The sequence below is a fragment of the Bradyrhizobium sp. CCBAU 53340 genome, assembly GCF_015291645.1.
GTDB lineage: Bacteria > Pseudomonadota > Alphaproteobacteria > Rhizobiales > Xanthobacteraceae > Bradyrhizobium.
Window position 1 is genome coordinate 7320678 of record NZ_CP030055.1, and the last position, 226420, is coordinate 7547097.

Below are 226420 nucleotides of genomic sequence, written 5' to 3' on the forward strand. Positions count from 1 at the left end.
ACGGCAGGCCAGCGCGAGCGCGATCATCGCACGCTGGCGCATGCCGCCGGACATTTCGTGCGGATAGGCATCGAGCCGCCGTTTTGCCGAGGGGATGCGCACCACCTCCAGCATCTCGAGCGCGCGGGCCCTACCCTCCGCGTCGCTTTTGCCTTCGTGGCGCACCACGCTCTCGGCGATCTGCGCACCGATGGTGTAGACCGGGTCGAGCGCCAGCGCCGGCTCCTGAAAGATCATCGACACGGTCTGGCCGCGGAACGACGACAACTCCTCGTCGTTCATGGCGAGCACGTCACGCCCCATCACGCTGACCTTGCCGGAAATCTGCGTGCGCTTCTTCGGCAACAGCCGCATCAGCGCACGCAGGGTCACGCTCTTGCCCGAACCGGACTCGCCGAGCAGGCCCAACACCTCGCCATCACCAAGCGAGAGATTGAGATCGTTCACGGCATAGACCGTGCGCTCGCCGGTGAAGCGAATGTTGAGGCCTGAGATCTCGACGAGCTCTGTCATGACGGCAGTTTTGGCAATCGGTCGTGATAATCCGTGACGCGCTGGAACGCCGCACCGATGGTGAGCAAGGTCGCTTCATCAAAGGAGCGGCCGATCAGCTGCATGCCGATTGGCAGGCCAGCTTTGGTGAAGCCCGAGGGCACGGTGAGCGAGGGCAGGCCGAGGAAATTCACCGGACGGGTGAACAACGTCAGCCGCTGCAGCAACGCCGGCGCATTCGGTCCGCCGCCGACATCGCTCTCCTCGATCGTCGGCGCCGGGACAGGCGAGGCCGGCGCGATGATCGCGTCGACGCCAGCGGCCGCCGCATTGTGCGCGGCGAGTGCCGGGCCACGCCAGCGCATCGCCTCGAGGTAGGTGATGGCGGGAACGGCGAGGCCGTTCTGCAGCCGCATCAGTACCTGCGCGCCATAATCCTGCGGCCGCTCGATCATCCAGCGCTTGTGGAAAGCGGCGGCTTCCGCCGCGAGCACGAGCTGGCTTGCCGCGGACAATTGCCGCTGGTCCGGCAGCTCCACCTTGACGATGTCGGCACCCTCGCGCTTGAGCACCGCGATCGTCTCGTCCAGCACCCGCGCGACCTCGCTGTCGAGATCATCGACATAGAAGGACGCGGGGACGCCGATCTTGAGGCCCTTCAGCGAGCCCCTGGTCGCCGCGACATAGTCCGACAGTGGCTCGTGGCTCGCGGTCGAATCCTCGGGGTCGGGGCCAGCCATCAGCGCCAGCAGCAGCGCGCAATCTTCCGCGGTGCGCGCAAGCGGGCCGACCGTGTCGAGCGATTGCGACAGCGGCATCGCGCCGGCGCGGCTGACGCGGCCGACCGTGGTCTTCAGCCCCGTGACGCCGCAGAAATGCGCGGGCATGCGGATCGAGCCGCCGGTATCCGAGCCGAGCGCCGCATAGGTCAGCCGCGCGGCGACCGCCGAGCCCGAGCCCGAGGAGGACCCGCCGGTGATATGCGCGACGTTCCAGGGATTGCGCACCGGGCCGTAATGGGCGTTGTGGCCAGTCGGGCCGTAGGCGAACTCTGCAAGGTGCAGCGTACCAAGGCGAACCTGTCCGGCGTCCTTCAAGCGCTGCAACGCGGTCGAGGTGACGGTCGGCACGAAATCGTGGCGGATCAGCGAGCCGCAGGTCGCAACCTTGCCGGCGTCGTAATACATGTCCTTGTGAGCCAGCGGGACACCATGCAGCGGGCCTCGCACCTCGCCCTTGGCAAGCTCGGCATCGGCGGTATCGGCTGCCTTCAGCGCGGCCTCCGACTCGATCGACATGAAGGCGTTGAGATGCGGCTGCCATTGCGCGATGCGGTGCAACAGCGCGCGCGTCACCTCATGCGAGGAGATCTGCTTCATCGCGATCGCACGCGCGACCTCGGTAAGCGTCATCAGGGCAGGTTCAGTGCTCATTTCGACACCTTCGCGGCTTGCGCGAGCGGATAGAGCGCGGGCTCGAGGTCGAACGGCAGCGTGCCGGCGATGGCGGCAAAACCCTCGAAGGCCGGCCCGATGGAATTGGAGATGCGTGTCGCGATCTCCTCGTCGACAGGAACACCGGCGACCTGCGCCGTCGCCTGGATTTCTTTTGTCGTCGGTCTCGTCATGCGGTTTCCTCTCCCGGCGCGCGGCTATGGCCAGATCCCGGAATGGCCATATAGCACGCGGCCTCGTGGCCCATTGTATCGAGCGCTGTGAGCTTTGGTGTCGCATTTGCGCAGAGCGGCTCCGCAAACGGACAACGGGTGTGGAAGCGGCAGCCCGCCGGCGGGTCGATCGGATTGGGCGGATCGCCCGAGATCGGCGGCTTCTCCGTGCGGCTATCAGGATCGGAGGACGGCATCGCGGCCAACAATGCACGCGTGTAGGGATGTGCGGGCTGGTCCCAGACCTGGTCGACCGGGCCGAGCTCGACGACCTCGCCGAGATACATCACCAGCACGCGGTCGCTGATGTAGCGCACGACGTTGAGGTCATGACTGATGAAGAGATAGGTCAGGCCGAACTCGCGCTTGAGGTCGGCGAGCAGGTTGAGCACCTGCGCCTCGACGGATTTGTCGAGCGCCGAGACGGCCTCATCGAGGATCACTAGCCGCGGCGACAGCGCGAGCGCGCGGGCGATGTTGACGCGCTGGCGCTGGCCGCCGGAGATTTCGTGCGGATAGCGGTTGGCGAAATTTGCAGGGACCAAGCCGACCTTGCCGAGCAGTTCACGGGCCAGCGCGCGTGCTGCGCTATCAGCCATGCCATGGACCTTCGGGCCGAAGGCGATCGACTCCTCGATCGTCAGGCGTGGATTGAGCGAGGCATAGGAATCCTGGAACACCATCTGCATGCCGCGGCGCAGCTCGCGCAACGACAGAGCCTGCCCGACGGTCATGCCGTCATAGATGATGTCGCCGTCATCGCGCGGCATCAGGTGCATCAAGAGGCGCGCGGTGGTCGATTTGCCGCAGCCGGACTCGCCGACGATACCGACTGTCTCGCCCTTGGCGACGGAGAAGGAGACATTGTCCACCGCGCGCACGGTGCGCTTGGCGGCAAACAGCCCGCCGCGGACGGGGAAGTGTTTTGTCAGGCCGTTGACCTGAAGCAGCGGCTGCGCGACGCCGCCGCGGTCTTCAACCGGCTCCAGCATGGCGATGGAAGTGGCGGTCTCGCTCATGCCCGCGATCTCCCACCTCTCCCCGACGGGGAGAGGTCGGCGCGCAGCGCCGGGTGAGGGGGCGCGGCAAACTCGGTGCAGCGGAACCCCTCACCCGGATCGCATCTGACGACGCGATCCGACCTCTCCCTATGGGAGAGGTGTGGCACCGCCGACGCCGCGACAATCTGCGTTTCTCTCATCATGGGCTAGTTCCTGATGTCCATGGCGCTGCGCAGGCCGTCCGAGAGCAGGTTGAAGCAGATCGACACCGCGAAGATCATCGCGCCCGGCAAAGCTGCCACCCAGGGATTGACGTAGATCGCGGTGCGCAAGGTGTTGAGCATCAGGCCCCATTCCGGCTCCGGCGGTTTTGTGCCGAGGCCGAGGAAGGAGAGGCCCGCGGCCAGGATCATCGAGACCGAGATCAGGCTGGTGGCATAGACGAAGATCGCCCCCAGCACGTTGCCGAGGATGTGCACGCGCATGATGGTGAAGGGCCCGGCACCGGAGGCGCGCGCGGCTTCGACGAAATCCATGTTGCGCACGCCGGTCGTGACGCTCTCGGCGACACGGGTGATCTGCGGCACGAACACGATGGTGAGCGCCACGATGGAGTTGAGGATGCCGGCGCCGAGCGCGCCGGAGATCGCGATCGCCAGCAGCACGGAGGGAAAGGCGTAGAACACGTCCACCGTGCGCATGATCGCGGTGTTGAGCTTGCCGCCGACATAACCGGCGATGATGCCGAGCGAGGTGCCGATGCCGAAGGCGAGGATCACGGGCAAAATGCCGATCACCAATGACAGCCGTCCGCCGTAAATCAGCCGCGCCAGCATGTCGCGGCCGAGCTCGTCGGTGCCGAGCGGATAGCCTGAAGTGCCGATGTGGCGGAGGCGGCGGATCATCGAGCCCTTGTAGGGATCTTCCAGACCCAGCAACGGCGCAAGGATGGCGGAGACGAAGATCAGCAGCAGCACGATGGCGCAGGCCATGCTGACCTTGTCGCGCAGGATGCGACGGCCGACCGTCGCCCAATAACCGCGCGCCTTGGTCGCGGGCGCGGCCTGCAGCGCGGCGTCGGTGGTGGCGGACAAGGGGAGCTCGCTCATGGCCGGGCTCCGCTTGGAGATGAGGCTGAACGATGCAAGCCGAGGAGACGGTGCACCTCTCCCGCTTGCGGGAGAGGTCGCGCCAAAGGCGCGGGTGAGGGTTTTCTCCTCTGGGGGGTTCTCGCGAGAGGAGACACCCTCTCCCCAACCCTCCCCCGCAGGCGGGGGAGGGAGCGCACCGTTTGCTTGGCAACAGCTGGGCTCACCGCTAGCCCCGCTTGATGCGCGGATCGATCGCGGCTTGCGCGATGTCGACCAGCAGGTTGAGAAAGACGAAGAACAGCGCCAGCACCAGGATCGTGCCCTGCAGCAGCGGCAGGTCGCGCTGGAAGATCGCCGAGTTGAGCAGGAAGCCCGAGCCCGGCCAGGAGAACACGGTCTCGATCAGGATCGAGCCGCCGAGCATGTAGCCGAGCTGGAGTCCCATCACCGCGAGCGCGGTCGGCGCGGCGTTCTTGATGACGTGGCGGAACACCCCGCGCTCATGCAGGCCCTTGGCGCGCAGCGCCTCGACGAAATCCTGCGAGAGAATGTCGCCGGTGAGCGCGCGCACCGTGCGGGTGACGATGCCCATCGGGATCACCGAGGTCGTGATCGCCGGCAGCACCAGATATTTCAGATGCGCCCAGTCCCAGGCCCAGGAGTTGGAGCCGTTGGGACCGGCGCCGACCGCGGGCAGCCAGTTCAGCTCGACCGAGAAAATGATCACGAGCACCATGCCAAGCCAGTAATGCGGCACCGAGACGCCGGCGATGGCGAACGACGTCGCGAGCTTGTCGATCCAGGTCTCGCGAAAGTAGCCTGCGATCAGGCCGAGCAGGATGCCCATGGTGAAGCCGATAAAAGCGGCGGCAATCGCCAGCGTCACGGTGTTGCCGACCGCGCGCATGACCTCGGCGAGCACCGGGCGTCCCGTCGCGATGGAATTGCCGAGATCGCCGTGTAGCGCACGCAGCAGCCAGAGCCCGAATTGCACCGGCAGCGGCCGGTCGAACCCATAGGCGGCGCGAAGCTGTGCCGCGAGCTCTTGCGAGGCATCGGCCGGCAGCACCGCGACCAGCGGATCGCCCGGCGTGATGTGCACGAGCAGAAAGCACACCAGCGCCACGCTGATGACGATCGGGATCACATAGACGATGCGTCTGGCGATATAGGCGAGCACGTTTGATACTCAGGTTAGCGCGTAGATGCCGTCATGGCCGGGCTTGTCCCGGCCATCCACGTACTTGTTCCGTCATTCCGGGGCGATGCGCAGCATCGAACCCGGAATGACCGAGCAATTGGAAAGACGTGGATGCCCGGGTCAAGCCCGGGCATGACGTGTTGATAGAGCGTGCTCGCCTCACTACTGAATCGAGATCGGCGAGAAGTCGATGAACCAGCTCTTCGGCTGGATCACGCCGGTCACCTTCGGGCTCATGGCGCGCGGGCCGACGTCGTGGGCGACGTAGAGGAAGGCTGCGTCGTCGACGGAGGCTGCGTGCAGCTCGGCGAGCGCGGCATCGCGCGCGACGGGATCGAAGGTCTGCCGCGCCTTCTTCACCAGCTCGTCGAACTTGGGATTGTTGATGAAACCCCAATTGTTCGAGACCGGCGGGGCCATGCCCGATTGCAGGAAGCGCACCAGCGCGAAGAACGGGTCCATCGCCGCGTAGGTGACGTTGGTCGCATTCGAGCCGTTGGCGCTGGGATCCTTGGCGCCGCGACGCCAGTTGGTGAACAGCGTGTTCCACTCGATGACGTCAAGCTGCACGTCGAAATAACATTCGGCGAGGGCCTGCTGGAGATATTCGTTCATCGGCAGCGGCTGCATCTGGCCCGAGCCCGACGCCGAGGTCTGGATCTTCACCGTCAGCTTCTTGTTCGGACCGAAGCCGGCCTCCTGCATCAGTTTCTGCGCGGCCGGCTTGTCGTATTTGATCTCGAAGGTCGGCTTGCCGCGCCAGGGATGGCCGGGCTCGAACGTGCCGGTCGCGGGCACCATCAGGCCGGCGAGCAGGCCGTCCTTGAGGCCTTCGCGGTCAACGCAGAGATTGGCGGCCTTGCGAACGCGAATGTCGTTCCAGGGCGAGCCTTCGACGCGCGAGAACTGCCACGGCCAGACATGCGGCTGCTCATTGGCATAGAGCTTGAAGCCGCGCTGCTTCAGCTCGGGCAGCGCATCCGGCGCCGGCGCCTCGACCCAATCGACCTGTCCGGACAGCAGCGCCGCGGTGCGCGCATTGGCCTCGGGCATCGGCAACAGAACCATCTTGTCGATCTTGGGCACGCGCGCCTTGTCCCAATAGTCAGCATTCTTGACCAGCTCGAGCCGCTCGCGCGGCGTGAAGCCCGCCATCTTCCAGGGGCCGGTGCCCGCGGCGTCCTTGGCAAAGGCGGCCCAGGCGGCCTGCGATTTGGCCTTGGCGTCGGCGCCTTCCGCCTTGTCATAGAAGTGCTGCCACTTCGCCGGGCTCGCCATGAAGAGATTGGTGAGATTGATCGGCAGGAAGCTGTCGGGCTCCTTGGTGGTGAGCTCGACCGTCATGTCGTCGATCTTCTTCGCGGACGCCAGCGTCGGCATGCGCGAGGCCGTGACGCCGACCTGGCTCGGATCGAACTGCGGCGCGTCCTGCTTCAGGACCTTATCGACGTTCCACACCACGGCATCGGCGTTGAACGGAGTGCCGTCATGGAAGGTGACGCCGGGGCGCAGCTTGAAGGTCCATTTGGTCTTGTCCGACTCGTCGACCTTCCACTCGGTGGCAAGGCCGGGGATCACCACGCTGGGCTTGTCGGCGGACGACAGGTCCCAGCCGGTGAGCGCGTCATACATGGTGACGCCGGTGAAGCGGTTGCCTTCAAAACCCTGGTCAGGCTGACCAAGCGTGCGTGGAATATCGGCAGCGGTCATGCCGATGCGCAGCACTGTCTCGGCGCTGGCCGCGCGCGGCCATGCGGCCGCAGTCGTCACGGCAAGTGCAGCGATCAGCGCTGCACGCGCGGTTGTCTTGATAAGCATCGCCGTCGTCCTTTTCCCTGAAACGATGATTAATTTTGATGCAAACGTATGCAATGGCTATGCCAGCGAAGAAACTTATTCTGCAAATTGCCCCTGCGACGACAAGTCCTTGTGATCGCGCGCGTGCATGGGCGCCAGGCTGCCTATTCTGGCATCAAGATTGCAGCGTTTGAGCCCGACTTCGTCCTGGGAGCTTTGGGCCATGCGTATTCGTTTAACGACCTGTCTCGCCGCGCTTGCGCTGGCGATATCAGCACTTTCGGCGCGCGCCGAAACGGTGGTGCGCTACGGCATCTCGATGGCGGATATTCCGCTGACGACGGGCCAGCCCGATCGCGGGGCCGGCGCCTATCAGTTCACGGCCTATACGATCTACGATCCGCTGGTGGCGTGGGAGATGGACGTCGCCGATCGGCCGGGCAAGCTGGTGCCGGGGCTCGCGACCGAATGGAAGGTCGACGACACCGACAAGACCAAGTGGCGCTTCACGCTTCGCAAGGGCGTGAAGTTTCACGACGGCAGCGAGTTCAACGCCGACGCCGTGATCTGGAACCTCGACAAGGTTCTCAACGACAAGGCGCCGCAATTCGACAAGCGGCAGAGCGCGCAGGTGAAGACCCGCCTGCCCTCGGTCGCCAGCTACGCCAAGATCGACGACTTCACCGTGGAGATCACCACCAAGACGGTCGATTCCTTTTTTCCCTATCAGATGCTGTGGTTCCTGGTCTCGAGCCCGGCGCAATATGAGAAGCTCGGCAAGGATTGGGACAAGTTCGCGAGCCAGCCCTCCGGCACCGGCCCGTTCAAGCTGACGAAACTGGTGCCGCGCGAGCTCGCCGAGCTCAGCAAGAATCCCGACTACTGGAATCCGAAGCGGATTCCCAAGGTCGACAAGATGGTTCTGTTGCCGATGCCGGAAGCGCTGACGCGCACCAATGCGCTGCTCGCAGGCCAAGTCGACCTGATCGAGACGCCGGCGCCGGACGCCGTGCCACAGCTCAAGGCCGCGGGCATGAAGATCGTCGACAACGTCACGCCGCATGTCTGGAATTATCATCTCAGCGTGCTGCCGGGCTCGCCCTGGACCGACATCCGCCTGCGCAAGGCGCTGAACCTTGCCATCAACCGCGACGAGGTCGTCGGGCTGATGAACGGCCTCGCCAAGCCTGCCAAGGGCCAGGTCGACCCGTCGAGCCCGTGGTTCGGCAAGCCGAGTTTTGAGCTGAAATACGATCTCGCCACCGCGAAGAAGCTGGTCGAGGAAGCCGGCTATTCTAAAGAAAAGCCTCTGAAGACCACCTTCATCATCGCGCAAGGCGGCACGGGGCAGATGCTGTCGCTGCCGATGAACGAATTCCTGCAGCAGAGTTTCAAGGAGATCGGGATCGACATCGACTTCAAGGTCGTGGAGCTCGAGACGCTATACACGCATTGGCGCAAGGGCGCGGCCGACGAGATCAACGCCGGCATCACCGCCAACAACATCGCCTATGTCACGTCAGATCCGCTCTACGCCATCGTCCGCTTCTTTGCTTCCGACCAGATCGCGCCGGTCGGCGTCAACTGGGGCGGCTACAAGAACCCGAAAGTGGATGCGCTGATCAACGAGGCCAAGCAAACTTTCGACACCGCCAAGCAGGACGAGCTGATCGCGCAGGCCCATGCGCTCGTGGTCGACGATGCCGCGCTGGTCTGGGTCGTCCACGACACCAACCCGCACGCGCTGTCGCCGAAGATCAAGCAGTTCGTGCAGGCGCAGCACTGGTTCCAGGACCTGACGACGATCAGCGTGGAGTGAGGCCCGGCAAGCGCAGCTGCCGTAGGGTGGGCAAAGCGATAGCGTGCCCACCAGCCGGTACAATTCAGCGCGAGATGGTGGCACGGCGCTATGCGCCTTTGCCCACCCTACGAGAGCGGTTGATGTGGCCACGCCGGTGCGTCAAATGCCGCTGTCGTCCCGGGCAAGCGTCAGCGCAGACCCGGGACCCATAGCCACAGGGAGTGACTTGGCGAAGACTCGAAGTTGCTAGCTCGGGCTGCAACTTCTTCCTGAGGTTATGGGTCCCCGCATTCGCGGGGACGACACCGAATATGTGGCACCATTCGGGCCACGATGGCGATCAGCCCTACTTCGTCAGCAGCGCATACGCCCCCGTCCAGTCCTCCGACGGCGGTTTGACCTTGAACTCCTTGATGCGCGCTTCGTACAGCTTGAACAGCTTCTCCAGCGTGTCGGCATCCTCGCTCTTGCGGCCGCGTTCGATCGCGTCCAGTGCGCCCTGCCAGTCGCGGCCGCGGTAGCAGCTGAGCATCTCGATGGTGATGTTGCGCAGACGCTGGAACGCGGCCGATTGCATCACGTCCTCGCGGCCGGCGATGGCGTAGATCACCTCGGGCTCGGTCTTGCCCTTGACCATGATGAAGTCGAGCTCGAGGATCGCGAACCTGTCCTTGGCGGCGAGCGCCGTGCGCGAGCCGACGATGATGGGAAATCCGTATTCCTTGGTCTGGCCTTCCAGGCGCGAGGCCAGGTTCACGCTGTCGCCGAGCACCGAATAGTTCTTCTTCAGGTCGGAGCCCATGTTGCCGACCACCCCGATGCCGGTGTTGAGGCCGATGCCGACATTGAGCGGGATGTAGACGCGGCCACCGTCGGCCGCTTCCTGCTCGCGCTCCTTGTTGACGGCGTCGATCTTCTCGAGCATCTGGACTGCGGCCTCGCAGGCATGGACCTGATGCCCGGCATCGTCGATCGGCGCGTTCCAGAACGCCATGATGGCGTCACCCATATACTTGTCGACGTAACCCTTCTGCTCGATGATCACGTCCGTGAGCGGCGTCAGGAAGCGGTTCATCAGCGTGATCAGGCCTTGCGGATCGTGCTTGTAGCTCTCCGAGATCGTGGTGAAACCGCGCACATCGGAGAACATGATCGTCATCTCGCGCTCCTCACCGCCGAGCACGACTTTCTCCGGCGACTGCGCCAGCTGCTCGACCAGGACGGGCGACATGTACTGCGCGAAGATGCCGCGGATCTGCATGCGCTGGCGCTGCTCGCGCACGAAGCTCGCGAAGATGAAAGTCAGATAGATCGCAGTGGTCGAGAGCAGCGGATAGGTGAAGTCGATCAGGTAGCGGGACTTCCAATAAAAGAACCAGGAGGTGCCGACCAGGATGGCGGCGAACAGCGCGCCCGCCAGCACCAGCCGGACCGGACCGAGATTCGGCGTGAAGATGATGACGAGGATGCCGATGATCAGCGCGGCGAGCAATTCGACGCCGAGCGCGTAGCCCGGCTGGGAGATGGCTGCGCCGGTCAGTATGCTTTCGAGCACCTGGGCGTGGATCTCGACGCCGGGCATAGTCGAGGACACCGGTGTGGTCTTGATGTCGTTCAGCCCGACCGCGGAGGTGCCGATCAGCACCAGCTTGCCGGCGATTTTGCTTGGCGGCACCGTGTTGTCGAGCACGTCGGCCGCCGAGACGTAGATCGAGGGATCTTGCCTCGCATAGTGCACCCAGAGCTGACCGTTCTTGTCGGTCGGGATCTCGCCGCTCTTGAGCCGAATGGCGCGAATTCCGGTCTTGCTGGTGCGAACCAGCAGCGTCGGCGTGCCGGTGATGACCCTGAGGATCTCAAGGCTGAGCGAGGGCATGATGTGGTCCTGGGCGCGCATGATCATCGGCACGCGGCGGATCAGGCCGTCGCGCTCGGTCCGGATCGTGAACAGGCCGCGCCCCGCCGCGGCCTGCTCGATGATGGGCACGTTGCGCAAGAGGCCCGGGAATTCGAACAGAAAGCGCTCGGCCTCCGCTTCACCGACTGTCGCCACGCCGGTGAACGGAAGCGTCTTGTCGATCTCCGACGTGATCACCGACTGTCCGGTCTCGCCGAGCACCACGTGCGATCGCTTGATGGCGTCCGAAAGGACCTGGTCGTTGCTCGGGAGTTCGCGCAGCCTGACGCGCGTGGCCTCGTCGAGATAACGCATCTGGCCGGCGACCAGATCCGGGTTGAGCCGGTCGGGTTCCGAAAACACCACGTCGAAGCCGATCGCCACCGCCCCGCTATTGGTGAGGTTGATGATCATGTCCGCGATCCGCGTCCGTGACCATGGCCATTGGCCAAACTTGGCAAGGCTCTTGTCGTCGATGTCGACGATGGTGACCGGCCGCACCCCCTTCTTGTCGCGCGGGTCGAGCAACTGGAACATGTCAAAGGTGCGCAGCCGCAGCTCCTGCACCGGCGGCGGATCCCAGACGCGCAAGGCTGCGAAGACGACCAGCAGCCCAAGACACATCAGCCGCGCCAAGCCGAACTTTTGCGCAAACCACCGGCGCCAGATTTTGAGACGTTTCATGTCAGTCGAGCTTCCTGCCGCGCATCACCCCCTCGGAGCCGATCATGGAGCGTTCGCGCGCCGTTGGCCATTCCCTGATGGCCGAGGATTGCGGATTTTCGTTCGCGGTTAAGCGGTGCGCTCATCGCCGGCCCGCCGGACGGATCCGGCGCCCATCAGGTGATATGGAAGATGAAATCGCTGGCCTTGAGCGTGGCCGTCATATTCTGCAGCGTCAGCTTCTCATGCTCGGTCACCGACTGGCTGATCTGCTGCTGCCACGTGATCAGCGTGTCGCTGCCGTCCTGAATGATGGTGAGGTTGTTGATGGAGCTGACGCCGGAGAACTGGCGCAGGTCGATCTTGTCCAGGCCTTCGATGAAATCGGTGATGGTGTGCGTGGCGGTATCCCCGGTCGAGCCCGGCGCAAACACGAACTGATCCTTGCCGCCGCCGCCGGTCAGCGTATCGCCGGTCGTGGGTGCGAAGATGACGTCCTTGCCGGCCGTGCCGGTCAGCGTGATGCCATTGCTGGTATCGCCAGCCTCGTCGAAGATGAAGTTGACGGCGTCATAGGCGCCGGTGGTGTTGTCCGTGACCGTCAGCGTGATCTGGTCGGTGTTCGGCGGCGTGGCACCGGGATTGTAGGTGACACCATTGTTGAAGGCCGTGTTGATGTCGTCGAGCAAGCCTGACGTTGGCGACAGATCGACGCTGCTGCCGGGCGCATGAGCAGTGATCGCCGTGACCGTAAAGTCATCCGTCGACGCGCCGGAATCGGTGTCGGTCACCGAGAGATTGAAGATGGTGTCGGTACCGGCCTCGCCGTCATGCACGACGTAGAAGCGATCGGTGTCGATCACGGGCCCGCCGGCGGGGGCGGTCACGATGGTGCTGATGGTGGCGGCCTTGTCCGAGACCGGCGCGGTGCCGTCGGTGCTCATCGCCGTGATGTCGATCGTTGCCGGCGACACGGCGGTCGTGATGCCGCCGGTATAGGTGTCGTCGAGCGCATGGACGCCGAGCGGATCCGGCGTGCCGGTGAAGCCGTTGGCCGGCACGAAACGGATCAGGGTGTCGGTGCCCAGCACCAGCGCATGGGTGTCGCTGACCGAGCCGATGTCGACCCATTGATTGGTGCCGGCGACTTCGTATTGCCAGACGCCCTCGGTGGACGCAGCCGTGTCCGAGGTGACCGCGATGGCCTGGAAGCTCGCGCCGTCGTCGACGTCGTGGAACTTGCCCGAGAAGAGATCGCTGATGGTATCTCCGGCCGGATTGCTCTGGTTGCCGGCAACAGAGACCAGAGTCGTGCTATCGAGCGTCGGTGCGTCGTTGACGCCGGTGATCGTGACGGTGACGTCCTGCGTCACCGTCGCGTTGTGGTTGTCGATGAAGGTGACGGTGTAGACTTGCGTGATGGCCTGGCCTTCAGCCAGCGACTGCAGCACCGGATCGTTGTCGTCGAGCGAGAAATGCCAGCCCAGCGTCGCGCCATTGTCGGTGTCGCTGCTGGACTCCGTCACCGACGGATCGATCGTGAATGTGCCGATATGCGAATTGCTGTCGAAGCCGGACAGAGCCGAGCTGACGGACGACGACTTGAACACGGCCGTCGCCGTGTGCGTGTCGATCAGGTCGAGATCCTGGATCGCCAGCGTGCCGCCGGTCGACAATGTCGGCGTGGCCGCATCCTCGACCACCCCGCCCATGGCCGCCGCGGCATCGCTCGTAATTGTCGGCGCATCATTGGCGCCGTTGATCGTGACCGTGACGTCCTGCGACACCTGTGCACCGTGATTGTCGGTGAAGGTGACCGTATAGACCTCGGTGATCGACTGGCCCTGGGCCAACGACTGGAGCACCGCGTTGCCGTTGTCGAGGCTGAAATGCCAGCCCAGCGTGGCGCCATTATCGGTGTCGGTGTTCAACTCCGTCACCGCCGAATCAATCGTAAAGGTGCCAAGCGGCGTATCGTCGTCGAATCCGGGCAGATGCGCGCTCGACGTCGACGACTTGAACACCGCCGCAGCAGTGTGGGTGTCGATCAGGTCGAGATCCTGAATGGCCAGCGTGCCACCGACCAGCAGCGTCAATCCTGTGTCTTCGGTCACGGCGCCCGTGGCGTCGGCCGCGCTGCTCGTGATCGTCGGCGCGTCATTGATGCCGGTGATGGCGACCGTGACGTCCTGGGTGACCGTGCCACCGTGAAGATCGTCGATCGTAACGGTGTAGACCTGGTTGATGGTCTGGCCTTCCGCCAGCGACTGCAGCACCGCGTCCCTGTCGTCGAGCGCAAAGCTCCAGCCGACCGATCCGACCGTGCTGACGCCCGGGGTCTCGCTTACCGAAGTGAGCGCGAACGTACCAATATGAGATGTGTTGTCGTTGAAGCCGGGCAGATGCGCTGTCGACGTCGTCGACTTCAGAACGTAACTCGCGGTATGAGTGTCCGTGAGATCGGGGTCGTTGAAAGTAATGATGCCGCCAGCCGACAAGGTCGCCGCCGTGTCCTCGATGACCGCGCCGGTCGGGGTGGTCGACGTGCCCACGATCGTGGGCACGTCATTGGTTCCCTCGACGCTGACATCGGCGCCATTGATGGACACCGTGATCGGCGTACTGACGACGCCGCCATGACCATCGTCAACCTGAATCACGTAGTTGAGAACCAGCGTCTCACCATCGGCGAGGAAATCAAACAGGTGGTCGGGAACGCTGTACGTCCAGGTCGCGGAACCGTTATTGCTGTTCGCCACGCCCTGCACCACGGTCAACGGCACCTCGACCGCAGTGACTGCAGCAAGCTGCTCTGGCGTCAGGGACGAGGTGATATCTTGGCCGTGCGCGTCGAGATATTTGAACGGCTGGTTGGTTGAGAGCGCCGCGCTGACGACCGGCCGATCCGTCAGATCGACATCGGTGAAGGTGACTGTACCGGTCATGGTGTCCAGCACAGTATTCCCGGTCCCGACTTTCTCGACGACGGTCCCACCAGACGTCGCGACAGTCGGCTTGTCGTTGGTGCCCGTGATCGTGATCGTGATCGGGATGGTCGTGGCTTCGGGGTTGACCGAGAAATTGTCGTCGACTCGGACCATGTAGGTCAGCGTCAGCGTTTCCCCGGCTCCGAGGAAGTCGAAGACGTGGTCGGGAATCGTGTAGGTCCAGACTGCTGAACCGTTGTTGTTGTTGGCTGCGTCGGGAACGACGCTGATCTGGATCTGCGTTGCCGCGATGTCCAGCTTTTGCAGGGCAGTGAGCGCGGCGGTGACATCATGCTGGCCGGAGTCTTTGTAGACATAGTTCGGTGCATCAGCGAGATTCACCGATACCGTCGGTCGGTCTCCGAGATTCAGATCGACGAATGTGATCCGGCCGGACACGGTGTCAGGCCCAACGGCGTCGCCGGTCCCGTCCGAATGGTCGGCGGTCGCGTTCGCGTGCTCGGTCAGCTTGAACGACGACGCGACGTTGCCGTTGAGATCAAGGCTCTGCGCTTTGGGCGGGCCGGGAAAACGATCTACTCCCTTGTCGGTCCCGCCTTGCCCAGGGCCGGTGCCAGTGTTGACGGTGTTGGCGAAGGTCGCGGTCGCAGTGGCTCCGGTGTCCGTCTTGATGAAGACGATGTTGCCGTTCTGCGTGATGGTGTCGGTGAAGTTCGTGGTCAGCTTGGTGTTGGTGTTGTTGTCCGTGAACTTCAGCGTGAACACGTCGGTGATCAGCTTCTGCACGTCGGGCGACAGCAGCGCGTTGCTGACCGAGACGTTGCCGCCGCTGATCTGGATCATCTGGCCGGCCTGATTGACCGTCGCGATCGGCAGCAGCGTCAGCTTGTCGAACAGGATGTAAGAGCCGGTGGTGCCGTTCGGCTCGACCAGCACCTGGAAATTGGCTTGCGGCTGGGGTTCGGGGTTCGGATTGGTCGGCGTCGCCGGCGGAATGATGAAGCTGATTTCGGTCAGCACCGCCGTGCCGCGGATGCCCATGGTGGCGACCGGCGTATCGATCTTCATGTCGCCGTGCTTGGCGGTCTCGCCGGCGACGAAGGTGATGGTGCCGGCGACGAGGCTGAGCAGCGAGGAGTTGTTCGACCCGTTGGGGTCGTAGACCATCTCGTTCAGCACCATCCGCGCATTGGAGGACAGGCCGAACACAGTGCCATCGATGAAGGTGATGCCGAGCGTCGATTCCGAGCCGGTCGAGACCACGTCGCCCTTCTCGACATTGTCGCCGTTGTTCAGGACAACCGAGACGCCGTTGCGGATCGCGGTCGCGCTGCCGGTCAGCTTGGTGACGTGACCGATGACCTGCGCCGTGGCGGCGCCGGGCGCGGCCTGGGCAATTTGGACGTAGCCGGTAAGCGCGCTGACGATGTCGCCGGTGAGATGGGCGCCGTCGGGCGAGGCGATCGCGGCGCGCTTGTCGCCCCTGAAATAATCGTGAACGACGATGTCGTGGCCGTCATGGGACAGCACGAGATCGAGACCTGTGCGCTTGAATTCGCCGTGGAAGATCAGATTGGGGTCGGCAATGACGACCGCGCCGTCGGGCACGTGGCCGTGAGCCTTCGCGGTAAAGGAATCGACATGCCCGGAGGCGGGCGCGCGGAAACCCTGGCCATCCAAGGAGAGCGCGGCGTCAAATTTGCCAGCGTAATTCAACCGGGCACCGAAAAAGGGTTAATATTTATGAAAGTATCGACCGCCTAAGCTTGCATACCATTACCAAGTCCTTAGCGAAACCATCCATTGCTTGTGTGATTTGGCGTCACTTGGCTTTCGGTGACTATGCTTACGGCGACATCCCTAGAAAAAATGAAGTCATTCTTGCGGCTTTTTCCGGTTTAGTCTCGTTGATCTGGCCGCACGTCCCGCCGCCCCATGTATTCGACCGTATAGATCTGTCTACAGATACTTGAGTCATCTTTTGTTCGGTGTGCCCCGCACCATCCTGCGGCAAATACGGAACAAAATCTGTGAGCCAACTAACAGAACCCGTGAAATAGCGGGTCATTAGCCATAAGACCCGGAACTGCCCCCGCTACAACCCATGCTTGTAATCGGCTCGATTGCGCGGCGTCCGGCCCTCTCCTAGCCGGCGATTCGCAAAATTTTACGCAATTTGGGCAGGCCCGCTTCAGCCTGCCCCACGGTTTTGGCGGCCCCGCCCCGGCGCGTTAAGCGGAACAAAACGGCACGGCTCGCACTATCTCCGCGAAAGCAACAAAGTCGGCACGTTGAGGTCGACGGGACCAAAGCGAAGCCGGGAAGGGGATGTCAGATGGAGACCGCCGCTCAGCGGCGCGCCTGGCGCGTCATCATTGCTCTATGCGGATTGATCCTTCTCGGCTCAGCCGCCGATCTTCGTGCCGGCACGTTGCTGTCGCCGGGCCCAGGCGTGCTCGTGCGCAAGTCCGCCGAGCCGTTCGGCGTGTTCGCGTTCGCCATTTCCGCCGGCAACCTGCGGCAGAAATGGTTCGCGTTGAAGGAGAAGCTCGATGACGACATGGTGCAGCTCGCGCTGTGCGACGGCGATCGCGACAATTGCGCGTCGCCCGCGGCCTTGAAGCTGCTCGCCATCGTCGACCAGGCCCGCAGCCGCGACGGACGCGCCCGGCTCGGCGAGGCCAACCGCGCCATCAATCTCGCCATCCGCGCCGCCAGCGACGGCACTGATGACGTCTGGAGCTCGCCGCTTGCGACCTTCGCGCGCGGGGCCGGCGACTGCGAAGACTATGCCATCGCCAAGCTCGCCGCACTGCGGCTTGCCGGCGTCGCCGCGGAAGACCTCCGCATCGTCGTGGTCCGCGACGTCAGGGCCGGCGAAGAGCATGCGGTCGCCGCGGCCAGGCTCGACGGCCATTGGCTGATGCTGGACAACCGCCGCATGGCGATGGTCGAGGACGAGAACGCCCGCACCTACCAGCCGCTGTTCGTGCTGTATCAGTCCGCCGTGCTGAAATATGTCGCCGAGCCCGTGCAGTTCTCGATGCTCGGCCCCGAGGCGCATTGAATCGTCCTGTAGCCCGGACCTCATACGACCATCCGCCACAAATCCGTTTCGCGCACCGGTCCAGGACGCTAGCATGGCGCCCTCGATGCGGGGGCGACGGGAATGCGGTTGATCGTGCTGACTGTGCTTGCGCTGCTGGCTTGGCCGGCGGCATCAGGCTTTGCGCAATCGGGCACATCAGCTCCCTCCATCGCCGACCGGCTGCCGCTGTTTTCCAGAAACAACTGCCAGGCGATCCGCGACCCCGGCAATCAATTGTTCTGCGGTGATCCGGAGCTGTCTGCGGCCGCCGAGAAACTGAGCACGGCCATCGAGGCGCGGCTGGCCCGCCTGCCCGATCGCCTGCCCGCGATCGAGGAGAACGCGATCTGGATCCGCCAGCGCAATCTCGGCTGCGGCATCGTCGGCCAGAGCGCTGTTCACACCGAGGATTTCGACCGGGTGAAGGCCTGCCTGCTCAAGGTGACCGAGGATCGCGCCGCGATCGTGCACGATCCGGATTTCGACTGTCTTGCGGCCAACACCGCAGCCGGTGCGCTGATCTGCGCGGATCCATCACTGGCGCTGACCGAGACCGAGCTCAACGCCCAGGTGCTCGCACTGATCAGCAAGCTCGACCCGACCGCCGCGCGCTTTGCCTTCGCCGAATACGGCCGATGGACGCGCGAGCGCGATCGCAAGTGCAATCTGGTCGGCAAGGAGAATGTGCCGCTCGAAGAGCTCGGCTCCGCGGAAGATTGTCTCGCTGATCATCTCAAGCGCAAGACCGAGGAGATCACAGCCGCCAGGGGCGACCCGAAAAAGGTGTTCGGCCGGCAGGTCGCAGCCCACGAACCCGACACCGACGCCGTCGATTTCTGCGCCGCGCGCATCCACGCCGCCAATGCGTGCGGCAATTTCCTCCGCATCAACCGCGTCTACGCGCTCGACAGCCAGGTGACCGACCAGGAGGCGCAGGTCACCGGCGAGATCGAGATGGTGGTGCTGGCGCCCTTCACCACCTGCAGCAAGGTCGCCTCCACCTGCACCGGCACCTGCTGGGACGCCGGCACCGGCCACCCGCAACCGGGCACCGCCAACAAGGAGCGTTCGGCGGCCGCCTTCAACGTCACGCGCCGGTTGAGGATCCAGCGGACGTTTGCTTTCGTGAAAGGCACGGATGGCTGGCGCTGCCGCGAGGACGAATTGGCGCCCGTCAATTCAGGGACGGCGGGTGGGGGATCGTAGCTCTTACCCTCCCCTGGAGGGGGAGGGTCGATCGCGCGCGGCGCGAGCGGGGTGGGGTGATCTCTCCACTCGAGCAGCATTCATTGCGGAGAGACCGTCACCCCACCCCGCTCCGCATTTCGCTTCGCTCCATGCGAAGCGACCCTCCCCCTCCAGGGGAGGGTAAGCGAAGATCAAAACATCAGATTGTCCTTCACCAGCACCCAGCGGCCGCCCTTGACCTGCTGCACCTGGGTGATGGTGTTGGCAAGGTGGTCGGTCTTGGAGAACTTGGTCGGCGGCGAGTTGAAGATGTCGAGGAATTTCTGGCCCGACTCCAGTGAATCGAGCATCTTCTGACCGGTCAAATCCTTGCCGGCCTTGTCCGCGTAGAACGCAAACGTCATCACCGCGTTGTAGCCGATGATCGCCTGCGTGTTGGCGTCGGTGCCGAACATCTTCTTGTAGTTGATCAGCCAGTCGTGGACCTTGCCCTTGGCGGTGTCCTCATAGGGAATCTCGAATCCGCTCGCGGCATAGAGCCCCTCGACCGCCTCCTTGCCCAGCGTCGGCACTTCCAGCACGTTGGTTGGCGTGGCGCCGAGGAAGGTGACGTCCCAGCCAAGCTTCTTTGCTTCCGTCATCGCGCCGATGGTCTCGCGGATCACGGTGCCGAGCACGACGAGATCGCAGCCGTCCGACTTCATCTTGGCGACCTGCGCGCTGAAGTCGGAGGCTCCGCGCTTGTAGCTCGTCACCGACGCCGCCGGGATCTTCATCGCGGTCAGCTGCTGATTGAAGCCGTCGAGCACGTTCTTTCCGTACTCGTCGTCCTGATGCATGATGCAGGGCTTCTTGAAGTTCTTCCACTCCATCATGTATTTCAACGCCGCCCGCGTGCTCTCGACGTAGGGCAGCAGATTGTTGAACTTGAGCCGCTCCTGCGGCTTGGCCGGATCGAACTTGAAGGTGAATTCGGCGGCCGTCAGCGGAAACAGCTGCAGCACGCCGGCATCGAACAGGATGTCCTGCGCGGCGAGCACGGTGGGCGAGCCCATCCCGCCGATCATCGCAAAGATCTTGTCACGCTCGACCATCTTCTGCGAGGCCAGCACCGCCTTCTTCGGGTCGTAACCATTGTCCTCCAGGATCATCTTGATCTTGCGGCCCTGGATGCCGCCGGCCGCGTTGATCTCTTCGACCGCCATCTTCATGCCGTTGGAGACAGGCACGCCCCAGACCTTGATCGGGCCCGACAGATCCTGATGGGTGCCGATGACGATCTCGCTTGCCGAGATGCCCTCATTGGTGACCTTGGTTTGCGCCGCGGCTGGCAGACAGGTGAGCGCCAGCGCACTCACAGCAAGGCCGACCGCTTTCAACGATTTCGACATTGACGTCTCCTCTCCTCAGGCCCCGTTTGATGCGAAGGGCGGGGCCATCACCGCTTCGCTGTTTCTGGAACGAGATGATCTAGGCCACCGCGCGCTCGCGATACATCGCGTCGATCTCGGCGGCGTAGCGCTTGTTCACGAAATTGCGTTTCAGCTTCATGGTCGGCGTCAGCTCCTCGTCCTCCGGGGTAAGCTGGCGCTCGATCAGGTAGAATTTCTTGATGGTCTCGACGCGGGCGAAGTTCACGTTGACGCCCTCGATCTCATGCCAGATCAGATCCTGGATTTCGCGGGCCCGGCACAGGCTGGCGTAATTGGTGAAGGGAATGTCTTGGTCCTGGGCGAATTTCTCGACATTCTCCTGGTCGATCATCACGAGACAGGTGAGATAAGGCCTCTTGTCGCCGATCACGACGGCGTCCGAAATGTAGGGCGAGAATTTCAGCTGGTTCTCGATCTCCGACGGCGTGACGTTCTTGCCGCCCGAGGTGATGATGATGTCCTTCATGCGGTCAGTGACGCGGACGAAGCCCTCATTGTCGATGGTGCCGACATCGCCGGTGTGCAGCCAGCCGCGATGATCGATCGTCTCCGCGGTCTTCTCGGGCTGGTTCAGATAGCCCATGAACAGGAAATCGCCCCTGATCAGGATCTCGCCGTCACCCGAGAGCGCGACCTCGCCCCAGGGCACCGCCGTACCGACCGAGCCGAGCTTGATGCGCTCGGCCGGCATCATGGTCGCGACGCCGCAATTCTCGGTCTGGCCGTAGACCTCGTGCATGTCGATGCCGAGCGCGAGATACCAGCGGATCAGATCCGGCGCGATCGGCGCCGCGCCGGTGAAGGCGATGCGGCATCGGTCGAGGCCAATCATGCGGCGGATGTTGCGGAAGGCGAGCTGATAGGCGATGCGGTTCGCAATGCGCAAGCCCAACGGCGGCGCCCTGCCTTCGATCCGGCAATCGACCATGCGGTAGCCGATCTTGATGGCGCGGCGATAGACCCATTGCTGGAATGGCGTCGCGTCCTTCAGCGCGATGGTGATGGCGGAATAGAATTTTTCCCAGATCCGCGGCACCGCGAGGAACACGGTCGGCTGCACCTCGCGCAGATTGTCGGGAACGGTCTCGGGGCTTTCGGCAAAGTTCATGACCGAGCCGAGCGCGACCGAGATGTAATAGCCGCCGACGCGCTCGGCGACGTGGCAGAGCGGCAGGAAGATCAGCCGGTCCTCGTCCTCCCGCGCGGGAATGAAGTCGTTGGCGTGCCGCATCTGGTGCGTGACGCTGCGGTTGGCGTGCATGGCCCCCTTGGGCGGGCCGGTGGTGCCGGACGTATAGACGAGGACGGCGAGATCATCAGCGCTCCGGCTGTCGACCATCTCCTGCCACAGCGCCTCGCGGCCGACCATGTAATTTCGGCCGAGCGCGCGAAATTCGTCGAGCGACATCACCATGTCGTCGGAGAAGCCGCTGAGGCCCTCCATGTCGAACACAATGACCTTGTGCAGGCTCGGACAGCGCGCACGGCAGGTGAGGATCTTGTCGAGCTGCTCCTCGTCCTCGGCGAAGATCACGCGCGTCGTGGAATCGTTGAGGAGGTATTCGACCTGGGCCGAGGAGTCGGTCGGATAGATGCCCGAGGAGACGCCGCCGGCGCACAGGATGCCCATGTCGGCGTAGACCCATTCCGGGACGGCATTGGCGATGATCGAGGCGACATCGCCCGGCATGAAACCAACGGCGCGAAGGCCGTAGGCGATTTCCTTTGATATCTGCAGCCATTCGCGCCAGCTCGTCGGCTGCCAGATGCCGAACGTCTTCTCGCGGATCGCGGGCCTGTCGCCGCGCAGCTCTGCTGCGCGCAAGAAGCTCTTCGCGATCGTATCAGCGACCGTCAGCACCGCCGCTCGGGCCATGCGCGTCTCCTTCTTGTCGCCCCTGATGGCTCATCGCCAAGTTCTTCATCGCCAGGTTCTCATCGCCAAGTCTTCTTCTTTTTCCAGCGCCGTTCGCCTCGCGCGCCCGCTTCCTTGGCGCCGAGGTAGAATTCCTGGATGTCCTGCGAATGCATCAAGCGGTCGCAGCTGTCGTTCATCACGACCCGGCCGATCTCCAGCACGTAGCCGTAATGCGCGGTCTCCAGCGCCACGCGGGCATTCTGCTCGACCAGCAGGATCGACATGCCCTGCTCCTCGTTGACGCGGCGGATGATGGTGAAGATCTCCTTCACCAGGATCGGCGAGAGGCCGAGCGAGGGTTCGTCGAGCAGCAGCAGCGTCGGCCGGTTCATCAGCGCGCGCCCGATCGCGAGCATCTGCTGCTCGCCGCCGGAGAGCTGGCCGGCCGGCTGGTTGATGCGCTCCTTCAGCCGCGGGAAATAGCCGTAGACTCGCTCCAGGTCTTCCACCACGCCGTCGCGGTCACTGCGCGGATAGGCACCCATCATCAGATTTTCCCGCACCGAGAGGAACGGGAACACCTCGCGTCCTTCAGGCACATGGCTGAGGCCGAGACGGACGATCTTGTCCGCTTCCATGCGCTGGATCGGCTTGCCCATGAACTCGATCGACCCCTTCTGCGGATCGAGAATGCCGGAGATCGTCTTCAGCACCGTGGTCTTGCCGGCGCCGTTGGCGCCCAGCAGCGTGACGATGCGGCCGCGCGGCACCTCCAGCGAGATGCCGCGGATCGCCATGATCGGCCCGTAATAGCTCTCGATGTTCGAGAGTTTCAGGATGATATCGGGCGCCGCGCTCGCATCCATCGCTTACGCTCCCAGATACGCGGCGACGACGTCGGGGTGCTGCTGCACCTCCGAAGGCGAGCCCATCGCCAGCACTCGGCCGTAGTTCAGGGCGATGACGCGGTCGGAGACGCGGTTGACCAGCGACATGTCGTGCTCGACCATCAGCACGGTGACGCCGAGCTCGCTCTTCATGTCGCGGATCCAGAACGACATGTCGTCGGTCTCCTCGACATTGAGGCCGGAGGACGGCTCGTCGAGCAGGATCAGCTTCGGCTCCGAGCAGAGCGCTCGCGCGAGCTCAATCACCTTGCGGACACCGTAGGGCAGGCCCGAGATCAGCTTGTCGCGATAAGGCTCGAGATCGAGGAATTCGATGACCTGCTCGACCCGGCGGCGATGAACCTTCTCGTTGGTGCGCACGCTCGGCAGGAACAGCAATTCCTGCCAGAGCTGCGTGGTGGAATGGCGGTGACGCCCGACCAGCAGGTTCGACAGCACCGTGGCATTCTCGAACAGCTCGATGTTCTGGAAGGTGCGGGCGATGCCGAGCTTTGCGATGTCGTAAGGCGGCTGCTCGGTGATGTCCTGGTCCTCGAAGAAGATGCGGCCCGAGGTCGGCCGGTAGATGCGCGAGATCAGGTTGAAGATCGAGCTCTTGCCGGCGCCGTTCGGTCCGATGATTGAGAGGATCTCGCCCTTCTCGACCGCAAACGACACCGCATCGACGGCCTTGAGGCCTCCGAAATGCAGCGACAGGTTCTCGGCGCGAAAATAGCTCATCGGTTCCGCTCCGACTTCACGTAGATCTTCTGCCGCTTGAAGGTCGCGCGCTTGTAGAGCGGAAAGAGCTGGAAGAAGAGCTTGATCTTCAGCCAGCGGCCGTAGAGCCCGAGCGGCTCGAACAGCACGAACAGCACGATGATGATGCCGTAGATCGCGCCCTTCAACCCGTTGAGCGAGGCGAAGGCCGCCACCTCGGACTGGATGTTTCCCGCGGTCGCCGTCCCTGCGCCCAAGGTCGTGGCGATGCCGGCGATGATGCCGGGCATGTCGTCCTTCAAATAGGTCAGGAACGGATCGATCATCACGATGAAGATCGCCCCCAGCACCGCGCCGTGCAGGCTGAAGGTGCCGCCGATCAGGATCACGATGATGAACTCGATCGAGAGCTGCAGTGTGAACATCTCCGGCGAGATGAAGGAGAGCTTGTGGGCGAACAGCACGCCGGCAAAGCCTGTGATCGCCGCCGAGATCGCAAAGGACTTGACCTTATAGAGCGCGACGTTGACGCCCATGCTGCGGGCCGCGGTCTCGCTGTCGCGGATCGCGACGAAGGCGCGCCCGGTCGGCGAGCGCAGCAGGTTCAGCGTGCCGACGATGGTCAGCACCAGCACCGCGAGGCAAAGGAAATAGAAGGTCGGACTGTCGCGCGAGACCGTCACGCCGAGCAGCGACAGCGCCTTGACCCGCAGGCCCTCATTGCCGTTGGTGACGCTCTCCCACCGCGCCAGGATCTCTTCGACGATGAAGGCAAAGGAGATGGTGGCGATGACGAGATAGATGCCTTGCAGCCGCAGCGCGGGAAAGCCGACCAGCGCGCCGATACAGCCGGTCAGGGCGCCTGCGGCGAGGAAATAGGCGGGGAAAGGCACATTGTACTTCTGCAAATAGGCCGCCGTGTAGGCACCGATCGCCAGGAACGCGGCGTGTCCGAGCGAGGCCTGTCCGGTAAAGCCGGTCAGAATCAGCAGCGCCACGCCGACGGTTGCGTAGATGCAGACGAAGACGAGCTGGCTCATCAGATAGCTGGAGAGCACGTAGGGTGCGATCAGCAGCACCGCGAACAGCAGGCCATAGGAGACGACATAGCCCGAATGCGGGAACAGCCTGATGTCGTCCTCGTAGTCGGTCTTGAACAGGAAGCGCATGCGTTCAGACCTTCTTGCGGGCGTGAAGGCCGAACAGGCCTTCGGGCTTCAGCAGCAGCACGACCAGCAGCACGATGTAGGGCGCGACGTCCTTCCAGCCCTCGGGCAGATAGAATCCGGCCATGCTCTCGATCACGCCGATCAGGACGCCGCCGACCACCGCGCCGGGGATCGAGCCGAAGCCACCGAGCACGGCGGCCGGAAATGCCTTGAGCCCGAGCACGAGGCCGACATTGGAGTGAATGAAGGTGATCGGCGCCAGCAGCACGCCGGCGCAGGTCGCCACGGCCGCGCTGATCGCCCAGACGATCGACACCACGCGCTTGACCGGAATACCCATGTAATAGGCCGCCAGCATGTTCTCGGAGCTGGCGCGCATAGCGGTGCCGAGCGCGGTCTTGTTGAAGAACAGCCAGAGCAGCGTGCAGAGGATGATGGTCGCGGCGATCACCGAGAGCTTGTCATGGGCAAGCACCAGCGAGCCGATGCGCAGCACGCCCTGGCTGAACGGCGTCTCGATCTTGAAATCGTCGGTGCCCCAGATCATGCCTGCGACCGAGCGCAGGAAATAGCCGAGGCCGATGGTGGCCATGATGATGGAGAATTGCGGATAGCCGAGGATCGGCCGCACCACGATCCGCTCCGCCAGCATGCCGAACAGCGCCATCGCGGCCACTGCACCGGCAAAGCCGACCCAGTAGTTGAGCCCCATCATGCCGATGAAGGTGAAGGCGAAGAAGCCGCCCAGCATCATCAGATCGCCCTGGGCGAAATTGACGACCTCGGTGGCCTTGTAGACGAGCACGAAGCCGAGCGCGATCAGGCCGTAGACACAGCCGAGTGCAACACCGCTGACCAGCTGCTGAACGAAATCCAGCATCGCCGCGTCCTCCCGATACAACCAGCGGTTCTGATGACCGCCTTGCCGCATCTTGTGTCCAGCCGCTACGCGGTCGTTGCACCGCGCGCGCCATTTGTCCCGGCGGCAATTCAGCCTGAACGCCCGCGCGCTGTCAACAAACGGTGACTTCTAGGGCGTCTTGCCTTTAGTCCAAGATGGATGCCGGAATTTGCGGCAGCGCGATTCACCGTGCCGAAACATCTTGGGGTCATGGTCGCGACCGATGCAAAACCTGTTAGTGTGGCCGTCATGAAGCCGGACAGCTCGGCACTCGAAGTCCGAGGGTTAACGAAGCGTTTTGACCGTTTGGCGGTCGATAGCCTCGATCTCACCATCCATGCCGGCGAATTCTATGCGCTGGTCGGCCCCAACGGCGCCGGCAAGACCACCACTTTGCGCATGGTCGCAGGCCTGCTCAGGCCCGACGAGGGCGGCGTCGCGATCTTCGGCATCGATGCGCTCCAGGATCCTGTCGCGGCCAAGCAGGTGATGGCCTGGGTCTCCGACGAGCCCATGATCTATGACAAGCTCACCCCGCTCGAATATCTCGAATTCGTCGCCGGCCTCTGGGGCATCGCGCCGTCCGCCTCGAAACCGGTCGCCGAGGAGCTGCTGGGCTCGCTCGGGCTCGAGCCGCACCGGCACGAACGCTGCGAAGGCTTCTCCAAGGGCATGCGCCAGAAGGTCGCGCTCGCCGGCGCGCTGGTGCACGACCCCCGCCTCATCATCCTCGATGAGCCGCTGACCGGCCTCGATGCCGTCTCGGCGCGCCATGTGAAGGGACTGCTCAGCGATCGCGTCCGCGCCGGCTGCACCGTCATCATGACGACGCATATTCTCGAGGTCGCCGAACGCATGGCCGACCGCATCGGCGTGATCGCCGCCGGCCGCCTGGTCGCGGAGGGTACGCTGACCGAGCTGCGCCAGCAGAACGGCCATGCCGACACGAGTCTCGAAGATCTCTTCATCGCCTTGGTGACGCTCCAGGACGCCGCATGAGCTCGGCGACCGCGCTGTCCTGGTTTGCCCGTCACGAGCTCCGCCTCGCCTGGCGCGAATGGTTCGCGATGATGACGGGCGGTCGGCGCCGGCGCGCCCGCGCCGCCGTCGTCGGTCTGCTGTTCTTCGCTGCACTGCTGCATGTGCCGGCCTGGGCCGTGATCGGCCGCTTCGCCAATCTGCAGCTGCCGCTCGACAAATCCTCGCTGATCGTGATCTCGGCGACGATCTTGCTCGCCTGGACCCTGATGCTGTCACAGGCGATCGAATCGGTGACACGGGTGTTTTACGCCCGCGCCGACCTCGACCTCATCATGTCCTCACCGGCAACGCTGGCCAATCTGTTCTCGGTGCGCATCGCCGCGATCGCGCTCAGCGTCACGGTGATGGCGCTGCTGTTCTCGACGCCCTTCATCGACGTGCTTGTGATCGGCGGCGGCGCGCGCTGGCTCAGCGCCTTCGGCGTGGTGGTCGCGATGGGCCTGTCGGCGGCCGCGATCGCGATTGCCGTCACCATTCTGCTGTTTCGCCTGATCGGCCCGGCGCGGACGCGCTTCGTCGCCCAGATCCTGGCCGCGATCATCGGCGCGGGCTTCGTGATCGCGCTCCAGGTCGCGGCGATCATCTCCTATGGCACGCTGTCGCGCTTCACCATCCTGACCTCAGGCACCCTCGCCGCGCATGCGCCCGACATCGACAGCATCTGGTGGTGGCCGGCGCGGGCAACCATGGGCGACAGCGAGGCGCTGCTGCTGCTTCTCGCGCTGGGGCTCATGCTGCTCGGATGCGTGATGGCGATCTTCTCGGGCCACTTCGCCGACACCGCGATCGACGCCGCCGCTTACGGCTCATCCAGCCGCAAGCGCGCAAGGGAGCGGCCGTTCCGCGGCGGTTCGCGCCAACAGGCCCTACGCCGCAAGGAGTTCACGCTACTCTGGCGCGACCCCTGGCTAATCTCGCAAACACTGATGCAGCTGCTCTATCTGGTGCCGCCGGCGCTGCTGCTGTGGCGCAGTTTTGGTGACAGCTCTGCGGCTCTGACCCTGATCACGCCCGTGATCGTGATGGCGGCAGGACAGCTCGCCGGCGGGCTCGCCTGGCTGACGATCTCGGGCGAGGACGCCCCTGATCTGGTCGCGACCGCACCGCTGACGCCGTCCAGCGTCATCCGCGCCAAGATCGAGGTGGTGCTGATCGCGATCGCCGTCATCTTCAGCCCGCTGGTTGCGGCACTGGTTTTCGCCTCGCCATTCCAGGCCGCGATCACCGCGGCCACGATCATCATCAGCGCCGCCTCCGCCACCGCAATCCAGCTCTGGTTCCGGGTCCAGGCCCGCCGCAGCCAATTCCGCCGCCGCCAGACCTCGTCGCGGCTTGCGACCTTCGCCGAAGCCTTCTCCTCGATCGGCTGGGCCGCCACCGCCGCGCTGCTGCTCACGCTGCCGACCGCCGGCATCGTCAGCGGCCTGATCACCGCGGGCATGGTGGCGATGACCTGGAAGTTCAGCCCAAAGCGCGAGTAAAGGCGGGAGTGACGGTGCGACACTGACGCGCTGTTGATCGCGCCCTGTTGGCGACGCGCCGGATTGCACGCTAGACTTCCCCTGAAGTCATCGAGGACGGAGTCATGCGGCGATTGATTTCGGCGGCATTTGCGCTGTTGAGCGCGTGTCTCTCGCCTGCCCTCGCCCAGCAGCCGCCTCAACGCAGCGAGTGCCTCGCGATGGCAAATGCGGCGCCCCGCGCCATGCCGGTCGTCTTCCGGCAGGCGGCCGCCGCGGCGCCAGAGGTCGAGATCACCTATGCCGGCCACTCCACCTATTTCATCGATACGCCGGGCGGGGTGCGCATCGCGACCGATTACAGCGGCGCCTATCAGGTCGGCCGGCTGCCTGACGTCGTCACCATGAACCGGGCGCACAGCACTCACTATTCGCTCAATCCCGACAAGCGCATTCCCCATGTGCTGCATGGCTGGGGCGAGGACGGCAAGCCGGCTGCCATTTCGGAGCGCATCGGCGACACCTTCATCCGCAACGTCACGACCGACATCCGCCGCTATTTCGGCGACGATTCCGGCACCGACATGATCCGCGACGGCAATTCGATCTTCATCTTCGAGGTCGCCGGCCTCTGCATCGGTCATCTCGGACATCTGCATCACAAGCTCGACGATAGCCATTTCGCCCAGATCGGCCGGCTCGACATCGTGATGGTGCCGATCGACGGCACCTACACCATGTCGCTCGATGGCATCTCGGAGATCACCAGGCGCTTACGTGCCTCCGTGGTGCTGCCGATGCACCGCTTCGCCACCCCGCTCGACGAGTTCATGCAACGCATCGGCAAGCAGTTCGAGATCGACCGCCGCATCGAACGTTCCTTGCGGATCTCGCGGGACACGCTGCCGACGACGCCGACGGTAATCATCCTCGACGGGGTTTGACGCGCAATTTTCTCCAAGCCGGATGACGGCCGGTCGTGCTGTCCTCCTGAGCAACAGGAGATCGACATGAGCGACTTCAAGAGATTGTTGCACGCGGATGGACCCAACCCCGAGCATGCGGCGGCGCTCCAGCTTTACGGCCGCTTCGTCGGCGATTGGGATGCCGAGATCACCGCCCACGGGGCGGATGGAACGAAACACACCGCACCCGGCGAAATCCATTTCGGCTGGGTGCTGGAGGGACGCGCCATCCAGGACGTCTGGATCATTCCGCGCGCCGCGGGCAGTCCCGCCTTCCCGGTCGCCGGCAATTGGTACGGCACGACACTACGCGTCTACGACCCCACCATTTCCGCGTGGCGGATTTCCTGGTTCGATCCGGGACGCAGCGTGTTCCGTCAGCAGATCGGCCGCCCGCACGGCGAGGATATCGTGCAGGAAGGCACGACCGAAGCCGGAGACCTCACGCGCTGGAGTTTCGTTGAAATCACAGGCGAATCCTTTCACTGGCTCGGCGAGGTCAAGCCCACGACCGCAACCGACTGGCGGCTGGTGGTCGATGTGAGGGCGACGCGGCGCAAGGCGTGACGGATTCCGGGCGGCTGCCACGTGCTCGCTGCAACCTCTTCCGTCGCTGCCAAGGTGCCCTGAGCAACGCGCGCTGCTGCGTGGCGCGATCAGGTGCTAGGCTCCCGCCATAAAAACATGAGGGAGCGAATTTCGATGGCTGCAAGCGGTCTGCCCGCCAACACCAGCGGGCTCTTCATCGAGCCGCGCGAGGACTGGCTCGCGCAACATCAGGAAGAGATCATCGATCCCTTCAGGCCGATCGTCGATCCGCATCATCATCTCTGGAATCGCGGCCATCGCTATCTGATCGAGGAGATGGCTGATGACATCGCTTCCGGCCACAACATCATTGCGACCGTCTATGTCGATTGCCGCTCGATGTACCGCGCGCACGGGCCCGAAGCATTCAGGCCGGTCGGCGAGGTCGAGTTCGCCAACGGCGTGGCGGCGATGAGCGCGAGCGGTGGTTACGGCAAGGCCGCGATCTGCGCCGGCATCGTCAGCCATGTGAGCCTTTTGCTCGGCGATGCGGCAAGGCCGGTGCTGGAGGCGGAAATCGCCGCCGGCAATGGCCGTTTCCGCGGCATCAGGCATTCATCCGCGTGGGATCCGGATCCCGTCGTCGCCGGTATGTATGCGACCCGTCCGAAGGGACTGCTGCAGGATCCAGCCTTCCGCAAGGGCTTTGCCCATCTTGCACCGCTTGGCCTCAGTTTCGATGCCTGGCTGTTTCATCCGCAGATCGGCGAGCTGACTGAACTGGCTCGTGCCTTCCCCGACACCAGAATCGTGCTCGACCATTGCGGCGGGCCGGCCGGGGTCGGCCGCTTTGCCGGGCGGCGCGAAGAGGTGTTTGCGCAGTGGCGCGCCTCGATCCAGCAGATCGCTCGTTGCGAGAACGTCGTGGTGAAGCTCGGCGGGCTCGCGATGTGCCTGCTCGGCTACGACTTCCATCTGCGCGAGAGGCCGCCGTCTTCCGAGGAGCTTGCCGCCGCGTGGAAGCCCTATGTCGACACCTGCATCGAGGCATTCGGGCCGAAGCGCGCGATGTTCGAGAGCAATTTTCCGCCGGACAAGGGCCAGTGCAGCTACCAGGTGATCTTCAACGCCTTCAAACGGATCGCGGCGCCGTTGAGCGAGGCGGAGAAGAATGCGCTGTTCTCGCAGACCGCGACCGATGTCTACCGGCTTGAACTGCCGTCATGACGCAAAAGAGGGGCCGGGATGTTGATCCCGCCCCCTCTTCCGTCGTGGCCGCTGGGAAGCGTCCGTGAAAATGACTAGCCGGCACCCATGAGGCTGGCAGGGCGGCGCTCGCCGGGCGAGAGGAGCATCCGCTTCAGCTTGTTGACGACGCGGACCATGAAGCCAATGACCGCGGGATTGGTCTTGCGGCAGAAGGCGATCTTCTTGACGTGGCCCTCGACATGCCATTTGGCATGGGCGCCGTCGCGGAAGAAGATGACGTCGCCGACGCCATAGCGTTTTGGCGGAAGCCCGTCGCTCTCCAGCACGATCGATCCTTCCAGGATCATGATCGTCTCGTCGAAATCATAGTACCAGTTGAAACGGCCTTCCGTGCAGGACCAGATGATGGTCGAGGAGGTGCCGTCCGAACTGGTCGAGAGGATGTGCGAGCGCGAGACCGGGTTGCCTTCGATGATCCAGGCCGGCTCGATCGGCCGCAACTCCAGATCCACATTGCAACTGCCGATTTCAATCATTGCCCGCGACATCTGCTTCCCCAGGAGGTACAATATGATTAACCGGGCTTAATCCCGGATTGTTTCAAAAGATGTTGGGAACGCTAATAGCCGGTTTTTAATTCTTCCTTACGCAGGCCCCGACAATCCACCGCAAGTTGCAGATGCGAATCGGTTAACGTCGGGATTTCCCTGCAAATTCGCGCACATGAACCCATCTTTTCCGGGGTGCGACAAAGTGCGCGGGACGACCCAGAAGGAGCCCGATCGATGCCCCTGACCCCAGAGGTTCTGACAGCCGACAGCGAGGTCGTCGCCTGGCTCGGTCGTCTCGATGTCTCATTCGCAGCGGACGACGAACCCTGGTTCACGATCGACGGCGTCGAAAGCCCCCGGCAGATCGGCAGTGACAGTTCGGGCGGCGCCTTCGTGCTGCTGCCGTCGCAGAATGTGCTCTACGTGTCATCGGAAGGCCGGGCCGGGATCATCGCGGGGAATTTTGAAGCGTTCGTCCAGCTGGTCGTCGCCCGCCCCTATTGGCTCGACATCCTCAAATTCTCCGCCGGCGGCGATCTCGAGCAAATGCGACGTGCGGCGGATGCGCTGGAAGCGACACTCGACGACGAGGACGACGTCAACGAAGCGAGGGAGGAAATCCGCGCGCGCCTGGATCTGCCGGAGGCCAAGGACCCGGTCGGCGCACTCTACGAAGCGGTCGCGGCTTCCGACGCCATCGTACGGGCCACTGACGGCAGCCCGTTCACGACCCTGTTCAACCGCTTCAGCATCGACAACAACCCGACGCTGCGTAACGCGGCGGCGTGAGTGCTTGGCGCCTCAATCGTTCACGACCGTCATGGCCGGGCTTGTCCCGGTCATCCACGCCTTGCGGCACGAAGAACGTGGATGCCCGGGACAAGCCCCGGGCATGACGAGCAGCAGAGTTACTTCGCCCACTCGCCCTTGCGGAACACCGGCACCTTGCTGCCGTCGGCCAGGATGCCGTCGATATCGGTCTCGGCCGAGCCGATCATCCAGTCGATATGGATCAGGCTCTGGTTGCCGCCTTGCGCGGCGATCTGCTGCGGCGTGAGCTGGGCGCCATTGACGAAGCACTTCGAATAGCACTGGCCGAGCGCGACGTGCGAGGCCGCATTCTCGTCGAACAGCGTGTTGTAGAACAATAGCCCGCTCTGCGAGATCGGCGAGGAATGCGGCACCAGCGCCACTTCGCCGAGGCGGCGTGCGCCCTCGTCGGTATCGAGCACCTTGTTCAGCACCTCGGCGCCGCGCGAAGCCTTGGCGTCGACGATCTTGCCGTCCTCGAAGCGCACCGCGATGTTGTCGATCAGCGTGCCCTGATAGGACAGTGGCTTCGAGCTCACGACATGGCCATAAACCCGCCGGCAATGCGGCGTGGTGAAGACCTCCTCGGTCGGGATGTTGGCATTGCAACTGATGCCGTTCTTGGAGAGCGAGGCCCCGCCTTCCCATTCATGGCCGTCGGCCAGCCCGATGGTGAGATCGGTGCCGGGACCCGAATATTGCAGCGCGCGGAAACGCTGGCCGTTGAGCCAGTTGGTGCGCTCGCGCAGCACCGCATTATGGCTCGCCCAATTGGCCATGGCATCCTCGCGGTTGACACGGGATGCCGCGAAGATCGCATCTGCAAGCTTGCTGATCGCCACCTCTTCCGCATCATCAGGGAAGACCTGCTTCGCCCAGGACGGGCTCGGATAGGCGATGATGTTCCAGTTGGTGTCGAAATTGACGATCTTTTCCAGCGCCGGCTGATAGGCCATGGAATTGGCCTTGCTGGCGCGCGCGACCTTGGACGGATCTTCGCCGGACAACAGCATCGGATTGTCGCCGACGATGGCAAGCCGCGCGGTGTTCTCCGAGAACGCCTTGGCCATGCCCTCATACAGCCAGTTGGCGGCACGATCGAAACTATTGTCGTGGCCGTAACGGTAGCGTGCCAGCGTCATCTCCTCGTCGGAGAGGATGGGCGTCACGATGCCGGCGCCGGCCTTGTAGGCGTGCGCAGCGATCCGGCGCACCAGCGGCAGCGCGATCGCCGGCGCCGTCAGAAGCAGATCCTGTCCCGGTCGCAAGCCCAGCCCCACCTTCACCGCCACCTCGGCCAGCCGGTCGAGCTTCACGGGATCGATGGACGTAGGAGTATTGCGGTGATCGGTCATGCCGGGTCCTCTGCCGAAAGTCTGTCATTCAATCTAAGTGTAACATCACGAGACACAAGTGTGCGAGCGTCTTGCGAGACGTGAAAGATACGGAGTTTCTCGCATTTTGGTTTTCAACGCGTTGCCGATTCAGCACCCGGCCGACCGGCGCCGGCGCAAGGCCGAGGTCATTTTTGGGTGAGTTAAGGGCCTCGATGCCGGCGCGATGAATTCTGGCCGCCACATACGGCCGGGATGCAGCGGCGCCATCTATCCCCGGCGCCTCCATTGCACTCCGGCCTCGGGATCGCGAAAGAGAGACCCGCCTTGCGAATCCGGACGGCGGCATCTGCATCCCATCACATCGCCCTGTCCAAACTTTGATTCAGCGCATTTCGTCGGTCGCACTATCACTCATGATGCGGCGCGCAGTGCCGCATCATGAGGAGACCACCAATGTTGAAATCGTTTCGATTCGTTGCCGGGGCTTGTCTGCTGGCGTGCCTGTCGGCCGCGACTTTGAGCGCGGCATCGGCGGCGCCGCTCGGCCAGCCGCTCGCGATGGCGCAGGCGGCGTCCGGCCAGATCGAGCAGGTGCGGTGGCATGGACATCGCGGCTGGGGCTGGGGCGGCGGCGCGTTCGTCGGCGGACTGGCGGCCGGCGCGATCATCGGCGGCGCGATGGCTGCGCCCTATTATTACGGTTCGCCTTATTACTACGGACCGGCCTATCCGCCGCCCGCGGCCTACGGACCGCCGCCGGAAGGCGACATCGAATACTGCATGCGGCGCTACAGATCCTACAATCCAAATACGGGCCTTTATCTCGGCAACGACGGCCGGCGCCATCCCTGCCCGTGACAAGATCGCCCGCGCCAAACGCGGGCGGCTTGGATCAATCTCCCGAAGCTCCATCCACCCTGTTCCCTCACGGGACAGGGCGGATTTGCATGAGCCGGCTCGCCTCCCTCTACTCCTGCATCATCTCGCCGCTACCGCCGAACTCGGCGGGGAAATCCTTCAGCTTGGGCAGGCCGTCGCGCATCGGCAGGACCGTCTCGGCGTAGTTGACGTGGACGCCGGGCGCGAATTTGAGCGTCGGAATCGTGGCGGTGAAGACGTCGATCATGCCGAGCGGCGGATGATTGGTCATGAGATGGCCGCCACATTTCCTGCAGAATTGACGCTCGCTGAGCGGCGTCTTGGCGTAGGTCGCGACATGCTCTGCACCGGCCGTGACACGCACGGCCTCGGGCTTCCACAGGCTGAACGCATTGACCGGGCCGCCCGACCAGGAGCGGCAGGACCGGCAGTGGCAATATCCCATCGCCTCCGGTTCCCCCGTGACCTCGAGCGCAACCGCGCCGCAAAAACAGTTCCCGACATGAGTCATCGTGTTCTCCGTTTATGAGTCTTTGTAATTGACATTTTCCTCCGTGCCCCCCGGTGCCGCATCCTCCTTTCGATGGACGCGGCGGCGGCATGGCAAGGTTACACCGACTTTCGCCAGGGAATAAGCATCGACACCCGTTGTTTGTACTGCCGGTATTCGTCACCGAAGAGATCGACGAGATCGTGCTCCTCCAGCGCGATGCCGACGAAGATGTAGGCGGTGGTCACGGCCGCGAACAGCAGATGGCCTGCGGTCATGGTCGGTGCCGCCCAGAAGGCGATGATGAAGCCGAGATAGATCGGATGACGGACGAATTTGTAGAGCAGCGGCGTCTTGAACCGCGGCGGCGCGGCCTGCTTGCCGACGAGATGGCTAGTCACCTGATGCAATCCGAACAATTCGAAATGATTGATGATGAAGGTCGAGGTGAACACCAGCACCCAGCCCGCGAACGACAGCGTGATCAGCGTCACGGCAAGATTGGGGTTGGCGACGTCCCATATGACCATGGGCAATGGACGCCACTGCCAGAACAGGAGCAGCAACGACAGGCTCGCGAACAGCACGTAGGTCGAGCGCTCGACCGGCTTGGGGACGAATTGCGTCCACCACGCCTTGAAGCGCTGGCGCGCCATCACGCTATGTTGAACCGCAAACAGCGTCATCAGCAGCAGATTGATGATCATGGCTTCAGCGGCCGGCGTGTCGGTTCCGATATCGATGGTCTTCGGCACCAACAGCCCCGTCACGAAGCCGATGGCATAGAGAATGGTGACGAAAAACACGAGATACGCCGCCACTCCGTAGAGAAAAGCGATGAACTTGAACATGCGCGAGCCCGCAGCCGCCGGGCCAATGGAATCAACCTGATGATCGAGTTGGGTCATGGAAAGCTCCGTTGTGCCGAGGCATCGGCACTGTCTGGCCTCGGCACCATGCCGGGCCGGACCGTGGAAGACTTTCGCGGACCGTTGATTTTCAGCTGAGACGACTTTGATTTTTGCTTGAGACGACAGAAACGTGCGATTTCTTTTTGAGAACAACGTGCTCGACGCCGACCTGCGCGAACTGACCTGCGCCGGGACGACCGTGCCGCTGCAGCCGCAGGTGTTCGATATCCTGATTTACCTCGTCGCGGAACGCACCCGCGTCGTCAGCAAGGACGATCTGATCAGCCGGATCTGGAGCGACCGCATCGTCTCGGATTCCGCGCTGAACAGCCGGATCAATGCCGCACGCAAGGCGCTTGGCGACGACGGCGCGACGCAGCGGCTGATCAAGACGATCCCGCGCAAGGGCTTTCGCTTCGTCGGCGAAGTCCGGGAAGAAGTGGCAGCAAAGCGCGCGCAAGCCGAAACCGCGCCTGTTTCGGCGCGCGCCGCAACAGATCGTCCGGGCATTGCCGTGCTCGCCTTCGAGAACATGAGCGACGACCCTGCCCAGGACTATTTCGGCGACGGAATCAGCGAGGACATCCTCACCGCACTGTCGAAGCAGCGCTGGTTCGTGGTGATCGCCCGCAACTCGTCCTTCACCTACAAGGGGCGCGCGGTGCACATCAAGCAGATCGCCGAGGAGCTCGGCGTCCGCTACATCGTCGAGGGCAGCGTCCGCAAAGTGGACAACCGCGTGCGCATCACCGCACAGCTCAACGACGCCACCACCGGCGGCCATCTCTGGGCCGAGCGCTATGACCGCGAGCTCAACGACGTCTTCGCGGTGCAGGACGAGATCACCGAGCGGATCGTCGCGGCGATCGAGCCGCAGATCCATGCCGCCGAGAGCGGGGATCTGCGCGGCTTCGGGGATTCGCGCAGGCGCTCGTGACCGGGGCGGTCGCTACATCCGCTTCCGGCGCAGATGGACGATGACGTCGAGCCGCGCGATCTCGTGGCCAGGAAGCGCGTCCGGCACCTTGCTGAAGGCAAGGCCGCCGGCGACGTCGATCAGCACGTCTTCGCCCTCGAGATAGAAGTGCGGATGCACCGACGTGTCGGTGTCGAAGAACGATTTGACGCCGTCGGCCGCGATCCGGCGCAGCAGGCCGGCTTCGGTGAACTGGTTCAGCGTGTTGTGGACGGTGGCGAGCGAGAGCCGCAGATTGGCGACCGTGGCCTCGTCATACAGGCTTTCGGCGGTGACATGACGATGATCGCCCAGCAGCAGCATCTTGCCCAGCGCCAGGCGGTGCCGCGTCGGCCGCAGGCCGGCATCGCTCAGCAATTGCATGCAGCGCGCCCCGGCCTCGTCCGCGACCGGCGCGGCGAGATCGTCCAAATCCGTTTCAGGAAGGCTCGCGAGAATGTCCAATGCCGATCGTCTCCGCGCGCGTGTCGTTGCGCGTCCGGCGACCGGATCGCAAATGCGTACGTTTCGCCTTGATCCGGATCAAACTTCCGGCGACCGCCTCTGACCTATCGCAAGGCGACTGGCTCTTCGGTCTGCCAAGATGGCAGAATACGACGAGGCCGTATGTCAAAACCCATTCCCGACAAGGCGGCAGTCGCGCTCGAATACCCTGACAAGTTCTACGCCGGCACCTTCGCGCATTCATCGCGGTTCGAGGCACGGCTCGACGACAGCGGCGTTGCCCTCATACTCGAGCGCCCCGGCACCGAGGACGAGCGCAAATCCGTGCACTTGCACCTCAACTTCGGCTTGCTCGCCGGCATTTTGCGCGAGCTCGCGGCGAGCGTTGCCGCGATCCCAAAGGACGACATCGCACATCGCGAGCTGCTCGCCGACGCGGTCGACGAATTGCAGCGGGCCCTGAAAGCCTCCTCGGCGTAACGACTATTTGGCTTTGGCCTGCATCGGCTTCGGCGCCGGCACCTGGGCCCATTCCTTGTCGGCACGGGGACCGTTGAGATCGCCGGTGAGGCCGATCAACTGGCCGGGCTGGACGTCGAGAGTCTGCTGCCAGGTCTGGGTCTGGCACAGGAACTTGATCAGGCAGCCCTTGAGCTTGAGCCGATCGGCGGATTCGCGCCACAGCGAGACCGAGTAGGATTTGCCGTCCTCGGCATTGTAGATGTCGCCGGCGAAGCGGCCCTCGGGCGTCGCCTGCAAGCCCATGATAAGCTGGTGGCCGAGCAACGGGCGGGCGCGCTTGTCGGTATCAGGGTTTTCCTTGTCGCGATAGGGCTGGCCGCGCTTGTCGACCGGCTCCTTCATCCAGACGATGAAGCCGCAGATGCGCTCGCGCGCGGAACCGCAGCGCTCCAGCCTGACGCGGGCGCGGCCGTCCTCGACCAGCCAGGTGCCGCTGGGGTCAGTGGGCGGGGCGGCGCCGGCGCGACCGCCAAGCATCATCATCACGATGGTGATGGCAATACGCAGCACGAAGCGAAGCAGGAAATTCATCAGCGGCATCTTTCGTTGCGAGGATTGCGGCGTCAGTTCAGTTGCGCCAGCAGCGCATCGGCGCCCTTGTCGAGGCCGGCGGTGGCGGCCGCGAGTGCGCCGACGCTGGCCTTGATGTCGTAGGCGCCGGGATATTGCTTGGTGACGTAGGCCGAGAGCAGGCGCGCGGTCGCGGCGTCGAAGATCTCGACGCCGTAGATGACCGAGCCGGTCAACATGCCCTCGCCGTCGCGCGCGGCCTGCACGCCGTTGTAGACCGCGCCGGCCATGTCGAAGCGGGAGAGCGTGCCGAGCACCGGCGTGTTGGTGACGGCGCCGGTGAGCGTCAGCCTGATCCGCAGCGTGTTCGGCCCGCGCTCGCGCACCAGGGAGAAGCGGCCGCGCAGCCGATCGGCAAAGCAATTCTGCATGTAGGCGGCGAGCGTCGCCTTGTCCTTGTCGGACATGTCGCCGAACTGATGATCCTTGCCCCGATAGATCACGACGGGATCGAGAATCACCTTGTTGTAGGCGCGCCAATCGACCGGCGTGGAATAGCGATAGGGCACGCGGCCGGAACTATCCGACTTGTCGGGGGCCATATAGGCCGAGGAAGCCATCTCCGAATAGGGCACGGGCGCGACCGAGGCGCAGCCGGCCGCGGCTGCGCAAAACACCAGCGTTCCCAGACCGCGCAGGGCGATCGAGCGATCCATTGCAAACTCCTCTAGCGGCTTTCAGGAAAGGCCCGTTTCGGCAAAGGCCTTCTTGGCAAAAAGTTCATGGGGACCGCAGCCGCGTACGGGACCACACGCGGCTGCGACGCTCACCAATTCCGGCTCGTGACTTCGTCCGGGGCCATGTCGGAAGCCTCGGGCCGTCTCAGTGTCTGGATTTATAAAACCGACTAGTTGGTTTGTAAAGTACCGAAATAGCGCTCTGACTCATTTGGCCGCAGCCGCAGCTTTGTGCAGTTGGATTTCGTTAACGATGAATCAGGCGCGTCTGCGCGGACTTGCAGCCTTTGCCGCCGATGCCGCGCCGGATTTGGCGGCCCGCGTCGCCACCGGCTCTTCGAGGCCAGTCCATTGCGCATCGTCGAGCAGACGCGCGAACAGTCGCTGGTGCTCGTCCTTGCTGAGCGGCGACATGCCGAACAGCGAGCTGAGCAGCAGTCCGAGCGCTCCAGCCCAGCGCAGCATCGCAAGATCAGGGTCGGCGGCTTCCTGCTTGATGGCCGCCATTCTCTTCATCTCGAGCTCGCGCGGCAGCGCCATCAGGTTGGGATTTTCGACCATGGCCGCAACCAGGGCCAGCGCCGCGGAATTGGGCGAGCTCGCCGCTTCCCTGATCGTGGCAAGCTGGGTTGCCAGATTGGGATTCGCGGAAGTCGCGCTCACCTTCGCCATATAGGCTGTCGAGAATTCCTCGAAATGCGACATCTGCCGCTCGAGCAGCGCCTTCAGCACCGCTTCCTTGGTGCGGAACTGGTGCATCACGCCGCCCTTGCTCAGACCGCTCTCGCGCGCGATCGCATCGAGTGTCAGCCGACCGGGGCCGTCGCGTGCAATGATCGCGATGGCTGCCTCGAGCGCAGCATTGCGGGACCGTTCGGAGCGTGTGGCATTGTCCATGAGCCGACTTCTCTCCGTGACAGGACAATGAATCAAGTGAAAACAGGACGCGCTGTACATTTTTTGTGCTGATACTGTCGAGACTTTCATCTTGCGGCGCGGAACGAGACCGTGTGAGCCTCGCCCCCGGATGGGGACTGGGATGGGCTGGCCGTCGCTTTGCGCGAGAGGACGTCGCGAAGCGTTTGCGGTCGGTCGCGCTTGAGAAAGATACGACATGTCGAAACGAGTGTTGCTCGGTCTCCTCCTCGCTTGCGGCCTCACCGCCTCGGCGCTGGCGCAAGAGCCGAAGACGGGAGGCGTGATCAACGCGGTGATCCAGCCCGAGCCGCCCGGCCTGATGCTTGCGATGATCCAGAACGGTCCGACCCAGATGGTGTCGGGCAACATTTTCGAGGGATTGCTGCGCTACAGCCCCAAGCTCGAGCCGCTCCCGGAGCTTGCCGAGAGCTGGAGCATCAGCGAGGACGCCAAGACCTACACCTTCAAGCTCAGGAAGGGCGTCACCTGGCATGACGGCAAGCCCTTCACCTCGGCCGACGTGCTGTTTTCGATCGAGATGCTGAAGCAGACGCATGCGCGCGCCCGCGCCAACCTCGTTCAGGTCGAGAAGATCGAGGCGCCCGACGACTACACAATCGTGTTCACGCTGAAGCAGCCGTTCGGTCCGTTCCTCGGCATTTTCGAGGTCGGCTCAATGCCGATCGTGCCGAAGCATCTCTACGAGGGCACCGACTGGAAGACCAATCCCTACAACAACGCGCCCGTGGGCACCGGCCCCTTCATGTTCAAGGAATGGCAGAAGGGCTCGTTCATTCGCCTCGTCAAGAACCCGAACTATTACGAGAAGGGCAAGCCCTATATCGACGAGATCTACTGGCAGATCATCCCCGACGCCGCCGCGCGCTCGGTGGCCTATGAGACCGGCAAGGTCGACGTGCTGCCCGGCGGTTCGGTCGAGAATTTCGACGTGCCTCGGCTGTCCAAGCTGAAGGACACTTGCGTGACCGGCGCCGGCTGGGAGTTCTTCTCGCCGCTGGCCTGGCTGTGGCTGAACAACCGCCAGGGCCCGCTCGCGGACAAGCGGGTGCGGCAGGCCATCATGTACGCGATCGACCGCGATTTCGCCAAGGACGTGATCTGGAACGGGCTCGGCAAGGTCGCAACCGGCCCGTCCGCCTCGACCATCAAGTTCTACACCGACGACGTGCCGAAATATCCGTACGATCCGGCCAAGGCCAAAGCCCTGCTGAAGGAAGCCGGCTACAAGGGCGAGAAGATCCGCCTGTTGCCGCTCGCCTATGGCGAGACCTGGCAGCGCTGGGGTGAAGCCGTGAAGCAGAACCTCACGGACGTCGGCATGAACATCGAGACGATCTCGACAGACGTCGCCGGCGGCAACCAGAAAATCGGCGATTGGGACTACGACATCGCCTTCACCTACCTCTACCAGTACGGCGACCCCGCGCTCGGGGTCGGACGCAACTACGTCTCCAGCAACATCGCCAAGGGGCAGGTGTTCAACAATGTCGAAGGCTACAGCAACGCCGAGATCGACAAGCTGTTTGCCGAGGGCGCGGTCGCGACCCCCGACTCCAAGCGCAAGGAGATCTACGACAAGGCGCAGAAACTCCTGGTCGAGGAGGTGCCGGTGGCCTGGCTGCTGGAGCTGCAATTCCCGACCATCACGCGCTGCAAGGTCAAGAACCTGATCACCACGGGGATCGGGGTCAATGACGGCTTCAAGGACGCATGGCTCGACAAGTGAGCGCGCTGCCCACCTCTCCCGGAGGGAGAGGTCGGATCGCATCGCAAGATGCGATCCGGGTGAGGGTTTACGCTCTCTCGTGGAACCTGATCCCCCTCACCCGCGCCTTCGGCGCGACCTCTCCCCGTTGGGGAGAGGTGTGGCGTGCGGCACGACCGCTTCAATCAACTAGCTTGCGAAACTAAATGCTCTCCTTCGTCGCTCAGCGTGTCGTGAAAGGCGTGATCGTCCTGCTCGCGATCGTCGTCCTCAATTTCTTCCTGATCCGGCTGGCGCCGGGCGACCCTGCGATGGTGATGGCGGGCGAGGCCGGCGCCAGCGACCAGGTCTTCGTGCAGCAACTGCGCGAAAAATTCGGCCTCGACAAGCCGGTGCCGGAGCAGCTCTTCATCTACGTCAAGGGCATCGCGACCCTCGACCTCGGCTTCTCCTTCCGCCAGCAGGCGCCGGTGGCGAAGCTGATCGCGGAGCGCTTGCCGGCGACGCTGTTGTTGACGCTCACCGCATTCGCGATCTCGCTCACGCTCGGTGTTCTGTTCGGCACCTTCGCCGCCCGCTTCGCCGGCACTTTCCTCGACACCGGCATCACGATCTTCGCGCTGATCTTCTACGCCATGCCGATCTTCTGGGTGGCGCTGATGGGCATCCTGCTGTTCTCGGTCACCGTCGACTGGCTGCCGAGCTTTGGCTACGAGACGGTCGGCGCCAATCTTAAGGGCTTTGCCCACGTGATCGACGTCGCCAAGCATCTGATCATGCCGGCGATGACGCTCGGCCTGTTCTTCATGGCGACCTACACGCGCATGACGCGCGCCTCGATGCTGGAGGTGAAGCGGCTCGATTTCGTCAAGACCGCGCGCGCCAAGGGCCTCTCTGATTCCGTCATTCAGCGCCGCCACGTCCTGCGCAACGCGCTGCTGCCCGTGGTGACGCTCGCCGGCGTGCATGCCGGCACGCTGATCGGGGGCGCCGTCATCACCGAGACCGTATTCGCCTGGCCCGGCATCGGACGGCTGATGTACGACGCGCTCTTGCAGCGCGACTACAATCTGCTGCTCGGCGTCTTCGTGACCTGCTCCGTCATGGTGCTGATCTTCAATCTCATCACCGACCTCGTCTATCGCCTGGTCGACCCACGCATCGAATTCGCCGCATGAAACAATTCTGGAAATCGATGCTCAGAAGCCCGAGCGGCGTGATCGGACTGATCATCCTGCTGCTCGCGATCTCGGTCGCGGTGTTCGGGCCGTTGCTGTTCCCGAATTCGCCCTGGCGCATGGTGCAGCGGCCGTTCCTGCCGCCCTTCACGCTTTCGACCGTGCCGCTCGGCACCGATGCGCTCGGCCGCGACGTGTTCGCCGGCATGATCTTCGGCGCACGCGTCTCACTGCTCGTTGGCCTCGTCTCGACGCTGGTTGCGCTGGTCGTCGGCGTCCCCATCGGCGCCATGGCCGGCTATTTCGGCGGCAAGGTCGACGACGCGCTGATGCGCTTCACCGAGTTCTTCCAGACCATTCCGAGCTTTGCGCTCGCGATCGTGCTGGTCGCGATCCTGCAGCCCTCGATCTATTCGATCGTGGCCTCGATCGCGGTGGTGAGCTGGCCGCCGGTCGCCCGCCTCGTCCGCGGCGAGGTGCTGTCGCTACGCACGCGCGAATATGTCCAGGCCGCCGTCGTCACCGGCCAGAGCAACAGCTGGATCATCCTGCGCGAGATCCTGCCCAACGCGCTGTCGCCGGTGATCGTGCTGGCTTCGCTGATGGTCGCAACCGCGATCCTCTTGGAATCCTCGCTGTCGTTCCTCGGCCTCGGCGATCCCAACCTGATCTCCTGGGGCTACATGGTCGGCGCCGGCCGCACCGTGATCCGCCAGGCTTGGTGGATCACCGTGTTTCCCGGCGTTGCCATCCTGATCTCGGTGCTCGGATTGAACCTGATCGGCGAAGGCCTCAACGACGCGCTGAATCCGCGACTGTCGCGGGAGGGCCGCTGATCATGACCGCCCCGCCCGCCGTCTCGATCAGGAATCTCAAGATCGCGCTGCCCAAGGGCGCCGAACGGCCCTTCGCGGTCGACGGCGTCTCCCTCGATTTGCGTCCCGGCAAGATCGTCTGCGTCGTCGGCGAATCCGGCTCCGGCAAGTCGATGTGCGCGCACGCGCTGATGGGATTGCTGCCGGACACCGTCTCCGTCACCTCCGGCGAGATCCAGTTCGAGGGCCGGGACCTGCTCAAGCTCGACGATGACGGCTGGCGCGACCTGCGCGGCCGCCGGCTCGCGATGATCTTCCAGGAACCGATGACCGCGCTCAATCCGTTGATGCGGATCGGTGACCAGATGGCGGAGATGTTCGAGGCCCATGGCCTGCTGACGCCGAAGGAGCGGCGCGCGAAGGCGCTGTCGCTGGCGCGCGAAGTCGGCCTGCCCGACCCCGAACGCATCGTGCGCGCCTATCCGCACCAGCTCTCCGGCGGCCAGCGCCAGCGCGCCATGATCGCGATGGCGCTCGCGCTCGAGCCGGCGGTGCTGGTCGCGGACGAGCCGACCACCGCGCTCGACGTCACCACGCAGGCGCAGATCCTGAAGCTGATCCGCAACCTCCAGCGCAACCGCAACATGGCGGTGATGTTCATCACCCATGATTTCGGCGTCGTCGCCGACATCGCCGACCAGGTCGTGGTGCTCAGGCATGGCAAGGTCGTGGAGGAAGGCCCTGCCGCGACCGTGTTCAACGAGCCGCAGCACGATTACACCAAGGCGCTGCTTGCTGCCGTGCCCTCGATGCATCCTCCGGCGCGCGCACCACTCGACGGACAAGCCAAGGCGGTCGAGGTGATCGGGCTGGACAAGACCTACGTCACCTCCGGCGGCTGGTTTCGTGAGGACCGCCGCGTCGATGCCGCGCGCGCGGTCAATTTCAACATTCTCAAGGGCGAGACGCTTGGCCTGGTCGGCGAATCCGGCTCCGGCAAATCATCGGTGGCGCGGCTGGTGATGCGGCTGATCGAGGCCGACCGAGGCACGGTGCGGATCGGCGACACCGATCTCACCCAGCTTTCGGGCAAGGCGCTGCGCTCCGAGCGCCATCGCATCCAGATGATCTTTCAGGATCCGTTCGCCTCGCTCAATCCGCGCCGCAAGATCGGCCACATCATTGCCGACGGCCCGATCGCGGCCGGAACCGATGCCAGGGTCGCGTTCGACCGCGCCCGCGATCTCCTCAAGATGGTCGGCCTGGATGCCGGCGCGCTCGAGCGCTATCCGCACGAGTTCTCCGGCGGCCAGCGCCAGCGCATCGGCATCGCCCGCGCACTCGCGCTCGAACCCGAGATCATCGTCGCAGACGAGGCCGTCTCGGCGCTCGACGTCTCGGTGCAGGCGCAGGTGCTCAAGCTGCTCGAAGACCTCAAGGCGCGCCTTGGGCTGTCGATGTTGTTCATCACCCACGATCTGCGCGTGGCCGCGCAAATCTGCGATCGCATCGCAGTGATGCAGCGCGGCGTCATCGTCGAGCTGAAACCGACGGCGGAGCTCTTTGCCTCTCCCGAGCATCCGTACACGCGCGAGCTGCTTGCGGCGGTACCGGGACAAGAGGAGCGCGCGCCGGCGGCGTGAGCCGGCCGCTCGCGATGCTACATCTACTTGGCTGGCGGATTGGTGTTTTTCCAGGTGGGGACTGAATTGGTCACGCCGACGGAGGGCTGGTTGGACGTTCCGATCGACGGCGCAGTGACCATTCCGACGGTCTGTCCGGGACTTCCATACGTGCCCTGTTGAGCCGGCACGCCGGGGCGCGTGCTGCTCTTGGCGCCGGTCCCTGATGTTTGGGCGCTTGCGGCGAATGGCGCTGCCGCCAATCCGAGAGCGACAAGGGCGGCAATGGAGCGTCCCGTTCTTGTCATGGCTGATCCTTTCGAACGAGTTCCTCAGGCGCGTCGCGCCGATCACCGAGTCCGAACCGCTCGTGCATTGAACGATCTGACAACGCGAGATGCGCAAAAATGTGCCGCAACGCGATCATGTCGCGCGGCTCAAGCTGCATCACAATGCAGAGGTATTCTGTTCCGTCGCAGGAACGGAGTCGTCACGGGCATTTTATCCTTCGTGACTGCCTGCCCAGCTGGAACGCGAAAGTCGGCGGCCTACATCTGGATAGAATGATTGTCATCATGTGATGACGGGTTTGCCGATCTATTTGGAGGCCGACATGGGCCAGGTTATTCAGTTTGTCTCGAAATCCGAGCGTGAGCGTCTTCGCCTCATCCAGGAGGCGCGCGCGATCTACGACAGCATCTTCCCGCCGGCGGATCCGGCCGGCGAGCCGGCGAGCGGAGCCAATGCGCGCCAAAGCGACAGGGGCAACCTCGCGTGATCAAGATCATCGCTGTGCTCTGTAGCCTTGCCTCGCCGGGAAGCTGCCATGAGCAACTCGTCACCTCCTCGGACTTCGCCGAGGTCTCGGTGCAGTCATGCATGATGGGCGCGCCGCAGCTCGCCGAATGGATGAACCAACACCCGGCCGAACGGCTGGCGGGATGGCGCTGCGTGATCGGCCAACAGGGCGGAAGAGGCGCCTAGGGCTGTTCGCGCATGTGATGACGACCCGCCCCGCATTCCCGATCGGCAGGGCGGAAGGCCGAGGCGCAGCGCGGTCACGCGCTACCTGACCGGTGGGTTGGTGTTGCTCCAGGTCGGGACGGTGTTGGTGACGCCGACCGACGGCCAATTGTATGTTCCGATCGATGGCGCCGTGACTGTGCCGACCGATTGTCCGGACGTCCCGTAATACGTCCGGGGCGGCGTTGCCGTCGTCATGGGACTTCCATAGGTCGGAGCCGGCACGCGCGTGCTGTGGTACCGGCTCGACCTGTGCCCCTTGGCTTCAGCCGCAAAGGGCGCCACCACCAATCCGGTCGCGACGAGCGCGGCAATGATGAGCCTGGTCGTTGTCATGGCTAATTCCTTTGTTTGCGGCGGGCCCGTCGAACCATGTGTTCATTCGCCGGAGAATTCCCATAGGTCCTCGTTCAGGACTCCGTGTGCGGACATGTCCTAGAGCACCGTGACGCCGCGCGATCAGGGCCGTTTCGGTCGCCACGCCGGGCGGCCGTGGCGCTCCTTCACGGTCGCAACCGACTTCATCAGCTCCTTGAAGGCTGCGACCGCCTTGTCGTCTCGAAGCACGCCGTCGCCGAGCGCCTCCAGATGCTCGATCACCACGAGCAACGCATCCGCGACCTGGCCGATCTGCTTGCCGTAACTGGCGACATCCGACAGCACGTCCTTCTCGACGTCGGGTGCCGAGGATTGCCCAAGGGTGATGTTGACGAGGCCGAACTGGCCGCCGGTCGGGCTGAAGAATGAGGTGATCGGGTTGATGGACTGCACGACGTCCCCCGACAGGGGCAGCTTGAACACGGGCATGAATTTTTCCCCTCGCTGACACTCGACCGGCGCGGAGACATTACCACGATCATGCCTGCCTTCGGATGGGCCCGAATCAGCGCTACTGCATGTCCTGCGACGACATCGCGTATTGAGGTGACATGACAGGCCCGGAACTGAAGCAACTCCGCGACGATCTCTCCGACGCCATCGAGCGGAAGCTCACCGCGGCCGACATGGCGAAGCTGTGCGGATTGCCGGAGAACGGCGGTGCCGACACCATCCGGCGCTGGGAGGTGCGTGGGCCGACGCTCGCCGCAACCAAACTGCTGCGCGTGCTGGCGATGGCCAGCGAACGCTACCCGATCCTGGAGAAGTTCGACATCTTCGATCGCCACGACGTGCGCGAGGAAGACCGGCCCGCAAAGCGCGCGGCCTTTCGCGCGCAGATGCGTGACGAGGTGCGGCGGCGGCTTGGTTAACGAGATGCGTGCGGAAGTTACCGCGAAGCGCTCGAATTAAGTCTTCCTTCAGCACTTCTTAAGCCGCCATTAAGCACAAAAATCAATTGCAGCCCAATAAGTTAGGTTGGGCACCGTTGTGCCATGCATGTGACAGCATTTTCGTCAAAAGCGAGCTATCTGCAAAACCAACGCGGCGCGGACAGCGCGCCTGCCGGGGACCTTAGTGCTGGAGTTTGGACGATGAAGAAGATTCTGTTTGCGACCGTTGCGCTGCTCGTGATGGGTGCGGCCGCGCCGGCGATCGGTGCCGATCTGGGCGCCCGCCCCTATTACAGCAAGGCTGCGCCGGCCTATGTCGCGCCGATCTACAACTGGACCGGTTTCTACATCGGCGGCCATATCGGCGGTGCGTTCTCGAGCGACAACAATTTCAACGGCCTCTCCACCGGCAACAACGGCAACGGCCGCTTCCTCGGCGGCTTGCAGGCCGGCATGGACTGGCAGCTCAATCCAAGCTTCGTGGTCGGCGCCGAAGCCCAGTATTCCTGGCTCTCCGGCAGTGTCGGCGCGGTGTTCCCGGGTAACGTAGCCTACACCAACGACCAGCGCGGCCTCGGCTCGATCACCGGTCGCGTCGGCTACACCTGGGGCCCGGGCCTCGTCTACGTGAAGGGCGGCTACGCCTATTCTGATAACAACGAGAAGGTCACCGTCGGCGGCGTGCCGGCCGCCTTCATCATCGATGGCGATCACCGCAACGGCTACACCGTCGGCGCCGGCCTCGAATACATGTTCGCGCCGAGCTGGTCGGCCAAGGCCGAGTACCAGTACTACAATTTCGGCGACGCGCACTTCACCGCAGGTCCGCTGGTCGGCACCGGCAACTTCACCACCGACGATCACACGTTCAAGGCGGGCGTCAACTATCGCTTCAACTGGGCCAGCCCGGTCGTCGCGCGCTACTGATCGCGCCAATAGACTTTCGTCGCTATCCGGGGGCCGGCAGTGATGCCGGCCCTTTTATTTTTCGCCCTGCGGAACTGCCAACCATTTGTGCAACTTGCGATTTTTTAACCCGCACCAAGGATACTCCGCAGCGAAAACAAGATTAAGGGTGGGGGAATTTCGATGGCGATCCGTCTGGGCGTTGGCCGTGTCCTTGGCCGTTTCAAGCCTCGTTTCAAAAGGCCGAGATGGGGCCTGCGTGGCAGCCTGATCGCGGCGTTCGCCGTGATCGCAGGCATGGGCCTCGTGATCGCAGCCGGTGCCGGCTTCGTGTTCAAACATCTCGGCTCGACCATGATGGATTTGAGCGGCCGCGACATCCCGCGCCTCTCCGCCAGCCTGCAGCTCGCCTCGCAAAGCGCAACGCTCGCGGCACAAGGCCCGGGCCTGCTCGCATCGCCCAGTGATGATGCGCTGAACGAGCGCACCAAGAACGTGAAGGAGATCCAGCAGCTCGCGATGGGCAAGCTCGGCGAGATCATCGAGCTCGGCGCCGACCCGCAGACCGCGAACGCGCTCCGCGACACCGCCAAGAGCATCGACGAGGCCACGCAGAGCCTGGTGTCGGCGGCACGCGAACGGCTCGACACCGGCGCGCTGCACGACAAGCAGTATGAAGCATTGCGCAAGGCCCAGCAGTCCTTCGTCGGCGCCGCCGGGCCGGCCATGCTGGATGCGCAGACGCGCCTCAACGCGATCCTCGGCGCAGCCGATGTATCCGCAGACGATGCCACCGAAGCCGCCCGTACCGTCTCGCAGATCTCGACCGTCTCCGCCAATGGCAATCTGATGGCCGCCGACATGATGGCGGCACTCTCGGCCAACAGCAGCGATACGCTCGAGGCGATCGAAAAGGAATTCAAGACCACCCGCGACCGCGTCAAGTCCAACCTCGAGGACCTGCCGAACATTCCCTCGACGCAGGCGGTGCGCGGCGCCGTGCAGAAGCTGTTCGCCTTCGGCGAGGGCAAGACCGGCGTGTTCAAGATCCGCCAGAAGGAGCTCGACGCCATCGACTACGGCCAGACCATCCTGGACGAGACGCGCAAGCTCAATGTCGGCCTCGGCATCAGCGTGCAGGCGCTCGTTGACGGCGTGCAGAAGGAGACCAACGCCTCGACCTTCCAGGCGCGCCAGGAAATCTCGCTCGCCACCACCGCCATGCTGGCGCTGGGCGGGCTCACCCTGATCGGCTCGGCGCTGTTCGTCTGGCTCTATGTCGGCCGCAACATCCTGCGCCGCATCCGCGAGCTTCAGCGCGCCATGCAGCTGCTCTCGGCCGGCGACCTCGACACCGAGATCGTCCGCTCCCGCCAGAACGACGAGATCGGCGCGATGAAGGAGACGCTGACCGTGTTCCGCGACAGCATGATCGAAGCCCGGGCGCTCGCGAGCGATCAGGACAAGGATCGTGTCGCCAAGGCCGAGCGGGCCGCACATATGGAAGCAAAGATCGCCGAGTTCGAGGGCACCGTCCGCACCGCGCTTGACAATCTCGCGCAATCGGCCAATTCGATGCAGTCGACTGCGCAGAGCATGTCGACCACCGCCGACCAGTCCAACGCGCTGGTGAACGCGGTCGCTTCTGCAGCGGAGGAGACTTCGGTCAACGTGCAGACCGTGTCATCGGGCACCGAGCAGCTGTCGTCCTCGATCGAGGAGATCAGCAAGCAGGTCGTCACCTCGGCTGCGATCGCCAAGAAGGCGGTCGATGAGGCCGGCGCCACCGACACCACGGTGCAGAGCCTCGCCGACAGCGCAAGCCGCATCAGCGTCGTGGTCGACCTGATCCAGACCATTGCCTCGCAGACCAATCTGCTCGCGCTCAACGCCACCATCGAGGCGGCGCGGGCTGGCGAAGCCGGCCGCGGCTTTGCGGTGGTCGCGTCCGAGGTGAAGAGCCTCGCCAGCCAGACCGCGAAAGCGACGGACGAAATCCGCACCCAGATCGCCAGCATGCAGCAGGTCACGACCTCGGCTGTCGGCGCCATCCAGGGCATCGGCCGGATCATCGGCGAGATCAACGACGTCACCACGACCATTGCGGCTGCGGTCGAGGAACAGGGCGCGGCCACCCGCGAGATCGCCCGCAACATCCAACATGCGGCCGGCGGCACCAGCGAGGTCTCCAGCAACATCGTCGGCGTCTCCACGGCCTCCGCCGAGGCCGGCGCGGCGGCGACCGAAGTGCTGAGCGCCTCGGACGCGCTCCGCCGCGAAGCCGACATGCTGCGCGGAGAGATCGACGCGTTCCTCAACAACATGCGGGCGGCGTAAGCCGCCGTCGCGCAGCCCGGATCGAGTAATCCGGGCTGCGGAAAACCGCCCGGAATGACCGCTATGCGGTGACCGGCTGGCCTTCTTTTCGGCTGGCGCCCCGCCCGCGCTGGGTTTAAGCCGGTAGCATGAACGCGAAAACCGACACCGTGCAGTCCTCCGCCGAGGCCCTGCGCTACCCTTGGGACCAGCATCCCGGCCACGACGAGATCGTGGAGATCAGACCCGGCGTGCTGTGGGCGCGGCTGAAGCTGCCGTTCCGCCTCAACCACGTGAACATCTATCTGCTCGCCGACGGCGACGGCTATACGATGGTCGATGCCGGCTTCGGCAACGAGGAGACGATCGAAGCCTGGACCAAGCTGTTCGACGGCCCGCTGAAGGGCGTCAACATCACGCGCCTGATCGTGACGCATTCGCACCCCGACCATGTCGGACTCGCGGGCTGGATCGTCGAACGGTTCAACTGTCCGCTGGTAATGTCGCAGGTCGAATACCTGCAATCGGTCTATCACCAGAACCGCGGCACCGAGGAGCGGCGCGAGGCGCAGCGGCTGTTCTTCCGCCGCCATGGCATGGACGAGTCGCTCACCGAAAAGCTGCTCGGCCGCGGCCAGGACTATCTCAAGCGCGTCTCGGTATTGCCGCCGTCCTACCGCCGCATCTCGCATGGCGACGAAGTCGTAATCGGCACGCGCCGTTTCAAGGTGATCACCGGCGGCGGGCACGCGCTCGACCAGGTGATGCTGTATTGCGCCGACGACAAGCTGTTCCTCTCCGCCGACCAGGTGCTGAGCAAGATCTCGCCGAATGTCAGCGTGTGGGCGGTCGAGCCCGACCAGAATTCGCTCGGCGAATATCTGGCCTCGCTCGCGAGCCTCACCACCACCCTGCCCTATGATCTCTTGGTGCTGCCCGGCCACGGCGTGCCGTTCTACGGGCTCAAGACCCGCATCAAGCAGCTCGCCGATCACCACGAAGAGCGCTGCCGCCTGATCGCGGAAGCCTGCCGCGAGGTGCCGCAGACCTCGCGCGCGCTGGTGCCCGTCGTGTTCAACAAGCACGTGCTGGACGAGCACCAGATGGGCTTTGCCGCCGGCGAGCTCGTCGCCCACGTCAACTACATGATCGTCGAAGGGCGGTTGACGGCGGAGACGAAGGACGGCGTGCTGCAGTTCAGGACGACGTGAGTGGCGCTTCACCTCGCCCCGCTTGCGGGGAGAGGTCGGTCGCGGAGCGACCGGGTGAGAGGGACTCTCCACGAATCCAGCTCTCACCGTCCCCGCGGAGACTCCTCCTCACCCCATCCCTCTCCCCGCAAGCGGGCGAGGGAGCGCACCGCCGCCTTGGCGGAAAGCACCTCACTTCATATTCGCAATCGCGTGCAGCGCTGCGATATAGCCAAACGGCCCCAGCCCGCAGATCACGCCGGTCGCCACGAACGAGATCTTGGAGTGGCGGTGGTATTCGTCGCGCGCGTGAATGTTGGAGATGTGCACCTCCAGCACCGGCCCTTCGAACGTCTTGATCGCGTCCATGATCGCGACTGAGGTGAAGGAGAAGCCGGCGGGGTTGATGACGACGGCGTCGGCGTCCTGCCGCGCCGACTGGATCAGATCGACGAGCACGCCTTCGTGGTTGGACTGGTGAAAGGCGAGCTTGAGCCCGAGCTTGGCCGCGACCTCCTCACAGCTCGCAGTGACCTGTGCGAGCGTTGTGGTGCCGTAAATGTGCGGCTCTCGAATGCCGAGCATGTTGAGATTGGGACCATTGAGGATCATCACGCGCTTCATGGGAAGGTCCTTTTGAATGCCTGGTTTGAGCATGCTCTCCCCGGCCAAGGGCGCATGCACTGCGAGATCTGGACTCGGTAATGGCGGCGGCCGCGGTCAAGGAAAGCGCGTGACGCGCCGCGAAGGAAGACCGGGAACGGCCAGGCTCTCATTCCGTCGGATGGTGCAGAGCAGCATTATAAGTCGCGCGAGCTTGATCGGGATCAAATTGCAACGCGCCGGATAGGGCATTTTGCCCAAATGCCCCTCACGACCAAATGTGGGATAGCGCATAGACATTAGAGCTGGAAAAGCTCTAAGAAGATGCGGCCCTTTTGGTCAGTTCCGTCTTAGGTTTTGCCGATGGATTACGCCCAGTTCTTCACTTCCGCCCTCGATCGCCTCCATTCTGAACGGCGCTACCGCGTGTTCGCCGATCTGGAGCGCACCGCCGGCCGGTTCCCGCACGCGGTCTGGCATTCGCCCAAGGGCAAGCGCGACGTCGTGATTTGGTGTTCCAACGATTATCTGGGCATGGGCCAGCACCCGAAAGTGGTCGGCGCCATGGTCGAGACCGCAACCCGGGTCGGCACCGGCGCAGGCGGCACCCGCAACATCGCGGGCACGCATCATCCGCTGGTGCAGCTCGAGGCCGAGCTTGCCGACCTGCACGGCAAGGAAGCGGCGTTGCTGTTCACCTCGGGCTACGTCTCGAACCAGACCGGCATCGCCACCATCGCCAAGCTCATTCCGAACTGTCTCATCCTTTCCGATGAGCTCAACCACAATTCGATGATCGAGGGCATTCGCCAATCCGGCTGCGAGCGGCAGGTGTTTCGCCACAACGATCTCGCGCATCTCGAGGAGCTGCTGAAGGCGGCCGGTCCGAACCGGCCGAAGCTGATCGCCTGCGAGAGCCTTTATTCCATGGACGGCGACATCGCCCCGCTCGCCAAGATCTGCGATCTCGCCGAAAAATATAATGCGATGACCTATGTCGACGAGGTCCACGCCGTCGGCATGTACGGCCCGCGCGGCGGCGGTATTGCCGAGCGGGACGGCGTCATGCATCGCATCGACATCCTCGAAGGCACCCTCGCAAAGGCCTATGGCTGCCTCGGCGGCTACATCGCAGCGAACGGCCAGATCATCGACGCGGTGCGCTCCTATGCGCCGGGCTTCATCTTCACCACGGCGCTGCCGCCGGCGATCTGCTCGGCAGCGACCGCGGCGATCAAGCACCTGAAAGCCTCGAGCTGGGAGCGCGAGCGCCATCAGGACCGCGCCGCCCGCGTCAAGGCGATCCTCAGCGCCGCCGGTCTGCCCGTGATGTCGACCGACACCCACATCGTGCCGCTGTTTGTCGGCGATCCCGAGAAATGCAAGCAGGCCTCCGACCTCCTGCTCGAAGAGCACGGCATCTACATCCAGCCGATCAACTACCCGACCGTGCCCAAGGGCACCGAGCGCCTGCGCATCACGCCCTCGCCCTATCACGATGACGGCCTGATCGATCAGCTCGCCGAGGCGCTGCTGCAGGTGTGGGACCGGCTGGGGCTGCCGCTGCGCGAGAAGTCGCTGGCGGCGGAGTAGTCTTCGCTTCCACCCCCTCCCCTGGAGGGGGGAGGGTCGCTTCGCATGTAGCGAAGCAAAATGCGAAGCAGGATGGGGTGACAGTCCCTCCACCTCGAACACTGCCCGCGTGGAGAGATCACCCACCCCGCTCGCGCTTCGCGCGATCGACCACGGGCGAGCTATGCTCGTCCCGGACCCCTCCAGGGGAGGGTAAGCGCCAGCGCCGCCTGCTCGCACCTTAACGACATCAGCAGTTCCGGCGCCCGCTGGCCATTTCGCTGTCGCCTCCACCCCGCCAACGCGCTAGATTTGCAGGGAAAATGAGATCGGGCGCCGCTTGCGCGCCTTAGGAAGATCGGGCGCCACCGCGCCATGGGAGAAGCACGCTCGCCATGCTGCACGACTGGGGCGTGATTGCCGCCGCCTTCGGCTATATCGGTTTCCTGTTCCTGGTGGCGAGCCATGGCGACCGCCGCTCGTCGGCCAAGCCCGGCCGCGCGTCCGGCCTGATCTATCCGCTGTCGCTGGCGATCTACTGCACCTCATGGACCTTCTTCGGCTCGGTCGGCTTCGCCACCCGCACCTCGACCGACTTCCTCGCGATCTATGTCGGCCCGATCCTGATGATCGGGCTCGGCGCCGGCGTGCTTCGCCGCGTGATCCAGCTGGCGAAGGCGCACAACATCACCTCGATCGCCGACTTCATCGGCGCGCGCTACGGCAAGAGCCAGGCGGTGGCGGCAACGGTGGCGCTGATCGCGATCATCGGCTCGGTGCCCTACATCGCGCTGCAGCTCAAGGCGGTGGCGTCCTCGCTCGAGGTCATCCTGAGCGAGGACCAAGCGTTCTCCCACATCCCGATCCTCGGCGACATCGCGCTGATGGTGACGCTGGCGATGGCAGCGTTCGCGGTGCTGTTCGGCACGCGGCAGACCGACGCCACCGAGCATCAGCACGGCCTGATGCTGGCGGTCGCAACAGAATCCATCGTCAAGCTGACTGCCTTCCTCACCGCCGGCATCTTCGTCACCTTCTGGATGTTCTCGCCGCATGAATTGATCGAGCGCGCGATGAAGACGCCGGAGGCGGTGCGCGCCATCGGCTATTCGCCGTCGATCGGCAACTTCCTCACCATGACGCTGCTGTCGCTGTGCGCGATCATGCTGCTGCCGCGGCAGTTTCACGTCAGCGTGGTGGAGAATTCCGCGGACGCCGAGGTCAGCCGCGCGCGCTGGCTGTTCCCGCTCTATCTCTTCGCCATCAATGTATTCGTGATCCCGATCGCGCTTGCCGGCCTCGTCATCTTCCCGTTCGGCGCCGTCGATCCCGACATGTACGTGCTGGCGCTGCCGATGGAGGGCGGCGCCGGGCTTCTCAGCGTCGCCGTGTTCGTCGGCGGCCTGTCGGCGGCCACCGCGATGGTCATCGTCGAATGCGTCGCGCTCTCGATCATGGTCTCGAACGACCTCGTGGTGCCGCTGGTGCTGCAACGCCGCCCCGAGGGCCGCACCGGCACCAGCGATTTCGGCGATTTCCTGCTGCGCTCGCGGCGGCTTGCCATCTTCGCCATCATGGTGATGGCCTATTTCTACTATCGCGCGCTCGGCAACACCCAGCTCGCGGCGATCGGCCTCTTGTCCTTTGCTGCCATCGCACAGCTGGCGCCCAGCTTCTTCGGCGGCCTGTTGTGGCGGCGCGCGACCGCGCGCGGCGCCATCGGCGGCATGCTGGTCGGCTTCGCGGTGTGGCTCTACACGCTGTTCATGCCGAGCTTCATGGATTCCTCGACCGCGGGCATCCTGCTGCTCCAGCACGGCCCGTTCGGCATCGAGGCGCTGCGGCCGCAGGCGCTGTTCGGCGCGGATTTGCCGCCGCTGATGCATGGCGTGGTCTGGTCGCTCTCGCTCAACATCCTCACCTATGTGCTGTTGTCGCTGGCGCGGCAGCCATCGTCCATTGAACTCGTGCAGGCCGATCTGTTCGTGCCCAACACGCTCGCCCCGATTGCTCCGAACTTCCGCCGCTGGCGCACCACCATCACGGTGCAGGACATCCAGAGCACGGTCGCGCAATATCTCGGGCCCGATCGCGCCCGGCATTCGTTCGAGGCGTTCTCGGCACGGCGCAACATGCGGCTGGAATCCGGAGCACCCGCCGATTTCGAGCTGCTGCAACACGCCGAGCACCTGATCGCCTCGTCGATCGGAGCTGCGTCCTCGCGCATGGTGATGTCGCTGCTGTTGCGCAAGCGAACCGTCTCCGCGAAAGCCGCGCTGAAGCTGCTCGACGATTCCCATGCGGCGCTGCACTTCAACCGCGAGATCCTGCAGACCGCGCTGAACCATGTGCGCCAGGGCATCGCGGTGTTCGACGCCGATCTGCAATTGATCTGCTCCAACAGGCAGTTCGGCGACCTCCTCAACGTGCCCCCGCATTTCATCCAGTTCGGAACGCCCTTGCGCGAAATCCTGGAATTCATGGGCGTGAGCGATCCGGCCGGCGAGAGTGACCGTGAGGCCATGATCGAGCAGCGGCTCGTGGCCTACACCACCGACAGCGAGCCCTATCTCGAACGTCTGCCCGAGCGCCACATGGTGATCGAGGTGCTCACCAACCGCATGCCCGGTGGCGGCTTCGTCATCACCTTTACCGACGTCACGCCGACCTTCGAGGCTGCCGAAGCGCTGGAGCGTGCCAATGCGACACTGGAAAAGCGCGTGCGCGACCGCACCGAGGAACTGACCCGGCTCAACTCGGAGCTGGCGCTGGCCAAGAGCAGCGCCGAAGATGCCAGCATCTCCAAAACGCGCTTCCTCGCCGCCGCCAGCCACGACATTCTCCAGCCGCTGAATGCGGCGCGGCTCTATGTCACGAGCCTGGTCGAGCGCCAGCATAATGGCGAGGAGACGCGGCTGGTCGAGAATATCGACGAATCGCTGCAGGCGATCGAGGAGATCCTCGGCGCGCTGCTCGACATCTCCCGGCTCGATGCCGGCGCGATGGCGACCTCGATCTCGAGCTTCAAGATGGCCGATCTGATGCGCTCGCTGGAGATCGAGTTCGCCCCGATCGCGCGCGCCAAGGGCCTCGACCTCACCTTCGTGCCCTGCTCGCTGCCGGTCGAGTCGGACCGGCTGCTGCTGCGGCGGCTGCTGCAGAACCTGATCTCGAACGCGATCAAATACACCCCGCGCGGGCGCGTGCTGGTCGGCTGCCGCCGTCACGGCGCCTCGCTCAAGATCTGCGTGTACGACACCGGTGTCGGCATCCCCGCGGTCAAACGCGGCGAGATCTTCAAGGAATTCCACCGCCTCGAGCAGGGCGCGCGAATCGCACGTGGGCTCGGGCTGGGACTCTCGATCGTCGAGCGGCTGGCACGCGTGCTCAATCACGGCATCACCATCGACGCCAATGCCGGCGGCGGCTCGCTGTTCTCCGTGTCGGTCCCAACGGCGAAGGCGGTGACGCTGACCGCCGCGGTGACCAGCGCAACGCCGCTGGCACGTACGCCGATCGCAGGCGCGCTGATCGTCTGCATCGAGAATGACGCGGCGATCCTCGACGGCATGCGGACGCTGCTGAAAGCCTGGGATGCCGAGGTGATCGCGGTGGCCGATCCCGAAGGCGCGATTGCTGCGATCGAGGCCGCCGGCAAGCGTGTGACCGGTCTGCTCGTCGACTACCACCTCGACCGCGGCAACGGCATCGCCGCCATCCGCGACATCCGACGCCGCTTCGGCGACAGCATCCCCGCGATCCTGATCACCGCGGATCGCAGTCCGGCCGTGCAAAGCGCTGCGCGCGACGAGAAGATCGCGGTGCTGAACAAGCCGGTGAAGCCGGCTTCGCTGCGCGCCCTGCTCGGGCAATGGCGGACGCAGCAGATGGTGGCGGCGGAGTGAGGCGCCCTGTTGATCAATAGTCCGTCGAGACGCTGAGCGCGCGCCACTTCTCCAGCTCTTCGAGGCGTTGCCGGTCCATGGCGGCGATGGCGCTCACGGCATCGCTGCCGAGTGCGATCCGCTGCGGCGGTTGATCCATTCCCGCAACCTTCAGCACCACGGCGGCCGCCTTCGCCGGATCACCCGGCTGGCGGCCGTCATAGTCCCGCTGCATCCTGACAGCTGCGCCGACGACCGCGTCGTACTCCGGCCGGCCTTCATCCGTGTCATGTGCGGCTTGGGCAAAGCCTGTCCGGAAGCCGCCGGGCTCGACGATGGTCACGTGCACGCCGATCAGGGCCATCTCACGGGCAAGCGATTCCGAGAAGCCTTCGATCCCCCATTTCGCGGCCGAATAGGCCGCGCGCGCCGGCGCACCGATCCGGCCGCCCACCGACGAGAGTTGCGCGATGTGTCCGCGGCGCTGCCGGCGCAACACGGGGACCGCAGCTTTCGTGACGATGACGGTCCCGATCAGATTAGCGTCGATCTGCCGACGGAACGCCTCCAGGCTGGTGTCCTCGACCGATCCGAGGTCGCCATAGCCAGCGTTGTTGACGACAACATCAATGCCGCCGAATGCCTCGACGGCAAGGCCGATCGCAGCTTCCGCCGCAGCCTCGTCGGTCACGTCGAGTGTCGCGAGTCGCAGCCGACCGCCAGAGCGTCCGAGCAACGGTTCGAGCGACCCGAGCGTACGGGCCGTCGCAACCACCTGATCTCCCGCTGCGAGCGCGGCTTCCGTAATCGAACGCCCGAGTCCTCGCGCGCTACCGCTGATGAACCATGTCTTCACCGTGAGGCCTCCGAGGTTCAGGGCGCGAGCCGCGTGAAGACGTAGTCATGGCCCTTGGCGCGGGCTTCATGGCAGGCGAAGCAGGTCCGGTGCTGCGCTTCGTCCACCGGCTTGCCGTTCACGAAGCGGCCAAAGCCCCAGCCACCGGTCGCGGCGTATCTCTTGGAGTCCTTGACCATGACCTGGACCGTGGTGGCAGCGCCCGGAATGGTCGCGGATGCAAAGTCGGGAGACTGCGTGCGCTTCCAGGCACGCTTCACCAGGATGGTGCCGTCGGGGAACGGAAGCCTGCCGCCCTGATAGGCATCGACGGCGGTCTGGTTGCCGACGACGGCACGCAGCTCATCGAGCGGCGCGGCCTCCTCGGCCGGCGCGATCAGCTCCCACTTCTTATAGCTCTCGGGAATCGTGACGCCGAAGATCGGCGAAGCGTCCGCCGCCGCAGGACCCTCGGCGAGTGCGATCGAGACCAGATACGGCGCGCAGGCCAGGAGAACGACGAGCAGGAGTACGGCCAGCGCGATGGCCGTGATCGTGGACTTTTTCTTTTCAGATTCGATTGACGGCATGATTTTTCTTCAAGTTGAGATCGCGACCTCTCCTCGGTCCAGCCGCGCTGGACCGAGGCTTCAAGCGCGCGCTCAGGCGCCGCCGTCGGCATCTATCACGGCCTTGGCAAAGGCCTGCGGCGCTTCCTGCGGCAGGTTGTGACCGATGCCGCCGGTGATCAGGCGATAATCGTAGCGGCCGGAGAACTTCTTGGCGTAGGCGCCGGGATCGGGATGCGGCGCGCCGTTGGCATCGCCCTCCATCGTGATTGTGGGCACGCTGATGATGGGAGCTGCCGCGAGCTTCTTCTCGATCTCCTCGTACTTGGACTCGCCCTTAACAAGACCGAGTCGCCAGCGGTAATTATGGATCGAGATCGCGACGTGATCCTTGTTCTCGAAGGCCTTCGCGCTGCGGTCGAAGGTGGCATCGTCGAACTTCCACTGCGGCGAGGCCAGCTTCCAGATCAGTTTTGCGAAATCATGCGTGTATTTCTCGTAGCCGGCGCGGCCGCGCTCGGTCGCGAAATAGAATTGGTACCACCATTGCAGCTCGGCCGCCGGCGGCAACGGCGCGCTTCCCGAAGCCTGGCTCGAGATCAGATAGCCGCTGACCGACACCAGCGCGCGACAGCGCTCCGGCCACAGCGCGGCAATGATATCGCAGGTACGCGCACCCCAGTCGAAGCCGGCAAGGACGGCCTTCTTGATGTCGAGTGCATCCATCAGAGCGATGATGTCGGCGGCCAGCGCGCCCGGCTCGCCATTGCGCAGCGTCTCGCTGGAGAGGAAGTTCGTCGAGCCGTAGCCGCGCAGGTAAGGGATGATGACGCGATAGCCGGCCTGAGCCAGGATCGGCGCGACGTCGACGAAGCTGTGAATGTCGTAGGGCCAGCCATGGAGCAGGATCGCCACGGGGCCGCTGGCGGGACCGGCTTCCGCGTAACCGACGTTGAGAACGCCGGCATTGATCTGCTTGATCGTGCCGAACGACGCGTTCGATGCGGAGGGTGGCGGCGCCTCGGTTGCGGCGCGCGCGAGGTCGATCACGCCGAGACCGACGGCGACGGTCCCGGCTGCGACGCCGAGGAACTGGCGGCGATGCGGGTCGATCAACTGTGTCATGGTCGGGGTCCTGTTGATGGTTGTCGTAGTAGTCAGATCAGATCGACGGTCACGTCGATGTTGCCGCGAACGGCCTTGGAATAGGGACAGGTCTGGTGCGCCTCATCGATCAGATCGCGTGCGACCTCGCGATCGAGGCCGGGCAGGCTGACACCGAGGCGCGCCCTGAGCGCGTAGGCGCCTTCGTCGAGGACGAGGTCGATTTCCGCATCGATCGCGCCTTTGCTCGGAAGCACGATTTTCCGCTTGCGGGCCGCGATCTCCAGCGCACCTTCGAAGCAGGCGGACCAGCCGGCTGCGAACAATTGCTCGGGATTGGTACCGATTCCCGCGCCGCCCGGCGGCGACAGCCGCACGTCGAGACGACCGTCAGAACTGCGGGACATGCCGTCCTGGCGGCCTCCCGTGGTATGGGTCCGGGCCGTGTAGAGCAATTTTTCCGTTTGGCTCATGAAGAGGTCTCCTTGCCGTTACGCAAGTGACTATCAGCATGTTACGCCGGGCACCCGTTTGGAGTTGTGAGATGTTGTGAGCCTGACAGGGAACCCATCGTGAGGCCAGCAAACGCGGCCTGATGCCACTGCAAAGGTGGCCTTGCGGGATCACTGCGCGCTGGCTATCCGGTTCTGCAAGTGAGCAAGATTTCGTGATGACCGAGCCGACCGGGCCTGCCGCAACAACACTCTCTTTCGGACCATTCACCGTGACGCCGCATGAGCGCCTGGTGAGGCGCGACGGCGTTGTGCTGCCGATGGGTGCCAAGAGCTTCGACACGTTGCTCGCACTGATGTCCCGGCCAAACGAGGTGGTCAGCAAATGGGATCTGATAGGCCTGGTCTGGCCCGGCATGCGCGTCGAGGAAACCAACCTGCGCTTCCACATCGCAGCGCTGCGGAAAGCGCTCGGCGACGGCAAGGACGGTGCGCGCTACATCACGACGCTGTCGGGGCGCGGCTATTGCTTCGTGGCGCCGATCTCGCAAGTCGGCGCTCGCGCCGAACCACGCCGCGCTCCGCAGGCCGAATTGCCGCCCGTCAAGCTACCCAATCGATTGCAGCGGATGGTCGGTCGCGATGATGCCATCGCCACCGTCTCGGACAAGCTCACCACATCCCGCTTCGTCACGATCGTTGGCCCGGGCGGCGTCGGCAAGACCGCCGTCGCTGTCGCAATCGCGCATGATCTGCTCGCGACATTTGCGGAGGCTGCACACTTCGTTGATCTGGCCGCGCTCAGCGATCCCGATCTCGTGATCACCTCGCTGCTGCTGATGCTCGGTCTGCCTGATCAGACCGACGATCCGATGCCCGCCTTGCTTGCGCATCTGCACGACAAGCGCACGCTGCTGATCCTGGACAATTGCGAGCATGTGATTGCGACGGCGGCGCCGCTGGCTGCCGAGATATTTCAAGCCGCGCCGCAGGTCCACATCCTGGCGACGAGCCGGGAAGCCCTGCGCGTCGAGGGCGAGCAGGTCTACCGGCTGGCGCCGCTGGCCGTTCCGCCCGATGATGTCGCGCTGACGGCTGCGGTCGCCCGCACCTATCCCGCGCTTGAGCTCTTCCTTGAACGCGCAAAGGCGAGCGGCGCTCAGATTGCGCTCGACGATTCCAATGCCGCGATCGCCGCGCGCATCTGCCGGACGCTCGACGGCATGGCGCTCGCGATCGAGCTCGCCGCCGGCCGGGTCGAAGCCTATGGCCTCGAGCAGACTGCATCATTGCTCGACGAGCGCCTCAATCTGCTCTGGCAGGGGCAGCGGACCGCGCCGCCGCGGCAGAAGACGCTGCAGGCCACTCTGGACTGGAGCTATGGGCTCCTATCCGGAGTCGAACGCCTCGTGCTGCGCCGGCTTGCAATTTTCGCCGGCCATTTCACCATCGACGCCGCGCTCGAGGTCGTCCCCGACGAACAGGTCGATCGCGCGCTTCTGTTCGACGCCATCGACAGCCTCGTCGCCAAATCGATGGTCGCGCCGCGGCCCATCGGCGCGATGATGCGCTACCGTCTGCTCGACACCACGCGCGCCTATCTGCTCGGGATCGCGGACGGCGGATCGACTCTCGCCGCCCGCCATGCCTCCTACTACCGGCGATGGCTGCTACAGGCCGGCACCAGATGGGCGACGGTGCCGAGCGCCGACGAGCGCGCCATCCACTTCTCGGCGCTTCACAACGTGCGCGCCGCGCTCGACTGGTGTTTTGGCCCGAACGGCGATGCCGGCATCGGCATTGCGCTCGCCGCGGCGGCGGCCCCGATCTTTCTTGCGATGTCGCTGCTGACTGAATGCCGCCGCTGGTCCGAGCGGGCGCTGCTTGCGATCGATCCCTCTAGGCGCGGCAGCGCCGATGAGATGCACCTTCAGGCCGCGCTCGGGCTGACCTCGATGTTCACGCACGGTGGCAGCGACGCTGCGCGCAGCGCATTGACGCGAGCCCTTGCCATTGCCGAGACGCTCGGCGATGCGCCGAACCAGCTCCAGCTGCTCGGCCGGATGCACATCTTCCACGAGCGGATCGGTCAATTCGAGACTGCGCTCGACTACGCGCGACGGAGCCTCGTCGTCGCCGAGGGGCTCGGCGATGCCGTCTCGCTCGGCCTCGCCCAGTCGCTGCTGGGCGTCTCGCTGCATCTCGGCGGCGAACATCGCGACGCCGCGAGGATGCTGGAGGCCGCCTGGCGCGGTCCCGGCACGGAACGGATCAGCACGGTCTACGGCTTCGACCACCGCAACCGCGCCGGCATCTCGCTGGCGCGTGAATTGTGGTTGCAGGGACGCCCCGAGCAGGCCCGACAGCTGGGGCAGCAGACGGTCGCTGAAGCCGCGCAGATGGATCATCCGATCACGCTCTGTATCGCCCTGATCTGGGCAGTTTCGATCGATCTTTGGAATGGTGACCTCGATGCTGCCGACGAGAACATCGACCGCTTCATTGCGCACGCCGAGTCGCGCTCGATGGGGCCTTATCTCGCGGTCGGCAGAGGCGTCAAAGGCGAACTCGCCATCCGGCGCGGCGACGCGAAGGGTGGCGTCGAGACGATCGAGCGCAGCCTGCAGGAACTGCACGAGTCCGGCTACGAGCTGCTGACCACGACCTTCAACATCGCGCTGGTTCAAGGGCGTCTTGCGCTCGGGCAGGCCGAGCAGGCCGCGCAATTGATCGACAATGCGATCGATCTCGTCGCACAGAGTGGCGATCACTTGTATATGCCCGAGCTGTTGCGGATGAAGGGCAAGGTCCTGCTGTCCCAGGCACAGCCGGACATCGCGGACGCGAAACGTCACGTCACGGAAGCGCTGGAGCTGAGCCGCCGCACCGGTGCGAAAGCCTGGGAGCTGCGCGCCGCGCTCGATCTCGCGACGCTCATCACCGATCGCGGGGAAGCCAAGCGATTGCTGGAAGCCGCGCTCGAAGGTTTTGCTGATGGCTCCGAGACGGCGGATATCAAGGCGGCCAAGCAGATTTTGGAGAGATTATAGCACGCCGGGACTGAGCTGCATTGTATCAGTTCCGTCATCCTGAGGTGCGAGGCATGGGACGCAAGGCGTCCCATGGGGAGCCTCGAAGGATGCACGGCCGAGCTGATGCAGCCGGGCCGTCGCCCCTCGAGGCTTGCTCTGCGGCGCTCCGCGCCCCTCAGGGTGACGGTGATGGTATGATCGAGCGCTACGCCGTTACCCCGTGGGGGTCCCCTGCTTCCACTGGCCGCCGGCGATCTTGGCGGCGGCGATCACCGCCTGGGTGCGGCTTTCGACGCCGAGCTTTTGCAGGATCGCCGAGACGTGGGCCTTGATGGTCGCCTCGGAGACGCCGAGCTCGTAGGCGATCTGCTTGTTGAGCAGTCCCTCCGACAGCATCATCAGGACCCGCACCTGCTGCGGCGTCAGCGTCACCAGACGGTCGCGCAGGCGCGTCGTGTCGGGGTCGGCGGCGGCTGACAGGTCGGTGTCGGCGGGAACCCAGACGTCCCCCTCCATCACCTTGAGGATGGCATCGCGCAGCGTCTCGACGCCGAACCGCTTCGGAATGAAACCGGAGGCGCCGAAATCGAGCGAGCGGCGGATCGTGGCGCTGTCGTCGGAGGCCGAGACGATCACGACCGGGATCGCCGGATATTGCGCGCGCAGATAGATCAGGCCGGAGAAGCCGGAGATGCCGGGCATCGAAAGATCGAGCAGGACCAGATCGACGTCGGAGGTCTGTTCCAGAAGCTTCGTCAGATCCTCGAACGAGCCGGCCTCGTCGATCTTGGCCGTGGAGAGGACGCCCGCCACCGCCTGCCGCAGCGCGTCGCGGAACAGCGGATGGTCATCGGCGATGACGAGATGGGTGGAAGGAGCGTTCATCGATCTCTTGCTGTCGTTCGTCACTGGGCCAGTAGTCCGGACCGGTGCAATGGTCAATTCTTCCCCGACCGGCCGTGGCATGCAAGGGCACATTATTCCTTTGCCAGAAAGGGGTTAATCCCAAGTCATAGACGACGGCGCTGCACTATAGATCCTCACCGTCAGTTGCGTGTCAGTGCGAAAGGCCGAAAGTCGTATTGGGACCGCTTTCACGCCGATGTTACCTTGGGGACAAGACCTGGGTTGATCCGGCATGTCCGGACAGCCGGGACGCGAGGAAATGAATTCGGGGAGCGCATTCACGATGTCCACAATGGCTGCAACGTCGGCACGATCGGCCGGCATGACAAAGGATGAGCGGTTCGTCATCCTCGCCTCGTCGCTAGGTACCGTCTTCGAATGGTACGACTTCTATCTCTACGGATCGCTGGCCCCGATCATCGGCGCGCAGTTTTTCTCTGCCTATCCGCCGGCAACCCGCGACATCTTCGCATTGCTGGCCTTTGCCGCAGGCTTCCTGGTTCGCCCCTTCGGCGCAATCGTGTTCGGCCGCGTCGGCGACATCGTCGGCCGCAAATACACCTTCCTCGTGACCATCCTGATCATGGGTCTGTCGACCTTCATCGTCGGCCTGCTGCCCAGTGCGGCAACCATCGGCTTTGCCGCTCCGGTGATCCTGATCGCGTTGCGCCTGTTGCAGGGTCTGGCCCTCGGCGGGGAGTATGGCGGTGCTGCGACCTACGTCGCCGAGCATGCCCCGCATGGCAAGCGCGGCTATTACACCTCCTTCATCCAGACCACGGCGACCATGGGCCTGTTCCTGTCGCTGCTGGTGATCCTGTTCACCCGCACCGCGACCGGCGAGACGGACTTCGCGGCCTGGGGCTGGCGCATCCCGTTCCTGGTTTCGGTGCTGCTGCTCGGCGTGTCGGTGTGGATCCGGTTGCGCCTCAATGAATCGCCGATCTTCCAGAAGATGAAGGAAGAGGGCAAGAGCTCGAAGGCGCCGCTGACGGAAGCTTTCGCCAACTGGCAGAACGGCAAGCTCGTGCTGCTGGCGCTGCTCGGCGGCACCATGGGCCAGGGCGTGGTCTGGTACACTGGCCAGTTCTACGCACTGTTCTTCCTGCAATCGATCCTCAAGGTCGACGGCTATACCGCCAACCTGCTGATCGCGTGGTCGCTGCTGTTCGGCACCGGCTTCTTCGTCGTGTTCGGCGCACTGTCCGACAAGATCGGCCGCAAGCCGATCATCCTCGGCGGCTGCTTGATCGCGGCACTGACCTTCTTCCCGATCTTCAAGATGATCTCCAGCAACGCCAACCCCGCGCTGGAAAAGGCCATCGAGGCCACGAAGGTCGAGGTGGTGGCCGATCCCGCGGGCTGCGGCGACCTGTTCAACCCGGTCGGCACCCGTGTCTTCACCGCGCCTTGCGACACTGCCCGCGCCTTCCTCGCCGCCTCGTCGGTCAAGTACTCGACGAGCGCCGGCCCGGCCGGCTCCGGCGTCAAGGTCATGGTCAACGGCAAGGACATCGCCTATCCGGACGCGAAGGCGGGCAACCCGGCGATCACCGCGGCGATCGCGGCGGCGGGCTATCCCAAGGCGGGCGACCCCGGCATCGTGAAGATGTCCAACCCGTTCGACATCTTCCGTCCGCAGGTTGCGGCGATCATCGGCCTGCTCTTCGTCCTGGTGATCTTCGTCACCATGGTGTACGGCCCGATCGCGGCGATGCTGGTCGAACTGTTCCCGACCAAGATCCGCTATACCTCGATGTCGCTGCCCTACCACATCGGCAATGGCTGGTTCGGCGGCCTGTTGCCGGCGACCGCATTCGCGATCGTGGCCTCGACGGGCGATATCTATGCGGGTCTCTGGTATCCGATCGTGTTCGCGGTCATCACCGCCGTGGTCGGTTTCCTGTTCCTGCCCGAGACCAAGGACGTCGATATCCAGTCGACCTGATTGCTCGCTGGCCGGCACGAGGCCAGCAGCGTCCAAGCGAACCGGCCGCGGAGCGATCCGCGGCCGGTTTGCTTTTGAGGCTATCGATTGCTGCCGATGAATTGCAGCACGACCTCGCGCCGGTGCGGACGGGCGCGATGTTCGATCAGATAGATCGCCTGCCAGGTGCCGAGCGCGAGCTTGCCGTTCAGGATCGGGACCTGGAGCGAAGCCCCTGTCAGCATCGTCTTGACGTGCGCGGGCATGTCGTCCGGCCCTTCGGTGTCATGAGTCCAGGGTACGTTCTCGGGCGCGAGGCGCGAGAGCGCCGTGGTGAGATCGACCAGCACGGACGGATCGGCGTTTTCCTGGATCGTCAGCGAAGCCGAGGTGTGGCGAATGAACAGCGTCAACGCCCCCTCGCCCGCGCGCGCCTCGTTGATGAATTTTGCGACCTCGCCGGTGAGATCGGTGAAGCCGCGGCCGGGCGTCTGCACAGTGAGCAGCGACGAGACGATCGTGGTGGCTTGCACCGAAGATGGCGCCGAGCGGGTCATGGATTTAGCGGACGTCATGAATGTCTCTCAACGCGAAAGCTGCCGTAGGGTGGGCAAAGCGACTTGTCCGCCGTAGCTTGAAGAGCGAAGGCGGAAACGTGCCCAAGAATCCACGCAACGATAATCAGATGGTGGGCATGGCGCGATGCGCCTTAGCCCACCCTACGAGAGCTCAACGCGCGGGCACAGCCGACGGCTCCTCAAATCTTCCCCGACACGTCCTTCTGCACGCGATTGGCCATGTCGATCAGCCGGCGCCAGGCCTTTTCCAGGAACGACATCATGCGATCCATGTCCTGGTCGCTCGGCAACGGTATCTCGAGCTTGCGCTCGCCTTCGGCGACCTTTGGTTCCCGTGCTTGCGGCTCGGCCTTCTTCAGGGGATCGGATTTGGGCAGCGCCTCGTCGATCTTGCCTGAGACGGTCGGCCCGGCCGCGAGTTGTCCCTTCAGCTTCTCGACCTCGGCCTGGAGCCGGCCGATCTCGGCATCGAGTGCGGAGCGCTCGTCAGGCACCGTGTAGCAGGCCCAGCCGGCACCGTTCTTGGTGCAGGTCGAAACTGCGCCGGTACGGGTATCGAGCCGAAGCGCCCCCTCCGGGATGGGCGTCATGCTGTAGCGGCCGTTGTCGCCGTCGGGGGCCGATTGCGCGGCAGCCACGCCGCCGCTGACGATCGTCGCCACAGCGATGCCTGCCGCAAGCCATGATGTTGTGGATGATTTCACCGGTCTCATCGTGCTCTCCGCCACGCCGCGTGAGGTGGCGCATCGGAGGAATTGTACACCCCGGCGGGCGACGGCGCATCGCCGGCCCGCTCGAATCCGCTTCCAAAACCGCATCCGCGACATCAACGGGGGCCGCAGTCTGTTTGATCCCCAAAGCTGCGGCAAAATGTCGGCCATATCGGCGGATCGCGCGAGGAGCTGCTGCGGTGCGGCGTCACGCTGTGTGCAGCGCTGGCGTGCAAGGCAATATCCGCAATTAAATCAGATACATAAACGAACACGACGCGATCGTGACTTGGCTTGACTTGATTATGTGCGGTCAGTATGGTCCGCGCGGCTTTTGAGGGTGGCGGGCGTAATTTCCATTCAACCGCAGCGTTTCGGGTCTTCGTGGCATGGCTCAGGACACGGGACACGGCGAGAATGGAAATCGCGATAGATCGCCTGAGGAAGCTGCGCTTTCCGAACGGCTCGGAAGTCTTGATCAGCGGTTGTCCGAATTTCGCGACCGCCACGTCAAGACCGAGCAACCCGCAGGTGACGGTGGAGACGGAGCGGCCAGAGCCTCGGCGATGGCGCTTGGTTTTCGGTTATCCTCCGAGTTGGTCGCCGGTGTCGCGGTCGGAGCGGGGATTGGTTGGGGTTTCGACCGCTTGCTGTCGACGTCGCCCTTCGGATTCATCGTGTTCCTGCTGCTGGGCTTCGTGGCCGGCGTGGTGAATGTGGTGAGATCGGCGGGCGCGGGCCAGAACAGGCGGGGTGGTTCTTAAAGCCAATCCGACACGAGGAGAGGAATTGTCGCGCCGGCTTCGCCGGTGCGGGCCGGCCCGGCCGGCAGACCGAGACCCGCCGGCATTGCCCGGCAGACCAAGAGATGCCGCGCCGATGAAAATCGATCCGATCCACCAGTTCAACATCGAGCCTCTCTTCACGATCGGCCAGATCGGCCATCACACGATCGCCTTCACCAATTCATCGCTCTACATGCTGGTGGCCGTCGCCATCATCTCGATCCTGATGCTTGCCAGCGGCACGCAGCTGGTTCCGGGCCGCCTCCAGTCGGTCGCCGAAATCTCCTACGAGTTCGTAGCCAGCACCATCCGCTCGACCGCCGGCGCGGAAGGCATGAAGTTCTTCCCGCTGATCTTCTCGCTGTTCATGTTCATCTGCGTTTCGAACCTGGTCGGCATCATTCCCTACACCTTCACGATCTCGAGCCATCTGATCGTCACCGCAGGCCTGGCGCTCCTGGTCTTCTTCACCGTGCTGATCTACGGCGTCGCCAAGAACGGCGTGAAGTTCTTCAAGATTTTCGTTCCCCACGGCGTCCCCGCCTACGTCCTGCCGCTGGTCATGTTCATCGAGGTCCTGTCGTTCTTCCTGCGGCCGGTCTCCCACAGCATTCGTCTGTTCGCCAACATGCTGGCCGGCCACATCGCGCTGAAGGTGTTCGCGGGCTTCGTCGCCATGCTGGGCTTCTCGCTCGGCGCCATTGGCTGGGTTGGCGGCGTGCTGCCGCTGGCGCTCACCATCGCGCTGTACGCGCTCGAGATTCTGGTCGCGTTCCTGCAAGCCTATGTGTTTGCGATCCTGACCTGCATCTACCTCAACGACGCCATTCATCCGGGACACTAAGCGGTCCGGGGAATTTCCACCCACAACCCAATCTTTCTTCCAAGGAGTCTAAAATGGATCCGGCAGCAGCAAAACTTATCGGCGCGGGCATCGCGTGCATCGGCATGGGCGGTGCGGGCGTCGGCGTGGGCGTGATCTTCGGCAACTACCTCGCCGCAGCCGTCCGCAACCCGTCGGCCGCTCAGGGCCAGTTCGGCAACCTGATCTTCGGCTTCGCCGTGACCGAAGCGCTCGGCATCTTCTCGCTGCTGATCGCGCTGCTTCTGCTGTTCGTTTTCTAAAGAACGACTTCTTCCGCGCCGCTTCATCCGAAGCGGCGCGTGACAGCAACAGGAGTACTCCATGGCCGAGAGTCATGGCGGGGCGAAAGCTCCGGCGACCGACGCCCACACCGAAGCCGATGGCGGTCATCACGGCGGCGGCTTCCCGCCGTTCGAGAGCAGCACCTTTGCGTCGCAGCTGGTGTCGCTCGCGATCTTCTTCGTCGCGCTTTACGTGATCGTGGCCAAGCTCGCTCTGCCGAAGGTCGGCGGTGCGATCGAGGCGCGTCAGAGCAAGATCGAGGGTGACCTCACTGAGGCACAGGCGCTGAAGGACCAGTCCGAGGCGGCGCTGAAGGCCTATGAAGGCGAGCTCGCTGCGGCGCGTTCGCGGGCGCAGGCGATCGGCAACGAATCGCGCGACAAGGCGAATGCGCAGGCGGATGCCGAGCGCAAGTCCCTGGAAGAGCAGCTGGCGGCCAAGCTCGCCGAGGCGGAGAAGACCATCGCCTCGACCCGCGCGACCGCCATGGGCAATGTCCGCGGCATCGCAGCCGATGCGGCCGGCACCATCGTGCAGCAGCTCACCGGCGTCGTTCCCGATGCGGCGTCGGTCAATGCCGCCGTCGATGCGTCCTTGAAGGGTTAGTCGATATGTTCTTCGATCCTGAAACCTGGGTCGCCGTCGCCTTCGTCATCCTGATGGTCGTGTTCGGCTATCTCGGGATCTTCAAGTCGGCGATGACTGCGCTCGACCATCGCGCCGCCCGCATCAAGGCCGAGCTCGACGACGCGACGCGTCTCAAGCAGGAAGCCGCCAAGGTGCTGGCCGACTACAAGGCGCGCAGCGCCTCGGCCGAACGCGAGGCCGCCGACATCATCGCCAATGCCAAGTCCGAAGCAGAGCGCATCGCGACCGAGGCCAAGGCGAAGATGGAAGATTTCGTCGCCCGCCGCACCAAGACCGCGGAGAGCAAGATCGCGCTCGCCGAGGCCCAGGCGCTGGCCGATGTCCGCGCCGCAGCCGCGGAAGCCGCCGTGCAGGCCGCCTCCACGATCCTGTCGCAGTCGGTCAAGGGCCAGGTCGCCGACGATCTGCTCGCCAAGGGCATCACCGAGGTTCGCCAGAAGCTGAACTGAGGGCAGACGCCTCACCCCATCAAGAAGCCGGCGCGGATAGCGCCGGCTTTTTTGTTGGGCGAGGAACTTTCGTGTCCCGGACGCGGCGCGGCATGCAATGACGCGACGCAGAGCCGGGACCCATGCATCCGCGGCTTCTGGGCCCCGGCTCTGCGACGCACCGCTTACGCGCTGCGTCGCGTCCGGGGCACGAGACCTGCCGCCTACTTCTTCTTCCCCCGCGGCTTCGGCTCGGGCGAGAGCGCCTGCGGGTCGAAGCCGACATAGAAGATGTAGGAATCGGCGACCGCGGCCGACGGCACCGGATAGGAGAGATCCTCCGCGACGAAGGTGAAGGGGACGCTGCCGTCCTCGGACATCGCAACCGTGGTCCGGTAGGCCTTCGAGGCGATCACCTTCTCGCCGACGCCGCCCTGCACCACCGCGATGCGCAGCGGAACCTCGACCGAGGGAGGGGCACCGGCGGGGCCGGCAATGACGCGGCCCTGGATGCCGATGCGTGCGGTGATCTCGCTGCCGTTGCGGATGCATTCGCGCGCCATCTTGGTGATGGAGGCCTGGAAGCGCACATCGTTGCCGACGGCCGGCTTGCCTGTCGCGCCGACGCCATAAGTGGACGCACCGGCGCGCACCGTCACCTGGGGACAGTCGACGTCGTCGTCGGCCTGCGGCTGGCCCGGCGCGGGCGCCGGTTTGGGCTGGGCGGGCTCGTCGGACTTGCCACCGAACAGGCTCTTGAATCGGTCCGTCAGCGACTGCGCGGCGACCGGCGAGACAGTCGCCGATACCATCGACAGCGCAAGCGCAATCACCGCGCCCCGCCGCAGCGCATTCCGCAATGATCGAAGCTCATTCATGAACGGCAGCACTCCATGACAATCCCGGCGGATGGCCGGTTTGTGCGGGTTATATCGCCAATATCGGCGATCCCAAGGCGATAAAAAAGTGGACTTTGGCCGCAGAAACGGCCCGGCTCAGCCGCGGAAATCCTCATGCAGCAGACCGAACAGCAGATGGTCCTGCCAGATCCCGTTGATGCAGAGATAGCGGCGCGCCAGCCCCTCGCGGGAGAAGCCGCATTTCTCCAGCACCCGGATCGAGGGCGCATTGGAGGGGATGCAGGCGGCCTCGACCCGATGCAAATTGAGCTCGCCGAACAGCGTCGGCAGCAGCACCCGCAGTGCCGCCGTCATGTAGCCGCGATGGGCATGGGGCTGGCCGACCCAATAGCCGATGGTGCCGGCCTGAACGATGCCGCGCCGGACATTGGCGAGCGTGATGCCGCCGACCATGGCACCGTCGAGCTCGCGGAAGATCAGAAACGGATACGAGCGGTCCGCGGCGATGTCCTCGGAATAGCGGCGCAGGCGACGGCGGAAGCCCGAGCGGGTCAGATCGTCCGACGGCCAGATCGGCTCCCACGGCGTCAGGTAATCGCGGCTGGCCTCGCGCAAATGCGCCCATTGCAGGAAATCCGACATCTGCGGGGCGCGCAGCAACAATCCGTTACCGCGGGGGGCGAGGGCAGCGGGTCCACTGGATGGCAGGCGAAAGAGGGCCATGGTGATGCTTCCCGGACAGGCGGTCCGCCAGCGCGGCTCCTAGTGCAGCCGCGCCTTGGCGCGCGCCCGGGTCAATCCTTCCGCAAAAGACACCGCCGTGTCCAGACCCCTGCCGCTGCCTAATGCGACAACTGCAGGGCGGCTGCGCGAAAGCAGCGCACGCGCCGCATCGCGGGTCGATTCGATGCTGACGGCGTCGATCCGGGCCACCAGCTCCTGCACCGTCTGCGGCCGTCCATAGGCCAGCACGTGCCGGGCGAGCTGCTCGGCGCGCGAGGAGCAGCTCTCCAGCGCCATCAAGAGGCCCGCCTTCATCTGCGCCTTGGCGCGGGCGATCTCGGCCTCGGTCAGGGTCTCGACCGAATCGTTCATGATATCGACCACGACCTCCATCATTTCAGGCGCATCGGCCGGATCAGTGCCGGTATAGAGGCCGAAGAAGCCGGTGTCGGTATAGGGCGCGTGGAAGGAGTAGATCGAGTAGCAGAGGCCGCGCTTCTCGCGCACCTCCTGGAACAGCCGCGACGACATTCCGCCGCCGAGGATGTTGGTGAAGACCTGGAGCGAGAACAGCGACAGATCGGTCTGCGGCACGCCTTCCAGCGCCAGCGTCAAATGCGCCTGTTCGAGCTCGCGATGCACGACCTTGGCGCCGCCCTTGCCGAACTGGGCAGCCTGCGGCTTCGGGCCCGGTGTCGCCTCGAAACTCGCAAAGCGCCTCTCGGCTTCGGCGACGACCTGGCTGTGATCGACGGCACCGGCCGCCGCCACCACCATGTCGGGGCCGCGGTAATGCGTCGAGAGATAGTTGCGCAGCGAGTCGCGGTTGAAGCTCTTCAGCGTCTTGGCCGTGCCGAGCAGCGAACGTCCCATCGGCTGATCGGGATAGCAGAGCTCGTTGAGATGTTCGAACACGACGTCATCGGGCGTGTCCTGCGCAGCTCCAATCTCCTGCACGATAACGTTCTTCTCCCGCTCGAGCTCGTCGGGCTCGAAGGCGGGATTGGCCAGGATGTCGGCGAGCACGTCGAGCGCCAGCGGCACGTCGGCCTTCATCACCCGGGCATAATAGGACGTGGTCTCGGTCGAGGTGCCGGCATTGAGGTCGCCGCCGACCGCCTCGATCTCCTCCACGATCTCGCGCGAGGAGCGTCCGGTCGTGCCCTTGAAGGCCATATGTTCCAAGAGATGCGAGATGCCATGCTCGTTCGGCTTCTCGTCGCGGCCGCCGACGCCGGCCCAGACGCCGAGCGCGGCGGTCTCGAGATGAGGCATGTTATCGGTGACGACGGTCAGGCCGGAGGCAAGCTTGGAGATCTCGACGCTCATCCGGCAACTCCCTGTTTTGCAGCACGGCTGACCGACAGCACGAATCGCTCCACCTCGCTCTGATCGTTCTTCATCACCTTCATATGTTCAGATTTGGTCATGAGACCGTCGAGCCAGGCCGGCAGTTGCGGCCGCTGGCCGCAGGCGGCCTCGACGGCATCAGGGAATTTGGCCGGGTGCGCGGTCGAGAGCACGATATTGGGCACAGTCGTGTCGGTGGTGTCGCGGTCGGCGACAGCCAGCGCCACAGCGGTGTGCGGATCGACGAGCTCGCCCGCCTCGCGCCAGGCAGCGCGGATCGCAGCCGCGGTTTCGGTCTCATCGGCCCGGCCGGCGTCGAATTCTTCGCGGATGGCGGCCAGCATCGCATCGGGCAGCACGAAGCGGCCCGACTGCTTGAGCTGCTCCATCAGCCGGCGCACGGCGGGCGCATCGCGCTTGCTGGCCTCGAACAGCAGCCGCTCGAAATTCGAGGAGATCTGGATGTCCATCGAGGGCGAGGCGGTGGCGTGCACCTCGCGCACCTCGTAGATGCCGGTCTTGAGCGTACGGGCGAGAATGTCGTTGACGTTGGCAGCAATGCGTAGCGTCCGGACGGGAAGACCCATGCGCTTGGCGACGTAGCCTGCAAAAATGTCGCCAAAATTGCCGGTCGGTACGATGAAGTCCACCGCGCGCGCCGGCGCGCCGGCGGCAACTGCGGAGGTGAAATAATAGACCACCTGGGCAACGATGCGCGCCCAGTTGATGGAGTTGACGCCGGACAGCGAGGTCGCATCGCGGAAGCGGTGATTGTTGAACATCCCCTTCACGAGCGCCTGGCAGTCGTCGAAATTGCCCTCGATGGCGAGCGCGTGGACGTTGGCGGCGCCCGCCGTCGTCATCATGCGCTGCTGCACCTCGGAGATGCGCTTGTGCGGGAACAGCACGATGAGGTCGACATTCTCGAGCCCAGCGAAGGCTTCGACCGCGGCACCGCCGGTGTCGCCTGAGGTCGCGACCACGATGGTGGTGCGCTGGCCGCGCTTGGCGAGTACATGGTCCATCAGCCGCGAGATCAGCTGCATCGCCACGTCCTTGAAGGCGAGCGTCGGCCCGTGGAACAGCTCGAGCACGAATTGATGCGGCGACATCTGGCGCAGTGGTACCACCGCCGGATGGCGGAAGGTGGCATAGGCCTCGTTCGCCATGCGACCAAGCTCGACGTCCGAAATCTCGCCGCCGACGAAGGGACGGATGACGTCAACAGCGACTTCCCAATAGGGGCGGCCGAAGAAGCCTGCGATGGTCTCGGCTGGCAGAAGCGGCCAGGTCACCGGCACGTACAGGCCGCCATCGCGGGCAAGCCCGGTCAGCATCACGTCACAGAAGCCAAGCTCAGGGGCCTCGCCCCGGGTCGAGATATAACGAGTCAAACTGCCCTCCAAAGGCTGGCCCGGTTCGAATTCGTGCCTTAAGCCTTTGATTTCATGATGTTCCTAGTTCTTGAGCCAGAGGCTTCCGGCACCATAGAGTGTTTTGCGGGGCCGCACCATGCCCAACGAAAAAGGGCTGCGGCGATGCCGCAGCCCTCTCTTGGAAGGTCTGTCGTTGATGTGTGCAGACCCGGTTTACCGTAACGGGGCCCCTCCCCCGAAAATCGCCGGTTCGAGCTATCGTCACCTGTCACGAGATCGTCAAGACCAAAAACGGCGCGCCGCGCCAAATGTTCCTGTTTTTCCCGATATGTCCCGGTCCTGCCGTCCGCCAAGCGGCTGGCCCAGCGGCCTCGCTGCTGCTTTTTCCCACACACTGCGTCGAACAAGGAACGAACGAAGCGCCGGCCCATTGTGTCGGCGGATCGGATCAGCCGTGGTCCACACATTGCCCGGACGCGCGGCGGCGCCGATCCTTCGACTGAACCGGCTGCGATCCTGGAGCAGCCGGTTCGGTCTCTGGCGGTGTCAGGTCATCCCGATTTCCACCGCGATCCGGATCAGATCAGAGTGGTTCTTGGCCCCCAATTTCTGCTTAAGCAGCGACGTGGTGTTGGCGACCGTCTTGTAGGAGATGCCAAGCGCCCCGGCGACCTCGACGATCTTGTTGCCGCGCCCGAGCAGGCGGAGAATCTCGAGCTCCCGCGGCGTCATCTGCGAAGCCGGATTAGCCTTGATCGCGGCGCCCGAGAACGTCACAGCTTCCGCAAGCTGTGGCGAGATGAAGTTGTCGCCTGCGATCACCTTGCGCACGGCCTTGAGCAGGATCCGGGGATCGTCACCCTTGGAGACATAGCCCTGCGCCCCGAGCTCCACCGCACGCACCACGAAGGCCGGATCATCGTTCATGCTGAACATGATGATCTTGGCGTCCGGGTCGTCCTTGCGGATTCGCCGCATCAGTTCGAAACCGGAGACGTCGGGCAGGCTGATATCAATCACCGTCACGTCGGGACGCTTGCTGATATAGGCCCGGTGTCCGGATTTGGCGTCGCTGGCCTCGTCGATGCGGATCGAATGGTCGGACGCAAACAGGGTGCGGCACCCTGACAGCACCACGGGATGGTCGTCCACAATCAGAACCTTGGTCGCCGGCTTGGCGGTATCTTGCATTGCGCGCTCTCTGTTGTTCGACTCATAGACCGCCGGGAACAAATGGAAAGAGAAAATTCCGCCGTTGCGCGTTAGAATTGACCTAATGTGGCAACGGCTCCCGTTCAGGACCCAACTGTTTCTTCCGCTCGGCTTGAGCTTTCTGGCCGCGCTGGCCCTGGGCGGTGTCCTGCTCCAGGCATTTGCGACCGGTCAGCTGGCCGACGAGAGCGAGCCGGGCCGGCGGTCGACACAGACGATGGCTGTCGCGCTCAACAGCGCTCTTGCCGCCTCGGATCATCCACGGAAGGTGCTCGACGCGTTCGTCCAGTCCCTGGCCCCCTCCTCTGACATTCAATTCCGCCCTGTCGAAGCGGGTTCTGTGCCCCCTGCGAAGGACAGCCTTCGGGATGTGCATGGCGTGCCGCGATGGTTCATCGACCTGATTGCCATCCCGGACATGGACGCGGCCTCTCCTGTCATCATCGACGGCAGGCACGTCGGCGACATCGTGTTCACGCCCGACCTGTCGGCCGACCTGTTCGAAAAATGGATCGGCTTGCTGGCTCTGGCCAGCCTCATTGCGGTGCTGATGGTCCTGACCGGAACGATCGCCTATCTTTTCGCCGGGTCGGCCCTGCGACCCCTGCAAAGCCTTGGCGCAGGCCTCACCCGTATGCGGCGCGGCGATTATGCGACGCCGATCCCGGTCGCAGGGCCCTCGGAAATCCGGAAGAGCTGCGAGGAGGCCAATGCGCTGGCAACGACGCTCGCGCAATTGAGTCAGGACAATCGCGATCTCCTGCATCGGCTGGTGTCGCTCCAGGACGACGAGCGGCGCGATCTCGCCCGCGAGCTGCATGACGAGCTTGGCCCGCTGCTGTTCAGCATCCGCGCCGGCACGATCGCGTTGACCGAAGCCTCACCGCAGACGGGACACCTCGGCAACTCAGTTCAGGAGGTGATGCGGTCGGTCGAGGCGCTGCAGCAGACCAACCGCCGCATCCTCGACCGGCTGCGACCGCTCTACATCGAGGAATTGGGGCTCGAGGCCAGCCTGCAGACGCTGCTCCGGAATTTTCGCAGACAGGCGCCGCATATTGGCCTCGCTGCGACGATCGATCCCGGTCTCAACGGGGTCGAGGGGCCGCGGGCCCAGACCGTCTACCGCGTGATCCAGGAGGCGTTGACCAACGTGCTGCGCCACGCCGGAGCACGCAATGTCCATGTGGAGGCGGCGATATCTGGCGATGCGCTCGCAATCGAAGTCTGCGATGACGGCGGCGGCTTTCCTGCCGACAATGTGTTCGGCCGCGGCTTGACCGGCATGCACGAACGCGTGCGTGCGCTCAGCGGATCGCTGTCGCTGCTGCGCGCGGACGAACGAACCTACGTGCGCTGCCGTCTGCCGCTTGGCGAAGTCCCGATCTCAACCTAAAGCGCGATGAGATCAGGATGAATCGTCATCCTGTTTCAGGTTGTTGTTTGAGCGTGATCTCCGCCCAAACGCGTTCCGCGTTTGTCGCGAGGGAAAACCGCTTCGCACTTTGCGCTAACGCGGCCGTTCGGGTCCGGATCAGGCTTTGGCACGCTCAGCAATCGTGCGAGCCTGCTGCGCCGGCGCGCACAGCGTGCTGTGGATCTTGCCTTCCGCACTGAAGCGAAACGACGCGCGGATTCGCAACGCCCCCGCGACGGAATATTCGAGATCGACGCCATTCGGCGCGGGATCAATCTCCTCGAGGCGGAATCCCGCCGACGAGAATGCGCTGAGCTTCGGTCCCCAATAGGACTTAAGCTCGCTCCGGCCGCGATAGAAACGCGTTCCGTTGCACGTGCATTCCAGCTCGGCATCATCGGAGTAGAGGTCGAGCAGCGTCGCGAGGTCGCCCGTCCGGCAGGCATCCACCCAATCGACGACCACTCCCATTTGATCGAAATCGCGCACGCCAGGAATCCTGTCTGCCGCAAAAAACATTCGGTGCGGCTTAGGATCACCCTCGTGAATATGCGCTGAATAATAAAGCCCGGGCGATTCCGGGTTCCCTCCGGGAACCTACGGGCTCGCGCCACTCTGCCGCCGTCCCCTCAGCCAGACGGCGAAAGCGATCAGCACCGCACCGGCAAGCGTGAACCACGTGATGGCATATTGCAGATGGTCGTCCTTCAGGTGCACGTCGAGCGGTCCCGGACGCGGAATGCCGTTCTCGGGCGCCGGCTGCTCGAGATCGACATAGAACGGCGCGACCGCGCCCCATCCAAGCGTGCGTGCGATCGCCAGATGATCGCGCACGAACCACAGCCGCTTGTCCCGGTTTTCCGCAGGCGTGAGCCATCCCGGCGCTTCCGGAAAGCGCAGATAGCCCGTAAGCGCGACGGGCGCGCCGGTGACGAGCTTCTTCACCGCGCGATCCTCGACACTGCGCTCCTGCATCGTGTTCTCGACGAAGCCCGCATCGATCACCACGATCTCGCCGCCTGGCAGCCGCGCCGGCAGGAAGGCCCAGGTGCCGGGACCGGAGGCATCCTTGCGCACCGCGGAGCCGGACGAATAGACCATCGCATCCGGCGAAGCCGCATAGGTCGCGGTAAAGCTGACGCGGCGGAATTCGTCGCGCGCGGGCGTCAGCGCGGCCCATCGCGCAGGCGGCGGCAGCGCGACCGGCGCTGCCGCAAGACGTTCGGTGAGGGCCGCGATCAGTTCGTGCTTGGCGGTGCGACGCTGCAATTGCCAGAGCCCGAGCGCAATGAAGGCCGCCGTCAGCAGAAGCGTGAACAGCATGAAGCCGGCCACGCGGGGCTTGCGCGCCGCCTCGTTCATTTCGCGCGGTCGACCAGCCGGCCCGGTGCCGCCTTGTGGTGGAATTGCAGCGCGATCAGCAGCGATTTCATCGAGCGCAATGGCAGAAGCGTGGTCGCAAGGATCAGCGGCAGCCACAGCACCGCATGCAGCCAGAACGGCGGCTGGTACTTGACCTCGACGACCAGCGCGCAGCCCACCACGATCGCGCCAGCGAGCATGATGATGAAGATCGCCGGGCCGTCGCCGGAATCCATGAAGGCATAGTCGAGACCGCAGCGGTCACAGGACGGCGCGAGCGTCAGGAAGCCCGCATAGAGCTTGCCCTGACCGCAGCGCGGACATTTGCAGGCGAGCCCACGCAGCGCGCTTTGCAGCACGGTGGGCTGGGCTTCAGGAGTACCGGCGGTTTCGTTCATGACGCGCAAGCCTATCACAGTTTCGGCCGGGACTCGGGTCACCGGAAAGAGAAAGGGCGGCCCTGCGGCCGCCCTTTCCGATGGATCGGTCGCGGCTCAGTGCGCGCCGTGGGCCATGGTCTCGGCGCCGTGTCCCCAGACATAGATGCACAGGAACAGGAACAGCCAGACCACGTCGACGAAGTGCCAGTACCAGGCCGCGAACTCGAAGCCGAGATGCTGGGTCGGCGTGAAGTGGCCGGCATAGGCGCGGAACAGGCAGACGAGCAGGAACACGGTACCGACCAGCACGTGGAAGCCGTGGAAGCCGGTCGCCATGAAGAAGGTCGCGCCATAGATGTTGCCTGCGAAGGAGAAGGCGGCGTGGCTGTACTCGTAGGCCTGCACGCAGGTGAAGGTCGCGCCCAGGAGGACGGTGAGGATCAGACCATACTTCAGACCCTGGCGATCGTTCTCCAGGAGGGCATGGTGCGCCCACGTCACCGTGGTGCCCGAGGTGAGCAGGATCAGCGTGTTCAGCAGCGGCAGGTGCCAGGGATCGAAGGTCTCGATGCCATGGGGCGGCCAGGTGCCGGGCACGCTGCACGCACCGGCCTGGGTGCCGAGGCCGCAGCCGAACACCGCATCGCGGGTGGCATGGACAGCGTCGGCCGGAAACAGCGCGGAGTTGAAATAGGCCCAGAACCAGGCAACGAAGAACATCACCTCGGAGGCGATGAACAGGATCATGCCGTAGCGGTGATGCAACTGCACGACGCGGGTGTGGTCGCCCTTGTACTGGGCTTCCTTGATCACGTCGCCCCACCAACTCGCCATCGTGTAGAGCACGCCGACGGTGCCGATGCCGAACACGATCGGTGCGGCCGAGAACATGTGGTGCATCCAGGAGATCGCGCCGACCGCCATGATGAAGGCCGAGACGGAGCCGACCGCCGGCCACGGAGAGGGATCGACCAGATGGTAGTCGTGATGCTTGCCTTGCGCGGTAGCCATTGCGGTCTGTCTCCTCAATCCCGTGCCTATCGGGCACTTATCCCCTTAGTCCAACCTCCGAAGCGTCAACCCGGTGGCTGGAGATTTCCCTTGCGCTTGTCGTCGTCGCCGGATGCGAGCGGCTTCACCACCGGATCCTTCACCGGATAGAAGGTGTAGGACAGCGTGATGGTACCGAGCCCGTCATTGTCGTGGTCGTCGGCGATCGACGGGTCGACATAGAACACCACGGGCATCTCGCGCTTCTCGCCGGGCGCCATGGTCTGCTCGCTGAAGCAGAAGCAGTTGATCTTCTCGAAATAGGATCCGACCGTCAGCGGCGCGACGTTGTAGGCAGCCTGCCCCGAGGTGGTACGCGCGGACTGGTTGGTCACGGTGTAATAGATCGTGGTGACCTGGCCGATATTGACCTCGACCTCGGTCTGCTCGGGCTCGAACTTCCAGGGCAGGCCCGGCGCGACGTTGGAATCGAAGCGGACCGCGATCTTGCGTGCGATCGGGCCGGTCGCCGGCGCCGACGTCGCGACCTGCGTCGTGCCATTGAAGCCGGTGGCACGGCAGAACCAGTTGTAGAACGGCACCGCGGCGTAGGACGCGCCGACCATCAGCGCGACCACGCCGCCGCAGATCGAGGCGACCAGCACATCGCGGCCGAGCCCCTTCTTGGCCGTTCGGCTCTGATCCTGCGCTATGGTCGGCTTCTGATCCATCTCTGTCACATCGGGCGAACGAGGACCGCCGGTCCCTTGACCATGGTGACGGCGAAGAACAGGACGACGAGCACGCCGAGCGCCAAAGCAATGGCAATGGAGCGCTGGCGACGGCTCTTCTTCTGCGCCTCGGTGAGGACGATTCCATCTGGCTCGGGTTTGTCAGCCATCGCCGTGATCATGCGCCCCCTACCATCGGAGCTAGCGCCCGGACCACGACCTCGGCCAGCAGGGTCGCGAACAGCGCGAACAGATACAGGATCGAGAAGGCAAACAGCTTGCGGGTCGCACGCAGCGACTGGCTGCGCTCGCGGCGCATGTAGACGTTGATGGCGAGCACCAGCATGCCGGCACCGAGCACCAGCGAGGTGACGCCATAGATTGCATCGAAATAGCCGAGCGCCCAGGGCGCCGCGGCGACCGCGATCAGCACGATGGTGTAGAGCAGGATCTGGAGACGGGTCGCATCGGGACCGGCGACGTTGGGCAGCATCGGAATGCCGGCACGCGCATAATCGTCGGAGCGGAACAGCGCCAGCGCCCAGAAGTGCGGCGGCGTCCAGAAGAAGATGATGGCGAACAGCAGCAGCGGCTCGACGTCGACCCTGCCGGTCACGGCAGCCCACGCCACCACCGGCGGCAGCGCGCCGGCGGCACCGCCGATCACGATGTTCTGCGCGGTCCAGCGCTTCAGGCCGATCGTGTAGATCACGACGTAGAAGAAGATGGTGAAGGCGAGCAGAGCGCCCGCGATCCAGTTGACCAGGATGCCGAGCGTCATCACCGCGAAGAAGGCGAGCGTCATGCCGAACGCCATCGCCTCGGGCCGGGTGATGCGGCCGCGCGGGATCGGGCGGTTCGCCGTACGCGACATCTTGGCGTCGATGTCGCCCTCGAGCGCCATGTTGAGCGCGCCGGAAGCGCCGGCACCGACGGCGATGCAAAGCAGCGAGGTGATCGCCAGCACCCAGTGGAAGTGTCCTGGCGCCATCGCCATCCCGACCAGCGCGGTGAAGATCACGAGCGACATCACCCGCGGCTTGAGCAGCGCGAGGTAGTCACCAACCTCCGCTTCGGAGATGCGGGGATTGATGTCGATGGCGTTCTGATCGAGGACGGACACTTAAACCTGCTCGTTTCGTTCTAGAGCCGCGGCGCCCGTCGCAGGCGCCGCGGGAGTTTTGTCGCTTACTGCACGCGGGGCAGCACTTCGAACTGGTGGAAAGGCGGCGGCGAGGACAGCGTCCACTCCAGCGTGGTGGCGCCTGCACCCCAGGGATTGTCGCCTGCGGGAACCTTCTTCATGAAGGCGTCGAGCACGCAGTAGAGGAAGATCAGCACGCCGAAGCCGGAGATATAGGACCCGATCGACGAGATCAGGTTCCAGCCGGCGAACGCATCCGGATAGTCGACGTAGCGGCGCGGCATGCCCGACAGGCCGAGGAAGTGCTGCGGGAAGAACACCAGGTTGACGCCGACGAAGGTGAACCAGAAGTGCGCTTTCGCCAGCGTCTCGTTGTACATGTAGCCCGTCATCTTCGGGAACCAGTAGTACCAGCCGGCGAAGATCGCGAACACCGCGCCAAGCGACAGCACGTAGTGGAAGTGTGCGACGACGTAATAGGTCTCCTGCAGCACGCGGTCGACGCCCGCGTTCGCCAGCACGACGCCGGTAACGCCACCGACCGTGAACAGGAAGATGAAGCCCACGGCCCAGATCATCGGTGCGCGGAATTCGATCGAGCCGCCCCACATCGTGGCGATCCAGGAGAAGATCTTCACGCCGGTCGGAACCGCGATCACCATGGTCGCGGCGACGAAGTAGGCCTGCGTCGCCGAGGACATGCCGACCGTGTACATGTGGTGCGCCCACACCACGAAGCCGATGCCGCCGATCGCGACCATGGCGTAGGCCATGCCGAGATAGCCGAACACGGGCTTGCGCGAGAAGGTCGAGACGATCTGGCTGATCATGCCGAAGCCGGGCAGAATCAGGATGTACACCTCGGGGTGACCGAAGAACCAGAACAGATGCTGGAACAGCACCGGATCGCCGCCGCCCTCGGGATTGAAGAAGGTGGTCCCGAAGTTACGGTCGGTGAGCAGCATGGTGATCGCGCCGGCAAGCACCGGCAGCGACAGCAGCAGCAGGAACACCGTCACCAGAATCGACCACACGAACAGCGGCATCTTGTGCAGGGTCATGCCCGGCGCGCGCATGTTGAAGATCGTGGTGATGAAATTGATGGCGCCGAGGATCGACGAGGCGCCCGCCAGATGCAGCGAGAGGATCGCGAAGTCGACGGCCGGGCCCGGGTGGCCCGAGGCCGACAGCGGCACGTACATGGTCCAGCCGGCGCCGACGCCGTTGGCACCGGGCTCGCCCTCGACGAAGCTCGACAGCAGCAGCAGCGCGAAGGAGGCCGGCAGCAGCCAGAACGAAATGTTGTTCATGCGCGGAAACGCCATGTCAGGCGCGCCGATCATGAGCGGCACAAACCAGTTGCCGAAGCCGCCGATCATCGCGGGCATGACCATGAAGAAGATCATGATCAGGCCGTGCGAGGTCACGAATACGTTATAGGTGTGCGTTTCGTGGAATATCTGGACGCCCGGGAACATCAACTCGGCACGGATCGCGATTGACATCGCGGCACCGATGATGCCGGCGATGACCGCGAAGATCAGGTACATCGTGCCGATGTCCTTGTGGTTGGTCGAATAGACATAGCGACGCCATCCGGTCGGATGGGCGTGCTCGTCATGTCCGTGGGCGTGATCGCCGTGTGCCGCTGCGCTCGTTGCCATTTTCAAATCCTGCCTTGCGTCCCATTCGGACCTTTGGAGGTCCCGCCCTCTTATGCCGCTTTCAGTTCCGGTAGACCGTCACCCGACGCTTACTGCGTCGGGCCGGCCGCGGAGGCGAAAGTGCTGGTGCCACCGCTCGCATATTTCTTCTTCGCCGATTCAACCCAGGAGGCGAACTCCTGATCGCTCACCACGCGGATCGCGATCGGCATGAAGGCATGGTCCTTGCCGCAAAGCTCGGAGCACTGGCCATAGAACATGCCGGTCTTGGTGGCCTTGAACCAGGTCTCGTTCAGCCGGCCCGGAATGGCGTCGATCTTGACGCCGAACGCCGGCAGGGCGAAGGCGTGGATAACGTCGGCGCCGGTGACCTGAACGCGAATCACCTTGTTGACCGGTACCACCATCTCATTGTCGACGCCGAGCAGGCGGGGCTGCTTGTCCTGGGCCAACAGCGAGTCGAACTCGAACTTGCCGTTGTCAGGGTAGGCGTAGGACCAGTACCACTGCTTGCCCGTCGCCTTCACCGTGAGATCCGCCTTCGGCACGTCGAGCTCGAGGAACAAGAGGCGGAACGACGGCACCGCGATGCCGACCAGGATCAGCACCGGCACCAGGGTCCACACCACCTCGATCAGCGTGTTGTGGGTGGTCCGCGACGGCACCGGATTGGCCTTCGCGTTGAATTTCATCACCACGATCACCAGCAACGCCAGCACGAACAGCGTGATCAGGATGATCAGCACGGACAGGAAGTTGTGGAACCAGACGATGTTGTCCATCACCGGGGAGCCAGAACCCTGCAGGTGCCATTCCCACGGCTCAGGCTGCCCAAGCTCGGCAAATGCCGCACCGCCCGTCGCCAGCGTCAGACCCGCCACGGCCAATCCCAGCAAGTGCCGGCCCACCTGGCCCATCGACATCTTCATGCCGTTCGCGCTCCCCTAACGAAATCACCCCAAGTGCATTCCCCTATTTTGGGGAACGCTTATTCGATCCGCCCGTCTGACAAACCGCCGCGCAAGAATACCTCTAGGAGGAATTGGGGCCAGATCGCTAGAACGCCGAAATCAAGCCTCTCAAACCATAATTCTTGATCTATCGCAATGCAGTCTTGAGCCCTGTCTGTCAGCCATCACCGGCAAGATATTTCCCAGTAACATCAGACAAAAATACCGTTTCCCGGGATGCCGCAGCTTGACAGCCGGACTACCCGTTGTAGGCACTGCCACAGGGCCGCGCAGGAACCTGATTCGTGGCGATAATGACGGCCAGGGCGGCGCGGAATTTGCTTGTGAATTGCCTTCAAGACGCCGTCATTCCCGTATCAGTCCACCAGCGCGAGCGACCCAAGCGAGCAGAGGGACCGACCCCGATGGGGCTTTCGAGATGCATGGCAAGATCGGCTCTATGGCCGGCTAACGGCCCCAAGGCGCTGATCGGCCTCCTGGCTGTCGTCCTTTTCCTTGCCCTCCCCAGCCTCGCCCATGCGCAGGGCGCGGTGCGCTCCGTTCATGGCGACTGGCAGATCCGTTGCGACACCCCGCCGGGCGCCCAGGCCGAGCAATGCGCCCTGATCCAGAGCGTGGTGGCGGAAGACCGCTCCAACGCCGGCCTCACCGTGATCGTGCTCAAGACCGCCGACCAGAAGAGCCGCCTGATGCGCGTGGTCGCCCCGCTCGGCGTGCTCCTGCCATCCGGCCTCGGGCTGAAGCTCGACAATCAGGACGTCGGCCGGGCCGGCTTCGTCCGCTGCCTGCCCAATGGCTGTGTCGCGGAGGTCGTCATGGACGATAAGCTGCTCGGCCAGCTGCGCAGCGCCAAGACCGCGACCTTCATCATCTTCGAGACGCCCGAGGAAGGCATCGGCTTCCCGCTCAGCCTGAACGGGCTCGGCGAGGGCTATGACAAGCTGCCGTAGGACGGCATCCGGTCGCGCGTTCTCGATCCCGTCATCCTGAGGTGCGAGTGCGGGCGCATTGCGCTGCCGTGCGAGCCTCGAAGGATGAACGGCCGAGCTGTCAGCCGGGCCGTCGCAGTTCGAGGGCCGCTGAAGGAGCGGCCACCTCAGGGTGACGGTGATCGATTCATGCTCGCGGCAACGTGTTCGACGAATATCTCTGTCGCACCTGTCGTTTCCGTAATGTGACGGCCCCCTCGCGGAACCGATCCGAAACCATTATCTTGCCTCACATTCCTCCGAGAACGGATGCCAGATGACCAACCCTGCCACGACCTCCCTGCTCGACCGCGCCAATCTCGACCGCGACCAGGTTCGCAACGAGGTCGCGCGCGGGCTTGCCGGTGCCGACGACGGCGAACTCTTCCTGGAGTACAGCCAGACCGAAGCGCTGATGTTCGATAATGGGCGGCTCAAGCAGGCGACCTATGACACCTCCCAGGGATTCGGCCTGCGCGCGGTCAAGGACGATGCGGTCGGCTATGCGCATTCCTCCGACGTGTCGCTGCCGGCGCTGATTCGCGCCGCCGACGCGGTCGCGGCCGTGCGCGGCGGCTATTCCGGCAGCTTTGCAGCCCCGCCGCCGCACACCAATGTGCGGCTCTATGGCGATGAGAATCCGCTGGATGCGCCGGGCTTCGAGACGAAAGTAAAACTGCTCGCCGAGATCGACGCTTATTTGCGCGACAAGGATCCGCGGGTGCGGCAGGTCAGCGTCAGCCTGGGCGCTACCTGGCAGGTGGTCGAGATCCTGCGCCCCGATGGCGAGAGCTATCGCGACATCCGCCCGCTGGTGCGCGTCAACATCTCCGTCGTCGCCGGCCAGGGTGATCGCCAGGAGAGCGGCAGCAAGGGCTATGGCGGCCGCGCCGGCTATGCCGAATTCATCGAGACCAGGTCCTGGCGCGACGCCGCTGACGGCGCGCTGCGCGAGGCGCTGGTCAATCTGGAATCGATTCCCGCCCCCGCCGGCGAGATGGACGTCGTGCTCGGCGCCGGCTGGCCCGGCGTGATGCTGCATGAAGCCGTCGGCCACGGCCTCGAAGGCGACTTCAACCGCAAGAAGACCTCGGCGTTTGCTGGGCTGATGGGTCAGCAGGTCGCGGCCAAGGGTGTCACCGTGGTTGACGACGGCACCATCGCCTCTCGCCGCGGCTCGCTGTCGATCGACGACGAGGGCACGCCGACCAACCGCACCGTGCTGATCGAGGACGGCATCCTGGTCGGCTACATGCAGGACCGTCAGAACGCGCGTCTGATGAACATGAAGCCGACCGGCAACGGCCGGCGCCAGGGCTATGCCCATGTGCCGATGCCGCGCATGACCAACACCTACATGCTCGCGGGCGACCGTGACCCGGCCGAGATTCTCGCGTCGGTGAAGAACGGTGTGTTCGCCGCGAATTTCGGCGGCGGCCAGGTCGACATCACCTCGGGCAAATACGTGTTCCAGTGCACCGAGGCCTACAAGATCGAGAACGGCAAACTGGGCGCGCCGCTGAAGGGCGCCATGCTGATCGGCAACGGGCCGACCGACCTGCATCGCATCCGCATGATCGGCAACGATCTAGCGCTCGATACCGGCATCGGCACCTGCGGCAAGAACGGTCAGGGCGTGCCTGTCGGCGTCGGCCAGCCGTCGCTTTTGATGGAACGCATTACGGTGGGTGGAACGGGCGCATGAGCGTTGAGAAAGTGACTGTCAGCACCAAACGCAAGAGCAGCGGCTTTGCCGGCCAGCTGATGCAGCTCGCCGGCATCGTCGCCGCCGTCTTCATCGCCAAGGGCGCGCTGGCTGAACCGTTCTACGTGCCGTCGGGCTCGATGGAGCCGACGCTGCTGATTGGCGATGCGCTGCTCGCCTCGAAATTCCCCTATGGCTATGGCACCTCGTCGCTGCCGATCCAGATCAACCTGCCGGAAACCGGCCGCGTCTTCGCCGAGACGCCGAAGCAAGGCGACGTCGTCGTGTTCCGCTGGCCCGGCGACCGCTCGCAGGCCTGGGTCAAGCGCGTCGTCGGCCTGCCTGGCGACCGTATCCAGATGCGACAGGGCCAGCTCTTCATCAACGACCGCCCCGCCGAATTAAAGCCTGACGGCGTTGGTGCCGCCGAGGACGACAATGGCGGCAGCGAGCCCGCCTATCGTTACGTCGAGACGCTGCCGAATGGCGTCTCGCATCTCATCTTCAAGATGCGCGACAACGGCCCGCTCGACAACACGCCGGAAGTGACGGTGCCACCAGGCCATCTCTTCGTGCTTGGCGACAACAGGGACAACTCGGCCGACAGCCGCGTGCCGCTGCGCTCCGGCGGCGTTGGCCTCTTGCCGGTCGACAATCTGGTCGGCCGTGCCGATGCCGTGCTCGGCTCCTGGGATCTCGGCATGCGCGGCCAGCCGGTCTGGACCTGGCTCTCCGGCTTCCGCCTCGCCCGGTTCTTCACCGCCGTGCATTGACAACCGTCCTCATGGTGAGGAGGCGCGAAGCGCCGTCTCGAACCATGAGGCCCCGACCTCACATGCGACCATCCTTCGAGACGCCCCGCTTCGCGGGCAAGGCCAAGCGCACGATCGTGGAGCCGCTGCTGCGGCGGCGTTGGTGCGCGCTGTCCTCGAAGGCGGCGCGAGCGGACCATGATGCGCGCGCAAATGCGTGACGGTCGCCATGGATGAGGCCCGCTTCCTCGCCCTGGCGCTGAAGAACCCGGTCAACGTCGCAATCGTCGATGAGCTGCACGGCCTTGCGCTGCCGGATGCGTGGCTGGTCTCCGGATGCCTGGTGCAAACGGTCTGGAATGGGCTCACCGGCCGCGCCATCGATCACGGCATCGCTGATTACGACATATTCTACTTCGACCCTGATACCTCCTGGGACGCGGAGGACACGGTGATCCGCAAGCTGCAAGCGCGGCTCGATCATCTCGGCGTCAAGATCGAGGCGCGCAATCAGGCTCGCGTGCATCTGTGGTATCCGGCCAAGCACGCCCTGCCCTATCCGCCGCTGTCGTGCTCGACTGACGGGATCGATCGTTTCCTCACGCAGAATACGCAGGTGGGCGTGAGGCGCACGGACCACGGCTTCGAGGTCTATGCACCGCACGGGTTTGGCGACGTCGCGAGCCTGATTGTTCGGCCCAATCCCGGCCCGAATTTTTCCGCGGCAAATTACGCGGCGAAAGTGGCGCGATGGAAGACGCTATGGCCGCAGCTCACGGTGATTGCCGCAGAGTGAGATCTTGTAGGGTGGGCAAAGCGACTTGTCCGCCGTAGCTCGCAGAGCGAAGGCGGAAGCGTGCCCACCACCTGTCGCAATGGTTGAAGATCGTGGGCACGGCGCTTCGCGCCTTTGCCCACCCTACGGCACCTTGCTCACCGCACCACGCCCGAGGTAAATCCCGCCTTCCGGCGCGGCGGCTTGATGTCCTTTTTCAGGAAGCAGCGCGCTTCGCGCCCGGTATAGCCTGGGCGGGCATAGGTGAAGGCGCGACATTTATTGTCGGCAGTGCAGGCGGCCTTGCAGGCGTCCTCGCCTTCGCCCGCCTTGAGGTCGAAATTGCGCAGATCGCCGCCGGGGCGGTCGATCGAGGTTTCGACGCCCTCGACGCGCGGCTCGATCACGCCGGCGCCACGGACCCCGGAAATGCAGCAATTCGCCGGCTGTCGCGGCGGCACAGTATTCTTGAGCCAGCACACGGCCGCGGCGCCGTCGATGTCAGGATAGCTGAAGCTCCACGCACGGCAGCGGCGATCGCGCTCGCAGAGCAGCGCGCAGTCCTCGGGGTCGCCCGACGTGACCGGCGTGTTGAAATAATCGCCCCCGGGCCGGTCGAACGCTGTCTGGGCGCGCGCCGGCACGCTCGCGAGGACGAGCGAAAGCAGCGCGGCACAGGCCACGACGCATGCCAAGACCTTTGCCGTGACGGCGCCAGGCAGGCGGCCCTTCCCCATCGGAACAGCTTTCGAGTTATTGACGACGTTCAGGTTTTTTCAGCCGGTCATTTGATCGCCGCAAACCTGTATGGGCGATGAACGGCTAAAGCCCGGATCGTTGGCCTATTTGTCTAGAACCCGTTCCGATGCAATCGGAACGACATGCTCTAGAACGCGTATTCCGCGTAGGCTGGTTCCACCGAGCCTTTCCAGGCGCCGTTGAACTTGTCGAGCATCTCCTCGGCCGGCGTCCGGCCGGAATCAATGATGCGGTCGAGCGGCTCCAGATGCCGCGTTTCGTCGCGGCCGATCGCATCGATGCGGCCGCGGCGGCGCAGGCCAGCATGTGCCAGGACGAGGCACTCCTTGGCGATCTCGAACAAATAGCGGTCCTTGATCCGCGCCTTGAAGCCGAAGCGCGGCACGTCGTCGCGCAGGGCCTGGCGCTCCGAGGCGGTCCAATGCTTGGCCAGGTCCCAGGCGGCGTCGAGCGACACGTCGTCATAGAGCAGGCCCGCCCAGAATGCCGACAGCGCCGGCAACCGGCCCCACGGACCGCCATCGGAGCCGCGCATCTCGAGATAGCGCTTGAGCCGCACTTCCGGGAAGATCGTTGACAGATGGTTGGCCCAGTCCGAAAGTGTCGGACGCTCGCCGGGCAGATTGTTGTTGCGGCCGTCGAAAAAGGCACGGAACGAGGAGCCGGACACGTCGATGTAATCGTCGCCGCGCTTGACGAAATACATGGGCACGTCGAGTGCGTAATCGACATAGCGCTCAAAGCCCATGCCGTCCTCGAATGCCCACGGCATCATGCCGGCACGGGCGTTGTCGGTGTCGCGCCAGATCTCGGAGCGGAAGGAGAGGAAGCCGTTCGGCTTGCCTTCGGTGAAGGGCGAATTGGCGAACAGCGCGGTCGCGACCGGCTGGAGAGCCAGCGAGACGCGCAACTTCTTGACCATGTCGGCTTCGGAGGAGAAGTCGAGATTGGTCTGCACCGTGCAGGTCCGGTACATCATGTCGAGGCCGTATCGGCCGACCTTCGGCATGTAGTTGGTCATGATCTTGTAGCGGCCCTTGGGCATCACCGGAATGTCGGCGCGCGACCAGGACGGCGTCATGCCGAGACCGAGGAAGCCAATGCCGAGCGGCGTTGCGATCTCGCGCACCTGGGCCAGATGCGCCATCAGCTCGCTCTGGGTCTGGTGCACGGTCTCCACCGGCGCGCCTGACAGTTCGAACTGTCCGCCGGGCTCGAGCGAGATCGCGCCGCCGCCGGTGACGTCATAGAGGCCGATAATGTTGCCCTTCTCCATGATCGGCTCCCAGCCGAGCAGGAGCTTCATGCCTTCGAGCAGCGCACCGATGCCGCGCGCGCCTTCATAAGGCACCGGACGATGGCCATCGAGCGTGAACGGCGTCTTCTCGTGCTCGGTGCCCATGCGGAATTCGGACGGGGCCTTGCAGCCGGCTTCGAACCACGCGACGAGCTCGTCGCGCGACTGCAGCGGCGTCATATCGATCTGGTCTCGCGCCATATCAAACTCTAATCAAAAGCGCTTCGACCGAATGCGCGCGGGGTGACGGGATCGTCCGCGAGCCCACCGGGCGCGCAGACGTGCTGGGTTGCCGCGCGATCATCGCGACGGCGAGCTTTCGTTGACATTGACGACGGGCGGCAGCTTCATCTCGCCGCACGAGCAGCCCAGCCGGTCGAGCAGACCACTGAGCTTGACGGCATCGGCATCGGACAGTTTCGAGCCGACATATTTCTCGATCGCAGCCGAATAGGCGCCCCACATCCGCTTCTGCAACTCGCGGCCCGCCTCCGTGATCTCGACGAACTGGCCGCGCTTGTCGATCTTGCATTCGCGCCTGCAGGCGAGCCCCTCATCGACCAGGCGATCGATCAGCCGCGAAGTGGAGTATTGTGGGATCAACATCTGCCGCTCGAGTTCCACCGGCCGCAGCTCTCCGGACGGGGCCCGCGACAATTCGAGCAGGGCGTCGTACCATGCGAGTGGCGGAAAGCCGGCCTTCTTCAGGTCCTGCTCTACGCAGTCGAGCACACGGCTCTGGACCCGCATCAGGCGGATCCAGGCACTCGTAGCCTCGGTCGATGGTTTGCGTTTCATGATCCCGCTCAAACTCGTCGTCCGCTTCTTACCTCACTCGATGCACCTGCATCAATCTTGACTATTCCATGCAGATGCATGTATGCATTCCTTCCGCCCGAACCAAGCGTCAAGAGGAGGAAATTCCATGAAACTGTATTACTCGCCCGGGGCCTGCTCGCTGTCTCCCCATATCGCGCTCCTCGAAGCCGACCTGCCCTATGAACTGGTCAAGGTCGATATCCGGGCCAAGAAGCTCGAGAACGGCGAAGACTATCTGAAGGTCAATCCGAAGGGTCAGGTCCCCGCATTGGGCCTCGACAGCGGTGAGATCGTGACCGAAGGTCCGGTCATTGTCCAGATGATCGCCGACAAAGCTCCAGCCAAGGCACTGGCGCCCGCGCGCGACAGCAATGAGCGCTACAAGCTGCTCGAATGGCTGAACTTCCTCACCTCTGAGGTGCACAAGAGCTTCGGCCCGATGTTCTCGCCGGTGCTGAACGACGACGCCAAGGCGTTCTTCAAGGACCGTGTCATGGGCAAGCTGAAGCACATCGACAGCCAGCTCGCCGGGAAGGACTACCTCATGGGCAAGCAGTTCTCGGTCGCCGACGGCTATCTCTTCACGATGCTGACCTGGGGCGATCGGATGAAGTTCGACCTCTCGGCGATGCCGAATCTGACCGCCTACAAGGCCCGCGTCGCGGCACGGCCGAAGGTGCAGGAAGCTTTGAAGAAGGAAGGGCTGGCACAGGCCGCGTGAGGCATGTGAGGCAATCGATCTTCAAGGGGCCGGATCGACGATCCTGCCCCTTTTCATTTGGCACCGGCGCGTGAAAGCGAACCCATTTCGCCGGATCATCGTACCTTAATTAGACTTATGGCCTACTGTTCGCCAAATGTAAGCAATGCTGTCTTGTCAGCGGGCGCAAAGCAGGCAAGCTTGGTCCAATTGATTGAAGAATTTTTTGGCTCTCATCGGAGTTGAACTTGACGATTGCCATCGTCCTGATCGTTGCAAATGCGTTGGTGGGAGTAGCGACAGGTTACGTTTTCAAAATCTGGGCGCTGGTCGTGATCTCGCCGCCAATGGCGGTCTTCTCCGCGATAATCCTGCGCGCCTATGACTTCGGCATGATGGCGGGCGTGGTCATCATTGTGGTCTGCCTTGTCGTCTGTCAGCTCGCCTATTTCGCGACCTCATTTCTGCTGCACGCGGGCGAGGTCTCATCCCATGACGAAGTCGACGGCCAGCCAAGCGAGATAGGCGACCAGAAAATCCGCCGCCAGCACAAATAGCGCCAGCGCGGCCCAAAGCAACGGTCCCTTGCGGCGCAGCCGTGCGGGCTTCTGTTGCGGTGAGAGTCTGCCAGAGACGGGCGCAATGACGTATTTCCCGGCGAGATCGCGACCGAGCGCGGTCTTCCGCAGCACCAAAGAGTTCACCAAGGACACCTTCTTATTTCGTCTTCAACTTGCCGATGGATCGACAAGTGTCCCAACCGGATTCGTGCCCCTGACCCGGAGCAAGAGTGGTGCCAAGGCAGAGCAAAAGAACGGCACCGGTTTGACCTGTCTATGACAATTACACGACACCGCAACAGCGGGACTCTGCTCCGGTTCCTAACCGAATGCCACGACCGGTTCCACAAACGTAAGCTGGTTTGACACAACCGTGATCACGACGCTCAAAAGATAAAGGCCGGATCGATGATCCGGCCTTGCTGTTCTCGAATGAACCTAAGTTGATCAGGCGGCAGCCTTCTTCGGCGCGAAGCGGCCATAGAAGGTTTCACCCTTGGCGGCCATCTCTTCCAGCAGCTTCGGCGGCGTGAAGCGCGAACCGTACTTCGCCTCGAGCTTGTGGCAGAGCTCGACAAACTTCTTCGTGCCCATGAAGTCGATATAGGACAGCGTGCCGCCCGTGAACGGCGCGAAGCCGAAGCCGAGGATCGAACCGACATCCGCTTCGCGCGGGTCCGTGATGACGTGATCCTCGACGGTGCGCGCGGCTTCCACCGCCTGCACCACGAGGAAGCGCTGCTTCAGCTCCTCGACATCGAGCGTGTCAGGATCGAGCTGCTTCGGCTGCAGCGCCGAGAGGCCCGGCCACAGGCTCTTCTGGCCCTTGCCCTCGGGATAGTCGTAGAAGCCCTTCTTGTTCTTGCGGCCGAGGCGGCCCTGGTTCTCGACCATCTCCACCATCAGCTTCTTCTGATCGGGATTGATGGCGTTGGGGCCGAGATCGGCTTCGGTCGCCTTCATGATCTTCAGACCCAAGTCGAGCGCGACTTCGTCGGAGAGCGAGAGCGGGCCGACCGGCATGCCGGCCATCTTGGCGCAGTTCTCGATCATCGCCGGCGGCACGCCTTCGAGGAACATCTCGTTGCCTTCGGCGACGTAGCGACCGACGCAGCGATTAGCGAAGAAGCCTCGGGAGTCGTTGACGACGATCGGCGTCTTGCCGATCTGCCGGACATAGTCGAGCGCGGTCGCGAGCGCGACATCGCCGGTGTTCTTGCCCTTGATGATCTCGACCAGCATCATCTTCTCGACCGGCGAGAAGAAGTGGATGCCGACGAACTTGCCCTGGTCCTTGAAGCTCTCGGCCAGCGAGGTGATCGGCAAGGTCGAGGTGTTCGACGCGAAGATCACGTCGGGCTTCAGATACTCCTGCGCCTTGGCGAACGTCTCCGCCTTGACCTTGCGGTCCTCGAACACCGCTTCGATCACGAGATCGACGTCCTTCAGCGCGGCATAGTCTGCGGTCGGCGTGATCCGCGCGAGCAGCTTCTCGGCATCATCAGGCTTGGCGCGGCCCTTCTTGATCTGGTCCTCGATCACCTTCTGCGCATGGGCCTTGCCCTTGTCGGCGCTCTCCTGGTCGCGATCGATCAGGACGACGTCGAGGCCGGCGCGGGCCGAGACATAGCCGACGCTGGCACCCATGAAGCCGGCGCCGATCACGGCGATCTTCTTCACCTTGGTCGGAGGCACGTCCTTCGGACGGCGCGCGCCCTTGTTGAGCTCCTGCATCGACAGGAACAGGCTGCGGATCATCGCGGCCGCTTCCTTCGAGCGCAGCACCGAGGTGAAGTAGCGCGACTCGACGCGCAGCGCGGCGTCGATCGGCAACTGCAGGCCCTCATAGACGCAGCTCATGATCGCGCGCGCGGCCGGGTAATTGTCGTAGGTCTCGCGGCGATAGATCGCGTTGCCGGCCGGGAACATCATCATGCCGGCCTTGGAGAACACCGGGCCGCCGGGCAGCTTGAAACCCTTCTCGTCCCAGGGCGCGACGGCCTTGCCGCCGGCCTTGATCCAGTCCTTCGCGGCCTTGATCAGATCGGCAGCCGGAACGATGGCGTGAATGAGGTTCAGCGCCTTGGCTTTTTCGATAGTGACCGGATCGCCCTTGAGCAGGATCGTCATCGCATCCTGCGGTGGGACCAGGCGCGGCACGCGCTGCGTGCCGCCGGCGCCGGGGAACAGGCCGACCTTGACCTCGGGCAGGCCGAGACGGGTCTTGGGATTCTCGGCCGCCACGCGGTAGTGGCAGCACAGCGTAATCTCGAAGCCGCCGCCGAGCGCGAGGCCGTTGATTGCGGCCGCCCACGGCTTGCCTGACGTTTCGATCGAGCGCAGCACCTGCGAGAAGCGGCGGCTCTGGTCGAACAGCATCTGGTTCGCGGCGGTCTCGCCCTGCTCCTTAAAGACTTTTGCGTAGGCCTGGTTCATGCCTTCGAGCATGGATAGATCCGCGCCGGCGCAGAACGCTTCCTTGGCGGAGGTGATGACGACGCCCGTCACCGCGGCATCCGCCGTGGTCGCCTTGACGATCGCGTCGAGCTCGCTGGTCGAGGTCTCGTCGAGCACGTTCATCGAACGGCCCGGGATGTCCCAGGTGACGAGCGCGATGCCGTCGGTGTCGGTCTCAACCTTGAAATTCTTGTACGACATATTGGTTGCTCCCTACCCTTAGACGCGCTCGATGATGGTCGCGGTGCCCATGCCGCCGCCGATGCACAGCGTGACCAGGGCGGTGGACTTGTTGGTGCGCTCGAGCTCATCGAGCACGGTACCGAGGATCATGGCGCCGGTTGCGCCGAGCGGATGGCCGAGCGCGATGGCGCCGCCATTGACGTTGATCTTGGCGTTGTCGATGTCGAAGGCCTGGATGTAGCGCAGCACAACCGAGGCGAAGGCCTCGTTGAGCTCGAACAGATCGATGTCCGACTTCTTCATGCCGGAACGCGCGAACAGTTTCTCGGTGACGTCGACCGGACCGGTCAACATCATCGCCGGCTCCGAGCCGATATTGGCGAATGCACGGATTTTTGCACGCGGCTTCATGCCGTATTTCGCACCCGCCTCCTTGCTGCCCAGCAGCACGGCGCCGGCACCGTCGACGATGCCGGAGGAATTGCCGGCATGGTGCACGTAATTGACGCGCTCGATCTCGGGGTGCGACTGCACCGCGACGCCGTCGAAGCCGCCCATCTGCGCCATCATCGTGAACGACGGCTGCAGCTGCGCCAGCGACTGCATCGTCGTCGAGGGACGCATGTGCTCGTCCTTGGCAAGGATGGTGAGGCCGTTGATGTCCTTCACCGGCACGACCGACTTGTTGAAGCGGCCCTCGTCCCAGGCCTTGCCAGCGCGCTGCTGGCTCTGCACGGCGTAGGCGTCGACGTCGTCGCGCGAGAAGCCGTATTTGGTCGCGATCAGATCGGCCGAGACGCCCTGCGGCATGAAGTAAGCTGGCACCGCCATCGACGGGTCCATCGGCCAGGCGCCGCCGGAGGCGCCGATACCGACGCGGCTCATCGATTCGGCGCCGCCGCCGATCACGAGGTCATGCTGGCCGCTCATCACCTGTGCGGCGGCAAAGTTCACGGCATCGAGGCCGGAAGCGCAGAAGCGGCTGATCTGCACGCCGGGGACGGCTTCGCCGAGGCCCGCCTTCAGCGCTGCAAAGCGCGCGATGTCGGAGCCGGCTTCGCCGACCGGATCGACCACGCCGAGCACGACGTCATCGACGGAATCTTCCGGCAAATTGTTGCGGTCCTTCAGCGCCTTCAGCGGCACGGTGGCGAGCGCGAGCGCAGTGACTTCGTGCAGCGCGCCGTCCGCCTTGCCGCGGCCGCGGGGGGTGCGAACGTGGTCGTAGATGAATGCCTCAGGCATGACGCCCTCCTGATCTGTTGTTCGAATTCGTTGGCGCGGAAATCAGAACGCTTCCGCGGGCAATTCCATGATGGTGGCGCAGCCGGACTGGATGCGCGCGAGATTGGCCGCAGTCTCCGGCAGCATCCGCTCCATGAAGAAGCGGCCGGTGACGAGTTTTGTGGAGAGATACGGCGTCGCACCGCTGGCGGCAATCTTGGCCTGCGTGACCTTGGCCATCTTCGCCCACATGTAGCCGAGCGCGACGAAGCCGAAGAGGTGCAGGTAATCGGTTGCGGCGGCGCCGGCATTATCAGGCTTCATCATGGCGTTCTGCATCAGCCAGGTCGTGGCCTGCTGGAGATGGCCGAGCGAAGTCGAGAGCGGGGTGATGAAGGGCTTCAGCGCCTCGTCGCCGCCGTTCTCCTTGGCGAAGGCCATGACCTCGCCGAAGAATGCCATGATGGCGCGGCCACCGTCGCGCGGCAGCTTGCGGCCGACGAGGTCGAGCGCCTGGATGCCGTTGGCGCCTTCATAGATCATGGCAATGCGCGCATCGCGCACGAACTGCTCCATGCCCTGCTCGGCGATGTAGCCGTGGCCGCCATACATCTGCTGCGCCTGCACCGCGTTGGCGAAGCCGTAGTCGGTGAGGAAGCCCTTCAGCACCGGCGTCATCAGGCCCATGTGATCGTCTGCGGCCTGGCGGTCCTTCGGGTCTTCGGAGCGATGGGCGACGTCGCTCTTCAGCGCGGTCCACATCACGAAGGCGCGCGCGGCCTCGTTGAAGGCGCGGATCGAGAGCAGCGTGCGGCGCACGTCGGGATGGACGATGATCGGGTCGGCCGGCTTGTCCGGCGCCTTGGTGCCGGTCAGCGCACGGCCCTGGATGCGCTCGCGGGCATAGGCGACCGCGTTCTGATAGGCGACCTCGGACTGCGCGAGGCCCTGAACGGCGACGCCGAGGCGGGCCTCGTTCATCATCACGAACATGCCCTGCATGCCCTTGTTCTCTTCGCCGATCAGCCAGCCGGTGGCGTTGTCGTAGTTCATCACGCAGGTGGAATTGCCGTGAATGCCCATCTTGTGCTCGATCGAGCCGCAGACGACGCCGTTGCGTGCGCCCACCGAACCATCGGCATTGACCAGGAACTTGGGCACCACGAACAGCGACACGCCCTTGATGCCGGCGGGCGCGCCCTCGATGCGGGCGAGCACGAGGTGGATGATGTTGTCGGCGAGGTCATGCTCGCCGGCCGAGATGAAGATCTTGGTGCCCGTGATCTTGAAGCTGCCGTCGGCCTGGCGCACCGCCTTGGTGCGAAGCATGCCCAGATCAGTGCCGCAATGCGGCTCGGTCAGGTTCATGGTGCCGGTCCACTCGCCGGCGATCATCTTCGGCACGTAGGTCTGCTTCTGCTCCGGCGAGCCGTGCACCAGGAGTGCGGCGGTCGCGCCCATGGTGAGGCCGCCATACATCGAGAACGCCATGTTGGCGGAGATCTGGAATTCGTTGACCGCCTGAGAGAGCGTCACCGGCAGGCCCTGGCCGCCGAACTCGGTCGGAGCCGACAGGCCAAGCCAGCCGCCTTCCGCGACCTGCTTGAAGGCATCCTTGAACCCCTTCGGCGTGGTGACGCTGCCATCATCGGCGCGCTTGCAGCCTTCGAGATCGCCGACGCGGTTGAGCGGCTGCAGCACCTCTTCGGCGAGCTTGGCGGCTTCGCCCAAAATCGCCTCGCGCACGTCGCTCGACGCATCGGAGAAGCCGGCGAGGTTGTCGTAGCGGTCGATCTGGAAGACGTCGTTGAGCAGGAAGTTCACGTCTTCGACGGGGGCTTTGTAGATCGGCATGGTGGTCTCCCGGCAGGCCTTGAAGTGGTGATGCTGAATCAGGATTGGGCGGCGAGCTGCTCCGCCATCAGGCGATGCAGCATGTTGATGGCCTTGAGCGGACGCACCATCACCTTGAAATGGGTGATGCGCCCGTCGGCAGCGAAGGTGATGATGTCGACGCCGTTGATCTCGATGCCGTCGATCATGGTCTTGAATTCCAGCACGGCACCGTCAGCGCTTTTCCACTCGCCGACATAGGTGAAGCCGGGACCGCCGAGCACCTTCTCGGCGCTGGCGAGGTATTTGAAGGTAATGTCGCGGCCGCGCTGCGGGGTGTGCACGACAGGGCTTTCGAACACGGCGTCGGGATGGAGCAGGTCCCACAACGCCTTGGTGTCGTGGGACTTCATGTAGGCGTACCAGGACTCGAGGCCGGTCATTATCAGGTGCCTCCCTAAGGCCTCGGGCAAAAAGCCCGAAAACAACCCCATGCACAGTAGCGAAAGGTTGATTTCGCTGGGTTTTTCGGACCGAGCCGCAGCCCGCCCCCAATTCACCTCATATGCACATTGACGCATATGCACCGATACGCATAAAGTCAAGCCAGATAGTCGGGACTTCTCAAAGGAGCTGGTGCCATGGCGCTCGGCGACGCGATCCTCGCATGCCTGACGGAACGTCCGATGACGGGCTATGAGCTCGCCAAGACATTCGATTCCTCGATCGGCTTCTTTTGGAAGGCCGACCACCAGCAGATCTATCGCGAGCTCTCCAAGCTGCGCGACCGCGGCTACATCCAGGGCCGTGAGGTCGTGCAGACAGGCAAACCCAATAAGCTCATTTATACGCTGACTCCCGAGGGCCGAACAGCGCTGCGGCACTGGGCCGCGCGGCCGAGCACCCCGCCCTCGATCAAGGACGATTTGCTGGTCCGCCTGCATGCGCTCGACAGCATCGACATCGAGCCGATCCGCACCGACCTGATGGACCGGCTGGAGCACCATCGTGACCGGCACGAGAACTACGAGCGCATCCTGAAGAAGCGTTTTCCTGACGGCACGGCGGAGGGCCGGCTCGACCTCGGTAATCTTCTGCTGCTCCAGCTCGGTGCCCGCCACGAGCGGATGGTCGCCGACTTCTGCGAAGAGGCGCTCGAGGCGCTGTCGGCGATGTCAGGCAAGGATAAGGGGACCGGCACGGTGGTGCCGCTGGAGGATGGCAAGCGCGAGAAGAGCTGAGGCGCGGCACCAGTTTCGCCAAGCACTCCGCTGTCATCGCCCGGCTTGACCGGGCGATCCAGTACGCCGAGGCGGCACGGCTGGAATCGAGAAGCCGCGGAGTACTGGATGCCCCGCCTTCGCGGGGCATGACACCGGTTATTGGGTTATCGGGCGCGCCACACGTACCCACTCCCAAGTTCCCGCCGCCCAACTTTAAGACATCAGCGACACATTCCTTAACCCGTTATTTACCGTAACAGGAAAAAGTCGGTTTTCGAGGCAGACGACCCGCGCCAAATCCGATTGTCTTTGCAACCGGCACGCGTGGGGAGGCTGAAGGCGCCGGGTGGGGCGCCGGAGTCGGAACCGGACAGAGTCATGAATTCGCGCGTATCGTGGAGTGTTGACGGCATCGATCCATCCGTCCGGGAGCGGGCCGAAGCTGCTGCGCGTCGCGCCGGCATGTCACTCAACGATTGGCTGAACTCCACGCTCGGCGAGACGGCCCCGCCGAACTTTCGCGGACCTTACGAGCAGCGTCCGCAACACGCACCGAGCCAAGAGAGCCGCGACGTCGCCGACATCCACCAGCGGCTCGACGCGATCACCCAGCAGATCGAACGGATTTCAAAGCCCGCCCCGCGCCAGGAACCTTCTCGTGAGAGAGATGTCTCGCGCGAGCAGGGCGTCGCGCGCCAGCTCAACGACGCGATCTCGCGGCTCGACGCGCGCCTGTCGCAGATCTCGCGGCCCCAGCAGCCGCAACCGCAGCAGGCGCCGCGACCAGCGCCAAGCCCCGTTGAATCGCGCCAGCGCCAGGCCGATGCGGTCGAGCGCGCGGCCGCGCAGGTCTATCGCAACTCGCCACCCCTGAGCCCCGCATCGTTCGACGTCGCCGTGGCCGAGATCACCGCGCGGCAGAGTGAGCTTGATGGCTCTGCACCGCGGCAGATGCCGCCGCGCGCTGCGCCGCCGATCGCGCCGTCTGCCGCGCCTTACGCGCCCCCCATGCCCCCCATGGCGGCGCCGCCCGCTCCTGCCTATGCTCCGCCGCCACCGCAAGCGGGGCCGGATTTCTCGTCGCTGGAACGTCATCTGCTCAAGATCACGAGCCAGATCGAGTCGCTACAGCGTCCTGACAATACCGAGCAGGCCATCAACGGCTTCCGCGCCGAGCTCGCCGAGATCCGCAACGCCATCACCGAGGCGATGCCGCGCCGCGCGATCGAATCGATCGAGAACGAGATCCGCTCGCTGCACCGGCGCATCGACGAGACCCGCTCCAACGGTACCGACGGCCAGGTGCTGTCAGGCATCGAGCGCGCGCTCTCCGACATCAAGCAGGTGCTCCGCACGCTGACGCCGGCCGAGCAGCTCACCGGCTATGACGAGGCGATCCGCAATCTCGGCGCCAAGCTCGATCTGATCCTGCGCGCCAATGACGATCCCTCGACGGTGCAGCAGCTCGAAAGCGCGATCTCGGCATTGCGTGGCATCGTCTCGAACGTCGCCTCCAACGAAGCGCTGGCACGTCTGTCCGAAGACGTGCAGCTGCTGTCGTCCAAGGTCGACCAGGTCACGCGCTCGTCGGGTCACAGCGACAGTTTTGCGGTGCTGGAGCAGCGCATCGCCGCCCTCACCGCCGCGCTGGAAACGCGCGAGCGTCCGGCACCTGCCGAGAGCACCGAACAGCTGGAAGCCGCGATCCGCGCGCTGTCCGACCGCTTCGACCGCATGCAGGTCGGCAACGACTCGGCATCGACCTTTGCGCATCTCGAGCAGCGCGTCTCCTATCTGCTGGAGCGGTTAGAGGCCGCCTCGGATCAGCGCGGCGGTAATTTCGGCCGCGTCGAGGACGGGCTGCACGACATCCTCAGGCATCTGGAGCGTCAGCAGGCCACCTATGCCGCGCTCGCGGAGAGCCGCAACTCGGCACCGCCGCCCGATTCCGGCGTGGTCGATCTGGTCAAGCGCGAGCTTTCCGACATCCGCTTCAACCAGGCCGAGACCAATCGCAGCACCCAGGATTCGCTGGAGGCCGTGCACAACACGCTCGGTCATGTCGTCGATCGCCTCGCCATGATCGAGGGCGATCTACGCGCGGTGCGCACGGCCCCGCCGGCCCCCGCGCCGATGCCGATGGCAGCTCCCTTCGAGCCACCGCCGGTCGCGCGCGAGCAGCGGCCGCCGCAGCCGGAGCAGCCGAAATACGATCCGAAGCCCGAGCTGCCGAATCCCGCGGCCGCGCAGCAGCCGATGCACTCGGCTTTCGTCGCCGCGCCGCGTGAATTCCATGCCGCCGCGCCCGCAGCGCCGCCGCCGGTGCCGGTGGTATCGCAAGCCACACAACCTGTGCCGCCGCGCGCAATCAGCGAGATCCTGGAGCCGCACACGGTGCCGACGCGCGCCGCGATCGCGCCCGAGCTGCCGCCGGATCATCCGCTCGAGCCCGGCACGCGTCCGAGCGGCCGTCCCGCCACGCCGTCGGAGCGCATTGCCGCCTCCGAAAGTGCGATCAGTGAAATCCCGACCGCACCGAAGGAGCCGGTGTCGTCGTCGAGCTTCATCGCAGCCGCGCGCCGCGCCGCACAGGCTGCCGCCGCGCAACCGCCGGAAAAACCGGCGCGCGGCGTCAAGGCTGCGATGGCAGCCCGCGCCAAAGACAGGAGCCAGGCCAAGGTCCAGGGCAAGGTTCAAGGCCAGGAAGGCGGCTCGACCATCACGTCAAAAATCCGCTCGCTGCTGGTCGGCGCGAGCGTGGTCGTGATCGTGCTCGGCGCCTTCAAGATGGCGATGAACCTGCTCGAAGGCGGCAGCGCACCGCCGGCGCCGCAGGCGATGGAGGACACCTCCAGCCGGCCCGCACCGCAGGCGCCGCCGCCGGTCGAGATCAAGCCTGCCGCGCCCGAGCAGGTCACGCCGTCGATGACCTCGCCGACGCCGATCGGCAAGCAGTCCCTGAACAATGCCGCGCCGGCCCCGGTGCCAAACTCCGGCAGCACGGCGTCGGTCGAAATTCCGCCCGCGCCCGCCGCAGCGACGCCGCCCTCGCCTGCCACGGGCAGCGACGTCACCGGTGCGCTGTCCGGCACGAGCCGTGCGCGGCTCGGCATGGTGCAGATCCCGCCGAGCGAGAAGCTGCCTGACGGCATCGGCGGCCCATCCTTGCGCAGCGCCGCGATGAAGGGCGATGCGACGGCGGCCTATGAGATCGGCGTGCGCTTTGCCGAGGGCAAGGGCGTGGCCACGAATTACGACGAAGCCGCCAAATGGTACGACCGCGCGGCGCAGGCCGGCGTGGTGCCCGCGACCTTCCGCCTCGGCACGCTCTACGAAAAGGGTCTCGGCGTGAAGAAGGACGCCGACATCGCCCGCCGCTACTACACGCAGGCCGCCGAGCGCGGCAATGCCAAGGCGATGCACAATCTGGCCGTGCTCGACGCCGACGGCGGCGGACGCGGCGCCAACTACAAGAGCGCGGCGCAGTGGTTCCGCAAAGCCGCCGATCGCGGCGTCGCCGACAGCCAGTTCAACCTCGGCATTCTCTATGCCCGCGGCATCGGCGTCGAACAGAACCTCGCCGAGTCCTACAAATGGTTCAGCCTGGCGGCCGCGCAGGGTGATGCGGACGCATCCGGCAAGCGCGACGACGTCGCCAAGCGCCTCGACCCGCAATCGCTTGCCGCCGCCAAGCTCGCGATCCAGACCTTCAGCGCCGAGCCGCAACCCGACGACGCCGTCAACGTCCCGACGCCCGCGGGCGGCTGGGACAGCGCCCCGCAGGCGTCCACCAAGCCGGCGCCGAAGCCGGTGGCAACGAAGAAGACGGCGTCGGCGGCGCATTAGGGCCCGCATTCCGCGCTCGTGCCCCGCACGTAGCGCAGCGTCTCTTCGACGATGCGCTGCAGAGCCGGGGCCCATCTCACCAAATACCGTGTGGCCATCTGGGTCCCGGTTCTGCGCAGCAGCGTTACACGCTGCAACGCGTCCGGGACACCAGAGAGGGCTCTACGGCGCCTCGATCACCGTCGGCACGCCCGGCTCCAATAACCGCAGCCTTGTCCCGAAACCCAGCACGTCAAACGTCTTGCGCAGGTCCTCGCTGTTCTGGCGGAAATGCGCCCAGCCTTCGGTGTGCACGGGCACGATCATCGCATCGGGAAAGGCGCGCGCGGTCTCGATGGTGTCGTTGGTGTCCATGGTGAGATGGAACGGCCCGCGCGTCTGCGCGGCGCCCGCAAACGGCAGCACCACGCCGCATTTGAAGCGGCGCGCGACTTCGGCGACGCCGTCGAACCAGGTGGTGTCGCCACTGATATAGACCGGGCGCGTGTCCTTGCGGCTCGACTGCACCACGAAGCCGATGACGTCGCCCGACAGCGGCTCGATGCCGGCAGGGCCGTGACGCGCCGGCGTCGCGGTGATGGTCAGCGTGTTGCCGTCATCATCTTTCAGCTGCGTACTCGCCCAGGGCGCGAGCCCCTCGACATGGCCGCCGAGGCGCTTTGCGCCAGCTTCCGTCGTCAGCGCGCGCGGCGCCTTGAGCACGAATTCACGGCCGGAGGTGTCGAGATTGTCCGAATGCTGGTCGTGGCTGAGCAGCACGGCATCAACAGGGCCGATCGCATCGGCATTCATGGCAGGACCGATGGTTTTCTCCAGCTTCACATGCGGCAATTGGTAGGCACCGGGCGCATCGAAGGTGGGATCGGTGAGCAGGCGAAAGCCGTCGATCTCGATCAAGGCGGTGGGGCCGCCGATCAGGGTGATGGTCACAGGCATGAGGGAACTCCTCTACACGGCGGGCTTGGCGGGGCGGGTCACCAGGTAAATGCCGAGCGCCACCGGAATGATCCCCAGCAGGTCACGCGCCTCGACATGCTCGCCGAGCACGATGAAGGCGAACAGCATGCCGAGCGGCGGCATCAGGAAATGATAGGCACTGGCCGCGGTCGCGCCACACACCTTGAGGAGATGAAACCAGAGCCAGTAGGCCAGGATCGAACCGCCGAGCACGAGGAAGGCGAAGGCGCCGATCAGGCTGGGGGTAAAGTCGATGGCGTGCACATCGGCGAAGGTCAGCGCGACCGGCGTCAGCACGATGCCGGCCGCGAGATTCTGCACGCCGTTGCCGATCCACAAACTGCCCTTGGGTGCGAACAGCTTGAACAGGATGGTGCCGGCGACAATGGAGGCGAGCGAGGCCAGCGTGAAGATGATGCCATGCAGTGAGTCAGTGCCGACCGAGAGCCGATGCCAGACGATAGCCGTGACGCCGATGATGCCGAGCAAGAGGCCACTGGCCTTGCGCCAGGTCATGCCCTCGCCGAGCAGGAGTGCGGCAAGCGCGGCCGTGAACACCGGATTGGCCGAGACGATCAGGCCGCCTAGACCGGCGGAGACCGATTGCAGGCCGGTATAGCCGAGCCCGAGATAGAGCGCGTTGTTGGCAATGCCAATCACGGTGAAGACGAGCGCATCGCGCCACGATAGCGACCAGTCGCCACGGATAGCCGTGGCGCCCAGGATCAGGATGCCGGCGAGCGAGAAGCGCGCGGCAAGCAGGATCAGTGGCGGGCAATGGGTGACGCCGATCTTGCCGGCGACGAAGGCATAGCTCCAGAGCAGGCAGAACAGGCCGATGGCGAGCGGCAACGTATTGAAGCGGCTGCGGGGAGCGGGAAGCGAGGTGGCGAGGGACATGAGGGCATTCTCCTGGACCCTCGATCTAGGGACCGGCCTTGCCATTTGGAAATTAAATGATTAACTCGAAACCAGTGGATTTTCGAATGGAGGCTCAGATGCTCGATCTGGAGCTTTTGCGCAGCTTCGTCTCGGTGGTCGAGGCCGGCGGCTTCACCCGCGCCAGCGAGCGCGTCCACCGCACGCAATCGACCGTCAGCCAGCAGATCAAGCGGCTGGAGGAGGATGTCGGCCAGGTGCTGCTGCACCGGGACGGCAAGGACGTGCGCCCCACCGAGGCCGGCGAGCGGCTGCTCTCCTATGCGCGGCGGCTGCTTGCGCTCGCCGAAGAGGCGCGCGACGTGCTGCGCGAGGAAGGCGAAGGCGCGATCCGGCTCGGCATCCCCGAGGATTTTGCGGCGTATCGTCTGGCAAAATTGCTGGGCGCGTTCGCACGCTCGCATCCGAACCTGCGGCTCGACGTGCGCGCCGACCAGAGCAGGAACCTGGCCCGCGATCTCGAGCGCGGCGAGCTCGATCTCGCGCTGTTCAAGCGCGAGGCCGGCGGAAAGGATGCCATCGCGGTGTGGCCGGAAGAGGTGCACTGGGTCACCAGCAAGAGCCATCCCGTCGACGTCAATTTGCCCTCGGTGCCGCTGATCGGCTTTCCACTCGGCTGCCTCTACCGCGCTGGCGCCATTCACGCGCTGGAGAGCGCCGGCCGCGCCTGGCACATGTCCTATATGTCGTCGAGCCTTGCCGGCATCCAGGCTGCGGTTGCCGCCGGCATGGGCCTGAGCATTCTGTCGGAGATGTCGATCCAATCCGATCACCGCGTGCTGACGGCGAAGGATGGCTTTGCGCCGATCAACAAGACCGAGGTGGCACTGATGGCCGCACCGAACGCGACATCCGCGACGTTGCGGCTGGCGGATCGCTTGGCGGAATTCTGCGAGGATGTGCAGGCGAAGGCGGCGTAGTCGTTGCGATCGCTTACCGTCGTCACGGAAGGTCTCGTAGGGTGGGCAAAGGCGCAAAGCGCCGTGCCCACGTTCCCTAAGCCATTGGCAGGTGGTGGGCACGCTACGCTTTGCCCACACTACGAAGCGCGCGGCTCAATAGCACCTTGACGCAGCGATCGCATGGACGCGGCGGTCGCCGAGGAGATGCGCGACGAAGCCGTTCTTCGGAAAGATTTTCGCGAACGCCGCATCGCGGATGCTGAGGCCGCCGGCATAGGCGCCGAAGGCGGGCATCACGGCGCGCATTCCGTCGCTGGCGAAGCAACGCCGCTCCATCGAACGGCCGCGCGCGGAGACGCGCGCCTTGGGATGGAGATGGCCGGCGATCTCGCCGGCTGCGCCTGATGGCTCGTGGCGGAAGGTGATGGGGCCGATCGCGACTTCGTCGGCGACGGTGCCGCCGAGATCTCGCGGCAGCATCGGATCATGATTGCCCGCAATCCAGATCCAGTCGCGCCCCGTTTGGAGCGCGGCAACGGCGTCGCGATCCTCCGCCGACAGCCGCTCATGCGCGGTGCGATCGTGAAAACTGTCGCCGAGCGCGATGACGACTTTCGGATTATGGCGGGAGATGACAGCAGCGAGACGGCTGAGCGTGGCCAGCGTGTCGTAAGGCGGTAGCAGCACGCCACGGGTGGCGAAGCTGGAGCCTTTTTCGAGGTGCAGATCAGACACGACGAGCAGGTGCTGCTCGTCCCAGTACAGCGCGCCGGAGAGGTCGGTGAGAAGCGAGATGCCCGCAACATCCAGTCCACCCGTTGATGTAATCGATAGCGCAACTTGCTCCGTCATGGTCGGGCATAGCCGTTCGAAGAACGGCGTCGCTTCCGCTCGCCTATGCCCGGCCATCCACGTTCTTGCCGCAGCAAGAGAGACGTGGATGCCCGGGACAAGCCCGGGCATGACGATGGGGATAGGGTTGCGCGCCTCACTGGCAAAATTCTCTACGACATCGCCTCTTTGACCAGCTCATCGGCGGCTTCCGCCAACAGCTCGTCCGCAGCTTCGCCATAAACTGACTCGCGGCCGATTTCCAGCATCACGGGGACGGCGAGCGGAGAGACATGGTCGAGTTCCCGATGGGTGATGCGGCCCTGGATGCGCATCAGCATGTCGCTGAGGCGGCGCAGGTCGAGCAGGCCGGTGGCGGCATCGGCGCGCGCGGCGCGCAACAGGACGTGATCGGCCTGGTGCTTGCGCAGGACATCATAGACGAGATCGGTCGAGAACAGCACCTGGCGGCGGCTCTTCTCTTCGCCGGTGTGCCGGCGCGCGATCAGGCCTGAGATGATCGCGCAATTGCGGAAGGTGCGCTTCATCAGGGCGGATTCGGCGAGCCAGGCCTCCAGGTCATCGCCGAGCATGTCGGGGTTAAACAGCGCGTTGAGGTCGATGCGGCCGTCCCTGATCATGGAAGAGAGATCGCGCAGTCCCCAGATCGCCACGGCGTATTCGTTGGCGACGAAGCCGAGCGGCCGGGCGCGGGCGCGCTCCAGCCGGCGCGTCAGGAGCATGCCGAGGGTCTGGTGCGCGAGGCGACCCTCGAAGGGATAGCAGACGATGTAATGCTTGTTGGCACGCGGGAAGCTCTCGACCAGCAACTCGCGCACCGCGGGCACACGGCTGACGTCCTTTTGCAGCGACAGCCAGTCGCGCACCTGCTCCGGCAAGCCCTTCCAGGCGCGCCCATCATCGAGCAGACGACGGACGCGCTCGGCGAGATAGGTCGAGAGCGGGAATTTTCCGCCCATATAGGACGGCACTTTGGGATCCTTGTCATGGGCGCGCGAGACATAGACCTGGTCCTCGACCAGGGTCTCGTAGCGCACCACCTCGCCTGAGAACACGAAGGTGTCGCCGGGCGAGAGGCCTTCGATGAAGGCCTCCTCGATCTCGCCGAGCAGGCGGCCGCCGCGCGCGATCACGCCGGTCGAGCCGCCTGCTTTTCCCTGGCCGCCACCGCGCGAGCGCACCAGCCGCACCTTCAGCATGTCGTCCTCGACGATGGTGCCGACATTCATCCGGTAGCTCTGCCGCACCTTCGGATTGGCGACGCGCCAGCGCCCCTCCTTGTCCTGCTTGATGCGGGCGAAGCGCTCATAGGTCTTGAGCGCATAGCCGCCGGAGGCGACGAAATCGACGACGTCGTCGAAGTCCTGCCGCGACAGGTCCGCGTAGGGCGCGGCGGTGCGGACCTCGGCATAGAGTTCATCGGAGAGAAACGGCTCGCCGCAGGCACAGCCGAGCACGTGCTGGGCCAGCACGTCGAGCGCACCGGTGCGGAGCGGCGGCGTGTCCTGCGCGTTCTCGGCGATGGCATCGATGGCGACGCGGCACTCCAGCACCTCGAAGCGATTTGCGGGCACCAGCACGGCGCGCGAAGGTTCGTCGAGCCGGTGGTTGGCGCGGCCGATGCGCTGCATCAGCCGCGAGGATCCCTTGGGCGCGCCGATATTGACGACGAGATCGACATCGCCCCAGTCGACGCCGAGATCGAGCGAGGAGGTGCAGACCACGCCGCGCAACCGGCCCGCCGACATCGCGTCCTCGACCTTGCGGCGCTGCGCGACGTCGAGCGAGCCGTGATGCAGCGCGATGGCAAGGCCATCGTCGTTCATGCTCCAGAGATTCTGGAACAGCATCTCGGCCTGGCTGCGGGTGTTGACGAAGACAAGCGTGGTCTTGTTGGCCTTGATCAGCTCGTAGATTTCAGGGAGCGCGTGACGCGCGCTGTGCCCGGCCCAGGGCAGCCGCTCGCGGGTGTCGAGCATCTCGACTTCGGGCGGCGCGGCGCCGCCGGCGACGACGATGTCGGCGGCTCGCTCCTCGCCGCCAGGCTGCGGCACCAGGAAGCGCGCGAGCTGCTCCGGCTCGGCCACGGTCGCCGACAGACCGATGGCGCGCATCTGCGGCGCAAGGCGCCACAACCGTGCAAGGCCCAGCGAGAGCAGATCGCCGCGCTTGGAGGTCACCAGCGCGTGCAGCTCGTCGAGCACGATGCGCTTCAGCGAGGAGAACAGGAACGGCGCATCGTCGGAGGACAGCAAGAGCGCGAGCTGCTCCGGCGTCGTCAGCAGAATGTCGGGCGGATAGCGCCGCTGGCGCTGGCGGCGCGACACCGGCGTGTCGCCGGTGCGGGTCTCGACCTTGATCGGCAGCGCCATCTCGGCGATCGGCCGTTCCAGATTGCGCGCGATGTCGACGGCGAGCGCCTTCAGCGGCGAGATGTAGAGCGTGTGCAGGCCGGCACTGCGCTGCACGCTGCGACCGGTCGAGACGACGGATTTCGCAGGGCCCGTCGGCGCGGAGCTCAGCTCCACCAGCGTCGGCAGAAATCCCGCCAGCGTTTTGCCGGCGCCGGTCGGCGCGATCAGCAGTGCGCTGGCGTCCTCGCGGGCCTTCTCCAGCAGCGCAAGCTGATGCTCGCGCGGCACCCAGCCACGGGCCGCAAACCACTTTTGGAAGCGGTCGGGCAGCAGCGTGGCCGGCTCGGCCGGAATTTTGAGGATGCGGGGCGGCACGGCGTAAGAGGTAAGCCGTGGGAAGGGGTTCGTCGAGGGGGCGGGAGGTCTCGTAGGGTGGGCAAAGGCGCATCGCGCCGTGCCCACCATCTATCCGGGATCGCGAAAGCCGTGGGCACGCTTCGCTTTGCCCACCCTACGGCATCTCGATTGCCGAGAGAGCCTACTCCGTCACCGGCCTGTCGGACACGTCCCAGTCCTTGCCGTTGAAGCTGGAGATGAATAGCGTCTTCATCGGCGTGTAGTCGTCGGGCGTGTAGCTGTAGTCGACACCGTCAAGGAAGAACGGCGAGTGGAAGCCGTTAAGACGCGAGGCCTGCTTCAGCACGTTTTCGCGGGTCAGCTCGTCGCCGCAGCGACGCAGGATTTCACCCATGGTGACCGCCTGACCGTAGCCCGCATAGGCGATGGTGTTGTCGGGATCGATGGTTGGCAGATATTTCTTGCGCAACTCCTCGAAAGCCATGGGTCCGGGGTCCTTTTCCCATCGACCCGGACCCGCGTCCTTCGAATAGCGGATCGCGACGATGTCCTTGGCGTTTTCGAAGCCCGCGGCGTTGAGGATGGATTTGCCGGTCGAGCCGGCCGAGAGCAGCTGCAGCGGCTTCCAGCCGAGCTCGGCCGCTTTGCGGATCGACTGCGACGACGCCTTGCCGGTCGAGATGTTGTAGAAGACGTCAGCGCCCGACTTGGAGAGATTGATTAGCTGGGAATCGACCGTGGGATCGGTGAGATCGTAGGTCTGCTCCATGATCACAGATGCGGTGCCGCCGGCATCGGCCAGCACCTTCTTGAAGGGTCCAAGGAAGTCGCGGCCGAAATCGTCGTTCTGATAGAGGATACCGATCTTGGCATTCGGCTTCACCGCGACGACATGCTTTGCCAGGATGCGCGCTTCGGTCGGATAGAGCGGCAGGCCCGCCATCGTCCATTTGAACTCTTTCGGGTTATTCCATTTCGACGCGCCGGTGTTGAGCAGCAGCTGCGGCACGCCCTTGGAGTTCAGGTATTTGTGCACGGCGGTCTGCGGCGCGGTGCCGAGCGAGCCGTAGAGCGCCAGCACCTCCTCCTGCTCAACCAGGCGCCGCGTCGCCTCGACGCATTTCGGCGCGCTGTAGGCATCGTCCATGGTGAGGAACTTGACCTTGCGTCCGTTGATGCCGCCCGTCTCGTTCAGCATCTGGAAATAGGCTTCGCCGATGCGGCCCAAGACGCCGTAGAGCGAGCCGGGACCGGAATGCGGCACGGTCTGGCCGATCTTGATCTCGGTGTCGCTGGCGCCGGCATCGTATTTCTTCTCGGCGGCCCACACGTAGGGTGCGGGCAACACGGATGCGGCGATGGTGGCGAGCGCGGCGGCGCTGACATCGCGCCGCGATGGATTCTTGGTCATTGTTGTTTCTCTCCCTGGTGCTGCGCATTGTGCTGGCATCGCCACGCAGCTCGCAAGCAGGAAGTCGCCGCTTTGCGACGCAATGACGCTTAAATTGCAGGGGATCTAGCGCCTAGACTCAAGTTTTCTCGGCGACGATGACGAGACCGCGCACCGGCTCGTTGTTCTCGTTGCGCGGCGAGCACGGCTCCAGCGTGAGCAGCTTGAGCCCGGCCTTCGCCATCGCACCACGCACATATTCCGCCGAATGGGCATAGCGCAGCCCTTCTCCGAGCACGATGCCATCGCCGTCATGCGTCTCCACCGTGAAGGCGAGCACGCCGCCGGAGACGAGCACGCGCCTGGCCTCGTTCAGAACAGGCGCGAGATCGGAGAGATAGACGAACGCATCCGCGGCGACGACGAGGTTTGCGCTTGCATCAGGCTTGGCGCGCAGGCCCTCGATCATGTCGGCGACCTCGAGCTCGGCGTAGAGGCCGGTGGCGCGCGCCTCCTTGATCATGCCCGATGACAGATCGATGCCGATGAAATGGTCGACCTGCTTGGCGAAAGCGGCGGCCGCGAGGCCAGTGCCGCAGCCAAGATCGATGGTGCGCTTGAAGTAGGCCGGCTTCTTCGCCGCGACACGCGCGGCCAGCACCGCCTTGAAGATCAGGCTAGGGGCGCGATAGCCGAGATCGTTGATCAGCGCATGCTCGAAGCGCGGCGCATATTGGTCGAACAGCGCCTGCACATAGGCCTTGGGCATCTCCGCCATCTCGGTGTCGCCGAGCCGCATCAGATGCAGGCCGGCGCCGTGCTGATCTTCGGGGTCGGATCGCCGCGCTTCCCGAAACGCTGCGATCGCCTTGTCGCGTTCGCCGAGCTGCTGGCGGATCTCGCCGAGCGTGAACCAGGCCGAGGTGAAGTTTGGCGCGAGCTCGATCGCCTGCTCCAGGAGGTCGGCGGCGGCGGGCAAATCGCCCTTGAGCTGGAGGTCGCGCGCGAACTCGAAACGGCGGTCGGCCATGAGATCGCCGGAGGTCAGGAATAGGCGGAGCGGCATTGGGAACCAGGTGATGACTCGAAGATGCGGTGGAGCGACCTATATAGCAGGGCATGCGCCCGCAAGACATCCTGCTGCCAACTGCTGACGGCCTGTGCTGCAGGCCCGGCGGCTTCCACATCGATCCCGTCCGCCCGGTGGAGCGGGCCCTCATCACCCACGGCCATTCCGACCACGCCCGCGCCGGCCATGGCGCCGTGCTGGCGACGCAGGAAACGCTCGACATGATGCGGCTGCGCTATGGCGAGAATTTTGCCGGATCGACGCAAGTGATCCGCTATGGCGAGGACATCCGACTCGGCGACGTCAAGGTCAAGTTTCACCCGGCCGGCCATGTGCTGGGCTCGGCGCAGATCGCGGTGACCTGCAAAGACACCTGCATCGTCGCCTCCGGCGACTACAAGGATGCGCCCGACCCGACCTGCGTCCCGTTCGAGCTGGTGCCCTGCGATGTCTTCATCACCGAGGCGACGTTTGGGCTGCCGGTGTTTCGCCACGGCGATGCGGCCCTCGAGGTGAAGAAGCTGCTCGCGTCCGTCGCGCTGTTTCCGGAGCGCGCGCATCTCGTCGGCGCCTATTCGCTCGGCAAGGCGCAGCGGGTGATCGCGCTGCTACGCCTCGCCGGCTATGACGCGCCGGTCTATCTGCATGGCGCGATGGAAGCGATCACGCATTACTACCAGAGCCGCGGGATCGATCTCGGCGAGCTCAGGCCGGCGATGGGCGTGAAGAAAGCTCAGCTTGCCGGCACCATCACGCTGGCACCGCCGTCGGCGACGTCGGATATCTGGGCCCGGCGCTTTCCCGACCCCGTCACCGCCTTCGCCTCGGGCTGGATGCGCGTGCGCGCCCGCGCGCGGCAAGGTGGCGTCGAATTGCCTCTGGTGATCTCCGATCATGCCGATTGGGACGGCCTCACCGCGACCATCGCGGCCACCGGCGCCGGCGAGATCTGGGTCACCCACGGCCAGGAAGACGCGCTGGTGCATTGGTGCAAGACGCAAGGTCTGCGGGCGCGGCCGCTCGATCTCGTCGGCTATGGCGAGGAAGAGGAAAGTGCGCCGCCGGCGCAAGGCGAGGCCGAGGCATGAACCGCTTCGCCGAACTCCTGGACCGCCTCGCCTACGAGCCCGGCCGCAACAACAAGCTGCGGCTCATCACCGGCTACTTTCGCGAAGTCGGCGATCCCGACCGCGGCTACGCGCTGGCCGCGCTCACCGGCGCGCTCAGCTTCAAGCACGCCAAGCCCGCGCTGATCCGCGACCTCATCGCTTCGCGCGCGGATGAGGTGCTGTTCGGGCTGAGTTACGACTATGTCGGCGATCTCTCCGAGACGGTTGCGCTGATGTGGCCGAAGACGGCGCTGACCGCCCACAACAACCCGCCTCCCCCGACCCTCACCGAAGTCGTCACCACGCTCCGCACGCTCGGCAAGACCGAGTTGCCCAAGCAGCTCGAGCGCTGGCTCGATGAGTTAGATGAGACCGGCCGCTGGGCGCTGCTAAAACTCGTCACCGGCGCGCTCCGCATCGGCATCTCCGCGCGGCTGGCGAAAACCGCGGCCGCCGCGCTCGGCGACAAGGATCCGCATGAGATCGAGCTGATCTGGCCGGGCCTCAGCCCGCCTTACCTCGACCTGTTCGCCTGGCTCGAAGGCCGCGCCGAGAAGCCTGTCAATCGCGATCCCGCGCCGTTCCGGCCCGTGATGCTGGCGCATGCGATCGAGGACAGTGATTTCGCGAGCCTCGATCCCGCCGACTACATCGCGGAATGGAAATGGGACGGCATCCGCGTGCAGGCGGTGGCGGGCCGCGACGAGCGCGGGCAGATCGCCGCGCGGCTTTATTCGCGCACCGGCGAGGACATCACCGGCAGCTTTCCGGATCTGGTGCCGTCGCTGCGCCTGCCCGGCGCCATCGACGGCGAGCTGTTGATCCTGCGCGAAGGGCGCGTGCAGAGCTTCAACGTCCTGCAGCAGCGGCTCAACCGCAAGGTCGTCTCGCCGAAGCTGATCAAGGAATTTCCGATCCATTTGCGCGCCTATGATCTGCTCGGCGACGACGAGAACGATCTGCGCGAGCTACCATTCGCGGAGCGGCGCGAGCATCTCGAGAGGTTCATCGCAAAGCTCGGCGATCCCCGCATCGATCTGTCGCCCACCGTTCCCTTCGCAAGCTGGGACGCACTCACCGCTGCGCGCGCCGATCCCGCGAGCGCTGGCGCCGGCGAGGATGCCGACGCCGTCGAGGGCGTTATGCTGAAGCGGCGCGAAGCGCCTTATCTCCCCGGACGGCCGAAGGGCCAATGGTGGAAGTGGAAGCGCGATCCGCACATCATCGACGCCGTGCTGATGTATGCGCAGCGCGGCCACGGCAAGCGCTCGTCCTATTATTCCGACTATACCTTCGGGGTCTGGACCGAGACCGAGAATGGCGACGAGCTGGTGCCCGTCGGAAAAGCCTATTTCGGCTTCACCGACGAGGAACTGTTGCAGATCGACCGCTTCGTCCGCCGCAACACCACGGAAAAGTTCGGCCCCGTCCGCCATGTCGTGCACGAGGGCGACAAAGGGCTGGTGCTGGAGGTCGCGTTCGAAGGGTTGCAGCGCTCGCCGCGACACAAATCCGGCGTCGCCATGCGCTTCCCCCGCATCAGCCGCCTGCGCTGGGACAAGCCGCCGCGGGAGGCCGATCGGCTGGAAACGCTGGAAAAAATGCTGAAAGCGGAGGCCGTGGAGCTTGAGGCGTGAGGCATGGCACATGCGCTCCCTCTCCCGCTTGCGGGAGAGGGTTGGGGAGAGGGTGTCTCCGCACTGGGACACTCCCCCAGAGGCGAGAACCCTCACCCGCGCACGGGACGATGCTTCGCATCGCCCGGGGCGCGACCTCTCCCGCAAGCGGGAGAGGTTAGCGAGCCCGCGGCGTCCGCCTATCCGAATTAAAACGCGGTAAGCTGATTGACGGTCGGGTCGGGGTTCCCCATGTCCCCCGCCGTGACCTATAATCGGGGCGAATCCCCGCGAGGAGTTTTCTGCGATGGCCCACGACGTCAGAGATTTGCCGGCCGGCCAAAGCGATGGCCTGCACCGTTTTCTCGGCGGCTCGCCGCTGGCGGTCGCGTTTCGCCTGGTGCTGCTCTCGATCCTGGTCGGCGTCGTGCTGGCCGCGATCGGCTTCGACCCCTGGAACATCCTCATCAGCATTCGCCTGCTGTTCCGGCGTATCTGGGATCTCGGCTTCGACGCCGTGAACTGGCTGTGGCGCTACTTCCTGCTCGGCGCCGTCATCGTGATTCCGATCTGGCTGCTGTCGCGCATCTTCGGCTCGCCGCGCCGTTAAATCCGGGACTGACACAGGGAGCCCGCAGCCGATGCAACTGCGCTTTGTCGGCTGCGGCGATGCCTTCGGCTCCGGTGGCAGGCTCAACACCTGCTTCCATGTCTCCGGACGCGAGGCCAACTTCCTGATCGATTGCGGCGCGTCGGCTCTGCCGGCGCTGAAGCGGCTCGAGATCAATCGGAACGACATCGACCTCATCCTCATCACGCATTTCCACGGCGACCATTTTGCCGGCCTGCCGTTTGTCCTGCTCGAGGCGCAATTCTCGCGGCGGACAAAGCCGCTGACCATCGCGGGGCCTGAAGGCATCGAGATGCGATTGAAGCAAGTGATGGAAGCGCTGTTCGAGCATTCCTCGAAGACGAAGCAGCGCTTCGAGCTCAACATTGTCGAGCTCGCCCCCGGACGAAGCCAAGGCTTCGGCGCAGTGAATGTGACGCCCTACCCTGTCGTGCATGGCGAATCCGGCGGCCCCTTCCTCGCCTATCGTGTCGAGACCGAGGGCCGCACGCTGGCCTACAGCGCCGACACCGAATGGACGGATGCGCTCATTCCACTGGCGCATGGCGCGGACCTTTTCATCGCGGAAGCCTATATGTACGAGAAGGTGGTCAAGAACCACCTCAGCCTGAAGACCTTGGAACAGCATCTTCCCGCCATCGGCGCCAAACGCCTCGTGCTCACCCATATGAGCGACGACGTGCTGTCGCGTCTCGACGCCATCGAACATCTCGCCGCTGAGGACGGCATGGTGCTGGTGTTCTGACATGCACGCGCCCATCCATCCCAGGGTCGGCTCTCGCCAGGTCTTCGCCATCGCGGGTCCCGCGATGGTCGCGAACCTCACGACGCCGCTGATCGGCGTGGTCTCGACCACCGCGATCGGCCGGCTCGACGATGCCGCCCTGCTCGGCGGCGTCGCCATGGCCTCGGTGATCTTCGACTGCCTGTTCTGGCTGTTCGGCTTCCTGCGCATGAGCACGCTCGCCTTCACCGCGCAGGCGCTTGGCGCCGGCGAGACACGCGAAGAGACCGTGATCCTGGTGCGCGGCTTCATCGTCGCCGGCCTGATCGGCGGCGCATTGATCGTGCTGCAACTGCCGCTGGCCGGCGTCCTGTTCGATTTGATGGGTGGCAGCGAAGGCGTGACGCGCGCCGCCAAGACCTATTTCATGATCCGGATCTGGTCGTCACCCTTCGCGTTCGCCAACTACGTTATTCTCGGCTGGCTGGTCGGACTGGCGCGCGCCAATCCGGCGCTCGCGCTCCAGGTCGTCATCAACCTCATCAACATGGCGGCGACGATTTTGCTGGTGCTGGTCTACGACACCGGCATTGCGGGTGCTGCGATCGCCGCGCTGCTGTCGGAGGGCATCGGCTTCGTGCTCGGCGTCATCGTCTGCCGGCGCTATGCCCATGGCGGCTTTGCGGTGCCCCGCGCGATGCTGTTCGACCGCGCCAAGCTGATGCGGCTCCTGGCTGTCAATTCCGACATCATGATCCGCACCGCGGCGCTGATCACCGTGTTCCTGTTCTTCACCGCCAAGGGCGCGCGCGCCGGCGATGTGACGCTGGCGGCGAACTCCGTGCTCAACAACTTCCTGCTGGTCAGCGCCTTCTTCCTCGACGGCCTCGCCAACGCCGCCCAGCAGCTCTGCGGCCGCACCTTTGGCGCGCGCGACGCCAGGGGATTTGCGGATTCGACCCGGCTGGTGCTGCTCTGGGGTCTCGGCTTCGCGCTTGTTGTCGCGGTGGTGTTCGCGCTGTTCGGGCCTGGTATCATCAACTTCATGACGACGAGCGAGGACGTCCGCCGCGCCGCGCGCGAGTTCCTTCCGTTCATCGTGCTGGCGCCGATCCCCGGCGTGTTCGCCTTCGGCTTCGACGGCATCTTTGTCGGCGCCACCTGGGCGCGCGAGATGCGCAATCTGATGCTGGCCTCGCTGGCGATCTTCTTAAGCGTGTGGTGGACGTTGCAATCGTTCGGCAATGCCGGACTGTGGTGTGCGCTGCTCGCGTTCTATGTCGCGCGCGGGGGATTGCAGGGCGCGCGGTATCCGGCGCTATACCGGGCAACGTTTTCGAAGCCGTAGCTCTCTTGTCCCGGACGCGCGAAGCGCGAGCCGGGACCCAGAATGCAGCCACATGGGCCCCGGCTCTGCAGCGCACCGCTGAAGAAGCGCTGCGCTGCGTCCGGGGCACGAGACCGTCTTACATCCCCGGCCAGTCTTCCGCCGTCAGCGTCGCCGCATCCGCGCCGACGATCTCGGACAGCGAATCCCGGCCTGTGCGCAGCAGCGTTGAGGTCAGATCGCGCTTGATCTCGTCGACCAGGCCGAGACCCTTGTAGACCAACGATGAGTAAAGCTGGATCAGGCTCGCGCCGGCGCGGATTTTTGTCAGCGCGGCGCCGCCGGAGTCGACACCGCCGACGCCGATCAGCGGGAAAGCACCCTCGACGCGGACATAGGTTTCCGCGACCATGCGCGTCGACAGGCGGAACAGCGGCCGGCCGGACAGGCCGCCCTGCTCCTTCGACCGCATCTCCTCGCGCAGCGTGCTCGGCCGCGCGATGGTCGTGTTCGACACGATCATGCCGTCAACCTTGCGCGAACGCGCGACCTGCACGACGTCGTCAAGCTGGGCAAGGCTGAGATCGGGCGCGATCTTCAGCAGCACCGGCGTGTCGCCGGCCTCCTGCCTGACACGCTCGCGCGCGTCGATGACGCGTCCGAGCAGGTCGTCGAGCAGCGCGCCTTCCTGCAAATTGCGCAGGCCCGGCGTGTTGGGCGAGGAGACGTTGACGGTGAAATAGCTCGCGACCGGCGCAAAGGTCTCGATTAGCGTGACGTAGTCGGCAACGCGATCGGGCGAATCCTTGTTGGCGCCGACATTGACGCCGATGATGCCGCCATTCTGGGCGCGTGCCGCAAGCCGACGCAGCACGACCTCCGCGCCGTCATTGTTGAAGCCCATGCGGTTGATGACGGCTTCATCCCGCTCGAGCCGGAACAGCCGCGGCCGCGGATTGCCGGCCTGCGGCCTCGGCGTCACCGAGCCGATCTCCACGAAGCCGAAGCCGAGCCGCAGCAGCGCATCGGGCACTTCCGCGCTCTTGTCGAAGCCCGCGGCCATGCCGATCGGGTTGGGAAAGTTGAGCCCGAAGGCACGCACCGCGAGTTTTGGGTCGTCGGTGCGCGGCTTCACCGGCGGCAGGAAGCGCAGGCCCTGGATCGCGAGACGGTGCGCATCTTCCGGATCGAGCCAGCGCAGCACCGGCAGCGAGAAAGCATCGAAAGCGCGAATCACGGGGCAAGCTCCGGGGTGTCGTGGCCGCCATCGGAGCGCATGTTGAGGTTCGTCACCGCAAGCACAGCGCCGAGATCGAGCTCGCCATAGAGATGCGGAAACAGCTCCTCATTGCGCGAGCGTTCCCAGCGCAATTCGGCACCAAGCGCATCACCGTCGACCTCGACCAGAAACAACGCGCGCTGGCCGAAATAGTGCTTGCGCAAGGTCTCCGGAACCTGGGCGGCGGTCGAAAAATGGATGAATCCGTCGCGCGCGTCATCCGCGCTGCCCCGGTACACGCCCTGCCGTTCCGCCTCACGCCAGGCCGAGGCCGGACAGATTTTGTAGATCTTGACCACAGATTGCCGGAGCCCTGTTTGCTCTTCGACTCAGCTCTTTGAGTCTCTTGGGGTTTTTCGTGTGTTACGGGTCTCAAAACCCGGGCGCGACCGTAAAGGCCGCCCCCTCCGAACTCAAGAGATAGAGCTGCTCCATTCGGCTGAAATCGGAACGAGGCTCCAAATTCCTGTTTTGACGCGATTTCTTGACGCGAACCGGCGGTCCCTTCGCCCGAAAACGCTGTGGTGCCCCTTGCGCGAAAAACAGAAAACCGGTTGATTTGAGGATAGTTTTCCTGAGTTGCGACGGGCTGGACCTTCCATGGTCAGACAGGCCAAAGCGCAGAGGATGCTGACCCACGACCAGATCTGGGCCGCACTGGACCGGCTGGCCGCGCGCGCCGGACTGTCGCCGTCGGGCCTTGCCAAGCGGGCCGGGCTCGACCCCACCACTTTCAACAAGTCCAAGCGCGTCACCACTGACGGCCGCGAGCGCTGGCCTTCCACTGAGTCGATCGCGAAGGCGCTGGCGGCTGCGGACTCGTCGATCGAGAGCTTTGCCAGGCTGATCGACGACGACGCGGGCAGCGGCCGTACCGTACCGCTGCTCGGCTTCGCGCAGGCGGGCGCGAGCGGCGCGTTCGACGAACGGGGCTTTCCGTCCGGCAAGGGCTGGGGCGAGATCGCATTGCCGGCCGCCGAGGACATCAGCGCCTTTGCGCTGGAGATTTCCGGCGGCGCACTGATGCCGGCCTATCGCGACGGCGGCGTCATCCTGGTCTCGCCGAACGCGCCGATCCGCAAAGGCGATCGCGTCGTGGTGAAGACGACGGCGGGTGAGGTGATGATCGCGACGCTGAAGCGCCGCACGGCGAAGGCGATGGAGTTGCAGCCACTCGATGCGACGCAGGAAGAGCGGGCGATGGCGGCGAGTGATGTTGCGTGGGTGGCGCGGATCGTTTGGGCGAGCCAGTGAAACTTGCTCCGCTGTCATTCCCCGCGAAAGCGGGGAATCCAGTACGCCGCGGCGTATCGGCGTATCACAACTGCCTCGGAGTACTGGATCGCCCGGTCAAGCCGGGCGATGACAGCGAGGGTATCCCTCACGCACTCCTGGCCAGCGCGCCGTCGATCATGTTGACCGCGTTCTGCAGGCCATACACCGCGACGAAGGAGCCGAAGCGCGGGCCCTTCTCCTGGCCGAGCAGCACCTGGTAGAGCATGTTGAACCAATCGAGCGTGACGCCTGGGCGGCCGTCCTTGCCCTTCTTGACCTGGTCCAGGAACGGCTCGCGGCGGCCGATCTCGTAGACCACGTTCTGGATGTCCTCGGCTGATGCATCCTGCGGCAGCTGCGACAGCGCATCGCGCAGATCCTGCAACGCCGCGCGCTCGGTATCCGTGGGGACGCGGAACTGCTTCGTCGGCGCGACGAAATCGCGGTAATAGTTGATGGCGTAGCCGACCATCGCATCGAGCTTCGGATGCGTCTGCGGGCTCACGCCGGGACGATAGCGGCCGATGAAGCCCCACAGCGTTTCGGCATTCTCCGCATTCGACGACGACACCAGCGTCAGCAGCAGCTGGAACGTGACGGGCATGTCGCCCTGCGGCGGCTTGCCGTTATGGATGTGCCAGACCGGATTGCCGAGCTGCTGCTTGCCATCCTGCTTGGGGAAGCCGTCGATGAATTGCTGATAGTCGTCGACCTGGCGCGGGATGACGTCGAAGAACAGCCGCTTCGCCGCCTTGGGCTCGCGATACATGAACAGCGACAGCGATTCCGGCGAGGCGTAGCGCAGCCACTCGTCGATGGTGAGGCCGTTGCCCTTGGACTTCGAGATCTTCTGGCCCTTCTCGTCGAGGAAGAGCTCGTAGTTGAAGCCTTCCGGCGGCGTGGCACCGAGCGCCCGAGCAATGGCGCCGGACAGCTTCACGGAATCGATCAGATCCTTGCCCGCCATCTCGTAGTCGACGCCGAGCGCGACCCAGCGCATCGCCCAGTCTGCTTTCCACTGGCACTTGACGTTGCCGCCGGTGACGGGCGTCTCGACTTCCTGGTTGGTATCAGGATCAACATAAGTCACCGTGCCGGCCGCAACGTCGCGGCGGACCATCGGCACTTGCAGCACGACGCCCGTGGTCTTGCTGATGGGCAGGAACGGCGAATAGGTGGCGCGACGATCGGGCCCGAGCGTCGGCAGGATGATGTCCATGATCTTGTCGTAGGCGGCGAGCATTTTCAGCAGCGTCGCATCGAAACGGCCCGACTTGTAGTAGACGGTCGAGCTGGCGAATTCGTAGTCGAAGCCGAAATGATCCAGGAAGGCGCGCAGGCGCGCGTTGTTGGCATCGCCAAACGACGGGTGCTCGTTCGAGAACGGATCCGGTACCGACGTGAGCGGACGGCCGATATATTGAGCCAGCAGCTCCTTGTTCGGCACGTTGTCAGGCACCTTGCGGAAGCCGTCCATGTCGTCGGAGAAGGCCAGGAGGCGCGTCTTGATCTTGTCCTCGGTCAGCACGCGGAAGGCATGGCGCACCATCGAGGTGCGCGCGACCTCGCCGAACGTGCCGATATGCGGCAGGCCGGAGGGACCGTAGCCGGTCTCGAACAGCACCTCGTCCTTCGGGCTCTTCTTCAGCCGCGCGACAATGGCCTTCGCCTGCTCGAACGGCCAGGCGTTGGATTGTTCGGCAAGCGCGCGAAGATCGCTCGGGCTCATGCTGGGATCGATAACGGACATCAAGGGGCCTCCGGGCCGCGGAAAATAGCGATTTCCGGGCAGAATGCAATTTTGTGGGGCGGTGTTGCCGCCTCCGCCGTCATTGCGAGCGACCTGTCCGCCGTAGCTCGAAGAGCGAAGGCGGAAGCGAAGCAATCCAGAATCTTTTCGCGGAAACAGTCTGGATTGCTTCGTCGCTGCGCTCCTCGCAATGACGATGAGTAGGCAGCGAAGAATCTAAAACGGGCTCACCGAGAAATACTTCAGCCACAGATCGGTGTAGCGGCCTTTTTCCCAGACGCGGAACAGGGCCCAGTTCAGGGCCTGGCGCAGCACGTCGTTGCCCTTGCGCACGGCAATGCCGATGCCCTCGCCGAAGAACCGGCTCTCGACGAAGGGGCCGCCGGAGAAGGCGCAGCAATCGCCGGAATCAGTGCCGTTGATCCAGAACGCCAGCGAGATGGCGTCGCCGAAGATGAAATCGACCTCGCCCTTGCGGAGCGCGGCACGGAGCGCATCGTCGTTGGGATAAGGGTGCAGCTCGGCATCGGTGAACATCGCCTTGAGGTAGGCCTCATGCGCGGAGCCCGCGATGACGCCGACCTTCTTGCCTTCGAGATATTCGGGCCGGATCTCCGGCATCACCGCATCCTTGCGCGAGGCGAAGCGCGCCGGCACGCGGTAATAGGGATCGGTGAAGTCGACGCGGGCGCGCAGTTGCGGGCTCACCGCCATCGAGGCGATGATAGCATCGCCCCGGTTGGAGGTGAGCGCATCGACCAGCGTCTCGAAGCGGCGCATCTGCACGGTGCAGCTGACCTTGATTTCTTCGCACAGCGCTCGCGCGAGATCGACGTTGAAGCCGGCCGGATTGCCGTCGGCACCGGTGAAGTTGAACGGCGGATAGTCGGTCTCGGTCAGGAAGCGGATCACGGTCAGGCGCGACAGATCGGGCCGCTCCGGCCGCCGCCGCGGGTCCCAGAAACCGGGCACGGCCTGGGGGGCGGCCACTTGGGGCACAGTTTGGGGCGCGGTTTGCGGCGTGGCTTGGGCCGGCGGCTGCTTGGCCGGGGCCTGCGCGCGGGCGCCTGATGGACCTGCGAGCAGGCAGGCGGCGACGACGAGGCCCGTCAGCAAGCCGCGGGCAGATTTGGACGATTTCGCCTGTTGCGATGGAGCCATCGGCCGGAAATGAATGAATTTCATTGGGATCGGAAGGCCTTATAGACCATCCGGCCGGGAACGCGAGCGCCGATTACGGCTTGGGCAAAAGTCTCTCCTTCGTCATGCCCGGGCATAGCCGTCTGAAGGACGGCGTCGCTTCCGCTCGCCTATGTCCCGGGCATCCACGAACTTTCCGTCTCGCCAAGGCGTGGATAGCCGGGTCAAGCCCGGCCATGACGGCTGGATCAGAGATACTTCTTCAAATCCGCCGCGGCCTCTTCCGGGGTCCTTTTCAGGTTGAACGGCGAGACGAAACGTCCGTCGCGGTCCATCAGGTAGATCAGCGCGGTGTGATCCATAGTGTAGTCGCCGTCCTTGGTCGGGACCTTCTTGGCGTAAACCCGGTAGGATGTGAGGACCTTGGCGATCTCGGCGGGATCGCCGGACAGGCCTTCGAGATGCGGGTCGAAGCTCGAGAGATAGTCCTTCATCGTCGCCGGCGTGTCGCGCTCGGGATCGACCGAGATGAAGACCGCGTTGACCCTGTCGGCGTCCTTGCCCATCGCGCGCAGCACTTCCGACATCTCGAACAGCGAGGTCGGGCACACATCGGGACAATGGGTGTAGCCGAAGAAGATCAGGGTCGGCTTGCCCTTGAGGTTCTTGTCGGTGACGGCCTTGCCGTTCTGGTCGGTGAGCTGGAACGGGCCGCCGATCGCGGCCGGCTGTGCCACCTTGCTGACCCCGCCCATGGCCCAGAACAGCACCAGGAGACCGACGGCGAGGCTTGCGGCGAAGGCGGTCGCGATCACCAGCGGACGGGCAGCGGAGCTCATGAGCGAAGACTTTCCGGGTCAGAAGCAGGCGGCAAAGCCGGTCCTGATCATTTCGAAGAACACCTGGGAACCGTAATGGAACCAGAGCGCGAGCGCGCCGATCACCATCAGCCCACCGACACCAGCGCCGGCCCATAGCAGCACCGTCGCCGTGCGGCCGGCAGTGGGCGAATTGTCCGATACAGGATGTGCCGGATGCACGGGTTGAGCCATGACAATGATCGGGGCGAAGGTCCCGGTTCCCAAGCCTCCAGATAAGCTTCGGCCCGCCTGCGGGCAAGCGCCGCCGACGGGCCAAACGATCCGGTCAGGCTGAGGACGTCAGTGCAGCAACTGGCCCCGGGCGGATTCGAGCTGATCCGCTTGCGGCAGAGGCCGGCGCGACGGCTTGAGGGTCGAGGCCTGCGCGTCCAGGTAGCAGGGCTTGTACATTGCCTGGAGCTGCTTGCCTCTCAGGAACAGCATGTGCGGGGTGAGGCCGCCGCGCTGGCTGATCCAGCGCTTCACCTGCGAGGGATACATCGCATAGAGCATCTGGGTCGCTTCGGGATTGGTCACGGCGCGGCCATTGGCGCCGAAATCCCAGGCAGCGTGGAAGCCGAGCGTCGCGCTCGAGGTCACGCAGATACGGTCGTGCGGGATGGCGCCGAGGACGATGGTGCAGGCGGACGCGCAGAGGCCATCGATGATGACGGTGTCGCCGGACTGGCGCAGATCCTGGTACTTGTCGACGTAGGTTCCGATCCGACCGCCGCGGTCATCCGCGATCCGAACCACCGCGTGAGAAGCCCCCATGCAAGCGATCAGAACAACCGCCGCAAGCAACCCCGTCAGAAACTTCATTGTCCCCGCCCCAGTCGTTTTCGAATCTGCGTGTCAGGTGGTGATGCGTCCCTAGCGTCGGTCGACTCTGCGGCTTTGTCTAGGCACGGCGGCTGGCTCAAAACAAATTCAAATCCAGTGTTGCGTCCGCGCTGCACCCGGCCGGCCTCTATCCCAATGTGGAACAAGTTAACGACGTCTTACGCCACAAGCCCTTGATCTCAGTTGCAACCGCTGGCTTCAATCCCGGGCAACTACAGGGGGGAACTCATGGCCGGGGATTCGACTGAGCAGGCTGACGTGATTGTCGTCGGCGGCGGACTATCGGGACTGGTGGCGGCGACCGAGATTGCCGACGCCGGCAAGCGCGTCATCATCCTCGACCAGGAGGGCGAGCAGTCGCTCGGCGGGCAGGCATTCTGGTCGTTCGGCGGATTATTCCTGGTCGATTCGCCGGAGCAGCGCCGGCTCGGCATCAAGGACTCCTTCGAGCTTGCGATGCAGGATTGGCTCGGCACCGCCGGCTTCGATCGCGACGAGGATGTCTGGCCGCGCAAATGGGCCGAGGCCTATGTCGCGTTCGCCGCGGGCGAGAAGCGCGACTGGCTGCGCGCGATGGGCCATCGCATCTTCCCCGTGGTCGGCTGGGCCGAACGCGGCGGATATGATGCGATGGGCCACGGCAATTCGGTGCCGCGCTTTCACGTCACCTGGGGCACCGGGCCCGGCATCGTCGAGCCGTTCGAGCGCCGCGCGCGCGAGGCCGCCAAGAGCGGCCGGCTGATCTTCAGGTTTCGCCACCGTGTCGATGCGCTCTCCATCACCAACGGCACCGTGGACGGCGTCAGCGGCGCGATCCTTGCGCCTGACAGCGTCGAGCGTGGCAAGAGCTCGTCGCGCGATGTCGTCGGCGAGTTTGCGCTGAAGGCACAGGCCGTGATCGTGGCGTCCGGCGGCATCGGCGGCAATCATGACCTGGTGCGCGCGAACTGGCCGAAGCGGCTCGGGGAGCCGCCGAAATTCATGATTTCAGGCGTGCCCGAACATGTCGACGGCCGCATGATCGGCATCACCGAGAAGGCGGGCGCGCGGCTGATCAACCGCGACCGCATGTGGCATTACGTCGAGGGTATCCAGAACTGGAATCCGATCTGGCCGCGCCACGGCATCCGCATCCTGCCCGGCCCTTCCTCGATGTGGTTCGATGCCACGGGCGCGCGACTGCCGGCGCCGCTGTTCCCGGGCTCCGACACGCTCGGCCAGCTCAAATACATCATGTCGACGGGCTATGATTATTCCTGGTTCATCCTGACGCAGAGCATCATCAAGAAGGAGTTTGCGCTGTCCGGATCGGAGCAGAACCCTGACCTCACCGGGAAAAGCTGGCGCATGACGTTGCGCCGCGCCACCAACAAGGGCGCGCCGGCGCCGGTGGAGGCGTTCAAGAGCCATGGCGTCGACTTCATCGTGCGCGATGGAATCGAGGATCTCGTCGCGGCCATGAACAAGCTTGCCGGCAACGATTTGCTCAAGCTCGATCAGATCAAGATGCAGATCGAGGCGCGCGACCGCGAGATCGCCAATCCTTACGTCAAGGATGCGCAGGTGATGAACATCCACAATGCGCGGCGTTACATCGGCGACAGACTGATCCGCACCGCCTCGCCGCACCGCATCCTCGATCCCGCGCAGGGGCCGCTGATCGCGGTCAAGCTCAACATCCTCACCCGCAAGACGCTGGGCGGCTTCGAGACTGATCTCGATTCGCGCGTGTTCGGCCAGGAGGGGCAGATCATTCCCGGCCTCTACGCGGTCGGCGAAGCCGCGGGCTTCGGCGGCGGCGGCGTGCACGGCTATCGCTCGCTCGAGGGCACTTTCCTCGGCGGCTGCCTGTTCTCGGGCCGCAATGCCGGCCGCGCCGCGGCGAAAGCGGTTAGCTAGATCACGCATGCGTGCCCGGCAACGCATGCGCGCCTGGGGTGGCTCGGCGCGAGGTGCTGCGCTAGACAGGGCCGCCATTCCCTGAAGGAGATCCCGCCAATGAGCATTCAGCGTTTTGAGACCGGCCCGCGCATGAGCCAGGTCGTCGTTCACGGCAACACCGTCTATCTCGCGGGCGTCGTCGCCAGCAACGCGGCCGGCGAAAGCGTGACCAAGCAGACCCAGGACATCCTGAAGACCATCGACGGCCATCTCGCCAAGGCCGGCACCGACAAGTCGAAGCTGCTGTCGGCGACGATCTACATCACCGACATGAAGACGTTCCAGGAAATGAACGCCGTGTGGGACGGCTGGGTGTCGCCCGGCAACACCCCGGCCCGCGCCACCGTCGAAGCCAAGCTGGCCGCGCCGCAATACACCGTCGAGATCATGGTCACGGCCGCGAAGTAAATTCGCGTTTGGACTGGCGCGCGCCGATGACCTCAGAGGTAATCGATCGGCGCGCGCAAACCTTCGATAGTGACGGTCAGCCGAACCCACGGCGCCATCGAAGGAGAGTTTCATGACCGACCACGTCACCATCGCCCGCCGCTATATCGATCTCTGGAACGAGCGCGCGCAAAATCGCCGCCGCGATCTGCTCAGCGAGTTCTGGACGGCGGATGCGAGCTACGTCGATCCGCTGATGAAGGGCGACGGCCCTGATGGCATCGATGCGCTGATATCGGGCGTGCAGCAGCGCTTTCCCGACTTCAAGTTCAGCCTGATCGGCGAGCCCAATGGCTACGGCGAACATCTCCGTTTCTCGTGGGGCCTCGGCCCTGATGGTATCGACAGCCCGATCAAGGGAACTGATTTCGCCGTGCTGAAGGACGGTCGGATCAGGAGCATCACGGGATTCCTGGACCAGGTGCCCGCGGGCGCGTGAGGCACTTCTTACCCTCCCCTGGAGGGGGAGGGTAAGCGAACCGCCTTAGCCATAGTCAGCGCAGCCGATACGCAGCCTTCGCGTTCACGCCGAACGCCTTCTCACGCACGCGCGGCGCAATCTTCGTCAGGCACGCTTCCAGCGCGGTCTTGATCTCGCCGTAGCTGCCCGCAAGCAGGCACACTGGCCAGTCGGAGCCGAAGATCAAGCGATCCTCGCCAAAGCAATTCGCCACGTGCTCGACGAACGGCAACAGGCGCTCTGCATTCCAATCGCTCCATTTCGCTTCCGTCGCCAGGCCCGAGACCTTGCACCAGACATTGCCGCACGCCGCGAGAGTGGCGATGCGATCGGCCCATTCGCTGCTGCCGCCATCTGCGATCGGCGGCTTTGCTGAATGATCGAGCACGAAGCGCGCTTGCGGAAAGGCTTTTGCAGTCGCAATCGCGGCAGGCAGCTCGCGGGTGCGGACGAGGAAGTCGTAAGCGAGATCGCGGGCGAAGAGAGCGCCGAGACCACGTTGAACGTCTTCGCGCAGCAGCCAATCCGCATCAGATTCGTCGTGGACCTGGTGACGGATACCGACGAGCTTTGCGCCGCCCGGCAACGCGCGCAGACGATCGAGCGTATCGCCGAGCGCACCATCGGTCAGGTCCGCCCAGCCGACCACGCCGATGACCGATTGCGTCGCATGCGCGACCTGCAGGAACTCCTCGGTCTCCTCCAGCGAGGAGCGGCATTGCACCAGGATGCTGGCATCGACGCCGTTCGCTTTCAGAAGCGGCGCCAGATCGGCAGGGCCGAAGGCGCGGCGGATCGGCGCAAGCTCAGGCGCCGCCATCCAGGGATAATCCGCGCGCGCGGGATCCCAGAAATGCTGGTGAGCGTCGATGATCACGGCTCACGCCCCACCGGGCAGCGGCGCCCGCGCGTCGACGAGATTGTTCGCGCGCAGCTCCTGCCAGAAGGCTTGCGGCACCGCGCGCTCCGACATCGCGATGTTGTCGGCGACTTCAGCGGCGTTGCGCGCGCCCATCACGGCGACCGTCACGGCCGGATGGGCCATGCAGAACTGGAGTGCGGCGGCCTTCAATTCAGTGCCGTGCTTGCGGCAGAGCGCATCGAGTTCGAGCGCGCGCGCGACGAGCGCCGCGTCGGCGTCCTGATAGTTGAACTTCGCGCCCGTATGCGGATTGGCCAGGATGCCGCTGTTGTAGATGCCGCCGAGCAGGATGCCGATGTTCTTCGCCAGGCAAATCGGAAACAGCGCATCCAGTGCGCCCTGGTCGAGCAGCGTGTAGCGGCCGGCAAGCAGGAAGCAATCGACCGGCACGGCTTCGGCGAAGCGCACCAGCATCTCCGACTGGTTCATGCCTGAGCCGATCGCCTTGACCGTTCCGTCGGCACGCAGCCGCTCCAGCGCGCGGAATGCACCACCAACGGCCTCGTCATAATGATCGTCAGGATCATGCACGAGCAGGACATCGACGCGATCGAGGCCGAGCCTGACGAGACTCTCCTCGACCGAGCGCATCACGCCATCATAGGAGAAATCGAACACCGGTCGCTCTGCCTGCGTGCCTTTGTAGTGCTCGTCCTCGGCGGCCACGCCGTCAGAGGTGCGCAGCAGGCGCCCGACCTTGGTCGAGATCGCATAGGAATCGCGCGGCTGCCGCCGCAGGAAAGCGCCGAGCCGCCGTTCCGACAGGCCAAAGCCGTAAAGCGGCGCCGTGTCGTAGAAGCGGATGCCGGCCGACCAGCCGGCCGCAAGCGTTGCTTCCGCATCGGCGTCGCTGACCGGAGCAAACAATCCGCCGAGCGGCGCAGTGCCGAGGCCGATCGAGGTGACGTCGAGTGAGCCCAGTCGCGACCGTTTCATTCCCATTCCTTCCATCAGCCAGTATCTCTCCCGCTTGCGGCGACCGCAAGCGGGAGAGAGCAATAGGAGCGGGGCTGGCGACACTCCTATTGGAACATCGCTACTTCAACATCTGCGCGACGTTATCCTTGGTCACGAGATCGAGGCCGGTATAGACGATCTCCGGCACCTTCTCGCCCTTCTTGATGGCGAGCAGCGTGTCCATCGCCTTCTCGCCCATTTCGAACGGACGCTGGCCGACCAGCGCATTGGCATAGCCGTCGCGCAGCAGTTCGAGCTGCATCTTGAGCGTATCGGCCACGACGAGCGTGAACTTGCCGCTGTCGATGTCCTTCTTGTTCCTCGACGCGAAAGCCTTGAAGCCTTCTGGCGCGAACATCGGCCAGCCGCCGACCGGAACGATCGAGGCAAGGTCAGGCGTCGCGGTGTGCAGATCCGTCATCTGCTGGACCGCGAGTGCGGGATCGTCGTTGCAGAAGGTCGGCGAACCCGCGACCTCGGTCCATTTCGATCCCTTCAGCGCCTCGCGGACGCCGTCGACCCGCTCGGCGAGGTTCTTGGCGCCGGGGCCGCCGGAGACCATGGCGTACTTGCCGCCGTCGGGCCGGAGCTTGAGCAATTGCTTGCCGAGCGCGACGCCGAATTCCTTGTTGTTGGTGCCGATATAGGCGATGCGCTTGGAGCCGGGCGCGTCCGCATCGAAGGTGATGACGGGAATGCCGGCAGCCGTCGCCGCCTCGATCGACTTGGTCATGGCCGCGACGTCTGCGACCGAGATCGCAAGGCCATCGACCTTCTGGGTGACGAAGTCCTGGATGATCTGCGCCTGGGTCGCCGGCTCATGCTCGACCGGCCCCTTGTAGATGCACTCGATGTTGCCGAGCTCCTTGGCCCGCTTCAGGCAGCCGTCGCGCGCGAAGTCGAAGAACGGATTGTTCATCGCTTTCGGCACGATCACGAAGCGGTAGTTCGCTGCAAATGCCGGCGTCGCCATCATCGCGACCGCGATGCCGGCAAGAAGTATCTTCCTCATTGTCTCCTCCACCCTTTGTCTGGTGCCTGTCCTCTCCAAATTCGCCCGGGAAGCGGACAGGCCGCATTTTCTTTGCCTTCCCGAAACGACGTCACGTCAAATCATCCGCGAGCGGATACGGTCGACCAGCACGGCCAGGATGATGATCACGCCCACCAGCGCCTGCTGCCAGTAGGACGAGACCTGCGCCAGCACGAGGCCGTTGCGGATCACTTCCAGCAGCACGCAGCCGACGATGGCCCCAAGCGGACCGCCGATGCCGCCGGCGAGGTTGGCACCGCCGATCACGGCCGCCGCGATCACGTTGAGCTCGTAGGAGGTCGCCATGTTGGCCGGCGCCGAGCCGAGCCAGCCGGAGATGATGATGCCCTGGAGGCCGGCGGCCAGCGCGCAGATCACATAGACCTCGATCTTCACCCGCACGACCGGGATGCCGGTGAGCTCGGCCGCCTTCTCGTTGCCGCCGAGCGCAAAGACGTGGCGGCCGAATGAGGTGTGATGCAGCACCACGGCCATCGCCAGCGCCAGGACCACCAGATAGATGAAAGGCACCGGCACGCCGAGCACGTCGCCCGAGGTCAGTGCGTAGAAATAGTCGGCATCGGGCCCGCCCGGAAAGCTGCCGCGGCCGTTGGTGACGACATAGCAGAGGCCGCGCACGATCGAGAGCATGCCGAGCGTGGTGACGAAGGGCGACAAGCCAAGCACGGCGATGCAGAAGCCGTTGACGAGCCCGACGATCAGCGCAACGACGAGGCCCGCCAGCACCGAGACCAGCAGGATCAGGCCGGGCATGTTGGCGACCACGGTCTTGCCGTCGGCGGCCATATGGATGAACAGCGAGGCGCCGAGCCCGCCCGGCGTCGACAGCTCGGTCATCACCATCGAGGTGATGATGGCCGAGAAGCACATCATCGATCCCACGGAGAGGTCGATGCCGCCGGTGATGATGACGAAAGTGACGCCGAGGGTCGCGATCGCGACGAAGGAGAAGTTCTTCGCCACGTTCTGCATGTTGCCTTCGGTGAAGAAATAGGGGCTGGCGAAGTGCATGACGACGAGCAGCACCGCCAGCGCCAGCAGCACGTAGCCGGTCTGGGACGCGAAGATGCCGCGCTGCCACCATTTGCTCTTGCCGACATTGGAAAAGGTGATCGAGGACTCCATGGCCATCACGCCGCCTCCTTCGCGCCGGTGATGAGGGCGGTGACCTCCTCCGGGCTGGTCTCGTGGATCGGCTTGTCGGCGCGCTTCTCGCCGCGGCGCATGACGACGACGCGATCGCACACCGCGAACACGTCGGGCATGCGGTGCGAGATCAGCATCACGGCGACGCCCTGCTCCTTCAGCCGGTGGATCAGGCCAAGCACCTGCTCGACCTGGCGGACCGAGATCGCGGCCGTCGGCTCGTCCATCATCACCAGCCTCGCATTGGAGAGCCGCGTCCGTGCAATTGCCACGGCCTGACGCTGGCCACCGGACATCTGCTTGACGAGATCGTCGGGCCGCGTCTCCGAGCGCAGCTCGCCGAACAGTTCGAGCGCGCGCGAGGCCATCGCCTTGTGGTCGAGCAGAGCGATGGGTCCGAACTTGCGCTTCAGCTCGCGGCCGAGAAACACGTTGGCGGCGGCAGTCAGGTTGTCGGCGAGCGCGAGGTCCTGATAGACGACCTCAATGCCGACCGCGCGCGCATCGATGGGCCGACTGAAATGGACCACGTTGCCGCCGAAGCGGATTTCGCCATGGGTGGGGCGGAAATTGCCGGCGATGATCTTGACCAGCGTCGACTTGCCGGCGCCGTTGTCGCCCATCAGGCCGACCACCTCGCCGGGCCGCACCTGCATGTCGACATCGTGCAAGGCACGAATTGCACCAAACTCCTTGCCGATGCCCTGGAGTTCGAGGACCGGTGTTGCGTCAGCATTTGCCATGGGCGGCCTACTTCAGACGTAGCGATTGACGAGGGATTCCAGATATTCCTGCCGCCCCGAGTGCGGCTGCGGGTCGAAGCCGGGAAGAAGCGCGCGATCGGCGAGATCGGCGAGCGAGCGCTGGCCGCCGAGAATGGCGCGGCCCTCAGGCCCGGCCCATCCTTCGTAGCGCGAGGCGAGCGGCGCCGTGAGCGCGCCGGCATCGAGCATGTCGGCGGCGGCGAGGAACGCCCGCGCGCAGGCATCCATCGAGCCGACATGGGCATGGATGAGATCATCAGGGTCGATCGATTGACGACGGATCTTTGCGTCGAAATTGAGCCCGCCCGAGGTGAAGCCGCCGCGGTTCAGGATCTCGTGGAACACCAGCGCCAGCTCGGGAACATTCATCGCGAATTGATCGGTGTCCCAGCCGAGCAGATCGTCGCCGCGGTTGATGTCGAGCGAGCCGAACACCCCGAGCGCCTCGGCGAGCGCGACCTCGTGATGGAAGGAATGGCCGGCGAGGATGGCGTGGTTCTGTTCGATGTTCAGCTTGACGTCCTTGAGCAGATCGTAGCGCTGGAGGAAGCCATAACAAGTGGCGACGTCGAAATCATATTGATGCTTGGTCGGCTCCTTCGGCTTCGGCTCGATCAGGATCGGGCCCTTGAAGCCTATTCTGTGCTTGTGCTCGACGACGAGCGAGACGAAACGGCCGAGCTGGTCGAGCTCGCGCTTAAGATCGGTATTGAGCAGCGTCTCGTAGCCCTCGCGGCCGCCCCAGAGCACGTAGTTCTGGCCGCCGAGCCGGTGCGTCACCTCCAGCGCCGCGCGGACCTGGCCGGCGGCATAGGTGAAGATCTCAGGGTCCGGATTGGTCGCGGCGCCCGCCATGTAGCGGCGATGCGTGAACAGGTTGGCAGTGCCCCAGAGCAGGCGGACCTTGGCTGACGCCATCTTCGCTTCGAACACATCGGCAATCGCGTTGAGATTGGCGACGGACTCTTGAAGCGAAGCGCCTTCCGGCGCCGCATCGACGTCGTGGAAGGTGAAGAAGGGGACATCCAGCAGGCGGAACAGTTCGAAGGCGACATCCGCCTTGGCCCGCGCCATCGCCATCGGATCGCTGCCGTGGTGCCAGGGTCGCAGGAACGTCTCGCCGCCGAAGGGATCGCCGCCCGGCCAGCACAACGAATGCCAGTAGCAGACCGCGAAGCGCAGGTGGTCCTCCAGCCTGCGGCCATGAACCATGCGGTCCTTGTCATACCAGCGGAAGGCGGGCGTGCTTCCCGCATCCTTGCCGGCGAAGGCGACAGGTGCGCTTGCATCGAAGAATTTGGCTGGCGCGTTCACTTAAGTTCTCTCCTTCAACGCGGGGTAAAGCTCGCGCCACCGGCGATAGGCTTCGTCATAGGCGGCGGTCACGGATGCACGGGGCACGAAACTCGCGAGCCGGCGTGGGCGAGCGCAGACTTGCGCCGGATCTTCTCCGGTGACCGCAAGACGGCCGAGTCGCGCGGCGCCGAGCGCAGCGCCGATCTCGCCCTCTTCGACACGGTGCACGGGAATGCCGAGCACGTCGGCGCAGATCTGCGCCCAGAGCGGCGAGCGCGAGCCACCGCCGACCAGATCGAGCTCAGCAATCGATCCGCTCGCGGTCAGCGCCGCCAGATTGTCGCGCGCCGCGAAGGCGACGCCCTCGAGCACGGCCTGGACGATCTGGCTGCGTCCCATCGCACCGCGCAGGCCGACGAAGGCGCCGCTGGCTGCGGCATCATTGTGCGGCGTGCGCTCGCCATCGAGATAGGGCAGGAATTGGATCGGGCTCGGTCCGTCGACGTGCTCGCCGAGTGGCGCCAGCAGAGCCGCGGCCGGGGTTTCCATCACGCCGGAAAGCCAGGCGAGTGAGGCCGCCGCCGACAACATCACGCCCATCTGGTGCCACAGGCCCGGCAGCGCATGGCAGAACGCATGCACCGCCGCTTCGGGCGCCGGCGCAAAACGGTCGGTGACGCGGAACACCACGCCCGACGTGCCGAGCGACAGGAAGGCGTCGCCAGGGGCGATGGCGCCGAGGCCGATCGCGCTCGCGGCATTGTCACCGGCACCGCCGGCGACGACGACATTCATCGCCATGCCCCAACGCTGCGCGAATTCGGGTGCGAGCACCGCACTCACCTCGCTGCCTTCGACGAGGCGCGGCATGTGGTGCAGGTCGAGCCCGGTGGCCTTGAGCAGGTCGACCGACCAGCTGCGCCTGCCGACATCGAGCCATAGCGTGCCCGATGCGTCCGACATGTCCTCGGCCATCTCGCCGGTGAGGCGATAGCGCACATAGGCCTTTGGCAGCAGCACCTTGGCGACGCGGTTGAAAATGCCGGGCTCGTGCCGCGCGACCCACATCAGCTTGGGCGCGGTGAAGCCGGGCATCGCCAGATTGCCCGCGATCGCGTGCAGCGAGGGACAGCGGCGCTCGAGCTCGACGCATTCGGCATGCGAGCGGCCATCGTTCCAGAGGATGGCGGGGCGCAGCGGCCGGCCATCTTCGCCCAGCAGCGTCGCGCCATGCATCTGGCCGGACAGGCCGATGCCAGCGACCTGGGCGACCTCGCGCGGATGATGGGCAGCGAGATCATCGACCGCGCCGATCGCCGCATCGACCCAGCCGTCCGGATCCTGCTCGGACCACAGCGGCGCGGGATGCGACAGCGCAAGCTCGCGGGCCGCCGTCGCGACGATCGCGCCAGCTTCGCTCATGAGCACCGCCTTCACACCGGACGTGCCGACGTCCAGTCCAAGATACACACCGTCCTCCCTTGCTGGCCCGGTTGGCGATCTCCGTCGCCTGGTCCGCGGGCCGTCCTCGTTCACGCCGCCGGCCCTTCCGGCCTATGGCAGATTGTCCCGCATCACGATGTCGATCCTGATCTTCTCCTGTTCGTGCAGAATCGGCTCGCCGCGGGCGAGCGCGAGCAGCACGCGCACGGCGGCGCGCGCCTCATGCCCAGGATTCTGCGAGATCGCCGCATCCATCACGCCCTGCAACAACAGCCGGCGCGTCAGCACGGTGACGTCGTGCCCGACGAACACGATTTGCTTTTCGCGACCAGCCCCGCTCAACGCATTGGCCACGCCTTGCGTGCCAGCGCCGACGTTATAAAGGCCTACAATGTCAGCATGCCTGCCGAACATCCGCGCCAACCCCTGCTCCGAGCGCTCGTCCTCGTCGCGCCCCTCCAGCACCGGCAGAACGCTGAGGCCGGGAAATTCCGAGGCCATCACCTGATTGAAGCCAAAGATGCGCTCGGCATGATCGCGCAGGCCCTGCGATCCCGCGACGATCGCGACCTTGCCGGACCTTTGGCCGACCAGCCGGCCGACCAATGCACCGGCGGTGCGACCGGCCGCGATGTTGTCTATGCCGACATAATGGTGGCGCCGCGAGGACGGCACGTCCGAGACCAACGTGACCACCTTGATGCCGGCGTCGACGAGGTCGTTGATCGCGGCGCGAACGCCGGGATGATCCAGCGCCACCACCGCAACGCCGTCGTAATCGCCCGACAGCGCTTCGAGCGAGGCTGCGAGCACGGAGGGATCGAACACGTCGGTCGTGATCGTTTCGACACCGAGGCGACGGGCCGAGAGCCAGCCCGACATCTCGCCGAGATAGGCCTCGATCTGCTGCATGAACGGGTTCGGGCCCGACGGCATCACGAAGGCGAAGCGGCGGGCACGGCCGCGAGCGAGCTCGGCGGCGGCCACATGCGGCTGGAAGGAATTGCGCGCAATCGCCTCCTGGACGCGCCGGACCGTGTCCGCCCGTACGCCGGGGCGGTTGTGCAAGACGCGATCGACCGTGGCGAGGCTGACACCGGCCTCACGGGCGATGTCCTTCAAAGTCAGCGCGGCGGAAACGGTCTCCTCGGCCATGCCCGAAGGCTAGCAGAGGTGTTTTGAGGTACGCAACTCATTTTGAGGGGCGGGCCGGCATTTTAGATAGCGTCGCCGGGCGGGTGCGCCCCAATCCGGCGCTAGGCGCCCAGATCCAGCGTCAGGAATAGGCTGTTGCGGTCCTCGACATAGCCCACGAACGGAAGGCAGGGCACGAAGCCGTGGGCGTGATAGAGCGCATGGGCCGGCTTGAAATAGTCCCACGATCCGGTCTCCAGGCTCAGCCGCTTCATGTCACGCTTGCGCGCCTCGGCGATGATGTGGCGGAGCATCTCCCCGCCGAAACCGCGGCGGCGGGCGGTCTGGAGCGTGTGCATCGACTTCACCTCGCCATGGTCCGGCGAGAGCGTCTTCAGCGCGCCGGTCGCGACCAGCGTCTCATCGTCCCAGCCGGTCCAGAACGCGACGTCGCTGGCGCGAAGGCCGGCGAGATCGAGGGCATGCGCGCTGCCCGGGGCCGTCTGCGCCCGCGCCGCCGTGACGTGATGATCGAGCAACGCGACGACCCGCGGATCGAAGGTATCGCCAATTCGGATCTGCATCGTCAGGACCTCACGTCAAGGATTCACTTGGCTTGCAAGCTGCTTCTGCATCAAGACGAGATCGAGCCAGCGGCCGAACTTGCAGCCGACCTCCGGCATGCGGGCAACCTCGACAAAGCCGAGCGAGGCGTGCAGGCCGATCGAGCCGGCATTAAGGGCCTCGATCCCGGCGACCATGGCGTGCTTGTTGAGCATCGTGGCGCGCTCGATCAGCGCGGCGACGAGGCTGCGGCCGATTCCTGCGCGCTGGTGCCGTTCGTCGACATAGACCGAATTCTCGACGGTGTGGCGATAGCCGGGGAAGGGGCGAAAATCACCGAACGAGGCGAAGCCGACGACATCCCTGCCCTTCATTGCGACCAGCACGGGATAGCCGGCCTGCTGCCGCGCGCGAATCCATTCGCGCCGCGAGTCGAGATCGGCCGGTCCGTCGGTCCATACCGCGGTGGTGTTGACCACGGAGAAATTATAGATGGCGAGGATATCAGGCGCATCCTCGAGCGTGGCATCCCGTACGATCAGCGACATCACATTTTCCCGTATGACGTTCCGCGCCGCGTGATGATGACGTAGCGCGCGTCCTGCCTGGTTTCGTTCTCGAAGGTCACCGCCCGCATGACATCGAAATCCAGACAGTCACCCTCACGCAGGCGCACCGCCTTGGCGTCAATGTGCACGCAGACTGCGCCCTCCAGCATCAGAAGCTGCTGGGTGAAGGCGCTACGCCCCCACGGGCTGTAGGCCACGCGCGCGCCGGCCGGCAGATCGACGACGATGATCTCGATGCCGCTTGCCGCATCGGCCGGCGAGGCATGACGGCGCCGGTAACCGCTGTCGGGATCGCGCCATTGCGGCTGGTCGGCAAGCCGGGTCAGCCGCTCCGGCGGCTTCTCCGAAAGCGCGACCACGTCGCTGAGCGAGACATCGAGCGCCGCGCAGAGCTTGTTGAGCAGCGCCGCCGTGGCGCTGCTCTGCGCCCGCTCGACCCTCCCGATCATGGCCCGGCTGACACCGGAGCGGCTGGCGAGTTCGTTCAAGGTCATGCCGGCCTGCGTCCTCAGGATCTTCAATCGGCGACCGATCGCCCTGTCGAGTTTCTGCTGGTCCATGGTGTGGTCCTGATCCGAACATCGTCCGGCACGTGGACCGCATCCGCCGGGCGAAACAAGTCTAGGCCGGAGGCGCGGCGCGTGCCGGGATCGAGAGGCTAATATATTGGAATCTTTGCGCGCGGCGCAGCACCGTTTAGGATGCACCAAATGACAATGCAGCGGGAGGCAACGATATGAGCGGACCGACGCAGCGCACGATCAAGGCCAACGGCATCAGCCTCAACGTCGCCGAACAGGGCGAGGGTCCGCTGGTGCTGCTGTGCCACGGCTTTCCGGAAAGCTGGTACTCCTGGCGTCATCAGCTCGAGGCGCTGGCAGCGGCCGGCTACCATGCCGTCGCGCCCGACATGCGCGGCTATGGCAAGAGCGACAAGCCCGAGGCGATCGACCAGTACACGATTTTCCATATGATCGGCGATCTCGTCGGCGTGCTCGATGCGTTCGAGGCAAAGAGCGCCATCATCGTCGGCCATGACTGGGGTGCGGGGATCGCCTGGCACGCGGCGCGGCTGCGCCCGGACCGCTTTCGCGGTGCTGCCATTCTCAGCGTGCCTTATCGCCCGCGCAGCGAGGCGCGCCCGACCAGCGTGATGCCGCAGACTGAGGAAGCCCAGTTCTATCAACTGTACTTTCAGGAGCCCGGCGTCGCCGAAGCGGAGTTCGAGGCGGATCCGCGCAAAACGCTCGCCGCGATGCTGTTCGGCGGCTCCGGCGAGGGCGTCACCGCCATTCGCGCCATGGCGGCTGCGAGCGGACAGAAGTCAAAAGGCGTCGGCATGGTCTCGCGCAAGGACGGTCTGCTGCCGAAGGTGCCGGTGCCGCCGCCGTCATGGCTCAGCGCCGCGGACCTCGACTATTACGCCGGCGAATTCGCCCGCAGCGGCTTTCGCGGGCCGCTCAACTATTACCGCAACATCGATCGCAACTGGGAGCTGATGGGCGCCTTCGAGGGCGTGAAGGTAACCGTGCCCACGCTGTTCATCGCCGGTGACCTCGACATGGTCATGGCCTTTCCCGGCGCGGCCGAGCATCTCGCCAACATGAAGCAATGGGTGCCACAGCTGTGCGAAATCAAAATGCTGCCGGGCTGCGGACACTGGACGCAGCAGGAGCGGCCGAACGAGGTGAACGCGGCGCTCGTTGATTTCCTGCGGAGCTTGCCGGGCTGAGGAGCCCTAGCAGGCCCCCAGCTTGTCGATGCGCTTTTGATGGCGGCCGCCCTCGAACGCGGTGCCCAGGAAGGCTTCGACGCATTCCTTTGCGACCACGTCGCCGGTCGTGCGTCCGCCCAGCGCCAGAACATTCGCGTCGTTGTGCTGGCGGCACAGCCGCGCGCCCGTGACATCGTGCACGAGTGCGCAACGGATATGGGCATGGCGGTTGGCGGCGATGGAAATGCCGATGCCCGATCCGCAGACGAGAACGCCGCGCCCGGCCTTGCCGGCCTTGATGGCGTCGGCGAGCTTGTTGGCGAAGTCGGGATAGTCGACCGAAGCGGCGCTGTCCGTGCCCAGGTCGAGCCAGGCCACATCAGGCAAGGCGACCTTCAGGGCTTCCTTGAGGGCAAAGCCCCCGTGATCACAGGCGATGGCGACGGTATCGAGCATGTCCATGCCCTCGGAGTGCGCGATGCGAGGCAGGGATTGGAGCGGGCGAAGGGAATCGAACCCTCGTATGCAGCTTGGGAAGCTGCCGTTCTACCATTGAACTACGCCCGCGAACGCGCGTTTGCCGCGCCCATCCTGATTAGCCGAGACGGTGTCCGGCGCCAAGCGCTTTGACGCGTCAGGCCGGACTGATGTTAACGTCCTGGCAAGATTCCAGGTGCGTCGGATTGTGGCAGTGTTATGATCTTGTGCCTGGGGAGAGGCGTGCACTGAGTGGGGCGTGTGCATGGTGGGGTGTGCTTACACGATATTCGACACGCCCGTAGGGCGCTGCGGCATCATCTGGAGCAGCACCGGCGTGGTCGCCGTGCAATTGCCGGAGGCACGGGAGATCGACACCCGCCGCCGGATCTTTGCGGTCCATCCGGAAGCGCGCGAGCAACCCGCCCCTCTCAATACAGAGCTTGCGATCGAGGGCATCGTGGCCTTGTTGCAAGGCCGCGATCCTGACTTTTCCGACGTCAGCCTGGACGCCGGCGGCGTTCCCCCCTTCAACCGGCGGGTCTACGAATACTCCTGCACCATCCCGCGCGGGGAGACGCGCACCTATCACGAGATCGCCAAGGCGCTGGGCGCTTCGGGCGCTGCGCATTCGGTGGCACAGGCGATCTCGAAAAATCCCTACATGCTGATCGTACCCTGCCACCGCGTGCTGGAAGCCGGCAATTACGCGGACCGGCTCTCGCCTTACGGCGGGGTGATCTCCAAGCGGCGGCTGCTGGCGCTCGAGGGCGCCCATCCGGTCGCCAGCAAGACGCTGTTCGAGGTGCTGCTGCCCGTTGCCCCGCCGAGGCCGTCCACCTAGATAGGTGGCATGGACGCCACCACGCTGCTGACGACACGATCGATGACCGTCTCCGAGTTTCGCTGTGATGCGGGGCCGGACGATACGCCGTTTGCCGAATGCCGCACCGGCCATTCCATCGCCTATGTCCGCTCCGGCAGTTTCGGCTGCCATTGCCGCGCCGGCTTCTTTGAGCTGGTGGCGGGCTCGCTGCTGGTCGGCGCGCCCGGCGAGGAATACACCTGCACGCATGAGCATGTTTCGGGCGACGTCTGCCTCGGCTTCTTCTTCAGCGAGGATTTGGTCGATGCGCTCGGAGGGCGGCGCGAGACCTGGCAAGTCGGCGCGACACCGCCGCTGCCCGAGCTGATGGTGCTGGGCGAGCTCGCCCAGACGGCGGCAGATGGCAACAGCGATCTGGGCGTCGACGAAGTCGGCCAGATTCTTGCGAGCCGCTTCGTCGAGCTGGTCTCTGGCAAGCCGCGCAAGCAGGCCTCGCCGACGGTGCGCGACCGCCGCCGCGCGGTCGAGGCCGCGTTGTGGATCGACGACAACTCACATGCCGAAATCGATCTCGAACAGGCCGCACGATTGGCAGATTTGAGCCCGTTCCATTTCCTGCGACTGTTCTCCAGCGTGCTCGGCGTCACCCCGCATCAATATCTGGTGCGCTCGCGGCTGCGGCATGCGGCGCGCCTGCTCGCTGAGGACGACATCGCGGTCACCGACATCGCCTATGACGTCGGCTTCGGCGACCTCTCCAACTTCGTTCGCACCTTCCACCGCGCCGCCGGCCTATCGCCGACCAGGTTCCGGCAGGCCTCGAAGGGCAAGCGCAAGATTCTCCAAGAGCCGTTCGCCCTCAACTAACTAGGGTCGTCTCCGGCGCGCGCCACGAGCGGCGCGCTTTGCAATGGAGACGACCATGTATGACCACATCGGACTGCGCGTTGCCGACCTCGACGCCGCCACACGCTTCTACACCGCGGTGCTGGCGCCGCTCGGTTACGTGCTGTGCTCGAGCGGCGACGGCTATGCCGGCTTCGGACCGAAGGGCGAGCCGGCGCTCTGGCTGCATCTGAACAAGGGCCGCAAGGCCGACGGCGCGCATGTCGCGTTTCGCGCCAAGGACCATAACGCGGTGAAGGCCTTCCATCGCGAGGGGCTGCAAAACGGTGGCCATGACAATGGAGGCGCCGGACCGCGCAAGGATTACAGCCCGACTTACTACGCGGCGTTCCTGATCGATCCCGATGGCAACAATGTCGAGGCGGTTTGTACGTGAGCCAGTCACGAACGCCGTCATTGCGAGGAGCCCTTGCGACGAAGCAATCCAGGCTGTTTCCACGGAGACATTTCTGGATTGCTTCGCTGCGCTCGCAATGACGGAGGACTTGGCGACCACTTACCGAAATCAAGGATACTTTCATGGCCTCCATCCGCAACGACGTCTCCCTTCCCGCAGCAGCCCGCGACGTCTGGGATGCGGTGCGCGATTTCGGCGCGCTGCCTCAGCGGCTGGTGCCGGGCTTCGTCACCGCATGCCAGCTCGACGGCGACGTACGCATCGTCACCTTCGCCAACGGTTCGGTTGCGCGCGAAGTGCTGGTCGATTGCGACGATATCAGGCAGCGGCTGGTCTACGCGATCAACAACGAGCGGCTGAAGCATTACAGCGCCTCGGTGGAGGTGATCGCCGAGGGCGAGGCAAGCTGCCGCCTGGTCTGGATCATCGACATGCTGCCGAACGAGCTTGCAGCCTACGTTCAGGAGCAGACCAAGGCCGCCGTGATCGCCATGCGCAAGGCGTTTCCGCCGAAACCTGCGTGATATTTCTCACAGAGCCCGCCCCTCATTCGGCCGTAGCCATGACCGTGTGCGTCGAGTTGGCCCCGCTCTTCCGGCGGCGCCACGCACGCGAGGAGCATGCCGTGAGAGGTGCGGACAAGGTGATCTGCCAGGCAGCTGCCGTGCTGCTGCTGTTTTCAATTTCGAGCGCGCCGGCCAAGGCGCAGTTCCTCGGCGGTGGAGCTGCCGGCGGCGAAGACATGATGACCCAGATGGCGCCGATGCTGGAGATGATGAAGGCAAAGATGGGCAAGCGCCGCTTCGCCATGATGATGCAGACCATGGGCCCGATGATGGGCCGCATGATGGAGAATGGCGGCAGCGGTTTAGGCGGCCTCGCCGGCGGCAATCTCGGCGGCGGATTCGGCGCACCCAGTTACGGCGGTTACGCGCCGATGAGCGGCGGCACTATTCCGGCCGGCATCGGCGGCGGCGATATCATGGGCATGCTCGGCGGCGCCGGCGGCGGCGACGTGATGGCAATGATCCCGCAGATGATGCGGCTCGCCAATGTCGGCGGCGGTGGCGGCCGTCGTCGCCACAGGCATCGCTAGTCGGCAACCGACAGCACGGGCTGAACCGCGGGCTTCGTCTCGCGCGGGCCCCAGCGCGTCAGCACCACGCTGGAGCATGACAGCAGGCCGAGCACGACCATCGAGCTCGCGGCGAGCCAGAAGAAGCTTTGCGCGGTGGCATCATGCGTCGACAGCCACCAGCCGATGGCTGCGATGTAGATCAGTCGCGCGGTCTGAGCCAGCACCGGTCCGATCACCTTGGCTGCACCCTGCGAGGAGAAGTACATCGTCGAGGCAAGGCCGATGAAGGCGTAGAACGGCGCCACCGTCGACAGATATTGATGGCTGGTGGCGCGCACCGTGGCGCTGTCGGTGAAGATGTTGACCCAGAGATCGGGGAATAGCGCGACGAGACACGCCGGCGTGCCGACGGCAACGAAAGCGCTCGCGCCTGCGATCCAGGCGATGCGCCGCGCGCGCGAGATGCGGCCGGCGCCGACCGCCATACCGATCATCGGCACCGAGGCGATGCCGAACGAGAACGCGATCGAGGTCAGCAGGAATTCGAGCCGCGCGCCGATGCCGTAGCCGGCGAGGATCGCGGTGCCGAACCTGGCCAGCATGTGGGTGAAGATCGAGATCGTCAGCACCGATTGCAGCGGCGAGAAGCAGGCGATGGCGCCGACCTTGAGGATGTCGAAGAACATCGCCCATTGGATGCGCAAGCCCCGCAGCTTTGGAACAACACGGGCGCGGCCGGAGAAGAGATACCAGCCCATGATGCAGATGTTCATGGAGTAGGCGGTCAACGCACCGGCGGCGACGCCGCGCATGCCGAGTTGCGGTACGGGTCCGAGCCCGAGGCCCAGCGTGCCACCGAGCACGATCTGCCAGACCGCGGAGTTGAGGATCAGAAGCGACGGCAGCTTCATGTTGCCAGTGCCGCGCAGCACTCCCGCCATGGTGTTGAGCGTCCAGGGCAGCACCGCGCCGCCGAAGAACACCTGGGTATAGGCGATCGCATGCGTCAGCACAGTGCCGCGGCCGCCGAGCATCGTGAGCACCTGGGGCCCGAAGATCAGCATACCGAGCATGAAGACGAGGCCGAAGGTGATGCCGATGAGGAGCGCATGCGCGGCGAGCGTCCCGGCGCGTTCGCGGTCGCCGGCGCCGAGCGCACGTGCGATGGCTGAGGCCACGGCACCGCCCATGGCACCGCCCGACATCGTCATCGTCAGGATCACTGTCGGAAACACCAGCGCCATCGCGGCCAGCGCTTCGACGCCGAGACGCCCGATATAGGAGGTCTCCGCAATCACCACGCAGGTGCCGGCAGAAAGCGCGACCACGTTCGGCCAGGCGAGCCCCAGCAACGTGCGCAGGATCGGCCCGTCGGTCAGCGCGCTCCGTACAGGGCGCGTGGGCGACGGTAGCGGACGTTCCTGCTCATCGACCGGGATCTCGGCGACCTCAGTCATTTCCTCTCCGGAGCACAGGCGCCATTTGCGGCGTGGCAATGCATAGGTGCGTCAATCAATTTGCTCGCGCGGAAGGCGCGGGTGCGCAATTGTTAGCACGACGATTGCCGATTCCTCCTGCGTCAGGTGCAGGCGTGCCCTGCGGCAGCGCATTTCAAGGGGCGGAATTACCCGACAGTCCAAACCAGCGGCGGGCGGCCGCCTGCAACGGAGCGCAGGTGCACGCCGATGTGCCGGCCGCATCCCGCAGCCAGCCCCTCGAACAGCCCCTCCAGCAATTTTGCGCAGGCGCGATGATAATCGGCGACGTCGTCCATCAGCTTCCAGCTCTGCTGGTGGATTTCGAACGTGCCTTCGGATTGCGTGGTCTCTGCGACATCGTCCTGCGCGGCGAACAGCGCGTTGAGGAAGGATGCGAACTCGCTGGCGCCGCCACGTGCCGCCGACAACGCCGCCGCGATCTCGTCGAAAAATTGCATGCCGATCAGCTTGCCGGTGAGATGCAGGAGATAGCCGGCATCCTCCGGACCGAACAATTGCACCATCACCGGCGCGGCCGTGCGCACATATTCCATCGCGTAGTTGCGATAGGCCTTTTCCAGCCGCGGCTTCGGCCAGCTCGCGACGGGCAGCGCCGGTGCTGTCTTCGCATCAAACGGCGGTGCTTCGAGATGCTGCGCGAACACCAGGCGCTGATCCAGTTCGAGCGGATGGTCGTACTGGCGATAGTAGCCCTCGAGACCGTCCTGGCCGTCGACGCTCTGCTTGGTGCAGACGAAGCCGAGCCTGAGATCACCGAGCGCGGCGCCATTGTTGGCGTGCCAGCCGCGAAGCATCGCGCGGCTGACCTCGCCGGGCACGCCGCAGATCGCCGCGCCCTTCCAGATCCAGCGCGGGGGCGGATAGCGGATCCAGGCCTTGGTGTCGCTCTCGTACATGTATTCGACATGGACGCCGCCGATCCAGTTGGAGAGATAATGATATTGCGCCGCCGCCACCGCCGGCGGCAGATGATCGATCCCGAGTTTCTTGAGCCCCGGCAGGAAGCGCTCCTGCTGCTGGCGGCGAAACACGCGAAAGACGAACTCTGCCGCATCGGCCGTGCCACGCCGCGTGACGACGGTGAGGATCAGGCCGGTGAAATAGGCGTGATAGAGATCGGCGACCGCGCGCCAGCGTTTCCATTGCGCTTCTTGCGCGGCGTCTATGGTGGTCATGCTTCGCTCCCGATCGTTGTTTTGATCGAGTGTGTCACCGCGCCGAATGACAGGCAACATGATGCGCGCGCAGGAGGCCCTGCACGACATCAGGTCAATTCCGCATCACGAAGTTTGCGATGCCTTCGCTGCCCGCTCGCGCTCGACGCGCTCGGTGACGTCGCGCGCCATTGCAACCGATCCCTGCACGTTGCCGCCGGCGTCACGCACCAACGCGAAAGTCATTTCGATGTAGAGCTTGCGCCCGCTCTTGTGCAGAGCGCGGGTCAGCGTCGGCCGGCCCGCAAGTTTCATGCTGCCGCTGGCGAGCGCGGCCTCAAAGCCCCTCCAGTGGGCGGCTCGCAAATGTTCGGGAATGATCAGATCGAGATTCTGGCCAAGCGCGTCCGCTGCGGTGAAGCCGAACAGCGCGGTTGATGCACGGTTCCAGCGCGTGATGGTGCCGGAGCGATCGGCATAGATCAGCGCGTCGGCGACAGCGTCGAGGATGTTTGCGTCGAGTTGGGAAGGATCGGTCATGTCGAGACCTCGTTGGATCTTGCATATCCTGACACACATTCGATGTCATCGCCCGACTTGATCGGGCGATCCAGTACTCCGAGAGAGTGGCGATCAATCGAGAGGCTGCAGCGTACTGGATGCCCCGGCCGAGCCGGGGCATGACGGCGGAGGGTGGGGCTAATACTACACCCGGAAATGCTTGCTCAGCTTCAGGCCCTGCGCCTGGTAGTTGGAACCGATACGCTGGCCGTACATAGCGTCGGGGCGGGCCAGCATCTTCTCGTAGACCAGGCGGCCGACGATCTGGCCGTGCTCGAGGATGAACGGCACTTCGCGCGAGCGAACTTCCAGCACGGCGCGCGCGCCTTGCCCGCCGGCGCCGGCATAGCCGAAGCCGGGATCGAAGAAGCCGGCGTAATGCACACGGAATTCGCCGACGAGCGGATCGAACGGCACCATCTCCGCGGCGTAGTCGGGCGGGACCTGCACGGCTTCCTTGGAGGCGAGGATGTAGAACTCGCCGGGATCGAGAATCAGGCTGCCGTCGGGCCGGGCCGAGATCGGCTCCCAGAAATCTTCCACCGCATAGCCGGAGCGACGATCGACATCGACCACGCCGGTGTGGCGCTTGGCGCGGTAGCCGACGAAGCCACTGCCCTTCTCGCCGGAGAGATCGACGGAGACGGCGACGCCGCCGGCGAGATCGGCATCGTCGATGTCGACGAGACGCTCGGACGCATGCAGCGCGTCGAGTTCGTCGGCATTGAGGATGGCATCGCCGGTGCGGAAGCGCACCTGGCTGAGGCGTGAGCCTTCGCGCACCAGGACCGGAAACGTCTTCGGGCTGATCTCGGCATAGAGCGGGCCGTGATAGCCGGCGCCGATCATGTCGAAGCGGCGGGTGCCGTCGGCGATCACGCGCGTGAACACGTCGAGACGGCCGGTCGAGCTCTTGGGGTTCGCGGCCGCGACGATCTCCGGCGGCAGCGCCAGGCTCTCGAGCAGCGGCACGATGTAAACGCAGTTGGTCTCCAGCACTGCGCCGTCGGCGAGGCTGAACTCGTGCAGCTTCAACCGGTCGATGCGCTCGGCGACGGTCGCGCCGGGACCAGGCAGGAAGCTCGCACGCACGCGATAGGCGATATCGCCGAGGCGCAGATCGAGGCTCGCCGGCTGGATCTGGCTTTCGACAAAGTCATAGGCGGGCAGGATGAGGCCCTCTTCCGCCATCGCCGCGATCATGCGGTCGGGCAGGATACCATTGGCGTCGGCGGCAACCGTGAACGTCAACCGGGGATCCTCATCAGGGGTCAAGTACATCCGGACTGGCGGGACATACGAGCCTTTTACGGCTATCCGATGGACGCCTTGACGGAAAGGGCATTGCGGAATATGAGCATCACTTATCCCGTGGTGATTTGAGCCGGCCGGCTTGCAGCCACGTTAAATAAGTCGCTAAACAGGCCGGGGACCTCTGTGATCCCGGCCCGTGGAGATATCCAGGCCGGTTTTTTTGTGACCGTTTTCGACGAGACGGTCATCTCGGAGGGTCCTATGTCGAAGTCGCCTGCCAACTACCGCCCCGAAACCCGCCTGGTCCATTCCGGCACCCTGCGCTCGCAATATGGCGAGACGTCGGAGGCGCTGTTTCTGACCCAGGGCTATGTCTACAACAGCGCCGAGGAGTGCGAGGCGCGGTTCAAGGGCGAGGACCCCGGCTTCATCTATTCGCGCTACTCCAACCCGACGATCGCGATGTTCGAGCGCCGCATGATCGAGCTCGAAGGCGCCGAAGCCGCGCGCTCGGCAGCGACGGGGATGGCCGCGGTGACGACGGCGATCCTGGCGCCGCTGAAAGCCGGCGATCATGTCGTGGCCTCGCGCGCGCTGTTCGGCTCGTGCCTCTACGTCGTTCAGGATCTCTTGCCGCGCTACGGCATCGAGACCACGCTGGTCGATGGCGCCAATCTCGATGCATGGCAACGCGCCGTGAAGCCCAACACCAAGACGTTCTTCCTGGAGAGCCCGACCAATCCGACGCTCGACGTGCTCGACATTCCCGCCATTGCCGAGATCGCGCACAAGGGCGGCGCGCGGCTCGTCGTTGACAACGTGTTCGCAACGCCGATCTGGCAGAGCCCGCTCGCGCTCGGCGCCGATGTCGTCGTCTACTCCGCGACCAAGCACATCGACGGTCAGGGCCGCTGCCTCGGCGGCATCATCCTGTCCTCGGAAGCCTTCATCGCTGAGCACATTCATAACTTCATGCGCCAGACCGGCCCGTCGATCTCGCCGTTCAACGCCTGGGTCCTGCTCAAGGGCCTGGAAACGTTAGGTGTGCGCGTGCGCGCGCAGACCGACACTGCGGCGCGCATCGCCGACGTGCTGGCGAGCCATCCCAAGATTGCGCGGCTGGTCTATCCCGGTCGCGAGGATCATCCGCAGGCAGCGCTGGTGAAGAAGCAGATGCGCGGCGGCTCGACGCTGGTCGGCTTCGAGGTCAAGGGCGGCAAGGCGGCTGCGTTCCGCGTGCTCAACGAGCTCAAGCTTGCCAAGATCTCGAACAATCTCGGCGACGCCAAGAGCCTCGTCACGCATCCGGCGACGACGACGCATCAGCGGCTGAAGCCGGAGGATCGAGCTGCGCTTGGCATCAGCGAGGGATTCATCCGCTTCTCTGCAGGGCTCGAGCATGCGGATGATCTGATCGAGGATCTGACGGCGGCGCTGGAGAAGGCGTGATCATCCTTACCCTCCCCTGGAGGGGGAGGGTCGCTACGCATTGAGCGACGCGAAAATGCGTAGCGGGGTGGGGTGACGGTGCCTCCGCATCAAGCGCTGCCCGAGTGGAGAGATCACCCCACCCCGCTCGCGCTGCGCGCGATCGACCCTCCCCCTCTAGGGCCCTCTAGGGGAGGGTGAAGCGGTGCCTACATCGGCCGATACGTTCTCACATCAGCGGGCACATTGACGCCGAGCTTGATCTGGCCGACGGAACGAATGATGTCGTCGCCGAGCAGCTGGGCAAAGCAGGCATAGCCCCAATCGTTCATGTGCAGGCCGTCGGCGATGACGAAGCTCTCGACCGGAAGCGCCTGCTTCTCGTGCCAGTCGCGCATCACCTCGAAGCGCGGGAAGATGCCGACGTGGCGAAGCTGGGCGACCTTGCCGAGCAGCTTCACCATCTTGCCTGCGCTCTCGGGACGCTCGGTGACGCGCGGAGAATATTGCGGGTCCACCAGCACGACGTCGGCATCGCCGGCGGCCTGGATGCGGGTGATGCCGTCCTCGACCATCTTGGCGGTGTCGCCGGGATCGAGATTGCGTAACACGGCGTTGGTGCCGACCTGCCAGATCACCAGATCCGGGTGCACGTCGATCACCTCCTTCTGGAGGCGCTTCATCATCTCGGGCGCATCCTCACCGCCGACGCCGGCATTGATGACGGTGATATCGGCGGTCGGATATTGCCGGCGCAGCTGCGCGGCGAGACGGTTCGGATAGTTGAAATCGGGCGAGCTCGCGCCGAAGCCCGCGGTGGACGACGAGCCGAACGCAACGATCACGACGGGCTTGCCGGCAACGAGCTTGTTCGCGACATGCGGCAGCGAGCCCATGGTCTTCGACACGCCTTTCGGCGACAGGCAAGGCACGCGGCTGAAAATATCGCTGGCAGATTTCGCGACCTGCTTCACCTTGTCGATGGCGCGCGAGGTGAGACCGGGCCGCTCGCCTGTCGGCTGGCCGGTTGCGACGGCGGTGGTCTGGGACTGTGGTGCCGGGGCGGGATCAGCGGCCTGCTGCGGAGCCGGGGTCGCCTGGGCTGCTTGCGCGCGCGCAGGCGCCTGCGCCACAGGCGTCAGCATCAGCAGCGCCGCCGCTGCGGACGCGGCCAGCCATGTCGGCGGGGCAAAAGGGCGGAGAGAACTCATTAACACTAGACCTCAATTTTGCTGCTCGGCCGGTCCCAGATGGGCGGCGTCGATCACGAACTGCGCCAACGCGCGGCCGATGCAATCATGGACCTGCTTCGCGAGCTCGGGGCCGCGAGAGGGGCTGAACAGGTCGAACTGACCCTGATCATTCCACTGCCGCATCATCGCGAAACGGTCGAACAGCGGGATATCATGTTCTTGTGCCACCACCCGCATATTGTCGAGATAAGGCGGGACCGAGATCATGGTTTCGGTACGCGGGCTGTACTGCAAATTCATCAACACGACGTCAGCCCCCGCATTTTGCAACGCAGCGACACCTTCGGTCACGGCGCCGCGAAACTCGTCGGGATCGATGGAGCGGATGGCATCCACGGTCCCGGTCTGCCAGATGACCAAAGTAGGTGCTTTTGCTTCCATCAGCTTAACGAAGGTCCCGGCAGTTTCCTCCGCCGTCTTCTTGCTCTGTATTTCTACGGATACGTGCACGGTCTCAGCGGGCGGCAGCTTCTCTTTCAAGATCGCTTCCATGCGTGCCGGATAGGAGCTGCCTTCCGAAGACGGGATTGTCGTCGATCGGCTGCCGACCACGAGGATCTCGAGCGGCTTGCCCGCCTTGACGGCTTTGGCGACCTTGGGAAGCTGGCTTTCGCTGGTGAGCAGATAGGACGGCAATTCGCAGGCGGCCGGCGCGGGCGCAGCGGCAGGCGCAGGATCCTCCGCGCGCGCCGAAGGCGCGGCAAGGCCGCCGCACAGCAGGATCAGGCTCAGGAGAACCTTCGCCTTCATCAGCCTCCTCCCGCCAGATCGGCGTTGCCGACGGCGTTCTTGGTTTTCGCACCGCTCTTATCAGCTACGCGCTTGTACCACGAAATCACCCACGCCACGCCCCACATGATCAGGATTCCGGAAAGACTAATCAACGCATGCATGGCAGGTCCGCCGGAGACCTCGGCCAGAATGAAATGCCCGGCGAAGGCCAGGAAGACGCCGAGACAGAAGATCTCGAGGGAATGCTGGCCGCACAGGATCAGCGGTCGCAGCCACGGCGATTTCAGGCCCGGCCACTCCCGCGGCAGGAAGCGCACGGTGAGCGCGGAGAGCGCCAGGAAATGCGTGAAGCGCAGCACGTCGAGGTCGGTCTTGTCGATCGGATACATCCACTGCTCGATCCGCTTCGGCATGAAGTGCGAGAGCTGCGGCACGTACCAGGTCAACGTCACGTAGAACGCCGCGACGAGATAGGCGATCGAGATCCACATCGTCACCGGTGAAGCCAGAATGCGCGACATTCGTCGCGCACCTCCAAGCGCGCACCATGCCCCGAAGACGAAAAGCAATTGCCAGGCCAGCGGATTGAACGCCCAGAAGCCGTTCGGATAGGCCGAGAAATAGAGGTCGAATTCCCACGTCGCCGCATAGAGCAGCGCCGAAAGCGCGAGCGTAACGTCGGGCTTCCACTTCATCGACCACAGGATCAGCGGCAGGGCCAGCATCAAGACGATGTAGAGCGGCAGCACGTCCATGTTGACAGGACGGAAGCGCAAGAGCAGCGCCTGCACGATAGTGATGTCGGGCTGCTTGAGGAAATCCATGATCCCCATCTCTTCGGTGTAGAGCGGGTTCTCGAAGCTGGTCGCGACGTAGGAGATCTCGGCGAGGAAGATCGTGAACAGGAAGACGTGTGCGACGTAGATCTGCCAGACCCGGCGCAGGATGCGCGCGGTGGCGATGACGAAGTTGTTCTCCAGCATCGCGCGGCCGTAGACGAAGGCGGCGGTGTAGCCCGAGATGAAGATGAAGATTTCGGTGGCGTCGCTGAAGCCGTAATTGCGGATCGTGAACCAGGTCAGCAGGTTCGGCGGCAGATGGTCGATGAAGATCAACCACAGGGCCAGACCGCGAAACAGGTCGAGCCTGAGCTCGCGCTCGCCGATGGCAGGCAGCGTGATCGCCGGCGCAGCGATGCGCGGCTTCGCGTCAACGGGTTTGGCTTCCGCAGGCTTGGCGCCTGCGGTTCCCGCGATCGTCGATCCCGTCACTTGATCGGCAATGGTCATCGGGGCCCAAAAACCCTTCCGCAAATCGGGACGTTTGAGGAGTGTACCGGTCCAGTCGCCGCCTCGCAAAGCGTCCGGATCAAATACGGCTGTCTTTTGGGGGTGTACTCTCCGTCAATTCTGGCGGGACGATGTCGCGAAAACGGACTTCGGCGTTTGGTTCCGGGCCAGGATTTCGTTATGATGGCAATCATGTACCGCGCCGTGACCCGCCAGATCGAAGTGACCGTCGAGCCGTGCTTTGTTCCGGAGCAGTCGTCGGCCGACCGCTCGCGCTATTTCTGGTCCTACACCATCGTCATCACCAATTCAGGCGAGGAGACCGTGCAGCTCAAGACGCGGCACTGGATCATCACCGACGCCTCCGGCCGGCAGCAGGAGGTCAAGGGCGAAGGCGTGGTCGGCGAGCAGCCGACGCTCGCCCCCGGCGAACGGTTCGAATACACCTCTGGCGTGCCGCTTTCCACCGCCTCCGGCTTCATGACCGGCCGCTACCAGATGGTCAGCGAAACCGGCGAGCGCTTCGAGATCGACGTGCCGACGTTCTCGCTGGACAGCCCCGACAACAAGCGGGTGCTGAATTAGCAAGACGCCGTAGGGTGGGCAAAGGCGCGAAGCGCCGTACCCACCATCTTCCCTAATTCGGGGATGGAAGGTGGGCACGCTTCGCTTTGCCCACCCTACGGCACCGTGGCCTACGCGTCTTCCACACCCGCTTCATGCGGCGTGAACTGGTACACCGACGAGCAGAACTCACAGGTCACGACGACCCTGTCATCCTTGACCATCGCGCTGCGATCGTCAGGCGAAAAGCTCTTCAGCATCGCGGCGACCGCGTCGCGCGAGCAGGAGCATTGCGCTTTCAACACAAGCGGATTGAACACGCGCACGCCGCGTTCGTGGAACAGTCGGTAGAGCAGCCGCTCGCCGGAGAGATCGGGATCGATCAGCTCGACGTCCTCGACCGTTTCGATCAGCGAGCGCGCCTCGACCCAGGCATCGTCCTCGGCGACGCTGTGCACCGCGGCGGCACCTTCGGGCGCATCGCCGGGATGCAGGTCCGCCTGCCGCGCGCGCTCCGGGGCCTTCGGCAGAAACTGCATCAGCATGCCGCCGGCGCGCCAGCGGTGCTTGCCGCCGTCGCTCGAGCGCCACTCCTCGCCGACCGCAAGGCGCACGCGCGTCGGGATCTGCTCGGAGCGCAGGAAATATTCGTGGGCAGCGTCTTCCAGGCTGCCACCGTCGAGCGCGACCAGGCCCTGATAGCGGCTCATGTCCGGCCCCTGGTCGATGGTCATGGCGAGATGGCCGCGGCCGAGCAGCGTCCCGGAATCCTTGGCCTCACCAAGGCGCGCGGCATCGAAGCGCGCGTAGGCGCGCAGGCGATCGGGTGCCTGGTAGTCCACCACCAGGAACGACACCGGACCGTCGGTCTGGGCCTGAAGGATGAAGCGGCCCTCGAACTTCAGCGCCGAGCCGAGCAGCGTCGTCAGCACGATCGCCTCGCCGAGCAGCTTACCGACCGGCGCTGGATAATCGTGCTTGGTCAGGATGTCGTCCAGCGCCGGGCCAAGCCGCACCAGACGGCCGCGCACATCGAGCGCGTCGACCTCGTAGGGCAGCACGGCATCATCGATCGGAACCGCTGATGGCGCGCGAACCGGGCCTTCCGGCCCGGTGCTCATGTCAGGGGATTGGGAAACCATGGGGCGTTATCTGGGGTCGGAGGATGGGAAATGGAAGGGGGCGCGAGGTAGTGTGTTCCGGGTACAGTTATGATCGCACAACGTTGCGACAAACGCAGCGTCATCCCAGGGCGCGCGAAGCGTGAGCCCGGGATCCATAACCACAGGCCTAAGTCATAGCGCGGGACGACAACTCCAAGTCATCGCCAAACAACTGCCTGTGGCTATGGGTCCCGGATCGGCGCGCGCCTGAGGGCGCGCTTGTCCGGGACGACGGTGGAGAATGGGGCCAGCGACGCAGCCCCACCACCGAGATCACTTCACCGCGTCAAAGCACCAGGCCAAAATGCCCTTCTGCGCATGCAGGCGGTTTTCGGCCTCGTCGAATACGACCGATTGCGGGCCGTCGATCACCTCGTCGGTGACCTCCTCGCCGCGATGGGCCGGCAGGCAGTGCATGAACAGCGCGTCGGGCTTGGCCAGCGACATCAGCTTGGCATTGACCTGGTAGGGCTTGAGCACGTTGTGGCGGTGCTCGCCTTCCTTGTCGCCCATCGACACCCAGGTGTCGGTGACGACGCAATCGGCGCCCTTCACCGCGGCTTCCGGATCGGTGCCGATCACGATCGATGCGCCGGTCGTCTTGATGAAGTCGCGCATCACCTTCTTCGGTGCGAGCTCGGGCGGGGTTGCGACATTGAGCTTGAACTTGAAGCGCTCGGCCGCATGGGCCCAGGACGCCAGCACGTTGTTGTCATCGCCGGTCCAGGCCACGGTCCGGCCCTCGATCGGGCCGCGATGTTCCTCGAAGGTCATGAGGTCGGCCATCACCTGGCAGGGATGCGAGCGGCGCGTCAGGCCGTTGATGACAGGCACGGTCGCGTTCGCCGCGAGCTCCAGCAGCGCCTCGTGGTTGAGGATGCGGATCATGATGGCGTCGACATAGCGCGACAACACGCGCGCGGTATCGGCGATGGTCTCGCCGCGGCCAAGCTGCATCTCGGCGCCGGTGAGCATGATCGGCTCGCCGCCGAGCTGGCGCATGGCGACGTCGAACGAGACGCGGGTGCGGGTCGAGGGGCGCTCGAAGATCATCGCCAGCGTCTTGCCCTCGAGCGGACGCACCGGCTGATGCGCCTTCTGCTTCGCCTTCATGGCGGAGGAGGCCGCGAGCATGCTCTTGAGCTCCGACAGCGGCAGCTCGTTGATATCAAGAAAGTGCTTTGGAGTTTTATTGGGTGCCTTGCTCATCAGCTTGCCGCCCGCTTGTTGCCTGACAGCGCCGTGCAGGCGCGTTCGAGCCTGATGACGCTGTCCTCGATCTCCGCCTCGGTGACGATCAAGGGCGGCAGGAAGCGCACGACATTGTCGCCGGCGCCGACGGTAAGCAGTTTTTCGTTGCGCAGCGCTGCGACGAGGTCGGCGGAGGGCACCACGGCCTTGATACCGATCAGGAGCCCCTCGCCGCGCACCTCGCTGACGATCTCAGGATGACGGTCGATGACGGAAGCGAGCTTCTGCTTGAGCAGCAGCGACATCTTCTGCACGTGGTCGAAGAAGCCGGGCTTGAGCATGACGTCGAGCACGGCGTTGGCGGCCGCGATCGCCAGCGGGTTGCCGCCGAAGGTCGAGCCGTGCGAGCCCGGGCCCATGCCGGAGGCCGCATCCGCGGTCGCCAGGATCGCGCCGATCGGAAAGCCGCCGCCGAGCGCCTTGGCCAGCGACATCACGTCGGGCGTGACGCCGGTGCGCCGATGAGCGAACAGATCGCCAGTGCGGCCCATACCGGTCTGCACCTCGTCGAAGGCGAGCAGCAGGCCCTTCTCATCACAGAGCTGGCGCAACGCCTTGAGGAAGCCTGATGGCGCCGAACGCACACCGCCCTCGCCCTGGATCGGCTCGATCAGGATGCCGGCGGTCTCTGGACCAATCGCCTTCTTCACGGCCTCGATGTCACCATGCGGCACCTGGTCAAAACCGTCCATCGGTGGACCAAAGCCTTCGAGATATTTCGCAGAGCCGGTCGCGGCCAGCGTTGCCAGCGTGCGGCCGTGGAAGGCGCCTTCGAAGGTGATGATGCGATAGCGCTCCGGATGTCCCTTGGAGAAGTGATGATGGCGGACCAGCTTGATCACGCCCTCCAGCGCTTCCGCGCCGGAATTGCAGAAGAATACGAAGTCCGCAAAGCTCTCGCTGCATAGACGCGCGGCGAGCCTCTCGCCATCAGGGCTCTGAAACAAGTTCGACATGTGCCAGAGCTTGGTCGCCTGCTCCTGCAACGCCTTGACCAGCGCAGGATGGGCATGGCCAAGCGCATTCACGGCGACGCCCGAGGTGAAATCGAGATAGCGATCGCCGTTGGTTGCGATCAACCAGACGCCTTCACCGCGCTCAAAACCGATGTCGGCTCTGGCGAAAACGGGGAGCAAATGCGGCGCTGCGCTGTTGGTCATGACGATCACTTGATTGTTGCGGACGGACAATGTGTGCATTGCGCAACGCACCATTGACCGGCCCGGAAAACGAAACGTGCCGCCTTTTAAGGGCGGCACGCACGACTATCTTAGGCCTGGTGAAACGGGTGTCAATGCCGCCCGGAAAGCCTCGCGAAACGCTGATTCCGTAGTCTTGCGGTGGCGATTTTGCGGGATTTTCGCCACGGAACATGTGGAAGCGAGTCGGCGGACTCTTGCGCGTGAGTCACGCCATATTGTAGCGTTTGGCTTGTCAGATACGACATCTCGTGCAGCGGTTCTGATCCCATAAGTCCTCATGTACCGGCGTAAACGTTCGGGCGCATCTGGTGCGCCCGGCGAGCCTTAAGGGATTCTGGCGGCACGGGTTTTTCGAGACTTAGGCATTCGTCGTGCCGCCCCAGGATGGCGGCGCGCGGCGAAGGAAAGGGTGCAATGACGGTTTTGACCTGGTCCGACGATCGCGTCGAGCAGCTGAAAAAGCTCTGGGAGGCCGGACTTTCGGCCAGCCAGATCGCCGCTGAGCTTGGGAATGTCACCCGCAACGCCGTGATCGGCAAGGTGCACAGGCTCGGCCTGTCCGGCCGGGCCAAGAGCCCCTCATCGGCAGCTCCGCGGCCGCGCAAGGCGCGTCCCGCGCAGCACATGATGCGGGTGAGCCGCCCCATGGCGCGCGGCAACACCGCGCTGGCGCAGGCCTTCGAGGTCGAGGTCGAAGCCGAACCCGTTACCTATGACAACGTGGTGCCGATGAGCCAGCGGCTCTCGCTGCTCGAACTCAACGAGGCGACCTGCCACTGGCCGGTCGGCGACCCCTCGAGCCCGGATTTCTTCTTCTGCGGCGGCAAGGCACTGTCCGGCCTGCCCTACTGCGCCCAGCACTCGCGTGTCGCCTATCAGCCGGCCGCCGATCGGCGCCGCGCGCCGGCCAAGCCGAGCACGCGCTGAGCATTGCTGAGACGACATTGTCCCGGCCCGGGCCGGGACAAAAAGAAAAGCGCGCCACTGGGCGCGCTTTTTTGTTTGGCATGAGTGCCGCTAGCTTGACGTCTGCTCTGCCTTGGCAAAGCGATCGTCGAGCGCATAGCCGGCACCGCGGACGGTGCGGATCGGATCCTGCTCGCGGCCGAGATTGAGCAGCTTGCGCAGGCGGCCGATATGGACGTCCACGGTGCGCTCGTCGATATAGATGTCGCGGCCCCAGACGCTGTCGAGCAGCTGCTCGCGCGAGAACACGCGGCCCGGATGTTCGAGGAAGAACTCCAGCAGGCGGTATTCGGTCGGGCCGAGATCGATCGGCCGGCCCGAGCGCGCCACGCGGCGCTTTTCGCGGTCGAGCTCGATGTCGCCGAAAGCGAGCACGGTGGCGAGCCGCTCGGGGCTGGCGCGCCGCAAGAGGCCCTTCACGCGGGCGAGCAGCTCGGGCACCGAGAACGGCTTGACGATGTAATCGTCGGCGCCGGTGGCAAGTCCCCGCACCCGCTCGCTCTCCTCGCCGCGCGCGGTGAGCATGATAATCGGCAGCTGCTTGGTGTCGGACCGGGTCCGCAGCCGGCGGCACAGCTCGATGCCCGAGAGCCCCGGCAGCATCCAGTCGAGCACGATCAGATCGGGGATGTGCTCCTTGAGGCGGGTGTCGGCGTCGTCGCCGCGCATCACCGTCTCGACGTCATAGCCGTCGCCCTCGAGGTTGTAGCGGAGAAGCTCGGTGAGAGCTTCCTCGTCCTCAACAACCATAATGCGTGCGCCCATGGGCTCGTCGCTCCTTAAGTATTCGGGACCGTGGTGGCGAAGGTCGTCATGTCGCCCTTCGGCCGCTTGTCGGTGATGGCCTGGCCTTCGATCATGTAGAACACCGTCTCGGCGATGTTGGTGGCATGGTCGCCGATCCGCTCGATGTTCTTGGCGCAGAACATCAGATGGATGCAGAATGAGATGTTGCGCGGATCCTCCATCATGTAGGTGAGGAGCTCGCGGAACAGCGAGGTGCAGATGGCGTCGACTTCCTCGTCGCCCTTCCACACCGCCATCGCCGCCGGCAGATCGTGCGCGGCATAGGCGTCCAGCACCGACTTGACCTGCTGCTGCACGAGGTCGGTCATGTGCTCCAGGCCGCGGAACAGCTTGAGCGGATGGAAATCCGTCTCCAGCGCCGCGACGCGCTTGCCCATGTTCTTGGCGAGGTCGCCGATCCGTTCGAGATCGGTCGCAACGCGCATGGCGCCGACGATCTCGCGCAGATCGACCGCCATCGGCTGGCGGCGCGCGATGGTCAGCACGGCGCGCTCCTCGATCTTCTTCTGCAGCGCGTCGAGCTCGGCGTCGATGGTAACGACGCGCTGGCCGAGCGCGACATCGCGGCGGATCAGCGCGTCGACGGAATCGACGATCATGCGCTCGGCGATGCCGCCCATCTCGGCGACCAGGCGGGTGAGCTCCTGGAGGTCGGTGTCGAAGGCTTTTGCGGTATGTTCAGAACCCATGTCCTGTCTCCTCAGCCGAACCGGCCGGTGATGTAATCCTGCGTGCGCCGGTCGGACGGCGACGTGAAGATCTTGCTGGTGTCGTCGAACTCGATCAGCTCGCCGAGATACATGAAGGCAGTCTTGTCGGAGACGCGCGCCGCCTGCTGCATGTTGTGGGTGACGATCGCGATCGTGTAGTTCTCGGACAGCTCCTGGATCAGCTCCTCGACCTTGGCGGTCGAGATCGGGTCGAGCGCCGAGCACGGCTCGTCGAACAGGATCACCTCGGGCCGCACCGCGACGGTGCGGGCGATGCAGAGGCGCTGCTGCTGGCCGCCGGAGAGCGACAGGCCGGAGGCATTGAGCTTGTCCTTGACCTCGTTCCACAGCGCGCCGCCGCGCAGCGCCTTCTCGACGCGGTCGTCCATCTCGGATTTCGAGATCTTCTCATAGAGCCGGATGCCGAAGGCGATGTTCTCGTAGATCGTCATCGGGAACGGCGTCGGCTTCTGGAATACCATACCGACGCGGGCGCGCAGCAGGTTGAGGTCGAGCTTGGGATCGAGAATGTTGGTCTGATCGAGCATCAGCTGACCGCTAGCGCGCTGGCCCGGATAGAGATCATACATCCGATTGAAGATGCGCAGCAGGGTCGACTTGCCGCAGCCGGACGGGCCGATGAAGGCGGTGACGCGGTTGGTGCCGAGCGTCAGATTGATGTTCTTCAGCGCGTGGTGCTCGCCGTAATAGAAGTTGAGGTTGCGCACCGTCACCTTGGCTGGCGCTTCGGGCAGCGGCTGCTGCGCGGCGAGGTGAGCGTTGGAGCTCACGGATACGGACAGGTCGGTCATTTTGCGGTCCTCTCGGCACCGAGGATGCGGGCGCCAATGTTCAGGGCAAGCACAGTGAGCGTGATCAGCAGGGCGCCGCTCCAGGCGAGTTGCTTCCAATAAGCGTAGGGGCTCTGCACGAAATTGTTGATGGTCACGGGCAGGTTCGCCATCGTCTTGTTCAGGCCGAGGCTGAAGAACTGGTTCGACAGCGCAGTGAACAGCAGCGGCGCCGTCTCGCCGGCGACGCGGGCGGTGGCGAGCAGCACGCCGGTGATGAGGCCCGATCGGGCCGCACGATAGGCGATCCGCTTGATCACCAGCGAGCGCGGCAGGCCGAGCGCGGACGCCGCCTCACGCAGTGCGTTCGGCACCAAGAGCAGCATGTCCTCGGTCGTGCGTAGCACCACCGGGATGACGATGACGGCAAGCGCCAGCGAGCCTGCGATCGCCGAGAAGCCGCGCATCGGCACCACCACCGCGCCGTAGATGAACAGGCCGATGATGATCGAGGGCGCCGACAGCAGGATGTCGTTGATGAAGCGGATCACCGAGGTCAGCTTGTCGTTGCGACCGTATTCGGCGAGATAGGTGCCGGCGAACAGGCCGAGCGGCGCGCCGACACCGACGCCGATCACGGTCATGATCAGCGAGCCGACAATGGCGTTGCGCAGGCCGCCTTCGGTCGAGCCCGGAGGCGGGGTATCCGCGACGAACAGGTCGAGGTTGAGGCCGGCGAGGCCGTTGTAGAGCAGCGTGAGCAGGATCAGCGCGAGCCAGGTGACGCCGAAGGCGGCGGCACCGATGCAGAGCCCGCGGACGACGATATCCTTGCGGCGGCGGCGTGCGTAAATCGGGTTCATGTCACTTCCCCGCCTTCTTTTCCAGACGCAGCAGCATCAGCCGCGCGCCGGCGAGCACGAAGAACGTCAACACGAACAGCAACAGGCCGAGCAGGATCAGGCCGGACTGGTGCAGGCCGTCGCTCTCGGCGAATTCGGACGCGATCGCCGCCGAGATCGTGGTGCCCGGCGCGAAGATCGACGACGAGATGCGGAACGAGTTGCCGATGATGAAGGTCACCGCCATGGTCTCGCCGAGGGCGCGGCCCAGCGCCAGCATGACGCCGCCGATGATGCCGACGCGGGTGTAGGGGATCACGACGCTGCGCACGACCTCCCAGGTGGTGCAGCCGACGCCGTAAGCCGCTTCCTTGAGCACCGGCGGCACCGTCTTGAACACGTCGACCGAGATCGAGGTGATGAAGGGCAGCACCATGATGGCGAGGATCAGCGCGGCGTTGAACAAGCTGAGATAGGACGGGGGACCTGCGAAGATCGCGCCCAGCACGGGGATGCCGTCGAAGATCTTGATCATGAAGGGCTGGAAGGTGTTGGCCAGGAACGGGCCCAGCACGAAGAAGCCCCACATGCCGTAGATGATCGAGGGAATGCCGGCGAGCAGCTCGACCGCCATGCCGATCGGGCGGCGCAGCCATTGCGGGCAGAGTTCGGTGAGGAAGATCGCGATGCCGATCCCGACGGGAATGGCGATCAGCATGGCGATGAAGGAGGTGACGAGCGTGCCGTACATCGGTCCGAGCGCGCCGAGCACGGGCGGATCCGCCGACGGGGCCCAGCGCTGCGTCCACAGGAACGCGAAGCCGTATTCCTTCATCGCCGGGACGGCGCCAATGATCAGCGAGATGATGATGCCGCCGAGAATGAGAAGGACCGAAATCGCGCTGAGGCGCGTGATCCAGTAGAACGTGACATCGCCGAGCTTGAACGCGCTCAAGGCCTTGGCGCGGTCATACGGTCCGGCGTCGTCGATTACATCGCTCTGAACAGCCATCTCTGCCACGCCGATCCCCTGTACCAATAATATACGTTCTTGTTTGGTCTCGCGCCCCGGATAGAGCGCGATACTGATCCGGGGCCGAGAAGCCGCGCGGTCCGCGATGCGGCCATGGAGGTCGCACCGCGTCCCGGGAGCAAGGAGCTTAGCTCTTGATGTCAGCCGACCAGGTCTTCTCGATCAGCTTCACGACGTTGTCGGGCATCGGGATGTAGTCGAGCTCTTCGGCGGACTTCGCACCCTTTTCGAAGGCGAACTTGAAGAACTTCAGCGCTTCCTGCGATGCAGCCTTGTCGACGGCTTCCTTGTGCATCAGCACGAAGGTCGTCGCGACGATCGGCCAGGACTTGTCGCCGGGCTGGTCGGTGAGGATCAGGTAGTAGCCCGGAGCGCTGGTCCAGTCGGCGTTGGACGCGGCGGCCTGGAACGCCTCGTTGGTCGCGTCGACGGTCTTGCCGGCCTTGTTGACCATCTTGGTGTAGGTCAGCTTGTTCTGCTTGGCATAGGCGTATTCGACATAACCGATCGAATTCTTGGTCTGGGCGATATTGCCGGCAACGCCTTCGTTGCCCTTGGCGCCGACGCCAACCGGCCACTCGACGGCGGTGCCTTCACCGACCTTGCTCTTCCAGTCGGCGCTGGTCTTGGAGAGATAGTTGGTGAAGTTGAAGGTGGTGCCCGAACCGTCCGCGCGGTGAACGACCGAGATCGCTTCCGACGGCAGCTTGGCATTCGGGTTCAGCTTCTTGATCGCAGCGTCGTCCCACTTGGTGATCTTGCCGACGAAGATGTCGGCGAGGGTGGCGCCGTCGAGGACGATCTCGCCGGCCTTGATGCCTTCGATGTTAACGACCGGGACGATACCGCCCATGACCATCGGCCACTGGGCAAAGCCGTCCTTCTGGAGCTGATCCGCCTTCAACGGAGCGTCGGTCGCGCCGAAGGTCACGGTCTTGGCCTGGATCTGCTTGATGCCAGCGCCGGAGCCGATCGACTGGTAGTTAACGCCGTTGCCCGACTCCTTTTTGTAAGCATCCGCCCACTTGGAGAGGACGGGGAAAATGAAGGTCGAGCCGGCACCGGTGATGTCGGCGGCAAACGCCGTCGTCGTCGTTGCGGCGACCAAGCCGGCAGCGACGATGGTCTTGAGGAAATTCATGCTGGTCTCCATACAGGGGAGCGAAGCGCCATTCGCGCCCGATCGCGCTCCCCGTGCCGCCCCTTTAGGAGCGGTCGGCTGAGCTTTTACGAAGGTTTCGTGACAGTCGGATGACAGATGCAAGCGATTGAAATCGCTTGCTTTTATGGCTTAAACTAAAGTCTTAGCCGGGGGAAAACAGGCGGTGAAAGTCGCGCCCTGTTTGGGCACGCTTTCGATCAAAAGACGGCCGCGGTGACGGTTAAGAATATGTTTCACCAGCGATAATCCGAGGCCGGTTCCACCCTGGGAGCGGCTGTCGCCGACATCAACCCGGTAGAACCGCTCGGTCAGGCGCGGCAGGTGCTCGGGTGCGATGCCGGGTCCGAAATCCCGCACCATGACCCGGATTTCCTGACTCGCATCGGCAGGCGTCGGCAGAGTCAGCGAGACGATGACGCGCCCGCCGGAGGCGCCGTATTTGAGCGCGTTTTCGATCAGGTTTTCGAACAGGCGGAGCAGCTCCTCGCGGTCGCCGGCGATCATGACCGGGCCGTCAGGCAAATGGGTCTCGACCTCGACCTGGCGCTCGCGCGCCAGCGGCTCAAGCCCGTCGGCGACCTGGAAGATGATCGGCAGAAGGTCGACCAGGGTGTCGGGCCGCACATGGGCCGACAGCTCGACCCGCGACAACGAGAGCAGATCGTCGATCAGGCGTGCCATGCGGGTGGCCTGATTGTGCATGATGCCGAGGAAACGCTCGCGCGCCTTGGGATCGTCCTTGGCCTGGCCCTGGAGCGTGTCGATGAAGCCGGAGAGGGCCGCCAGCGGCGTGCGCAATTCGTGGCTGGCATTGGCGACGAAATCGGCGCGCATCTCCTCGACCCGGCGCAGCGGCGTCTGGTCGTGGAAGGTCATCAGCATGCATTTGTCGGCGCCGCCGAAATTGGTCGGCACCGGCACCGGGGTGATGATCAGCTCCATCCAGCGATCGACCGGAACATGGTCGAGATAGGTCGCGCGCCGCGGCTCCGTGGTGGCAATGGACTCGCGCAGCGCCGTGATGATCTCCGGCGAGCGGAGCGCGAACTGGGCGAGCTCGTTCTTGCGCAGCGCCGGCGCGAGCTGGGCGGCGGCGGTATTGAGGTGGATGACGCGGCCGGCGCGGTCGAGCAGCACCGCCGGATCCGGCATCCCGGCGACGACGGCGGCCACAGCGGCACTCTCGACCGGATTGACGCGCCTGACGTCCTCGCGCGAGGCGGCGGTATCATGCAGCCGCCAGGGGATCAGCGCGGCGGCCGCGATACTGAGAAATATGATCGCGGCGTGCAGCGCCGCCAATTCGCCGAGCGAGACCACGATCGACAGCGCCAGCGCAGCAGCGATCAGGATGATCGTCGAGTGCCGCAGCCGGTCGGACCAGGGCTGGGCGGGGGGAGAAGATGGGGCGTCGATCGCCATCGGGGCGGACTTCTCCTAGAGCTTGCGCCGGTCAGGCGCCGCTGTCGCTGCGCTTTCTCACATAAGCGGCTTCAGGCGGTGGACCTGGATCGAGCTTGAGCGCCGCCTGCTGCAGGCGCTTCGATCGGGCGCCGATGATAACCTCGCGAAACGTCAGCAAGATTACAGAGATGACGAAAGGGGAGAGATAATAGAGGACCCGGAACAGCAGCATGCCGCCGAGCAGTTCCTCGCGATCCATCTGCCAGAGGCCAACCAGCATGGCGGCGTCGAACACCCCGAGCCCGCCAGGCGAATGGCTGGCGAAGCCGAGCAGCGTCGCCGAGACGAAAATGACAGCGACGACGACGAAGCCGAGATTGGGCTCGTCAGGAACCAGCACATACATCGCAAGCGCGCAGAAACCGAGATCGATGATGCCGATGGCGATCTGGAGCAGCGTCAGCGGGCCGCCGGGCAGCACCACGGTCCAGGGTCCGCGTCCGACCACCCGCGCCTGGGTCCAGACCCAGACCACATAGCCGACCAGCCCAGCAAGGATCATCATCGCCAGCGTGCGGTTCAGCCAGGGTGGCAGCAGATCGATCGAGGCGGCCGCCTCCGGATGATAGGAAATGCCGAGACCGAGCACCGCGGCGTTGCCGAGCCAGAAGGTGAGACCGGCGAGAAAGCAGATCTTTGCGACGTCGATCGCGTTGAGGCCGTAGGCCGAATAGATGCGATAGCGTACCGCGCCGCCGGTGAAGACGGATGCGCCGACATTGTGGCCGATCGAATAGCTGGTGAAGGCGGCGAGTGCGTTGATGCGATAGGGCACGTGGGCATGACCGATCGCGCGCACGGCGAACCAATCGTAGAAGGTCAGCGTGAAATAGCCTGCGGTGACGAACAGCGCCGCCATCCCGATCTGGCTCGGCTCGGTGCTCTTGATCGCCTCGATCACCTCGTTCATGTCGATGCCGCGCAGCATGTGGTAGAGCACATAGCAAGCGATGCCGATGACCGCGACGCTGATCACAACTCCAAGCTTATGCAGGATTTGCTTCTGGCGCAGAAACGTCATCGCCCTGCGTATGGCTTCCAGCATCTAGACCTCGAATAACGCTTCAGCGGCCAGGGTGGCCGGCGAACAGGCGAATGACGCACAGGCATTCGACGACCCCTCGCCGCCGGCTCTGGCATCGCGCATGCCCCCCGCCCCTCCAGTAGCGCGTTTTGCGGCGGAGTGGAATTCGCCAATGTGAACAAAATCACGTGCCTTCAATGTTTTAGGCAGGCTGCAGGCTCCTGATGCACGATTTGGCGCTTTCGGCGGCAAGACTTGACGCGAATCTCCACGGCAATCCTGCGCAGACGCCGTGAAGTTTTGATGATTTCGACCGGACAATGTTCCGTCACGGCTTAAGTCGAAATCAATCTATGGACCGCATCCGGCTGTTGAAAGAGGTCCACCGCGCCGGCGGCTGCGGCAACGCGCGGCCCGGGCCTTGCTTCGCGTCATCAGGGTGCACCGCGACATGACATGGCAAAGCGCAGACGCGCGGCCGTCCACTGGGGCCGGCCGCGCGAAACATACTACTCGGAGGTAGCGGCCTTCTCCGGCTGCAAGCTGCGGACGCACCGCCTCGATGCCGGCGATCCAGCCGGCGACGAAGCGACCGATGGCCTCCGGATGATCCCCCAACCAGTTAGAAAACTTTTGGACGACAGATCAGGCCGCGGGCTGGGTGCGCGAGACCACCCAATAGCGCAGGCATGCCCCGACGGTGCAGCCGACGAGGTAGCAAGCAAACATGATCAGGCCGAGATCGAGCCAGTAGCCGAAGCGGCCCGGGACGACATGGGCGAGCGAAGCTGCGACCAGGCCTGCGACGAGCGCCGCGAGCCAGCGCGCGGTGACTTTCGAAGTGCCGTTGCCGCGCTGGACCACGGAGATCCAGCCCATGCAGAAGCCAAGCAGGACCGAGCCGATCAGCCAGCCCATATGGAACGAGACGAGATAGGGCATCATCACCTCACCAGAAATTCGATGCGGCGGTTTTGCGCCTTGCCGTCGTCGGTGTCGTTGCCGGCGACGGGCTGCGTCGAGCCATAGCCGATCGCGGAGAAACGATCCGCCGGCAGCCCGGCCTTGACCAGATAGTCAATCACCGCCTGGGCGCGCTTTTCGGACAGCGCCTGGTTGTAGGAATCCTCGCCGTCGGAATCGGTGTGGCCGGCGACCTCGATATTGGTGGTCGGGCAGCGCAGCGCCGTCTCGATCAGATGATCGAGGATGCCGGCGGAGTCGGGGTCGATGTCGGCACGCTTGGTGGCGAAGCGGATCTTGCCCTTGGCCAGCAGCTCCGAGAACAATTGCTGGCAGACGGTGCCGTCGACCGGCCCGGCGGCGGGCTTCACGGTGATTTCGGGCTTGTATTGCCAGTTTTTCGGAAAATCCTTGCCGAGGCCGGCGCGGATGTCATTGGCCGCGCCTTCGTACAGCGCATCGCCCGACAGCTTGACCTCGCGATCCGAGACCACAAGCGTGCCGGTCGACAGCCGCGACAGCGCGCCGAGCGCTGCGATCACGGCGGTGTTGAACGAGCCGGGCGCGCCGATGCTGGCCTTGAGGTTGTCGACCACTTTCTCGGTGAAGAATTTTCGCGACGCGCTGCTTGCGATCGCTGCGTGGACGTTGTTGTCGGGCACGTAACCGGTCAGCGTCACGGTGGCGGCGACCGGATCCTTGTAGGCCTGGAAGATGTAAGGCGGCGCCTTGATATCGTTGGCCGCGACCGAAAAACCTTCGGGCAGATTCTTCAGCGCGGCCGCAATCGCCTCGCGGCCGCCAAGGTCGCGCGCCATGCCCGACAGATTGACGTTGGTGTCTGATATCGTGATCTTGCCGTCCTTCAGCTTGCCGATCTGGTCGAGCAGCAGCATCGCGGCCGCCTCGAACCGCGGCGGCGCGCCACGCGCCAGGCCCATCTGATCGGCAACCTCCGTCCCCGCCACCTCCTTGCGCGCGGCCTCGGTCAGCCGTGCCTTCATCGACGGCAGCGGCGCGGAGCCCGACAGCGTTACACGCACGACGTCACGCTCGGCATTCCAGACGAAGGGCTTGGCTTCGGCAACGAGGCGGGTCTGGTCGTCGACCAGCCGCACGCCGGGAACCATCTCGACCGTCAGCACGGCGTCACGGCGACCCTCCTCGGAGAAGGCATCCGCGGCCAGGCTGACGTCGCGGCCGTCGACCGCGATCCGGGTCTTGTCCAGAACGGTGTCCTTGAGCGCGGCCGAGCTGCGGGCCGACAAGTCGGCCTCGACAGGCAAGGTATTATTCCAGGCCGCAAATCCCCACATGACGGCCAGGGGAATCAGCCCCGGCCACCATTTGCTGGCCCACCTGAAAAGCATCTGCATTCGACGACCCGAACTCTGGAACCGGAGACAAAACAAACCCTTGGCAGGCTGTCAAACCGGAAATGGGGCCGTTTCCGGGGCCGCTCGTGGACAATTGGAATAACTTTTTCTTCAAGGGTCATTCCCTAGAGTTGTGGGCGGAATGCCCAGGGGTCGGCCGGCCGGTCATGAGACTACTCCGTAACAACGTCATTCGCGCCGGGCTGGGGGCACTCTACTTCAGCGGGGCGCATCATCTGCTGCGCCCGCTGCTGGCGGGCGTGGGCGCCATTTTCATGCTCCACCACGTCCGGCCGGCCCGCGAGGGCGCGTTCCGGCCGAATCGGCATCTGGAGGTCACCCCGGACTTCCTGCGCGCGGCCTTGCGCCATCTGCGCGCGCGCGAGATCGATATCGTCAGCATGGATGAGCTGCACGAGCGGCTGGTCCAGGGCCGCTTCGGCCGCCGCTTCGCGGCCTTCACCCTCGACGACGGCTATCGCGACAACAGGGACTACGCCCTGCCGGTGCTGCGCGAATTTGACGCGCCCGCGACCATCTACGTCGCCAGCGACTTCGCCGAAGGCAAGGGACGGCTGTGGTGGACGGCGCTGGAGGCCGTGATCGCCAAGGCCGAACGGATCGACGTCAGAATGGGCCACTCCGCGCTGCGGCTCGATGCATCGACGCCGGCCGCAAAGCAGGCGGCGTTCGATCGCCTGCATGACTGGCTGCGCGCGCTGCCGGGCGAGCATGATCTCAAGCGCGAGATCGAGGCGCTCTGCGCTGCGCATGGCGTCGATATGGAAGCGCTGTGCCGCAGCCTCTGCCTGTCCTGGGACGAGGTGAAACGGCTTGCTTCCGATCCGCTCGTGACGATCGGCGCCCACACCATCAGCCATTGCAATCTCGCCAGGCAGAGCGAGGAGATCGCCGCGCAGGAGATGGTGGTGAGCCGGGTGCGGATCGAGAACGCGCTGGAGCGCGAGGTGCTGCATCTCGCTTATCCCTATGGCGACCGCGAAGCGGCAGGGACGCGCGAATTCGCGCTGGCCGCATCCGCCGGCTTCAAGACCGCGGTGACGACACGGCCCGGCATGCTGTTTGCCGAGAACGCCGATCACATGACCGCGTTGCCGCGCGTTTCGCTCAACGGAAATTACCAGGATGCGCGCATCCTGCCGGTGCTGACATCGGGCGCCGCGACCGCGATGTGGAACGGCTTTCGTCGGATCGCGGCAGCTTGATGATCGTCCCGGTGAGGGCCGGGACGACACCGAGTTGACTCCCTTCCCCGCGGCGCTCAAAACGAGCGCCAACTCAAGGGAGGCACCATGTTCAACGATCTGTTTTCGCTCAAAGGCCGCATTGCTCTCGTGACCGGCGGCTCGCGCGGCATCGGCAAGATGATCGCGGCCGGATTCCTCGGTGCCGGAGCGGCGAAGGTCTATATCACCGCGCGCAAGGCCGGGCCTTGCGAAGCCACCGCGAAAGAGCTGTCAGCACAATATGACGGGGAATGCATCGCACTGCCGATCGACATCTCCACCGTCGAAGGCTGCAACAAGCTGGCCGGCGAAATCATCAAGCTGGAGCCGAAGCTCGACATCCTCGTCAACAATGCGGGCGCAGCCTGGGGCGCCGAGTTCGACGAATTCCCCGAAAGCGGCTGGGACAAGGTGATGGACCTCAACGTCAAGTCGCTGTTCTTCCTGACCAAGGCGCTGGCCGAGCCGTTGCGCGCGGCGGCCTCGCATGAGCGGCCGGCCAAGGTCATCAACATCGCCTCGGTCGACGGCATCTTCGTCAATCCGAGCGAGACCTATTCCTACGCCGCGAGCAAGGCCGCGGTGATCCATCTGACGCGGCGCATGGCGACGAAGCTGATCAAGGACAACATCAACGTCACCGCGATCGCGCCGGGCGCGTTCAAATCCGACATGAACCGCGCCGCGCGCGACCATTCGGACGAAGTCGCAAAACGCATTCCGTCGCGGCGCATCGGCACCGACGAGGACATGGCGGGCGTTGCGATCTATCTCGCCTCGCGTGCGGGCGATTACGTGGTCGGCAACACCATCGCGGTGGATGGCGGCGTAGTTTACGCGAATGCGGGGCTGGAGATCGCGGGGTGAGCGGCAGAGTTCGGCGCAGCCGCGTCAAACTCCGGCGTCGTCCCGGCGCAGGTCGGGACCCATACCGCGGAATCTGTCGATTGCGGTCGGTATCAATATCGAACGACTGGTCTTCGCCAAATTGCTCCCTGTGGCTATGGGTCCCGGCCTGCGCCGGGACGACACTGGAGTATTTGGCGCGGCCGTGGCGTCTCGATAGCGGTCTTACGACTCGATCTTCACATATTCGAAATCGCCGGGCTTGTTGTCGATGCCGACTTTCGGCGGCGAGATCCAGGAGGCGAACTGGCCGATCTCGGTGACGGGCTGCATCAGGGAGGTGATGAAGTCGCCGTCGCTCTTCGAGGGCAGCCACTCGTCCTTGCGCCTGGCCCAGGTCGCGTCGTCGATCAAAATGCCGTCGGGCGTCGCGTGCACGTCCTTGAACTCGCCGATATGGCGGTGGAAGGCGACATTCGGCAGCGTCAGCTTGAAGTCATAGCCGGCGGTCGAGATCACCTTGTTCCAGCGCAGCATGCCCTTGACGCAATCCTGGCTGTAATCGTCGCGCAGGCGCATGTTGAGCGCGGTCAGCGCAGGCTCGTCGACCAGCTTGACCTCGCCGTTGATCAGCTTGAGCACCGGGTAGGTGGAGTTCTTGAGCTGGTGATCGTCCTCGATCTGGGTCTCGTGATAGCGGCCCTTGATGCCGGCATTGAAGGCGTTGGCGGCGTTGGTCGAGACCTCCGAGCCGAACAGGTCGAGCGACAGCGTGTAGTGCAGGTTCAGCTTCTTCTGGATCGTCGGCAGGTCGATGACGCCGAGCGCGCGGACTTTCGCGATATCGGTCGGATCGGTGATGCCGGCCGCCCTCATCGCATCGCAGGTACGCTGCACGACGCGGGTGATGCCGGTCTCGCCCACGAACATGTGATGCGCTTCCTCGGTCAGCATGAAGCGGCAGGTGCGCGACAGCGGATCGAAGCCCGACTGCGCCAGTGAGTGCAGCTGCATCTTGCCGTCGCGGTCGGTGAAGTAGGTGAACATAAAGAAGGACAGCCAGTCCGGCGTCGCCTCGTTGAAGGCGCCGAGCATGCGCGGCGCATCGGCATCGCCGGAGCGACGGCGGAGCAAATCGTCGGCTTCCTCGCGGCCGTCGCGGCCGAAATATTTCTGCAGCAGGTACACCATCGCCCAGAGGTGACGGCCTTCCTCGACATTGACCTGGAACAAATTGCGCATGTCGTAGAGCGAAGGCGCGGTCTTGCCGAGATGGCGCTGCTGCTCGACCGAAGCCGGCTCGGTGTCGCCCTGGATCACGATCAGTCGGCGCAGCATGGCGCGATGTTCGCCCGGGACCTCCTGCCAGGCGGGCTCGCCATAATGCTCGCCGAAGGGAACGACGCGGTTCTCTTCCTGCGGCGCAAGCAGAATGCCCCAGCGATATTCGGGCATGCGCACGTAGTCGAACTTGGCCCAGCCGCGCGGATCGACGGAATAGGCGGTGCGCAAATAGACCAGCGATTCCTGGAAGCCTTCCGGCCCCATGTCGCTCCACCAATCCATGTAGCCGGGATGCCAGCCTTCCAGCGCCTTCAGCACCTGGCGGTCTTCGGCGAGATTGACGTTGTTCGGAATCTTGGTCGAGTAGTCGACGTTCATGATGTTCATGTTCATGGCCGTGCTCCTTGGTCTCTTGTCCGGACGCTGCGTGGCGCGAAGCGGTGCGCTGCAGAGCCGGGACCCATTGCCTGTTCCGTTCTGGGTCCCGGTTCTGCGCAGCGGCACGTCGTGCCGCAGCGCGCCCGGGACACGAAAAGCTAGACCCGCGTCATATCGAATTTCGGCTTCTGGCCGCTGCCGTAGCGGCGCAGCGCGCCTTCTTCGCCGACCGCATTCGGGCGCTGGAAGATCCAGTTCTGCCAGGCGGTGAGGCGCGCGAAGATCTTTGATTCCATCGTCTCGGGGCCAACGAAGCGCAGGCTGGCTTCCATGCCGGTGAGGCTGTCGGGCGAGAAGCTGGCGCGCTCCTCCAGGAACACGCGGACCTCGTCGTCCCAATCGATGTCGTCGAGCGCGAAGGTGACGAGGCCGAGCTCTTCGGCCTGCTCGGCATCGAGCGCGGTGCCGAGCGTGGCTTCCGCCCGCTCCACATCGGCTGGATCGGCCTGGAAGCGCGATTCCAATCGCGTCAGACCGTGGCTCATCGGGTACGGACCGAAATTCATCGCCGACAATTCGATCGACGGCGGCGGCTGATTGTCGCCCTGGCGGGTGCCGATCAGCATGTAGGAGCGGTCGGCGGCGAAGACGAGCTCGGCCAGCGTGCCGGCAAAGCACGAGCCGGGCTCGACCAGCGTCACCAGCGTGCGCGAGGTGACGTCGATGCGCTTGAGCACGCGCTTCCAGTAATGCCTGATTTCGTTGACCAGCCAGTGCGCCTTGTTGGCCTCAAGGAAGGCATCGCTGGCGAGCACATGGGCGCGGGCGCCATGGCTCTTGAAGACGAGCATCGCGATCTCGAGCTCGTTGATGCGCAAATGCAGGATGGCGTCGTCGAGCTCGCGCGCGACCTGGAGCGGCCAGAACGAGGCGCCCTGCGCCATCATGCCGTCAATGTCGGCGGGCGGCGCCGTTTCCGGCGCCTTGATCGAGATGGTGGCGATGCGCGCGGCGCGGTCGATATCGACCGTGACGAAGCCATAGCGGATGCTGGTCTTGTCGATGACGCGCTTGAGCGGCGTCAGCGCGATGCCCTTGCCGCTGCCGGCGCGCTTCGATTTGCCTGCAAATTCCTTGGCGCGCTCGGCGATCCTGGCCTCTAACTTGGAGTTCGGCGCGATCTCGTCGACGAGACGCCACTGCACGGCGCGCTTGCCCTTCACGCCTTCCTCGATGGTGCAGAAGAAATCGGCGTGGTCGCGGCGCACCTTGCGCTTGTCGACGACGCGGGTGAGACCGCCGGTGCCCGGCAGCACAGCGAGCAGCGGCACTTCGGGCAAGGCGACGGCGGACGAGCCGTCGTCGGCGAGGATGATGTGATCGGTCGCGAGAGCCAGCTCGTAGCCGCCGCCGGCGGCGGAGCCGTTCACCACCGTGATGAAGCGCTGGCCGGAATTCTCGGACGAGTCTTCCATGCCGTTGCGGGTCTCGTTGGTGAACTTGCAGAAGTTGACCTTGTGGGCATGGGTCGAGCCTGCGAGCATGCGGATGTTGGCGCCGGCGCAGAACACGCGGCTCTTGGCCGAGCGCATCACCACGACCTTCACTTCAGGATGCTCGAAACGCAGCCGCTGCACCGCGTCGGCCAGCTCGATGTCGACGCCGAGATCGTAGGAATTGAGCTTGAGCAGATAGCCCTCGAACAGCCCGCCGTTCTCGTCGACGTCCATGGTGAGTGTCGCAACGTCACCGTCGACCGCGAGCTTCCAATGCTTGTAGCGGGACGGTTCGGTCTGGAAATCGATGAATGTCGCGCCGCCTGCGAGGCGCCGATCTTCCCCGGCCATGGGCCACCCTTGAGCTCGTCTTGGTTTCTAACGCTTGATGCACAATAGTGCATCTTATTCAATACGTCTAGCCCAAATCTGGGTTCTATATGCACTTTGCTTCATCTAGGCGACTGCCCGCACACGGGCGCCCAAGGATCATGCCGCCTGAAGCCCGCGATCGTCTCGCAGGGCGGCCTTTGCAAATTGCTCGACCGCCTCCAGCGTCACCCCCGGCGCTTCACGATGCGGGGAATGCCCGGCACCGGGAATGATTTTCACGTCGACCGGGCAGTAACATTCCTGCTGCGCGATCTCGACCTGGCGTAGCGTCCCGTACTGGTCATCCGCGCCTTGCACCACCATGACCGGCACGCGGATGTAGGCCAGATATTCCGAGATGTCCCAGTCACGGAATTTCGGATCGAGCCAGGCGCCGTTCCAGCCGTAGAAGGCGTTGTCGACGTCCTTGTGCCAGCGCGCGAGCTTGGCCTTGAGATCTGTGGTCTCATAGGTTGTCTTGATCGCGGCGATCGATCTCACCGAGATGTCCTCGACGATGAAATGCGGCGCGATCAGCGCGATGCCTTGCAGGCGATGATCCTGATGCGAACCGGCGTAAATCGTCGCAATCGAGCCGCCATCGGAGTGGCCGAGCAGCAGGCCGCGCTTGAAGGGAATCGCGTCGAGCACCTTCGGCAGCACGTCCAGCGCCTCGCGGTGCATGTAATCGAGCGGCCGCGGCAGGGTGACCTGAGACGACTGGCCGTAGCCCGCGCGCGAATAGGCGAAGATGCCGGCGCCGGTGGCCTGCTGAAGCTTCTCGGGGAAGTCACCCCACAGACCGACGGAGCCGAGGCCTTCATGCAGCATGACGATGGTGGGTGCATCGGCGGACGCGGGCGCGAGCCAGATGTATTCGAGGCTGGCGCCGTTGACGCTGAGGAAACCGGTGGGGGTGAGGTTGGTCATGGTCGAATTCTCATTCCTAGCCAATGCCGAGATGCCGACCCTCCCCTCGAGGGGGGAGGGTCGATTCACAGCGAGCGCCGCGAGATGTGAAGCGGGGTGGGTAACGGTCTCTCCGCGACGAACAGTGCCCGTGTGGAGAGATCACCCCACCCCGTCACACAATCTCGCTGCGCGCGATCGCGTGCCGACCCTCCCCCTCCAGGGGAGGGTAAGAAAGCGAGCCTGCCTGCATCCTCAATTCGTGCCCTCGCGCAGCTTGAACCGCTGGATCTTCCCCGTCGCGGTCTTCGGCAGCGAGTCGACCACGTCGATCCAGCGCGGATATTTCCACGGGCCGATCTTCTGCTTGACGTGCTCCTTCAGCATCTCCTGCAAATCGCTCGTCTTCGCGCCCGGGCGCAGCACGACGAAGGCCTTTGGCTTCAGCAGGCCTTCCGGATCGGCCTCGGGCACGACGGCAGCTTCCAGCACGGCGGGATGTGTGATCAGCGCGCTTTCGACCTCGAAAGGCGAGACCCAGATGCCGGAGACCTTGAACATGTCATCGGCACGACCGCAGAAGGTGTAGCGACCATCCGTATCGCGAACATATTTGTCACCGGTACGCGTCCACGGGCCTTCAAAGGTGCGTCGGCTCTTGTGGCGCTGATTCCAGTAGCCCTCGCCGGCGGAAGGCGCATCGACCAGGAGTTCGCCGACCTCGCCGTCGGCCACGTCCTGCCCGGCCTCGTTGACGAGCCGCACCGCATAGCCCGGCACCGGCTTGCCTGATGAACCGTATTTGATGTCGCCGGGCGCGTTCGAGAGAAAGATGTGCAGCAGCTCGGTCGAGCCGACGCCATCAAGGATGTCGACACCGAAGCGCGCCTTCCAGCTGTTGCCGACGGACTCGGGGAGCGCCTCGCCGGCCGAGGTGCAGATGCGCAAGGACTTGCCACAGCGCTCGGTCTTCATCGTCTCGTCGTTGAGCATCGCGGCGAACAGCGTCGGCACGCCGTAGAAGATCGACGGATTGTAGCGGTTCATCAGGTCGAACATGCGCGCCGGCGTCGGACGCTCGCTGTTGAGGATCACGCTGGCACCGACCGACATCGGGAAGGTCAGCGCATTGCCGAGGCCATAGGCGAAGAACAGTTTTGCCGCGGAGAGACAAACGTCGCTCTCGCGGATGCCGAGCACCTGCTTGGCGTAGGTATCGGCGGTGGCCTGCAAATTCGAATGGATGTGACGCACGCCTTTGGGCATGCCGGTCGAGCCCGACGAATACAGCCAGAACGCCGGCTCGTCCGGATGCGTCGCGGCGGTCGTGAACTGGTCGCTCTCGCCGGCGATTTCCTCGGCGAGCTGCTTGTGACCGTTCTGCTTGGCGCCAGACACGACGACATGCTCGAGGTCAGGCATGCGGCCGACGACGTCCTTGATGACAGGGTAGAGCGCCTCGGACACGAACAGCACGCGCGCGCGGCAGTCGGCGAGGATGTAGGCGTATTGATCCGCGGTCAGCAGCGTATTGAGCGGCACCGGCACGACGCCGGCGCGGATCGCGCCCAGGAACACGATCGGGAAATCGATCGTATCTAGCATGATCATCGCCACGCGTTCCTCGCGGCGGACGCCGAGCCTGCGCAGCATGTTGGCGGCGCGGCGGGTCCGTTGCTGGAGCTCGCCATAGGTGAGCCGCGAGACGGTGTCGTCGAAGGCGAGCTTGCCTCCCCTGCCCTCCTCGACGTTACGGTCGAGCAGCCAGGTCACCGCGTTGTAGGATCCCTCGCTCACGGTCGTCTCCCCCGAATTTAGAATTATAATTCATAGAAAGACACTGCGACAGCTTGCTGTCAATGCTATCTGGCACTATGTTTCATTAAAACGCGCCGCAGGACCCCTGTAAAGAAGGCTCATGACCGACAGTCCCGACGCCGAATCCCGCTTTCTCGAACAGCTCGGCCAGCGCGTGCGCACCATGCGCGCGTTGCGCGGCATGTCGCGCAAGGTTCTCGCCAAGGTATCAGGAATTTCGGAGCGCTACATCGCGCAGCTCGAGAGCGGCAAGGGCAATGTCTCCATCGTGCTCTTGCGCCGCGTCTCGGATGCGATGGGCGCGCATCTGGAGGACCTGCTCCCCTCCGCCGATCCGACGCCGGACTGGCAGATGTTTCGCGACCTGTTGCGCAAGGCAACGCCCGCGCAGATCGCGCAGGCCAAGGATCTGCTCACTGGGGGCAGTGCCTCCGCGTCGCAACGCGCGCCGTTCTGCGGCATCGCGCTGATCGGCCTGCGCGGCGCCGGCAAATCGACGCTCGGGCGGATGCTGGCGAAGAAGATCGGCTGGAGCTTCGTCGAGCTCAACAAGGAAGTCGAGCAACAAAACGGTCTCTCGGTCGCCGAGATTATCGCGCTCTACGGCCAGGAAGGCTTTCGCCGCATGGAGCAGGCGGCGCTGCAGCAGCTGCTCGCGCGCAACGAGCTGATGGTGCTGGCGACCGGCGGCGGCATCGTGTCGGAGCCGCTGACCTTCGACCAGATCCTGACCTCGTTCTACACGATCTGGCTGAAGGCCGAGCCGGAAGAGCATATGGCCCGCGTCCGCCGCCAGGGCGATCTGCGCCCGATGGCCGACGATCGCTCCGCGATGGCCGAGCTGCGCAACATCCTGCTCAGCCGCGAGCCGCTGTATTCGCGCGCGGCGGCCGTGGTGGATACGGCGGGACTGAGCGTCGATGCAGCGGCGGCAAGGCTGATCGATGCGGTGCGGCCGGTGCTGCAGAACGAAGCGCGCAGCTTCGGGCTGCGCAGCGTGGCGCTGTAGCGATGACTTCCAGCGACGTCACCATCTCCATGTTCGAACGGATCGGCGGCAGCGCCACGATCGACCGTCTGGTCGACCGCTTCTACGAGCGCATGGACACGTTGCCGGAGGCGAAGGTGATCCGCGCCATGCATGCGGATGACCTCGGCCTGATCAGGGACGTGCTGAAGCGCTATCTCACCGAATGGACCGGCGGGCCGCGCCTCTATACCCCCCAGAAGGGTCATCCGCGGCTGCGCCAGCGCCACATCGGCTTTGCCATCGGCGATGCCGAGCGCGACGCCTGGCTGCTTTGCATGCGCGGTGCGATGGAGGAGACCGTGACGGATAGCGTCGCGCGGCAGGACCTCGACAAGGCGATATCGGGCCTCGCCGACTGGATGCGCAATCACTAGTCACCCCACGGGCAAGGCGGGGCGCGCCGTGCCCTTGGAGGGGCATCATTGCGGCGCTATGTTGCGACCGATGGACGCCGCCGCAAACCCTGATGTCATCCGTCGGCCCGCCTCGCCACGCCTGGCGCGGCTGGTCTCCGGCATCTCGTTCTATCGCGAGCGCGGCGTCGGGCTGGCCGGCTTCCGGCACGCGGCGCCGCTTGCGCTGCCGCTTCTCGTGAATTTGGGGACGCCCTTCCGCATTGCACTTGGGCGCAAACCGGATGGTGCCGACGCTCAGCCGAGCTTCGCAGCTGGTCTCTTTCCCGGACCGGTCCTCATCGAATCCGACGGCCGCGCCGAATGCGTCCAGGTCGATTTCACCCCGCTTGGAGCGTATCGCTTCCTCGGAGGCGCGGTGCCGGATCTGACCGCGCGCATGGTCGGCCTGGACGACGTTCTGGGACGGGATGGCGAGAACCTCCGCGCCAGGGTTGCCGAGGCGATCGGATGGCGGCGACGATTTGAGATCGTGGAAGACTTCGTGCTTCGTCGCGCTGTGCATGAGCCTTCGCCGGCGATCGCCTTCGCCCTCGATACGCTCTGGCGACGGGCAGGCGCGGTCAGGATCACCCGGCTTGCCTCCGACATTGGCTGGAGCCGCAAGCATCTGGCGCGCCGCTTCCACAACGAGATCGGCGTGCCGCCGAAGACAATGGCCCAGATGCTGCGCTTTCATCGGGCCTGTTCACTGGCCCGCGCGGACGGGACCGGCGGCTGGGCAGCCGTCGCCGCAGATGCCGGCTACGCCGACCAGGCGCATCTTGCCCGCGACTTCCGAATATTCAGCGGCGAGACGCCGACCGGATGGGCCGCGCGGCTCGATGTTGCGGATCCACGCCTGATGCGGGACGGCGGCGGATAGCGCCTGGTCCCATTTATTCAAGCGCGGCTGGCGCGATCCGAACTAGGGTTGGCGCTGCAAAAGACCTGGATCGTTTGCAGAATCATTCCTGGAGAATGTCATGAACCAGCAGAATGGCTATGAAGCGCCGCGCCTGTACCACACCATGCGCTGCAAGGACGCGGAGGCGATGATCGCCTGGCTGAAGAACGTCCTCGGCTTCGCCGAACGCGTGGTGTATCGCAAAGACGGCACGGTCATTCATGCCGAACTGGCATTTGGATCGTCGATCCTCATGCTCGGTGCGCATCGCGACGATGCCTACTCAAAGCGGGTTGGCGACATCGACGGCCGCCGGACGGATGCCGTCTATCTGGCTGTCGATGATCCCGACGCGCTCTACGAGAAAATGAAAGCCGCTGGCGCACAAATCGAAATGGAGCCCTACAACACCGATTATGGCAGCCGCGATTTCGCCGCGCGCGATCCCGAGGGCGGCCTCTGGAGCTTCGGAACCTATTGGCCGAAGGTCGGCGAACAACCGCTTGCCGGATAGCCAGGCATTCACGTCCGACGCGTCTCTGCGACGATGGCTCGAACCCGGTCGTGTTCGAGACTGCGGGCAGCCGGACCGTCTTGCGCGCTAAACCGACCAGTAATGCGGATGCGGGTAGGGCCGCGAGCGGTCGCCCCAGTCGAACGCGTCGCCATCGAACTCGCACGGGCCGCTGCTGAGCTCGTCCAGCGTCACCTCGACATGGAATGCCTGACGGTGCGGATCGTATTTCAGCGCGCTCCACTGCACCGGATAATGGTGATGAGTGCCGAGCAGGCCGCCGGTCTTGATCACGGCGTAGGCGACCGTTCCGCTCGTCTTGTCGAGCATCAGTCGTTCGATCGTGCCGAGTTTCGTGCCGTCGCGGCCGTAGACGGCAACGTGCTCCACGCGATCACTGGGAACCATGGTGTGTTGCATGGCGTGCTCCCTGGTCTCTTGTGATTGCATCCATTATAGCACCGGTTTCGGGGCGACGGGAACGCAGCTACAGAAGCTGCAATCGCACCGACTCCGCGCCCTCGCGCAGCAGCGGCAGGAAGCGGTCGATCAATTCCTGCGCCGGCACGCGGTCGACATGGGCGCCCATGTTGATGGCGGCGACGATCACACCGTCGTAACGGCGCACCGGCACCGAAATCGAACGGAAATGCGGCTCGGCCTCGCGATCGACCAGCGAATAGCCCCGCGCGCGGTCGGCCGCGATGCGCCCGAGCAGCGTCTTCGGATCGGTGACCGTCTGCGGCGTCAGCACCTCGCGCCTCATCGCCTTGAGGCGCGCCACGAGATCGGCCTCATCGAACTGGCCGAGCATGGCACGGCCGACCGAGGTGCAAAACGCCGGCAGGCGGTAGCCGATCTCGAGGCCACCGGAGAACATCCGCGCCGGGCTGCTGCGGGCGACAAACACGACGTCGCTAGCGTCAAGCACCGCCAGCGAGGAGATCTCGTTCGCCGCAGTTGCAACGCGATCGAGCACCGGTTGGAGCACCGCGACGAGCTGGTTGGAGCGCAGGTACGACGCCGCCAGCGTCAGCACATGCGGCGTCAGCGAGAACAGTTTTCCGTCGCCACTAACAAAACCGCCGCGCTGGAGCGTGAACAGCATCCGCCGCGCCGTGGCGCGGGGCAGCTCGGCGGCGCGGGCGAGATCGCTCAGCGTCATCGGACCCGCATTGGTGCCGAAGCACTGCAAGAGACGCAGGCCGCGATCGAGGGCTTCGACGAAATCCGTCGCGCGCTCGTCGTTCTCGCTTCGCTTCAGCTTGGGCATCGGGTCCGGCTCATCTGCAAAATAGTGCTTGCTGCCGGTTCAAGGCATGTCATAATTCGCCCATTCGTTCAATAGGCGAACAAAACGCCCCTCCAAAAAAAAGACGCGACCGCCATGATGAGCCAGGAGCAGAACGACCTGATCACCCGCACCGGGCCGAAAGATCCCTGCGGCAAGCTGATGCGGAGCTACTGGCAGCCGGCGGCGCTGGTGGATGAGCTCGAAGGCGCGCGGCCGATCCGCCCCGTCAAATTGCTTGGCGAAAACCTGGTGCTGTTTCGTGACGAGACCGGGCGTTACGGCCTGATCGATCGCCGCTGCGCGCATCGCGGCGCCGACCTCGCCTTCGGCCGGCTCGAGCATGGAGGCCTGCGCTGCGCCTTCCACGGCTGGCTGTTCGACGCATCAGGCCAGTGCATCGAGACGCCGGCCGAGCCGAAGGATTCAAAGCTCTGCCAGAATATCCGTCAGCGCTCTTATCCTGTGGTCGAGAGGAGCGGCATCCTGTGGGCCTATCTCGGCGAAGGCGAGCCGCCGGCATTTCCGGAGATCGACTGCTTCATCGCACCGGGCACGCACACATTCGCCTTCAAGGGCCACATGGCCTGCAACTGGCTGCAGGCGCTCGAGGTCGGCATCGATCCCGCGCACGCCTCCTATCTGCATCGCTTCTTCGAGGACGAGGATACGTCGACCGCCTATGGCAAGCAGTTTCGCGGCGCCTCAGCCGGCTCTGACCTGCCGATGACGAAGATCCTGCGCGAATACGACCGTCCGATCATCAATGTCGAGCACACCGAATACGGCCTGCGGCTGATCGCGCTGCGCGAGATCGACGAGGAGCGGACGCATGTGCGCGTCACCAACCAGCTGTTCCCGCACGGCTTCGTCATCCCGATGAGCACGGAGATGACGATCACGCAGTGGCACGTCCCGGTCGATGACGAGAACTGCTACTGGTACGCGATCTTCACCAGCTATTCGAACCCGGTCGACAAGAAGAAGATGCGCGACCAGCGGCTCGAGCTCTATGAGCTGCCGGACTACGTCTCGCGCAAGAACAAAGCCAACGATTACGGCTTCGATCCGCACGAGCAGCAGACCGCGACCTATACCGGCATGGGCAACGACATCAACGTCCACGACCAATGGGCGGTGGAATCGATGGGCGCGATCCAGGACCGCACCAAGGAACATCTCGGCTCGAGCGACAAGGCGATCGTGCAATATCGTCGCCTGCTGCGGCAGGAGATCGAGAAGGTCCAGGGCGGCGAGAAGCCAATGCTGTTTCTGGACGAGGCCAATGCGCGCAGCATCCAGGGACCGGCGACCATGGACGGCATCGGGCCGACGCGGGGCTGGGAGACCTACTGGATGGAAGTCGACGTCAAGCGCCGCCGCGGCGCGCCGTGGACCGCGCCGGTGCCGAAAGAGATCGAAGGCAAGGTGCATCGGCTGACGGCCGCGGAGTGACGAGCGTGCACCGCTCCCGTAGGGTGGGCAAAGGCGCAAAGCGCCGTGCCCACCGTTTCTCCGTGATGGATACAGATCGTGGGCACACTGCGCTTTGCCCACCCTATGGCAGTGAGGGAGTAGCAACGTGACTTTCGTCGCGCGTCATGCGTTGTGGTCGGATGAGCAGAAGGACGCGGCCGCGCGCATGCGCCGTCTCGTCGAGGACAAGAACCTCGAAGTCATCCGCCTCGCCTTCCCCGACCAGCACGGCATCTTGCGCGGCAAGACCATCATCGCCACCGAAGCGATCGCTTCGCTGGAAAGCGGCTGCTCCATCACCACCACCATGCTGGCCAAGGACACCTCGCACCGCACGGTGTTTCCGGTGTTCACATCGGGCGGCGGCTTCGGCATGAAGGAGATGGAAGGCGCGGCCGACGTGCTGATGGTCGCCGATCCCACCACCTTTCGCATCTTGCCCTGGGCGCCGGCGACGGGGTGGGTGCTGTGCGATCTCCATTTCAATGATGGCCGCCCGGTGCCGTTCGCAACCCGCGGGCTCTATCGCAAAGTGCTGGACGAGCTCGGCCGCCGCGGCCACGATTTCGTCGCAGGGCTCGAAGTCGAATTCCACATCTTCAAGCTCGACGATCCGCATATGCGCGCCGAGGACGCGGGACAGCCGGGCACGCCGCCCTCGGTGAGCCTGCTCTCCCACGGCTATCAATACCTCACCGAGCAGCGTTTTGATCAGATGGAGCCGGTGCTGGAGATCCTGCGCCGCGACATCGTCGCGCTCGGACTGCCGCTGCGCTCCGTCGAGGTCGAGTTCGGGCCGAGCCAGTGCGAATTCACCTTCGCGCCCAGGAAGGGCCTGGAGGCCGCCGACAACATGGTGCTGTTTCGGAGCGCCGTGAAGCAGATCGCGCGCCGGCATGGCTACCACGCCACCTTCATGTGCCGGCCGAAGCTACCGAACCTGTTCGCCAGCGGCTGGCACCTGCATCAGTCGATCGTCTCGCGCGCGAGCGGCGAGAATCTGTTCATGGCGAAAGAAGCCGGCCAGCCGCTCAGCGATTTCGGCCGCTTCTACCTCGCCGGCCTGCTCGATCACGCCCGTGCCGCCACCGTGTTCACCACTCCGACCATCAACGGCTACAAGCGTTACCGCTCCTATTCGCTGGCACCCGACCGCGCGATCTGGGGCCGCGACAACAGAGGCGTGATGATCCGCGTGCTCGGCGGCGCGGGCGATGCCGCCTCGCGCCTGGAAAACCGCGTCGGCGAGCCTGCCGCCAATCCCTATCTCTACATGGCAGCCCAGATTCTCTCAGGGCTGGACGGCGTCGACCGCAAGCTCGATCCCGGCCCCTCCGCCGACACGCCCTACGAGACCAAGGCACCGCTGCTGCCGAAGAGCTTGCGCGATGCGGTCTCGGCGCTGAAGGACGATCCGTTCTTCCGCGAAAAATTCGGTGCGGAGTTCGTCGACTATTATACCCATATCAAGAACGCCGAAATCGACCGCTTCCTGGCCGAGGTGACCGACTGGGAGCATCGCGAATATTTCGAGATGTTTTGAGGGACACACGTCTATCCGCCGTCATTGCGAGGAGCGAAGCGACGAAGCAATCCAGAATCCCTCCGCGGAAAGACTCTGGATTGCTTCGCTTCGCTCGCAATGACGAGGATAGAGCGGGGGACTAGATCCCCAGATATTTATGCTGCAGATCCGGCTCGGCCATCAGCTCGTCCGATGTGCCGCTCCACACCGTCTTGCCGCGCTCGATGATGGTGTGACGGTCGCAGATGCGGGCGAGGTGGTCGACATTCTTGTCGACGACCAGGATCGACTGGCCCCGCTTCTTCAGCATCGACAGACAGGTCCAGATCTCCTCGCGGATCAGCGGCGCGAGGCCTTCGGTCGCCTCGTCCAGGATCAGGAGCTTCGGATTGGTCATCAGCGCGCGGCCGATCGCGAGCATCTGCTGCTCGCCGCCGGAGAGCTGGTTGCCCATGTTGGCGGCACGCTCGGCAAGCCGCGGAAACAGGGAGTAGATCGCAGCCAGTGTCCAGGGATTCGGGCTGCCGAAGCGATCGGCGGCGGCCGCGACGAGATTTTCGCGCACGGTGAGATTCGGAAAGATCTGGCGTCCCTCCGGCACAAGTCCGACGCCGAGCTTCGCGATTCGGTACGACGGCAATTGCCGCACCTCGGTGCCCGCGAAACGAATGCTGCCTGATCGCGCCGGCGTCAGGCCCATGATCGAGCGGATGGTCGTGGTCTTGCCCATGCCGTTGCGGCCCATCAGCGAGACCATCTCGCCCGGCTTGATGGACAGGGACAGGCCGAACAGCACCTGCGAAAGGCCGTAGCAGGTCTCGATGCCGTCGACGTCGAGCAGCGTGTCAGCCATCTTTTCGTCAGCCATGGCGGGTCACCACATGCTGGTCGCCGAGATAAGCGCGCTTGACGTCCTCGTTGGCGCGGATCGCGGCGGGATCGCCGGAAGCGATGACGCGGCCATAGACCAGCACCGAGATGCGGTCGGCCAGCGCGAACACCGCCGGCATGTCGTGCTCGACCAGCACGATCGAGACTTCCTTGCGCAGTTCCTGGAGCAGCTTCACCATGCCCTGGGATTCGGTGACGCCGAGACCGGCCATGGGCTCGTCGAGCAGCAATATCTTCGGCTTGCTGGCGAGCGCGACGGCAAGCTCGATCTGGCGCCGCTCGCCATGGCTCAGCTTCGACACCAGCACATCGGCGCGATGGGCGAGGCCAACGCGGTCGAGTGCGGCCTGCGCGGCATCGCGCAGGCCCTTCTCCTTGCGCGCATTGGCGAAGAAGCGGAACGAGGTGCCGGCATGCGCCTGCGCGGCCAGCGCAACATTGTCGGCGGCGGTGAAGTCGAGCAGCAGCGAGGTAATCTGGAACGAACGGGCGAGGCCCAGCGCGCAGCGGCGATAGGCCGGCAGGTAGGTGATGTCGCGACCCGCCAGCGAAACGTTGCCGGCATGCGGCGCGAGATGTCCGGTGAGCTGGCTGATCAGCGTGGTCTTGCCGGCGCCGTTCGGCCCGATGATGGCGTGCAGCTCGCCCGCCGCGACATCGAGCGAGACGTGATCGGTCGCGACGATGCCGCCGAAGCGGCGCACCAGCTTTTCGACGCGGAGCAGCGGTTCAGCCACGGCCGATCCTCCCGAGCAGGCCCATGATGCCGCCGCGGCCGAACAGTACGATCAACAGCAGCAGCGGGCCCATGATCAGCGCCCAATATTCGGTGATCTGCGACAGGAACTCTTCCAGCAGCAGATAGACCACCGAACCCATCACGGGGCCGAACAGCGTGCCCATGCCGCCCAGGATCACCATCACCATGAGATCGCCGGAGCGGGTCCAGTACATGACAGCGGGGCTGACGAAATCGGTGTTGTTCGCGAGCAGCGCGCCGGCGAGGCCGCACATCGTCCCTGAGATGACGAAGCAGACCAGCTGGTAACGCTTGGCGGGGAATCCGATCGCCTGCATGCGCTGCTCGTTGGAGCGCAGGCCCTGTACCACGAGACCGAAGCGCGAATTGACGATGCGCCAGATCAGAAAGATCACGCCGAGCAGACAGCCGAGACAGAGGTAGTAGAACTGCGTGCGGTTCGACAGGTTGATCAGCCCGGAGAAGTCGCTGCGCTTGTAGACGGTGAGCCCGTCATCGCCGCCATAGCGCGCGAGGCCCGAGGCGACGTAGTAGGCCATCTGCGCAAACGCCAGCGTGATCATGATGAAATAGACGCCGCGGGTGCGCAGTGACAGCGCGCCGATCACCAGCGCATAGGTCGCCGAGGCCGCCAGCGCGACCGGAAACTGGATCCAGCCGGAACCGATACCTTCCTGCGCAAGCATGCCGACGGCATAGCCGCCGATGCCGAGATAGGCGGCGTGGCCAAAGCTCATCATGCCACCGAAGCCCATGATGAGGTTGAGGCTGGCGGCCGCCAGCGCCAGGATGACGATGCGGGTGAACAGCGTCAGGATGAAGATGTTGCCGGACAGATAGGAATAGAGCGGCAGCAGCACGAGGCCCGCCAGCATCAGGGCCGTGACGGCCTTGCTCACGTTCAGACTCTTCATCGACGGTTGGCCGGAAACAGCCCCTCCGGCCGCACCACCAGCACGATTGCCATCAGAAGATAGATCAGCATCGAGGACAGCGCGGGCGCGGCGGTCGAGGCAGCGGCGCCGCTCAGCACCTGCCGGAGCAGATTGGGCAGGAAGGCGCGGCCCAGCGTATCGATCATCCCGACGAAGATCGCGGCGAGGAATGCACCGCGAATCGAGCCGATGCCGCCGATCACGATGATGACGAAGGCGAGGATTAGGATGTTCTCGCCCATGCCGATCTGCACGGTGAGGATCGGCGCCTGCATCAGGCCGGCGAGGCCGGCGAGCGCGGCGCCCAAGCCGAACACCAGCGTGTAAAGCAACTTGATGTTGATGCCGAGCGCGCCGATCATCTCGCGGTTGGAGGCGCCAGCGCGGATCAGCATGCCGATGCGGGTGCGCATTACGCCAAGATAGAGCAAGAGCGCCACCAGCAGCGCCACGATGATGATCGCCAGGCGATAGGCGGGATAATGGATGCCAGGCAGGATCGGCACCGGCACGGTGAGCCAGCCCGGCAGCGGCAGCGCGAGACCGGCCGGCCCCCAGATCAGGCGCACGGCTTCGTTGAAGAACAGGATCAGGCCGAAGGTCGCGAGCACGTGGTCGAGATGGTCGCGGCCGTAAAGATGCCGTAGCGCGCTCATCTCCAGCACGATGCCGAGCACGAGCGTCGCACCGAGCGCCAGCAGCGCCCCGAGCAGGAAGCTGCCGGTCCACGCCGCGAAGGTGGCGGCGAAATAGGCGCCCATCATGTAGAGCGAGCCGTGCGCGAGGTTGACGAGATCCATGATCCCGAACACCAGCGTCAGGCCGGCGGCGAGCAGGAACAGCAGCAGGCCGAACTGCAATCCGTTCAGGAACTGTTCGACGACGAGCAGCATCAGAACTCTCTCAGGCGCACGCGGACACGCGCCGATGTTCGAACACAGTCGCCATCAGTCAAAGAGCTCCCCTGCCTCTCCTCAAGGCGGAAAAATGGGTAATGGCAGTATCGTTCCGAGGCAAGAGTGATTCCACACCAGACATGCACTTTGTTGCATGCCGATGCATGCGATCAGGCTGGGCCCAGCAAGAAGCGCCCGCAAGATGCGGCAACCTGCCCCACGCAAACGGTTCACCCTCCCCCCGTTGCCGGGGAGAGGGTGCACGCGAGGGGCAAATGAACGATGGGCAGGCCTAGTGCGACGTGACCCGGCGGAGCAGATCATCCGGCTCATTGAGTTCGCTGTTGGCCGTGGAGGCCTCCAGCGCCGCCATCCGGAACAGGTAGGCCAGCGTCGCCAGCCCGGTATCTTCGGCCATCTGCGCCAGTTCGAGCGCCATGTCGGACATGTAGCCCAGATTCTCGTCCTTCGTTTGCGCCATAATCTGGCTATCTCGCATCATGTTCGACATTCTCAGGCGCTCTTTCGTTGCGCGGCGGTGCGGCCGCAGAGGTTGGCACGGGCGACTGCGTCCAGGCGCGGCCCATCCTGTTGCACGACGGAAGCCATGCCGATGCGATCATGCAAGCCATCGACCGTCTCCTGGCGAACGTCGATGGTCGCCGCCATGGTCCAAGCGTTCTCCACCAGAGCAGGAAGGCCAAGCGGGGTCACCACAAAGCCGGCCTCGTGGAAGCGCGGCAACCACCAGGTTTCCATGATCGCGCTGACCTGCGCGATGCCCTGGCCGAGGCAGAATTCCTGCACGGCCGCCATCAGTTGCAGGTTGAGGGTACCGTCGCGACGGTCGCGTACGACGAAATAGCGCGACCACTCCCAGACCAGCGGATTCGAGGGGCAGCCACGCACTGCTGCGAGATGCGGGAAGACCTCGCTCATCATCGAAGGCTTGGTCGTCGGATAAAGCCGGTGGCCGCCAACGACGCGGCGCCCCTCCAGCGCGAGCAGATACACCGTGTCCTCGTTGTCGTAGGAATCGATCTCGCGGCGATCCGGCTTGCGGAGCGTCTCCCATCGCCGTTCTTCGACGAATATGTCGTGGCGCAGCCGGAAATGCTGCTCGAGTACGTCCTCGTAAAGGTGTCGGTTTAGCGAGGAAATTGCGTGGATCATGAAATCCCCCATCCAGCTTCAATGGGGGTAACCTCCGCGAAAAAACGCGGAGACGGTATTGGGAAATTTCCCAGTACGTCGCTTAAGGATTGATGATCTTGTGACGAATCGCGAGCGCAACCGCATGCGTACGGTTGACGGCACCGAGCTTGCGCGCAGCAGTTGCAAGATGCTCCTCGGCGGTACGCTGCGTGATATGCAGGATCTCGCCGATCTCCCAGGCCGACTTGCCCTGTGACGCCCACGCGATCACTTCGCGCTCTCGCGGGGTGAGGCGCGTCGATTGCCGCGGCGCCGGATCGAGCAGACGACGAATGTGGTCGAAGCCGTACATCGCCATCAGATGCAGAGCCGGCTTGCTGCGAGCATTGAGATCAAGATGGACGCCGCCGAGTGACACCGCGGCCTCATAGCCGGTGAGCCCGTGGATGGGCACGATGAAGCCGCGCGACATCCGAAAATCGGTGGCGCGGTTCATCACCTCGGCGGCATCGGGCTCGCGTTCGGCATCATATGGCGCTTCCGACCATTCGAACGGGTTGACCGACAGCCGGCACAGCCTCACCACCGGATCGGCGCGGTCGTAGTTGTTCTGTGTATAGAGACTGAACCACCCTGCCGGCCAGCGCTTGGCAAGCACCATCTGCGCAAATCGCTGATCGGGATTCGGCAGGCCTGTCACGATGATGGTTTCGAAGCCGAAGCGACCGAATGCCATCTCGAGCGCGTCCATGGCGTCCGGGACCTTCTCATAGGTTCCCAGCCCCTCGATAAAATCCAGCGCTTCGCGGCCATAATCGACGGCGGACATCGGTGCGTTTTCCTGCCCCTCGCCGCTTCCGTATAGCACGTCTTGGAGCGCCGCCTCAATTCATCGCGCCCGTAATTTACCGGTGTGGCGCTGGCACCGAAGATTTAATCTACTTGTGGAGGAAGTGGCGTGCCGTTACATCCAAGGCGTCTAAAGCGAGACCACCACGATGGAAGACGAGAACATCGCCCTCAACAGCGTGCTCGGCCTGGAATTGAACCGCGTGTTTTTCGCCGTCCGCGAGACGGCAAACAAGCAGAAGATCATCGAGTTCGCGCGAGACGTGCTGCAAAGCGAACGTCCCAAGCTCGTCGACAGCGCCTCGCCGGAAAAGCCCGCGAGCTAGCACGGAGGTCGCAGCAGATCGCGCCGGTTCAGCCGATCGCGCGACGATGCCCTTCGATGCGGGCGCTGGACTTTCTCGAAACAGCGTAACTGCGAAGTTACCCGTCCTTCCCCACTCCCATTAAAGCTCCACTTCCCGCTGGATGACATCCCGGCTGTCGTGAGATGATCGCCGCCACGATCTCTTTCGGATGCCAGGGACTTCTCAAGACCATGATGACGCTGCGCCAGGTTGAAGTGATCCGTGCCGTGATGGTGACGGGCACCATCGGCGGTGCGGCGAAGCTGCTGAACGTCTCGGCGCCGGGGATCAGCCGGCTGGTCAAATATACCGAGCGCTCCCTCGGTATCCGCTTCTTCCAGCGCCAGAACGGCCGCTACTTCCCGACGCCGGAAGCCGAGAACATTTTCGAACAGATCAACGGCGTCTACAAAAAGGTCGATGACCTCTCCGAGATCATCTCCAAGATCGGTCGCGGCGGCTTGTCGGAGCTCCGCATCGGCTCGGTGCCGAGCATCTCGCAGGTGATGGTGCCGCGTGCGATCGAGCGCGTCCGCCGCCGCTACCCCGATCTCGGCATCGACATCAACATCCTCAAGCTCGAGGAAGCCATCGACTACCTCCTGCTCGGCCGCGGCGAGTGCGTGGCGATGAGCTACCGGCTCGAGCATTCCGGGCTCGACTTCATGCCGCTGGCCTCGGGCGAGCTCTATTGCATCGTGCCGCCGGGCCATGAGCTTGCCGGCCGCAAGCAGGTCTCCGCCGCCGAGATCACCCGCTACCCGTTGATCGGCATCGATCCCAACGATCCCTACGGCCGGATCATGGCCGAGATGTTCGCGCGCCATAAGCTCGACTACAACATCACCATCCGCGCGCGCTTCGGCACCACGGTCTGCGCGCTGGTGAAGGCGGGGCTTGGCATCGCCATCATCGACCAGTTCACGGTGGCCCATGGCGGCTATCCCGGCATCGAGCTCATCAAGATCACCGAGCCGACGCGGTTCGATACCTATATCGCGGTCAAGCGCGGTGCGCCGCTGTCGCTCCACGTCGAGTATTTCATCGAATCCCTGCGCGCCGAGATGCGCGCGGTCGAGCCGTCCCGCGGCAACGGCAAGGCCGCCCCGGCACGCGGGCGGAAGAAATAACATGATGTTAGGTTTGCCGGACAAAAGGGTAATTGTGTTAGGCAGGGGAAAGATTATCGTCGCGGCTGAAGCCCCTTGGAATTGGGCGGATTTCGCCGCTAATGGCCGGGACCGAACGCCCCCAACGAGACGATAGCGAACCATGTCGAAGCGCGGATACGCCGCCAGCAAAAAGCTCCTCACCGGCCTGATCGGGGCGCCGATCGCGCATTCCGCATCCCCCGCCATGCATGAGCGCGCCGCCGAGGCGCTTGGCCTGCGCGGCCATTACCAGCTCATCGAGGTCGCCGGCGCTGATACGACCGGGCTCAGCATGATGCTCGAGGGCGTGCGGCGGCTCGGCTTTGCCGGTGTCAACGTCACCTTCCCTTATAAGGAGGCGGTGGTGCCGCTGCTCGACGAGCTGGCACCGGCTGCGGCGACCATGGCGGCCGTCAATACCGTCGTCGTGAGGGACGGCCGGCTGATCGGCCACAACACCGACACGACGGGCTTTGCGCGCGCCGTCGCGCCGCTGCTGGCTTCGTCCGGAAATGCGGTGGCGGTCATCGGCACCGGCGGCGTCGGCAAGGCGATCGCCTTTGCACTGGCGAGCCTGAAAGTGACGGACCTCCGGATCTTCGACAGCGAGCCGGCGCGGGCCGAGAAGCTCGCCGCGCTGCTGGCCAAGCACGGTGGTGCACGGGTCGCCCGAAGTGTCGAGGAGGCGCTTGATGGCGCAACCGGCCTCGTCAACGGCACACCCGTCGGCATGCTGCCGAACCGGGACACGCCGGTCCCCCCGGCGCTGCTGCGCGAAAATATGTGGGTCGCCGACGCCGTTTACTCACCGCTGATCACGCCGCTGCTGGCAGCCGCACAGGCCAAGGGCGCACGGATCATGACCGGGCGGGAGCTTGCGATCTATCAGGCCGCCGACGCCTTCGAACTGTTCACCGGCCTTGCCCCATCGACGGAAGTCATGGGAGAGGCTTTTGACGCCGTGATGGCCGCGCGCAGCGCCGCCTATCAGGCAGCTTGAGGCAAAGCGGCCGGACACAAGGCCGCTTGCAAAATTGAAACGGGAGGAGAGGACGATGAAATCAACGCTACTGGTGGGCGCGCTGCTCACCGCAATCACGACCACGAGCGCCTTCGCACAGGCCATCAAGCTTGCCGATGTCGCCGAGCTTTCGGGCGGCGGCGCCACCGTCGGCACCAACTGGAAGAACGGCATCGATCTCGCGATCGAGGAGATCAACGCCAAGGGCGGCGTGCTCGGCCACAAGCTCGAGGTCACCCATGCCGACTCACAGTCGAACCCGGGCGTGGCGCGCGCGCAGGTGCAGAAGGCGCTCGACGCCGAACCCTATGTGCTGCTCGGACCCGGCTATTCCGGCTCGGTCAAGGTCACGGCGCCGCTCGCGGCCGAAGCCGGCATTACCCAGATCATGGGCGGCGAAGCCGCCGAACTGACACAAGCCGGCAACAAGTTCCTGTTCCGGACCTCATTCGGCCAGCAATCCTCGATGCCGAAGGTCGCAAAGTACATTCACGACGACATGAAGGCGAAATCGGTCGCAGTGGTCTGGGTCAACAACGACTTTGGCCGCGGCGGACGCGACGTCGTGACCAAGGAGCTTGAGCGACTCGGCTCCAAGGTCGTCGCCGATCTCTCCACCGAAGCGGGCCAGGCCGATTTCGCCGCCGACGTCGGCAAGATCAAGGCCGCCAATCCCGACGCCGTGTTCGTCTACCTCAATGAAGAAGAGAGCGCGCGCATCCTGAAGGAGTTGAAGCGCCAGGGCGTCACCGCGCCGCTGATGGGCGAGACCACGCTGATCGGCCAGAAGGTGATCGAGCTCGCGGGCGACGCCGCCAACGGCGCCCGCGGCCATGTCGGCCTCACCACGGATGCGCCGGTCGAGTTGATCAAGGGTTTCCGCGACCGCTTCTCGAAGAAGTACAATTACGTCCCTGACCATAACGGCCTGAAGGGCTACCTCGCTGTCTACATGGTGAAGGCCACCACCGAGAAGATGGGCAAGGTCGATTCCAAAGCGTTCGCCGACACGTTGCACGGCCTGACGATCAAGGCCTCCGAGGAGCCGGGAATTCTGATGGACGTCACCTTCGATGCGAACGGCGACATCGATCGCCAGAGCTTCCTGGTCGAGGTGGTCGACGGCAAGCAGGTGGTGAAGCAGGTGTTGCCTAAACTGAAGTGAGGCTCTCTTCCTCCCTCTCCCCGTAAGAACGGGGAGAGGGAGACGACAGAGGGAAGACGGAGCGACGAGAGGGGAAAATGTCCAATCTGTTCGATCTCCTGGTCGCGGGCCTCGCCACTGGCGCGATCTACGCGCTGGTTGCGGTCGGCTTCACGCTGCTGTGGCAGACCTCGCAGACCATCAATTTCGCGCAAGGCGAGTTCGTGATGCTGCCGGCGTTCTTGATGCTGGCGGCGATGCATGTCGGCGCGCCGTTCTGGCTCGCGATCATCCTCGGCATCCTGCTCTCGATGATCCTGCTGGGCCTCGCCTTCAAGATGTTGCTGGTCGATCCGATGATGCGCCACGGCGTGCTGCCGCTGGCGATCGCGACCATGGCGCTCGCCATCGGCATCAAGGAAGCCGTCAAACAGTTCTTCAGCGCGGAGGCTTCGCCCTTCCCGTCGATCGTGCCGACCGGTGACATCTCCGTCCTCGGCCACGCCGTCTCGCTGCAAAGCATCGGCGTCCTCGTCGTCGCGATCCTGGCTGTCTTCGGCCTGACCACCCTGCTCAATCGCACCTCGCTCGGCCACCAGATGCAGGCGGCCGCCCAGAACCCGACGGTTGCGCGCATCATCGGCGTGCCGGTCGAGCGCATGATCCTGCTGACCTTCCTGATCAACGCCTTCCTGGTGGCGCTGGCCTCGCTCCTGATCACGCCGATTTATCTGGCCAAGTTTTCAAGCGGTGAAGTGCTGGGCCAGGCCGCCTTCATCGCCGCGATCGTCGGCGGCTTCAATCAGGTGCGGGGCGCCATCGCCGGCGGCCTCTTGATCGGCGTGCTCGACAATCTCGCGGCCGCCTATGTCTCGACGCAGTACCGCGCCGCCGTACCCATGATCTTCCTGATCGCCGTCATCCTGTTTCGGCCGCAAGGACTGCTCGGCCGCGCCGAGGAGCGCACGGTATGAGCGGCTACGCCAAACCCCTGAAGATCGCGCTCGGCCTCATCGTCATCGCCGGCCTGATCGTCGTTCCCATGAACTTCAACCGCTACGGCCTGTTCATCCTGAGCCAATGGGCGGTGATGACCATCGCGGCGATGGGCCTCAACCTCACGCTTGGCTATGCCGGCCAGGTCTCGCTGGCACAGGGCGCCTTCGTTGGCATCGGCGCCTATGCAGCGGCGATCATGACGACCCATGGTTGGCCGCTGCCGGCGGCAATTGCAGTCGCGATCGTGCTGAGCTTCGGCGTCGGCTGGGTGCTTGGCTATCCCGCGCTACGCGTGCAGCACCATTACCTCGCCTTTGTGACGCTTGCCTTCTCCACCCTCGCCTTCCTGGTGTTCCGCAACGAGAGCTGGCTCACCGGCGGTATCTACGGCATCTCCGGCATTCCGCGGCCGCACATCTTCGGCGTCGCGACCAACAAGCCGCTGCCGTTCTACTATGTCTGCCTCGGCTCGCTTGCGATCGTCTCGCTGGCGGTGTGGTGGCTGATCCGCTCGCCCTGGGGCCGCGCCTTCATGGCCCTGCGCGAGAATCCCCTGCGCGCGCAATCGCTCGGCATCGATACCCGCCGCTACACGCTGATGGCGTTCGCGATCGGCTCGGCGCTCGGCGGCATCGCCGGCGCACTCTATGCGCCGCTGACGCAGTATATCGATCCCGTTCCGTTCAACCTGTCGCTCTCGCTCGATCTCTTGATGATGGTGATCGTCGGCGGCGCCGGTTTCTATTTCGGTCCGTTGCTCGGCGCGATGATCGCGGTGCTGCTGCCGGAATGGCTGCGCTTCACCGAAGGTTATTATCTGATGCTCTACGCAATCGCGGTGATGGCACTGCTGATCTGGTCGCCGACGGGCATTCTGGGAATTCTCGACCGCTACTTGGCCGCGCGGCGCACGAAAGCGGCTTCTGCGCTGCGTGCCGTCGCAAAGTCGCGCCTGGAGACGGTGCAATGAGCGCGGTCCTCGAAGTCTCCGACATCAAGAAGAGCTTTGGCGGCATCCACGCCGTCAACGGCGTCAGCTTCGACGTGCGCGAGGGCGAGATCCTCGGCTTGATCGGCCCGAACGGCTGTGGCAAGTCGACCTTGTTCAACTGCATCCTCGGTCAGCTCACGCCATCGGGCGGCGAGGTCAAGCTCGACGGCAAGGTGGTCACGGGCCTGCGCCCCTCCGAGCTCAACAAGCTCGGCGTCAGTCGCACCTTCCAGCTCCTGCAGGTGTTTCCAAAGCTTTCGGTGCGCGAGAACCTGATCCTCGCGGGCCAGGAGCACCAGGGCAACATGGCCTCGCGCCTGGTCGGCCGCTCCGATGCCGGACTGACCGACGCCGCCAACCAGATGATCGGCTTCTTCAAGCTCGATCATCTCGCATCCGAACCCGCCGGCGGCCTCTCCTACGGCCAGCAAAAGCTGCTCGATGCCGCCATGGCCTTCATGGGCGGCCCGCGTCTGGTGCTGCTCGATGAGCCCGCCGGTGGCGTCAATCCATCAATGCTTGCGGACCTCAAGGACCGGCTGGTCGCGATCAACCGCGAGAAGAACGCCACCTTCGTCGTAATCGAGCACAACATGGAGTTCGTGATGTCGCTGTGCTCGCGCGTGATGGTGATGGCGGAAGGCAAGGTGCTGGCAATGGGACGACCGGACGAAGTCCGGAAGAACCCGGCCGTGATCGAAGCCTATCTAGGACATTAGGGAGCGCGAGCCATGAGCGACCCGATCCTTTCGGTTCACAATCTCGTCGGCGGCTACGGCAAGATGACGATCCTGAACGGCACCACATTCTCGGTGCCGCCCGCGACGATCACCACCATCATCGGGCCGAACGGCGCCGGCAAATCCACCGTGTTCAAGGCGATCTTCGGCCTGCTCAAGCTGCGCGAGGGCAAGATCAGCTTTGCCGGGCGCGACGTCACCAATTTGAGCCAGCGCGCGCTGCTCAATGCCGGCATCTGCTACGTGCCGCAGGGCCGCAACATTTTTCCGGAGCTTTCAGTCCGCAGCAATATCGAGCTTGGCGGAGTCTCGGCCGGGAAAGCCATCGATCTGCCGACACGGATCGAAGCCGCACTCGACCTGTTCCCAGCGCTGCGGCGTAAATCGACCCAGCAGGCCTCGACCTTGTCCGGCGGCGAGCAGAAGCAACTCGAGATCGCGCGCTCGCTGCTGCTCGAACCGAAACTGGTGCTGATCGACGAGCCCTCGATAGGCCTGTCGCCACTGATGGTGCAGCAGACCTTCGACATCCTCAAATCCTTGCGCGACCGCGGCGTCACCATCCTGATGATCGAGCAGAACGCGCGCTCGGCGCTGGAGATCTCCGACATCGGCATCGTGCTCGAACTCGGCCAGACCCGCATGGTCGACAAGGCCGAGCGCATCCTGAACGATCCCCGGATCGGCCAGCTCTTCCTCGGCGGCGCGATGGAGGAGAGCGCGGCATGAGCGCGAAGATGCGCATCGCCGTTGCCGGGGCCGGCCTGATCGGCCGCCGCCATGTCGAACTGATCGAGGCTTCGCCGGACTGCGTGCTCGCGGGCATCGCTGACCCCTCCTCCACCGCGAAAGAGTTTGCGCAAGCGCGCAACGCGCCCTGGCATGCGGATCACCGCGCGCTGCTGCAGCGGGAAAAGCCGGACGGCTTGATCATCGCCTCGCCGAATGCACTGCATCTCCAGATGGGGCTCGACTGCGCCGAAGCCCGCGTGCCTGCGCTAATCGAGAAGCCGGTGACTGACACCGTCGCAGCCGCGCAGCGGCTGTGCGCGGCAATCAAGCGATCTGGCGTGCCGATGCTGGTCGGCCATCACCGCCGTCACAATCCGATCATCAAGGCCGCGCGCGAGACTGTCGCGACCGGCCGGCTCGGCCAGCTCACCGCAATCGTCGGATTGTGGCTGCTGAAGAAGCCCGACGACTATTTCGACGTGGCGTGGCGGCGTGAGCACGGCGGCGGCCCGCTGCTCATCAATCTCATCCACGACATCGACAATCTGCGCTTCATCTGCGGCGAGATCGTCGAGGTGCAGGCGATGATCTCGAACCAAGTGCGCGGCTTCGCCGTCGAAGATACCGCCGTGCTCCTCCTGCGCTTCGCCGATGGCGCGCTGGGAACAGTCACCGTGTCCGACGCAACGCCAGCACCGTGGAGCTGGGAGCTTACCTCCGGCGAGAACGTCGCGTATCCCAAGCAAGACCAGCCCTGTTACATCTTCTCCGGCACCGAGGGCTCGTTGTCCGTGCCTGATATGGAACATTGGTCCTACACGCAACAACCCGGCTGGTATGCGCCGCTGTCGCGCGAGACCATCGCGCCTGCGGCCTTCGATCCGCTGGCCGAGCAGCTCCGTCATTTCTGCGCGGTGATCGCGGGCCGAGAACAACCGCTGATCTCGGTCGAAGATGCGATGGGCACGCTCGCGGTCGTCGAAGCCGTCAGCGAGGCCGCGCGCACGGGCCAGAAAATATCGCCGGGCCACATCATGGAGCAGGCAGCATGAACAAGCGCTCGATCGCAACCGTTTCCCTTTCAGGTGCGCTGGACGAAAAGCTCCGTGCCATCGCGGCCGCCGGATTCGACGAGGTCGAAATCTTCGAGAACGATCTGCTGTCGTTCGGCTCGGGCCCACGCGACATCGCAAGGCTCTGCCGCGATCTCAATCTGAAGATTTGCGCGTACCAGCCGTTCCGCGATTTCGAGGGTATGCCGGAGCCGCAGCGCACGCGCAACTTCGCCCGCGCCGAACGCAAGTTCGACCTGATGCAGGAGCTCGGTACCGATCTCTTGCTGATCTGCTCCAACGTCTCGCCCGCCTCGCTCGGCGGCATCGACCGCGCCGCGGACGATTTTCGCGAGCTCGGCGACCGCGCCGCCAAGCGCGGCCTGCGTGTTGGCTATGAAGCGTTGGCCTGGGGCCGGCACGTCAACGACTATCGGGATGCCTGGGAGATCGTGCGCCGCGCCGATCATCCCGCGATCGGCGTCATCCTCGACTCTTTTCACGCGCTGGCGCCGGGCTTCCCGACCCGCGCGATGGCTTCGATCCCCGGCGACAAGATCTTTCTGGTGCAACTCGCCGATGCGCCAAAGCTTGAGCTCGACATTCTGTCGTGGAGCCGGCACTTCCGCTCCTTCCCGGGCCAGGGCGATCTGCCGGTCGGCGAATTCATGCAGGCGATCGCTGCGACCGGCTACTCCGGACCGTGGTCGCTCGAAATCTTCAACGACCAATTCCGCGCCGGCTCGGCAGTGCAGACCGCGGTCGACGGCCTGCGCTCGCTGATCATGTTGCAGGACCACCTCGCCCCGGACTGGCCAAAGCTCGTCGGCGAACCCCTGGCGCCGAAGCCCAGGAGCAGCGGCACCGGCTTCATCGAATTCGCAGTCAACGAGACCAAGGCCGGCGAGCTCGCGCATCTGTTTTCGCAGCTCGGCTTCCGCAAGACGGGCAAGCATCGCAGCAAGGCGGTGGAACGCTGGTCGCAAGGCAAGGTCGAGCTCGTGATCAACTCCGAGACCGACGGCTTTGCGCATTCGCACTATGTCACCCACGGTCCCGGCGTCTGCGCCATCGCGCTCAATGTCGACAATGCCGGTCTTGCCATGCAGCGGGCCGAAACGCTGAAGGCGCGCACGTTCTACCAGCCGGTCGGACCTGGCGAGCTGGAGATCCCCGCGATCCACGGTGTCGGCGGCAGTCTTCTTTATTTCCTCGACCAGGCCGGCAAGAACTGGGACACGGATTTCGCGCCTGTCGCGAGCGATGCGAGCGCCGATGCCCTGATCGCAGTCGACCACATCGCACAGTCGATGCCCTATGACGAAATGCTGTCCTGGCTGCTGTTCTACACCGGTATCCTCGACCTGAAGCGGCTGCCGCAGATGGAGATCGCCGATCCCAGAGGCCTCGTGCAGAGCCAGGCCCTCATCAACGGCGACCAGAGCCTGCGCTTCGTCGTCAACGGCTCCTCCGCCAACCGTACGTTGCCCGCCCGCTTCATCTCGGAGTTTTTCGGCTCAGGCGTGCAGCACGTCGCCTTTGCGTGCGAGGACATCTTTGCGACCGTCGCCGCGATGCGCGCCCGCGGCGCCGGCTTCCTGGATATCCCTGACAACTACTACGACGACATCGAAGCCAAATACGACCTCGCCCCCGATGTCATGGCCAAGCTCCGCGCCAACCACATCCTCTACGACCGCGAGGGCGATGGCGAATTCTTCCAGGTCTACACCCACATTTTCGATGAGCGCTTCTTCTTCGAGATCATCGAGCGGCGGAGCTATCAGGGATTTGGTGCGCCCAACGCCGGCATCAGGCTCGCCGCGCAGGCGCGCGAGGTGCGGCCTGCGAGCATGCCGCGTGTGTGAGGCCTCTTACCCTCTCCCTTGCAGACTCTTCGCCTCTCCCCGCCTGCGGGGAGAGGCCGACGCTCGCCCGGCGATGCGAAGCATCGTCCGAAGCGCGGCGGGTGAGGGGGACTCTCCACGAGTCGTATGACAATCAGGAGGAACGCCTTCTCAACACGTCATTGCGAGCGCAGCGAAGCAATCCAGAATCCCTCCGCGGAAAGACTCTGGATTGCTTCGCTGCGCTCGCAATGACGGCGTGGGGATTATTGAAGAATTCGGCCAACTCCGCCCCCGCGGAGCCTCCCCTCACCCCCACCCTCTCCCCGCAAGCGGGGAGAGGGGGAGAACCCTTACTTCATCGGGCACTTGTCGTGGAAACGGTCCTGATCATTGGTGACGATGGTGGCGACGGTCTTCAGCGAAAGCTCACCGCCGGCGCCCTTCACCACGTCCTGCAGATAGAAGTTCTGGATCGGAATGTGGTTGTTGCCGTATTTGAACGCGCCGCGCAGCGACTTGAAGTCGGCCTTTTCCATTGCAGCCTTCATCGCATCCTTCTTGGACGTATCGCCGCCGACGGCGACCACCGCGCTGTTGATGAGCTGCGCCGCGTCATAGGCCTGCGCGCCGTAATAGGTCGGGCGGAGACCCGTGTACTTCTTGCGATAGTCGGCAACGAAGCGCTTGTTCTGCTCGTTGGGAAGATCGTTGACCCACTCCTGCGCGCCGGGAACGCCGAGCGCGTTCTCCTTCTGGAGCGGCAGCGACAACTCATCGATGGTGAAGGCGGTGTAGAGCGGCATCGTGCTCTTTAGGCCAGCCTGCGCATATTGATTGAGGAACTGCACGCCGGCGGCACCCGGATAGAACACGAAGATCGATTCGGCCCCGGAGGCGCGCGCCTTGGAGAGCTCGGCGGAGAAATCGAGCTGGCTCGGCCAGACCGTATATTCTTCGCCCTTGATCTCGCCCTTGAACGTGCTCTTCAGGCCCGCGAGCATATCCTTGCCGGCGGCGTAGTTCGGGCCGATCAGGAACACGCTCTTGACGGCGTTCGCGTTCATGTAGAGGCCGACGGCGGCCGGCGTCTGGTCGTTCTGCCAGGAGGTCGAGAACACGTAAGGGCTGCACAGCTCGCCCGCGAGCTGCGAGGGACCGGCATTGGCGGAGATCATGAAGGTCTGCGAGTCCACCGCGGTCTTGAGCGAGGCGAGCAGCACGTTCGACCAGATATAGCCGGCGAGGAAATCGACCTTGTCGGACTGCACCAGCTTCTCGGTCTTCTGCTTGCCGACATCAGGCTTCTGGCCGTCGTCCTCGTAGATCACCTCGACCGGCTTGCCGCCCATCTTGCGCCCGAGATGATCAAGCGCCAGCTCGAACGAATTGCGCATGTCGTTGCCGATCACGGCGGTCGGGCCGCTGAAGGTCGAGACGAAACCGATCTTGATGGTGTCGCCGGCCAATGCCGGATTTGCCAGAACCAGCGCCGCTGCGCCCGCCAGCCAGAATGCCGTCCTCATAACTCACTCCCCTCCTTAATTATTGATCCCGGAACGGGGTGATCGCCGCCTCGGGTCAGTCTCTATTGAACGCAAAATCCGTCGCGCCGCCAATGGCTCAGCGCCCGCTCCTGCACCATATTTCGCCCCAAATGGGGATGGCAAGAAATATAATTCTACTCACTTCGGCCGAGGCCGGTCCGAGGCTGCGGCGCTTTTTCGCGCGGAATATCGATACGCTTGGCCTATTCCATCATTGATGACGGCTATTGGACCACGGCACCCAATCGGCACTTAAATGAGTGAGAGCAGCAGCGAGATTCGAGGGTGCATCATGGCCGCAACTCCCCATCGCGTCGTCATCGTCGGGGCCGGCTTCGGCGGGCTGGAGACGACCTATCGGCTTGCCGGCGCGCCGGTGGAGATCACGCTGATCGACCGCCGCAACCATCATCTGTTTCAACCGCTACTCTATCAGGTCGCGACCGCCTCGCTCGCGACCAGCGAGATCGCCTGGCCGGTGCGGCACCTGATGCGCGACAGGCGCGAGGTGACGACACTGTTTGCGACGGTGAGCGGCGTCGATGCCGCGCGCCGATGTGTGTTGATCGACGACGGCAGCGAGGTGCCCTACGACACGCTGGTGCTCGCCACCGGCGCACGTCACGCCTATTTCGGCCATGACGAGTGGGAGACGTGGGCGCCCGGACTGAAGACGCTGGAGGACGCGACCACGTTGCGACGTCACATCCTCGTGGCGTTCGAGCGTGCCGAACGCGAGACGGATCCGGCGAAGCGCGCGGCGCGGCTCACTTTCGTCATCGTCGGCGCAGGTCCCACCGGCGTCGAGCTCGCCGGCACCATCGCCGAGATGGCACATCACACCCTGCCGGCAGATTTCCGCAACATCGACACCCACAAGGCGCGCGTCGTGCTGATCGAGGCGGGCCCGCGCGTGCTCGCGGGCTTTCCCGACGACCTCTCGGCCTATGCGCAGGCCTCGCTGGAAAAGATCGGTGTCGAAGTCGTGCTCGGGCAGGCCGTCACCGAGATCAACCGCGAAGGTGTGGTGTTCGGCGGCAAGCTGCTCGAGGCCAAGACACGAATCTGGGCCGCCGGAGTCCGTGCTTCGCCCGCCGCCGAATGGCTGGGCGCACCAAGCGATCGCGCCGGGCGGGTGCAAGTTGCTGACGATCTCACCATCCCCGGCCATCCCGAAATCTTCGCGATCGGTGACACCGTGAGCATCAACGCCTGGGACGGCAAGCCGGTGCCGGGCATCGCACCCGCCGCCAAGCAGCAGGGCCGCCATGTCGCGGAAACCATCAAGGCACGGTTGCGCGGCGAGACAAAGGGCGCGTTCCGTTACAAGCACGCCGGCAGTCTCGCCCAGATCGGCAAGCGGCTCGCGGTGATCGATTTCGGCAAGGTCAAGCTGCGCGGCACCATCGCGTGGTGGATCTGGGGCATCGCCCACATCTACTTCCTGATCGGCCTGCGCCACCGTCTCAGCGTGGCCCTGAGCTGGCTGTGGATCTATGCCCGTGACCAGCGCGCGGCGCGGTTGATCACGCAGGGCAGCAGCAAGGTGGTATAGGCCTCTTCTCCTCGTGGGACGAGACAAGAGGCACCGCCTCGATCGCGGCCCTGTGATGCGACCGTCAAGTGGTTAACGACGAAAAATATCCCCGACGCCAAGCAGTCAGTGGCCTTGAAAGCCGGGAGCGCTGTCACTTAATCCGCCGCTCAATAATTAACAGGAGGCATCCATGTTCATCATGGAGCTTGTCGCCACGCATCCTTATCTGACCATCATCGTTCTTGTAGTTCTCGCCTATTTGATCTTAAGCGTCCGCGTTGCCAACCAATACGAACGCAGCGTCGTGTTCCGGCTTGGTAAATTCAACCGCACAGCCGGCCCCGGCCTGTACCTGGTCTGGCAGTTCCTCGAATGGCAGACCAAGCTCGATTTGCGCACCATCACCGCGAATGTCGAGCAGCAGGAAGGCATCACACGCGACAACGTGCCGATCAAGGTCGACGCCGTGGTGTGGTATCGCATCGTTGATCCCGAGCTTGCGGTCATGGAAGTCAAGGCAGTCTCCAACGCGGTCGTGCAAGTCTCGCTCACGACGCTACGCGCGGTGCTTGGGCAGCATACGCTCGATGAAATCCTGAAAGCGCAGGACACCATCGCCGAGGTCATGCAGAAGGCAATCGATACGACCACTGAGCCCTGGGGCGTCAAGGTCGAGCTGGTACAGATGAAGAGTGTCGAGATTCCGCCAAGCATGCAGCGCGCGCTCGCCCAGGAGGCGGAGGCGCTCCGCGAAAAGCGCGCCCGCCTGATCAAGGCTGAGGCCGAGCTCGACGCCGCCGAGCAGCTGCGCCAGGCCGCCGAAGTGATCATGCAGAACCCCGCCGGCCTCGAGCTCCGCCGCATGCAGATGATCACCGAAGTCGGCGCCGAGCAGAACACCATGACGCTCGTGATGATGCCGAGCGAGTTCGTCTCGATGGCACGAGGGATTTCAGATGCAGCAAAAGCGATGGCCGCGAAAGGATGAGATTGCCGGCCGCCTCAGGCCGGCGTGACGGTCACAGGCAGGCTGTCGAGCCCGCGCAGCGTGTTGTTGAAGCGGCGCTTCGGCTCGCCCGTGATCTCGATGCTGGCGACCCGGCGAGCCAGCGCCGAGAGTATCGTCTCGCCCTCGAGCCGCGCCACGAGCTGGCCGACGCACATATGGATACCGGAGCCGTAGCCGACATGGCCGGAGGTGCGGCGGGTGATGTCGTAACTGTCAGGCTTGTCCCATCGGCGCGGATCGCGATTGGCGGCGGCAAGGAACATCAGCACCTTCTCGCCTTCGCCGATGGTCGCGCCGGACAGTTCGACCTCGCACGCGGTGGTGCGGAAGAAGGTCTGCACAGGGCTCTCGAACCGCACGGCCTCTTCGAACGCGTTGCGCGCCAGAGTCGTATCGCCGCGCAACCTGGCGAACTGGTCCGGAAACCGCGCCAGGCAATAGACCGCCGCACCGATGCCGTTGACGGTGGTATCGAGCCCCGCCGACAGCAGCGAACGCACGAGCAGCGGCGCCTCGGCGGCGGTGATCTCGCCAGCATCGGCGTGCGCATGAATACAGGCGCCGAAACCGCCCGGCGCAAGGTTCTCGCGCTGGCATTGCTCGGCGACATAGGCCTGATGCGGCGCCGAGCTCTCGAGCGCCTGCTGGCGCAACCTGTTCGGTGGGCCGAAAGCGTTGAACGCGACGCTCGCGTAGGGCAACAGATGCTCGCGACCTTCGGCCTTCAGGCCAAGCGCATCGGGAAAGATCGACAGAGGATAGGCCTCGGCAAGATCCGTGATGGCATCGAAGCTGCGCCGGTCGAGCAGAACGTCGACGCACGCTTCGGCGGCGGCAGCAAAGCGGTCACGGACCTGCTTCAAGGCGGTGGGCGACAGCACCTTCGACAGCACGGCTCGCGTGCGGGTGTGCGCGGGAGGATCGGCCTCCAGGATCAGGCTCGGCGACCGCCACGGTGCCTCCTTCTTGAAATCGGAGAGGCCGACCCCGCGGCTGGAGCAGAACGCCACGGGATCGTTCAGAACCGCATGAACCTCCGCGTAGCGCGCCACACCATAGACGTTCCACTTGTCGAGATAGACGACCGGGCCCGTCTCCCGCAGCAGCTCATGCGTGGGATAAGGGTCGGCGAAGAAGCTCATGCCGAAGGGATCGACGTCGAGATGCGGGACGCCAGATACGGTCGAGCCGGGTGCGCTCATGGAGATCCTCCCTCATTTTGATCTTGTGAAAGCCCGGCGCATGCCCTTAGGTCTTGGAACCCGTCGCGAGTCAGAATCCGGATATGCCTGCGCCTTCGACCAGATCCCGCCAAAAGCCTGCGTCCGCTGAGACCGGACCGACGCTCGATCTCGATCGCTACGTCCCGGCCTTCATCACCTTCATCGCCAACAAGCTCTCCAACAGCGCGAACGCGTTCTATCAGCGGCAATTCGGCGTCAACGTCACGGAATGGCGGATCATGTCGCTGCTGGCGATCGAGCCGGGCATTCCGGCCTCGCGCATCTGCCACGTCATCGGCTTCGACAAGGGCCCGGTGAGCCGGACGCTCGCCGGCCTCGAGAAACGCGGGCACGTGTCGATCCGCACCGATCCGAACGACGGCCGCACCCATTCGATCTCGCTGACGGCGAAGGGCCGCGCCACCCATGACAAGGTGATCGTCGCGGCGCTCGATCGCGAGCGGCGGCTGGTGTCGTGTCTGTCGAAGGATGAGCGCGAGATACTGATCGATTTGTTGCGCCGGCTGCACGAGAACCTCGGCGCGGTGACCGGTGGCGCAGATACCTGACGGGTCGCGCGCCGAGCGCGCGTGCCCGTCGTTTCCAGGTATGCGCCGGCATTTGCCCGCGACACCCATTCTGCCGCGCATCGTTTCCTCCGGTCCGACGCGGCGGTTTCTCCACCGTCATCCCCACCTGGAAACGGTTCGCACAAATTAGTTGCTTCGGCAACAAAATAATCGTGCAGAATCTTGCGGCAGAATGGCTGGCCTATTTGGGAGCTATTTCACTCGGCGACCTCGGGAAAGGCATACAGCAGCGTGGATTAGTTGCAGCCGATCCACTCGGTTGACGCATCATCATTCAGCCGCTCCACGGCGTCGGCGCGCCGCGTCAGCACCGCGCGCTGGTTGATATAGCCTTTGTCGGTGATCTCGCCGCCATCGACCGACGGCGGTTCGGCAAGCAGCAGGGCGCGCGTGGCGTGGCCCGACGAGTTGCCGGCCTGCTGCGCGAGCTTGGCGAGGCCCTGTGCGATCGCGGTCCTCACCTTGTCATGGGCCAGCACTTCGTCCGTAGCCGCCGTCTCGGGCAGACCGGCATGCATGCGGCACGCGGCGATGTTCGGGAACACCAGGAAGCGCACCTCGTCACCACCATGACCAGTGACGACGATATCCTGCGCAAGCGGCGCCAGCGCGGCGATGCCGGCGATGCGTAGCGTGCCGACGCTGACCCAGGTGCCGGAATTCAGCTTGAAATCTTCGGCGACGCGGCCATCGAAGAACAGGCCGCGCTCGGGCCGATTGACATCGGCAAGCTTCACCGCGTCGCCGATCAGATAGAATCCCTCCTCGTCAAAGGCCTGCTTCGTCAGTTCCGGCGCCTTCCAATAGCCCGGCGTGACATTCGGACCACGCACGCGCACCTCCAGCTTGTCGCCGGCGCTGACGAGCTTCAGCTCGGTTCCCGGGATCGGCACGCCGATATTGCCGGAGCGCTCGGCGAGGAAATGGCAGTCGGTCGCCAGCGGCGAGGTCTCGGTCGAGCCCCAGGCCGAGACCATCGGCAACGCATGGCCGACGGTTTCGATCGAGAGCTGCGCGAGCGCATCCCACAGATTCTGCGGCAAGGCTGCACCGGCGTAGAAGGCGAATTTCACCTCGCTGAAGAAGCGCCGGCGTAATTCCTCGTCGTCGCGGAGTGCCGCGATCAGCATGTCAAAGCCGCGCGGCACGTTGAAATAGACCGTCGGCATCACGCTTTTGAGATTGGCGAGCGAAGTCGCGAACAGGCCAGGCGCCGGCTTGCCGCCGTCGATATAGAGCGAGCCGCCGTTACGCAGCACGAGGTTGAAATTGTGGTTGGCGCCGAAGGTGTGGCTCCAGGGCAGCCAGTCGAGAATGACGAGATCGCTGCCGGCTTGTTCGAGGAAGGTCCAGGTCTGCGCCTTGGCCTGCTGGCTCGAGGTGAGCATGCGATGGGTGTTGATGACCGCCTTGGGCGTGCCGGTCGAGCCCGAGGTGAAGAGGAATTTTGCAATCGTATCCGGGGTCACCGCGGCGAAAGCCTTTGCGGTCCCGGACGTCTCCGGCGTCGTCGCAATGGCATCGAACGCGAGCGCATCGGCATCATCGGCATGGCCGCTGATGATCTGCGCCTGGTGCATCGGCTTGATCGCGGCTAGCGCTGCTGCAAACGGCTTTGTCGCGGAGACGTAGATCGCACCGGGCTGAAGCAGCGCGATCATGCTCTTGAGTTTTTCGAAATCCTTGGACATCAGCGAATAAGCAGGCGAGATCGCGGCAGAGGGCACGCCGACATGCTGCGCGGCAAGCGCGAGCAATGCATGATCGATGCTGTTGTCGGAGAGGATCGCGAGCGGACGCTCGATGCTCAGTCCCTGTGCCAGGATCCAGGACGCTGCGCCACGCACCTGCTGCAGCGCTTGCGCATAGGTCACCGTGGTCCAGGGCGCATCGGCGTTGGCGCGTTCGGCGAGGAAGACCGTGCCCGGCGTCCGCCGAGCCCATTGCTCCAGCCAGTCGCCGACGCAGCGCGCGCTCTCGCGAAGAGGCTCGGGCGAACGCAGCACGATGCTGCCATCGGCGCGACGTTCGACGACGGTCCTGGGTGTTGCAAACAGGCTTGCAGCATCACCGCGTGTGGCGGGTGTCATGTTTTCCTCCTCCGCCCGGAACCCGATCGGACGCAGCCTCGTTCTTGGGGCCGCCTTGGTCATAATGTTTGGCATGACGATTGTTGTCGTCAACAACAATCTTTCGCTTCGAACCTCGAGACGCTAAGGTCGCGGGGCAGGAGATAGGAATTTGACAGCGATCGCAGCCCGGACTTCCCCCCGCAAGCGAGCGAACAACGGCGCGACGCGGCAGATCGACGCGGACGAGATCAGCCTTGACGCTCTCGTCGGCCACGCCGGCTATGCGGTCCGTCGCTTCCAGATCTGGATCTTTCAGGACTTCATCCGGACGCTCGGCGCGGTCGGTATCAGGCCGACGCAATATTCGGTGCTGACCGTGATCGGCGCCAATCCGGGGCTCTCGCAGATGGCGGTGGCAAAACGCCTCGGCATCGAGCGCGCCCGGCTGGTGCATCTGCTCGACAGCCTTGAGCAGCGGAGGCTGGTGAAACGGATCAAGTCGAAGGCGGACCGGCGGTCCCACGCGCTTCACCTCACGACGCAAGGCGAGACGGCCCTGGCAAGATTCAAGCGCCTCGCGGCCGAGCACGAACGGCATGTCGAGGACAAGATCGGCAAGGCGAACCGGGAACGGCTGCTCCAGATACTTGCGGCCTTCACCTGATCAAGACTGCTCACGGTTTGGGCAAGTGCTCGGGGCGGGGCGCCGGCCCGGCCGCCCGCTCGCTGGTCAGTGCATCCCCCAAGGCACTGATCCTACGATAATATCCGCAGCATCGCGCCTGCCCGGATAATGTACACAATGGCACATCGCTTGCTTCAATCCGGGTGAGAGAAGTTGCCGGAGTTTTGCCACCATGGGGGCTGAGCAGCCTGAAACGATCGCCGCGATTGTGGCCGCGCATCGCGCGGGCACGATGACGCCGGCAGAGACGATCGCGCGCACCTATCAGCGCATCCGCGACCACAACGATCCCGCCGTCTTCATCAGCCTGCGCGACGAAAAGGACGCGATCGCGGAAGCTGAAAAGCTTGCCACGAAGGACGCCGCGAACCTGCCGCTCTATGGCGTGCCGGTAGCGGTGAAGGACAATATCGACGCGCTGGGCTTTCCGACCACGGCAGCCTGCCCGGCCTTCTCCTACACGCCAGCACATGACTCGACCGCGGTGGAACGCCTGCGTGCGGCTGGCGCCATCATCGTCGGCAAGACCAATCTCGACCAGTTCGCGACCGGCCTCGTAGGCGTGCGTTCGCCCTATGGCATCCCCCGCAACTCAATCCGGGAGGATCTCATTCCCGGCGGCTCGAGTTCGGGATCGGCGACCGCCGTCGGCGCTGGCCTGGTGCCGCTGTCGCTCGGCACCGACACGGCGGGCTCAGGCCGCGTGCCGGCGATGCTCAACAACATCGTCGGGCTGAAGCCGAGCCTCGGCATGATCTCGAGCGCGGGCCTCGTGCCGGCCTGCCGCACGCTCGACTGCATCTCGGTCTTTGCGCTGACGGTGGACGATGCCGCGCTCGCACTCTCCGTGATGACCGGCCCCGACCAGGCCGATCCGTTCTCGCGCGACCGGCCGCTTGGCGCGCTCACGCCACTCCCCGCCAGCCTGCGGCTCGGCGTGCCGCGCAACGGCCAGCTGATCTTCTTCGGCGACAAGAAGTCGGAAGCCGCTTACGCCGAAGCGCTGAGGCGCTGGTCCGCGCTCGGGGCCACGCTGGTCGAGTTTGACCTTGAACCGTTCTACGAGACGGCGCGGCTGCTCTACGAAGGTCCCTGGGTCGCCGAGCGCTATCTCGTGATCAAAAATCTGCTGGCGTCCGCGCCTGACTCGATCCATCCCGTGACGCGCGAGATCACCGCGGCCGGCGCACGGCTGACGGCGGCAGAAACCTTCTCCGCACTCTATCGCCTGCAGGGCCTGCGCAAGATCGCCGAGCGGACCTTCGCGAACATCGACGCGCTGGTGCTGCCGACGGCGCCGACCACCTATACGACCGCGCAGGTGCTCGCCAATCCGATCGAGCTCAACAGCCGGCTCGGCACCTACACCAACTTCGTCAATCTGCTGGACCTCTGCGGTCTCGCCGTGCCGGCGTCGATGCGTGCGGACGGCATCCCGTTCGGCATCACGCTGCTGGCGCCTGCGGGCCGCGATGCGATGCTCGCGAGTATCGGTCGCGTCTTCCATTCGGATACCAAGCTGACAATGGGGGCCAAGGGCGTGGCGCAGGAGCCACTTGCGGCGCTTCCGGCAAGCAGCGGCGACGAGATCCCGATCGCGGTGGTCGGCGCGCATCTCTCCGGCATGGCGCTGAACGGCGAACTGAAGGCGCTCAACGGAAAGCTGATCGAGGCGACAAGAACCGCACCGGACTACAAGCTCTATGCGCTCAAGACGGCGCCGCCGAAGCCGGGCCTGCTCCGCGTCGAAACCGGCAAGGGCGCATCGATCGAGCTCGAAATCTGGTCGCTGTCGTCGTCCGCCTTCGGCAAGTTCGTCAATGCCATTCCGGCGCCGATGGCGATTGGCACGGTCAGGCTTGCAGATGGCCGGAGCGTGAAGGGCTTTCTCGTCGAGCCGGAAGTGCTGGGCGAGGCGCGCGATATCACGAGCTATGGCGGCTGGCGCGCTTATATGAAGGAAGCTGCGACGACGTAAATCAACTCCGCCGTCGGCTACACCGACACCGCGTAGATCTCGTACTCCCCGCGCACCAGCTCGATATGGGCGCGCATGGCGGCGGCAGCGCCCTGCTTGTCGCCGCGCATGATGGCGACGACGACGCGGTCATGCTCGGCCTGCGACTTGGCAAGGCGGCCGAGATTGCGGAACTGGGCGCGACGGAAAGGCTGCACGCGCACGCGCGTCGCCAGCGTGATCTCGGCGATGTAGCCGTTCTGCGAGCCCGCATAGATCGCGTTGTGGAAGCGCTCGTTGACCTCATGGAAGCGATCGGGATTGCCGGCGTAGCTGAGAACGCGCAGCTCCTCATGAATGGCTTCCAGGCCATGACGCTCGGCGGCGGACATGCGCTCGGCGGCAAGGCCCGCGCACAGCGCCTCCAGCTCCGCCATCGCCTCGAACATGCTTTTCAGACGCTCGATCGAGGGCTGTGCGACGACCGCGCCGCGATGCGGCCGCGCTTCGACAAGGCCGCTCGCGACCAGCTGCCGCAGCGCTTCGCGCACCGGCGTGCGCGAGACGCTGAAGCGGCGCGCGATGTCGGTCTCGTCCAAGGGCGCGCCGGGAGCGAGAGCTCCGCGCACGATTTCGTCGGCGAGTTGAAGGCGAAGCTCCTCGGCGCGCGTGACCTTCTGTACCGATGGCGAGGCCCGGTCGACACGGGGCACCACCGGCTCTGTCGGCAACGTCCCGGGCGGAAAATCGTCAAGCGCCATACGGTCAGGTCTCTTTCGACTCGTCGATGATGCTGACATGGGCGGCGACGACGCGCCAGCCCTCCGGGAAGCGAATCCAGGTCTGCATCTGCCGGCCGACCTTGCCGGGAGCGGTGTCGCGATAGAACAAGGTGGAGGCGACGGCCGTGTCGCGGCCGTAGCTGGAGATCACGGTCCTGGCCGTGCGGCGGTTGAGGCCAACAGGCGAACGGCCGGCGCGGAAGCCGGAGATCGCCTCATAGCCGTAGAGATTCTCACCGATGCCGTAGCGCAGCGTGCGGGGATCGTTGCGGAACAGCTCGCCGAGCACGGCGACGTCGTTGCTGACGAGAGCCTGCTCGTAGCGCTCGAACGCGGCTTTGACTTCCGCGATCACGTCGGGGAGATCGATCTCCATCTCAAAATCCTCTTAAAGTCCCCTTGGGGCTGGCGCAGCGACCACGCCCATCTTTTCCAATGCGTAGGCGACGCGGAGCGCAATGTCCTCGCGCCAAGGCGCACAAATGATCTGCACGCCGATCGGCAGCGGATCGAGCGGCACCGGCACGGCGACCACCGGCAGGCCGATGAAGGAGATCGGCTGGGTGTGGATGCCGATATTGGCGCGAACCGGCAGTTCGACGCCGTCGAGGGTGAAGTTCACCTGCCCGAGCTTCGGTGCGGTACAGGGGGTCGCGGGCGCGAGCAGCACGTCGACGGATTTGAAGATCTCGGCGAGCTGTGCGCGATACCAGCGACGAAACTTTTGCGCGCGGTCGACCAGCGCCGCCGGCACCATCGCGCCGGCGATCAGCCGATCGCGCACGGCGGGATCGAAATCGTTCGGACGCTTGCGCAGGCGATCGAGATGCAGCGAGGCGCCTTCCGTGGTGGTGATCACGTAAGCCGCGGCGCGGGCGCGCGAGGCCTCGGGCACGTCCACGACCTTCGTCGCACCGAGTGCCTTGGCGACGCGGCTGACGGCTTCGACCGCCTCCGGAAACACGTTCTTCTGGAAATGGCCACCAGCGACCGCGATGCGCAGATCGGAGACCGGATTGGCGATGAGCGGCAACGTCGGCTCCAAGCCTCGCGTCGTGCAGGCAGCATCGTCGGCGTCCGGTCCCTGCATGGCGTCATAGGCGAGCGCGAGATCGGTGACGGAGCGCGCGAAGGGCCCGAGATGATCGAGGCTCGCGACGAACGGGAACGAGCGCGCCCGCGACAGCCGGCCATAGGTCGGCTTCAAGCCAAAGATGCCGCAGAAGGAGGACGGCACGCGGATCGAACCATTGGTGTCCGAGCCGAGCGCGATCGGCACCAGCCCGCCGCCAACGGCGCTCCCGGAACCGCCGGAGGACCCGCCGGTCATCCGCGTGGTGTCGTGCGGATTGCGCGAGGGACCGTCGTGGACGTTCTCGCCGGTGAAGTCGTAGGCGTATTCACCCATATTCAGCGCGCCGACCAGCACGGCACCGGCCGCCTCCATGCGCTCGATCAGCGTGGCATCGCGCTTCGAAGGCGCGAGGTCGCGGTTGATCTTCGAGCCGGCGCGTGTCGGCAGGCCGGCGACGTCGAACAGGTTCTTCACCGCGAAGGGCACGCCGGCGAGCGGACCGACGGCCTTGCCCGCGGCGATGTCCGCATCGATCGCGCGCGCCTTCGCGCGGGCGCGATCGGCGGTGACGTCGGTGAAGGAGTTGAGGATGCCGTCGTGCTGCTTGATTCGCGCAAGAGCCGCTTCAGTCGCCGCGAGTGCGGACAATTGGCCGCCAGTCACCGCCTTTGCGATGTCCGCAGCATTCATCTCTGGCTTGGCGGTCATGGCAGCAATCAGGCCGTGAAGATCGGCGCCGGCTCGGTCTCGTCCGGCAGCGCGAATTCGTCGACCAGGCGGCCAAGCCGCAGCGAGACGTCGAGATTGGCGCGGACCGCGGGCCGCCAGGCCTCCTCGACCGGCAGCGCCAGCGCTTTCGATACGGCGTCGATATAATCGTCCAGCGGCTCGGCCATCACTCTCTCAAGCTGATCTCAATGTACTCTTAGTGGACTTGCAACGGCGGATGCGGGATCGCCGTCAGCAGCTCCTTGGTGTAGTCGTCCTGCGGATCGCTCAGGACCTTCTCGGAAGTGCCCTCTTCGACGATCCGCCCCGTCCGCATCACAATGACACGATCGCACAACAAGCGCACTACATTCAAATCATGCGAGACGAACAGATAGCTCATACCTAGCCGCGCCTTGAGGTCCTGGAGCAGGTTCAGGACGACCGCCTGCACCGACACGTCGAGCGCCGCGGTCGGCTCGTCCAGGATGACGAGCTTCGGATGCAACGCGATGGCGCGGGCGATGCCGACACGGGCCTTCTGGCCACCGGACAATTGGTGCGGGAACCGGTCGAGCAGATTGTGCGGCAGGCCGACCATGGTGGCCAATTCCTCGCAGCGGGCGCGAAGGGCATCGCGGCCCTTGATATCGCCGAGCTGCAAAAGCGGATCGGCGATCGCGCGCGCGGCAGTGAAGCGGGGGTTGAGGCTGTCGGTCGGATCCTGGAACACCATCTGGATGCGGCTGCGCTGCGGCAGCCGGGCGAAATTGGCCGGAGCGATGCCGCCGATGTCCTCGCCGTCGAACTGGATCAGGCCTGAGGTCTGGTCCAGGAGGCGCATCACCATCATCGACGTGGTCGATTTGCCGCAGCCGGATTCGCCGACCAGGCCCACGCTCTCGCCATGGCCGATCGAGAAGCTGATGCCGTCGACGGCGCGGAACACGTCCGGCTCGACGGGCGGCTTGCGGCCGAACAGTTTTCCAAGCGTGGCGGTGGCGCCCTGGCGGGGATACTCTTTCACGAGCTTTTCGATGAGGAGGAGAGGCTTCTCCGCGCTTGCAGTCGGCGCCTGAGCGGCCTCCGCGGGGGCGGCGGGCGCACCGCCCTCCTCCTCCGGCAGCAGGTCGCGCAGGCTCACACCGAGCCGCGGAGTCGCGCGCATCAGCTTCCTGGTGTAGGGGTGCTGCGGGTTCGCGAAGATGTCGGCGGCCTTGGCGGTCTCGACGACGCGGCCCTTCTCCATCACGACGACGCGGTCGCAATAGGCAGCCGCCAGGCCGAGGTCGTGGGTGATCAGGATCGTTGACATCGCGCGGCGCCTGGTCAACTCGACGATCAGGTCCATCACTGCCTTTTGCGTGGTGACGTCGAGGCCCGTCGTCGGCTCGTCGGCGATCAAGAGTTGCGGATTGCAGGCGAGCGCGAGCGCGATGACGACGCGCTGGCACATGCCGCCCGAGAGCTCGAACGGATAGGCGTGGTAGCGCTCGCGCGGGCGGGCGATCTTGACCTGCTCCAGCGCCTCGATTGCCTTCTCGCCGTGATCTACGACCTGGGCCTGCTGCACGTGGGTGCGCAGCACGTCCTCGATCTGATCGCCGACCCTGCGGATCGGATTCAGCGCCGCGCGCGGGTTCTGGAAGATCATTGAGACTTCGCGGCCGCGCAGGTCGCGCATCTGGTCTTCGGTCGCCGCCTTGACGTCGATGCCGGAGAACATCACCGAGCCCTCGGCGATCTTGCCGGCGCGGTCGAGGATGCGCATCACCGCGTAGGACGTCACCGACTTGCCGGAGCCGGACTCGCCGACAATGGCCAGCGTCTCGCCCTTGGCGACGGAGATGTTGACGTGCTGCACGGCTTTGACGATGCCGCGGCGGGTGGTGAATTCGACGGTAAGGTCCTGGACGTCGAGCAGTGGTTGGGCGGTCACGAATGCCTCCGGTCGCTCAGACGATCGAAAACAACCCCATGCACAGTAGAAGCGCCACTGAAATCATTGGAGAATTTTTGCCAGATCATCACGTCCTCCGCTGCGGATCGACGATGTCGCGCAGGCCGTCGCCGAGGAGGTTGAAGCAGAACACGGCGATCATCAGCGCAAGGCCGGGGAAGAGCGCGATCCACCATTCGCCTGACACCATGAAGCCCGCGCCCTCGGCGACCATGATGCCCCATTCGGCCGTCGGCGGGCGGACGCCGAGGCCGATGAAGGACAGGCCCGCGGCATTGAGGATGGCGTAGCCCATGGTCAACGACATCTGCACGATCATGATCGGCATGATGTTGGGCAGGATGTGCACCAGCAGGATGCGGAATTCGCCGTTGCCGGCGAGGCGCGCGGCCTGCACGAAGCCGGCATTGCGGCGGACATTGGCCTCGGCGCGCGCGACACGGGCGTAGAGCGGAAAGTTCACGATGGCCGTGGCGAGAATGATGTTCTGCACGGTGTTGCCGAGCGCCGCGACGATGCCCATCGCCAGCACGAACAGCGGGAAGGCCATGATGGTATCGGCGATGCGGCCGACGATGCGGTCGGTCCAGCCGCCGAAATAGCCGGCGGCGAGGCCGGCGAGACCGCCCATCAGGAACACCAGCACGACCGAGGCGACCGCGATGAACGTATCGAGCCGCGTCGCCACCACGACGCGGCTGAAGATGTCGCGGCCCAATTGGTCAGTGCCGAACCAGTGCGCGGCCGACGGCGGCTTCAGCGCCGCGGCGGTGTCGGAGGCGAGCGGATCATAGGGCACCACATAGGGGCCAAAGATCGCGGCGGCGAGGATCAGGATCAGCAATGCGAAGGCAAAGCCGGTGACCTTGTTCTCGCTGAGAACGTAACGGGTCTGTTCGAGGATCGCAGACAGCCCCGAGGTTCGTGCGGGACCGACAGGCTCAACGGCTGGCGCAACGGAGCTCATGGTTCAGCCCTCCAACCGCACGCGCGGATCGATCACGCCGTACAAGATGTCGATCACGAGATTGAGCAGCACGTACATCACCGCCATGGTGAGGACAAAACCCTGCACCGGCGCGAAGTCCGACGAGATCAACGCTTCCACCGCGTAGGAGCCGATGCCCGGCCAGGCGAACACCTTTTCGACCAGCACGTTGGCACCCAGCAGGAACGAGAACACCATGCTGAGCGTGGTAATCACAGGCAGCATCGCGTTGCGGAACGCGTAGGTGACGATCACGGTCGTCGGCGACAGGCCGCTGGCGCGAGCGGTGCGGACGAATTCGGACGCCAGCACCGCCAGCATCGAGGCGCGGGTCATGCGCGCGATCGGCGCCAGCGAGAAGATCGCCAGCGTCGTCGCCGGCAGGATGAGCTGGCTCAGCGCCGAGCGGAACGCCTCGACATCCCGCGCGAGCAGCGTGTCAATCAGGTAGAAGCCCGTGACGGTCGGCGGCGCGCTGTAGAACACGTCGAGACGTCCGAGCGGCGCCGGAGACCAGCCGAGCTGGAAATAGAAGACATAGACCAGCACGAGGCCGGTGAAGAACACCGGCAGCGACACCCCGGCTGTCGTCGTGATCCGACATAGGTGGTCGATCCATGATCCTGGTCGCGTGGCGGCGAACACGCCGAGCGGAATGGCGATGACGATGGAAACGACCAGGCCGAGCAACGTCAGCTCGGCCGAGGCCGGCAGGCGGTTGCGGATTTCGGTCGCGACGGGCTGGCCCGTCGTCAGCGAGTTGCCGAAATCACCATGGGCGAGATCGTTGGTGTAGCGGAAGAACTGCTCGATCAGCGGCTTGTCGAGGCCGAGTTTTTTCCGGATCTGCTCGACGGCTTCCTTGGTCGCGGCGGGCCCGGCGAAGTACGCGGCAGGATCACCGGGCAACGCGCGCGTCAGCAGGAAGGTGACGATGACGACACCGATCAGCGAAGGAATCGCAAACATCAGGCGCTTGCCGATCATGGTGAGCATGATGACGTCCTCTCGCGCTTCGCTTCGAAATGAGATCGCGCAACACACTCGGCTGCGTTCCCTCCCCCCTTGTGGGGGAGGGTTAGGGAGAGGGGTGGCCCCGGGAGAGGTCTGAGTTCGTGGCTACCCCCCTCCCTGCCCCTCCCCCGCAAGGGGGGAGGGAATGAGAGAGCGGTGGCCACCTCACTCGACCAAGCAACACAGAGAGGCGCGGCTTTGTCGCGCGCGCTCATGCCCCTCACCCCTTCGCCATGGCGCGATAGTCGAGCCTGCGGTGGAACCAGTATTGATAGCCCGAGATGTTCTTCTGCATCGCGATGTTGACGTAGGGCTGGTACAGCGGGATGCGCGGGATGTCAGTGAAGGCGAGGTCGACGAAGCCCTTCACATCGGTCTCGTAAGCCGCGGTGTCGCCGGCCGCGGCCGCGGTGCGCGCGCCGTCGATAAGCTTGTCCATCTCCGCCGACTTGTAGCTCATGGTGTTGAAGACGGAATTGTTGCCGTGATAGCACCAGTAGAAGAAGTACTCGGGGTAATCGAGCCAGCCCGAGAACACGTTGGTGAAGAGCGGCATCTCCTTCTTGTTCAATTCGGTGCGCCAGTTGGCACCGGGCACCTTGTTGATGGTGGTCTTGATGCCGATCTGCGCGAGACTCTCCTGCACCAGCACGCAGAGCGGCTCGTTGACACCGGCGAAATTCAGGTCGAACGAGATCGTGGTCTCGAAGCCGCCTGCAACGCCCGCCTCCGCCATCAGCGCTTTGGCCTTCTCGATGTCGGTGTTGTATTTGTGCGGCTGCGGCCAGGCGACTTCGGTCGGCTTGTCCTTCGCTGCGCCGAACATCGGGTTGGCGAGGCCGAACATCACCGCGTCCATGATCTTCTGATAGGGCAGCGCATAGGCCACCGCCTGACGGACCTTCGGATTGTCGAAGGGCGGCTTGGTGACGTTCATCCCGATATACTGGATGCCGTTGGAGAACGGCAGCGACACCACGTTGAGCTTGCCGTTGGCCTTCATCTCCTGAAAATCCTTGTTCGGCAGCTCATAGGAGATGTCGGCGTCACCGCGTTCCAGCAGCGCACGGCGGTTGCCGGCCTGCGGCACCATGCGCCAGATCACGCGCTTGATCTGCGGCAAGGGACCGCCGACCCAATCATCGTTGCGCTCCATGATCACTTCGGTGCCGGCGGTCCATTTCGTCACCTTGTAGGCGCCGGAGCCCGCGGTCTGCTGTTTCGTGAACTCGAGACCCCAGGGATCCTTCTCGCTGGCGTTTTTCTTCACCAGCTCGGAGTTGACGATGCAGGGCACAATGACGGCGAGGTCGGGAATCGTCAGCCTGTCCTTCTTCAGGAAGTCGACGCGCACCGTATAGTCGTCGATCACGACGAACTGCTCGGGCTTGGTCAGCGAGCCCGCGCTCATCTGGAAGGTCGGGAAACCGCCGACGCTGACGGCGCGGTCGAGCGACCACTTCACGTCCTTGGCGGTGACCGGCGCCCCGTCGTGGAATTTGGCGTTCTTCTTCAACTTGAAGGTGACCGACATGTCGTCGATCCTGAACTCCTCGGCGAGCTCGCCCTTGAACTTGTCGCGGTCGTAATAGGGCACCCCACCGGGGCCGCTCTTCATCTCGTGGCTGATGAGCCGGTCGTAGCAATTCCACGACACCTCATAGCCGGGCACGTTGGTGCCGACGCCGTGGATGTCGAGATTGTTGGGGCCGCCTTCGGAGACGATCAGCAGCGTCTCGGAGCGGGCATCGGCATAGGCCGAGGAGATGACCTCCGGCATGGCCGGAAGCGCCGCGCCAGCGGCCAATCCGGAGACGGATTTGAGGAAATCGCGGCGCTTCATGGCGGGTGCTCCAACTCAGAAGTTTCTGGTTGGAACTGGATTCGCAAGGTTCGTGCCAAGGGTTAACGAGAGGTTGGCGACGCTTTAATCCATTGATATCGCGAATGGAATCCTTGAAAAATCAGTCATAGAGCGCCAATGCTCAGACACTGAGTATTGCATACAAAGCGAGGCATTTGCTCATTAATTAGACTGGCACCCGTTATAGCCCACAAAGTGTGCGAACCAATGTGCGAGAAGCGATGACCTCCGCAAGCGATGGGGAGGACGAAAGCTTGCGCGTCGAACTCGTCATTGCGAGCGAAGCGAAGCAATCCAGAGTCTTTCCTCCGAGGCAGTCTGGATTGCTTCGCTTCGCTCGCAATGACGGCTGATGGAGCCATCACTCCGCCCAGATCAGCTCCTGAAGCTCCACCAGATCGCTCGCCTTATCCTGCCAGCCCTCGATGCAGATGTGGCTGTTGAGATCGCTGGCGTGATGCAGCAGCATCAGGGCCATCAGGCGCCGCTTCAGCGCGTAATCTGGCTTCGCGTAGCCAAAACCTTCGAGCAGGTTGCGCACCCTGCCCGGCCGTCCCGCTGCCATGAAGGCGCTGGGGCCGAGCAGATCGTAATCGCGCCAGCCTGCGCGGACGTCGCCGAAATCGAACAGGCCCGCGAGCGACCATTGGTCGTCACGACGGGCGAGCAAAAAATTCTCCGGAATGTATTCGCCGATCAGGATCACCGGTGGCGCGTCCATCGGGATCAGCGTCGCGGCATCGCGCATGAGATCGTCGAGGCCTCTAAGGAATTTCGGCGCGAGGCCAAGACCCGCGTGCCGTGCCTTACAGCCCAGCATCTGCGCGCGCATGAACGCATCCCAGCGCGGCTCGATCTCCGCGAGCGGGCCGAGCGGCGCGCGCTGCACGGCGGCGATGGTCTCGCCGATCTGGCGCAGCACGCGCTCTTTCTGCGCTTCAGGCAATGACGGCCACACCTCCGAGCCGAGCGTGCCCGATAGAAGCGTGATGACCAGATAAGGCCAGCCGTCGCGCGCTCCCTCCGCGACGATCTCGGGGATCGGCAGATGCAGCCGGCCCGCAAGCTGCATCAGCGAGCCACGCTCGGAGACAAATTGCGCGCGCAGCAGCGGCGGGAAGATTTTCAGGATCAGCTTGTCGCCGAGCCCGACCACGAGATTGGTGCCGGTCGCGAACACGTGCGGCGAGCCGATACCGAGGCCGTGGCCGCGCGCGATGTCGAGCGCGATCGGCAGCCATTGCGCCGGATCAGCGCGAAAGGCGCGGAAGGCCTGAGTGTCGGTGAAAGCCGGCAGTTGCTGCGGTGGCACGATGGTCATTCGCAGCCGCTCGTGCAGGGCGCCCCTGTTCGATTTGATGCCAGCTCAGGAAACGGTGCACCTCTCCCGCCTACGGGAGAGGTCGGCACGTAGTGCCGGGTGAGGGCTTTCTCCTCTGGGGGATTGTCCCGTTGCGGAGAGACCCTCTCCCCAACCCTCCCCCGCAAGCGGGGGAGGGAGCGCACCGTGCTCGCGGCCACAGCTACGCTCATCCGCCCCTACCGGTCCGGACTTGCTCGCTCGAACTGGCGCAAGAGCTTGTTGCCGCGTTCGACTGCGGCATCGAGCGCGGCTTGCGCGCTCTTCCGGCCGGCGAAGGCCTGCTCCAGCTCGTCCTCGATCGCGCCCCGGATCAGCACGAAGGAGCCCAGCCTCATGCCTTTCGAATTCTCCGTCGGCGGATGCAGCGTGATCTGCTCGAACGAGATCGAGGAGCCCGGATCGCGCTCGTAGAATCCTTGCGCGCGCGTCAGCTCGAAGGCGGCGCGGGTGATCGGCAGGTAGCCGGTGTTCTGGTGCCAGGCGGCCTGCACGCCGGGTTGCGACAGATAGGCGAAGAACCGCGCCACGCCCTTGTATTCCTCGCGCGGCCGGTCGCGCAGCACCCACAGCGTGGCGCCGCCTATGATGGAATTCTGCGGCGCGCCCGCAACGTCAGGCCAGTACGGCATCATGCCGTAGCCGATCTCGAATTTCGAATTGGCCTTGATGTCGGCACGCGTCGCCGACGAGCCGATGAAGATGCCGCATTCGCCTTTCTGGAAACGCGGCTCGGCCGATTGTCCACGGCCGCTATAGTCGAACAGCTTTGTCTTCTGCCATTCGGCAAGCTGGGCGACGTGCTTGACCACGACCGGATTGTTGATGGTCAATTTCGCATCGAGTCCGGCAAAGCCGTTCGCGCGCGTGGCCAGCGGCAGATTGTGGAAGGCCGAGAAGTTTTCGACGTGGATCCACGAAGGCCATGACGTGGTGAAACCGCAAACTGCGCCGCGCTCGCGCAGGCGCTGTGCCGCGACGCCAAGCTCGGACCAGGTCTTCGGCGGCGTCTCGGGATCGAGGCCGGCATCGCGGAACATGGTCTTGTTGTAATAGAGGATCGGCGTCGACGAGTTGAACGGAAACGACAGCAAATTGCCCGAGGCGTCGGTGTAATAGCCCGAGACCGCCGGAAGGTAATCGTTGAGCGAGAACGGCTCGCCCATGTCGCGCATCATGCTGTAGACCGGATAGATCGCACCCTTGGCCGCCGTCATGGTGGCGGTGGCGACCTCGTTGACCTGGACGATCGCCGGCTGGCTGCGCGAGCGGAAGGCGAAGATCGCGGCCGTCACCGTCTCGGTGTAGTTGCCCTTGTAGGCAGGCACGATGCGGTAGTCGGACTGGGACGCGTTGAAGTCGGAGGCGAGCTTGTCGAGCTGCTTGCCAAGCTCTCCCGACATGGCGTGCCACAGCGCGATCTCGGTCGTCGCGCGGGCCTCGCAGCTCAAGGCGAGGACCAAGGCGGCGGCGACGACCTGCAATAGGCGCAATGCTGAAGTCACGATGGCCCGTCCCGGGTCAAGCGGCAAAAGGCGACGATACCCTGCTTAAGGCGCGGCACCAGCGCTTTCAACCGGGAATGAAGGCGGATGGCAGCGCACCATCGCCCCCCGGGAGCCAGGACAATCGTATACGGTTGCACGATGCGGCGGGATCGGCGCTGGGCCCCCTCTCCCGCTTGCGGGAGAGGGTTGGGGAGAGGGTGTCTCCGCAACGGGACAAACCCCAAGAGGAAAGAACCCTCACCCGCCACGCTCTGCGAGCGTGTCGGCCTCTCCCGCAAGCGGGAGAGGCCGAGCAAACCCCGCGGACAATCCTCGTGAAATCCATATGCAATTGCCCCACCCCGGGGGCCGGGATGGCCTTCCCTTTACCATCTGCTAGATTGCGTTGAACCTTTTGGTCCCGCCATAGACTCCATCACCGAGGGGTTGAGTGTGCCAGTGCTAAACCGTGCCGAACTCTCACGGACCGGGGTGATTTTCGTCGCGCTTCTGCTCGCCATCTGCGCGACGAGCGCCGCTGCGCGCGAATTCCGCGCCGCCGACACCCAGACCGAGGATTACCCGACCGTCCAGGCGTTGCGCTACATGGGCGCGCTGATCGCCGAGCGCACCAAGGGCCGGCACGAGATCAAGGTGTTTCACTCCCGCCAGCTCGGCGAGGAGAAGGAGACGATCGAGCAGACCCGCGCCGGAGCGATCGACCTCAACCGGACCAACGTCGCCCTGATCGGCAATTTCGTCCCGGCGATGAACGTGCTCGCCATGCCGTTCCTGTTCCGGTCCATCGAGCACATGCAGAAGGTGCTGGACGGGCCGATCGGCAAGGAAATCCTGAACAGTTTCGAGCCCTATGGCTTCGTCGGGCTCGCCTTCTACGATTCCGGGGCACGCTCGATCTACAATGCCGTCCGTCCGGTGAAGAGCCTTGCCGACCTCAAGGGATTGCGGATCCGGGTGCAGCAATCGGAGTTGATGAGCCAGATGATCCGCGCGCTCGGCGCAGAGCCGGTCGAATTGCCCTATGGGCAGGTGCTGACGGGGCTCGCGACCCATCTGATCGACGGCGCGGAAAACAACTGGCCATCCTTCGTGACCACGGACCATTACAAATATGCCGGCTACTACACCCTCACCGAGCACACGATGAGCCCGGAGGTGCTGGTGATCTCGCTCAAGGCCTGGCGCAGCCTGTCGGCCGAGGACCAGGCCATCTTCAAGGAGGCCGCGCAGCGCTCCTCCAGGTTCATGCGCGAAAAGTGGCGTGACCTCGAGGAGCAGTCGCAGCGCAAGGCGGAGGCCGCCGGCATCACCGTGACCAGGGATATCGACCGCAAGCCGTTCGAGGACGCGATGGCGCCGATCTACGCCAAGGCCGCGCAGGATCCCGCGGCTTCCGCGCTGATCGAACGCATTCGCAAGGTGGAGTGACGCTGCTTGATCGCGCCCGGCACCAGCGAGATCGCAGAGCGGCCGCCCGGCCCGATCGGGCGATTGCGCGCGCGGCTCGTCGGCGTGCTGCGCGCGGTGCCGATCCGCTGGCGCATCCTGTCGATCGCGGCGCTGAACTCGGCCGTGGTGATCGTGCTGGTGGCGATGATCTGGAACGGCGCGCAGGTGCTTGGCTCGGCCTGGGACGATGTGCGCCAGGTGCGCGAATCCGACCGGATCCTGGCGCTGCTCGAAAGCGAGACGGGACGGCTGCAGAACCTGATCCACCGCTACATCAACCAGCCGAGCCCGGACCTGTTCGCCGAGATCCTGCTGCTGCGCGAGGCCGTGCTGGGCACGCTGACCGACCGCGCCGCCAAGGACCCGATGCTGTCGGGCTCGGTCGAGGAGCTGGAGCGCACCACCGACCGCTTCCTCAACGGCTTTGGCGAGCTGCGCACCGTGCAGGCCACCATCGCCAAGACCTATGAGGAGCAGGTGCAGGGCCCGGCCAAGGACATGGCCGGCCTCTACTCCATCATCGAGGGCGCCACCGGCCATCGCGACGCGCTGATCTGGCCCTCGCTTGGCAAGTCGCGCGAGGCCTTCACCGCGATGCTGGTGGCGGCCAACTCCTATTACCTGTCGCTGTCACCAGGCGCCGCCGACGATGCCCGCCGCAACACCGAGACGATCGAAAAGACCATTCCGGTGATGATCGACCTCGCCGACAATGACCTGCAGAAGATGGCGCTGCAGAAGCTCGCCACCCGCACCATGGCGCTGCGCGAGGGCTTTGCAAGGCTCTCCGAGCAGTTGACGAACCGTACCGAGCTCTTGCGCAACACCATCGACGCCAGCCAGGCCGAGGCGATCGGCGCCATCGACGATCTCTCGACCAAGATGCGCCAGCGCGAGCAGAAGGCGCAGGAGACCTTCGATCGCACGCTCGCCGACATTTCACGGCGTGTTCTGTCGATCGCGGTGATCTTCCTCGGCATCATCCTCACCGCCGGCGTGCTGATCGCGCTGTCGATCCGCCTGCCGCTGCAACAGATCATGGCCGCGATGCGCGCGATCACGCTCGGCGATCTCGGCCGCGAGGTGCAGGGCACGCACGCACGCGACGAGGTCGGGGCGATGGCGCGCGCGGTGGAGGTGTTCCGCGAGAATGCGATCGCCAAGCGCCAGACCGAGGACGAGCTGCGCGCCTCCAAGGAAAAGGCCGAGAGCGCGCTGCTCGAGCTCAACACCGCGCAGCAGAATCTGATCGACGCCGAGAGGCTCGCCGCGCTCGGCGGCCTCGTCGCCGGCGTCGCGCATGAGGTCAACAACCCGATCGGGATCAGCCTGACGGTGGCCTCGAGCTTTGCCCGCCGCAGCGAGATCTTCGAGGCCCAGCTGAGGGGCGACGGGGGCTTGCGCCGCTCGCAGCTCGAGGAGTTCGTGCAGTCCTCGCGCGACGCCTCGCAGCAGCTGGTCGCCAACCTCCAGCGCGCCGGCGAGCTGATCCAGTCGTTCAAGCAGGTCGCGGTCGACCGCTCGCATGCCGAGCGGCGGCAGTTCTCGCTCAGCGAAGCGACCGACCAGATCATTGCGAGCCTGCGGCCCGTGCTGAAGCGCTCGCCGATCACGCTCGAGGTCGACGTGCCGGAGGGCCTGCTGCTGGACGGCTACCCTGGCTCCTATGGCCAGATCCTGACCAACCTCTTCCTCAACGCCGCCAACCACGCCTTCGCCGGCGGCCGGGCCGGCACCATCACCATCGCAGCCAAACCGCGCGGCAGCGACGATATCGAGGTCATCTTCGCCGATGACGGGGCCGGCATGACCCCTGATGTGCAACGCCAGGCCTTTGACCCCTTCTTTACCACAAGGCGCAATGAAGGCGGCACGGGACTGGGCTTGCATATCGTCTATAACCTTGTCACCCAGCAGCTCGGCGGGCGGATGATGCTGGAATCCAAGCTGGGACAAGGCACGACTTTTCGGATTATCATGCCGCGGATCGCCAAGGGCGGTGCGCAAAGCACAGAAAGTGACGGGACCTCTCAATGGCCGAACAGGACGATGTCCTCCACCTGATCGACGACACCGGTACCGCGTCGGAGGATATGGACGCCCGGAAATGGAAGATCGCCGTCATCGACGACGATCCGGCCGTGCATGACGGCACCCGCTTTGCGCTGTCCGACTACACGCTGAACGGCCAGGGCCTGGAGATCCTCTCCGCCCATTCCGCGGCGGAAGGCCGCAAGCTGATGGCCGAGCACAGCGACATCGCAGCGGTGCTGCTCGACGTCATCATGGAGACCGACGTCGCCGGCCTCGAGCTGGTCGAATACATCCGCAACGTGCTCAAGAACGAGACCGTACGCATCATCCTGCGCACCGGCCAGCCCGGCCAGGCGCCGGAGCGGCGCGTCATCGTGCAGTACGACATCAACGACTACAAGGCCAAGACCGAGCTCACCGCCGACAAGCTGTTCACCTCGCTGACCGCGGCGCTGCGCTCCTACCAGCAGCTCGAACGCATGGTGCAGACGCGGCGCGGGCTGGAGATCATCATCGATGCGGCCTCGACGCTGTATGACTTCAAGTCGATGCAGCGGCTCGCCGAGGGCGTCTTGACCCAGCTCGCCTCGCTGCTCAACGCGGATTGCGCCGGCATATTGGTGCTGCGCGACAATGGCGGCGTCGACCCCGAGCTTTCGGTGCTGGCCGGCAGCGGCTGCTACAGCCGTTTCATCGGCACGACCTCGTCGAAGGCGCTCGACCCCGACCTGCGCGCGATGGTGGAAGCCGCCTTCCAGGGCCGCAAGAACGAGTTCGCGGACCATCGCAGCGTGATCTATTTGCGCACCGGGTCGGGCCGCGAGGTGGTGGTGCTGCTGCAGGCCGAGCGCGAGCTCTCCGAGACCGACCGTTCGCTGGTCGAGATCTTCTCGAGCCGGCTCTCGATCGCCTTCGACAACGTCATCCTCTATCAGCAGCTGCAGGACGCCAACACCCAGCTGGAAGACCGCGTCACCCAGCGCACCCGCGCGCTGATGCAGGCCAACCGCCGCCTGTCGGCGCAATGGCTGCGACTGCAGCGCGCCAACGGCTTCAAGAACGAGATTCTGGGTACCGTCGCGCACGATCTGAAGAACCCGCTCGGCGTCATCCTCGGCCGCACCGAGATGCTGAAGGAGCTGATCTCGACCGGCGCCTCGACCAATGGCGTGGTCGCCCAGGTCGATCATATCAGAGACGCCACCAAACGTCTGACCACGATGGTCGATCATCTGATCTCGGACGCGATGGCCGATGCCTTCGACATCACCATCCGGCGCGAGCCGGTCGACGTCGCAGCCCTGGTCAAGGAGGTTGCCGAGGCCAACCAGCCGCTCGCGGTCAACAAGCAGCAGTCGATCAGCGTCAGCGCGCCCAGCAATATCGTGACCATGTGCGATACCGACCGCATCCGCGAGGCGATCGACAATCTGATCAGCAACGCCATCAAATACTCGCCGATCGCAGGCAAGATCACCGTCGCGGTCACCCACGAGGGCAACGACACCA

The 226420-nt window shown here is 64.6% G+C and carries 210 protein-coding genes, 1 tRNA gene, 1 pseudogene and 1 riboswitch (2 of these 213 only partly in view); of the genes and pseudogenes, 85 read left to right on the forward strand and 127 right to left on the reverse strand.

Going from position 1 to position 226420, the window contains the following annotated elements:
* The 7 genes from XH89_RS34735 to XH89_RS34765 all read right to left on the reverse strand — a co-directional run.
* Positions 1-513 carry the 5' portion of an ABC transporter ATP-binding protein gene (locus XH89_RS34735; RefSeq protein WP_194464775.1) on the reverse strand. Its footprint begins 462 nt before the window's first position, so only the first 513 of its 975 coding nucleotides appear in the window; the start codon lies at positions 511-513; its stop codon lies beyond the left edge, outside the window.
* Positions 510-1925 carry an amidase gene (locus XH89_RS34740; protein WP_194464776.1) on the reverse strand — a complete coding sequence of 472 codons (1416 nt, stop codon included), beginning with the start codon at positions 1923-1925 and terminating at the stop codon, positions 510-512. The genes XH89_RS34735 and XH89_RS34740 overlap by 4 nt, the downstream gene beginning before the upstream one ends.
* Positions 1922-2119, reverse strand: a complete 198-nt coding sequence (locus XH89_RS34745) for a hypothetical protein (protein ID WP_194464777.1) — start codon at positions 2117-2119, stop codon at positions 1922-1924. The genes XH89_RS34740 and XH89_RS34745 overlap by 4 nt, the downstream gene beginning before the upstream one ends.
* The gene (locus tag XH89_RS34750) at positions 2116-3177 is read right to left on the reverse strand and encodes an ABC transporter ATP-binding protein (RefSeq protein WP_194464778.1); all 1062 of its coding nucleotides are present in this window, start codon (positions 3175-3177) and stop codon (positions 2116-2118) included. The genes XH89_RS34745 and XH89_RS34750 overlap by 4 nt, the downstream gene beginning before the upstream one ends.
* A gap of 188 nt (positions 3178-3365) precedes the next feature.
* Complete coding sequence (locus XH89_RS34755) at positions 3366-4268, reverse strand: ABC transporter permease (RefSeq protein ID WP_194464779.1); 903 nt, start codon at positions 4266-4268, stop codon at positions 3366-3368.
* 208 nt (positions 4269-4476) lie between these two features.
* Entirely contained in the window at positions 4477-5430 is a 954-nt protein-coding gene (locus tag XH89_RS34760; protein ID WP_194464780.1) for an ABC transporter permease, read from the reverse strand.
* 183 nt (positions 5431-5613) lie between these two features.
* The gene (locus XH89_RS34765) at positions 5614-7269 is read right to left on the reverse strand and encodes an ABC transporter substrate-binding protein (protein ID WP_194464781.1); all 1656 of its coding nucleotides are present in this window, start codon (positions 7267-7269) and stop codon (positions 5614-5616) included.
* Positions 7270-7471: 202 nt separating this feature from the next.
* Here XH89_RS34765 and XH89_RS34770 point away from each other — a divergent pair, with 202 nt between their 5' ends.
* Positions 7472-9067: an ABC transporter substrate-binding protein gene (locus tag XH89_RS34770; RefSeq protein ID WP_194464782.1), complete on the forward strand. Its 1596-nt coding sequence runs from the start codon at positions 7472-7474 to the stop codon at positions 9065-9067.
* Positions 9068-9395: 328 nt separating this feature from the next.
* On the opposite strand, the gene XH89_RS34775 is transcribed toward XH89_RS34770, so the two are convergent.
* Positions 9396-11630 carry a CHASE2 domain-containing protein gene (locus XH89_RS34775; RefSeq protein WP_194464783.1) on the reverse strand — a complete coding sequence of 745 codons (2235 nt, stop codon included), beginning with the start codon at positions 11628-11630 and terminating at the stop codon, positions 9396-9398.
* 155 nt (positions 11631-11785) lie between these two features.
* Positions 11786-16273: a VCBS domain-containing protein gene (locus XH89_RS34780; protein WP_246767696.1), complete on the reverse strand. Its 4488-nt coding sequence runs from the start codon at positions 16271-16273 to the stop codon at positions 11786-11788.
* A gap of 619 nt (positions 16274-16892) precedes the next feature.
* On the opposite strand from XH89_RS34780, the gene XH89_RS34785 reads away from it, so the two are divergent.
* Entirely contained in the window at positions 16893-17624 is a 732-nt protein-coding gene (locus tag XH89_RS34785; protein ID WP_194464784.1) for a transglutaminase-like cysteine peptidase, read from the forward strand.
* Between the two features lie 102 nt (positions 17625-17726).
* Positions 17727-18851: a lysozyme inhibitor LprI family protein gene (locus tag XH89_RS34790; protein WP_194464785.1), complete on the forward strand. Its 1125-nt coding sequence runs from the start codon at positions 17727-17729 to the stop codon at positions 18849-18851.
* A gap of 173 nt (positions 18852-19024) precedes the next feature.
* Here XH89_RS34790 and XH89_RS34795 read toward each other — a convergent pair whose 3' ends face one another.
* The 6 genes from XH89_RS34795 to XH89_RS34820 all read right to left on the reverse strand — a co-directional run bounded on the left by XH89_RS34795 (position 19025) and on the right by XH89_RS34820 (position 25780).
* On the reverse strand, positions 19025-20224 hold the full coding sequence (locus XH89_RS34795) for an ABC transporter substrate-binding protein (protein WP_194464786.1): 1200 nt from the start codon (positions 20222-20224) through the stop codon (positions 19025-19027).
* Positions 20225-20303: 79 nt separating this feature from the next.
* Positions 20304-22142, reverse strand: a complete 1839-nt coding sequence (locus XH89_RS34800; RefSeq protein WP_194464787.1) for a long-chain fatty acid--CoA ligase — start codon at positions 22140-22142, stop codon at positions 20304-20306.
* Positions 22143-22201: 59 nt separating this feature from the next.
* Positions 22202-22990 carry an ABC transporter ATP-binding protein gene (locus XH89_RS34805; RefSeq protein WP_194464788.1) on the reverse strand — a complete coding sequence of 263 codons (789 nt, stop codon included), beginning with the start codon at positions 22988-22990 and terminating at the stop codon, positions 22202-22204.
* Positions 22991-22993: 3 nt separating this feature from the next.
* Entirely contained in the window at positions 22994-23752 is a 759-nt protein-coding gene (locus tag XH89_RS34810; protein WP_194464789.1) for an ABC transporter ATP-binding protein, read from the reverse strand.
* Positions 23749-24900, reverse strand: a complete 1152-nt coding sequence (locus XH89_RS34815; protein WP_194464790.1) for a branched-chain amino acid ABC transporter permease — start codon at positions 24898-24900, stop codon at positions 23749-23751. Before XH89_RS34815 ends, XH89_RS34810 begins: the two co-directional genes overlap by 4 nt.
* 4 nt (positions 24901-24904) lie before the next feature.
* Positions 24905-25780, reverse strand: coding sequence for a branched-chain amino acid ABC transporter permease (locus tag XH89_RS34820; RefSeq protein ID WP_194464791.1), 876 nt, complete (start codon positions 25778-25780; stop codon positions 24905-24907).
* A 270-nt stretch (positions 25781-26050) separates the two neighbouring features.
* Between XH89_RS34820 and XH89_RS34825 the strand changes: the two genes are divergently transcribed.
* The 5 genes from XH89_RS34825 (at position 26051) to XH89_RS34845 (ending at position 31022) form a co-directional block, all read left to right on the forward strand.
* The gene (locus tag XH89_RS34825; RefSeq protein ID WP_194468719.1) at positions 26051-26800 is read left to right on the forward strand and encodes an ABC transporter ATP-binding protein; all 750 of its coding nucleotides are present in this window, start codon (positions 26051-26053) and stop codon (positions 26798-26800) included.
* Entirely contained in the window at positions 26797-28323 is a 1527-nt protein-coding gene (locus tag XH89_RS34830) for a permease (protein WP_194464792.1), read from the forward strand. Before XH89_RS34825 ends, XH89_RS34830 begins: the two co-directional genes overlap by 4 nt.
* Positions 28324-28427: 104 nt before the next feature.
* Entirely contained in the window at positions 28428-29246 is an 819-nt protein-coding gene (locus tag XH89_RS34835) for an MBL fold metallo-hydrolase (protein ID WP_194464793.1), read from the forward strand.
* Between the two features lie 66 nt (positions 29247-29312).
* Complete coding sequence (locus XH89_RS34840; RefSeq protein ID WP_194464794.1) at positions 29313-29834, forward strand: hypothetical protein; 522 nt, start codon at positions 29313-29315, stop codon at positions 29832-29834.
* Positions 29835-29969: 135 nt separating this feature from the next.
* Complete coding sequence (locus XH89_RS34845) at positions 29970-31022, forward strand: amidohydrolase (protein ID WP_194464795.1); 1053 nt, start codon at positions 29970-29972, stop codon at positions 31020-31022.
* Between the two features lie 74 nt (positions 31023-31096).
* On the opposite strand, the gene XH89_RS34850 is transcribed toward XH89_RS34845, so the two are convergent.
* Complete coding sequence (locus XH89_RS34850; RefSeq protein WP_194464796.1) at positions 31097-31552, reverse strand: cupin domain-containing protein; 456 nt, start codon at positions 31550-31552, stop codon at positions 31097-31099.
* A 237-nt stretch (positions 31553-31789) separates the two neighbouring features.
* On the opposite strand from XH89_RS34850, the gene XH89_RS34855 reads away from it, so the two are divergent.
* Positions 31790-32344 (forward strand): hypothetical protein, encoded by a 555-nt coding sequence (locus tag XH89_RS34855; RefSeq protein ID WP_194464797.1) that lies wholly within the window; start codon positions 31790-31792, stop codon positions 32342-32344.
* Between the two features lie 119 nt (positions 32345-32463).
* On the opposite strand, the gene XH89_RS34860 is transcribed toward XH89_RS34855, so the two are convergent.
* Positions 32464-33720, reverse strand: a complete 1257-nt coding sequence (locus XH89_RS34860; protein WP_194464798.1) for an aminopeptidase — start codon at positions 33718-33720, stop codon at positions 32464-32466.
* A gap of 435 nt (positions 33721-34155) precedes the next feature.
* Between XH89_RS34860 and XH89_RS34865 the strand changes: the two genes are divergently transcribed.
* Entirely contained in the window at positions 34156-34560 is a 405-nt protein-coding gene (locus XH89_RS34865) for a BA14K family protein (protein ID WP_194464799.1), read from the forward strand.
* Positions 34561-34669: 109 nt separating this feature from the next.
* Here XH89_RS34865 and XH89_RS34870 read toward each other — a convergent pair whose 3' ends face one another.
* Entirely contained in the window at positions 34670-35092 is a 423-nt protein-coding gene (locus XH89_RS34870; protein ID WP_194464800.1) for a GFA family protein, read from the reverse strand.
* Positions 35093-35190: 98 nt separating this feature from the next.
* Positions 35191-35979 (reverse strand): methanethiol S-methyltransferase, encoded by a 789-nt coding sequence (gene mddA / locus XH89_RS34875; protein WP_194464801.1) that lies wholly within the window; start codon positions 35977-35979, stop codon positions 35191-35193.
* Between the two features lie 133 nt (positions 35980-36112).
* Here mddA and XH89_RS34880 point away from each other — a divergent pair.
* Positions 36113-36877, forward strand: a pseudogene (locus XH89_RS34880) (winged helix-turn-helix domain-containing protein); the annotation flags it as partial.
* 54 nt (positions 36878-36931) lie between these two features.
* Here XH89_RS34880 and irr read toward each other — a convergent pair.
* On the reverse strand, positions 36932-37402 hold the full coding sequence (gene irr, locus XH89_RS34885) for a Fur family transcriptional regulator Irr (protein WP_301267470.1): 471 nt from the start codon (positions 37400-37402) through the stop codon (positions 36932-36934).
* A gap of 162 nt (positions 37403-37564) precedes the next feature.
* Between irr and XH89_RS34890 the strand changes: the two genes are divergently transcribed.
* On the forward strand, positions 37565-37882 hold the full coding sequence (locus tag XH89_RS34890; RefSeq protein WP_194464802.1) for a hypothetical protein: 318 nt from the start codon (positions 37565-37567) through the stop codon (positions 37880-37882).
* 3 nt (positions 37883-37885) lie between these two features.
* Here XH89_RS34890 and XH89_RS34895 read toward each other — a convergent pair whose 3' ends face one another.
* The 3 genes from XH89_RS34895 to XH89_RS34905 form a co-directional block, all read right to left on the reverse strand.
* A complete protein-coding gene (locus XH89_RS34895; protein ID WP_194464803.1) occupies positions 37886-38455 on the reverse strand; it encodes a DUF2147 domain-containing protein in 570 nt (189 codons plus the stop codon).
* A gap of 32 nt (positions 38456-38487) precedes the next feature.
* Positions 38488-39150, reverse strand: coding sequence for a DUF3313 domain-containing protein (locus XH89_RS34900; protein WP_194464804.1), 663 nt, complete (start codon positions 39148-39150; stop codon positions 38488-38490).
* 279 nt (positions 39151-39429) lie between these two features.
* Positions 39430-40068, reverse strand: coding sequence for a TetR/AcrR family transcriptional regulator (locus XH89_RS34905; protein WP_194464805.1), 639 nt, complete (start codon positions 40066-40068; stop codon positions 39430-39432).
* Positions 40069-40285: 217 nt separating this feature from the next.
* On the opposite strand from XH89_RS34905, the gene XH89_RS34910 reads away from it, so the two are divergent.
* The 4 genes from XH89_RS34910 (at position 40286) to XH89_RS34925 (ending at position 45451) form a co-directional block, all read left to right on the forward strand.
* On the forward strand, positions 40286-41836 hold the full coding sequence (locus XH89_RS34910) for an ABC transporter substrate-binding protein (protein WP_194464806.1): 1551 nt from the start codon (positions 40286-40288) through the stop codon (positions 41834-41836).
* A 185-nt stretch (positions 41837-42021) separates the two neighbouring features.
* Positions 42022-42993, forward strand: coding sequence for an ABC transporter permease (locus tag XH89_RS34915; RefSeq protein WP_194464807.1), 972 nt, complete (start codon positions 42022-42024; stop codon positions 42991-42993).
* Positions 42990-43829 carry an ABC transporter permease gene (locus XH89_RS34920; RefSeq protein WP_194464808.1) on the forward strand — a complete coding sequence of 280 codons (840 nt, stop codon included), beginning with the start codon at positions 42990-42992 and terminating at the stop codon, positions 43827-43829. The genes XH89_RS34915 and XH89_RS34920 overlap by 4 nt, the downstream gene beginning before the upstream one ends.
* 2 nt (positions 43830-43831) lie before the next feature.
* Positions 43832-45451 (forward strand): ABC transporter ATP-binding protein, encoded by a 1620-nt coding sequence (locus XH89_RS34925; RefSeq protein WP_194464809.1) that lies wholly within the window; start codon positions 43832-43834, stop codon positions 45449-45451.
* A gap of 23 nt (positions 45452-45474) precedes the next feature.
* Here XH89_RS34925 and XH89_RS41460 read toward each other — a convergent pair whose 3' ends face one another.
* Complete coding sequence (locus XH89_RS41460) at positions 45475-45738, reverse strand: hypothetical protein (protein WP_246767697.1); 264 nt, start codon at positions 45736-45738, stop codon at positions 45475-45477.
* A gap of 272 nt (positions 45739-46010) precedes the next feature.
* Between XH89_RS41460 and XH89_RS34930 the strand changes: the two genes are divergently transcribed.
* Positions 46011-46208, forward strand: coding sequence for a hypothetical protein (locus tag XH89_RS34930; protein ID WP_210345284.1), 198 nt, complete (start codon positions 46011-46013; stop codon positions 46206-46208).
* Positions 46205-46414 carry a hypothetical protein gene (locus XH89_RS34935; protein ID WP_194464811.1) on the forward strand — a complete coding sequence of 70 codons (210 nt, stop codon included), beginning with the start codon at positions 46205-46207 and terminating at the stop codon, positions 46412-46414. Before XH89_RS34930 ends, XH89_RS34935 begins: the two co-directional genes overlap by 4 nt.
* An 81-nt stretch (positions 46415-46495) precedes the next feature.
* Here XH89_RS34935 and XH89_RS34940 read toward each other — a convergent pair whose 3' ends face one another.
* Complete coding sequence (locus tag XH89_RS34940) at positions 46496-46789, reverse strand: hypothetical protein (RefSeq protein ID WP_194464812.1); 294 nt, start codon at positions 46787-46789, stop codon at positions 46496-46498.
* A 123-nt stretch (positions 46790-46912) separates the two neighbouring features.
* Positions 46913-47260, reverse strand: coding sequence for a hypothetical protein (locus XH89_RS34945; RefSeq protein ID WP_194464813.1), 348 nt, complete (start codon positions 47258-47260; stop codon positions 46913-46915).
* A gap of 122 nt (positions 47261-47382) precedes the next feature.
* Here XH89_RS34945 and XH89_RS34950 point away from each other — a divergent pair, with 122 nt between their 5' ends.
* The 4 genes from XH89_RS34950 to XH89_RS34965 all read left to right on the forward strand — a co-directional run bounded on the left by XH89_RS34950 (position 47383) and on the right by XH89_RS34965 (position 52157).
* Entirely contained in the window at positions 47383-47703 is a 321-nt protein-coding gene (locus XH89_RS34950; protein ID WP_194464814.1) for a hypothetical protein, read from the forward strand.
* A gap of 222 nt (positions 47704-47925) precedes the next feature.
* Entirely contained in the window at positions 47926-48651 is a 726-nt protein-coding gene (locus XH89_RS34955; RefSeq protein ID WP_194464816.1) for an outer membrane protein, read from the forward strand.
* Positions 48652-48813: 162 nt separating this feature from the next.
* Positions 48814-50967 carry a methyl-accepting chemotaxis protein gene (locus XH89_RS34960; protein ID WP_194464817.1) on the forward strand — a complete coding sequence of 718 codons (2154 nt, stop codon included), beginning with the start codon at positions 48814-48816 and terminating at the stop codon, positions 50965-50967.
* A gap of 128 nt (positions 50968-51095) precedes the next feature.
* Positions 51096-52157 carry an MBL fold metallo-hydrolase gene (locus XH89_RS34965; protein ID WP_194464818.1) on the forward strand — a complete coding sequence of 354 codons (1062 nt, stop codon included), beginning with the start codon at positions 51096-51098 and terminating at the stop codon, positions 52155-52157.
* 171 nt (positions 52158-52328) lie between these two features.
* Here the strand turns inward: XH89_RS34965 and aroQ are convergent, their stop codons facing one another.
* On the reverse strand, positions 52329-52760 hold the full coding sequence (aroQ, locus tag XH89_RS34970) for a type II 3-dehydroquinate dehydratase (RefSeq protein WP_194464819.1): 432 nt from the start codon (positions 52758-52760) through the stop codon (positions 52329-52331).
* A 342-nt stretch (positions 52761-53102) separates the two neighbouring features.
* On the opposite strand from aroQ, the gene hemA reads away from it, so the two are divergent.
* Together hemA and XH89_RS34980 are read left to right on the forward strand one after the other, a co-directional pair.
* Positions 53103-54332, forward strand: a complete 1230-nt coding sequence (gene hemA / locus XH89_RS34975; RefSeq protein ID WP_194464820.1) for a 5-aminolevulinate synthase — start codon at positions 53103-53105, stop codon at positions 54330-54332.
* 374 nt (positions 54333-54706) lie between these two features.
* Entirely contained in the window at positions 54707-58216 is a 3510-nt protein-coding gene (locus XH89_RS34980) for a hybrid sensor histidine kinase/response regulator (RefSeq protein WP_194464821.1), read from the forward strand.
* 13 nt (positions 58217-58229) lie between these two features.
* Here the strand turns inward: XH89_RS34980 and XH89_RS34985 are convergent, their stop codons facing one another.
* The 4 genes from XH89_RS34985 to XH89_RS35000 all read right to left on the reverse strand — a co-directional run bounded on the left by XH89_RS34985 (position 58230) and on the right by XH89_RS35000 (position 61176).
* Entirely contained in the window at positions 58230-59051 is an 822-nt protein-coding gene (locus XH89_RS34985) for an SDR family NAD(P)-dependent oxidoreductase (protein WP_194464822.1), read from the reverse strand.
* 17 nt (positions 59052-59068) lie between these two features.
* Entirely contained in the window at positions 59069-59620 is a 552-nt protein-coding gene (locus tag XH89_RS34990) for a cytochrome P460 family protein (RefSeq protein WP_194464823.1), read from the reverse strand.
* A 72-nt stretch (positions 59621-59692) separates the two neighbouring features.
* On the reverse strand, positions 59693-60724 hold the full coding sequence (locus tag XH89_RS34995; RefSeq protein ID WP_194464824.1) for an alpha/beta fold hydrolase: 1032 nt from the start codon (positions 60722-60724) through the stop codon (positions 59693-59695).
* 32 nt (positions 60725-60756) lie between these two features.
* Complete coding sequence (locus XH89_RS35000) at positions 60757-61176, reverse strand: organic hydroperoxide resistance protein (protein WP_194464826.1); 420 nt, start codon at positions 61174-61176, stop codon at positions 60757-60759.
* 197 nt (positions 61177-61373) lie between these two features.
* Here XH89_RS35000 and XH89_RS35005 point away from each other — a divergent pair, with 197 nt between their 5' ends.
* Positions 61374-64205 (forward strand): winged helix-turn-helix domain-containing protein, encoded by a 2832-nt coding sequence (locus XH89_RS35005; protein WP_194464827.1) that lies wholly within the window; start codon positions 61374-61376, stop codon positions 64203-64205.
* A gap of 195 nt (positions 64206-64400) precedes the next feature.
* Here XH89_RS35005 and XH89_RS35010 read toward each other — a convergent pair whose 3' ends face one another.
* Positions 64401-65072 (reverse strand): response regulator transcription factor, encoded by a 672-nt coding sequence (locus tag XH89_RS35010; protein ID WP_194464828.1) that lies wholly within the window; start codon positions 65070-65072, stop codon positions 64401-64403.
* A gap of 343 nt (positions 65073-65415) precedes the next feature.
* Here XH89_RS35010 and XH89_RS35015 point away from each other — a divergent pair, with 343 nt between their 5' ends.
* The gene (locus XH89_RS35015) at positions 65416-67041 is read left to right on the forward strand and encodes an MFS transporter (protein WP_194464829.1); all 1626 of its coding nucleotides are present in this window, start codon (positions 65416-65418) and stop codon (positions 67039-67041) included.
* Positions 67042-67121: 80 nt separating this feature from the next.
* On the opposite strand, the gene XH89_RS35020 is transcribed toward XH89_RS35015, so the two are convergent.
* Both XH89_RS35020 and XH89_RS35025 read right to left on the reverse strand, forming a co-directional pair.
* Entirely contained in the window at positions 67122-67595 is a 474-nt protein-coding gene (locus tag XH89_RS35020) for a secondary thiamine-phosphate synthase enzyme YjbQ (RefSeq protein WP_194464830.1), read from the reverse strand.
* Between the two features lie 182 nt (positions 67596-67777).
* Positions 67778-68311 (reverse strand): hypothetical protein, encoded by a 534-nt coding sequence (locus XH89_RS35025; protein WP_194464831.1) that lies wholly within the window; start codon positions 68309-68311, stop codon positions 67778-67780.
* A gap of 386 nt (positions 68312-68697) precedes the next feature.
* On the opposite strand from XH89_RS35025, the gene XH89_RS35030 reads away from it, so the two are divergent.
* The 5 genes from XH89_RS35030 (at position 68698) to XH89_RS35050 (ending at position 71337) form a co-directional block, all read left to right on the forward strand.
* Positions 68698-69072, forward strand: coding sequence for an AtpZ/AtpI family protein (locus tag XH89_RS35030; RefSeq protein ID WP_194464832.1), 375 nt, complete (start codon positions 68698-68700; stop codon positions 69070-69072).
* Positions 69073-69187: 115 nt separating this feature from the next.
* Positions 69188-69937 (forward strand): F0F1 ATP synthase subunit A, encoded by a 750-nt coding sequence (locus XH89_RS35035; protein ID WP_194464833.1) that lies wholly within the window; start codon positions 69188-69190, stop codon positions 69935-69937.
* A gap of 53 nt (positions 69938-69990) precedes the next feature.
* Positions 69991-70218 carry a F0F1 ATP synthase subunit C gene (locus XH89_RS35040; RefSeq protein ID WP_018643436.1) on the forward strand — a complete coding sequence of 76 codons (228 nt, stop codon included), beginning with the start codon at positions 69991-69993 and terminating at the stop codon, positions 70216-70218.
* A gap of 61 nt (positions 70219-70279) precedes the next feature.
* Positions 70280-70846, forward strand: coding sequence for a F0F1 ATP synthase subunit B' (locus XH89_RS35045; protein ID WP_194464834.1), 567 nt, complete (start codon positions 70280-70282; stop codon positions 70844-70846).
* Between the two features lie 5 nt (positions 70847-70851).
* Positions 70852-71337 carry an ATP F0F1 synthase subunit B gene (locus XH89_RS35050; protein WP_194464835.1) on the forward strand — a complete coding sequence of 162 codons (486 nt, stop codon included), beginning with the start codon at positions 70852-70854 and terminating at the stop codon, positions 71335-71337.
* Between the two features lie 203 nt (positions 71338-71540).
* On the opposite strand, the gene XH89_RS35055 is transcribed toward XH89_RS35050, so the two are convergent.
* The 5 genes from XH89_RS35055 to XH89_RS35075 form a co-directional block, all read right to left on the reverse strand.
* Entirely contained in the window at positions 71541-72194 is a 654-nt protein-coding gene (locus tag XH89_RS35055) for a hypothetical protein (protein ID WP_194464836.1), read from the reverse strand.
* A 117-nt stretch (positions 72195-72311) separates the two neighbouring features.
* Positions 72312-72899, reverse strand: coding sequence for a GNAT family N-acetyltransferase (locus XH89_RS35060; protein WP_194464837.1), 588 nt, complete (start codon positions 72897-72899; stop codon positions 72312-72314).
* A gap of 39 nt (positions 72900-72938) precedes the next feature.
* Positions 72939-74228, reverse strand: a complete 1290-nt coding sequence (locus XH89_RS35065) for a pitrilysin family protein (protein WP_194464838.1) — start codon at positions 74226-74228, stop codon at positions 72939-72941.
* Positions 74225-75643, reverse strand: coding sequence for a threonine synthase (thrC, locus tag XH89_RS35070; protein ID WP_194464839.1), 1419 nt, complete (start codon positions 75641-75643; stop codon positions 74225-74227). The genes XH89_RS35065 and thrC overlap by 4 nt, the downstream gene beginning before the upstream one ends.
* Positions 75644-76171: 528 nt before the next feature.
* Positions 76172-76816 (reverse strand): response regulator transcription factor, encoded by a 645-nt coding sequence (locus XH89_RS35075; protein WP_194464840.1) that lies wholly within the window; start codon positions 76814-76816, stop codon positions 76172-76174.
* 85 nt (positions 76817-76901) lie between these two features.
* On the opposite strand from XH89_RS35075, the gene XH89_RS35080 reads away from it, so the two are divergent.
* Positions 76902-78233: a histidine kinase gene (locus tag XH89_RS35080; RefSeq protein WP_194464841.1), complete on the forward strand. Its 1332-nt coding sequence runs from the start codon at positions 76902-76904 to the stop codon at positions 78231-78233.
* A gap of 138 nt (positions 78234-78371) precedes the next feature.
* Here the strand turns inward: XH89_RS35080 and XH89_RS35085 are convergent, their stop codons facing one another.
* The 9 genes from XH89_RS35085 to coxB all read right to left on the reverse strand — a co-directional run bounded on the left by XH89_RS35085 (position 78372) and on the right by coxB (position 85454).
* Positions 78372-78743 carry a nuclear transport factor 2 family protein gene (locus XH89_RS35085; RefSeq protein ID WP_194464842.1) on the reverse strand — a complete coding sequence of 124 codons (372 nt, stop codon included), beginning with the start codon at positions 78741-78743 and terminating at the stop codon, positions 78372-78374.
* 108 nt (positions 78744-78851) lie between these two features.
* On the reverse strand, positions 78852-79616 hold the full coding sequence (locus XH89_RS35090; RefSeq protein ID WP_194464843.1) for an SURF1 family protein: 765 nt from the start codon (positions 79614-79616) through the stop codon (positions 78852-78854).
* A complete protein-coding gene (locus tag XH89_RS35095) occupies positions 79613-80014 on the reverse strand; it encodes a DUF983 domain-containing protein (protein WP_194464844.1) in 402 nt (133 codons plus the stop codon). Before XH89_RS35095 ends, XH89_RS35090 begins: the two co-directional genes overlap by 4 nt.
* Positions 80015-80110: 96 nt before the next feature.
* The gene (locus tag XH89_RS35100) at positions 80111-81007 is read right to left on the reverse strand and encodes a cytochrome c oxidase subunit 3 (RefSeq protein ID WP_194464845.1); all 897 of its coding nucleotides are present in this window, start codon (positions 81005-81007) and stop codon (positions 80111-80113) included.
* A gap of 65 nt (positions 81008-81072) precedes the next feature.
* Complete coding sequence (locus XH89_RS35105) at positions 81073-81717, reverse strand: cytochrome c oxidase assembly protein (protein ID WP_194464846.1); 645 nt, start codon at positions 81715-81717, stop codon at positions 81073-81075.
* 5 nt (positions 81718-81722) lie between these two features.
* Positions 81723-81899 carry a hypothetical protein gene (locus XH89_RS35110; protein ID WP_035700697.1) on the reverse strand — a complete coding sequence of 59 codons (177 nt, stop codon included), beginning with the start codon at positions 81897-81899 and terminating at the stop codon, positions 81723-81725.
* On the reverse strand, positions 81896-82840 hold the full coding sequence (locus tag XH89_RS35115; protein ID WP_194464847.1) for a heme o synthase: 945 nt from the start codon (positions 82838-82840) through the stop codon (positions 81896-81898). Before XH89_RS35115 ends, XH89_RS35110 begins: the two co-directional genes overlap by 4 nt.
* 65 nt (positions 82841-82905) lie before the next feature.
* Positions 82906-84525, reverse strand: a complete 1620-nt coding sequence (gene ctaD, locus XH89_RS35120) for a cytochrome c oxidase subunit I (protein ID WP_194464848.1) — start codon at positions 84523-84525, stop codon at positions 82906-82908.
* Positions 84526-84614: 89 nt separating this feature from the next.
* The gene (gene coxB / locus XH89_RS35125; protein WP_194464849.1) at positions 84615-85454 is read right to left on the reverse strand and encodes a cytochrome c oxidase subunit II; all 840 of its coding nucleotides are present in this window, start codon (positions 85452-85454) and stop codon (positions 84615-84617) included.
* Positions 85455-85900: 446 nt separating this feature from the next.
* On the opposite strand from coxB, the gene XH89_RS35130 reads away from it, so the two are divergent.
* The 4 genes from XH89_RS35130 to XH89_RS35145 all read left to right on the forward strand — a co-directional run bounded on the left by XH89_RS35130 (position 85901) and on the right by XH89_RS35145 (position 89717).
* On the forward strand, positions 85901-86446 hold the full coding sequence (locus XH89_RS35130; protein ID WP_194464850.1) for an invasion associated locus B family protein: 546 nt from the start codon (positions 85901-85903) through the stop codon (positions 86444-86446).
* 295 nt (positions 86447-86741) lie between these two features.
* Positions 86742-88169, forward strand: coding sequence for a metalloprotease TldD (gene tldD, locus XH89_RS35135; protein WP_194464851.1), 1428 nt, complete (start codon positions 86742-86744; stop codon positions 88167-88169).
* Positions 88166-88942, forward strand: coding sequence for a signal peptidase I (lepB, locus tag XH89_RS35140; protein WP_194464852.1), 777 nt, complete (start codon positions 88166-88168; stop codon positions 88940-88942). Before tldD ends, lepB begins: the two co-directional genes overlap by 4 nt.
* Before the next feature lie 208 nt (positions 88943-89150).
* A complete protein-coding gene (locus XH89_RS35145; RefSeq protein WP_194464853.1) occupies positions 89151-89717 on the forward strand; it encodes a nucleotidyltransferase family protein in 567 nt (188 codons plus the stop codon).
* A gap of 137 nt (positions 89718-89854) precedes the next feature.
* Here the strand turns inward: XH89_RS35145 and XH89_RS35150 are convergent, their stop codons facing one another.
* The 3 genes from XH89_RS35150 to XH89_RS35160 all read right to left on the reverse strand — a co-directional run bounded on the left by XH89_RS35150 (position 89855) and on the right by XH89_RS35160 (position 92550).
* On the reverse strand, positions 89855-90433 hold the full coding sequence (locus XH89_RS35150; protein ID WP_194464854.1) for a PAN domain-containing protein: 579 nt from the start codon (positions 90431-90433) through the stop codon (positions 89855-89857).
* Between the two features lie 149 nt (positions 90434-90582).
* Positions 90583-91953 carry a glutamate--cysteine ligase gene (locus XH89_RS35155; protein WP_194464855.1) on the reverse strand — a complete coding sequence of 457 codons (1371 nt, stop codon included), beginning with the start codon at positions 91951-91953 and terminating at the stop codon, positions 90583-90585.
* Between the two features lie 99 nt (positions 91954-92052).
* The gene (locus XH89_RS35160; protein WP_194464856.1) at positions 92053-92550 is read right to left on the reverse strand and encodes a MarR family winged helix-turn-helix transcriptional regulator; all 498 of its coding nucleotides are present in this window, start codon (positions 92548-92550) and stop codon (positions 92053-92055) included.
* A gap of 127 nt (positions 92551-92677) precedes the next feature.
* Between XH89_RS35160 and gstA the strand changes: the two genes are divergently transcribed.
* Together gstA and XH89_RS35170 are read left to right on the forward strand one after the other, a co-directional pair.
* Positions 92678-93292 carry a glutathione transferase GstA gene (gstA, locus tag XH89_RS35165; protein WP_194464857.1) on the forward strand — a complete coding sequence of 205 codons (615 nt, stop codon included), beginning with the start codon at positions 92678-92680 and terminating at the stop codon, positions 93290-93292.
* A gap of 227 nt (positions 93293-93519) precedes the next feature.
* Positions 93520-93828 carry a hypothetical protein gene (locus tag XH89_RS35170; protein WP_246767698.1) on the forward strand — a complete coding sequence of 103 codons (309 nt, stop codon included), beginning with the start codon at positions 93520-93522 and terminating at the stop codon, positions 93826-93828.
* Between the two features lie 450 nt (positions 93829-94278).
* On the opposite strand, the gene XH89_RS35175 is transcribed toward XH89_RS35170, so the two are convergent.
* The 4 genes from XH89_RS35175 to XH89_RS35190 are packed head-to-tail and all read right to left on the reverse strand — an operon-like array spanning position 94279 to position 99971.
* Positions 94279-96489 carry an FAD-dependent oxidoreductase gene (locus tag XH89_RS35175; RefSeq protein WP_194464858.1) on the reverse strand — a complete coding sequence of 737 codons (2211 nt, stop codon included), beginning with the start codon at positions 96487-96489 and terminating at the stop codon, positions 94279-94281.
* Between the two features lie 18 nt (positions 96490-96507).
* Positions 96508-97716, reverse strand: a complete 1209-nt coding sequence (locus tag XH89_RS35180; RefSeq protein WP_128954374.1) for an acetyl-CoA C-acetyltransferase — start codon at positions 97714-97716, stop codon at positions 96508-96510.
* A gap of 42 nt (positions 97717-97758) precedes the next feature.
* Positions 97759-99549 (reverse strand): acyl-CoA dehydrogenase C-terminal domain-containing protein, encoded by a 1791-nt coding sequence (locus XH89_RS35185; protein ID WP_194464859.1) that lies wholly within the window; start codon positions 99547-99549, stop codon positions 97759-97761.
* A gap of 38 nt (positions 99550-99587) precedes the next feature.
* Entirely contained in the window at positions 99588-99971 is a 384-nt protein-coding gene (locus XH89_RS35190) for a nuclear transport factor 2 family protein (RefSeq protein ID WP_194464860.1), read from the reverse strand.
* A 198-nt stretch (positions 99972-100169) separates the two neighbouring features.
* Here XH89_RS35190 and XH89_RS35195 point away from each other — a divergent pair, with 198 nt between their 5' ends.
* Together XH89_RS35195 and XH89_RS35200 are read left to right on the forward strand one after the other, a co-directional pair.
* Positions 100170-100769 (forward strand): PadR family transcriptional regulator, encoded by a 600-nt coding sequence (locus tag XH89_RS35195; RefSeq protein WP_194464861.1) that lies wholly within the window; start codon positions 100170-100172, stop codon positions 100767-100769.
* 360 nt (positions 100770-101129) lie between these two features.
* Positions 101130-104597 (forward strand): tetratricopeptide repeat protein, encoded by a 3468-nt coding sequence (locus tag XH89_RS35200; protein ID WP_194464862.1) that lies wholly within the window; start codon positions 101130-101132, stop codon positions 104595-104597.
* Positions 104598-104759: 162 nt separating this feature from the next.
* On the opposite strand, the gene XH89_RS35205 is transcribed toward XH89_RS35200, so the two are convergent.
* Together XH89_RS35205 and XH89_RS35210 are read right to left on the reverse strand one after the other, a co-directional pair.
* Positions 104760-105533, reverse strand: coding sequence for an MBL fold metallo-hydrolase (locus tag XH89_RS35205; RefSeq protein ID WP_194464863.1), 774 nt, complete (start codon positions 105531-105533; stop codon positions 104760-104762).
* A gap of 12 nt (positions 105534-105545) precedes the next feature.
* Entirely contained in the window at positions 105546-106454 is a 909-nt protein-coding gene (locus XH89_RS35210) for a DMT family transporter (RefSeq protein ID WP_194464864.1), read from the reverse strand.
* 98 nt (positions 106455-106552) lie between these two features.
* Between XH89_RS35210 and XH89_RS35215 the strand changes: the two genes are divergently transcribed.
* The gene (locus XH89_RS35215; RefSeq protein ID WP_194468722.1) at positions 106553-107413 is read left to right on the forward strand and encodes a LysR family transcriptional regulator; all 861 of its coding nucleotides are present in this window, start codon (positions 106553-106555) and stop codon (positions 107411-107413) included.
* A 135-nt stretch (positions 107414-107548) separates the two neighbouring features.
* Here the strand turns inward: XH89_RS35215 and pdeM are convergent, their stop codons facing one another.
* The 4 genes from pdeM to XH89_RS35235 form a co-directional block, all read right to left on the reverse strand.
* Positions 107549-108304: a ligase-associated DNA damage response endonuclease PdeM gene (gene pdeM / locus XH89_RS35220; protein WP_371825187.1), complete on the reverse strand. Its 756-nt coding sequence runs from the start codon at positions 108302-108304 to the stop codon at positions 107549-107551.
* Between the two features lie 95 nt (positions 108305-108399).
* Positions 108400-110976, reverse strand: a complete 2577-nt coding sequence (locus tag XH89_RS35225; RefSeq protein WP_194464865.1) for a ligase-associated DNA damage response DEXH box helicase — start codon at positions 110974-110976, stop codon at positions 108400-108402.
* Between the two features lie 163 nt (positions 110977-111139).
* The gene (locus XH89_RS35230) at positions 111140-112369 is read right to left on the reverse strand and encodes an ABC transporter substrate-binding protein (RefSeq protein ID WP_194464866.1); all 1230 of its coding nucleotides are present in this window, start codon (positions 112367-112369) and stop codon (positions 111140-111142) included.
* 118 nt (positions 112370-112487) lie between these two features.
* Complete coding sequence (locus XH89_RS35235) at positions 112488-113414, reverse strand: class I SAM-dependent methyltransferase (RefSeq protein WP_194464867.1); 927 nt, start codon at positions 113412-113414, stop codon at positions 112488-112490.
* 53 nt (positions 113415-113467) lie between these two features.
* Here XH89_RS35235 and XH89_RS35240 point away from each other — a divergent pair, with 53 nt between their 5' ends.
* The 5 genes from XH89_RS35240 to XH89_RS35260 all read left to right on the forward strand — a co-directional run bounded on the left by XH89_RS35240 (position 113468) and on the right by XH89_RS35260 (position 118845).
* Complete coding sequence (locus tag XH89_RS35240) at positions 113468-114505, forward strand: ligase-associated DNA damage response exonuclease (protein ID WP_194464868.1); 1038 nt, start codon at positions 113468-113470, stop codon at positions 114503-114505.
* Positions 114502-116163 (forward strand): ATP-dependent DNA ligase, encoded by a 1662-nt coding sequence (locus XH89_RS35245; protein WP_194464869.1) that lies wholly within the window; start codon positions 114502-114504, stop codon positions 116161-116163. Before XH89_RS35240 ends, XH89_RS35245 begins: the two co-directional genes overlap by 4 nt.
* A 286-nt stretch (positions 116164-116449) precedes the next feature.
* Positions 116450-116752 (forward strand): DUF6460 domain-containing protein, encoded by a 303-nt coding sequence (locus XH89_RS35250; RefSeq protein WP_194464870.1) that lies wholly within the window; start codon positions 116450-116452, stop codon positions 116750-116752.
* Positions 116753-116783: 31 nt separating this feature from the next.
* The gene (locus XH89_RS35255) at positions 116784-117518 is read left to right on the forward strand and encodes an MBL fold metallo-hydrolase (protein ID WP_194464871.1); all 735 of its coding nucleotides are present in this window, start codon (positions 116784-116786) and stop codon (positions 117516-117518) included.
* Position 117519: 1 nt separating this feature from the next.
* Positions 117520-118845 (forward strand): MATE family efflux transporter, encoded by a 1326-nt coding sequence (locus XH89_RS35260; RefSeq protein WP_194464872.1) that lies wholly within the window; start codon positions 117520-117522, stop codon positions 118843-118845.
* A gap of 118 nt (positions 118846-118963) precedes the next feature.
* Here XH89_RS35260 and XH89_RS35265 read toward each other — a convergent pair whose 3' ends face one another.
* Both XH89_RS35265 and XH89_RS35270 read right to left on the reverse strand, forming a co-directional pair.
* Entirely contained in the window at positions 118964-120061 is a 1098-nt protein-coding gene (locus XH89_RS35265; protein ID WP_194464873.1) for a quinone-dependent dihydroorotate dehydrogenase, read from the reverse strand.
* Complete coding sequence (locus XH89_RS35270; protein WP_194464874.1) at positions 120058-120402, reverse strand: DUF952 domain-containing protein; 345 nt, start codon at positions 120400-120402, stop codon at positions 120058-120060. Before XH89_RS35270 ends, XH89_RS35265 begins: the two co-directional genes overlap by 4 nt.
* Before the next feature lie 301 nt (positions 120403-120703).
* Between XH89_RS35270 and XH89_RS35275 the strand changes: the two genes are divergently transcribed.
* On the forward strand, positions 120704-121357 hold the full coding sequence (locus XH89_RS35275) for a helix-turn-helix transcriptional regulator (RefSeq protein ID WP_194464875.1): 654 nt from the start codon (positions 120704-120706) through the stop codon (positions 121355-121357).
* Between the two features lie 127 nt (positions 121358-121484).
* On the opposite strand, the gene XH89_RS35280 is transcribed toward XH89_RS35275, so the two are convergent.
* The 5 genes from XH89_RS35280 to XH89_RS35300 all read right to left on the reverse strand — a co-directional run bounded on the left by XH89_RS35280 (position 121485) and on the right by XH89_RS35300 (position 125950).
* A complete protein-coding gene (locus XH89_RS35280; RefSeq protein ID WP_194464876.1) occupies positions 121485-123128 on the reverse strand; it encodes a lysine--tRNA ligase in 1644 nt (547 codons plus the stop codon).
* Between the two features lie 216 nt (positions 123129-123344).
* On the reverse strand, positions 123345-124289 hold the full coding sequence (locus XH89_RS35285; protein WP_194468724.1) for a transporter substrate-binding domain-containing protein: 945 nt from the start codon (positions 124287-124289) through the stop codon (positions 123345-123347).
* Between the two features lie 227 nt (positions 124290-124516).
* Positions 124517-125107 (reverse strand): SCO family protein, encoded by a 591-nt coding sequence (locus XH89_RS35290; protein WP_194464877.1) that lies wholly within the window; start codon positions 125105-125107, stop codon positions 124517-124519.
* A gap of 18 nt (positions 125108-125125) precedes the next feature.
* Positions 125126-125320: a hypothetical protein gene (locus XH89_RS35295; protein ID WP_194464878.1), complete on the reverse strand. Its 195-nt coding sequence runs from the start codon at positions 125318-125320 to the stop codon at positions 125126-125128.
* Between the two features lie 108 nt (positions 125321-125428).
* Complete coding sequence (locus XH89_RS35300) at positions 125429-125950, reverse strand: hypothetical protein (protein WP_194464879.1); 522 nt, start codon at positions 125948-125950, stop codon at positions 125429-125431.
* Positions 125951-126199: 249 nt separating this feature from the next.
* Here XH89_RS35300 and XH89_RS35305 point away from each other — a divergent pair, with 249 nt between their 5' ends.
* The 3 genes from XH89_RS35305 to XH89_RS35315 all read left to right on the forward strand — a co-directional run bounded on the left by XH89_RS35305 (position 126200) and on the right by XH89_RS35315 (position 128798).
* Complete coding sequence (locus tag XH89_RS35305) at positions 126200-127870, forward strand: FAD-binding dehydrogenase (protein ID WP_194464880.1); 1671 nt, start codon at positions 126200-126202, stop codon at positions 127868-127870.
* Positions 127871-127969: 99 nt separating this feature from the next.
* A complete protein-coding gene (locus XH89_RS35310; RefSeq protein ID WP_092289080.1) occupies positions 127970-128320 on the forward strand; it encodes a RidA family protein in 351 nt (116 codons plus the stop codon).
* Positions 128321-128432: 112 nt separating this feature from the next.
* Entirely contained in the window at positions 128433-128798 is a 366-nt protein-coding gene (locus XH89_RS35315) for a nuclear transport factor 2 family protein (RefSeq protein WP_194464881.1), read from the forward strand.
* Between the two features lie 55 nt (positions 128799-128853).
* Here XH89_RS35315 and XH89_RS35320 read toward each other — a convergent pair whose 3' ends face one another.
* The 11 genes from XH89_RS35320 to XH89_RS35370 form a co-directional block, all read right to left on the reverse strand.
* Complete coding sequence (locus XH89_RS35320) at positions 128854-129696, reverse strand: amidohydrolase (RefSeq protein ID WP_194464882.1); 843 nt, start codon at positions 129694-129696, stop codon at positions 128854-128856.
* 3 nt (positions 129697-129699) lie between these two features.
* Positions 129700-130677, reverse strand: coding sequence for an aldo/keto reductase (locus tag XH89_RS35325; protein WP_194464883.1), 978 nt, complete (start codon positions 130675-130677; stop codon positions 129700-129702).
* A gap of 100 nt (positions 130678-130777) precedes the next feature.
* The gene (locus XH89_RS35330) at positions 130778-131710 is read right to left on the reverse strand and encodes a sugar-binding protein (protein ID WP_194464884.1); all 933 of its coding nucleotides are present in this window, start codon (positions 131708-131710) and stop codon (positions 130778-130780) included.
* Between the two features lie 96 nt (positions 131711-131806).
* Positions 131807-132883 (reverse strand): ABC transporter permease, encoded by a 1077-nt coding sequence (locus tag XH89_RS35335; RefSeq protein WP_194464885.1) that lies wholly within the window; start codon positions 132881-132883, stop codon positions 131807-131809.
* Positions 132883-133641 carry an ATP-binding cassette domain-containing protein gene (locus tag XH89_RS35340; RefSeq protein ID WP_194464886.1) on the reverse strand — a complete coding sequence of 253 codons (759 nt, stop codon included), beginning with the start codon at positions 133639-133641 and terminating at the stop codon, positions 132883-132885. Before XH89_RS35340 ends, XH89_RS35335 begins: the two co-directional genes overlap by 1 nt.
* A gap of 12 nt (positions 133642-133653) precedes the next feature.
* Complete coding sequence (gene xylA / locus XH89_RS35345; RefSeq protein ID WP_194464887.1) at positions 133654-134976, reverse strand: xylose isomerase; 1323 nt, start codon at positions 134974-134976, stop codon at positions 133654-133656.
* Positions 134977-136428 carry a xylulokinase gene (gene xylB / locus XH89_RS35350; RefSeq protein ID WP_194464888.1) on the reverse strand — a complete coding sequence of 484 codons (1452 nt, stop codon included), beginning with the start codon at positions 136426-136428 and terminating at the stop codon, positions 134977-134979.
* An 84-nt stretch (positions 136429-136512) separates the two neighbouring features.
* Positions 136513-137556 carry a LacI family DNA-binding transcriptional regulator gene (locus tag XH89_RS35355; protein WP_194464889.1) on the reverse strand — a complete coding sequence of 348 codons (1044 nt, stop codon included), beginning with the start codon at positions 137554-137556 and terminating at the stop codon, positions 136513-136515.
* 101 nt (positions 137557-137657) lie between these two features.
* Positions 137658-138119 carry a GNAT family N-acetyltransferase gene (locus XH89_RS35360; RefSeq protein WP_194464890.1) on the reverse strand — a complete coding sequence of 154 codons (462 nt, stop codon included), beginning with the start codon at positions 138117-138119 and terminating at the stop codon, positions 137658-137660.
* A gap of 15 nt (positions 138120-138134) precedes the next feature.
* Positions 138135-138647 carry a GNAT family N-acetyltransferase gene (locus XH89_RS35365; RefSeq protein ID WP_194464891.1) on the reverse strand — a complete coding sequence of 171 codons (513 nt, stop codon included), beginning with the start codon at positions 138645-138647 and terminating at the stop codon, positions 138135-138137.
* A complete protein-coding gene (locus XH89_RS35370; RefSeq protein WP_194464892.1) occupies positions 138647-139228 on the reverse strand; it encodes a helix-turn-helix domain-containing protein in 582 nt (193 codons plus the stop codon). Before XH89_RS35370 ends, XH89_RS35365 begins: the two co-directional genes overlap by 1 nt.
* A 176-nt stretch (positions 139229-139404) precedes the next feature.
* Between XH89_RS35370 and XH89_RS35375 the strand changes: the two genes are divergently transcribed.
* Positions 139405-140400: an alpha/beta fold hydrolase gene (locus XH89_RS35375; protein WP_194464893.1), complete on the forward strand. Its 996-nt coding sequence runs from the start codon at positions 139405-139407 to the stop codon at positions 140398-140400.
* Positions 140401-140406: 6 nt separating this feature from the next.
* Here XH89_RS35375 and rpiB read toward each other — a convergent pair whose 3' ends face one another.
* Together rpiB and XH89_RS35385 are read right to left on the reverse strand one after the other, a co-directional pair.
* Positions 140407-140838: a ribose 5-phosphate isomerase B gene (gene rpiB, locus XH89_RS35380; RefSeq protein WP_194464894.1), complete on the reverse strand. Its 432-nt coding sequence runs from the start codon at positions 140836-140838 to the stop codon at positions 140407-140409.
* A gap of 37 nt (positions 140839-140875) precedes the next feature.
* A tRNA-Gly gene (locus XH89_RS35385) sits at positions 140876-140949 on the reverse strand.
* A gap of 175 nt (positions 140950-141124) precedes the next feature.
* Between XH89_RS35385 and XH89_RS35390 the strand changes: the two genes are divergently transcribed.
* The 5 genes from XH89_RS35390 (at position 141125) to XH89_RS35410 (ending at position 144084) form a co-directional block, all read left to right on the forward strand.
* Positions 141125-141703, forward strand: a complete 579-nt coding sequence (locus XH89_RS35390) for a methylated-DNA--[protein]-cysteine S-methyltransferase (protein WP_194464895.1) — start codon at positions 141125-141127, stop codon at positions 141701-141703.
* Between the two features lie 9 nt (positions 141704-141712).
* Positions 141713-142552: an AraC family transcriptional regulator gene (locus tag XH89_RS35395; protein ID WP_194464896.1), complete on the forward strand. Its 840-nt coding sequence runs from the start codon at positions 141713-141715 to the stop codon at positions 142550-142552.
* A gap of 55 nt (positions 142553-142607) precedes the next feature.
* Positions 142608-142967 (forward strand): VOC family protein, encoded by a 360-nt coding sequence (locus XH89_RS35400; protein WP_194464897.1) that lies wholly within the window; start codon positions 142608-142610, stop codon positions 142965-142967.
* Between the two features lie 143 nt (positions 142968-143110).
* Positions 143111-143512, forward strand: coding sequence for an SRPBCC family protein (locus tag XH89_RS35405; protein ID WP_194464898.1), 402 nt, complete (start codon positions 143111-143113; stop codon positions 143510-143512).
* A 101-nt stretch (positions 143513-143613) separates the two neighbouring features.
* Positions 143614-144084, forward strand: coding sequence for a hypothetical protein (locus tag XH89_RS35410; protein ID WP_194464899.1), 471 nt, complete (start codon positions 143614-143616; stop codon positions 144082-144084).
* On the opposite strand, the gene XH89_RS35415 is transcribed toward XH89_RS35410, so the two are convergent.
* The 4 genes from XH89_RS35415 to XH89_RS35430 all read right to left on the reverse strand — a co-directional run bounded on the left by XH89_RS35415 (position 144081) and on the right by XH89_RS35430 (position 148561).
* Complete coding sequence (locus XH89_RS35415) at positions 144081-145523, reverse strand: MATE family efflux transporter (protein WP_194464900.1); 1443 nt, start codon at positions 145521-145523, stop codon at positions 144081-144083. The genes XH89_RS35410 and XH89_RS35415 overlap by 4 nt on opposite strands.
* Before the next feature lie 167 nt (positions 145524-145690).
* Positions 145691-146740, reverse strand: coding sequence for a hypothetical protein (locus XH89_RS35420; protein ID WP_194464901.1), 1050 nt, complete (start codon positions 146738-146740; stop codon positions 145691-145693).
* Between the two features lie 105 nt (positions 146741-146845).
* On the reverse strand, positions 146846-147259 hold the full coding sequence (locus tag XH89_RS35425) for a PAS domain S-box protein (RefSeq protein WP_194464902.1): 414 nt from the start codon (positions 147257-147259) through the stop codon (positions 146846-146848).
* A gap of 165 nt (positions 147260-147424) precedes the next feature.
* The gene (locus tag XH89_RS35430) at positions 147425-148561 is read right to left on the reverse strand and encodes a 2'-deoxycytidine 5'-triphosphate deaminase (RefSeq protein ID WP_371825188.1); all 1137 of its coding nucleotides are present in this window, start codon (positions 148559-148561) and stop codon (positions 147425-147427) included.
* Between the two features lie 80 nt (positions 148562-148641).
* Positions 148642-148721: riboswitch (SAM riboswitch) on the forward strand.
* Positions 148722-148795: 74 nt separating this feature from the next.
* Between XH89_RS35430 and XH89_RS35435 the strand changes: the two genes are divergently transcribed.
* The gene (locus XH89_RS35435) at positions 148796-149983 is read left to right on the forward strand and encodes an O-succinylhomoserine sulfhydrylase (RefSeq protein WP_194464904.1); all 1188 of its coding nucleotides are present in this window, start codon (positions 148796-148798) and stop codon (positions 149981-149983) included.
* Positions 149984-150171: 188 nt separating this feature from the next.
* On the opposite strand, the gene XH89_RS35440 is transcribed toward XH89_RS35435, so the two are convergent.
* The 3 genes from XH89_RS35440 to XH89_RS35450 are packed head-to-tail and all read right to left on the reverse strand — an operon-like array spanning position 150172 to position 153236.
* Positions 150172-151173 (reverse strand): SGNH/GDSL hydrolase family protein, encoded by a 1002-nt coding sequence (locus XH89_RS35440; RefSeq protein WP_194464905.1) that lies wholly within the window; start codon positions 151171-151173, stop codon positions 150172-150174.
* Between the two features lie 12 nt (positions 151174-151185).
* The gene (locus XH89_RS35445) at positions 151186-151965 is read right to left on the reverse strand and encodes an SGNH/GDSL hydrolase family protein (protein ID WP_194464906.1); all 780 of its coding nucleotides are present in this window, start codon (positions 151963-151965) and stop codon (positions 151186-151188) included.
* Positions 151965-153236, reverse strand: coding sequence for an OpgC domain-containing protein (locus tag XH89_RS35450; RefSeq protein WP_194464907.1), 1272 nt, complete (start codon positions 153234-153236; stop codon positions 151965-151967). The genes XH89_RS35445 and XH89_RS35450 overlap by 1 nt, the downstream gene beginning before the upstream one ends.
* A 192-nt stretch (positions 153237-153428) precedes the next feature.
* On the opposite strand from XH89_RS35450, the gene apaG reads away from it, so the two are divergent.
* Positions 153429-153821 (forward strand): Co2+/Mg2+ efflux protein ApaG, encoded by a 393-nt coding sequence (apaG, locus tag XH89_RS35455; protein ID WP_194468725.1) that lies wholly within the window; start codon positions 153429-153431, stop codon positions 153819-153821.
* 110 nt (positions 153822-153931) lie between these two features.
* On the opposite strand, the gene XH89_RS35460 is transcribed toward apaG, so the two are convergent.
* From XH89_RS35460 to XH89_RS35470, 3 genes are all read right to left on the reverse strand, one after another.
* A complete protein-coding gene (locus XH89_RS35460) occupies positions 153932-154942 on the reverse strand; it encodes an Hsp33 family molecular chaperone (RefSeq protein ID WP_194464908.1) in 1011 nt (336 codons plus the stop codon).
* Between the two features lie 294 nt (positions 154943-155236).
* On the reverse strand, positions 155237-156172 hold the full coding sequence (gene argF, locus XH89_RS35465; RefSeq protein WP_194464909.1) for an ornithine carbamoyltransferase: 936 nt from the start codon (positions 156170-156172) through the stop codon (positions 155237-155239).
* Positions 156172-157374: an aspartate aminotransferase family protein gene (locus XH89_RS35470; RefSeq protein WP_194468726.1), complete on the reverse strand. Its 1203-nt coding sequence runs from the start codon at positions 157372-157374 to the stop codon at positions 156172-156174. Before XH89_RS35470 ends, argF begins: the two co-directional genes overlap by 1 nt.
* A gap of 456 nt (positions 157375-157830) precedes the next feature.
* Here XH89_RS35470 and XH89_RS35475 point away from each other — a divergent pair, with 456 nt between their 5' ends.
* On the forward strand, positions 157831-158343 hold the full coding sequence (locus XH89_RS35475) for a GcrA family cell cycle regulator (RefSeq protein WP_194464910.1): 513 nt from the start codon (positions 157831-157833) through the stop codon (positions 158341-158343).
* Between the two features lie 90 nt (positions 158344-158433).
* Here XH89_RS35475 and phoB read toward each other — a convergent pair whose 3' ends face one another.
* The 10 genes from phoB to XH89_RS35525 form a co-directional block, all read right to left on the reverse strand.
* Positions 158434-159147 carry a phosphate regulon transcriptional regulator PhoB gene (phoB, locus tag XH89_RS35480; protein ID WP_057745196.1) on the reverse strand — a complete coding sequence of 238 codons (714 nt, stop codon included), beginning with the start codon at positions 159145-159147 and terminating at the stop codon, positions 158434-158436.
* Between the two features lie 14 nt (positions 159148-159161).
* On the reverse strand, positions 159162-159878 hold the full coding sequence (gene phoU, locus XH89_RS35485; protein ID WP_028155152.1) for a phosphate signaling complex protein PhoU: 717 nt from the start codon (positions 159876-159878) through the stop codon (positions 159162-159164).
* 11 nt (positions 159879-159889) lie between these two features.
* Positions 159890-160711, reverse strand: coding sequence for a phosphate ABC transporter ATP-binding protein PstB (gene pstB, locus XH89_RS35490; RefSeq protein ID WP_194464911.1), 822 nt, complete (start codon positions 160709-160711; stop codon positions 159890-159892).
* Positions 160708-161553, reverse strand: coding sequence for a phosphate ABC transporter permease PstA (pstA, locus tag XH89_RS35495; protein WP_194464912.1), 846 nt, complete (start codon positions 161551-161553; stop codon positions 160708-160710). The genes pstB and pstA overlap by 4 nt, the downstream gene beginning before the upstream one ends.
* Position 161554: 1 nt before the next feature.
* Positions 161555-162544, reverse strand: coding sequence for a phosphate ABC transporter permease subunit PstC (gene pstC / locus XH89_RS35500; protein ID WP_194468727.1), 990 nt, complete (start codon positions 162542-162544; stop codon positions 161555-161557).
* Positions 162545-162692: 148 nt separating this feature from the next.
* Complete coding sequence (pstS, locus tag XH89_RS35505; RefSeq protein ID WP_194464913.1) at positions 162693-163706, reverse strand: phosphate ABC transporter substrate-binding protein PstS; 1014 nt, start codon at positions 163704-163706, stop codon at positions 162693-162695.
* Positions 163707-163856: 150 nt separating this feature from the next.
* Positions 163857-165149, reverse strand: a complete 1293-nt coding sequence (locus XH89_RS35510; protein WP_194464914.1) for an ATP-binding protein — start codon at positions 165147-165149, stop codon at positions 163857-163859.
* A gap of 31 nt (positions 165150-165180) precedes the next feature.
* Entirely contained in the window at positions 165181-166236 is a 1056-nt protein-coding gene (locus XH89_RS35515) for a lysylphosphatidylglycerol synthase domain-containing protein (protein WP_194464915.1), read from the reverse strand.
* 624 nt (positions 166237-166860) lie between these two features.
* Positions 166861-167157, reverse strand: a complete 297-nt coding sequence (locus tag XH89_RS35520; RefSeq protein ID WP_194464916.1) for a hypothetical protein — start codon at positions 167155-167157, stop codon at positions 166861-166863.
* 2 nt (positions 167158-167159) lie between these two features.
* Positions 167160-168554, reverse strand: a complete 1395-nt coding sequence (locus tag XH89_RS35525; protein ID WP_194464917.1) for an OmpA family protein — start codon at positions 168552-168554, stop codon at positions 167160-167162.
* 167 nt (positions 168555-168721) lie between these two features.
* On the opposite strand from XH89_RS35525, the gene XH89_RS35530 reads away from it, so the two are divergent.
* Both XH89_RS35530 and XH89_RS35535 read left to right on the forward strand, forming a co-directional pair.
* A complete protein-coding gene (locus XH89_RS35530; protein WP_194464918.1) occupies positions 168722-169780 on the forward strand; it encodes a polysaccharide deacetylase family protein in 1059 nt (352 codons plus the stop codon).
* 87 nt (positions 169781-169867) lie between these two features.
* A complete protein-coding gene (locus XH89_RS35535; RefSeq protein ID WP_194464919.1) occupies positions 169868-170668 on the forward strand; it encodes an SDR family oxidoreductase in 801 nt (266 codons plus the stop codon).
* 204 nt (positions 170669-170872) lie between these two features.
* Here XH89_RS35535 and boxB read toward each other — a convergent pair whose 3' ends face one another.
* The 4 genes from boxB to XH89_RS35555 all read right to left on the reverse strand — a co-directional run bounded on the left by boxB (position 170873) and on the right by XH89_RS35555 (position 176883).
* Entirely contained in the window at positions 170873-172324 is a 1452-nt protein-coding gene (boxB, locus tag XH89_RS35540) for a benzoyl-CoA 2,3-epoxidase subunit BoxB (protein ID WP_194464920.1), read from the reverse strand.
* Between the two features lie 143 nt (positions 172325-172467).
* On the reverse strand, positions 172468-174156 hold the full coding sequence (boxC, locus tag XH89_RS35545; protein WP_194464921.1) for a 2,3-epoxybenzoyl-CoA dihydrolase: 1689 nt from the start codon (positions 174154-174156) through the stop codon (positions 172468-172470).
* A gap of 138 nt (positions 174157-174294) precedes the next feature.
* On the reverse strand, positions 174295-175107 hold the full coding sequence (locus XH89_RS35550) for an alpha/beta fold hydrolase (protein WP_194464922.1): 813 nt from the start codon (positions 175105-175107) through the stop codon (positions 174295-174297).
* Between the two features lie 234 nt (positions 175108-175341).
* A complete protein-coding gene (locus XH89_RS35555; protein ID WP_194464923.1) occupies positions 175342-176883 on the reverse strand; it encodes a benzoate-CoA ligase family protein in 1542 nt (513 codons plus the stop codon).
* A 121-nt stretch (positions 176884-177004) separates the two neighbouring features.
* Here XH89_RS35555 and XH89_RS35560 point away from each other — a divergent pair, with 121 nt between their 5' ends.
* The 4 genes from XH89_RS35560 to XH89_RS35575 all read left to right on the forward strand — a co-directional run bounded on the left by XH89_RS35560 (position 177005) and on the right by XH89_RS35575 (position 179747).
* Entirely contained in the window at positions 177005-177913 is a 909-nt protein-coding gene (locus XH89_RS35560) for a helix-turn-helix transcriptional regulator (RefSeq protein WP_194464924.1), read from the forward strand.
* A gap of 2 nt (positions 177914-177915) precedes the next feature.
* A complete protein-coding gene (locus XH89_RS35565; protein ID WP_194464925.1) occupies positions 177916-178308 on the forward strand; it encodes a group II truncated hemoglobin in 393 nt (130 codons plus the stop codon).
* 70 nt (positions 178309-178378) lie between these two features.
* Entirely contained in the window at positions 178379-179212 is an 834-nt protein-coding gene (locus tag XH89_RS35570; RefSeq protein WP_194464926.1) for an AraC family transcriptional regulator, read from the forward strand.
* Between the two features lie 100 nt (positions 179213-179312).
* Complete coding sequence (locus XH89_RS35575) at positions 179313-179747, forward strand: VOC family protein (protein ID WP_194464927.1); 435 nt, start codon at positions 179313-179315, stop codon at positions 179745-179747.
* 87 nt (positions 179748-179834) lie between these two features.
* Here XH89_RS35575 and XH89_RS35580 read toward each other — a convergent pair whose 3' ends face one another.
* Both XH89_RS35580 and XH89_RS35585 read right to left on the reverse strand, forming a co-directional pair.
* On the reverse strand, positions 179835-180167 hold the full coding sequence (locus XH89_RS35580; RefSeq protein WP_194464928.1) for a PRC-barrel domain-containing protein: 333 nt from the start codon (positions 180165-180167) through the stop codon (positions 179835-179837).
* 67 nt (positions 180168-180234) lie between these two features.
* Complete coding sequence (locus XH89_RS35585) at positions 180235-181020, reverse strand: IclR family transcriptional regulator C-terminal domain-containing protein (protein ID WP_194464929.1); 786 nt, start codon at positions 181018-181020, stop codon at positions 180235-180237.
* 114 nt (positions 181021-181134) lie between these two features.
* Here XH89_RS35585 and XH89_RS35590 point away from each other — a divergent pair, with 114 nt between their 5' ends.
* Entirely contained in the window at positions 181135-182493 is a 1359-nt protein-coding gene (locus XH89_RS35590; RefSeq protein ID WP_194464930.1) for an aromatic ring-hydroxylating dioxygenase subunit alpha, read from the forward strand.
* A gap of 127 nt (positions 182494-182620) precedes the next feature.
* Positions 182621-184057: a glutamine synthetase family protein gene (locus tag XH89_RS35595; protein WP_194464931.1), complete on the forward strand. Its 1437-nt coding sequence runs from the start codon at positions 182621-182623 to the stop codon at positions 184055-184057.
* A 121-nt stretch (positions 184058-184178) separates the two neighbouring features.
* Here the strand turns inward: XH89_RS35595 and XH89_RS35600 are convergent, their stop codons facing one another.
* The 7 genes from XH89_RS35600 to XH89_RS35630 form a co-directional block, all read right to left on the reverse strand.
* On the reverse strand, positions 184179-184907 hold the full coding sequence (locus XH89_RS35600; RefSeq protein WP_246767699.1) for an ABC transporter ATP-binding protein: 729 nt from the start codon (positions 184905-184907) through the stop codon (positions 184179-184181).
* Positions 184900-185667 carry an ABC transporter ATP-binding protein gene (locus XH89_RS35605; protein WP_194464932.1) on the reverse strand — a complete coding sequence of 256 codons (768 nt, stop codon included), beginning with the start codon at positions 185665-185667 and terminating at the stop codon, positions 184900-184902. Before XH89_RS35605 ends, XH89_RS35600 begins: the two co-directional genes overlap by 8 nt.
* A complete protein-coding gene (locus XH89_RS35610; RefSeq protein ID WP_194464933.1) occupies positions 185660-186604 on the reverse strand; it encodes a branched-chain amino acid ABC transporter permease in 945 nt (314 codons plus the stop codon). Before XH89_RS35610 ends, XH89_RS35605 begins: the two co-directional genes overlap by 8 nt.
* Complete coding sequence (locus XH89_RS35615; RefSeq protein WP_194464934.1) at positions 186601-187518, reverse strand: branched-chain amino acid ABC transporter permease; 918 nt, start codon at positions 187516-187518, stop codon at positions 186601-186603. The genes XH89_RS35610 and XH89_RS35615 overlap by 4 nt, the downstream gene beginning before the upstream one ends.
* 295 nt (positions 187519-187813) lie before the next feature.
* Positions 187814-188032, reverse strand: coding sequence for a hypothetical protein (locus XH89_RS35620; protein WP_194464935.1), 219 nt, complete (start codon positions 188030-188032; stop codon positions 187814-187816).
* 2 nt (positions 188033-188034) lie between these two features.
* The gene (locus XH89_RS35625; RefSeq protein ID WP_194464936.1) at positions 188035-188694 is read right to left on the reverse strand and encodes an acyl-homoserine-lactone synthase; all 660 of its coding nucleotides are present in this window, start codon (positions 188692-188694) and stop codon (positions 188035-188037) included.
* Positions 188695-188776: 82 nt separating this feature from the next.
* Complete coding sequence (locus XH89_RS35630; RefSeq protein ID WP_194464937.1) at positions 188777-189505, reverse strand: LuxR family transcriptional regulator; 729 nt, start codon at positions 189503-189505, stop codon at positions 188777-188779.
* 169 nt (positions 189506-189674) lie between these two features.
* On the opposite strand from XH89_RS35630, the gene XH89_RS35635 reads away from it, so the two are divergent.
* The 10 genes from XH89_RS35635 (at position 189675) to XH89_RS35680 (ending at position 199570) form a co-directional block, all read left to right on the forward strand.
* Entirely contained in the window at positions 189675-189851 is a 177-nt protein-coding gene (locus XH89_RS35635) for a hypothetical protein (protein ID WP_194464938.1), read from the forward strand.
* Between the two features lie 212 nt (positions 189852-190063).
* Positions 190064-191002 carry a LysR family transcriptional regulator gene (locus tag XH89_RS35640; RefSeq protein ID WP_194468729.1) on the forward strand — a complete coding sequence of 313 codons (939 nt, stop codon included), beginning with the start codon at positions 190064-190066 and terminating at the stop codon, positions 191000-191002.
* A gap of 142 nt (positions 191003-191144) precedes the next feature.
* The gene (locus XH89_RS35645; protein ID WP_194464939.1) at positions 191145-192023 is read left to right on the forward strand and encodes a shikimate dehydrogenase; all 879 of its coding nucleotides are present in this window, start codon (positions 191145-191147) and stop codon (positions 192021-192023) included.
* Between the two features lie 55 nt (positions 192024-192078).
* Positions 192079-193209 (forward strand): ABC transporter substrate-binding protein, encoded by a 1131-nt coding sequence (locus XH89_RS35650; RefSeq protein ID WP_194464940.1) that lies wholly within the window; start codon positions 192079-192081, stop codon positions 193207-193209.
* Between the two features lie 77 nt (positions 193210-193286).
* Positions 193287-194162: a branched-chain amino acid ABC transporter permease gene (locus XH89_RS35655; protein WP_194464941.1), complete on the forward strand. Its 876-nt coding sequence runs from the start codon at positions 193287-193289 to the stop codon at positions 194160-194162.
* Positions 194159-195157, forward strand: a complete 999-nt coding sequence (locus XH89_RS35660) for a branched-chain amino acid ABC transporter permease (protein WP_194464942.1) — start codon at positions 194159-194161, stop codon at positions 195155-195157. The genes XH89_RS35655 and XH89_RS35660 overlap by 4 nt, the downstream gene beginning before the upstream one ends.
* Positions 195154-195897, forward strand: coding sequence for an ABC transporter ATP-binding protein (locus tag XH89_RS35665; RefSeq protein ID WP_194464943.1), 744 nt, complete (start codon positions 195154-195156; stop codon positions 195895-195897). Before XH89_RS35660 ends, XH89_RS35665 begins: the two co-directional genes overlap by 4 nt.
* A 12-nt stretch (positions 195898-195909) precedes the next feature.
* Positions 195910-196647, forward strand: coding sequence for an ABC transporter ATP-binding protein (locus tag XH89_RS35670; protein WP_194464944.1), 738 nt, complete (start codon positions 195910-195912; stop codon positions 196645-196647).
* Entirely contained in the window at positions 196644-197702 is a 1059-nt protein-coding gene (locus XH89_RS35675; RefSeq protein ID WP_194464945.1) for a Gfo/Idh/MocA family protein, read from the forward strand. The genes XH89_RS35670 and XH89_RS35675 overlap by 4 nt, the downstream gene beginning before the upstream one ends.
* Entirely contained in the window at positions 197699-199570 is a 1872-nt protein-coding gene (locus XH89_RS35680; protein WP_194464946.1) for a bifunctional sugar phosphate isomerase/epimerase/4-hydroxyphenylpyruvate dioxygenase family protein, read from the forward strand. Before XH89_RS35675 ends, XH89_RS35680 begins: the two co-directional genes overlap by 4 nt.
* 332 nt (positions 199571-199902) lie before the next feature.
* Here XH89_RS35680 and XH89_RS35685 read toward each other — a convergent pair whose 3' ends face one another.
* Positions 199903-201075, reverse strand: a complete 1173-nt coding sequence (locus XH89_RS35685) for an ABC transporter substrate-binding protein (RefSeq protein WP_194464947.1) — start codon at positions 201073-201075, stop codon at positions 199903-199905.
* 313 nt (positions 201076-201388) lie between these two features.
* Here XH89_RS35685 and XH89_RS35690 point away from each other — a divergent pair, with 313 nt between their 5' ends.
* Positions 201389-202651: an NAD(P)/FAD-dependent oxidoreductase gene (locus XH89_RS35690; RefSeq protein ID WP_194464948.1), complete on the forward strand. Its 1263-nt coding sequence runs from the start codon at positions 201389-201391 to the stop codon at positions 202649-202651.
* 172 nt (positions 202652-202823) lie between these two features.
* Entirely contained in the window at positions 202824-203621 is a 798-nt protein-coding gene (locus XH89_RS35695) for an SPFH domain-containing protein (protein ID WP_246767700.1), read from the forward strand.
* A gap of 14 nt (positions 203622-203635) precedes the next feature.
* Here XH89_RS35695 and XH89_RS35700 read toward each other — a convergent pair whose 3' ends face one another.
* On the reverse strand, positions 203636-204844 hold the full coding sequence (locus tag XH89_RS35700) for a cytochrome P450 (protein WP_194464949.1): 1209 nt from the start codon (positions 204842-204844) through the stop codon (positions 203636-203638).
* 83 nt (positions 204845-204927) lie between these two features.
* Here XH89_RS35700 and XH89_RS35705 point away from each other — a divergent pair, with 83 nt between their 5' ends.
* Positions 204928-205434, forward strand: a complete 507-nt coding sequence (locus tag XH89_RS35705; protein ID WP_194464950.1) for a MarR family winged helix-turn-helix transcriptional regulator — start codon at positions 204928-204930, stop codon at positions 205432-205434.
* A gap of 257 nt (positions 205435-205691) precedes the next feature.
* Here the strand turns inward: XH89_RS35705 and XH89_RS35710 are convergent, their stop codons facing one another.
* Positions 205692-207545, reverse strand: a complete 1854-nt coding sequence (locus XH89_RS35710; RefSeq protein WP_194464951.1) for a feruloyl-CoA synthase — start codon at positions 207543-207545, stop codon at positions 205692-205694.
* 151 nt (positions 207546-207696) lie between these two features.
* Here XH89_RS35710 and XH89_RS35715 point away from each other — a divergent pair, with 151 nt between their 5' ends.
* Both XH89_RS35715 and atzF read left to right on the forward strand, forming a co-directional pair.
* Positions 207697-208191: a MarR family winged helix-turn-helix transcriptional regulator gene (locus XH89_RS35715; protein WP_194464952.1), complete on the forward strand. Its 495-nt coding sequence runs from the start codon at positions 207697-207699 to the stop codon at positions 208189-208191.
* A gap of 193 nt (positions 208192-208384) precedes the next feature.
* Positions 208385-210190 carry an allophanate hydrolase gene (gene atzF, locus XH89_RS35720; RefSeq protein ID WP_194464953.1) on the forward strand — a complete coding sequence of 602 codons (1806 nt, stop codon included), beginning with the start codon at positions 208385-208387 and terminating at the stop codon, positions 210188-210190.
* Positions 210191-210207: 17 nt separating this feature from the next.
* On the opposite strand, the gene XH89_RS35725 is transcribed toward atzF, so the two are convergent.
* The 10 genes from XH89_RS35725 to ugpB all read right to left on the reverse strand — a co-directional run bounded on the left by XH89_RS35725 (position 210208) and on the right by ugpB (position 221425).
* On the reverse strand, positions 210208-210930 hold the full coding sequence (locus tag XH89_RS35725; RefSeq protein ID WP_194464954.1) for a GntR family transcriptional regulator: 723 nt from the start codon (positions 210928-210930) through the stop codon (positions 210208-210210).
* A 4-nt stretch (positions 210931-210934) separates the two neighbouring features.
* Positions 210935-211327, reverse strand: coding sequence for an oxalurate catabolism protein HpxZ (gene hpxZ / locus XH89_RS35730; protein WP_148777405.1), 393 nt, complete (start codon positions 211325-211327; stop codon positions 210935-210937).
* A gap of 12 nt (positions 211328-211339) precedes the next feature.
* The gene (locus XH89_RS35735; RefSeq protein WP_194464955.1) at positions 211340-212734 is read right to left on the reverse strand and encodes an AtzE family amidohydrolase; all 1395 of its coding nucleotides are present in this window, start codon (positions 212732-212734) and stop codon (positions 211340-211342) included.
* Between the two features lie 8 nt (positions 212735-212742).
* The gene (locus XH89_RS35740) at positions 212743-212922 is read right to left on the reverse strand and encodes a DUF4089 domain-containing protein (protein WP_194464956.1); all 180 of its coding nucleotides are present in this window, start codon (positions 212920-212922) and stop codon (positions 212743-212745) included.
* A 29-nt stretch (positions 212923-212951) separates the two neighbouring features.
* On the reverse strand, positions 212952-214673 hold the full coding sequence (locus XH89_RS35745; protein WP_194464957.1) for an ABC transporter ATP-binding protein: 1722 nt from the start codon (positions 214671-214673) through the stop codon (positions 212952-212954).
* Between the two features lie 88 nt (positions 214674-214761).
* Positions 214762-215661 carry an ABC transporter permease gene (locus XH89_RS35750; RefSeq protein ID WP_194464958.1) on the reverse strand — a complete coding sequence of 300 codons (900 nt, stop codon included), beginning with the start codon at positions 215659-215661 and terminating at the stop codon, positions 214762-214764.
* Between the two features lie 3 nt (positions 215662-215664).
* The gene (locus XH89_RS35755; RefSeq protein WP_194464959.1) at positions 215665-216678 is read right to left on the reverse strand and encodes an ABC transporter permease; all 1014 of its coding nucleotides are present in this window, start codon (positions 216676-216678) and stop codon (positions 215665-215667) included.
* A gap of 238 nt (positions 216679-216916) precedes the next feature.
* A complete protein-coding gene (locus XH89_RS35760) occupies positions 216917-218539 on the reverse strand; it encodes an ABC transporter substrate-binding protein (protein ID WP_194464960.1) in 1623 nt (540 codons plus the stop codon).
* 382 nt (positions 218540-218921) lie between these two features.
* Entirely contained in the window at positions 218922-219881 is a 960-nt protein-coding gene (locus XH89_RS35765) for a phosphotransferase (protein WP_194464961.1), read from the reverse strand.
* A 218-nt stretch (positions 219882-220099) separates the two neighbouring features.
* Positions 220100-221425 (reverse strand): sn-glycerol-3-phosphate ABC transporter substrate-binding protein UgpB, encoded by a 1326-nt coding sequence (gene ugpB / locus XH89_RS35770; RefSeq protein ID WP_246767701.1) that lies wholly within the window; start codon positions 221423-221425, stop codon positions 220100-220102.
* Between the two features lie 435 nt (positions 221426-221860).
* Here ugpB and XH89_RS35775 point away from each other — a divergent pair, with 435 nt between their 5' ends.
* The 3 genes in view from XH89_RS35775 to XH89_RS35785 are tightly spaced (at most 54 nt apart) and all read left to right on the forward strand, a layout consistent with a single transcriptional unit that may run on beyond the window.
* Positions 221861-222856: a TRAP transporter substrate-binding protein gene (locus XH89_RS35775; protein ID WP_194464962.1), complete on the forward strand. Its 996-nt coding sequence runs from the start codon at positions 221861-221863 to the stop codon at positions 222854-222856.
* A 54-nt stretch (positions 222857-222910) separates the two neighbouring features.
* Positions 222911-224941 (forward strand): ATP-binding protein, encoded by a 2031-nt coding sequence (locus tag XH89_RS35780; RefSeq protein WP_194468732.1) that lies wholly within the window; start codon positions 222911-222913, stop codon positions 224939-224941.
* On the forward strand, positions 224911-226420 hold the 5' portion of the coding sequence (locus tag XH89_RS35785; RefSeq protein ID WP_194464963.1) for a DUF3369 domain-containing protein. It continues 236 nt past the right edge of the window; the window shows 1510 of its 1746 coding nt (coding positions 1-1510); its start codon is at positions 224911-224913; its stop codon lies off the right edge, out of view. Before XH89_RS35780 ends, XH89_RS35785 begins: the two co-directional genes overlap by 31 nt.

What these genes read in the sequence shown, in the direction of transcription:
- XH89_RS35450 (WP_194464907.1), bottom strand. Translation starts at nt 153,236, where the DNA reads ATGACCATTGCCGATCAAGTGACGGGATCGACGATCGCGGGAACCGCA.
- mddA (WP_194464801.1), bottom strand. Translation starts at nt 35,979, where the DNA reads ATGACCCAACTCGATCATCAGGTTGATTCCATTGGCCCGGCGGCTGCG.
- XH89_RS35160 (WP_194464856.1), bottom strand. Translation starts at nt 92,550, where the DNA reads ATGAAACGCAAACCATCGACCGAGGCTACGAGTGCCTGGATCCGCCTG.
- XH89_RS35520 (WP_194464916.1), bottom strand. Translation starts at nt 167,157, where the DNA reads ATGCCCTATCTCGTCTCGTTCCATATGGGCTGGCTGATCGGCTCGGTC.
- pstB (WP_194464911.1), bottom strand. Translation starts at nt 160,711, where the DNA reads ATGACCGACCTGTCCGTATCCGTGAGCTCCAACGCTCACCTCGCCGCG.
- XH89_RS34815 (WP_194464790.1), bottom strand. Translation starts at nt 24,900, where the DNA reads ATGCGCTTCCTGTTCAAGACCGACTACGAGGACGACATCAGGCTGTTC.
- XH89_RS35420 (WP_194464901.1), bottom strand. Translation starts at nt 146,740, where the DNA reads ATGACCACCATAGACGCCGCGCAAGAAGCGCAATGGAAACGCTGGCGC.
- XH89_RS34990 (WP_194464823.1), bottom strand. Translation starts at nt 59,620, where the DNA reads ATGCCGTCAATCGAATCTGAAAAGAAAAAGTCCACGATCACGGCCATC.
- XH89_RS35610 (WP_194464933.1), bottom strand. Translation starts at nt 186,604, where the DNA reads ATGAAGAGTCTGAACGTGAGCAAGGCCGTCACGGCCCTGATGCTGGCG.
- XH89_RS35725 (WP_194464954.1), bottom strand. Translation starts at nt 210,930, where the DNA reads ATGGCGCTTGACGATTTTCCGCCCGGGACGTTGCCGACAGAGCCGGTG.
- pdeM (WP_371825187.1), bottom strand. Translation starts at nt 108,304, where the DNA reads ATGGCCGGGCATAGGCGAGCGGAAGCGACGCCGTTCTTCGAACGGCTA.
- XH89_RS35130 (WP_194464850.1), top strand. Translation starts at nt 85,901, where the DNA reads ATGGGGCTTTCGAGATGCATGGCAAGATCGGCTCTATGGCCGGCTAAC.
- XH89_RS34915 (WP_194464807.1), top strand. Translation starts at nt 42,022, where the DNA reads ATGCTCTCCTTCGTCGCTCAGCGTGTCGTGAAAGGCGTGATCGTCCTG.
- XH89_RS34795 (WP_194464786.1), bottom strand. Translation starts at nt 20,224, where the DNA reads ATGTCGAAATCGTTGAAAGCGGTCGGCCTTGCTGTGAGTGCGCTGGCG.
- XH89_RS35710 (WP_194464951.1), bottom strand. Translation starts at nt 207,545, where the DNA reads ATGACACCCGCCACACGCGGTGATGCTGCAAGCCTGTTTGCAACACCC.
- XH89_RS34910 (WP_194464806.1), top strand. Translation starts at nt 40,286, where the DNA reads ATGTCGAAACGAGTGTTGCTCGGTCTCCTCCTCGCTTGCGGCCTCACC.
- XH89_RS35260 (WP_194464872.1), top strand. Translation starts at nt 117,520, where the DNA reads ATGCACGCGCCCATCCATCCCAGGGTCGGCTCTCGCCAGGTCTTCGCC.
- XH89_RS35705 (WP_194464950.1), top strand. Translation starts at nt 204,928, where the DNA reads ATGCCTGCGCCTTCGACCAGATCCCGCCAAAAGCCTGCGTCCGCTGAG.
- XH89_RS35255 (WP_194464871.1), top strand. Translation starts at nt 116,784, where the DNA reads ATGCAACTGCGCTTTGTCGGCTGCGGCGATGCCTTCGGCTCCGGTGGC.
- XH89_RS34870 (WP_194464800.1), bottom strand. Translation starts at nt 35,092, where the DNA reads ATGACTCATGTCGGGAACTGTTTTTGCGGCGCGGTTGCGCTCGAGGTC.
- XH89_RS34855 (WP_194464797.1), top strand. Translation starts at nt 31,790, where the DNA reads ATGCCCCTGACCCCAGAGGTTCTGACAGCCGACAGCGAGGTCGTCGCC.
- XH89_RS35515 (WP_194464915.1), bottom strand. Translation starts at nt 166,236, where the DNA reads ATGCTGGAAGCCATACGCAGGGCGATGACGTTTCTGCGCCAGAAGCAA.
- XH89_RS35625 (WP_194464936.1), bottom strand. Translation starts at nt 188,694, where the DNA reads ATGATCCACGCAATTTCCTCGCTAAACCGACACCTTTACGAGGACGTA.
- XH89_RS35695 (WP_246767700.1), top strand. Translation starts at nt 202,824, where the DNA reads ATGTTCATCATGGAGCTTGTCGCCACGCATCCTTATCTGACCATCATC.
- XH89_RS35660 (WP_194464942.1), top strand. Translation starts at nt 194,159, where the DNA reads ATGAGCGGCTACGCCAAACCCCTGAAGATCGCGCTCGGCCTCATCGTC.
- XH89_RS35030 (WP_194464832.1), top strand. Translation starts at nt 68,698, where the DNA reads ATGGCTCAGGACACGGGACACGGCGAGAATGGAAATCGCGATAGATCG.
- XH89_RS34865 (WP_194464799.1), top strand. Translation starts at nt 34,156, where the DNA reads ATGTTGAAATCGTTTCGATTCGTTGCCGGGGCTTGTCTGCTGGCGTGC.
- XH89_RS35585 (WP_194464929.1), bottom strand. Translation starts at nt 181,020, where the DNA reads ATGCCCAAGCTGAAGCGAAGCGAGAACGACGAGCGCGCGACGGATTTC.
- XH89_RS34895 (WP_194464803.1), bottom strand. Translation starts at nt 38,455, where the DNA reads ATGAATTTCCTGCTTCGCTTCGTGCTGCGTATTGCCATCACCATCGTG.
- tldD (WP_194464851.1), top strand. Translation starts at nt 86,742, where the DNA reads ATGACCAACCCTGCCACGACCTCCCTGCTCGACCGCGCCAATCTCGAC.
- XH89_RS35365 (WP_194464891.1), bottom strand. Translation starts at nt 138,647, where the DNA reads ATGTCGCTGATCGTACGGGATGCCACGCTCGAGGATGCGCCTGATATC.
- XH89_RS35005 (WP_194464827.1), top strand. Translation starts at nt 61,374, where the DNA reads ATGACCGAGCCGACCGGGCCTGCCGCAACAACACTCTCTTTCGGACCA.
- XH89_RS34825 (WP_194468719.1), top strand. Translation starts at nt 26,051, where the DNA reads ATGAAGCCGGACAGCTCGGCACTCGAAGTCCGAGGGTTAACGAAGCGT.
- XH89_RS35355 (WP_194464889.1), bottom strand. Translation starts at nt 137,556, where the DNA reads ATGGCCGAGGAGACCGTTTCCGCCGCGCTGACTTTGAAGGACATCGCC.
- XH89_RS35040 (WP_018643436.1), top strand. Translation starts at nt 69,991, where the DNA reads ATGGATCCGGCAGCAGCAAAACTTATCGGCGCGGGCATCGCGTGCATC.
- XH89_RS35370 (WP_194464892.1), bottom strand. Translation starts at nt 139,228, where the DNA reads ATGGACCAGCAGAAACTCGACAGGGCGATCGGTCGCCGATTGAAGATC.
- XH89_RS35760 (WP_194464960.1), bottom strand. Translation starts at nt 218,539, where the DNA reads ATGAAGCGCCGCGATTTCCTCAAATCCGTCTCCGGATTGGCCGCTGGC.
- XH89_RS35325 (WP_194464883.1), bottom strand. Translation starts at nt 130,677, where the DNA reads ATGAAACGGTCGCGACTGGGCTCACTCGACGTCACCTCGATCGGCCTC.
- atzF (WP_194464953.1), top strand. Translation starts at nt 208,385, where the DNA reads ATGGGGGCTGAGCAGCCTGAAACGATCGCCGCGATTGTGGCCGCGCAT.
- XH89_RS35335 (WP_194464885.1), bottom strand. Translation starts at nt 132,883, where the DNA reads ATGGCCATGGAGTCCTCGATCACCTTTTCCAATGTCGGCAAGAGCAAA.
- XH89_RS35685 (WP_194464947.1), bottom strand. Translation starts at nt 201,075, where the DNA reads ATGAGGACGGCATTCTGGCTGGCGGGCGCAGCGGCGCTGGTTCTGGCA.
- XH89_RS35100 (WP_194464845.1), bottom strand. Translation starts at nt 81,007, where the DNA reads ATGGCTACCGCGCAAGGCAAGCATCACGACTACCATCTGGTCGATCCC.
- XH89_RS35750 (WP_194464958.1), bottom strand. Translation starts at nt 215,661, where the DNA reads ATGAGCTCCGTTGCGCCAGCCGTTGAGCCTGTCGGTCCCGCACGAACC.
- XH89_RS34790 (WP_194464785.1), top strand. Translation starts at nt 17,727, where the DNA reads ATGCGGTTGATCGTGCTGACTGTGCTTGCGCTGCTGGCTTGGCCGGCG.
- XH89_RS34800 (WP_194464787.1), bottom strand. Translation starts at nt 22,142, where the DNA reads ATGGCCCGAGCGGCGGTGCTGACGGTCGCTGATACGATCGCGAAGAGC.
- XH89_RS34820 (WP_194464791.1), bottom strand. Translation starts at nt 25,780, where the DNA reads ATGCTGGATTTCGTTCAGCAGCTGGTCAGCGGTGTTGCACTCGGCTGT.
- XH89_RS35765 (WP_194464961.1), bottom strand. Translation starts at nt 219,881, where the DNA reads ATGACCATCGTGCCACCGCAGCAACTGCCGGCTTTCACCGACACTCAG.
- XH89_RS35230 (WP_194464866.1), bottom strand. Translation starts at nt 112,369, where the DNA reads ATGACCAAGAATCCATCGCGGCGCGATGTCAGCGCCGCCGCGCTCGCC.
- XH89_RS35375 (WP_194464893.1), top strand. Translation starts at nt 139,405, where the DNA reads ATGAGCGGACCGACGCAGCGCACGATCAAGGCCAACGGCATCAGCCTC.
- XH89_RS35755 (WP_194464959.1), bottom strand. Translation starts at nt 216,678, where the DNA reads ATGCTCACCATGATCGGCAAGCGCCTGATGTTTGCGATTCCTTCGCTG.
- XH89_RS35680 (WP_194464946.1), top strand. Translation starts at nt 197,699, where the DNA reads ATGAACAAGCGCTCGATCGCAACCGTTTCCCTTTCAGGTGCGCTGGAC.
- XH89_RS35470 (WP_194468726.1), bottom strand. Translation starts at nt 157,374, where the DNA reads ATGACCAACAGCGCAGCGCCGCATTTGCTCCCCGTTTTCGCCAGAGCC.
- XH89_RS35075 (WP_194464840.1), bottom strand. Translation starts at nt 76,816, where the DNA reads ATGCAAGATACCGCCAAGCCGGCGACCAAGGTTCTGATTGTGGACGAC.
- XH89_RS35650 (WP_194464940.1), top strand. Translation starts at nt 192,079, where the DNA reads ATGAAATCAACGCTACTGGTGGGCGCGCTGCTCACCGCAATCACGACC.
- XH89_RS35405 (WP_194464898.1), top strand. Translation starts at nt 143,111, where the DNA reads ATGGCCTCCATCCGCAACGACGTCTCCCTTCCCGCAGCAGCCCGCGAC.
- XH89_RS35530 (WP_194464918.1), top strand. Translation starts at nt 168,722, where the DNA reads ATGAGACTACTCCGTAACAACGTCATTCGCGCCGGGCTGGGGGCACTC.
- XH89_RS34950 (WP_194464814.1), top strand. Translation starts at nt 47,383, where the DNA reads ATGACAGGCCCGGAACTGAAGCAACTCCGCGACGATCTCTCCGACGCC.
- XH89_RS35025 (WP_194464831.1), bottom strand. Translation starts at nt 68,311, where the DNA reads ATGAGACCGGTGAAATCATCCACAACATCATGGCTTGCGGCAGGCATC.
- XH89_RS35055 (WP_194464836.1), bottom strand. Translation starts at nt 72,194, where the DNA reads ATGAATGAGCTTCGATCATTGCGGAATGCGCTGCGGCGGGGCGCGGTG.
- XH89_RS35665 (WP_194464943.1), top strand. Translation starts at nt 195,154, where the DNA reads ATGAGCGCGGTCCTCGAAGTCTCCGACATCAAGAAGAGCTTTGGCGGC.
- XH89_RS35090 (WP_194464843.1), bottom strand. Translation starts at nt 79,616, where the DNA reads ATGAACGAGGCGGCGCGCAAGCCCCGCGTGGCCGGCTTCATGCTGTTC.
- XH89_RS35445 (WP_194464906.1), bottom strand. Translation starts at nt 151,965, where the DNA reads ATGAAGGCGAAGGTTCTCCTGAGCCTGATCCTGCTGTGCGGCGGCCTT.
- XH89_RS35195 (WP_194464861.1), top strand. Translation starts at nt 100,170, where the DNA reads ATGGCGCTCGGCGACGCGATCCTCGCATGCCTGACGGAACGTCCGATG.
- XH89_RS35245 (WP_194464869.1), top strand. Translation starts at nt 114,502, where the DNA reads ATGAACCGCTTCGCCGAACTCCTGGACCGCCTCGCCTACGAGCCCGGC.
- phoB (WP_057745196.1), bottom strand. Translation starts at nt 159,147, where the DNA reads ATGGGCGCACGCATTATGGTTGTTGAGGACGAGGAAGCTCTCACCGAG.
- XH89_RS35205 (WP_194464863.1), bottom strand. Translation starts at nt 105,533, where the DNA reads ATGCCTGTGACCATCACCCTGATCGGCGGCCCCACCGCCTTGATCGAG.
- XH89_RS35295 (WP_194464878.1), bottom strand. Translation starts at nt 125,320, where the DNA reads ATGGCTCAACCCGTGCATCCGGCACATCCTGTATCGGACAATTCGCCC.
- XH89_RS41460 (WP_246767697.1), bottom strand. Translation starts at nt 45,738, where the DNA reads ATGACAAGAACGGGACGCTCCATTGCCGCCCTTGTCGCTCTCGGATTG.
- XH89_RS34750 (WP_194464778.1), bottom strand. Translation starts at nt 3,177, where the DNA reads ATGAGCGAGACCGCCACTTCCATCGCCATGCTGGAGCCGGTTGAAGAC.
- XH89_RS34740 (WP_194464776.1), bottom strand. Translation starts at nt 1,925, where the DNA reads ATGAGCACTGAACCTGCCCTGATGACGCTTACCGAGGTCGCGCGTGCG.
- XH89_RS35095 (WP_194464844.1), bottom strand. Translation starts at nt 80,014, where the DNA reads ATGAACGAAACCGCCGGTACTCCTGAAGCCCAGCCCACCGTGCTGCAA.
- XH89_RS34890 (WP_194464802.1), top strand. Translation starts at nt 37,565, where the DNA reads ATGTCAAAACCCATTCCCGACAAGGCGGCAGTCGCGCTCGAATACCCT.
- XH89_RS35175 (WP_194464858.1), bottom strand. Translation starts at nt 96,489, where the DNA reads ATGTCGTACAAGAATTTCAAGGTTGAGACCGACACCGACGGCATCGCG.
- XH89_RS35250 (WP_194464870.1), top strand. Translation starts at nt 116,450, where the DNA reads ATGGCCCACGACGTCAGAGATTTGCCGGCCGGCCAAAGCGATGGCCTG.
- XH89_RS35150 (WP_194464854.1), bottom strand. Translation starts at nt 90,433, where the DNA reads ATGGGGAAGGGCCGCCTGCCTGGCGCCGTCACGGCAAAGGTCTTGGCA.
- hemA (WP_194464820.1), top strand. Translation starts at nt 53,103, where the DNA reads ATGGATTACGCCCAGTTCTTCACTTCCGCCCTCGATCGCCTCCATTCT.
- XH89_RS35315 (WP_194464881.1), top strand. Translation starts at nt 128,433, where the DNA reads ATGACCGACCACGTCACCATCGCCCGCCGCTATATCGATCTCTGGAAC.
- hpxZ (WP_148777405.1), bottom strand. Translation starts at nt 211,327, where the DNA reads ATGGAGATCGATCTCCCCGACGTGATCGCGGAAGTCAAAGCCGCGTTC.
- XH89_RS35180 (WP_128954374.1), bottom strand. Translation starts at nt 97,716, where the DNA reads ATGCCTGAGGCATTCATCTACGACCACGTTCGCACCCCCCGCGGCCGC.
- XH89_RS35670 (WP_194464944.1), top strand. Translation starts at nt 195,910, where the DNA reads ATGAGCGACCCGATCCTTTCGGTTCACAATCTCGTCGGCGGCTACGGC.
- XH89_RS34995 (WP_194464824.1), bottom strand. Translation starts at nt 60,724, where the DNA reads ATGACACAGTTGATCGACCCGCATCGCCGCCAGTTCCTCGGCGTCGCA.
- XH89_RS35435 (WP_194464904.1), top strand. Translation starts at nt 148,796, where the DNA reads ATGTCGAAGTCGCCTGCCAACTACCGCCCCGAAACCCGCCTGGTCCAT.
- XH89_RS34805 (WP_194464788.1), bottom strand. Translation starts at nt 22,990, where the DNA reads ATGGATGCGAGCGCGGCGCCCGATATCATCCTGAAACTCTCGAACATC.
- XH89_RS34830 (WP_194464792.1), top strand. Translation starts at nt 26,797, where the DNA reads ATGAGCTCGGCGACCGCGCTGTCCTGGTTTGCCCGTCACGAGCTCCGC.
- XH89_RS35240 (WP_194464868.1), top strand. Translation starts at nt 113,468, where the DNA reads ATGCGCCCGCAAGACATCCTGCTGCCAACTGCTGACGGCCTGTGCTGC.
- XH89_RS35035 (WP_194464833.1), top strand. Translation starts at nt 69,188, where the DNA reads ATGAAAATCGATCCGATCCACCAGTTCAACATCGAGCCTCTCTTCACG.
- XH89_RS34770 (WP_194464782.1), top strand. Translation starts at nt 7,472, where the DNA reads ATGCGTATTCGTTTAACGACCTGTCTCGCCGCGCTTGCGCTGGCGATA.
- XH89_RS35305 (WP_194464880.1), top strand. Translation starts at nt 126,200, where the DNA reads ATGGCCGGGGATTCGACTGAGCAGGCTGACGTGATTGTCGTCGGCGGC.
- XH89_RS35675 (WP_194464945.1), top strand. Translation starts at nt 196,644, where the DNA reads ATGAGCGCGAAGATGCGCATCGCCGTTGCCGGGGCCGGCCTGATCGGC.
- XH89_RS35390 (WP_194464895.1), top strand. Translation starts at nt 141,125, where the DNA reads ATGGTGGGGTGTGCTTACACGATATTCGACACGCCCGTAGGGCGCTGC.
- ctaD (WP_194464848.1), bottom strand. Translation starts at nt 84,525, where the DNA reads ATGGCAACGAGCGCAGCGGCACACGGCGATCACGCCCACGGACATGAC.
- XH89_RS35590 (WP_194464930.1), top strand. Translation starts at nt 181,135, where the DNA reads ATGATGAGCCAGGAGCAGAACGACCTGATCACCCGCACCGGGCCGAAA.
- XH89_RS35235 (WP_194464867.1), bottom strand. Translation starts at nt 113,414, where the DNA reads ATGCCGCTCCGCCTATTCCTGACCTCCGGCGATCTCATGGCCGACCGC.
- XH89_RS34860 (WP_194464798.1), bottom strand. Translation starts at nt 33,720, where the DNA reads ATGACCGATCACCGCAATACTCCTACGTCCATCGATCCCGTGAAGCTC.
- XH89_RS34940 (WP_194464812.1), bottom strand. Translation starts at nt 46,789, where the DNA reads ATGACAACGACCAGGCTCATCATTGCCGCGCTCGTCGCGACCGGATTG.
- pstA (WP_194464912.1), bottom strand. Translation starts at nt 161,553, where the DNA reads ATGAACCCGATTTACGCACGCCGCCGCCGCAAGGATATCGTCGTCCGC.
- XH89_RS35300 (WP_194464879.1), bottom strand. Translation starts at nt 125,950, where the DNA reads ATGAAGTTTCTGACGGGGTTGCTTGCGGCGGTTGTTCTGATCGCTTGC.
- XH89_RS35185 (WP_194464859.1), bottom strand. Translation starts at nt 99,549, where the DNA reads ATGCCGATCTACAAAGCCCCCGTCGAAGACGTGAACTTCCTGCTCAAC.
- XH89_RS34765 (WP_194464781.1), bottom strand. Translation starts at nt 7,269, where the DNA reads ATGCTTATCAAGACAACCGCGCGTGCAGCGCTGATCGCTGCACTTGCC.
- lepB (WP_194464852.1), top strand. Translation starts at nt 88,166, where the DNA reads ATGAGCGTTGAGAAAGTGACTGTCAGCACCAAACGCAAGAGCAGCGGC.
- XH89_RS35690 (WP_194464948.1), top strand. Translation starts at nt 201,389, where the DNA reads ATGGCCGCAACTCCCCATCGCGTCGTCATCGTCGGGGCCGGCTTCGGC.
- argF (WP_194464909.1), bottom strand. Translation starts at nt 156,172, where the DNA reads ATGAGCAAGGCACCCAATAAAACTCCAAAGCACTTTCTTGATATCAAC.
- XH89_RS35290 (WP_194464877.1), bottom strand. Translation starts at nt 125,107, where the DNA reads ATGAGCTCCGCTGCCCGTCCGCTGGTGATCGCGACCGCCTTCGCCGCA.
- XH89_RS35475 (WP_194464910.1), top strand. Translation starts at nt 157,831, where the DNA reads ATGACGGTTTTGACCTGGTCCGACGATCGCGTCGAGCAGCTGAAAAAG.
- XH89_RS34905 (WP_194464805.1), bottom strand. Translation starts at nt 40,068, where the DNA reads ATGGACAATGCCACACGCTCCGAACGGTCCCGCAATGCTGCGCTCGAG.
- XH89_RS35110 (WP_035700697.1), bottom strand. Translation starts at nt 81,899, where the DNA reads ATGATCACGGCGATGGCTGACAAACCCGAGCCAGATGGAATCGTCCTC.
- XH89_RS34960 (WP_194464817.1), top strand. Translation starts at nt 48,814, where the DNA reads ATGGCGATCCGTCTGGGCGTTGGCCGTGTCCTTGGCCGTTTCAAGCCT.
- XH89_RS35360 (WP_194464890.1), bottom strand. Translation starts at nt 138,119, where the DNA reads ATGCAGATCCGAATTGGCGATACCTTCGATCCGCGGGTCGTCGCGTTG.
- XH89_RS35580 (WP_194464928.1), bottom strand. Translation starts at nt 180,167, where the DNA reads ATGCAACACACCATGGTTCCCAGTGATCGCGTGGAGCACGTTGCCGTC.
- XH89_RS35045 (WP_194464834.1), top strand. Translation starts at nt 70,280, where the DNA reads ATGGCCGAGAGTCATGGCGGGGCGAAAGCTCCGGCGACCGACGCCCAC.
- XH89_RS35105 (WP_194464846.1), bottom strand. Translation starts at nt 81,717, where the DNA reads ATGGATCAGAAGCCGACCATAGCGCAGGATCAGAGCCGAACGGCCAAG.
- boxC (WP_194464921.1), bottom strand. Translation starts at nt 174,156, where the DNA reads ATGGCCGGGGAAGATCGGCGCCTCGCAGGCGGCGCGACATTCATCGAT.
- XH89_RS34955 (WP_194464816.1), top strand. Translation starts at nt 47,926, where the DNA reads ATGAAGAAGATTCTGTTTGCGACCGTTGCGCTGCTCGTGATGGGTGCG.
- rpiB (WP_194464894.1), bottom strand. Translation starts at nt 140,838, where the DNA reads ATGCTCGATACCGTCGCCATCGCCTGTGATCACGGGGGCTTTGCCCTC.
- XH89_RS35735 (WP_194464955.1), bottom strand. Translation starts at nt 212,734, where the DNA reads ATGACCGCCAAGCCAGAGATGAATGCTGCGGACATCGCAAAGGCGGTG.
- XH89_RS35280 (WP_194464876.1), bottom strand. Translation starts at nt 123,128, where the DNA reads ATGTCCGTTATCGATCCCAGCATGAGCCCGAGCGATCTTCGCGCGCTT.
- XH89_RS34785 (WP_194464784.1), top strand. Translation starts at nt 16,893, where the DNA reads ATGGAGACCGCCGCTCAGCGGCGCGCCTGGCGCGTCATCATTGCTCTA.
- XH89_RS35560 (WP_194464924.1), top strand. Translation starts at nt 177,005, where the DNA reads ATGACCGACAGTCCCGACGCCGAATCCCGCTTTCTCGAACAGCTCGGC.
- phoU (WP_028155152.1), bottom strand. Translation starts at nt 159,878, where the DNA reads ATGGGTTCTGAACATACCGCAAAAGCCTTCGACACCGACCTCCAGGAG.
- XH89_RS35630 (WP_194464937.1), bottom strand. Translation starts at nt 189,505, where the DNA reads ATGTCCGCCGTCGATTATGGCCGCGAAGCGCTGGATTTTATCGAGGGG.
- XH89_RS34845 (WP_194464795.1), top strand. Translation starts at nt 29,970, where the DNA reads ATGGCTGCAAGCGGTCTGCCCGCCAACACCAGCGGGCTCTTCATCGAG.
- XH89_RS35065 (WP_194464838.1), bottom strand. Translation starts at nt 74,228, where the DNA reads ATGAGCGTCGAGATCTCCAAGCTTGCCTCCGGCCTGACCGTCGTCACC.
- aroQ (WP_194464819.1), bottom strand. Translation starts at nt 52,760, where the DNA reads ATGAAGCGCGTGATGATCCTCAATGGTCCCAATCTCAACATGCTCGGC.
- XH89_RS35060 (WP_194464837.1), bottom strand. Translation starts at nt 72,899, where the DNA reads ATGGCCCTCTTTCGCCTGCCATCCAGTGGACCCGCTGCCCTCGCCCCC.
- gstA (WP_194464857.1), top strand. Translation starts at nt 92,678, where the DNA reads ATGAAACTGTATTACTCGCCCGGGGCCTGCTCGCTGTCTCCCCATATC.
- XH89_RS35330 (WP_194464884.1), bottom strand. Translation starts at nt 131,710, where the DNA reads ATGAGGAAGATACTTCTTGCCGGCATCGCGGTCGCGATGATGGCGACG.
- XH89_RS35740 (WP_194464956.1), bottom strand. Translation starts at nt 212,922, where the DNA reads ATGGCCGAGCCGCTGGACGATTATATCGACGCCGTATCGAAAGCGCTG.
- XH89_RS35655 (WP_194464941.1), top strand. Translation starts at nt 193,287, where the DNA reads ATGTCCAATCTGTTCGATCTCCTGGTCGCGGGCCTCGCCACTGGCGCG.
- XH89_RS35210 (WP_194464864.1), bottom strand. Translation starts at nt 106,454, where the DNA reads ATGTCCCTCGCCACCTCGCTTCCCGCTCCCCGCAGCCGCTTCAATACG.
- XH89_RS34945 (WP_194464813.1), bottom strand. Translation starts at nt 47,260, where the DNA reads ATGCCCGTGTTCAAGCTGCCCCTGTCGGGGGACGTCGTGCAGTCCATC.
- XH89_RS34900 (WP_194464804.1), bottom strand. Translation starts at nt 39,150, where the DNA reads ATGGATCGCTCGATCGCCCTGCGCGGTCTGGGAACGCTGGTGTTTTGC.
- XH89_RS34755 (WP_194464779.1), bottom strand. Translation starts at nt 4,268, where the DNA reads ATGAGCGAGCTCCCCTTGTCCGCCACCACCGACGCCGCGCTGCAGGCC.
- XH89_RS35340 (WP_194464886.1), bottom strand. Translation starts at nt 133,641, where the DNA reads ATGGCAAATGCTGACGCAACACCGGTCCTCGAACTCCAGGGCATCGGC.
- XH89_RS35145 (WP_194464853.1), top strand. Translation starts at nt 89,151, where the DNA reads ATGGATGAGGCCCGCTTCCTCGCCCTGGCGCTGAAGAACCCGGTCAAC.
- coxB (WP_194464849.1), bottom strand. Translation starts at nt 85,454, where the DNA reads ATGAAGATGTCGATGGGCCAGGTGGGCCGGCACTTGCTGGGATTGGCC.
- XH89_RS35425 (WP_194464902.1), bottom strand. Translation starts at nt 147,259, where the DNA reads ATGACCGATCCTTCCCAACTCGACGCAAACATCCTCGACGCTGTCGCC.
- XH89_RS34745 (WP_194464777.1), bottom strand. Translation starts at nt 2,119, where the DNA reads ATGACGAGACCGACGACAAAAGAAATCCAGGCGACGGCGCAGGTCGCC.
- XH89_RS35400 (WP_194464897.1), top strand. Translation starts at nt 142,608, where the DNA reads ATGTATGACCACATCGGACTGCGCGTTGCCGACCTCGACGCCGCCACA.
- XH89_RS35645 (WP_194464939.1), top strand. Translation starts at nt 191,145, where the DNA reads ATGTCGAAGCGCGGATACGCCGCCAGCAAAAAGCTCCTCACCGGCCTG.
- XH89_RS34810 (WP_194464789.1), bottom strand. Translation starts at nt 23,752, where the DNA reads ATGAGCTATTTTCGCGCCGAGAACCTGTCGCTGCATTTCGGAGGCCTC.
- pstS (WP_194464913.1), bottom strand. Translation starts at nt 163,706, where the DNA reads ATGAATTTCCTCAAGACCATCGTCGCTGCCGGCTTGGTCGCCGCAACG.
- XH89_RS35020 (WP_194464830.1), bottom strand. Translation starts at nt 67,595, where the DNA reads ATGACGTCCGCTAAATCCATGACCCGCTCGGCGCCATCTTCGGTGCAA.
- XH89_RS35215 (WP_194468722.1), top strand. Translation starts at nt 106,553, where the DNA reads ATGCTCGATCTGGAGCTTTTGCGCAGCTTCGTCTCGGTGGTCGAGGCC.
- XH89_RS35395 (WP_194464896.1), top strand. Translation starts at nt 141,713, where the DNA reads ATGGACGCCACCACGCTGCTGACGACACGATCGATGACCGTCTCCGAG.
- XH89_RS35080 (WP_194464841.1), top strand. Translation starts at nt 76,902, where the DNA reads ATGTGGCAACGGCTCCCGTTCAGGACCCAACTGTTTCTTCCGCTCGGC.
- XH89_RS34980 (WP_194464821.1), top strand. Translation starts at nt 54,707, where the DNA reads ATGCTGCACGACTGGGGCGTGATTGCCGCCGCCTTCGGCTATATCGGT.
- XH89_RS34775 (WP_194464783.1), bottom strand. Translation starts at nt 11,630, where the DNA reads ATGAAACGTCTCAAAATCTGGCGCCGGTGGTTTGCGCAAAAGTTCGGC.
- XH89_RS34965 (WP_194464818.1), top strand. Translation starts at nt 51,096, where the DNA reads ATGAACGCGAAAACCGACACCGTGCAGTCCTCCGCCGAGGCCCTGCGC.
- boxB (WP_194464920.1), bottom strand. Translation starts at nt 172,324, where the DNA reads ATGAACATGAACATCATGAACGTCGACTACTCGACCAAGATTCCGAAC.
- XH89_RS35620 (WP_194464935.1), bottom strand. Translation starts at nt 188,032, where the DNA reads ATGTCGAACATGATGCGAGATAGCCAGATTATGGCGCAAACGAAGGAC.
- XH89_RS35000 (WP_194464826.1), bottom strand. Translation starts at nt 61,176, where the DNA reads ATGAGCCAAACGGAAAAATTGCTCTACACGGCCCGGACCCATACCACG.
- XH89_RS35275 (WP_194464875.1), top strand. Translation starts at nt 120,704, where the DNA reads ATGGTCAGACAGGCCAAAGCGCAGAGGATGCTGACCCACGACCAGATC.
- XH89_RS35430 (WP_371825188.1), bottom strand. Translation starts at nt 148,561, where the DNA reads ATGTACTTGACCCCTGATGAGGATCCCCGGTTGACGTTCACGGTTGCC.
- pstC (WP_194468727.1), bottom strand. Translation starts at nt 162,544, where the DNA reads ATGGCTGTTCAGAGCGATGTAATCGACGACGCCGGACCGTATGACCGC.
- XH89_RS34850 (WP_194464796.1), bottom strand. Translation starts at nt 31,552, where the DNA reads ATGTCGCGGGCAATGATTGAAATCGGCAGTTGCAATGTGGATCTGGAG.
- XH89_RS34840 (WP_194464794.1), top strand. Translation starts at nt 29,313, where the DNA reads ATGAGCGACTTCAAGAGATTGTTGCACGCGGATGGACCCAACCCCGAG.
- XH89_RS35440 (WP_194464905.1), bottom strand. Translation starts at nt 151,173, where the DNA reads ATGAGTTCTCTCCGCCCTTTTGCCCCGCCGACATGGCTGGCCGCGTCC.
- XH89_RS35010 (WP_194464828.1), bottom strand. Translation starts at nt 65,072, where the DNA reads ATGAACGCTCCTTCCACCCATCTCGTCATCGCCGATGACCATCCGCTG.
- XH89_RS34930 (WP_210345284.1), top strand. Translation starts at nt 46,011, where the DNA reads ATGACGGGTTTGCCGATCTATTTGGAGGCCGACATGGGCCAGGTTATT.
- XH89_RS35635 (WP_194464938.1), top strand. Translation starts at nt 189,675, where the DNA reads ATGGAAGACGAGAACATCGCCCTCAACAGCGTGCTCGGCCTGGAATTG.
- XH89_RS34925 (WP_194464809.1), top strand. Translation starts at nt 43,832, where the DNA reads ATGACCGCCCCGCCCGCCGTCTCGATCAGGAATCTCAAGATCGCGCTG.
- XH89_RS35575 (WP_194464927.1), top strand. Translation starts at nt 179,313, where the DNA reads ATGAACCAGCAGAATGGCTATGAAGCGCCGCGCCTGTACCACACCATG.
- XH89_RS35310 (WP_092289080.1), top strand. Translation starts at nt 127,970, where the DNA reads ATGAGCATTCAGCGTTTTGAGACCGGCCCGCGCATGAGCCAGGTCGTC.
- XH89_RS35600 (WP_246767699.1), bottom strand. Translation starts at nt 184,907, where the DNA reads ATGGCTGACGAAAAGATGGCTGACACGCTGCTCGACGTCGACGGCATC.
- XH89_RS35565 (WP_194464925.1), top strand. Translation starts at nt 177,916, where the DNA reads ATGACTTCCAGCGACGTCACCATCTCCATGTTCGAACGGATCGGCGGC.
- XH89_RS34920 (WP_194464808.1), top strand. Translation starts at nt 42,990, where the DNA reads ATGAAACAATTCTGGAAATCGATGCTCAGAAGCCCGAGCGGCGTGATC.
- XH89_RS35525 (WP_194464917.1), bottom strand. Translation starts at nt 168,554, where the DNA reads ATGCAGATGCTTTTCAGGTGGGCCAGCAAATGGTGGCCGGGGCTGATT.
- XH89_RS35510 (WP_194464914.1), bottom strand. Translation starts at nt 165,149, where the DNA reads ATGGCGATCGACGCCCCATCTTCTCCCCCCGCCCAGCCCTGGTCCGAC.
- XH89_RS35015 (WP_194464829.1), top strand. Translation starts at nt 65,416, where the DNA reads ATGACAAAGGATGAGCGGTTCGTCATCCTCGCCTCGTCGCTAGGTACC.
- XH89_RS35460 (WP_194464908.1), bottom strand. Translation starts at nt 154,942, where the DNA reads ATGGTTTCCCAATCCCCTGACATGAGCACCGGGCCGGAAGGCCCGGTT.
- XH89_RS35415 (WP_194464900.1), bottom strand. Translation starts at nt 145,523, where the DNA reads ATGACTGAGGTCGCCGAGATCCCGGTCGATGAGCAGGAACGTCCGCTA.
- XH89_RS35535 (WP_194464919.1), top strand. Translation starts at nt 169,868, where the DNA reads ATGTTCAACGATCTGTTTTCGCTCAAAGGCCGCATTGCTCTCGTGACC.
- XH89_RS34835 (WP_194464793.1), top strand. Translation starts at nt 28,428, where the DNA reads ATGCGGCGATTGATTTCGGCGGCATTTGCGCTGTTGAGCGCGTGTCTC.
- XH89_RS35700 (WP_194464949.1), bottom strand. Translation starts at nt 204,844, where the DNA reads ATGAGCGCACCCGGCTCGACCGTATCTGGCGTCCCGCATCTCGACGTC.
- XH89_RS35615 (WP_194464934.1), bottom strand. Translation starts at nt 187,518, where the DNA reads ATGCTGCTCGTCGTCGAACAGTTCCTGAACGGATTGCAGTTCGGCCTG.
- XH89_RS35155 (WP_194464855.1), bottom strand. Translation starts at nt 91,953, where the DNA reads ATGGCGCGAGACCAGATCGATATGACGCCGCTGCAGTCGCGCGACGAG.
- XH89_RS35050 (WP_194464835.1), top strand. Translation starts at nt 70,852, where the DNA reads ATGTTCTTCGATCCTGAAACCTGGGTCGCCGTCGCCTTCGTCATCCTG.
- XH89_RS35285 (WP_194468724.1), bottom strand. Translation starts at nt 124,289, where the DNA reads ATGGCTCCATCGCAACAGGCGAAATCGTCCAAATCTGCCCGCGGCTTG.
- XH89_RS35190 (WP_194464860.1), bottom strand. Translation starts at nt 99,971, where the DNA reads ATGACCGGCCTCGAGTCCTGGTACGCCTACATGAAGTCCCACGACACC.
- XH89_RS35550 (WP_194464922.1), bottom strand. Translation starts at nt 175,107, where the DNA reads ATGACCAACCTCACCCCCACCGGTTTCCTCAGCGTCAACGGCGCCAGC.
- XH89_RS35640 (WP_194468729.1), top strand. Translation starts at nt 190,064, where the DNA reads ATGATGACGCTGCGCCAGGTTGAAGTGATCCGTGCCGTGATGGTGACG.
- XH89_RS35570 (WP_194464926.1), top strand. Translation starts at nt 178,379, where the DNA reads ATGGACGCCGCCGCAAACCCTGATGTCATCCGTCGGCCCGCCTCGCCA.
- apaG (WP_194468725.1), top strand. Translation starts at nt 153,429, where the DNA reads ATGTACCGCGCCGTGACCCGCCAGATCGAAGTGACCGTCGAGCCGTGC.
- XH89_RS35200 (WP_194464862.1), top strand. Translation starts at nt 101,130, where the DNA reads ATGAATTCGCGCGTATCGTGGAGTGTTGACGGCATCGATCCATCCGTC.